We start from the raw sequence: 224,849 nt of genomic DNA, 5'->3' as shown, positions 1-224,849 counted from the left end.
ACGTACCGGCCGTGGCCTTCACCGACGCGGAGGCCACCGGGTCCTCCGAGCGGGGGTTCCCGGCCCGTTCCGGCGACGACCAGTTCATCATCTACACCGGCGGCACGACCGGGATGCCCAAGGGTGTGATGTGGCGCCAGGAGGATCTGTTCTTCTCGGGGCTCGGCGGTGGCGCGCCGACCGGTGAAGCCGTCAAGAGGCCCGAGGAGTTGGCCGAGCGGGTCGCGGCCGGCGGGGCGGGGATCACGTTCTTCCCCACTCCCCCGCTGATGCACGGCACCTCCACGCTCACCGCGTTCATCGGCTTCAACTTCGGCCAACGCATCGTGATCCACCGCAAGTTCGTGCCGGAGGAGGTGCTGCGGACCATCGAGAAGGAGAAGGTCACCAGCATCTCGCTGGTGGGCGACGCGATGCTGCGGCCGCTGATCGACGCGCTCAATGGGCCGATGAAGGGCACGGACTGCTCGTCGGTGTTCAGTGTCTCGTCGTCGGGCGCGATCATGTCGGAGACGGTGCGCCGGCAGTTCCAGGAACTGCTCCCGAACACGATGCTGCTGAACAACTACGGCTCGTCCGAGTCCGGCTTCAACGGCACGGCGACGGCGGACTCCGGGGCCGGGCAGTCGTTCCGCATCCGGGTCAACTCCCGTACGCAGGTGGTCGATCCGACCACCAACGAGCCGGTCGCCGTCGGCGAGATCGGGCGGGTCGCGCAGTGCGGCCATGTACCGCTCGGCTACTACAACGACCCGGGGAAGACCGCCGAGACCTTCTTCGAGAAGGACGGCAGGCGGTGGGTGCTGCTCGGTGACATGGCGACCGTGGACGAGGAGGGCGTCGTCACGGTGCTCGGCCGTGGCTCGCAGTGCATCAACACCGGTGGGGAGAAGGTGTATCCGGAGGAGGTCGAGCAGGCGCTCAAGTCACATCCGGATGTCTACGACGCGTTGGTGGCCGGGGTGCCGGACGAGCGGTGGGGCAACCATGTGGCCGCCGTCGTGGAGTTGCGCGCGGGTGCGGTACGGCCCTCGCTGGACGACATCCAGACGCACTGCCGCTCCCATCTCGCCGGGTACAAGATCCCGCGGCAGTTGGTGATCGCGGAGTCGATCCAACGTTCGCCGAGCGGCAAGGCGGACTACCGGTGGGCGCGGGAGGTGGCGGTCTCCGCAGCTCAGTGAGTCAACAGTGGGTCAACACGCAGGCCAGGTTGAACTGACGGTAGCGTGCGACCGTACTGATGGTGACGAATCCGGTGGCCCGGGCCGGATACGTCATGCCGTCACCGGGCTCAGCACGGAAGGACGTTCGGGTGCCGCTCTTCACTCGCTCTCACCCATTGGCGCAGCAGAAAGCCACCGGGGAGACCGACTCGACAGCGGCGACGGAGGCCGCCGCACCGTCCGAACCGCAGGGCCCACCCGAGCCGGACGATACGGCGGACACGTCCGAGCAACTCGAACCGGCGGAACCGGCCGAGGCGGCCGAGTCCGCGGGTCCCGCGGAATCCGCCGCCGACTCCGCCGAGCGGTCGTCCCAACTCCCGCCCCGCGCCGGTTGGTTCGGCTGGCGGACTCGTTACCCCCGTACCGCACGGGCCGTAGGGCTGGGCACGACCGTGCTGGCCGGTGTGCTGCTGATCGTCGCGCTGCTCGTGCCCGACCGTCTCGACCGAATCACTCTCCAGTCGTTCTTCCGCTTCCCGGTCGAGGCGCTCGTCCTCGCGATCGTCCTGCTCGTACTGCCCGCGAAGGCACGGCGGATCGTGGCCGTCGCGCTGGGGGCGTTCGTCGGGCTGTCCACCGTCCTGAAGTGCCTCGACATGGGCTTCTACCAGACCCTGGCCCGGCCGTTCGACCTGGTCTTCGACTGGGTCCTGCTGAGCGACGCGGCGGACTTCCTGAAGGACTCGGTCGGCCGCTCGGGCGAGGTGCTCGCGATCGTCGGGGTGATCCTGGCGCTGATCGCCGTGCTGGCGGGGAGCGCACTCGCGATGGTGCGGCTGTCGGACGTGATGGCCAGGCACCGCCCCACGGCGGTCCGCACCACACTCGTCCTCGGTGTGGTGTGGATCATGTGCTTCACGCTGAGCTTCCAGGTGGGCGGCGTGACGCTCGCCACGAAGGGCTACAGCACGTTCCTCGCCAACCGGGTGCAGTACGTCCGCGAGGGGCTGGGTGACGCCGACGTCTTCAAGAAGCAGCTCAACGTCGACGCCTTCGCCAAGACCCCGCCGAACCAGCTGCTGACCGGACTCCGCGGCAAGGACGTCCTGTTCACGTTCATCGAGAGCTACGGCCGGGTCGCGCTCGACGACCCGCCGATGGCACCGGAGATGGACAAGACGCTCACGGCGGGCGACGCCCGGCTCAAGGCGGCCGGTTTCGCCTCGCGCAGCGGCTGGCTCAGGTCGCCCGTGACGGGCGCCGGCAGCTGGCTCGCCCACTCGACGTTCCTGTCCGGCCTGTGGGTCAAGAACCAGCAGCGGTACCGGACCGTGACCACCAGCACCCGCGCGACCCTGACCAGCTACTTCCAGAAGACCGGTGCCTGGCGCACGGTCGGCATCGTGCCCGGTGTGCGGAAGGCCTGGCCCGAGGGCAAGTACTTCGGCCTCGACAACATCTACGACTCCACGCACCTCGGCTACAACGGCCCGTACTTCAGCTGGACGCCCGTACCGGACCAGTTCAGCCTGGAGTCCTTCGAGAAGCTGGAGTACGGCAAGAAGAACCGCGACCCGATCATGGCGGAGATCATCCTCGCCTCCAGCCACAACCCCTGGTCGCCCATCGCCCACACGATCCCCTGGAACCAGCTCGGGGACGGCACGATCTTCAACCAGATCAAGAAGGAGGGCACCAACCCGACGGAGGTCTGGAAGAGCGCGAAGCGCGTGCGCACCGAGTACCGCAAGGCCATCCAGTACTCCGTGGACAGCCTGACCCAGTGGATGCAGCGCTACGGCAACAAGAACACCGTCCTCGTCTTCCTCGGCGACCACCAGCCCGTCCCGACGGTCACCGGAGGCACCGCCGACCGGGATGTGCCGATCACGATCGTCGCGCACGACCCGAAGGTGCTGGACAAGATCAACAGCTGGGGCTGGACGGACGGCCTCAAGCCCGCGGACAACGCACCGGTGCTGAGCATGGACAAGTTCCGGGACCGCTTCATGACGACGTTCGCGAAGTGACGGTCCCGGTGCGGACGTCGCTCCGCTCGGCGAGGAACGGCTCCACCGCCGCCAGGAACTCCTCCGGCCGGTTCTCGTGCACGAGATGTCCGGCGTCGACGGTCACCAGGCGGGCGCCGGGGATCCGTTCGGCGACCGCGACGACCCGGTCCTGAGGAATCCCGCTGCTGGGACCACCCGCGATCACCAGCGTGGGCATGGTGATCCGCCCCATGTGGTCCCACCACATGGGGTCGGGGCGGTTTGCCCGGACGTCGGTGGCCTCGATCATGGCCCAGTCGAACGGCAGCTCCCCCGCGGGGCGTTCGGTGGGCGGCCTCGGCGGATCGAAGGGAATCGGCGCCGGCACATCCTCCAGCACCAGCCGCCGTACGACGTCGGGTGCCCGCTGCGCGAGCAGGTACGCGACGATGCCGCCCAGTGAGTGGCCGATGACGTCGGTCCGTTCGATGCCGAGGACGGTGATGAGGGCGCGTATGTCGTCCCGCATCGCGTCGTACTCGTACACGTCGGCCGTGGCTCCCGGCTCGGTGCCTGGCCAGTCGCTGCGGCCGTGGCCGCGCAGGTCGGGGGCGTACACGCGGCGCGCGTCGGGTCCGCCCGCGAGCCGTTCGGCGATCGGCGTCCAGTCGGTGCCGTCGGCGGCCCGGGAGTGGAGCAGAAGGACGGGCGGCGCCTCCTCAGGGCCCCAGACGTGAACGGCGAGCGTGATGCCGTTCGCCTTGACGGTACGGGCCTCGGTGTCCATGGCGGGAACGTAGCCGCTGCGGCACCGGGCCGTACATCTAGTCTGCCGAGGGCAGAAACGCACCGTCCGCGTCGAGAAACGCGACGACACGGCGCACGAACCGGTCCGGGTCGTCCAGCCACGGGTAGTGACCGGCGCCCGGCTGCACCGCCGACTCGGCGTTGCGGAACACCTCTGCGGTGCGACGGGCCAGTTCCGGCCGGGGGCCGCCGTCGAGTTCACCCGCGAGAACCAGCACGGGTGCGGGCAGCCGGCCGAGGGCGGCCCGGAGGACCGGTGGATCGAAGGCGCCCTCGGCGAAGTAGCGGTCGGCGGCTTGCTCGTTGCTCTGTTCGTCGGCGAGTGCGGAGTGTTCCTCGGCGACGGCGTCCCAACGGCCGTGGAAGAAGGGCTCGAAGACCGGGTCGAAGTCGGCGGTGCCCGCGAGCCACGCCTCGAAGGCCGGGAACGCCTCCTCGAACCACGGTTCCCCCTTCCGCAGCCGGGCCGCGGCGAGCCGTCCCTCGGACGTGGCCGGCATGCCCAGGGCCCAAGGGGTGGCGGTGATCAGCGCCAGGCGTGCCACCCGCTCGGGACGGCGGGCCGCGTACAGCATGGCGAGACTGCCGCCCGCCGAGTGTCCGAGCAGATCCATGTGCTCCAGGCCCATGTGGGCGCGCAACACCTCGACGTCGTCGACCAGTCGGTCGCAGCGGTACGTCCCCTCGTCGGCCGGCACCGCGGAGTCACCGGTGCCCCGGAGATCCAGCAGGATCAGCCGTCGATGCGCGGTGAGTCCCCCCAGGTCGCCGAGGTAGGCGGAGGCCCGCATGGGCCCTCCGGGCAGGACGACCAGCGGCTCGCCCTCGCCCCTTACGTGGTAGGCGAGTTCGGTACCGTCGGTGGCGGTGAAGGTCGGCATGCCCCGATCCTCGCCGCCCACCGCACTCGGCCACAAACCGGTTCCTCGGTCATCCCAGGCCCAGCAGCTCCGCCAGGTTGCCGCCCAGCACCCGGTCGCGGACCTCGTCGGCCCGGGTGACCCTCTCCACCGTCGTGCGGGCGACCACCGGGTCGCCGTAGGGAGCGTCCGAGCCGAAGAAGGTGCGGGTGGGGAGTTCGTGGATGGCCAGGCGGACGGCGAAGACGATGTTCGCGGTGGACAGTTCGAGGTGGAGGTTGGGAGTGGCCCGGGCCAGTTCGATCGCGTCCATCCAGTGGGCGCCGCCCAGTTGGCTGAGCACCAGCGGCACCTTCGGGTAGCGGGCCGCCAGTTCGGCGAGTGTGCGCAGGTCCGCCGCCGTGGTGGGCGCGGAGCCGTGGATGACGACCGGGAGTCCGGCATGATCGCGGGCCGCGCGTACCACCGGCTCGATCAGGGCCAACTGGCCTGGTGGCGGGGTGAGTTCACCGATGCCGTACAGGCCGCGCCCGGTCACCTCGCGCTCCACCCGGGCCGCGGTCTCCGCGTCGGGGCGGCCGAACGGGACGGAACCGAAGCCGAGGAAGCGGTCGGGGTGGGCCGTGACGGCATCGTCCAACTCCCGCATCGCCAGGGCGAATCCGTCGTCCCCGGTGCCGCCGGCCAACGCCCTTTCCAGTACGCCCATTTCATGGCGGAGGGAGTCCAGATCGGTCGCCCGTTCCGGATGCGGGCGAGTGGGGAAGAGCACCGTACGGTCCACACCCGCGTCGTCGAGCGCCAACAGGTGGGCGTCGAGCGGGTCGTGGACGTGGCTGTGGGCGTCGAGAATCACGTGGGTCTCCCTGAGTGTGCCTGCCGCCCGGAGGAATGCGGGTGGCGGGAGCCAGTGTTGAGCCCTGACACCGTGGGAAGGTCAAGTCGGAGAAGGGTGCGTGTCCTTGCTGATCGGAGAGCTGGCCGAGCGGACCGGAACCGGCGAGCGGCTGCTGCGCCACTACGAACGCGCGGGGCTGCTCCGTCCCGGGCGGTTGCCCAACGGCTACCGGGAGTACGCCGATTCGGACATCGCGGCCGTCCTGCGCATCCGCGCGCTCCTCGCGGCCGGGCTGCCGACCCGGATCATCCGCCGGGTACTCCCCTGCACCACTGGCGAGGCCGCCGTACAGCCGTGTCCGGGTGTACTCGACACGCTGCGCGAGCAGTTGAGCGCCCTGGACCGGCGGGCCGCTCAACTCGACGCGGCTCGTGCGGTGTTGCGGGACACCATCGCCGGAGCGGAGGCCCGCGCCGATACCGCTCCTGCCCCGGCCTCCCGGTGAGAACGCTCAGCCGCCGAAGCGCTCCCGCAACTCCCGCTTCAGGATCTTCCCGCTGGCGTTCCGTGGGAGCTGCTCCACGAACACGACCCGCTTCGGTGCCTTGAAGTGGGCGAGCTTCTCGCGGGCGTGGTCGATGAGTTGGGCCTCGGTGACCTCGCCGCGCGGGACGACGACCGCGGTGACCGCCTCGATCCAGCGGTCGTCGGGGAGGCCGATCACGGCGACCTCGGCGACGCCCTCGTGGGTGTAGAGCGCGTCCTCGACCTGGCGTGAGGCGACCAGTACGCCACCGGAGTTGATGACGTCCTTCACCCGGTCGACGACGGTGAAGAAGCCGTGCGCGTCCCGTACCGCGAGGTCGCCGGAGTGGAACCAGCCGTCGCGGAAGGCCGCAGCCGTCTCCGCGGGCTTGTCCCAGTAGCCCTCGCACAACTGCGGTGAGCGGTAGACGACTTCGCCCTGTGTGCCGTCGGGTACGTCCTTGCCGTCCTCGTCGACCACGCGCGCGTCCACGAAGAGGACCGGACGTCCGCAGGAGTCCAGTCGGCCCTTGTGTTCGTCGGGGCCCAGGACGGTGGCCAGGGGGCCGATCTCGCTCTGGCCGAAGCAGTTGTAGAAGGCGAGTTCGGGGAGCCGTTCACGCAGCCGCTCCAGGACGGGCACCGGCATGATCGACGCCCCGTAGTACGCCTTGCGCAGGCCGCTCAGGTCGCGGGTCGCGAAGTCCGGGCGGTTCACCAGACCGATCCACACGGTGGGCGGGGCGAACAGGCTGTCCACCCGCCCGGCCTCGATCAGGTCCAACAGCCGTTCGCCGTCGGGCGCGTCGAGGATCAGGTTGGTCGCGCCGACCGCCAGATAGGGCAGCAGGAACACGTGCATCTGCGCCGAGTGGTAGAGCGGCAGCGCGTGCACGGGGCGGTCCCCGGCGCTCAGGTCCAGGGCGGTGATCGCGCTCAAGTACTCGTGCACCAGGGCCCGGTGGGTCATCATCGCGCCCTTGGGCAGCGCGGTCGTGCCCGAGGTGTAGAGCAGCTGCACCAGGTCCTCGGTGCGCGGCTCGGGACCGTCGTACGGCGGCGCGGAGGCCAGTCGCTCCAGCAGCGAGCCGTCCGTGTCGCGCAGCGGCAACGTCCTTACATCGTGGGGGAGTCGAGCGGTGAGATCCGGGTCGGTGAGCACCAGTGTGCTGCCGGACTGGCCGACGATGTACGCGAGGTCGTCGCCGGTGAGGTTCTGGTTGATCGGCACGTGCACGAGGCCCGCGCGGGCGCAGGCGAGGAAGCCGATCAGATAGGCGTCCGAGTTGTGGCCGTAGGAGCCGACCCGGTCGCCCGGTGCGAGGCCCTGGTCGAGGAGCACGCTCGCCGCGCCGGAGACGGCGTCGTCCAGCTCCTGGTAGGTCCAGGAGCGCTCGCCGTAGTCCACCGCCACGCGGGCGGGAGTGCGCCGGGCACTGCGTCGCAGTACCCCGTCAACCGTGCTGCCGTGTCCGGGCGTCATGACACATGATCCTCGGGCCGGGGCCCGGGCGGGTCAAGCCGAGGGGTCGAGGTGGGCCCGGCCCACATGTGTCGGGCCCACATAGGACGCCCTCACATAGGGCGGACCCGCCCCTCCCAGTACGGGTCCCGCAGCCGCCGCTTGTACAGCTTGCCGTTGGGGTCGCGGGGCATCTCGGTGATGAAGTCGATGCTCTTGGGCCGCTTGTAGCCCGCGAGTTGCTCGGCGCAGTGGGCGAGAAGCGCGGCGGCGAGATCCGGACCGGGTTCGTGGCCGGGGGACGGTTCGACGACGGCCTTGACCTCCTCGCCCCAGTCGTCGTGCGGGATCCCGAAGGCGGCGGCGTCGGCGACGGCGGGGTGGGCGAGGAGCGCGGACTCGATCTCGGCCGGGTAGATGTTGACGCCACCCGAGATGATCATGTCGATCTTGCGGTCGCGGAGGAAGAGATAGCCGTCCTCGTCGAGGAATCCGAGGTCGCCGACGGTGAAGAAGTCGCCGATGCGGTTCTTCCGCGTCTTGGCCTCGTCCTTGTGGTAGGCGAAGCCGCCGGTGCTCATCTTCATGTAGACGGTGCCGAGTTCACCGGGCGGGAGCCGCTTGCCGTCGTCGTCGAAGACCGCGAGTTCGCTGATGGGCCAGGCCTTGCCGACCGTGCCGGGCTTCTTCAGCCAGTCCTCGGCGGTCGCGAAGGCACCACCGCCCTCGCTGGCCGCGTAGTACTCCTCCACGCAGTCGCCCCACCACTCGATCATGGCCCGCTTCACATGGTCGGGGCACGGGGCGGCGCCGTGGATGGCGTGCCGCATGGACGAGACGTCGTAGCGCGCCCGTGTGTCCTCGGGGAGGGCGAGGAGGCGGTGGAACTGGGTCGGGACCATATGGGTGTGGGTGCACTTCTCGCGGTCGATGAGGCGGAGCATCTCCTCCGGGCTCCACTTGTCCATCAGGACCAGGCGGTGGCCGATGTGCAGGCTGGCGCTCGCGAACTGGAGGACGGCCGTGTGGTAGAGCGGCGAGCAGACCAGGTGGACGTTGTCGTCGAACGGCTTGATGCCGAAGATGCCGAGGAAGCCGCCGAGGTAGGCCGACTCGGGCGGCTTGCCCGGCAGGGGGCGGCGGATGCCGCGGGGGCGGCCGGTGGTGCCGGACGTGTAGTTCATGACCCAGCCGAGGGTGCGGTCCGCGGGCGCCGACTCCGGTTGTCCGTCGAGGAGTTCGGCGTACGGCCGGAAGCCCTCGACCGTGCCGACCGCGTACCGGTGGGTGGCGGGGAGGCCGGCCTCGTCGGCTGCCTGGCGGACGGGCTCGGCGAACCGCTCGTGCGCGATGAGCACCTTGGCGCCGGAGTCGGCGACGATCCAGGCGATCTCGGGGGCGACGAAGTGGTGGTTGACGGGGACGAGGTAGAACCCGGCCTGGGTGGCGGCCAGATGGGCCGTGAAGAACTCGACGCCGTTGGGCAGGACGACGGCGAAGGCGTCGCCGCGTTCGAGTCCGGCCGCGCGCAGGCCGTGGACGAGTCGGTTCGCGGCGGCGTGCAGGCGACCGGCCGTCCACTCCTCGCCGTCGGGTGCGACGAGGACCACACGGTCGGGGTTCTGGGCGGCCTGGGCCCAGAACCCGGCGGGCGGTGTGCTCACGCCCTGTGTGGCGGCTCCACCTGCCGTGGCCCCGCCCTGTGTGTTCTCCCCCTGTGTGCTCACTGGCCGCTCCTTCCGGCGATGCGGTTGACGCGGTCGACGGCCTGTTCGAAGCCGCGGGTGAGGTCGTCGAAGACGGCCTGGACACTGCGTTCGCTGTTCATGCGGCCGACGATCTGGCCGACGGGCGTGCCGAGCAGTGGTTCGACCTCGTACTTCTGGATGCGCGAGACGGCCTCGGCGACGAGCAGTCCCTGGAGTGGCATGGGGAGGGTGCCGGGGCCGTCGGTGTCGTCCCAGGCGTCGGTCCACTCGGTGCGCAGTTGGCGGGCCGGTTTCCCGGTCAGGGCGCGGGAGCGGACGGTGTCGCCGGATCCGGCGGCGAGCAGCTTGCGGGTCAGTGCCTCGGAGTGCATATCGGCCTCTGTGGTGGTCAGCCATATGGAGCCCAGCCACACACCTTGAGCGCCGAGACTGAGCGCGGCAGCCACCTGCGGTCCGCTACCGATACCTCCGGCGGCCAGCACGGGCAGTGGACCGACGGCCTCGACCACTTCGGGCGTGAGCACCATGGAGGCGATCTCGCCGGTGTGCCCGCCCGCCTCGTAGCCCTGGGCCACGACGATGTCGATGCCGCCCTCGGCGTGCTTGCGGGCGTGCCGGGCGCTGCCCGCGAGCGCGGCGACCAGTACGTCCTGGTCGTGGGCGCGGGCGACGACGTCGGCCGGTGGGGAGCCCAGCGCGTTGGCGAGCAGCTTGATCGGGTAGTCGAAGGCGACGTCGAGCTGGTTGCGGGCGACCTGTTCCATCCACCCGGTGATGCGCCAGCCGGAGGCCTCGCCCTCGGCGAGTTCGGGCACGCCGTACTTGGCCAGGGTCTCGGTGACGAACTGCCGGTGCCCTTCCGGGATCATCGCCTCGACCTGGGCCTCGGTGACGCCCTCGACCTTCTTCGCGGGCATGACGACGTCGAGGCCGTACGGCATCCCCTCGACGTGCGCCTCCAGCCAGTCGAGGTCGCGTTTGAGGTCGTCGGGGGCGGTGTAGCGGACCGCGCCGAGCACTCCGAAACCGCCGGCCCGACTGATGGCCGCGGCGACGGCGGGGAACGGCGTGAAGCCGAAAATGGCGTGCTCGACTCCCAGTTTCTTGCTCAACTCCGTCTGCATGGGCGCAGAATGCCGCAGTCCTCCGGACGACGGAAGAGCTTTTCTGATGCTCCGTCAGATTTCTTGCGGTGGTGTTGTCCGTGGCGTCAGCCGGACACGCCCATGCGCTGGGTGCCGATGACCGCGAGCAGGCGCAGTGCCTCGTCGGACCGCGAGCCCGGCGCGGCGGTGTAGACGATGACGCGCTGGTCCCGGTCGGTGATGTCCAGGGCGTCGCAGTTGACGGTGACCGGGCCGACGGCGGGGTGGTCGAAGGTCTTGCGCAGGGTGGGCTCCGGGGCCACCTCGTGGTCGGCCCACAGCCGGGTGAACTCGGCGCTGCCCGCCAGGAGTTCGTCGATCAACGCGGTCAGCTCCGGGTCGTCCGGATAGCGGGCCGCGGCGGCGCGCAGCTGGGAGACCGAGTGGCGGGCGAACGCGTGGGAGTCCGAGACGCCGTACAGACGACGGCCGTCGGGATGCGGTCCCAGGAACGCGCGCCGGACCAGATTGCGGTCGCGGCGCGGCACGGCGGAGAAATCCTCCATCAGGGCCGCCGCCAGGTCGTTCCAGGCGATGATCTCCAGCGTCGCCGAGGTCACGAACGCGGCGGCGAGGGGCAGCCGTTCCAGCAGGTCGCGGATGCTCTGCCGGACCTCGCGCGAGGGTCCCGGCGCGGGCGCGGGCGGTGCCCCGGCGAGGTGGTGGAGGTGGTCGCGCTCGGCGTCCGACAGACGGAGGGCGCGGGCGAGCTGGGCCAGTACCTCGCGGGACGGATGAGGGCCGCGGGCCTGTTCGAGGCGTGCGTAGTACTCCGTGGAGATGTACGCCAGCTGCGCCACCTCCTCGCGGCGCAGACCTGGCGTACGGCGGCGCCGGCCGCCGGGCAGGCCCACGTCGGCGGGGGTGATGCGCTCACGCCTGCTGCGCAGGAAGTCCGCCAGTTGTCGTCGGTTCACCTGTCCAGTGTGCGCGTGCGCCGGGGTGCCGAGCCAGGTACAGCCGGTGCCTGGATGGGCCCGGGGCCGGGGCGCAGGCTCGACACCATGAACAACACACCGCACACACCACTTGCCTCCGGCACCGGGCTGCTCGACGACAAGGTCGCCTTCATCACCGGCGGCGGTCGCGGCATCGGCGCCGCCGCCGCGCGTCTCTTCGTCCGCGAAGGTGCCCGGGTGGTCCTCGCGGCGCGTACGGAGGGGCAGCTCAAGGCGGTCACCGAGGAGATCAGGGCGGCCGGCGGCACCGCGGCCTACGTACTGTGCGACCTGGCCGACGGCGACAGTGTCCGGGCAGCCGTCGACCGGACCGTGGAGCTGTACGGCCGGCTCGACATCGCCTTCAACAACGGCGCCACGATCCAGCCGCCCGGCCCGATGGACGAGTTGTCGGAAGCCGACTTCGACCGGGTCAGCGCCGTCAATCTCAAGGGCCCGTGGCTGGCCATGAAGGCCGAGATCGCCGCCATCCGCGCCACCGTCGGACGCGGCGCCATCGTCAACAACTCCAGCGTCGGCAGCCTCGCCGCCAACCCCGAACTGCCCGTCTACGGCGCCGCCAAGCGAGCCGTCAACAGCCTCACCGCGTCGGCCGCCGCCACGTACGGCCGTGAAGGCATCCGCGTCAACGCGATCGCTCCCGGGCTGACCCTCACGGAGATGGTCGACGAATGGGAACGGAACTCTCCCGGCGTCATCGACCGCATCTCGACCCTCAGCCCACTGGGCCGCCCCGCCGCCCCGGACGAGATCGCACAAGCGGCGGCGTGGCTGCTGAGCGACCGGGCGTCGTACGTGACCGGCGTGATTCTGCCGGTGGACGGGGGCGCGCGGGCGTGAGGGGGCGGTCGGCGGGAGCGTGCGGGACGATGCGACGCCGCGAGGCGCCCACGGCCTTCGCCCCGCCGACTCGGCCCACCCCTCACTCACCGGCTCAGTGACTCACTGACGGTCGCCCTCCAGTACCGCCATCGCCGCGTTGTGCCCCGGTACCCCGCTGACTCCCCCGCCGCGCACCGCGCCCGCCCCGCACAGCAGGACGTTCGCGTGCCGGGTCTCGACTCCCCAGCGGCCGGTGCCGTCCTGGGCGTAGGGCCAGGTCAGTTCACGGTGGAAGATGTTGCCGCCGGGGAGCCTGAGGTCGCGTTCCAGGTCGAGGGGGGTCTTCGCCTCGATGCAGGGGCGGCCGTCGGCGTCGGTGGCGAGGCAGTCCGCGAGCGGTTCGGCGAGGTGGCTGTCCAGCTGGGCGAGGGTGGACTTCAGGAGTTCGGCGCGTACGGCGTCGTTGTCCCGTTCGAAGAGACGGGCCGGGGTGTGCAGGCCGAAGAGGGTGAGGGTCTGGTAGCCGTCCTCGATCAGGTCCCGGCCCAGGATGCTCGGGTCGGTGAGGGAGTGGCAGTAGATCTCGGAGGGCGGTGCGGAGGGCAGTGAACCGGACGCGGCCTGGGCGTGGGCGGCGGCCAGTTGGTCGTAGCCCTCGGCGATGTGGAACGTGCCGGCGAAGGCCTCGCGGGGGTCGACCGAGGTGTCGCGGAGTCTGGGCAGCCGCTTGAGCAGCATGTTCACCTTGAGCTGGGCGCCCTCGGCGGGGGCGGGCGGTGCGTCGCCGGTGAGGGCGGCCAGCTGCTGCGGGGAAGCGCCGACGAGGACGTGGCGGGCAGCCACGACGCCTTCGGTGTCGGCGGTGCGATAGGTGATCTCGGCGGCGCGGCCGTCCGTGTCGATACGGACCGCCTCGTGGCCGGTGGCGAGTACGGCGCCGGCGGTGCGCGCGGCCGTGGCCAGGGCGTCGGTGAGAGCGCCCATGCCGCCGACCGGGACGTCCCAGGCGCCGGTGCCGCCGCCGATGACGTGGTAGAGGAAGCAGCGGTTCTGCGCGAGGGAGGGGTCGTGGGCGTCGGCGAACGTGCCGATCAGGGCGTCGGTGAGGACGACTCCCCGGACCAGGTCGTCGGCGAAGTTCTCCTCGATGGCGACACCGATGGGCTCCTCGAAGAGCATCCGCCAGGCGTCCTCGTCGTCGACGCGCCTGCGCAGTTCGTCGCGGGTGGGGAGCGGTTCGGTGAGCGTGGGGAAGACCCTTTGCGCGAGGCGGCCGGTCGTGCCGTAGAGCCGCTGCCAGGCCGCGTACTCGCTCTCGCCGCCGGTCAGGCGGGCGAAGGCGTCGCGGGTGCGGCGCTCGCCGCCGCCGACGAGGAGGCCGGTGGGACGGCCGTCGCGTTCGACGGGGGTGTACGACGAGATGGTGCGCCCGCGGATGCGGAAGTCGAGTCCGAGGTCCCGCACGATCTTCTTGGGCAGCAGGCTGACCAGGTACGAGTACCGGGACAGCCGTGCGTCGACCCCGGCGAACGGGCGGGTCGACACGGCGGCGCCGCCGGTGGTGTCGAGGCGCTCCAGGACGAGCACGGAGCGCCCGGCCCGGGCCAGGTAGGCGGCGGCGACCAGGCCGTTGTGGCCACCGCCGACGATGACGGCGTCGTAGGTCCGGTGTCCGGGTCCCTCGTGTGCAGGCATGGTTCTTCGTAACACGAGGTGATCTAGGTCGGCCAGGGGTGGGCGCGGGGTCCTGCGGGGCTGTGGGGCTGGGGGCGGATGTGGATGGCCGACGGCAGGCGCAGCCGTCCGCGTCCACGGACAGGCGCGGGCGGGCTGTCGTCAGGGCACGCGGCCCAACGGGCGGCGAGGGCGGCCCCGGCCGTCAGTGCCCGCCCGACGCCCGCCCCTGCCGTAGGACCGCCACCCGTCGGTACAGCTCGACCGCTTCCTGGTTGCGGCCGAGTTGTTCCAGGCAGTGGGCCTCGTCGTTGCGGCTGGCGAGGGTGTCGGGGTGGTCGGGGCCGAGGACGCGCTCGCGGGCGGCGGCGACGCGGCGGTACTCGCTGAGGGCGTCGGCCCAGCGGCCGAGCCAGCCCAGCCCCACGGCGACCTCGCGGCGGCTGACCAGGGTGTCGGGGTGGTCGGGCCCGAGGACGCGCTCGCGGATGGCGCACACGTCACGGGACTCGGCGAGGGCCTCCTCCCAGCGGCCGAGGCGGCCGAGGTTGACGCCGAGGCCGTGGCGGGCGCGGAGGGTCTCGGGGTGGGCGGGGCCGTGGACGCGGGTGCGGTCGTCGATCAGGTCGCGGTAGAGCTTGAGCGCGTCGGCGCTGCGGCCCAGGCGTCCGAGGCTGATGCCGATCTCGTAGCGGGCGGCGAGGGTGTCGGCGTGGTCCGGGCCGAGGGCCTGCGCGCGGGCCTCGGCGACCTCGCCGTAGGTCTGGAGTGCCTCCTGCCAGCGGCCCAACTGGCCCAGCGCGTAGGCGACTTCGTAGCGGGTGACCAGGGTGTCGGGGTGGCCGGGGCCCAGGACGCGGGCGCGGGCGGCGGCGACCTCGCAGGCCATGCGGTACGAGTCCTCCAGGCGGCCGAGGCGGCTGAGGTTGAAGGCGAGGTTGTGGCGGCAGCGCAGGGTGTCCGGGTGGTCGGGGCCCATGGTGCGTTCGCGGGCCGCGAGGACGGACGTGTACACCTGGTGTGCGTCGAAGTGACGGCCCAACTGGCCCAGGACGTACGCCATTTCCTGCCGGGCGGCGAGGGTGTCGGCGTGGTCGGCGCCCAGTGCCCGTTCTCTGGCGCGGGCGACGTGGGTGTACTCGCGCAGGGCGTCGGCGGCGTGCCCGGTGCGGCTGAGGGTGAAGCCGAGTTCGTAGCGGCTGGCGAGGGTGTCGGGGTGGTCGGGCCCGAGGAGGTGGCCGCGTTCGGCGGCGACCGCGCGGTGCACCTCGCCGGCCTCCGCCCAGCGGCCGAGGCGGCCCAGGCTCAGGCCCGCGTTGTGGCGTCCGGCCAGGGCCTTGAGGGTCTCCGGGGGCGGCGCGGACGGTGACTCCGGTGCGGGTGCCGCCACGTGGCCGGTGGCCGGGCGCGCGATCCACTCGCCGGTGAGGCCCGCCCCGGCGTCCGGCGGGGTGGTACGCAGTCCGGCGCCGGCCGCCTTGTGCCCGGTGGTCATCCCACGCGTCCAGGACGGCAGTCGCGCCTCGCGCGACACCGGTTCGGGCGAGGACAGTTCGGGTCGCGGGGTCACAACTGTCGGCACGTACAGGGGTGTCGTGCGGCCCATGGTGATGCGGCGGCCCAACTCGCGGGCGTCGTTCGGGCGTTGTTCGGGGAGCTTGGCGAGCAGGTCGAGGATGACCTTCTCCAGGTATTCGGGCACCTCGGGGCGCTGGGCGCGGGGCGGCCGGGGCGGGGTGTCGCGGTGGCCGATGAGGATGGCCCAGGCGTCGCCGAGGTCGAACGGCGGGGCGCCGGTGGAGAGTTCGTACAGGACGCAGCCGAAGGAGTAGAGGTCGCTGCGCTGGTCGACCTCGGAGCCGCTGATCTGTTCCGGCGACATGTAGTGCGGGGTGCCCATCGCGATGCCGGTGCCGGTCAGCCGGGAGGTGAAGCCGATGTCGGCGCCGAGGCGGGCGATGCCGAAGTCGCAGATCTTCACGGTGCCGTCGGTCAGCCGCATGATGTTCGCGGGCTTCAAGTCCCGGTGCACGATGCCCTGTTGGTGGCAGTAGGCGAGGGCGGAGGCGACCTGCTCGGCGATGTCGACGACGTCACCGACGGGCAGCGGATGCTGCTCGTTGTCCTCCAGGAGCTGGCAGAGGTTGCGGCCGTCGAGGAGTTCCATCACCAGGAAGAGGACGCCGTCGGACTCGCCGAAGTCGTGGACGACGGTCACCCCGCGATGCTGGAGGGCGGCGGCGACGCGGGCCTCGCGCCGGAACCGCTCGCGCAGGACGCGGGTGAACGACTGGTCGTGGTGCGGGTTCAGTGGCTTGAGGCACTTCACGGCGACATGGCGCCCCAGCGACTCGTCCCGCGCCCGCCACACCTCGCCCATGCCGCCGCGCCCGATCAGGTCGAGCAGCCGGTAGCGGCCCTGGATCAGCCTGCTGTCCCCCATTTCCCGCGATCGCCCCCGTCGTTGTTCGTCCTGCCCTCCCCTGGCTCGTCCAGTATGGCGAGCGATCGTCCGACTTTGTACGGGGAGGGCCGGGAGCCGGGGCCGAGCCGTGACATGGCGCGGATGATGTGCTTGGGCGGGAGTTGCCAGCGCACATGGGCGGGAACGCAGCGCAACAGGGTACCGGTGGCGCGCAGTCGCCGGGTGACGGTGGCGGGCGCGGGGGCCGGTCTGCCGTACAGCTGGTGGGCGTACGGCGGCAGGGAGGCGTACGCCAGGTGTGCCACGCGCCGCCAGAGCACCTCGCGCGCCGGGACGAGGAGGGGGTGCGTCGGCGGACGGAGCAGGAAGTCGTCCACGTCGTGTGCCTCGGGCCCTGCGGCGAGCGCGGGCCTGATCCGCTCGAAGTAGGCGGCGAGTTCGGCCCGGTCGCCCGGTACGGCGGCGGGGTCGAGGCCCACCAGGCGGGCGCTCTCCCGGTGTTCGGCGAGATAGCGGTCGGCCTGGGCGTCGGTGAGGCGGAAGCCGGAGCGGCGCAGCACGTGCAGATACGAGTCGATCTCGGCGCAGTGCACCCACAGCAGCAGCTCGGGTTCGTCGATTCCGTACCGCTCCCCCGTGTCCGGGTCGGTCGCCCCGAGCATGCCGTGGATCTTCCGCACCCGGGCGCCGGCCTTCTCGGCGGCCTCGGTGGTGCCGTAGGTGAGGGTGCCCACGAAGTTCGCGATGCTTATCAGCCTGCCCCAGGCGTCACGCCGGCCACTCTTTTTACGATCAAACGCAGTGGAGTTCTGCATGACTCCGCGTACGGCTCGCGGGTGGAGGGCCTGGAGGTAGAGCGCGCGGACGCCGGCGACCCACATCATGGCGTCGCCGTGGACCTGCCATGCCACGGAGTCTGGGCCGAAAAGACCCGGATCGCCCGTCCCTAGGGCATCCATGCCCGCAGGCTAACGCCGTACCCGCGGCATTCCCAGACCGATCCACGAGATGATCTCGCGCTGGATCTCGTTGTTGCCGCCGCCGAAGGTGAAGATCACGGCGGAACGGTAGCCGCGTTCCAGTTCGCCGTGCAGGACGACGCCCGCGGAGCCCTCCTTCAGGGCACCCGCGGCGGCGACGATCTCCATGAGCCAGGCGTAGGCGTCGCGGCGGGCCTCGGAGCCGTAGACCTTGACGGCGGAGGCGTCCTGCGGGGTGAGGGTGCCTTCCTGGACGGCGTTCACCATCTGCCAGTTGAGGAGTTTCATCGCGTCGAGCCTGGCGTGGGTGCGGGCGAGGAGGCGGCGGACCCAGGGGAGGTCGACGACGCGGCGGCCGTCGGCGAGTTTGGTCTCCATGGCCCAGTGCTGGACGTCGTGCAGGGCGCGGATGGCCATGGTGCCGTGGGCGGCGAGGGTGACGCGCTCGTGGTTGAGCTGGTTGGTGATCAGGCGCCAGCCCTGGTTCTCCTCGCCGACCCGGCGGGAGACGGGGACGCGGATGTTCTCGTAGTAGCTGGCGGTGGTGTCGTGCGAGGCGAGGGTGTTGATCACCGTGCAGGTGTAGCCGGGGTCGGCGGTCGGCACCAGGAGCATGGTGATGCCCTTGTGCGGCGGGGCGTCCGGGTCGGTGCGGGTGGCCAGCCACACCCAGTCGGCGGTGTCGCCGTTGGTGGTCCAGATCTTCTGCCCGTCGACGACGTACTCTCCCCCGTTCTCCCGCACCGCGCGCGTCTTCAGCGCGGCCAGGTCCGTACCCGCCTCGGGCTCGCTGTAGCCGATCGCGAAGTCGATCTCACCGGAGAGGATCTTCGGGAGGAAGTACGCCTTCTGCTCGTCGGTGCCGAACTGCATGATCGTCGGGCCCACGGTGTTGAGCGCCATCAGCGGCAGCGGTACGCCGGCCTGCGCGGCCTCGTCGAAGAAGATGAACTGCTCCATCGGCGTCAGCCCGCGCCCGCCGTACTCCTCGGGCCAGCCGACCCCGAGCCAGCCGTCCGTGCCGAGCCGACGGATGGTCTCGCGGTAGAAGCGTTTCTGGGCGGCCGGGTCCTCGTAGCGCGAGTAGGCGTGGTCGGGCACCAACTCGGCGAAATAGGCGCGCAGTTCGGTGCGCAGCCGCTGCTGCTCGGGCGTGTATTCGAGATGCACGGCGCCTCCTGGCTCCCAAGGCCGGTCCTGACGGCGCACACCGTAGAACGTGTTCCAGAAATTGGGAATGGCGAGGCGGCGACGACCCGGGCGACACCCGCGTCGGGGTCCGTGTCAGCATGGGCCGATGAGCAGCGCGAACGACCCGGACAACCCGCTCCACCTCTTGATGGGCCTGGAGGTGAGCGCCGTGTCCTTCGTGCGCGACTACGTCGAGCTTCACTTCGACGGGCCGGTGCTGCGGGCCTTGAGCGACCCCATGGGGGTGTACGGGGGCCGCGACTGGCGCTTCCCCGCTCCGGGGTCGATGGAGCTCATGCGCCGCTACATCGGCAGGACCGTCGACGGCTTCGAACTGGATCCGGAGCGGATTCTCGCTCTGAGCTTCGGGGAGCACCGCTTCGTCGTTCCGCTGGCCTCCGACAACGCCCAGGGCCCCGAGTCGGCCCACATGGTCGGCGTCGATGAGGTCGGCCGCACCTCTCCCCTCGGCGGGTTCTGGACCTGGTAGCGGGGACGGCACCGGTCCGGCCGTCCGTCGGCCGTGGTGGCAAGTCGGCGCGGCTGCCCGTCAGTTGAGCCGCGCCAAGAACTCCGTGCACGCCCGTGCGCAGTCCCGGCAGGCGGTGGCGTCCGCCTCCGAATCGGCGTCCGGCCGCTCGTCGAAGAGCTGCGCGCACTCCAGGCAGACGAGCAGGCACCACTTGGCCTGGAGGCGGAGGGCGGCCTCGTCCTGGAGGTTCTGTTCGGCCAGCATGCGGCAGGTCGCGTCGCAGACCTCCGCGCACCACAGCGCCTTCTGCCGTACGAGTGCCTCGTGGTCGGTGGCGTCCGGATCCGTGCGGCCGACGCGCAGCACGCAGGCCCGCGCACACGCGGTGCAGGCCTGGGCGCAGGCGAAGCGGTCCTCCAGAAACCGGACGAGCTCCTGTTGGGTCGTCATCGCTGTCACGCGGTTCGGGTTGCCGCCGCCGGGCGTCGCAAACCCGGTGGGCGGGTGCCCGGGGGTGCGCGGGCGCCCGGCGATCAGTACGGTGCTGTCCAGGTGTTCGACCTTGGACACGGGAGACCCGCACGTCATCGAGGGGTTGAGGCGGCATGGCCGGCAAGAAGGCGGCAAAGCTGCCGCGCGCGACGTACGAGACCGAACTGCTGCGTCTACAGACGGAGTTGGTGAAACTCCAGGAGTGGGTGCGGGCCGAGGGCACCCGGCTGGTGATCGTCTTCGAGGGCCGGGACGCGGCGGGCAAGGGCGGCACCATCAAGCGGGTCGCCGAACACCTCAACCCGCGCGTCGCCCGGATCGCCGCACTGCCGAAGCCGACCGACCGGCAGCGCACCCAGTGGTACTTCCAGCGGTACGTCGAGCATCTGCCCGCCGCCGGCGAGATCGTGCTGTTCGACCGGTCCTGGTACAACCGGGCCGGTGTCGAGCGGGTGATGGGCTTCTGCTCCAAGGAGGAGTACCAACTGTTCCTGCGCCAGTGCCCGATCTTCGAGCGGATGCTCGTGGAGGACGGGATCGTGCTGCGCAAGTACTGGTTCTCGGTGAGCGACGCCGTGCAGCAGGACCGGTTCCGGCGCCGGCTGGAGGATCCGCTGCGGCGCTGGAAGCTCTCGCCGATGGACCTGGAGTCGATCACCCACTGGGAGGACTACTCGCGGGCCAAGGACGAGATGCTGGTCCACACCGACGTCTCGGAGGCCCCGTGGTACGTCGTCGAGAGCGACGACAAGCGCCGGGCCCGGCTGAACATGATCGCCCACCTCCTCGACTCGCTCCCCTACCACGAGGTGGCGCCGCCGGTCCTCGAACTCCCGCCCCGCCCGCCGTCCACCGGCTACGAACGTCCGCCGCGCGACCTTCAGACCTACGTCCCGGACCACGCGGCGAGCCTCTGAACCGGGCGGATCGAGGAGCACCGTGTCCCACAGCCCGGGCGGGCGCCGCGTGGAGTGGCGGCGCCTGACGCCCGGAATCGCCACCCTGGCGGGATACCGGCGTGCCTGGCTGCGCGGCGACCTGCTGGCCGGTGTCACGGTCGCCGCGTATCTCGTCCCGCAGGTGATGGCGTACGCCGGGGTCGCCGGGCTGCCCCCGGTGGCCGGGCTGTGGGCGATCCTCCCCGCACTCGCCCTGTACGCCCTGCTGGGCTCCTCGCGACTGCTCTCCGTCGGCCCCGAGTCGACGACCGCGCTCATGACCGCGACCGTGGTGGGCCCCCTCGCGGCCGGCGATCCGAGCCGGTACGCCACTCTCGCCGCCGCCCTCGCGGCCACGGTCGGCCTGCTGTGCCTTGCCGCGTGGGCGGTACGGCTGGGCTTCGTCGCCGATCTCCTGTCCCGCCCCGTCCTGATCGGCTATCTGGCGGGCGTCGCCCTGATCATGATCGTGGACCAGCTGCCCAAGCTCACCGGGGTGCCGACGACGGGCTCGGACTTCTTCCCTCAACTCTGGTCTTTCGTCCGGCACTTGAACCGGCTCCACACGCCCACGCTGCTGTTCGCCGCCGTCCTGCTGGCGTTCCTGTTCACGGTGGCGCGCATGTCCAAGGCGGTGCCCGGCCCCCTGCTGGCGGTAGTGCTGGGCACGGCGGCCGTGGCGGTCCTCGACCTCGACGACCGGTACGGCATCAAGGTGATCGGCCACGTCCCGGCGGGATTTCCCACGGTCGGCCTGCCGGACCTCACCGAACTCCCGCACCTGGTGCTGCCCGCCCTCGGTGTCCTGCTCGTCGCCTACACCGACTTCATCCTCACCGCCCGCGCCTTCACCGGCGGCGACGAGGACGAGGGCCCCGGTCTCGACGCCGACCAGGAGTTCCTGGCCCTGGGCGCGGCCAACCTCGGTGCCGGTGTCCTCCACGGCTTCCCGGTGAGCAGCAGCGCGAGCCGCACCGCGCTGGCCTCCTCGACGGGCGCCCGCAGCCAGGCGTACTCGCTGGTCGCCGGGGCGGTGGTCCTCGCGGTCCTCCTCTTCCTGAGCCCCCTGCTGTCCCGCACCCCCTCGGTGGTGCTCGGCGCCCTCGTCGTCTACGCGGCCGTCCGCATGATCGACCTGTCCGGCTTCCACCGCCTCGCCACGTTCCGCCGCCGCGAACTCCTCCTCGCCCTCGGCTGCCTGGCCGGAGTCCTCGCCCTGGACATCCTCTACGGCGTGATCGTCGCCGTGGGCCTGTCGGTGGCCGAACTCCTCACCCGGGTGGCCCGCCCGCACGACGCCGTCGAGGGCCTGGTCCCCGGTGTGGCCGGCATGCACGACGTGGACGACTATCCGCAGGCCCGCACCGTCCCCGGCCTGCTGGTCTACCGCTACGACTCACCGCTCTTCTTCGCCAACGCGGAGAACTTCCTCCGCCGCGCGCTGGCCGCGGTGGACCAACAGGCGGTCCCCGTACGGTGGTTCGTCCTCAACGCCGAGGCCAATGTGGAGGTGGACATCACCGCCCTGGACGCGGTCGACGAACTCCGCCGCGAACTCACCCACAGGGGCGCGGTGTTCGCCCTGGCGCGGGTGAAGCAGGACCTCCGCGTCGACCTGGAGGCGTACGGGCTGGTGGACTCGGTCGGCGAGGACCACATCTTCCCCACCCTGCCGACGGCGGTGGCCGCGTACCGGGAGTGGAGCGGCGGCGTCGCCGATCAGGGAACGGCGGGTACGGCGCCGTAGTAGCAGGCGAGTTGTCGGGGGTGGCACCGCCGGTGACCTCAAGGCAATCGGAGTCGGAATGGCATCGGGCTCGTCCGCTGAGTAGCCTCCGGGGCATGCGGATCTCTGTTTCCTCGGACATGGACGAACCTGTGGCGCGCGCTCTCGTTACGGAGTTGCGCGAGCGCGGTCACGAGGTGCTGACGCACGGGGCGCTGCGGTCCGGGGACGATCCCGCGTGGGCGGTCTGTTCGGAGGCGGCGGCCCGCGAGGTGGCCGCCGGGACCGCGGACCAGGCGGTCGTGTGCTGCTGGACCGGCACGGGCGCGTCGATCGCCGCGAACAAGGTGGCGGGCGTACGGGCGGCGCTGTGCACGGACGCCTACACGGCGGACGGCGCGCGCCGCTGGAACGACGCCAACGTGCTGGCCCTCGGTCTGCGCCTGACGTCCGAGCCGCTGCTCAAGGAGATCCTCGACGCCTGGTTCGCGGCGGAGTCGAGCGGGGACGCCGACGACCGGGAGAATGTGGCCCGTGTCGGTCGGCTCGACCTGAACAGGACGGCTCCGTAAGCGAGTTCGCGTTACTAGGGCGCGATTGCCTGCCGGAGTGCCTCGCGGCAGGCCGTGATGGCCGGGTGGGGGCCTCGTCCGCTGCGTACGGCGGTGAACAGGGAGCGGGTGCGATGGCCTGCGGGGAGTTCTCGCAGCGCGACTGCGGGCGGGCGGCCGTTCCACGCGAGGTCGGGCAACAGGGCGGCGGCATGGCCCAGTTCGGCCAGTCTCAGGTGCAGGACCAGGTCGGCGGACTCGAAGCGCACATCGGGTTCGAAGCCCGCGGTGCGGCACAGTGCGGTGGCCCAGTGCCGGGCGGGTGAGCCCATGTGTTCCATCACCCAGGGGTGGTCGGCCAGCGCCCGGAGCGCGTCCATCGGGCCGGTGTCCCGGTCGACGGGCCTCGGGGTGGCCAGGCGCAATCGGTCCGCGCAGAGGGGTTCGTGTTCGAGTTCGGCGGGCCGGGGGTGCGGGTCGCCCGGGTACTCCTCGGTGATGACGAGGTCGAAGTCGCGGGCGAGGAGTGCGGGCAGCGCCTCGCTCGGTTCGGCCTGGGTGACCTCGACCCGCAGGCGGGGGTGGGCGTCGCGCAGCAGTGTGAGCGCGGTCGGCACCAGGGCGAGGGCCGCGGTCTGGAAGGAGGCGATGCGCAGCGTGCCGGTGAGGTCGGTGAGGGAGGTGGCGATGTCCGCCTCGGCCTCCTCAAGCCGCTTGAGCACGGCCTCGGTGTGCGCGACGAGGATCTCCGCCTGCGGGGTGAGCCGCACCCGGCGCCCCACGGGTACCAGGAGCGGGACGCCGACCTCGGATTCGAGCTGCGAGAGCTGCTGGGAGATGGCCGAGGGGCTGTACGACAGCGCGGCGGCGACGGCGGCCAGCGTGCCGCGGTGCTTCAGCTCGCGCAGGAGGCGCAGTCGGTGCAGGTCGAACATCACCGGCCTCCGCTCGTGAGACATTCGTCAGTTTCTCTGATGGATATTGTTCGAAAACATGTGCTGGACTAATCATACGATTGATCACACGCTGATCATGTGTCCAAGACCTCGCTCCTCTCCGGCAGCTCCGCCCCGCGCCGCCTGCCCTGGTACGTCAGATCCGTCGCCCGGACCTGGACCTGCGCGCCGCCTCCGGCCGAGGTGCGGGACTTCCATGCCGGACTGCCCGGCTACGCGCCCACTCCCCTGACCGAACTCCCCTCCCTGGCCGTCGAGTTGGGGGTGGGTCGGGTGTTCGTCAAGGACGAGTCCGCGCGCCTCGGGCTGCCGGCCTTCAAGGCGCTGGGCGCGTCCTGGGCGATCCACCGGGTGCTGGCCGGGCGGACGGGCGGCGGCCCGGTACGGCTGGTCACCGCCACCGACGGCAATCACGGCCGGGCCGTGGCCCGGATGGCGCGGCTGTTCGGGCAGCGCGCCCAGGTCTTCGTGCCGCGAGGCGTCCACCCGGCGGCGGTGACCGCCATCGAGGACGAGGGCGCGGACGTGGTCCTGGTGCCCGGCGCCTACGACGAGGCCGTGCGCCGGGCGGCGAAGGCGGCGGTGAGTGGGCCGGAGTGCGTGCTCGTGCAGGACACCGGCTGGCCCGGCTACGAGCGGATCCCCGGCTGGATCGTGGAGGGCTACTCCACCCTGTTCGCCGAGATCGACGAGCAGTTGGGCGCCGGGGCGCCGGGTCTGGTGGTCGTCCCGGCGGGCGTGGGCTCGCTCGCGCAGGCCGCTGTCACGCACTACCGCAGCCGTCGGGACGAGGCCGCGCCGACCGCGTTGTTGTCGGTGGAGCCGGTCACCGCGGCCTGTGTGCTGGCCGGCCTCGGCCGTGGGGAGCCGGTCAGTGTGCCGACCGGCGACACCACCATGGCCGGTCTCAACTGCGGCACCGTGTCCAGCCTGGCGTGGCCCCTGCTGCGTGACGGTCTGGACGCCGCCGTCGCGGTCACGGACGCCGACAGCGCGGAGGCCGCCCGCGCCCTCGCCGCCGCCGGTGTCTCCGCGGGCCCCTGCGGGGCGGCCTCGCTCGCGGGCGCCCGCGCCGCGCTGACCGGGGAGGGCGCCACGGAGCGCCGTAGCGCCCTGGGCGTCGGTGCCGACTCGGTCGTGGTGCTGCTGAGCACCGAGGGCACGGCCGCCAACCCCTACGCGGAGGAGCAGCGATGACGCGGAATTCCGAAGTATCCGAAGTACTGGATCCCGTACGGCTGTTGGAGCGGCTGGTCGCTGTCGACTCCGTCAATCCGGGGCTCTCGGCCTCGGGTACGGGGGAAGGGGCGATCGCCGACCTGTGCGCGGACTGGCTCGGCGCGCGCGGGTTCGAGGTGCACCGGCTGGAGCGGAATCCGGGCCGTCCGTCGCTCGTCGCGATCGCCCGGGGCACCGGTGGCGGCCGTTCGCTGATGCTCAACGGGCATCTCGACACCGTGGGTCTCGGCGGGTACGAGGGTGAGCCGCTCAGCCCCCGGATCGAGGACGGGAGGCTGTACGGGCGTGGGGCCTGCGACATGAAGGGCGGTGTCGCGGCCATGATGATCGCCGCCGTCCGGGCCACCGCGCGGGGGCCGTTGCGCGGTGATGTGCTGCTCGCCTGTGTCGCCGACGAGGAGAACTCAAGTGCCGGTACGGAGGAGGTACTTGAGTCGTTCACCGCCGACGCGGCGATCGTCACCGAGCCGAGCCGGCTCCAAGTGATCCTCGCCCACAAGGGGTTCGTCTGGTTCGACGTGATCGTGCACGGTCGTGCCGCCCACGGGTCGCGGCCCGAGCTGGGCATCGACGCCATCGCCAAGGCGGGTCATTTCCTCGTGGCCGTCGAGGAGTTGGGCCGACGCCTCGCCGCCGCCGAAGGGCACCCGAGGCTCGGTTCCGGCACCGTGCACGCCTCCGTCATCCGTGGCGGCGAGGAGCCCTCGACGTACCCCGCGCAGTGCCGGATCACCCTCGAACGGCGGACCGTACCGGGCGAGGACGCCGACACCGTCCGGGCGGAGTTGACCGACATCCTCGACCGACTCGCCGCCACCGTCCCGGACTTCACCTACGAGCTGCGCCGCGGTCTGCACCGCGAGCCGTTCGAGGGTGACCCGGACCAGCCCGTCGTCCGCACACTGCTCCACCACGCGCGGTCCGTCCTCGGGCACACGCCCGCCGTCCTCGCCGAGCCGTACTGGACGGACTGCGCCCTCCTGGACCGGGCCGGGATCCCCTGTCTGCTCTTCGGAGCCGACGGCGCGGGAGCCCACGAGGCCGTCGAATGGGCCGACATCGCCTCCCTGCACCGGCTGACCGACATCCTCACCGACACCGTCACGGACTTCTGTTCCTGACGGTCTCGCGGGTGCCGCCGTAGACTGCCGCGGGTCGTGGACAAGTTCCGGCCGGGCCGACGAGGATCGAGGTGGCGGTGCGATGAGTACGGTCACCGGCGGTCGGCCCTTCGCGCATCCCGCGCTGTTCTACCGGGGCGAGGAGCAGTACACGGCGGGCACGGTGCCGTTCGTCCGGGAAGGTCTGGCGGCCGGGGAGCCCGTCGCGGTCGCCGTTCCGGGCCCTCGACTCGAACTGATCAGGGCCGAACTCGGGCCGGGCGGCGCCGAGGTGCGGTTCCTCGACATGACCGAGGTCGGCCGCAATCCCGGACGGATCATCCCGGGCGTGCTGCGGGCCTTCGCCGACGCGCACTCCGGCGGCCGGGTACGGATCGTCGGGGAACCGATCTGGCCGGGTCGCACCGCCGTGGAGTACCCGGCGTGCGTCCAGCACGAGGCGCTGATCAACTCCGCTTTCGAGGACCGTGAGTTGACGATCCTGTGCCCCTACGACGCGGACCGTCTGGCACCGCGGGTGCTCGCCGACGCCCGCGCCACCCACCCGCTCGTCATCGACGGGCAGGGTGAACTCCCGGACGGCTCCTACGATCCCGAGCGGATGGTCGCCCACTACAACGAGCCGCTCGTCCACCCACCGGGCGCCGCTTCCCTCGCCTTCGACACGGGCGAACTCCCCAAGTCCCGCTGGTTCGCGGTCCACGAGGCCGAGCGGCTGGGCCTCGCGGGCGTACGGCTCCAGGATCTGGCGCTGGCCGTCGCGGAGTTGACCACCAACAGCGTGGTGCACGGGGGCGGTTCGGGAACGCTGCGGATCTGGGCCGAGAGTGAGCAGATCGTCTGCGAGGTGGCGGACCGCGGCCGGCTCACCGACCCGCTGGCCGGCCGCCGCCCGCCCGCCCGCGACCTGCCCGGCGGGCGCGGACTCCTCCTGGTGCACTCCGTCGCCGACCTCGTACGGGTGCATACGGCTCCGGAGGGCACGACGATCCGGTTCTATCTCGGCCGTTGACGGTTCACGGGCGGGTCGCCGGAGGGGTCCAGGCCGCTTCGGCCGCCTGTGCGGTCGGGTGGGTGCGGAAGACCTGGTCCAGGCCGACCGTGTGGAAGATCCGGCCGAGATGCGCGGGGACCGCGGCCAGGGCGAGGTCCGCCCGAGCGGCGAGGGCGTGGTTGCGGGCCGCGAGCAGCGCGGTGATGCCGCTGGAGTCGCAGAAGGTGACACCAGTCAGGTCGACGACGAGCTGCTGGCCGTCCTGGAGCACGAGTGCGAGCAGGAGTTCGCGTACCTGGGTGCAGCTGTCGTAGTCGAGCTCGCCGGTCAGTTCGACGACGGGGCCCGCGGGGGTGGTCCGGGTCTGTACGGCGAGTCGGTTCACTGCTGCTCTTCGTTGGTCGGTCGGGGCACGTTGATGGCGAGGACGGCGGTGTCGTCGTCGATGCCGGTGCCGAAGGTGTCGAGCAGGTCGCGGATCGCGGCGACGGCGTCCGAGGCGGTGGTGGGGGCCAGCGCCCGGGCGAAGTCGAGGAGGGCCTCGTCCCCGTACCGGTCGCCGTCGCCGGTGTCGGTGCGGGCCTGGCGGGCCTCGGTGACACCGTCCGTGTACAGCAGCAGGGTGTCGCCCGCCGCCAGATGGACGGTGGCGGTGGCGATGTGCGCGTCCGGCAGGACACCGATGAGCTGTCCGCCGGGGGTGTCGACCTGGTCGGCGCTGCCGTCCGCGCGCAGCAGCAGGGCCGGGGGGTGGCCGCCGCTCGCCAGGGTGATGCGGAACCCGCCGTGCTCGCCCTCGGGGGTGAGCAGTCCGAAGACGACAGTGCAGAACCGCGGGTCGTGGCCGTTGTACTCGTGGTTGAGGACGGTGTTGAGGTTGCTCAGGACGGCGGCCGGGTCGGGGTCGTAGACGGCGGCGGCGCGCAGTGTGTAGCGGGCCAGCGAGGTGACGGCGGCCGCGGCGGCACCCTTGCCGCACACGTCCCCCAGGAACAGTCCCCAGGTCCCGGCGGAGAGCGGGAAGAGGTCGTAGAAGTCGCCGCCGACCATGTCGGTGGAGGCGACGTGGTAGTACGCGGCGACGTCAAGTCCGGGCACGTTCACGAGGGTTGGGGGCAGCAGGGTCTGTTGCAGGGTGGCGTTGAGGCGCATGAGTTCTTCGCGTTCGCGCTCGGCCTGGCGGCGGGCGCGCAGCAGTTCCGTCTCGTAGGCGCGGCGGTCGCGGGCGTCGAAGACGGTGGTGCGGATCAGCAGCGGTCGGCCGTCGTCGCCGGTCTTGACCGTGGACGTGACCAGCACCGGCAGTCGGCCACCGTCGGTGGTCCGCAGTTCCAGGGCGATGCCGCTGACCTCGCCCTGGATGCGCAGCAGCGGGGCGAAGTGGGTCTCGTGGTAGAGACGGCCGCCCACGGTCAGCAGGTCGGAGAAGGTCCTGCGGCCCACCAGATCGCCGCGTTCGTGACCGAGCCAGTCGAGCAGCGTCGTGTTGATCTTCGCGATCGTGCCGTCCAGAAGGGTGGAGAGGTAGCCGCAGGGCGCGTGTTCGTAGAGGTCCTCGGCGCTGTCCTCCAGGAGGGCGGAGAACGCGGCGTGGTCGGCACCGGACTGTTTCCCGGGTGGTCGGTGCTCGCCGCTCCCGGTCTCGTCGCCCGTGTTCATCGGCGGGTGGCCTCGACGAAGTCGGCGATCGCGGCGGCCGTCTCCTCGGGTGCGGCGAGCTGGGGGCAGTGTCCGGTCGCGTTCAGGGTGACCAGACGGCTGCCCCGGATCCGGGACCGTACGAACTCGCCGACCTCCGGGGGCGCGATCGCGTCCCGGGAGCACTGCGCGACGAGCGTGGGCACGGTGACGTCGGCGAGGTCGTCCCGGTTGTCCGACAGGAACGTGACGCGGGCGAAGGAGCGGGCGATCTCCGGATCGGTGCGGCAGAAGCTGTTGGCCAGCTCCTCCCCCAGTTCCGGGCGCTCCGGATTGCCCATGATCACCGGTGCCATGGCGCCCGACCAGCCCAGGTAGTTCGCGTCCAGTGAGCCCAGTAGCTCGTCGATGTCCTCGGCGCTGAACCCGCCGCGGTAGCCGGTGGCCGGGTCGTCGACGAAGCACGGCGAGGGGGCGAGCAGCACCAGGCCGGTGAACGCCTTCGGCTCCCGCGCGGCGGCCAGGACGCCCATCATCGCGCTCACCGAGTGCCCGACGAAGGTCACCGGGCCGAGGTCCAGGTCATGGCAGATCTCCAGCACGTCCTCGGTGTAGCCGTCCAGCGTGGAGTAGCGCTCCGGGCTCCATGCCGTCAGATCGGAACGTCCGGCTCCCACATGGTCGAAGAGCACCAGCGTGAAGTCGCGTTCCAGGAGCGGTACCACCAGCCGCCACATGTGCTGGTCGCACCCGAATCCGTGCGCCAGCACCACCACCGGCCCGTCGGCCCGTCCGGACACCGTCACCTGATTCCTGCCGCGCACACCCATGCGGCACATCCTCACAGACCGCGCGGTGCTGTGCCGGTGGGGTCATGGGTGCAGGAGGCCGATGCGCAGCTTCTTGAGGGTGCGGTTCAGCAGGCGGGATATGTGCATCTGCGAGAGGTTCAGTTCGCGGCCGATCTCGGCCTGGGTCAGTTCCTGGCCGAAGCGCATCTCGATGATGGTCCGCTCCCGCTCGTCGAGCCGTCGCAGGAGCGGGGCGAGCGTGTGGAGGTCCTCGAAGAGTTCCAGGGCGGGGTCGGCGTCGCCCAGGGTGTCGGCGTACTTCGGCGCGCCGTCGGTCTCGTCGTCGCCGCCCGGGGTGTCGATGGAGCCGGCGACATAGCCGTTGGCGGCGATGAGGCCCTCGATGACCTCGTCCTCGGTCAGCTCCAGGTGGGCGGCGAGTTCCTTCACGGTGGGGGTGCGGCCCAGTTCGGTGGCGAGGGTCTCCTTGCTCTTGGCGAGGTCGACGCGGAGTTCCTGGAGGCGGCGCGGGACGTGCACGGCCCAGGTGGTGTCACGGAAGAAGCGCTTGATCTCGCCGACGATGTAGGGGATCGCGAAGGAGGTGAACTCGACCTCGCGCGTCAGGTCGAAGCGGTCGATGGCCTTGATCAGACCGATCGTGCCGACCTGGATGACGTCCTCCATGTCGCCGCTGCCCCGGTTGCGGAAGCGGCGGGCGGCGAAGGCCACCAGGGACAGGTTCATCTCGATCAGCGTGTTCCGCGCGTACTGGTACTCCTGGGTGCCCTCCTCCAACTCCCGCAGCCGGTCCAGGAAGAGGCGCGACATCACGCGTGCGTCCTTGGGGGCGACCTTGGACCCGTCCTCGATCCACGGCAGTTCGTCCGCTGTCTGCCGTGTTCCCGTACGGGCAGGGGCAGTTGCGCCGAGGGTGTTCGCGGAGGAGACCACGATGCCGCCTTAAGTGGGAGGACAGGACGAACCCCACGTGCCCGCTCCGGGCGACTTCATGTCCACGCGGACCATATTTGTTTCCCGGCCCTGCCCACCGGCTTCGTCGGGGCACCGGTCACAGGCGGCGCCAGCGTGCCGACGCGAAGGAGAAACCGCCGAACAGGACGAGCCCGACGGCCACGGCGACCAGCAGCCACGGGCCCGCCGGAGTGTGCGCGAAGGTGCGGAGGGTGGCGTCCATGCCCTTGGCCTGGTGCGGGTCGAAGCGGACGGCCGCCACCAGCGCGAAGACGCCCACCCCGGCGAACACGGCACCGCGCGCCACACCGCCGCCCACACCGAGCGCGGTGACGAGCTGCCGTACCCGGCGGCTCATCCTCCCGGTCTCCAGCCTGCGCAGGAAACGCCGCAGCAGCGCGCGCACCGCGAGGGTCGCGCCGACTCCGATCAGGACGCAGCCGACGAGACCCACCAGCACCTGGCCGCCAGGAAGTTTCAGCGCCGAGGCGGTCCAGTCCCGGGACTTCGCGTCACTGCCGGAGGTGCCACCGGTCCCGGCCGCGAAGGACGCCGTACCCCAGCAGACGAAGCCGTAGAACACGGCCCGACCGCCGTCGAGCAACCGTGAACCGACCTTGTTCCGGGGCCCCTTGACCAACAGGGCCCGGGAGCCCCGCCAGATCGCCATGCAGCCGAAGCCGACGACCAGCATCCACAGCATCGCCTTTCCGAAGGGCTGCGCCGCGACCTGCTGCAACGCGCCCTGCCGGTCCGCCTCCCGGCCGCCGTGGCCGAACGCGATCCGCAGGGCGAGGGCGCCGACGAGGACGTAGACGACGCCTCGTGCGACGAATCCGGCGCGCCCGGTGGCGGCCAGCGCCCGCTTCCCCTCGGCCGCTCCCGGCGTACGGCTCCGGCGGTCGGCGGAACTGCCGTTCCTGAGGCCCCACTTGTGTGTATGAGACGACGTCATGATGCCTTTCCTGGGAACACTGGACGGGTCGATGTGCGGGCGCACGGCACGTGGCCCGCACATCACCGCGTGCCCCGGTCGGGCGCTTCGATGTCCGACGGCACGGGCGATGCGGTCAGCCCGTCCGCTCGGTCACCCGGTCGCGCTCTGCTCCGGAGGTGATCCGGGTGGGGCTCAGGCGTTCCTTGAGGAGGGCGTGGCCCGTCAGGGCGATCAGGATCGCGAGGAGGACGGCCGACGAGCCCGCCGTACCGAGGTCGAGGCCGCCCTTGGCTACCGGCTCGGTGAGGAAGTCGCCGGCCGTGGCGCCGAGTGGGCGGGTCAGCACGAAGGCGATCCAGAACAGCAGGACGTTCGGGACCGCCGGCACCTTCATCAGGGCCAGCAGGACCAGCAGGGCGCCGGTGACGAGCGCGGCTCCGCCGGCGTAGCCGAGGCCCGAGCTGTCGGACAGGAAGTCGCCCATGGAGGTGCCGAGGGTGTTGGAGACGAGGATCGCCGCGCCGGTCGGGTAGCCGAGGCCCAGGCCCTGCGGTCCCCAGCCCAGTGAAGTGGCGCCGTCGGCAAGGTACTTGGCGCTGCCGTCGCGGTTCATGAAGTCGGAGAGTGTGGTGCCGGCCGTGCTGGTGGACAGGATGACCGTCCAGTAGAAGAACGGGTTGTAGCGCCGGGAGCGCAGTTGCACGACGAGGGTGATCACGAAGATCGCGAACAGTGCGATCGTGGTGAGGAAGTAGCCGAGCTTCAGCGTCTGGGCGAAGAGGTCGCCGACCGTCTCGCCCAGAGTTGTCGCCGCGATCTTCATCACCCAGAAGGCGAGGGTGACTTGGGGCAGTTTCCGCGTCGTTCGGTCAGACCGCCTGTCGTACGAGGCGCTCGGGGGCGCCGACGTCCTTGCGGGTCACCGTCAGGTACACCGCCAGTCCGAGGATGACCGCCAGGAAGAGCCCGCTGGTGACGACGGTGCCGAAGCCCAGGCCGCCGTCGCCGGTCGGCTGGGAGAGGTAGTCGCCGATCGAGGCGCCCAGCGGACGGGTGAGGATGTAGGCGATCGAGAAGCTGCGCACGGCGTCCAGGCCGAGGGCGAAGTGGGCGATGCCGACAGCGGCGATGGCCAGGGCCACGGCGAACCAGTAGACGCCGGCGCGATAGGCCCGGGTACGGAACTGCACCACAAGCGCCACCGCCAGCAGCCCGCTCATCAGCACGGACACACCGGTCAGACCCAGGCCCGCCTTCTCGTTCAGCAGGTCGGCCGCGGTCTCGCCGACCGTCGTGCACAGCACCTTGATGATCCAGAAGTAGAGGGTGACTTCCGCCACCTTGTTCCAGCGCGGCCGGGCGACACCGGGCACGGCGGTCCCGGAGGCTGCCGAGATCCCGGATGTCTACGCCGCCCCTGATGTCTCTTATGTCTCTGCGGATTCGCATGTCATGCGGCCCGACCGTGCCATCGGATACCTGAACGCATCCCGACTGCCGTGCGGCGCACTCCCACCCCGTCATCGTCTACAGTGCCGTAGACGGTCTACAGAATTGTAGTCACCCAGGGGAGCAGCATGCGCCGGACCATCCTGGTCGTCGAGGACGATCACGCCCTGCGGGACGTGCTGATGCGCGGGTTGCGCGACGAGGACTTCGACACCGTCCCCGCGTCGGACGGCGCCACCGCCCTGCGGCTGGCCACCGACGACATCAGTGCCGCCGTACTCGACATCGGGCTGCCGGACGCGGACGGGCGGGACGTGTGCCAGGCGATGCGCGCGAACGGGTTCCGCTCCCCCGTGGTCTTCCTCAGCGCGCATCACCGGCTGCCCGACCGGCTGTCGGGGTTCTCGGCCGGGGGCGACGACTATCTGTCGAAGCCGTTCCATCTCGCCGAACTCGCCGCCCGGCTGCGGGCGGCTCTCAAACGGGCCGCGCCGCCGCCCGCCGCCACGGCGGGAGACCTGGTGCTGGACGCCGTCCGGCACACGGTCGACGTGCGGGGCGCGCGGGTCGATCTGACGCCGACCGAGTTCCGGCTGCTGGCCGCGCTCATGGCGGCCCACGGCGGGATCGTCAGCCGCCGCGAACTGGTCCGGGCGGGCTGGCCCGAAGGGGCCCGGGTGCACGACAACACCCTCGACCAGTACCTGACCCGGCTGCGCCGCAAGTTGCGCGCGGCGGGCAGTGAACGGACGATCGGCACGGCCCGCGGGGTCGGCCATCACCTGTCGTTCGCCAGTGGCGCATGAGCGGTGCCCGTCGCCGGTGGCGTGCGACCGGCCTGTTGCGCCGTGCGGCGCCCCGCACGCTGCGCGGCCGGCTCTCGCTCGTGGCTCTCGTCACGGCCACGCTGCTGATGCTGGTCCTGACCGTCGCCTTCAACTCCGTGGCCGGCCACCGCCTCCAGCACCAGGCCGACGACGAACTGCGCACCCGCGCAGCCGCCGTGGAGACGACGGTCGACACCAGCGGCCCCACGGTGCGCGTCCTGGAGACCTCCCACGACGCGCTCCTCGACGCCGACGTGTGGATCTACTCCGGGCGGCGGCTGCTGGAGGCGCCGCCGGCCTCAGGTTCCCTGACCCGGGTCGCCGACGCGCTCGCCGGGCGCGGTGGGCAGCGGTGCGTCACCGCCGACGCCCACGGACCGCTGCGCCTGTGCTCTCGCCCGATCTCCGGCGGCGCCACCGTCGTCACGGCGCTGGACCTCTCCCCGTACCGGAGTTCGGCCGACACCCTGCTCCTGGGATCGCTCGCGCTGGACGCCGTCATGCTCGCCTGCACCTACGTCCTGACCCGGCTGGCGGTCGGCCGCGCCCTGCGTCCCGTACGCACGATGACCGACCAGGCGGGCCAGTGGAGCGCCGTGGCCTCTGGGGAGCGCTTCGGCAGCACGCGGCATCCGGCCGAACTCGCCCGTCTCGGCGCGTCGTTGGACGCCATACTCGACCGCATCCGCACCCTGCTGCGCCACGAGCGGCAGCTCACCGGGGAACTCTCGCACGAGCTGCGCACACCGTTGAGCCGGATCATCGCCGAGCTGGACTGGTGGCGGTCCCGCCCCCGCACGGCCGACCAGACCCACGCCAGTCACCAGGTCATCGCGGAGGCCGCCGAGTCCATGCGGACCATCTGCGACACCCTCCTGGCCGACGCCCGCGACGGCGCACTCACCGCCCCGGGCACCGCGGAGACCCTGCCCACGCTACGGCGACTGGCCGAAGTCCCTTGCGCAGGAGACCACTTGACGGTCACCGTCGACGGCCCGTCCCTGGTGGCCGGAGTGCCGCCCGCTCTTCTCGAACGCATCGTCAGCCCGCTCCTCGCCAACGCCTGCCGCTATGCCCGCTCCACCGTCGCCGTCCGCGTGCACCGCACAGCCGACGGTGTGGGCGTCGACGTCGTCGACGACGGCCCCGGCGTGCCGTCCGCGTTCGCCGGGCTGCTCTTCGAGCCCGGCCGACGGGCCGATCCTGACGACGGCCACGGCGGGGCGGGCCTGGGCCTGCCCCTGGCCCGGCGCCTCGCCCGCTCGGCCGGTGGCGAGGTGACGTACGACGCCGGGCACGCGCCCGGGGCACGGTTCGTGGTCACGCTGCCCGCAGGGTGACCACGTACCTGTCCCTCACCTCATGCCGCCCTGCCCTGCCCGACATCCTTGCGGGAGAACGCCAGGTACCCCACGAAGCCGAGGATGGCCACCGTCCAGGCCAGCGTGACCGGTCCGAGCCCCATGGCGAGGCCGCCCCGGCCGTGGCCCACGGCCATCCAGTCGGCGACGGACGCCCCGAGCGGGCGGGTGATGACGTAGGCCGTCCAGAACGCGGCCACCGCGTTCAGGCCGCCCCACCGGTGGGCGACGGCCGGAACGGCGATCGCGACGGCGTACAGGACGGCGGAGCCCAGGTAGCCGAGGCCGATCGTGGCGGTGAGGTCCCCGGCGGCGGTGCCCAGGGCGAAGGTGGCCAACACCGTGGCCCAGTAGAAGAGTTCGCGGCGCCGGGTGTGGATGCTGTGGATGGACAGGGTGCCCTCGGAGCGGTACCAGAGGGCGAAGACCGCGGCCAGCGCAAGCATGAAGAACGGCGTCGAGACCGCGTACGGCACACCGAGACCGACGTGCAGGACGTCGGCGGCCATCGTGCCGAAGACGCTGACCATGACGACCGCGGTCCAGTAGATCCAGGCCACGTACCGGCGGACGGCGAGCTGTACCGCGAGGGCGGCCACCAGGGCGAGGCCGCCGAGGCCGACGGCGGGGATCGGGCCGAACGCGTGGGCCAGGAAGTCGGAGGCCGTCTCGCCCATTCCGGTCGTCAGCACCTTGATGATCCAGAAGTAGACGGTCACCTCCGGCACCTTGCTCGCCGTGTTTCGTGCGTGGCCCGGGGGCCTGTGATGCGTGAGGTGATCTGTCGTCATGGCAGGCACGATGACATGCTGTCCGGCGCTCGCCCCAGCCCCTTTTGCCAGAGCTTTTGCGCTTCTGGTGCGTGAGTTGGCCGAGGCCCGTCCGAGCCTGAACACAACCTGAACGCGCCGGCCGGAGACCTGGTCAGCGGCGTACGGCCGGTGGTAGAAGCACCGCTCCCGACGACCGTCCGGCGCCTCAACAGGGGCGGTCACAAGGGCAGTTCACAGGTACGCTGTGCCGCGCCGTCACGTCACACGTTCGATTTCCGCGGGGGTTCATGTGGTCGCCACGGCCGTCAGGTCTTCGCCGCGGCGAGGCCCGGGGGCTCCGCGTCCGGCCCGGCGCCGGCTTCCCGTGGTCGCCAGGCGGGCCGCACAGCACGGGCTGGTGCTGGCCGCCGTCGCGGTGACCGTGCTGCTGTGCGCGACCGCACTCGCCACGCTCGCCTCGCTGGCGGGCAGTTCGGTGCAGGCCGGTGCCGTACGGCGGCTGGCCGTCGACCTCGACGCGCAGGTGAACGTCAACGCGTCCTACCGCGCCGGAGGAATGGCCGCGGCCGACCGCGATGTGCGGGCCTCCGCCGACCGGGTGTTCGCCGGGGTGCCGCAGCGGACCTATGTGGGACTGCTGGGCACCTCGCCGGTCTCGGTGACGGGCGTCGACGGGGTCGCGGGCCCGCCGCGCACTCCTGGAGGCACCGGGCTGCATCCGGTCGCGGTCCAGAACGGGGGCGGCTTCGGGCGGTTGGTCGCCGGGCAGTGGCCCGCAGGTACCGCGGACGCACCGGCAGGCGCGTTCACCTCGCTGCCCGAGGTCAGGGTCTCCACCGGGTCCACCGCCCCCGTCGACACGGCGGTACCGGACGCGCTGGCGAAACGCCTGGGCATCGGGCCCGGCTCCAGCCTCCGCGTGCAGGACGCCTTCAACCGGGCCATGACCCTGCGGATCACCGGCGTCTTCCGGGCGACCGGTGCCGTCGGGTTCTGGCCCGCGATGGCCGGTGACCTCGCCGAGGGAGAGACCGCGGACCAGGACCTGTTGGTGGTCTCGCCGTCGGCTCTCAACGGCAGCGCCGTCCTGAACGGGCATCTGACGGCCCATTGGAGTGTGCAGCCGGACCTCTCCCGGCTCGACGCGGACGGCCTCACCGTGCTGGGCGACCGGCTGCACGCCTTCTCCGGCAGCCAGAGCGGTGTGTCGGTGTTCGGCGGGCATCAGCCGTCGCTGGCCGATGTGACGGTGGCCTCCGGACTGCCGGGCGCCATCGACGAGTTGACGGTGCCGACGGTGGCGGCCCGGTCCTCGCTGTACCTGCCGAGCGTGCTGCTGGCGGTCCTCGCCCTGGCCACCCTGGTGCTGGCCGCCCGCGAGCTGACCGTGCGCCGACGCGAGGAACTGGCGCTCCAGCGGGCCAGAGGCGCCGGTACCCCGAGGCTGCTGCGCGGCGCGGCGGCCGAGTGGGCGCTCACCGGTGTCCCGGCCGCCGTCGCCGCCCCCTTCCTGGCCGGGCTGCTGCACCCCGGCAGACGGGGCACCGACGCGTGGGCGGCCGTAGGGCTGACCCTGCTGGTGCACGCGGCGGCCGTGCTGCTGCCCGTGCTGCCGTCGGCCCAGTCTCGGCCGACCCGTGGCGCACGGGCCGCCGCCGCGCAGCGGCTGGGCGCCGACCTGGCCCTGCTGGCCGTCTCGGTCCTGGGCTATCTGGAGTTACGACGGCACCACTCGCTGATCTCCGACGTGGGCACCGGCAGCGCCTCCGCGGACCCGGTGCTGGTCCTGGTGCCGACCCTGGTGGCCGGTGCCGCCGCGCTCCTGCTGCTGCGGCTGCTGCCGCTGACCTCGCTGCTGCTGGACGCGTTCGGGCGGCGCGGCCGGGGGCTCGTACTCCCGCTGGCCGGTTGGCAGTTGGGCCGACGGGCGGCACGCAACGCGGGACCGGTGGTGCTGATGTGCCTGGCCATGTCGGTGAGCGCCTTCGCCACCACCGCGCTCGCCTGTCTGGGCGGTCTGGCGTCGGAGCAGGCCGCGTTCACGGTCGGCGCGGATGTGCGGATCTCCCCCTCGGCGGACGACGGTTACCCCTCCCCCGTCCTGAGCGCCGCCTACCGCGCGCTGCCGGCGGTGACCGGCGTGACCCCGGTGACGCGGTCGACGGCAAACCTGCCCGGCGGCACCACCGAGGACCTGGTCGGCACGGTCGGCGGGCCCGCTCCCCGCACCCCGGCACCGGTCATCCCCGGCATACGGCTCCCCGGGCGGCCGACCGCGCTGCTGCTGGACGAGCGGCTGCGCAGCGACGGCAACCGTGTGGCGCCGAGCCTGGAGCTGACCGTGCAGGACGCGTCCGGTCTCGTCAGCGTCGTGACGACCCGGCCGCCCACCGCCGACGGAGCCCGACACACCGTCGCGATCCCGCTGGGCGTGGCACTGAGCGGCGGCCACCCCCGGGAGTATCCGCTGACCGTGACCGCCGTCAACGTCCTGCCACAGCCGAACACGCGCCCCGCGCGCCTGAGCCTGGAACTGATCCGGGTCGGCGCGCGCGACACCACGGACAGGTGGGTCACCCGGCTCCCCGGCGAGCAGCTCTGGACCGACGGCACGGACCACGCCTCCGACGCCACCGAGGGCGCCTGCGAAGGGCGGTTGACCGGCAGCTACGAACCCGGCACCTCCGGGGTGTGCTCGATCGCCCCGAGTGCTTCCGAGGTGCTGCGGACCGTCATCAGCACCGGCATCCGGCCCTCCCGGGAGACCTCGGACGCGTTCGGCGGTCTGTCCGACAGCGACTACGACACCCAGCCCGGCAGCCAGGTGCGGCTGATGGCGGGCCCGACGGGCGGTCCCGCGCCGCTTCCGGTGCGCGCCGACGCCACGGCACTGCGCGAGGCACGGCTGAGCGTAGGCGGCACGACCACCCTGGACCTGGGCGAGGGCCGGGTCACCGCCCGGATCGTGGGCCGAGTCGACTCACTCCCCGGACTGGGCCGCGGTCAGGGCCATTTGATCGCCGATCAGCGGCAGCTCGCCGCCGCGCTGACACAGGCCGGCGTGGACCAGGAGGATCCCGCGTTCTGGTGGCTCGGCAGCACCGACAGCGCGCGTACGGCCGCAGCTGTGGAGGCGCAGCCCGCGCTGGGCCAGGTCACCACCACGGCGCGGACCGCCGCGTCCCTCCGGGCCGACCCCTTCCGCACCGGACTGCGCCGGACGCTGGAACTGGTCCGCTATCTGGCCCCCGGTTTCGCGGTCGTCGCCTTCACCGTGCACGCGGTGGTCTCCACCCGGCAGCGCCGCAAGGAGTTCGCGCTGCTGCGCGCGATCGGCGTCCGCGCCAAGAGCCTGTCCGCGCTGCTGGGCGCCGAGCAGTTGAGTCTGGCGCTGTTCGCCGTGGTCCCGGGTGCGCTGATGGGCATGGCCCTGGCTGCGGCGGTGCTGCCGCTGGTCACCGTGGACGACAGCGGACAGGCCCCCTATCCGCCGCTGCCGCAGATCATCCCCTGGGGCACCGTCGCGCTGACCGCGCTGGCGACCGCGCTCGCCATCAGCGCGGTCGTCCTGGCACTGGCCCGGCTGCTGTCCCGGGTGGACCTGGTGCGTGTGCTGCGAGCGGGGGAAGACCGTTGAGCCGTACGGCCGGAAACGAGTCGGTGACGCGCCGCCTGATCCGCAAGGAGACCCGGGGCGACCTGCCCCTGCTGGCCTGCCTCGCCGTGCTGGTCCTGGCACTGACAGCACTGTGCGCCTGGGCCCCCGCCTTCGCGGGCGGCCAGGAGGACCGGGCGCTACGACAGCGGGTCGACGCGGCACAGTCCCAGGCACCGCTGATCAGCCTGAGCACCACACCGGAGGTCTTCAACACCCAGCCGCCCACCGTGGACATGGCCACCCTGCTCGGCGCGGGCCGCACCCTCACCAAGGAACTCGGCGGGGCAGCCCGGCACGTTGCCTTCACCGGCGGCGGCAGCTACGACTACGACCAGGCGTCCCTGCTCTCACCGCGACCGCCCGGACCGGCGGACACCAGCACCCAGCTGACGGTCAGCTATCTGCCGTCCGCGCGGGCCCATCTGCGTTACGTCAGCGGTCACGCGCCGGCCGATCGCACGCCGTTGGCCACCGCGCCCCAGATCGGGTTGTCGGAGACCACCGCGCGGGCGCTGGGTGTCCGGGTCGGCAGTCGGCTGACGCTCGCGTTCGCCAAGACGCCCGGGGTGCAGAACGCCCCGCCCCAGGCGGAGTTGCTGGTGAGCGGGGTCTATCGCACCACCGCCGCTACCGACGGTTTCTGGACCGGCCGGGAGACCCTGGACCAGCCGTCGCGCCACCCTCAGGAGCGTTCCGCGGGCACCGTGCTCGCCGTCCGCGGTCTCGTCGGCCTGGACGCCGCCGACCTGCTGGCCGGCGCCGGGGTGGGCGGCCCGCGCGTGACCTGGGAGTTGCGCGCCGACCTGTCCGGGGCGGCGCTCGACCGGGCCCGCGCCCTGACCGGGCCGCTGTCCCAGTACGGCGCGGACCTGAGCGCCGCCCTGTGCCAGGGAGTCGACCCGATCACCAGCGACATCGCCTGCCAGGTCGGCGGCCAGATGACCGGGCCGCTGCTGCTGGCCGACTTCCTGACGCCGATGCTCTCCGCGTTCACCGCGCAGGACCAACAGGCCCGGTCCCTCGCGACGTTCGCCGTCGACGCGCTCGCCGCGGTCACGCTGGCCACCGCGGCCGTAGCGGTACGACTGCTGCTGCGCCGGAGGCGGTCGCATCTGCGGTTGCAGCGGGCGCGGGGCGCGTCCACCGCGCGGCTGGTGCTGCTGCGCTGCGCCGTGGCCTGGCCGGTGGTGCTGACCGCCGCACTGCTCGGCTGGGCGGCCGGACGGGCCCTCGCGCCCACCGGCACCTCCGGATCGCCGCAACCGGTGCCCGCCGCCTGTGCCACCGCCGTGGTGGCGCTGACGGTGCCGCTGATGACCTGGCTCGCGGTCCGCGAGCCGCGCAGACCCGGCCGACTGCGGCGCACACGCCGGAAAACCGCTGTCGGCCGACGCCTGGTCCTGGAGCTGACGGTGCTGCTCGCGGCGGCGGCCGGTGTGGTCGCGCTGCGCTCGCAGGGCCCGGACGGGATTCTCGGCGCCGTGCCGGTGCTGGTGGCGCTGGCCGTCGTACTGCTCCTGCTGCGGATCTATCCGCTCGTCCTGCGCCTGGTGCTGCGGCAGGCCCGGCGCGGCACGGGAACGGTGGGCTTCGTCGGAGCGGCGCGGGCCGCCCATGACGCTCCGGCGACCGGACTGGCCCTGTTCGTCCTGGTGTTGACCCTGGGCACGGCCGTGTTCGGCGGCCTTGTGCACCGTACGATCGACGACGGTCTGACCACGGGAGCGGCCTGGACCACCGGTTCGGACGCGAGCGCGACCGTGTCCGGGACCACAGCGCCCCGAGCGGCAACCCCCGGGATGCGAACCGCCGTTCAGCGCCTGCGCGTTCTCGATCTGGCGGGGCAGGCCGACGGGGCGGCGATCCCGCAGGTCGCCGTGATCACCGTGGATCCCCGTCAACTGGCCGCCGTCGCCCCGGAGTCACCGCTGGCCGAAGCCCTGTTGTCCGGGCCGACGGGGCCCCGGGCCGACGCGAACACCCCGCTGCCCTCCTTCCTCTCCCCCGCTCTCCGGGCGAGGGAGCGCACCGGCGGCTTCACCACCACCGTGGTGACATCGGGCCGCCCGCCGCTGGACCTGACCCTCAAGCCGGTCGGCACCCTGACCGCCGCACAACTCGACGACCCTCTCCTCGGGCCGGTCACGGCACAGATCCCCACCGGCGCACCCCTGCTGATCACCACCGCCGACGCCGACCGTCTGCTGTCCCAACAAGCGTCCGGCAGCACCGTGTTGCTCCTCAAGGGCGACACTCCCGGCGACACCGAACCCGCGGCACTGCGGTCTGCGGCGGCCAGGGCGCTCGGGCCGCTGGCCCGGATCCGGGTCCGCTCCGAGACGCTGAACACCCTGCGCGCGGACGGCCTGACGCAAGGACTCGGCACGATCTACACCGTCACGTCGATCCTCGCCGCGCTCACGGGCCTGCTCGCGCTCGCCCTGGAACTCGCCCTCACCTCCGACGAGCGCAGCCGCACCACGTCGTTCCTGCGCACACTCGGACTCGGCGGCAGGGAAGCCGGAGCACTGCACTTCCTGCAACTACTGCCGCTGGCGGTGGCCTCCGCGGTGGGCGGCACACTGCTCGGGCTGCTCGAACCGCGGCTCATGGCAGGGACGTTGGACCTACGGCAGTTCACCGGCGGACCCGCCCAACCGGCGCTGCGGACCGACTACTCGCTGACCCTGGCGCTCGTCGCCGGCGTGACCGCGCTGATCCTGACGGCGGCGGCCACCGAGACGGTACTCGCCCGCGGACGTCGGTTGGGGGCGGTACTGCGCCTGACCTGAACACCTGTCACATCGCGTCCTCGGCCTCGGACTTGGCCCGCCGGGCCGCCTCGTCGGGCCATACGCCGATGTGGTCGCTCTCCAGCGCGAGCCGCACCCGCTTGCGCATGTGCAGGCGTTCCGTGAACTCGCCCGGCAGCTGCAACCGGCCGCTCGCGTCCAGGACCGCGTACTCCTCGGCGGTGAGCACGTCGACGCCGTCCTCCCCGGTGGCGACCCGGCGCAGTACCTCGGTCGACGTGCGGCCGTTGCGGATCAGGACGGTGCGCTGGACCTGTTCGGACACCAGCGCGTCGTGGGTGACCACGATGACGGTGACGCCCAGGTCCTCGTTGGCCCGGCGCAGTGCGGCGAAGACCTCGTCGCTGGTGGCGGTGTCGAGTTCGCCGGTGGGTTCGTCGGCGAACAGCACGCGGGGCTCGTTGGCGTTGGCGACGGCCACGGCGACCCGCTGCTGCTCACCGCCGGAGAGGGTGTCCGGGGTGCGGTCCCGGCAGTGGCCGACGGACAGCAGATCGAGCAACTCCTCGGCGCGGGCCCGCCGTTGGGAGCGCTTGATCCCGGTGTACGTCATCGGAAGCATCACGTTCTCGGCCGCCGAGAGGTAGGGCAGCAGATTGCGGGAGGTCTGCTGCCAGACGAAACCCACAGTGGTACGGCGGTAGTTGAGCCGGTCGCGGCGCTTCATCGACAGCAGGTCGTGTCCGGCGACCTCGGCGGCACCCGCGGTCGGCACGTCCTGGCCGGAGAGGATGCCCAGCAGGGTGGACTTGCCGGAGCCGGAGGCACCGACCACCGCGATCATCTCGCCCTCGGCCACGGCCAGGTCGAGACCCTGGAGGGCCTGCACCTCGACGCCCTCGGTCTGGTAGATCCGCACCAGGTTCTCGCAGACAACCAGCCCCTCTTCGCGGCGCGGGGCGGCAGCCGCGGTGGCCCGTCGCCGCAGCTCGGCCAAGTCCGGTGCCACGGTGCGCTGTTGAGGAACTGCCACGCGGTCTCCCGGGAGTTGCGGTCTGACGATGACACGGTGGGACAGCGGTCAGGCTAGTGCGGAACGGCGCACGGAGTGCACAGCGGCGGGTGCCGTCAGGCGTCCTCGACGATGCTGCCGTCGCGGAGTTCGAGCACCCGGTCGGCCAGCGCGAGGAGTTGGGTGTCGTGGGTGGCGACGAGGGCGGTGACGGACTCGCTGCGGACGACGGCACGCAGCAGGTCCATCACGGTGAGACCGGTGTCGGCGTCGAGTTGGCCGGTGGGTTCGTCGGCGATGATCAGGGCCGGGTTGTTGGCGAGCGCGCGGGCGATGGCGACGCGCTGCTGCTGGCCGCCGGAGAGTTCGCCGGGACGCTGGTCGGCATGGTCGGAGAGCCCGACGAGGGAGAGCAGAAGGGCGACCCGGGCCTCGCGCTCGCGGGCCGGGACCTTCCGCAGCCGCAGCGGGACCCCGACGTTCTCGGCCGCGGTGAGAATCGGTATGAGCCCGAAGGACTGGAAGACGAAGCCGATGCGGTCGCGGCGCAGCGCCAGCAGGTCGTCCTCGCCGAGGCCGGCCAAGTCGGTGCCGTCCAGGGTGATCCGGCCGCCGTCGGGAGTGTCGAGACCGCCGACCAGGTTGAGCACGGTGGTCTTGCCGGAGCCCGATCGGCCTCTGAGGGCGACGAGTTCACCGCGCGGCACACTGAAGGAGACACCGCGCAGGGCGTGCACGGCGGTGTCACCGCTGCCGTAGGTCCGACGCAGGTCCTCGACCACGACCATGGCGCCCATGTTTCCCCCCCACCCTGTCGGCATCCGCACCGTAGGGTACGCCGGGCCCGACAGGCGCCGCGGCGCGGAAGGGGACCGGCGGACACATCCGCCGGTCCCCTTTTCCGCTTCGTCCGCGCGGGAATTGTTTCCACGTGCCGAAAAACAGTGCTACCAGCGATACCAGCGGCCACTCCCGCCCTTAGGACGGGCCACAAAGCCGACGAGCCACAGCACCAACACGATGATCGCGACCCACCAGAGAATCTTCAGCGCGAATCCCGCACCGAAGAGAATCAGGGCCAGCAGAAGAACAAGAAGCAGTGGAATCATAGTTTTCAACCTCCGATCCTCCGTCTGCCCGCCCATTCCTCGTTCACGCCCACGGATTCCCCGCTCGGTGTCCGTGACCGCCTCGCATGTCACATCCGCGCGGCCCACACGGTCTATGTGATGACGGACAACGAAGCAGAGGGAATCATGCGAGAGATTCTGATCGTCGGCGGTGGCTACGCGGGCTTCTACACCGCATGGGGCCTGCGGAAGAAGCTGCGCCGGGGCGAGGCGCGGGTCACGGTCGTCGACCCGCGCCCCTACATGACCTACCAGCCCTTCCTCCCGGAGGTGGCGGCCGGTTCGGTGGAGGCGCGGCACGCCGTCGTCTCACTGCGACGGCACCTGAGCGGTACCCGCCTGATCGCGGGGACGGTGACCGGGATCCGGGCGGCGGACCGCACGGTGACCGTCCGCCCGGTGCGCGGCGACGCCTACGAACTGCGCTACGACATCCTCGTGGTCACTGCCGGCGCCGTGACCCGCACCTTCCCGATCCCCGGACTCGCCCAGCAGGCCATCGGTCTCAAGCACGTCGAGGAGGCGGTGGCGATCCGTGACCGGCTGATGACCGCGTTCGACCAGGCCGCGTCACTCCCGCCCGGCCCCGAACGGCGCAAACTGCTCACCGTCACGTTCGTGGGCGGCGGATTCTCCGGCGTCGAGGGCTTCGGTGAACTGCTCTCGCTGGCGACCGCGATGCTCAGCTCCTATCCCGAACTGACCGCCGACGACCTGTCCTTCCACCTGGTCGAGGCCAGGAACCGCATCCTGCCCGAGGTCAGCGACACACCCGGCGCCTGGGTGGTGCGCCATCTGGAACACCGCGGCGCACACGTCCACCTGAACACGCAGCTGCTCTCCGCCGAGGACGGCCACGTCGTCCTCTCCGACGGGCAGGAGTACGACTCCACACTGATCGTGTGGACCGCGGGCAACGCCTCGAACCCGGTCGTGCACAACCACACCGACCTGCCCGTCGACGAGCGGGGCCTGCTGCTGGTCCGCGCCGACCTGCGCGTGGGCACGGACGGCGAACCGGTGCCCGGCGTATGGGCGGCCGGTGACGACGCCGCCGTTCCCGACCTCGCCTCGCCGGTGCCGGGCGCGCGCACGGTGCCCAACGCCCAGCACGCCGTACGGCAGGGCAGGCTCCTCGCGAAGAACCTCGTGGCCGACCTGCGCGGCAAACGCGTCCGCCCCTACCGCCACAGCAGCCTCGGCGTGGTGGCGACACTGGGCCTCGGACGGGGAATCTTCCAGTACAAGGGCATCGTCATCAAGGGATTCCCTGCATGGTTGATGCACCGGGGTTATCACGTGCTGGCGGTGCCGAGCTGGGAGCGGAAGATCCGCGTGCTGGCCATCTGGCTCACCGCGGCTCTGACGGGCCGCGACCTCGTCTCGCTCGCCTCCGTGCAACACCCGCGCGACGCGTTCGTCACGGGTGAACGCGCGCAGGACCCGGCGGCCGGCCGGACGAAGGAACGGAGCACGGCATGAACACGCGGAGTTCTCGATTCCACCGGGGGTACGCCATGACCGCACGCGAGGAGGCCGCCCGCGGCCTCAGCGACATCGAGGAGTTCCTCTACCAGGAGGCCCACATGAAAGCCACGCACCGCCGCGTGGCGGACCTCACCACACGCGTGGAGGGACTCACTCCCGAGCAGCGGCGGGACATCGGGAAATGGTACGTCGACGAGCAGAAACACGTCGCCCGCATGGTCACCGACCACATCACCGAACGCCTCGACGCGATGGAAGCACGCCACCAGGCCCGCATCCGCCACTGGCTGCGCGGAACACTCATCGCCATGACCCTGGTCACCCTCGCCATGAGCGCCGTCGTCGTCGTGATCCTGGAATCATCACGCTGATCGACTGGTTCCAGCGCCGGAGTTTGTCGGGGTTGAGCATGACCCAGAACTGGCGGTCGTTCGTGACGTCGACGCTGATGACCGCGGTGACCTGGCGGCCGTAGCGGGCGACGAGGCCGGTCCGGCCGTTGACGGAGTGGGTGGTCAGGGTCGTGTGCGGACGGTGGGCCAGGAGCGTCAGCAGGTAGCCGGCGACCGGCCCGCTGACGCGCGCCCGGCGTACGGCGCGGACGACGGTGTCGTGCTGGTGCGGTGCGGTGCGGTGAACAACTGCCTGGCCCGTGTGGCGAGTTCGGCGAGTTCCGGCTCCGTGCGGCCCACGATGTCGGCGACCGTTCCGGAGGCCATCCCGAAGGTGCGGAGCACGAACGCCACGCGCTCGGCCGTCGGTAGTGCGAGCCGGGCCAGGCAGATCCCGCCGACTGTCCTCGCCAGCCAGGACCGGGGAACGGCGACCCGCCGCCGCGCCGCGCCGGAGAGCCCGTACCACCACTGATAGGCCTCGTCGACGACGCTTTCCGCCGTGTTCAGGTCGCCCAGCATCCAGTGCGCGGCATCGAGCAGATACCGGCGTTTCCTCTCGCTCGCACGGCCCCGCACACGGCAGGGGCATGGGCCCGCTCATTAGGACCGGGAACTCCGGGGTCCTGTGACACGGGGCCGCGGTGAGCGCGTGTCACACATTCGGCGACTGTCCGGTCCTACAGGGCAGCACCGCATTTTTTCTCTCACTGCCGAACGAGGCGATATGGGCAAAGGTGACATGCTCGCCGACTGGGCCGACGGGCGTCTTGGTGTCCGTCGCCTGGTCAGGGAGAAAGCGCGACGGGCGCCTTCCGCAAGCCGCGCGAGGTCAACTGGGTATTCGGATTCCTGCTGCTGGTCCTCGCCATGTTCGCGGGACTGACGGGATACGACCTCCCGGACGACCTGCTGTCCGGAACCGGCCTCGCCGTCGTGAACGGAACGATCCTTTCCATCCCGATCGTCGGAACGTATCTGTCGATGTTCCTCTTCGGCGGCGAATTCCCCGGCCACGAACTCGTGGCCCGCTTCAACACCATCCATGTGCTGCTCATCCCCGCCCTCATGGCGGGACTCATGACCGCCCACCTCGCCCTGGTGCTCCACCAACGGCACACCCAGTACCCGGGCCCCGGACGCACCGACACCCATGCCGTGGGCGTCCCGGCCAAAGTCCGCGCCGACCAGGTCTCCGCCGGATCGCAGCCCGACTGGTACATGGGCGTGGCGGACGGACTGCTGCGGGTGATGCCCGGCTGGGAGATCAACCTCTGGGGCCACACCCTGGCACTCGACAACCTGATTCCGCTGACGAACGGCACTCGGCGTCGCCTGGCTCAGTTTCTACGCGGTGGCCCTGATCGGCGCCGGGAACGACATCATCGCCGTCCGTCTGCACGTCGCGGTCGAGTCGGTGACCTGGGCCGTCCGCATCGGTCTCTTCGTCGTGACCGTCGCCGCCTATTCGGCAACGAAGCGATGGGCGCTCGGACTTCAGCGCGGCGACCGCGAAAAGGTCCTGCACGGACGCGAGACCGGCATCGTCAAACGCCTGCCCGACGGAGAGTTCGTCGAGGTCCACGAACCGCTCACCCAGGAACAGTTGCACCTTCTCACCCAGCACGAGCAGTACCGCCCGGTCGACCCCGGCACCCGGAATCTGCGCGCCCGGCTCAGCGAGCGCCTCTACGGCGAGAACGCGCAGATCACCAAAGCGACGGCGCGGGAGTTCGAGCACGGGGAACTACCGGCCGAAGAACTGCACCGATGACCAAGCCCGTTGAAGAGACGGGCAGTTGAGCACATGTCGAGCAGATGAGGAGATGGACGGTCTTGGACGTCTACGAGGCGGTCATGAGCCGACGGGCGGTGCGCGGATTCACCGACCGGGAGGTCCCGAGGGACGTGCTGGAGCGCGTGCTGTCCGCCGCGGCCTGGGCGCCGTCCGGCTCGAACATCCAGCCGTGGCGCGCGTACGTGGTGAGCGGCGAGCCGCTGGCCGAGATCAAGAAGCGCGCCGGCGAGCGCCTGGTCGCGGGCGAGCCCTGGGACGAGCCGGAGTACGAGCAGTACCCGCCCGCGCTCAAGTCCCCGTACCGCGAACGCCGTTCGGCCTTCGGCGAGCAGCGCTACGGCGCGCTCGGCATCCCGCGCGAGGACGTCGAGGCACGCCAGCGGGCCGCCTCCGCGAACTGGGACTGCTTCGGTGCGCCGACCGCCCTGTTCTGCTACATCGACCGCGATCTGGGCCCGGCCCAGTGGTCCGACACCGGCATGTTCCTCCAGACCGTCATGCTGCTGTTGCGCGCCGAAGGGCTGCACAGTTGCCCGCAGATGGCCTGGGCGAAGTTCCGCGGGAGCGTCGCGGAGATCCTGTTACCCCCGGACGAACTCACGCTGTTCTGCGGCATGTCGATCGGGTACGAGGACATCGCGGTCGACAACGCCCGTACGGGCAGGGCTCCCCTCGGGGAGACGGTCACGTTCGTCGAGGGATGACACAGCTCGGGTGGCCCTTTCGAAGGAAAGGGCCACCCGGAACGAACGATCTCTACTTCTGCCGCGCCCTACTTCTGGCGCTCTCTACTTCTGGCGTTCTCTACTTCTGGCGCGTGAGCCAGTCGGCGAACCGCGTCCCGGCGATGTGCGCGTCAGGACCCGGCAGGAGCGTGTTCTCCTCCAACTCGGCGCCCCAGTACGTCGCTTGCGGGTCCGTGACGATCTTGCGCGGGTCGTCCTGGGCCGAGAGCCCCATGCGGATGAACTCCTCCAGCTGGAACGCCTCGGGACCGGCGACCTCCACCACGCCGCCCACCGGGTCCCCGACCGCGGCGCGGGCGACGGCCTCGGCCACGTCGTCGGAGACGATGGGCTGGATCTTCGCGTCGGGCAGATGCACGGTGTCGCCCTGGGTGACCCCGTCGGCGAGTCCCTTGGCGAACTCGAAGAACTGGGTGGCGTGGACGATGGTGTAGGGGTTGCCGGAGGTCTTGATCAGGTCTTCCTGGACCTGCTTGGCGCGGAAGTACCCGCTCCCCTGGAGGCGTTCGGTGCCGACCACCGACAGCGCCACGTGATGCGCGACGCCCGCCTCGGTCTCCGCCTTCAGGAGATTACTCGTAGACGTGCGGAAGAAGTCCATGACCGCCTGGTCCTCGAACGAGGGCGAGTTGGACACGTCGACGACCACCGCCGCACCCTTCAGGACCTCGGCCAGGCCCTCGCCCGTCAGTGTGTCGACTCCGGTGCTGGGCGCCGCCACGACCACCTCGTGTCCGTGCTCGCCGAGCCCGGCGACCACCTTCGAACCGATGAGCCCGGTTCCACCGATCACTACGACCTTCATGACGGAATTCCTTTCGGGTTTGTCTGATGCCTGCATCAGTAGAGACCGGGCACCGGTTCTGTCTGTGACACCGCCCGCTCGACCTATTCGACGAGTTTCCCCGCGGTCGAGACTTCCTGCATCAGGGCGGATATCTCGTCGGGCACGGCCGGAATGTCCTCGCGCGTGACTCCGGTCGTCGGGGACCACACGAGATTCACCCGCAGTGCGGAATCCTGTTCGGGATAATCACCGCGGTTGTGACAGCCACGCGTCTCGCGGCGCTCCAGCGCCGATTCGAGGGTGGCCCGGGCCGCGAGCGCGGCCGACTTGAGATCGAAGGCGTGCGCCAGATCCTGATAACCCGCGATGTCCGGGTGGATGCCTACGGCCTCGATGCGCTTCTCGATCACCGCGAGTTCCGCCAGTCCGGCGAGCAGGCCGTCCTCGTCGCGTACGACGCCGGCGTGCTCGGTCATGGTGTCGCGGATGGCGCGTTGCAGGGCCCGTACGTTCTCGGGCCCGTCGGCGGCGAGGAGTCCGTCGAGTTCCGCGCGGGCCTCCGCGACGGCCGACGCCGAGCGCGGCTGGGCCGTAAGAGACTGCGAGTACGCGGCGGCGGCCCGGCCGGTCAGGCGGCCGAAGACCAGCAGCTCGATGAGGCTGTTGCCGCCGAGCCGGTTGGCGCCGTGCAGTCCGCTCGACGCCTCGCCGATGGCGTACAGGCCGCGTACGTCGGTGCTGTGGTCCTCGGGGCGGACCCAGACCCCGCCCATCGAGTAGTGCGCGGTGGGCGCGATCTCGATCGGGTCGCGGGTGATGTCCAGCATCTGGAGGTCCATCAGGGTCTGGTAGACCCGGGGCAGCCGGGTCATGATCGTCTGCCGGGGCAGGTGCGACACGTCGAGCCAGACGCCGCCGTTGGGCGTGCCGCGCCCTTCCTTGATCTCCGTGTACGCGGCCAGGGCCACGCGGTCGCGGGTGGAGAGTTCCATGCGCTCGGGGTCGTAGCGGGCCATGAAGCGTTCACCGAGCGCGTTGCGCAGGATGCCGCCCTCGCCGCGGGCGGCCTCGCTGACCAGGGTGCCGGCGGCGTTCTCCGGCTCGATGATGCCGGAGGGGTGGAACTGGACCAGCTCGGCGTCGCGCAGCCGGGCCCCGGCCTCCACGGCGAGGCGGAAGGAGTCCCCGGTGTTCTCGTCGCGCCGCGAGGAGGTGCGCCGCCAGATGCGGGTGTGGCCGCCCGCTGCCAGGATCACCGCGTCGGCGTGGATGACGTAGCGCCGTCCGCTCGTGAGGTCGAAGCCGTAGGCGCCGAACACGGCACCCTCGTGGACCAGCAGCCGGGTGATGTACACGCCTTCCAGGACCGGGATGTCCAGTTGCTCGGCGCGCCGGATGAGGGTGCGCTGGATCTCCAGGCCGGTGTAGTCGCCGGCGAAGGCGGTTCTGCGGAACGTGTGCGCGCCGAAGAAGCGCTGCGAGATCCGGCCGTCCTCCTCCCGCGCGAAGTCCATGCCGTAGCGCTCCAGGTCCTCGATGCCCCGGGCCGCGCCCTGGGTGACGATCTCCACGGTGCGGGGGTCGGCGAGGAGGTAGCTCTCCTTGAGGGTGTCGGCGGCGTGCTGCTGCCAGCTGTCCTCGGGGTCCATGGTGGCCAGCGCCGCGTTGATGCCGCCGGCCGCGAGTGCCGTATGGGCGTCGTCCTTGGAGCGTTTGCCGACGGCGAGGACGTCGACGCCGGCCTCGGCCAGTTCGATCGCCGCCCGCAGGCCGGCTCCTCCGGTGCCGATCACCAGCACCATGGTCGCGAGACGTTGTTCGGTGACAGCCACGGTCCACTCCGATCACTGGGGTCTTCATCCCGTACGACCGGGCAGCCCCGCGATCTGTGACAGTTCAGGACGTGGTGTCGCCGCCCAGCGAGGCCGCGTAGGGTGCCAGCTTCTCCGGGTTCATGACCCACATGGCCCGCTCGACGCCGCGCTCCGAGATGTCGAGGGTCAGCAGAACGACCGCGGTCCCCTCGGCCGTGACGAGGACGGCGGGGCCGCCGTTGGCCTCGACCCAGTGGATCTCCTTCTCCGGCCAGAAACGCGGCGCGAACGCGGCGAGGTACCTGGAGACGTGCACCAGCCCGACGACCGGGAACCTGGACGCCCCGCGCAGTCCGTTCCCGTCGGTGTAGCTGACCACGTCCTCGGCGAGGATGTTCTCCAGCACGGCCAGATCGCCGGTCTGTGCCGCGGCGAGGAAGACCTCCATCAGCCGTCGGTGCTCGGTGGCGTCGACGGGCTTGCGGCGCTCCGACGCGAGGTGCTTGCGCGCGCGGCTCACCAGTTGACGTGTGTTGGTCTCGCTGGTCTCCAGCATGTCCGCGATCTGCCCGTAGGGGTAGTCGAAGGCTTCGCGCAGCACATAGGCGGCCCGTTCCACGGGGTTGAGCCGCTCCAGCAGGAAGAGCACCGCCGTGTCGAGCGCCTCGGCGCGCTCGGCGCCCAGCTGCGGATCCGCGCGCGTGTCGACCGGCTCCGGCAGCCAGGGGCCGACGTACGACTCGCGGCGCACCCGCGCGGACTGGGCGACGTTGAGCGCCAGCCGCGCGGTGACTGTGGCGAGGAACGCCTTCGGCTCGCGGACGACATCACGGTCGGTGTTCTGCCACCGCAGCCACGCCTCCTGGAGTACGTCCTCGGCCTCGGTGGCGCTGCCGAGCACGCGGTAGGCGATGCCGAAGAGCTGGGGACGGGCCGCCATGAACACGTTCGCCGCCTCGTCGAGGGAGCCCGTGCCGTCCCCGATACCCATGCGTGCCGCCTTCAGTTCCGACCCGGTTCACACAAACGCCTGCTCATGGTACGGCGGTACGGTCGACGTCGATTTCGGCGACCATGCCGCGCAGGACGGGGCCGTACTCGGGGTGGGCCAGCGCGAACGCCATCTGGGCGACCATGTAGGCGGCCGGATTGCCGGTGTCGTACCAGCGGCCCTGGATGACCTGTCCGTACACCGCGCGGGTGGCGGCGTAGGCGTTGATGGCGTCGGTCAGGTAGACCTCGCCGGTCCTGCGCTCGTACCAGCGGCGGGTCTGCTCGCGCAGTTCGTCGATGATCCCGGGGGTGACGACATAGCCGCCGATGGCCGCGTACGACGACGGTGCGGCGGCGGGCTCGGGCTTCTCGACCAGGCCGGTGATGCGCAGTTGCCCGTCCCCGAGGTCCTCCTTGACGATGGGCACCCCGTAGCGCTGGGAGTCGACCGGGTCCATCGGCATGAGGGCCAGCACCGGGCAGCCGGTCTGCTCGTAGGCGCGGACCAGTTGCTGGGCGCGCGGGACCTCGGCCACGAAGACGTCGTCGGGCCACAGCACGAGCACGGGTTCGTTCCCGAAGGCTCGGGCGGCGTTCAGCACGGGGGTGCCGTTGCCGTAGGGGCCGTACTGGTCGAGGTAGGTGATGTGGCCCTGCCGGGCCAGTTCCGCGACCTCCTCCACCGCATCCGCGTAGGCCGTCTTGCCGTCTTCGCGGAGTTGGTCGACGAGGGCGGGGTTGGGGCGGAAGTGCTCCTGGATCAGGGACTTGCCGCCCGAGACGACGATGGTGATGTCGGTGATGCCGGAGTCCACCAGCTCGCGGACGGTGTGTTCGATGACCGGCTTGTCGCCGACCGGCAGCATCTCCTTCGGTGTCGCCTTCGTCAGCGGCAGCAGCCGGGAGCCGAGCCCTGCGGCGGGAATCACGGCCCTGCGAATCGTCGGGGACATCACGTCTCTCTCCGGTCGAGCGTCATGTGCCTGTCGACAGGCGCACGGTCCCGACGCTACCAACGGCCGGTGTCGAACCCGACGCGGCACTCAAGGTGAAGATCGAGTACCAGCCATCTCCGAGCTGCGGCAACCCCCCTCGCCCATACTTTGAATTCTAGGATTCAAAGTATCGTTCAGCACCCTCAATCCGCATCTACGCAATCTAAGCCTTGCGCTGTTACGGACCAGGGGTCTACCTTCATTCCATCGCCCCGGGGTGAAGGACTGCGGGGCAGGGGATTGGGGGTTCGGCATGCTCAACATCGGACTGGGTGCCTACCGGACGTGGCCGGAGGACGAGTACGGGAAGTCGTCGGCCGGGTGGCGTCCGGGGCTCTCCGACGAGGAGGTGTACGCGGCGGGGAACGGCCGTTGGAAGCTGGGGACGCGGGCGGACCGGGAACGGTACGTGGTGTTCAGCGCCATGGGCATCGTCGTCCTGGCCGTGGAGATCGATCACATCTCCGACCCGGCCCCGGACGGCCGTCGCACGATCCACGGGACGATCCTCAAGCCCGGCAATCCGGTGTACGACAAGTACGTGGGCGGCGAGTCCCCGGTCGAGAAGAGCCAGAACCCGGTGCAGTACTTCGACTCGCCGTTCGATCGCACCAACTGCGCGTGCGGGTGCGGCGAAGAGGTCCCGTCCGGACGCGACTTCCTGCCCGGGCACGACCAGATCGCCATTCACCAGCGGGTCAAACTGGTCGGCGGTGTCCTGCCGTTCATGGACTGGTTCGACGCGACGTGGCCCGAAGCAAAGTCGCAGGCGTGACGGACTGACCGCTGCGGGGGGGGGTCGGCTTCCTTGCGGAGGACACGGCCCTTTCCGATCTTTCACGCGGCAGGCGGGGGCCCGCCCATCGGACCGCCCGCCAACTGGCTCATGGCTCGCTGCGCGAGCGTCTGCTCGTGCAGGCGGCGGGCGGACTCCAGCAGACGGATGCTGTCCGGCCCCCACATCCGGCGCAGGACGTAGCGCTCGTAGGGGCCCTGCTGCATCAGCCAGGCGATCGGCAGGAACAGCTTCGCCGCGCGGGCGGCCCGCCTGCTCCTGCGCGGGCTGAGGCCCATCGAGTGACGCATCTTGGCCGGCAGTGTGCCCATGACGGGGAGTTCGATCGCCGTGGTCTGCAACGCGTACGGGATGACGGCGCGCAGGTGTGAGATGTGGAAGTTCTGCTTCACCGTCCGCATCACGAGCTTGAACCAGTCCTCGCCGGTTCCCGGGGCGAGGTTGACCGTCGGGCTGGGTTCGAAGAGGTCCGCGTACTTCTCGTAGAGGGCGCCCAGTTCGGCCATCGAGGCGGGGATGTCCTCCTCGGGCGCGCCGACGAGCCTCAGGTAGGCCCCCGTCTCGGCGATGAACCGGTCGCGCTGTTCCGGCGAGAGGCGGTGCGGCCTCCCGCCGTCGCGGAAGGCGAAGGCCTCGTAGACGCGCAGCATGGGGTGCATTTCGGTGAGCGCGGCCCACATGGCGTCGCGTGGTTCGCTCGCCGCGTAGCCGCCGAGTTCGGGCCGTGCGATGTCGATGACGTCGCCGGTCACCTTCTTGTGGATGGCGTGGAGGTGTTTCGCCATGAGTTGCGCGGTCTTTGTGTCGCCGAGCCACATGGGGGCGTGCATGCCCGAGTTGCGCGAGAGCCGGTCGAAGACGTCCAGCATGGTGAGGGTACCCTCGCGCGCCTTGCGGGCCATGGGGTCGCGGTCGCGCAGGCCCGCGTTGATCGGGTTGTACCCCTTCGTCTGCACCACGCTCTGGGCGGCGTTGAGGAAGACGACGGTGGCCGGGTGGAGGAGGACCTCCCAGGCGACGCTTCCGGGCCCGAAGAGGCCGTAGTCGGGGGTGCCGTCCTCGTTGAGCGATCCACCGGCCGGCGTCAGCTCGCCGAAGCGCCGCCAGCGGCGTTCCGTGCCGAGCAGGTCCTCCCTGGTGATCTTGATCTTGGCTGCCTTGGTGCGGTGACCTGCGGCGACAGCGCCCATGACGAACTCCTTCGTTCGGTTCCCGCTTTAATTCCCGCCCGGGAATTAAAGCTGCCAGCAAGCTATGCTCGGGTCTGCGCCGCGTCAACCCCCATGAGGCACGAGAGGCAGAAGCCATGAACGTCACAGAGCGGACACCGGCGACCGGTGGCCGGAGGGGACGCGGACGGCGGGCGGGCATCGATCTGGAGCGCATCATCGAGGCGGCCCGTTCCCTGGACACCCGCACACTGACCATGCAGGCCGTGGCCGACAAGCTCGGCGTCGACCGCAAGGCGGTCAACCATCACGTCAGCGACCGGGAGTCCCTGCTGAAGCTCCTGGCGCTCGACACCTTCGCGAAGGGGTCACCCGGCGTCGAGATCCCCGCGGACGCCTCGTGGCAGGAGGCGTGCCGGATCTACGCGACCGCCTTCACCGACCGCCTGATCGCCGCCGACGCCCTCGCCGAACACCTCATGCCGGACGACTCGCTCTACGCCCAGTTCGTCGAACCGGCCGAAGCCATCGCGAAACGGATGACGGAAGCGGGCTTCGACGACGAGGGCACGGTGCGCTGCCTCGCCCTGCTGACCAACCTCTGCTGGGCCTACGCCCGTGACGCCCTCTACGTGGCACACAGCGGCGAACGCCTCCGGCCCCGGCTCACCCGCGAGACCGTCGAAGGACGCGATCCCCAGGCGTTCGAGCACCTCGCCCGGATCGTCGAACGCGGCGTCGACACCTACGACAGAGCCCAACTCGACCTGAGCGTGGAGATCTTCCTTCGCGGAGCCGAAGCGGTCCTCCTGCACGGCGAGCCCGACGCGCGCTGACGCGGGCACGGAACCGCCACGCTGGTCGAGGACGCCGTCACCCGAGTCCTCTTCCGCACGGTCCGCCGTCCCGCTCTATTACGACAACTCCCGCGCCATGGGCCGCGCCACCGATGCCGCCACAGGGCTCGCCACCCTGGTGGACGGCGCGGGCAGGGCCAAGCTCCTCCACCACCCCCCGGGTCGCCGCGAGTTGGCGGACTCCGCCTTCGACGCGGGACGCCTCTCCCTCCTGGATCCGCAGGACACCCTGGGCGAAGCCTGGGCGCGGGTGCCGCACGCCGGCTCCCGACAACTGCCGAGCTGAGTCCGCCCGGTGATCGTCACCGTACGGTCGCCTCGACCCGCCGGGCGATGCCGAGCAGTCGGCCCACGCGCGCGGGGTGGCCGATGAGTTGCAGGCCCAGCGGCATGCCGTGCGGGTCACGGTGACCGGGGACGGTCACGACGGGCAGGCCGAGCAGCTGCCAGGGGCGGCTGAGGACAGGGGTGCCGGTGGAGCCCAGTCCGTGCGGGGCGGGTCCGGGGGCCGCCGGGCCCAGGATCACGTCGGCGTGGTCGAGGAGTTCGAGGATCCGGGTGCGGGCTTCGTGCCTGACGGCGAGTGCTGCCCGGTACTCGTCCACCGGCGTCTCGCGACCGCGTGCCAAGAGGTCGTTGAGGTGCCTGCTGAGGGATTCGGGATGCTCCGCCTCGGCCGCGAGCGAGCGGGCGGCCTCGTAGGCCATCACCGTGGCGTGCGTCTCGGCGAGTTCGGGCGTACGGACCCGTCCCGCGAGGTCGTCCGTCTCCGCGCCGTCGGCGGCCAGGGCCCGAACTGTGTTCCGCAGGGCGTCGAGCAACGCCGGGTCGATGTCGGCCAGTTCGGCGCCCGTCCACACCAACACCCGTACCGCGCCCGGGACTTCGGACCGGGAACCGTCGACGGCCCGCACGGCCACGGCCAGTTCGTCCACCCGTGAGGCCAGGAGTCCGGGTGCGTCCAGAGTCTCGCTGAGGCCGGTGATCCCGGTCGTCGGCCAGGCGCCGACCGGAGGGACGTATCCGGCGACACCGCAGAAGGAGGCGGGCCGGGTCAGTGAGCCCGCCGTCTGCGAACCGAGCGCGAGGGGCACCACTCCGGCCGCGACGGCGGCGGCCGAACCGCTGGACGAGCCGCCCGGGGTGTGGGTCGGGTCGTGCGGGTTGCGGGTGGGCCCCGGCTGGAAGTACGCGAACTCGGTCGTCACCGTCTTGCCGAGCGGGACGGCCCCCGCCAGCCGCAGCCGCTCCACGAGCCAGGCGTCGTGAACGGCGATCCGACCGCGCCGCAGCGGGGAACCGCACTCGGTCGGCAGCCCGGCGACATCGAAGATGTCCTTGACCCCGAACGGCACGCCCCTGAGCGGCCCGTCCGGTGCCCGCAGTGCGGCGGCGCGAGCGCCCTCGGCGTCCACGCGCACCCACGCGTGGATCTCCGGCTCGGTCCGCTCCAAGCGTCGTAGCGCATCCTCGACTGCGGTCATGAGCGGGTGCCTTCCGGTACGAGGGGGTCGGCGTCGAGGCGGTGGAAAGCGCGGTTGAAGTAGACGAGGCTCTGGCCGCCGGTGCGGGTGCGGATCTACTCGATGTCGACGAAGAGCACGCTGTGGGAGCCTACGGGGACCGTGTGCTTGATCGTGCCGACCGCCGTGACCAGGGCGTCCTTGAGGACGGGTACGTCGTGGCCGTGGTCCCAGATGTCCCAGGTGAAGCGTTCGGCCATGGGAATCCTGGTGGCTCCGGCGAAGTGCAGGGCGAGTTCCTGTTGGGCGCCGCCGAGCACGTTGACGCAGACCTTCCCGTTGTCGCGGAACACGTCGTGCATCGCGCTGCTGCGGTTGACGCAGACCAGGAGGGTCGGCGGTGTGTCGGTCACCGAGCAGACGGCGCTGACGGTGATCCCGCAGCGGCCGTTCGGGCCGTTCGTCGTCAGGATGTTCACGGCTGCCGGAAGGTGGGCCATCGCCTCCCGGAACTCGTTCTGGTCGGGGTTCACGGCGGTGCCGCTCCTTTCCTGCTTCGGCCCTCGCGGCGTCACGTTCGTCCGCCAGTAGGCCGTGCCCTCATCCGGCCTCCCGGCCGCCGGACAGACGGCGCCGCCACCAGAGGTCGGAACGCCACTGCCGCTCATCGGCGAACGGATCGGGCAGCGTCCGCTCGATGTACTTGACATCCAGGTCGCGCACCTGGCGCTCCAGCTGGGCGCGGGGCCGGGGAGGCAGCTGCCGCAAGACCTCCTCAAGCACGTCGCGGGCGTGCCGTACGTCGTCCAAGGAGCAGCCGCGGCACGAACACTCCGCGTCCTGCGGATACAGGGGGCGTCGTCCGGGGGACTGTAGAAACGCCCGATACCGCCGCAGCGCACCGTCGGTGGCACCGGGATTGACGTAGTAGTCGCCCGAGAACCGCTCCACTCGATGTATGGCGGCGTTGGTTTGGGCAGAGAGCCCGTGGATCCGCTCCGGGGGCAAGCCCCGAGCGACACGGAGGGACTGTTCGGCGCGCAACGCGCCGGGCCGCTTACGCGGCATGGACCTTTCGGTACATGGACATGACCACCATCATGCCAGCACCTACGGTCCGACGACGGCCTGGGCGTCCCAGCCCGTGACCTTCGCCGCCTCAAGGTCGATACTTTCAAAGTCAGCAGTACGTCAGCATCGACCCGCCCCAACCCGCTCCGACCAACAAAGACCAAGGTCAGAGACACATCTGCCAGTCTCGCCAGGAGGTACCCATGAAGATGCTGATCAACGTCGCGGAAACCGTGGTCACGGACGCGCTGCGGGGCATGGCTGCCGCCCACCCCGAGTTGACCGTGGACGTCGAGAACCGGGTGATCGTACGGCGGGACGCTCCCGTGGCCGGGCAGGTCGCGCTGGTTTCCGGTGGCGGGTCGGGTCACGAGCCGTTGCACGGCGGGTTCGTGGGTCCGGGGATGTTGTCAGCGGCCTGTCCCGGCGAGGTGTTCACCTCCCCCGTGCCCGACCAGATGGTGCGCGCCGCGGCGGCCGTGGACAGTGGGGCCGGGGTGCTGTTCATCGTGAAGAACTACACGGGGGACGTCCTCAACTTCGACATGGCGGCCGAGCTGGCCGAGGACGAGGGCATTCAGACCGCCAAGGTGCTGGTCAATGACGATGTGGCCGTCACCGACAGCCTCTACACCGCGGGGCGGCGCGGAACCGGCGCCACCCTGTTCGTGGAGAAGATCGCCGGTGCCGCCGCGGCCGAGGGGCAGCCGCTGGACCGGGTGACGGCGATCGCCCGGCAGGTCAACGAGAACTCGCGCAGTTTCGGCGTCGCGCTCAGCGCCTGCACCACCCCCGCCAAGGGCAGCCCCACCTTCGATCTGCCGCCGGGCGAGCTGGAGTTGGGCGTCGGCATCCACGGCGAGCCGGGCCGGGAGCGGCGGGCGATGATGACCTCCGGGGAGATCGCGGACTTCGCCGTGCACGCGATCCTGGAGGACATGCCGCCGAGCAATCCGGTGCTGGTGCTGGTCAACGGCATGGGCGCGACCCCGCTCCTGGAGCTGTACGGCTTCAACGCCGAGGTGCAGCGGGTGCTCGCCGAGCGCGGGGTCGCCGTCGCCCGCACACTGGTCGGCAACTACGTCACCTCCCTCGACATGGCGGGCGCCTCGGTCACCGTGTGCCAGATCGACGAGGAGCTGCTGCGGCTGTGGGACGCGCCGGTGAAGACGCCGGGGCTGCGCTGGGGCGTGTGACACGTCGGCGCGTTCGGCCAACTCACCCACCACGCAAGGAGATCCAGTGCTCGACGCCGACTTCTTCCGCCGTTGGATGACGGCGACCGCCGCCTCCGTCGCCCGCGAGGCGGGGCGGCTCACCGACCTCGACTCCCCCATCGGCGACGCCGACCACGGCGCGAACCTGCAACGCGGGTTCACCGCCGTGGCGGCCACCCTGGAGAAGGAGGCGCCGGACACCCCCGGCGCCGTCCTCACCCTCGCCGGGCGACAGCTCATCTCCACCGTCGGCGGCGCCTCGGGGCCGCTCTACGGCACGCTGCTGCGCCGTACCGGCAAGGCGCTCGGGGACGCCGCCGAGGTGAGCGAGGAGGAGTTCGCCCAGGCGCTCCGCACCGGAGTCGACGCGGTCATGACGCTCGGCGGTGCCGCGCCCGGCGACAAGACCATGATCGACGCGCTGGTCCCGGCGGTCGACGCGCTGCCGGAGGGTTTCGCCGCGGCGCGGGCCGCCGCCGAGGCGGGTGCCGTGGCCACCACTCCCCTCCAGGCCCACAAGGGCAGGGCCAGTTATCTCGGGGAGCGGAGCATCGGGCACCAGGACCCGGGCGCCACCTCGTCCGCGCTGCTGATCGCCGCGCTCCAGGAAGCCGCGGAGGCCGACGGTGAGTGACGAGCAGCTCGTCGGGATCGTGCTGGTGTCGCACAGCGCCCAAGTCGCCGCCTCCGTGGCCGAGTTGGCGCGGGGCCTCGCGGGCGGCGGCGCGGCCGTGCCGCTCGCTCCGGCCGGCGGCACCGAGGGCGGCGGGCTCGGCACCAGTTCCGAACTGATCGCCGCCGCTGCCGCGTCCGTCGACCGCGGCGCCGGGGTCGCCGTCCTCACCGACCTGGGCAGCGCCGTACTCACCGTGAAGGCCCTGCTCGCCGAGGGCGACGAACTCCCGCCCGGCACGCGCCTGTTGGACGCCCCGTTCGTCGAGGGCGCGGTGGCCGCGGTCGTCACGGCGTCGACGGGGGCGGACCTCGACGCGGTGGAGGCGGCGGCCGCGGACGCGTACACCTATCGAAAGGTGTGAGGCAGCACGTATCGGCAGGGGTGAGGCCCACGGCGGCGGTCGTCAGCTGCGTGGGCCCGGCGGGAGACGTGCCTACGACACCCCTTCCGCCGCGATGGCCAGCGCCGCGCGCAGCGTCTCCGCCACCTCGGCGTCCCCCGTCGCCGCGTCCGTCGCGGTTCCGGGCGGGCTCCACGCGAATCGTTCGACCGCCGCGCGCAGTGCCGCGTTGAGCATCGCCGCCTGGATCATGGGGCGCAGGTCGCCCGCGGGCAGGCCTGAGCGGTCGGCGAGTGCGCGGGCGAACGCCGGTTCCGCCTCGTCGTAGGTCTGGAGCCAGATCGCGCGCAGGCCCGGTTCGGTGCGGGTGAGGCGTACCAGGGCGCTGCCGGTGGCACCGTCGGGGCCAGTCGCGGCGAGCAGGCCGGTCGCGAGGTTCGGGGCGAACAGGTCCTGAAGGGGGAGGCCGGGCGGCCACTCCCGCAGCCGGGCGGCGATGACGTCGATACCGGCCGAGAACAGCGGTCGTACGCAGCTCTCCTTGCTCGGGAAGTAGCGCCACACCGTACGCGCGGAGACGCCGACCGCCTGGCCGATCTGCTCACCGGTGGTCGCCGCCACGCCCTGGGCGACGAACAGTTCCACTGCCGCCCGGGCGATCTCCAGCCGGATCTCGGCCTTGCGCGCCTCGGTGAGCGGCGGTCGTCCCGTGCGTCCGCTGGATGCGGTCATCAGTTCCCCTCCGGCTGCGGTCATGACGTGACCTCCGGGGATTCTGCACCATGATCCGCCCACGACTTTATGTCACTCGAAGACATTAAGTCGTATGGTGAGTGCACAACGGGCCCAGAGGCCTCGCACCACGAACAGGAGCACGTCATGACCAGTGGACTCGACGGACGCAGCGTCATCGTCACCGGAGCGGGTTCGGGCATCGGGCGCGCCGCCGCGCTCGCCTTCGCCGCGGAGGGCGCCAAGGTCGTGGTGGCCGACCTGAACGCCGACGGCGCCGAGACCGTCGTCAAGGAGATCGAGCAGGCGGGCGGTACGGCCGTCGCCGTCACGGGCGACCTGAGCGAGCAGGCGGTCGTCGACGAGGTGACCGCGACCGCCGTGGAGCGGTTCGGCGGGGTCGACGTCCTGGTGAACAACGCGGGGATCATGGACCGGATGTCGGCGCTGGCGGACGTGGCCGACGCGGAGTGGGAGCGGGTCATCCGGGTCAACCTGACCGCGCCCTTCCTGCTCACCCGGGCCGTGCTGCCGCACATGCTGGCGGCGGGCCGGGGCGCGATCGTGAACACCGCCTCGGAGGCCGGCTTCCGCGGCAGCGCGGCGGGCGCCGCCTACACGGCCTCCAAGCACGGGGTCGTCGGCCTGACGAAGTCCCTCGCGGTGATGTACCGCAAGCAGGGCATCCGCGCCAATGCCATCGCCCCGGGCGGTACGGCGACCAACATCTCCGTGGACGCCGACCGGACCGCCCTCGGCCCGGCAGCGCTCGGCCCGCACTTCGTCAACGTCGGCCGCGTGGCCCAGCCCGAGGAGCAAGCCGCCGCGATCGTGTTCCTCGCCTCGGACGCGGCGAGCAACATCAACGGCGTGATCCTGCCGGTCGACGACGGCTGGTCGGCGGTCTGACCCCGCCGGCCACCCGATGCCCTACGGCGCCGGCCGCTCCACCGCGCCCCGCACGAAGAGCCGCGCCAGCCGCTGCCCCTGCTCCACAGCGGCGGCGTGGTCCTCGATGGGCTTCACCCGTGAGTCCTTGAACACGATGTAGGTGACCCCGGTGTCCGTCCCGCCGCCGCGCGGATCGGCGCGGATGCCGAGGGCCTTGGCCGTGGCGTACGAGGCCTCGCCGATGATGTCGTGCGGGCCGACGTCTCCCACGACGGCGTACTGCACCCGGTCCCGGTAGACGACGGCCGCGACCGAACCGCCGCCGACCCCGTGGTCCCGGTGGTTCCAGAGGGTGCTGGCGGCCGGGACCACGATGTAGGGGAGCCGCTCGGCGTCCAGATAGCGGCCGTCGGACTGCTGGTAGGCAGTCATGGCCGAGAACAGCGGATCGGTGCGCGCGTTGCAGCGGGTGCCGACCTGCCCGTCGCAGTCGATGTCCATGTCGGCCTTCCAGTAGACGGCCTCCTTGGTGCCGCAGACCGGGATCGACGCGGGTTCTCCGTCGTCGGTGCGGTACCGGCCGCGCGAGACGGGGGCGCAGTCACGCACCTTGGCCAGCAGGTCGGCCGCCGCGACGTCGCCCTCGCGCAGCGCCGCAGGACCCGCTTGGGGTCGGGCGAACGCGGCGGGTGAGGCGGGCAGCGTGGTCGGGGCGAGCAGGGCGGCGCCGACCGCGACCAGCGTCAGCGTCTGGACACGCACGATGAGGACCCTCTCCTGGGGGATCTGACGGACACTCAGCCCACCCTGGTACCGGTCCGATCACGCGGCCACTGATAGGGGGCCGGACGGTGCACGCCCCCGGATCCCGGCCGGTCCCGGTCACTCCCGACGCGGCAGGCCGCTGAATCCCAGGTCGCTCCCGACGGGGGCCGGGGGCCGGAGCCATGTCGGCTCCGGCCGCCCGACCGCCCGCGCCGGCGCGGGATCAGCGACGACAGCGGTCCGCGCCACCGGCATGAACTCCCCACTCACAGGGGTGAGTTCAGCCGTGAGGAACTCAGCATACGTAACCTTCGCGACCGATCTTCAACGGCGCCCCTCTTGCTGCGATTGCCCCACCCGCGCCATATTGGTCCGGACCTTTCAGCTCGTGTGATGCCCGTGCAATGCCGGGGAGGCAGAATCGTGCGACGCGTCCGGGCCACCCTCGCTCTCCCCCGTGCCGCCCTCACCTGCGCCGCGCTCCTGCTGCTCGCCTCCTGCGGGACGGTTGGTGACACGGACGGTCACGCGCCCGGCGCCCCGGTCGGCGTCACGGCCGCGGCGGGGAGTGCGACCAGCGTGCACGTCATGTGGGACGCGGTGACGGCGAGCCCGGCCGTCGGCACCTACGAGATATATCGGGGCACCACGAAAGTGAAGGAAGTACCGGGTTCCGAGCACATGGTGGACGTCACCAGGCTCAAGCCCGCGACTGTGTATGCCTTCACCGTGCGGGCCCGGGACACCGACGGCCGCCTGGGACCGCGCAGCCGCGAGGTGAGGGCACGGATGCCGGTCGCCGTCGCGGCGGACCACTCGGCACCCACCCGCCCGAGCGCACCGCAGGGCCGGGTCATCGGCAGCCGGGCGGTCCAACTGTCCTGGGGCGGCTCCAAGGACGACCGGAGTGTGGTGTCGTACGACATCTACCAGGGCGGGACGAAGATCCACAGTGTGGGCGGCGCACAGACGGCAACGGTGGTCACAGGGCTGCGGCCCGGCACGCGCTACTCCTTCACCGTGCGGGCCCGGGACGCCGCCGACAACCTCTCGCCCGCGAGCACGGCCGTCCCGCTGACCACGGCACCGGGCAACGACGACGGGCAGGGCACCGCCCCCACCGACTTCAGCGCGAAGACACACAGGGGCGACGACGGGGCGTACTACATCGACCTGTCCTGGGTGCCGCCACGCACGGACGGGGTGGTCACGGAGTACCAGATCCACCTCGACGGACAGCCGGCCACCTCACTGGTCTGGGGCGGGACCGCGCCGCGCGGCCGGGCGACATACAGCTTCTACGTGGGCCGGGAGGCCGGGGACAGCCATCGGGTACGGCTCAGGGCGCGACTGCCGGACGGTACGTGGGGAGGGTTCTCGGCGGAGCTGACGGTGACGACCGGCGAGACCGCGCCGTAGGAGCCACACCCCTGAGCCGGACGAAGGAATCCGTCACCTGCCCGGTCGCCGTCCGGGTGCGGGACGGGCCGGGGGCGCGTTGGCTTCCTTGGAGGCAGCACGGCCGTTTCCCGATCCCGGCGGCGCAAGGGATGTTCCGCCAACCGTGCCGTTGGAGGGCAGTCCCATGCGCACTTCTCAGCTACTACTCCGCTCCGGCCTGACCGTGACAGCCGCCGCCGCTCTTCCCCTCGCCCTGACCGCCGGCCCCGCCGGCGCGGCTTCGGGGATCTCCGTGAGCACGACCGGGACCACCGTCTCGGTCACGACCAGCTCGTGTTCCCAGAACCGCACCACCGGCGTCTGGGGCACCGGCTCACTGCTCACCAGCAGTCAGGCGAGCTTCGCCGAGGGGCGGAAGGCGACCCTGGCGGGCACCACCATCAGCCAGTCCACCGCCTGGACGAGCGTCACTCCGGGCACCTACACCGTCATCGTCATGTGCCAGAACGCCACTACGCCCGCGGGCACCCAGACCGTGATCGTCTCCGCCGCGGCGACCCCCAGGGTCACCGCGACGGCCTCGCCCTCACGCGGTGTCATGGGCGGGCTCGGCGGGGCCACGAAGGACTACGGCCCGCTCACCCTGGGAGTCGGCGCGGGCCTGGTGGGAACCGGCGTCATCGCGACGGCCTGGTTCCTGCGCAGACGCGCGAAGCCCTACCGACTCTGACCGTTCCCACGCCTCCACGGTCGAGGGGCCGCCCGGTCGTCGGGCGGCCCCTCCCCCATGTCCCTCTCCATGTCCTACGGCAACTCGGCGAACTCCTCGATCGCGTGCGTGAGCCACTGCGTCCAGAAGGTCTCCAGGTCGATGCCGGCGCGCAGCACGAGGTGCCGCAGTCGGTCCTGGGGGCTGTCCCTGTCGGGCGGGAAGTCGTGCTTCTCGATCTCCTCGTACTCCGTCAACTGCCGTCGGTGCAGGTCGAGATGGCGGCGCAGGTCGGCCTCGATGCCGTCCGTGCCGACCACCGCCGCCGCGCGCAGTCGCAGCAGCATCGTGTCGCGCGGCGGCTTGGGGTCCTGGGCGGACGCGGTCCAGCGGGCCAGTTCGGCGCGGCCCGCGGGCAGCACCTCGTAGCTCTTCTTCTGGCCGCGGGCCGGCTGCTCGGGCGTGAGCGCCCGGATCTGGCCCTCGGCCTCCAGTCTTCCCAGCTCGCGATAGATCTGCTGGTGCGTGGCGGACCAGAAGTAGCCGATCGACTTGTCGAAGCGCCGGGTCAGCTCCAGCCCCGAGGACGGCTTCTCCAGAAGGGCGGTGAGGATCGCGTGCGGGAGTGACATGGGGTCATCCTAGGGACGGCTCTCAGAGTGCGGCGGCGACCTCGGTGCCCTGCTTGATGGCCCGTTTGGCGTCCAGTTCGGCGGCCACGTCGGCACCGCCGATCAGGTGCACGCTCCGTCCGGCGGCGGCCAGTTGGTCGTAGAGGTCGCGGCGCGGGTCCTGTCCGGTGCACAGCACGATCGTGTCGACGGCGAGGACCGTGCTCTCCTCGCCCACGGTGACATGCAGTCCGGCGTCGTCGATCAGGTCGTACCGGACGCCCGGGACCATGGTGACGCCCCGGTGTTTGAGTTCGGCGCGGTGGATCCAGCCGGTGGTCTTGCCGAGTCCGGCGCCGACCTTGGTCTCCTTGCGCTGGAGGAGGTGGACGCTGCGCGGCGGGGCGGGCCGTTCGGGCGCGGCGAGGCCGCCGGGGGCCGCGTAGTCCATGTCGACGCCCCAGGCGCGGAAGTACGTCTCCGGGTCCTCGCTCGCCTTGTCGCCGCCGTCCGTGAGGAACTCGGCGACGTCGAAGCCGATGCCGCCCGCGCCGAGGATCGCGACGCGCTCGCCGACGGGGACTCGGTCGCGCAGGACGTCGAGGTAGCCGACGACGCTAGGGTGGTCGACGCCGGGGATGTCGGGGGTGCGCGGGGTGACTCCGGTGGCGACGACGATCTCGTCGTGGTCCGCCAAGTCACCTGCCGCCACAGGGGTGTTGAGGCGTACGTCCACGCCGTGCTCGTCGAGCAGGGTGCGGAAGTAGCGCAGTGTCTCGTCGAACTCCTGCTTGCCCGGGACCTGTCGGGCGACGTTGAGCTGGCCGCCGATCTCGGCGGCGGCGTCGTACAACGTGACCTCGTGGCCGCGCTCGGCGGCGCTCACCGCGCACGCGAGTCCCGCCGGGCCCGCGCCGACGACCGCGACGCGTTTGCGCAACCGCGTTGGCGCGAGGACGAGTTCGGTCTCGTGGCAGGCGCGCGGGTTGACCAGGCAGGAGGTGATCTTCCCGCTGAAGGTGTGGTCGAGGCAGGCCTGGTTGCAGCCGATGCAGGTGTTGATGGCGTCGGAGCGGCCGGCGGCGGCCTTGGCGACGAAGTCCGGGTCGGCGAGCATCGGGCGGGCCATCGACACCATGTCGGCGTACCCGTCGGCGAGCAACCGCTCGGCCAGTTCAGGGGTATTGATGCGGTTGGTGGTCACGAGGGGGATGGACACCGCGCCCATCAGCTTCTTGGTCACCCAGGTGTACGCGCCGCGCGGCACCGAGGTGGCGATGGTGGGGATGCGGGCCTCGTGCCAGCCGATGCCGGTGTTGATGATGGTCGCCCCGGCGGCCTCAACCGCCTTGGCCAGGCTGATGACTTCGTCGAGTGTGGAGCCGCCCGGGACGAGGTCGAGCATCGACAGCCGGTAGACGATGATGAAGTCCGCGCCGACCGCCTCGCGCACCCGGCGCACGATCTCGACGGGGAAGCGCGTGCGGTTCTCGTAGGAGCCGCCCCAGCGGTCGTCGCGGTGGTTGGTCTGGGCGGCGATGAACTCGTTGATGAGGTAGCCCTCGGAGCCCATGATCTCGACGCCGTCGTAGCCGGCCTGCCGGGCGAGGCGGGCCGTGCGGACGTAGTCCTCGATGGTCTGCTCGACCTCGGCGTCGGTGAGCGCGCGGGGCGCGAAGGGGCTGATCGGCGCCTGCACGGCACTCGGCGCGACGAGGTCCTGGTGGTAGGCGTACCGCCCGAAGTGCAGGATCTGCATGGCGATCCGGCCGCCCTCTCCGTGCACGGCGGCGGTGATCCCGGCGTGCTGGGCGGCCTCGGCCTCGGTGGTCAGCTTGGCGCCGCCCTCGTAGGGCCGACCGGCCTCGTTGGGCGCGATGCCGCCGGTGACGATCAGGCCGACACCGCCCCGCGCGCGTGCCGCGTAGAACTCCGCCATGCGCTCGAACCCGCGCTCGGCCTCTTCCAGGCCTATGTGCATGGAGCCCATGAGGACACGGTTGGGCAGTGTGGTGAAGCCCAGGTCAAGGGGGTTCAGCAGGTGCGGGTAACGGCTCATCGGGCCCTCCGTGCGCGGTGTCGTGCCTCTTTTGTAGAGGACGGGACGAGGTTTGTGCAACTAGTTGCACAAAGGCCCGGCAGGCCTGCTCCCCCCGGATTCACAGGGAGATTCACAGGGAGCCGTTACCTGTTCCTTATCGGGAGGAGTCGAGAATCACAGGGAGGCGTGCCGCGGGATGCCGGGCGCCCGGGCCGAGGGAGCGAGCCGTGACGCACGACCCTGAACACGACGACCACAGCGCCGGGGCGATACCGCCGATGCCGGACCACGCACCCGAGTGGGAGGTGCTCACCGGACCCGGCGGGGCCGAGCGGGAGCACGGTCTCGACCGGCTGTGGCGGCAGCGTTCGAAGCGGGCCCGGGCGGTGATCGCCGCGGTCACCGTGGGCGTGCTCGCGCTGGGCGGCAGCGTCGCCTACGCGGCGACCTCCGGCGGTTCGGGCAGCGACGCGATTCCCGCCGCGGCCGGGTCCTCCGCCCCGTCCGGTTCGCCGTCGCCCGGCGGGCCCGGCTTCCGGCACGGGGGCGGCATGTGGTTCGGGTTCGGCGTCGGCGGCAAGGCCGTGCACGGCGAGGCGACGGTCAAGGACGACTCCACCGGCAAGTGGGTCGTACGGATCTGGCAGCGCGGGACGGTCACGAAGGTGGACGGCGACCAGGTCACCGTCAAGAGCGACGACGGGACCTCGTGGACCTGGACCGTGGCTTCCGACGCCACGGCCCAGAACTCCGCCGCCCTCAAGAAGGGCGACACCGCCTCCCTGATCGGCACCCGTTCCGACAGCGGCACCAGGACCGCCGACCGGGCCTTCACGGGCACCTTCGACCGCAAGGGCCAAGGCCAGGGCGGACCGGGCGGGTTCCAGGGCGGCCACGGCCCGTGGGGACGCGGCGGCCCGAGCGGTGCGCCTTCGCCCAGCCCGTCCGGCAGTGGCGCTACGACCTGACCGCGCCGGCCGGCCCGACACCGATCACGACGTTGGCGTACGACTCCTCGGAGTAGGCCGACCGCGTGTCCAGACCCGCGCTCCTGAACACCTCGACCGCTGCCGGGAGTTGACGCTCACTGGTCTCGACGAGCAGACAGCCGCCGGGGGCCAGCCAGTCGAGGGCGCCCGCGGCGACCTCGCGGAGTATGTCGAGGCCGTCCGTGCCGCCGTCGAGGGCGACCAGCGGCTCGTGCTCGCGGGCCTCCGCGGGCAGCAGGCCGACCTCGTCGCTGGGGACGTAGGGCACGTTGGCCGCGAGGATGTCGACGCGTCCGCGCAACTCGCCGGGCAGCGCGGCGAACAGGTCGCCCGTGTGGACGTGTCCGCCGAAGGCGGCGACATTGCGGCGGGCGCAGCGTGTGGCGGCGGGGTCGATGTCGGCGGCGTGCAGTTCGACCCGGCCGAGGGCGGCGGCCAGCGCCGCGCCGACCGCGCCGGAACCGCAGCACAGGTCCACGACGACGGACGCGTCCGGGGCGTGGGCGAGGGCCTGCTCGACGAGGAACTCGGTACGGCGGCGGGGCACGAACACGCCGGGTTCCACTGTGATGTGCAGGCCCCTGAACTCGGCGTGGCCGACGACGAGTTCGAGAGGGAGGCCCTCGACGCGGCGGTCCACCATGGCGGCGACCTCCTCCGGGGTGCGGGCGGCGGAGAGGATCAGCCGCGCCTCGTCCTCGGCGAAGACACAGCCCGCGGCACGGAGCGCGGCGACGACGGAGGCGGGGGAAGCGGGAGAAGCGGGGGAAAGAGGAGGCATGGAAGCCGAGAGCCTTTCGGAAGGTGGCCGAAGGGCGCTCTCGCGGTCACCTGTTACCGGTGAGCCGAGCCGTCCTGAGGTGAGAGCACCCGGCATGACACAGCGGAAATGGGTCTCACCTCCCAGGAGTTCAGGGTCGCGGACGTCCGCGACGGAGCGCAACAGTACCCGAAGCACAGGACCGGCGAGGAGCCGGGCCCCCACTGAGTTGTACTGTGCAACCACGACGACGAAGGAGACGCAGTGCGAACGGACCGGGCCGTGGAGACCATCCAGCGCGAGATGACCGCCTTCGCGCGGCGCGCCCGGGCGTCGGCGGGCCGGCTGCACCCCGAGCTGACCCTGGTGTCGTACACCCTGCTGAGTCATCTGGAGGAGCGCGACGGCCGCCGGGCCACCGACCTGGCCGCGCACTACGCCCTCGACAAGTCCACCGTCAGCCGGCAGGTCACCGCCCTGGAGCGGACCGGCCTCATCGAACGGCGTCCCGATACCGAGGACCACCGCGTCCAGGTCCTGCATCTGACCGACGCCGGCCGCCGGATCCTCGCCCAGGTCACCGAGAACCGCCAGGCCGCCTTCCGTGAGCGGCTGGCGGACTGGCCGGAGGAGGATCTGCGGCGGTTCGCCGGCTATCTGGAGCGCTACAACGCGTGGCCGGGCAAGGCTCCCGCCGAGGAGAAGTGAGGGGTCGGTCCTACGACACCCCGACGGTCCGGGGCTCGGTCAGGTGCTCCGGTGCCCGTGCCGCGAGGAACGCGGTGTGAAGGCGCAGCCGGAAGCCGAGGGACTCGTACAGCCGTATCGCGGTGGCGTTGCCCGCGCCGGTGTGCAGGAACGGGGTCTCGCCGCGTTCGCGGATGCCGAAGGCGACGGCCCGGATCAGACGGCTCGCGAGTCCCTCGCCGCGGGCGGCGGGGTCGGTGCAGACGGCGCTGATCTCGGTCCAGCCGGGCGGGTGAAGACGCTCGCCCGCCATGGCGACGAGGGCGCCGTCGCGGCGGATGCCCAGGTAGGTGCCGAGTTCCACGGTTCGGGGCAGGAAGGGGCCGGGCTTGGTCCGCTCCACCAGATCGAGCATCTCGGGGACGTCGGCAGGACCGAGGATGATCGCCTCGGGGTCCGGTGCGGCGGTCATCCCGTCGTCCACCATCTGCACACCGTCGATGTCGAAGGTGATCTCCCAGTCGTCCGGTACCCGGCCCCGGAAGCCCAGCAGCGGGATCTCCGCGCCGGGCCCGGCGAGCGCGGCGACGTCCGCCCAGTCGTCGGCGTCGGGCTCGTCGGGCAGGGCCAGCCAGGGGGTCACGTCGACCGGGTAGCGCAGGACCCGGCCGCGCCGCTCGGCGAAGTGGGCGTGCGGGCCGGTGAGGGCGGCGCGGGCGGGGTTGTCGAGGACGCGTTCGTCGGACGTGCTCATGCGGTGACCTCGATCACGATCTTGCCGCGCGTGTGACCGTCCTCGACGGTGCGCAGGGCCTCGCCCGCCCGATCGAGCGGGAAGGTCCGCGTGACGTGCGGATCCAGTTGGCCTTTCACCACGAGCTGTGCGACCTCGTCGAGGACGGCCGCGGTGCGGGCGCGCTCGACGCGGGCGCCGCCGAGCTTCTCGACCTCGGGGGCGGGGGCCCCGGCGGTGACCAGCTTCGCGGGGTCGGCGAGCAGGGTCGCGGCCTCGGCGAGCACCTCGCCGCCGACGAGGTCGTAGACGCCGTCGACGCCGTCGGGGGCGACCGCTCGTACCCGTACGGCCAGGTCGGGTCCGGACGGGACGTGGACCGCGCCCAGCGACTCCACGAAGTCCTTCTTGCCCTCGCTCGCCACGCCCACGGCACGCAGTCCGAGGGCCCGGGCGATCTGTACGGCCGCGGAGCCGACGCCGCCGCCCGCGCCGGTGACCAGCACGGTCGCGCCGGCGGGCAGGTCGAGCTGGCGGACGCCGTCGTAGGCGGTCGCCGCGGCGACGGGCAGGGTGGCGGCGTCCTGGAAGGACAGCTCCGCGGGCTTGTGCGCGGTGACCGTCGCGGGCAGCAGGGCGTACTCGGCGTAACCACCGGCCACCGTGTTGCCGAAGACCTCGTCGCCGACGGCGAAGCCGTCCACATCGGCGCCGATCTCCTCGACGACGCCGGAGACCTCGTTGCCGAAGACCGCGGGGAACGTGCGGGTGTCCGTCTCGCCGGGCCGCCGGTAGCCGGTGCGCAGCTTCCAGTCGACCGGGTTCACCCCGGCCGCGCGCACCGCGACAAGGACTTCACCGGGACCGGGACTCGGCCGGTCGACCTCTACGAGCGCCTCCGTCTCAGGTCCCCCGTAACGCGTGAAGACGTATGCCTTCGGCATCTGCTCCCTCACTCTCCTTCGCAGTCACCACATCGCCGGCACTCAAGACCAAGGTCGGCCACCGGGCGGCTATTCCCCGGAGCCCGGAGAGTTCATACGGCCGCAATGATCGGCGGTACCCCTCGGACCTGGGCATACCCGGTGGACGCGTACCGTTGAAACGAGAAACCACTGATCTCGCTCGCCCGGCGGACCCGCGCCGCAGCGACCTGGAGGCTCCACCCGTATGCACGTCACCCGAGGCTTCACCGGACGCGCCCGCGTCCCCGACGCCGGCCTGCCGCCCGGTCAGTACGACGCGGGCGACGACTGGCCCGTCCTGTCCGCCGAGGTCACCCCCGACCTGGCGCCCGCCGACTGGACGTTCCGTGTCGACGGACTGGTCGAGGAGCCGCGCACCTGGGACTGGACGCAGGCCCATGAACTGCCCGCGTCGGCCTACGAGGGCGACATCCACTGTGTGACGAGCTGGTCGAAGTTCGGGGTGCGGTTCGGGGGCGTCTCGCTGGACGCGTTCCTCAATGTGGTGCGGCCCCATGTGTCCGCCACACATGTGGTCGCCTATTCGCACACCGGGTACACCACGAACCTCCCGCTCTCCGACGTCACCGGCGGACGGGCCTGGATCTCCTGGGAGTACGACGGGAAGCCGCTGCCCGCCGAGCACGGCGGCCCCGCCCGGCTGCTGGTGCCGCACCTGTACTTCTGGAAGAGCGCCAAGTGGATCGCGGGACTGCGTCTCCTGGACCACGACGAGCCGGGCTTCTGGGAGCAGAACGGCTATCACGCCCGGGGCAACCCCTGGGAGGAACAGCGGTACTCCGGTGACTGACACCTTCGCGCCCACCACCAGGTTCGCGGTGCCGGGACGGATCGCGGTGAGCAACCGGGCCGCCGCCGTGTGGCAGACCGCCACGCTCACCGAGATCCGCCGGGAGACCCCGCACGCCTCGACGTTCCGGTTCGCGGTGCCCGGCTGGACGGGCCATCTGGCGGGCCAGCACCTGATGCTGCGGCTGCGCGCCGAGGACGGCTATGTGGCGCAGCGCCACTACTCGATCGCCTCGCACCCGGACGACACCGGGCATGTGGAACTGACCCTGGACCATGTCGAGGGCGGCGAGGTCTCCGGCTGGTTCCACACGGTGGCGCGGCCCGGTGACCAGGTCGAGGTACGCGGCCCGCTGAGCGGCTTCTTCGCCTGGCCCGGTGACCGGCCCGCGCTGCTGCTGGGCGCCGGTTCCGGGGTCGTACCGCTGATGTCGATGCTCCGGCAGCACCGGGCGCGGCGGCTGTCCGTGCCGCTGCGGCTGGTGGTGTCGGCACGCAGGCCCGAGGAGTTGATCTACGCGCGGGAGTACGGCGCCGAGACGACGACCGTGTTCACGCGCAGCGCGCCACCGGGTGCGCCGGTGGGACGTATGGCCGCGGCACATGTGGCACCGCTCCTGGCCGAGCAGCCTCCCGGTGGGTGGGAGGCCTATGTGTGCGGCTCCAACGGATTCGCCGAGCACGCCTCACGGCTGCTGGTCGAGGCGGGCCAGCCGGTGGACCGCATCCGCATCGAACGCTTCGGCTGAGGCCCTCCCACCCGCCGCGCTCGCCGATCTCCTCGGCTCCGGTTGAGGGAAGTGCCCCGAAGGGGGTACGACTGCTGTGTGGACGCTCGCACGCGTGCGCGGTGTCGGGACAGCGGGATCCTCGCGCTCCTCGGCTCCGGTGACGGCGAGGAGGTCGACGTGCGGAACCGGGTACGGAGTCGGCGCAGGCGGCATAATCCGCTGCGGCGCCGGTCGGACGTCGTGGAGACGTGGACGGCGGTCGCCGTCACCGTCCTCCTGTTCGTCTGCGCGCCCCTGGCCGGGGCCGCCGCGGGTCTGTGGGCCCACGACCAGGCCCGGACCGTCGCCGCGACCGCGCGCGCCGACCGCCACCGCGTCCGCGCCGAGGTGATCGGCGCCCCGCCCGCCGGACTCCCCGCCGCGGAGGGCAGCCGCCCGAACGGTTTCCTGGTGGCGGTGCGCTGGACGGAGCCGGGCAGGGGGACGCGTACGGCCACGGCCACGGTCCCCGCGGGGACGAGGCGCGGTGACGTGGTGAGCGTGTGGTTCGACGCCAAGGGCCGCGGTGTGGCACCACCGCCGGGTGAAGTGGCCGTCTGGCAGCACACGTTGACGGTCGGCATGTGGGCCACGGGCGGTGTGGTCGGGCTCGTGCTGCTCGCGTCGACGGTGACGCGACGGGTCGCGCTGCGCCACCGGTTGGCCGAGTGGGAACGGGACTGGGCACTCACCGAACCGCGGTGGACTAGACGAAGGGCGTGACGCGAGGGCCACGCAACGGAGGCCACGAACAGGTGCCATGTGACCGCCGCACATGGAGCGCCGCCACACCCCCTGCCCTGTGCGACCCGCACATGGGCCGCCGCTACACGCCCCGCTGCATCCGCCGTGCGACCCGCCCATGGTCCCGCAGCACATCCCCCAGCGCGGGCAGCACCGGTTCACCTCGGTCGACAAGGACCCGCCCACCCACGACCGTGGTCCACGCCCGCGCCGGTCCGCAGCGCAGCCATGCCTCGACGGGGTCGCTCAGCGCGCCGGCCAGGGCGACTTCGTGCAGGTCCCAGACGACCAGGTCGGCACACGCGCCCGGCCGCAGGTGTCCCAGTTCGTCGGCGCGCCCCAGGCAGCGCGCCGAGCCGCGGGTCGCGATGTCGAGGGCGTCGCGCGCGGTCATCGCGCCGGGTCCCCCTCGGTAGCGGCCGAGCAGCAGGGCGCCGCGGGTCTCCATCCACAGCGACGCGTGGTCGGTGGAGGCGGAGCCGTCGCAGCCGATGCCGACCGGCAGACCGAGTTCGCGCATCTCCTTCACCCTGGCGGTGCCGCCGCCGATGAGCATGTTGGAGCTGGGGCAGTGCGCCACACCGACACCGGCGGCGGCGAGGCGGCGCAGTTCGTCGTCGTTCGGGTAGATGCAGTGCGCGACCCAGGTACGGTCGCTCATCCACCCGGTGTCCTCGAAGTATTCGACGGGCCGGCAGCCGTAGGTCTCCAGGCAGTACGTGTCCTCGTCCCGGTCCTCGGCGAGATGGGTGTGCAGCCGTACGTCGTACCGTTCGGCGAGTTCCGCGGTCGCCGTCATCACGTCCTTGGTGACCGAGAACGGTGAGCAGGGCGCGAGCGCGACCCGGATCAGCGCTCCGGGTGCCGGGTCGTGATGGGCCTTGATGAGGCGCTCGCTGTCGGCGAGTACCTCGTCGGTGCTCTGGGTGACGCTCCTCGGCGGCAGTCCCCCGTCCTCGACGGACCGCGTCATCGAACCGCGGGTCGCGTGGAAGCGGAAGCCGATGTCGCGGGCGGCCCGGATCTCGGCGTCGACCAGGTAGGGGCGTGGATGCACATAGAGGTGGTCGGAGGATGTGGTGCAGCCGCCCATGAGGAGTTCCGCCATACCGACGTACGCCGACACGTACGCGGCCTCCTCGTCGAGGCGTGCCCACAGCGGGTAGAGCGTGGTCAGCCAGTCGAAGAGGGTGCCGTTGACGGCGGGCGCGTAGGAGCGGGTGAGGTTCTGGTAGATGTGGTGGTGCGTGTTGATCAGGCCCGGGGTGACGAGCCGCCCGGCGGCCGAGACGGTCGTACGCGCCTCGGGTTCGGTGCCTCCCGCGCCGACGGCGGTGACCCGACCATCCGTGACGGCGACCCAGCCGCCCGGGATCTCCCGGCCCCCGTCCACGACGAGCAGTTCGGCGTCCTTGACCAGCAGATCCACGGCAGACGACATGCCGACATGGTAGGCGCGGGGCGCCGCACACACCTGGCGAGTCCTCCGATGTCACACGTACGGTGTGATCATCCGCGCTCACCCTTCACAAAGGCGGTCATCGATGGCTCTGTTCGACCTTCCGCTCGACGAACTCCGGGAGTACCGCAGCGAGTCCGCCGAGCCCGAGGACTTCGACGCCTTCTGGTCCAAGACCATCCAGGAGGCCCGCGAGCACGATCTCGACGCGCGCTTCGAGGAGGTCGACACGGGGCTGTCCACGGTTCGGGTGTACGACGTGACGTTCGCCGGGTTCGGCGGTCACCCGGTGAAGGGCTGGCTGCGGCTGCCGGCCGACGCGGCCCAACTCCTGCCGCTGGTCGTGGAGTTCGTCGGCTACGGCGGCGGGCGGGGGCTCCCGCACGAGAACCTGTTGTGGGCGTCGACCGGCCGCGCGCACTTCATCATGGACACGCGCGGTCAGGGCAGCGCGTGGGGCGGCGGCGGGGACACCCCGGACCCGGTGGGCGGGGCGCCCGCGTATCCCGGCTTCATGACCCGGGGCATCGACGCCCCCGAGAACTACTACTACCGCCGGGTGTTCACGGACGGGGTGCGCGCCGTCGAGGCGGCCCGTTCGCACCCGTCGGTCGATCCCGCGCGCACGGCGGCGCTCGGCACGAGCCAGGGCGGCGGCATCACCATCGCCGTGGGAGGGCTGGTGGGCGACCTGGCCGCGATCGCGCCGGACGTGCCGTTCCTGTGCGACTACCCGCGCGCGGCGACCCTCACGGACCGCGACCCGTACCGGGAGATCGGCAAGTACCTGAAGACCCATCGCGGCCGTACCGCGGACGTGCTGCGCACGCTCTCGTACTTCGACGGCGTCCACTTCGCGGCCCGTGGCCGCGCCCCCGCACTCTTCTCGACCGGCCTGGAGGACGAGACCTGCCCGCCCTCGACCGTGTTCGCCGCGTTCAACGCCTGGGCGCACGAGGACAAGCGGATCGAGGTCTACGACTTCAACGACCATGAGGGCGGCGGCCCTTACCAGGAGGCGGCCAAGCTGGACTGGCTGCGGTCGTACGTCTGACCGCAACCGGACGTACGACACCTTCCCCCCAGTCCGACCAGTCGGTATGTTCAGGTGGTCCGGGTCGCAGCGTCGCGGCCCGGGTTCACGGCGGACCACGGAGGCACCATGTCCGAGCACCAGCCGACCATCGACGGCCACTGCGACCCCCGCTTCACGGCGGTGCGCACGGCGTTCGAGGAGAACTTCCGGGACCGGGACGAACTGGGCGCCGCCGTGACCGTCACCGTGGACGGCGAGACCGTGGTCGACCTGTGGGGCGGCTGGGCCGACACGGCACGCACCCGCCCCTGGGAGCGCGACACGCTGGTCAACGTGTGGTCCACCACCAAGGGCCCGGTGGCCCTGTGCGCCCACATCCTCGCCGACCGGGGCCTGCTCGACCTCGACGCCCAAGTGGCCACGTACTGGCCGGAGTTCGCCGCCGCCGGCAAGGAGAACATTCTCGTACGACACCTGCTCTCGCACCGCGCGGGACTGGCCGGCCTGCGCGAGCCGCACTCCCTCGCGCAGCTCTACGACTGGGAGTTGACGACTCGGCGGCTCGCGGCCATGGAGCCGTGGTGGGAGCCGGGCACGCGGTCCGGGTACCACGCGCTCACCTACGGCTTCCTCGTCGGCGAAGTGGTGCGCCGCGTCTCGGGGTTGCTCCCGGGGGCGTTCCTGGAGCGGGAGGTCACCGGCCCGCTCGGGATCGACTTCACCATCGGACTGCCGGAGAAAGAGGCGGGCCGGGCGGCCGAGCTGGCGCATCCGCCCGTCGCGTCGAGCAGTGAACAGGCCGCGATCTTCAGCCAGTTGACGCCCGTCGCCATCGCCGCGCTGACCAACCCGCTCGCGGGCGCCGCCGAGGCCAACACCCCGGAGTGGCGCGCCGCGGAGATCCCGGCGGCGAACGGCCACGGCACCGCGCGTGCCGTCGCCGCGCTCTACGGCGTCTTCGCCGGCCGCGGCTCCTACGGCGGTCACCGCGTCCTCTCCCCCGAGGCGGCCGAGCGGGTGCGCGAGGGCCAGGGCAGCTGCCGTGACCTGGTGCTGGGCGCGGGCTTCGCGCACGAGACGGAGATCGGACTCGGCCTGTGGCTCAGCGGCCCGAACGGCTCGTACGGTCCCGACCCGAGGGCTTTCGGACACGACGGCTTCGGCGGCTCCTGCGGTCTCGCCGACCCGGACGCGGGTGTGTCACTGGGCTACGTGATGAACCGTATGGGGCCTCATATCGCCGACGACCCAAGGAAGTTGGCCCTGATCGACGCCCTGTACGGGGCGCTGTGAGGAGTGATCGGCGCGGGTCGGTTTCGGCCTAACTGCCCTGCCGCTCTTCCCTGGTGGTTTAGACCAATGCTAGATCTGGTCGCGCAACGAGCCCGCACGGCTACGTTTCGTCACCAGTTCTGCCCTCAGTCTTGTCACCCTCAGGAGGCGCGGCATGGCCCGCACCACCCCCCACCACCCGACCGCCGACGACCAGCCCCTCTACGGCAAGGTCGCCACCCAACTCCTCAACGAACTCCACGACGGCACCATCCCGCCTGGCGAACGCCTGCCCGCCGAGCGGCAGTTGGCCGAACACTTCCAGGTCAGCCGGGAGACCGTACGACAGGCGCTGGAGGTGCTGCGCAGGGACGGTCTGGTCGCCACCGACCGGCGCGGCAGCCACGCCACCCTGTCCGGTCTGCCGGTCGAGTCCCCGTCCTCCCTCACCTTCCCGGTCGGCGCCCGCAGCACGGACCCGACCGGCTTCGACCGGACCTCGGTGACCTGGGAGACTCCCCCGCCCGAGCACGCCGAGGCCCTGCGGATCGCCCCGCACCGCCCGACCCTGGTGCACCGCTACGCGTCCGCGGCGGCCGACGGCAGCGGACTGCGGACGGCCGTCACGTCCTTCTCGGCGGTGGCGCTGGCCGAGGTGGAGGAACTCGCCCGTTACCGCGACCGCGCCGACGGCTCCGCCTCCGCCCAACTCCGGCGCGCCTACGACTGGATGCGCCGGGCCGGTCTGACCCTGCACCACCGGGACGCCATCACGCAGGTCCCGAACGCGCCCTCGGTGCGGGTGACTCGGCGCGTGCACGACCAGTACGCGCGCCCGCTGGAGATAACCGACCTGGTCGTGGAGGCCCAACAGGACGCGCTGATCTACGAGTTCACGGTTCCGTCGGCGGACTGATCCCGGCGGCGCGCGGCGGGTCCGATGCGGAACTCGCCGCGCGCCGAACGGCGTTACGCGCTCGTCAGCACGACGAGCCGCTGAGTCGCCCGGGTCATCGCCACATAGTGGTCGACGGCCCCTTCGATGCCCTCGCCGAAGTTCTCCGGGTCGACGAGGACGACCAGGTCGAACTCAAGTCCCTTGGACAGCTCGGGAGTCAGCGACCGGACACGCGAAGTCGCCCGGAAGGCGGGGTCCCCGATCACACAGGCGATCCCCTCGGTGTGTGCGGCGAGCCAGGTGTCGAGGACCGACTCCAGGTCCGAGGCGGGTCCGTGGCCGACGGGGATGCCGTTGCCGCGGATCGAGGTCGGCACGTTGGCGTCCGGGAGCACGGCACGGATGACCGGCTCGGCCTCCGTCATGATCTCTTCCGGGGTGCGGTAATTGATGGTCAGGGAAGCCAAGTTGATCCGGTCGAGCCCGATCCGCTTCAGCCGCTCCTGCCACGACTCGGTGAACCCGTGCCGGGCCTGGGCGCGGTCCCCGACGATGGTGAAGCTGCGGGACGGGCAGCGCAGGAGCAGCATCTGCCATTCCGCGTCGGTGAGTTCCTGGGCCTCGTCCACGACGATGTGCGCGAACGGCCCGGCGAGCAGGTCCGGTTCGATGCCGGGCTGGGCGGCCTCGTCGATGAGTGCGTCGCGCAGATCCTGTCCGTGCAGCATGCCCATCGCGCCCTCGCTCTCGTCGATCTCGACGTTCTGGAGCAGGCTGTCGATGACGTCGGTACGGCGGGCGTGCTCGGCGGCCACGGCCGCTTCCTGCCGGCGCTTGCGGCGCGCGGACTCCGGGTCGCCGAGCCGCTGTCGCGCCGCGTCGAGCAACGGCAGGTCGGACACGGTCCAGGCCTGGGCGTCCGCGCGCTGCAACCGCTGGACGTCCTCGCGGCCCAACGAGGGGGCGCACTTGCGCAGATAGGCCGGTACCGTCCACAAGTCCCCTACCAGGTCGGCCGCTTCGAGCAGCGGCCACGCGCGGTTGAAGGCGGTGAGCAGGTCGCGGTTCTGGCGCAGGGACTTGCGGAGCAGGGCCGGGGTGACGGCGCCGTCCTGGGTGGGGGTGGTGTCCTCGTGCTTCTCGACCAGGATGGTGAGCAGTTCCTGCCAGACCTGCTCGCGTCCCTCGTTGTGCGGGGTGCCGGGTTCGGCCGCCTCGAAGGCGACGGCCCAGTCCTCGGCGCTCAGCCGGATGTCGGACCAGTGGGTGGTGACGTTCATGCCCTGGGTGGGCGGCTCCTCGTAGAAGCGGACGGCGGGTTCGATCGCCCGCACCAGCTCCACGGACGATTTCAGGCGGGCCACCTCCGGGTCGGCCTCGACGGTCGCGGCGGCACCCTCGGCGACGAGGTCCCGCAGGATGCAGGTCTGCACGCCCTCCTCGCCGAGGCTGGGGAGGACGTCGGCGACGTAGTCCAGGTAGGGCCGGTGCGGGCCGACGAACAGGACACCGCCCCTGCGGTGCCCGAGGCGCGGGTCGGAGTACAGCAGGTAGGCGGAGCGGTGCAGGGCGACGACGGTCTTGCCGGTGCCGGGACCGCCGTCGACGACGAGCGCGCCGCGTGATCCCGCGCGGATGATGGCGTCCTGGTCGGACTGGATGGTGCCGAGCACATCGCGCATCCGGCCGGAGCGGTTGCCGCCGAGGCTCGCGATGAACGCGGACTGGTCGTCGAGCGCGGCGTGCCCGACGAAGCCGTCCGCGGTGAACACCTCGTCCCAGTAGTCACTGATCCGACCACGCGTCCAGCGGTACCTGCGGCGGCTCGCCAGCCCCATCGGGTTGGCGTGCGTCGCCCCGAAGAAGGGCTCGGCCGCAGGGGACCGCCAGTCGAGCAGCAGCCGTCGGCCCGTGCTGTCCGTGAGGCCGAGCCGCCCGATGTAGACGCGCTCGGATGTGTCGGCGTCGACCATGTGGCCCAGACACAGGTCCAGGCCGAAGCGACGTAGGGTGCGCAGCCGTGTGGTGAGCCGGTGGATCTCCGTGTCCCGGTCCATCGCCGCCCGGCCGATGCCGCCGGGCGCCCTGCGCTCGGCGTCGAGCTGCTCGGTCAGTTCCGCGATCGACTGGTCGAGGCACTCCGCGATCGCCACGAAGTGCCGCTCGTCACCGGCGATCAGCGCCGGGTCGGCCTTGGCGGAGAGCCGGTCGGGAAGGTCGAAGGCGCTGGTGGTCAGGGGGTTCACGGCATCAATTCCGTTCTGAGGTCGCTCACGGCCGTGCGGGCGGCAGGCCGTGGGGACCGGTGCGTACGGGTTCTCGTGTTCGGGGTTCGGCCGGTTCACGCGCGCGTGGGCGGCCTTTCCCCGCCGGCCGGGTCGAGGAGCATCTTCGCGGCCACTGTCGTCCCGTCGGTGCGCAGCATTCCTGCCACGGTCCGGGCCCGGTCCCGGATCTCGGGGGCCAGGACGACGGTGAGCGCGGCCGACAGGGAGTCGTAGGTCGGTGTCGGACCGTCGTGTGCGACGCCGATGCCCAGTTCGGCCACCCGTGTCGCCCAGTATGGCTGGTCCACGATCTGCGGCACGACCACCTGGGGCACGCCGGACGTGGTAGCCGCCGTAGTGGTGCCCGCACCGCCGTGGTGGACGACCGCTGCCACCCGCCCGAACAGCGCCTGGTGGTTGACCTCGCCGACGACGAAGCAGTCGTCCCGGTCGTCGACCGCGGCCAGCTGCGCCCAGCCCCGGCCGAGTACGACCCGGCGGCCGTGTGCCCGTGCCGCCGCGACAGCGTCCCGGGCCATGTCGGGCGAGCTGCGGAGCGCCATGCTGCCGAAGCCCACGTACACCGGCTCCTCGCCCGCCTCCAGGAACGCCTCCAGATCGGCGGGGAGCGGGCGCTCGTCGGGCAGGATCCACGGTCCGGTCACCACGAGGTCGAGATCCGTCTGGTCCTGCCACGGGAACAGGTCCGGGTCGGATGCCAGCCACGGCCGCTCGGTGAACGCGTGGTCGCGGACGTTGTCGACCGGTGGCAGGCCGATCACCGCCCGGTGCCGGTTCTCGGCGTCGCGGTACAGGGCGTTCACCCGCTGGGCGTCCTCCTCCCACAGCACCTTGATGTCGGTCTCCTCCGCCGAGGACTGATGGCCGGGCCGCGACATCGGCCGGTGCTTCGACGACGGCAGCCCGGCCGTGTGGAAGCAGGCGAACACATAGCGGATGCCCAGTTTCTCGGCCACCGAGCGGGCGCCGGTCGGCATCAGACCGCTCGCCAGCAGCACGTCACACCCCTCGGCGGCCGGGAGCAGCGTCTCGTACCGGGCGGCGACCAGCTCGGGCGCGAGCTGGAACGCGGTCGCCGCCGACGGCGGCTTGGCCCCGGTCACGACCGAGCGCACCGACGGTCCGAGCGGCAGCAGCGGCACCCCGGCCCGGTCCAGCAGCTCCACGAACTCCTCGTCCGGCGGCGCGGCGACGCTCACCTCCGCGCCGAGTTCCCGCACTCGGGCAGCGAGTCCCGCGATGGGTTCGACATCCCCGCGCGATCCCCACGTCGTCAACAGCACACGCATTCCACGACTCCCATTTCCGCAGGTCATGCCCTCAGGCCGGACATTCTGCGGTACGACGGGGGCCTTGCCGCAAGCCCCCCGGTGCGCTATACGTTAAGAAGGGAAGAGGAGTGGACACGCCTCCCCTTCCGCCCTCCCCCACAGCCCTCGCGGAACTCGCGGAACTCGCGGCGAAAAAACCTGCCCGCCGATGTCGAGAACCCGCGCCCGGCTCCGTCCCCGAGGTGAACGCGACCACAATGGGTCGTGCCGGCACCGAGGAGAACGACCATGGCCAAGTACCTGCTGCTGAAGCACTACCGCGGCGCCCCCGCCGCCGTGAACGACGTCCCCATGGACCAGTGGGCGCCCGAGGAGATCACGGCCCACGTGCAGTACATGAACGACTTCGCGGCCCGGCTGGAGAAGACCGGCGAGTACGTCGACAGCCAGGCCCTCTCCCCCGAGGGGACGTTCGTCCGCTACGACGGCGAAGGGCGCCCGCCGGTGACCGACGGCCCGTTCGCCGAGACCAAGGACGTCATCGCCGGCTGGATGATCATCGACGTCGACAGCTACGAGCGGGCCGTAGAGCTGGCCGGTGAACTGTCGGCCGCCCCCGGGGCCGGTGGCAAGCCGATCCACGAGTGGCTGGAGCTGCGCCCGTTCCTGGGCACGCACTCGACCACCACGGACTGCACCTTCAAGTGAACGAGGTCCTGCTGAGGAACCTCACGCCGAGCGTGCTCGGCATCCTCGTCCGCCGCGGAGCAGACTTCGCGGCGGCCGAGGACGCCGTACAGGACGCGCTCGTCGAGGCGGTCCGGGTCTGGCCGGACGATCCGCCGCGTGACCCGAAGGGGTGGCTCGTCACGGTGGCCTGGCGGCGGTTCCTCGACGCTACGCGGGCGGACACGGCCCGCCGTAGACGCGAGGACCTGGTCGACGAGGAGCCGGCGCCCGGCCCCGCGGCTGCCACGGACGACACGCTCCAGCTCTACTTCCTGTGCGCCCACCCGTCGTTGACGCCGTCGTCGGCGGTCGCGCTCACGCTGCGCGCCGTCGGCGGGCTCACCACCCGGCAGATCGCCCAGGCCTATCTGGTGCCCGAGGCGACGATGGCGCAGCGCATCAGCCGGGCCAAGCGCACCGTGTCCGGGGTGCGCTTCGACCAGCCCGGCGATGTGGCAACCGTGCTGCGCGTCCTCTACCTGGTCTTCAACGAGGGCTACTCCGGTGACGTCGACCTCGCTGCCGAGGCCATCCGGCTCACCCGGCAGGTCGCGGGCGCGATCGACCACCCCGAGGTGTCGGGCCTGCTCGCCCTCATGCTGCTCCACCACGCCCGCCGCACCGCCCGGACCACGCCGGACGGCACCCTGGTGCCGCTCGCCGAGCAGGACCGGGGCCGCTGGGACACCACGTTGATCGCCGAGGGCGTCACGATCCTCCAACTCGCCCTCGCCCGCGACAAGTTGGGGGAGTTCCAGGCGCAGGCCGCGATCGCGGCGCTGCACGCGGACGCGCCCAGGGCCGAGGAGACGGACTGGGTGCAGATCGTCGAGTGGTACGACGAGCTCCTCGGCCTGACCGACAGTCCGGTGGTCCGCCTCAACCGCGCGGTGGCGGTAGGCGAGGCCGACGGCCCGCGCGCGGGTCTGGCCGCACTCGCCGCGGTGGACGACTCGCTGCCCCGCCATACGGCAGTGGCCGCGTACCTGCACGAGCGCGACGGCGACCTGGCGACGGCGGCCCGGCTGTACGCGGAGGCGGCACACAAGTCCCCCAATCTCGCCGAACGCGACCATCTGACCCGTCAGGCGGCCCGGCTCAATACCCTTCGGCCTTCTTGAACGGTTTGCTTTTTCGCGGCAATTTCAGGGCATCTCGAATTCCCTTTGCCCACACCATCGGTGAGTTCGTCAAGGGCGATATTGGCAACACCGGAAAGGGAGTTGTCGGGTCACGACCGACGGTGAATCGCTGCTACGGTGAGCACTCGTCCCGAGGTCGAGCGATGTGCCGTGTCCGGTGCCCCGACCTCGGATTGCACGGCGAGTGTTCCGCTTCTCACCGGATTCCGTTCACTCTCACCTTTCCCTGTTCGCGGCACTCCCTGGAGTTCTTGAACCATGTCTGCTGAGAGCGTGGCCACCGCCACTTCCACGGCACCGGAGCATTCCGTTCCCGCCCCCAGAGACCGGCATCTCGGTCTCGCCCTGTTCGTCATCGCGGCGGCCCAGTTGATGGTCATCCTCGATGCCACCATCACGAATATCGCCCTGCCCGCCATCCAGACCGACCTCGGCGTCACCGACGCGAATCTGGCGTGGATCGTCAACTCGTACGCGCTGGCCTTCGGCGGTCTGCTGCTGCTCGGCGGAAAGGCCGGCGACCTGTTCGGCCGCCGCCGGATCTTCCAGGTGGGCATCGCCGTCTTCACCCTCGCGTCCCTGCTCGGTGGACTCGCCCCGAACGAGGGCCTGTTGATCGGCGCGCGCATCCTCCAGGGCGTCGGCGCGGCCCTCGCCGCACCGAATGCGCTGGCCCTGATCACGACCACCTTCCCGGCGGGCAAGCCCCGCAACCGGGCGATGGGCGTGTACGCCGCGATGGGCGGCCTCGGTGCCACGGTCGGTCTGCTGCTCGGCGGTCTGCTCACCGATGTGCTGAACTGGCGCTGGGTGTTCTTCGTCAACATCCCCATCGGCCTCGCCGTCCTCGCCGGCACCCGCAGCCTCGTCGAGGCACAGCGCCACCCCGGCCGCCTCGACGTCCCGGGCGCCGTCACCGGGACCGGCGGCCTGATCTCCCTCGTCTACGGCATCACACGCGGCGGCGAGCACGGCTGGACCAACGGCCTCACGCTGGGCTGCTTCGCGGTCGCCGCCGTCCTGTTGGCGGCGTTCCTGTTCCTCCAGGCGCGCACACCGGACCCGATGATGCCGCTGCGGCTGTTCAAGGACCGCAATCGGTGGGGCAGTTACGCCACCATGCTGTTCATCGGCTCGGGCATGTTCGCGTTCTTCTACTTCCTGACCCTCTACATGCAGCTGATCCTCGGCTACAGCCCGATCAAGACCGGCTTCGCGTATCTGCCGTTCAGTTTCGGCATGGCGGCAGCGGCGGGCATCAGCTCCAAGCTCGTCGCGCACATCGCGCCCCGGCTCATCGCCGCACCAGGCCTCCTGGTAGCGGCAGTTGGGATGTTCTGGTTCGCCACCCTGGAGCCGGACTCGTCCTACGCCGGGCACCTGATGCCCGCCATGTTCGTCACCGCGCTCGGTCTGGGCATGAGCTTCGTCCCGATGACGCTCGGCGCGGTCAGCGGTGTCGCCCACCAGGACACCGGGATCGCCTCGGCCCTCCTCAACACGGCCCAGCAGATCGGCGGCGCCCTGGGCCTCGCCGTCCTGTCGACGATCTCGAACTCGGCGGCCGACGACAAGCTGCCCCACGCGGCCTCCGCGCTCTACCGGGGCCTGGCCACAAGGGATTTGGGGCTCGTGTCGAAGGCAGGTGACGCTCTCACCCACGGCTACACGATGGCCTTCGTCGCCGCCGGGGTCGTGTTCGTGGCCGGTGCCGCCGTCACCGCGCTCGCCGTCAACGCGGGCAGGCAGCAGCACACCGAGGGCGCCGCCCCGGTCCACATGGGCTAAGCCCCACACACATCCAGGCACCATCACGTCGAACCGGCGCGAAGACCGTGCCCGTGGTGCCCCGCTGCCCTGGTGCGGCGGGGCAGCGCGGGCGCGTACGGCCGCCGCGCTCCTGGAGCCCTGTATGACGAAGCAGCCCTCCCCGGCGAACCCCGATCACCCCGAACTCCCGCCGCCCGTCGAGGCGTTGGCCCACGCGTTCGCCCTGCTGGGCAGGCGCTGGAGCGGCCTGGTCCTCGCCGCGCTGGCCAAGGGCCCGGCAGGGTTCGGTGAGGTGCGCGAGCGGGTGCCCGGCCGCGCTGACCGTCTGGGCCGAGGAGCACCTCATGGTCACTCCCACTGGTACTGGAGGTACTTCCCGTCGAGGGTGATGACGACCCGGTCCCCCGCCGGGTCGGGCACACGGCTGACGTCGAGGCGGAAGTTGATGGCGCTCATGATGCCGTCGCCGCACTGCTCGTGGATCAGTTCCTTGATGGTGGGGCCGTAGACCTGGATGACCTCGTAGAGGCGGTAGATCGTGGGGTCCACGGGAACCGCCGCGTCCAACGCGCCGCGTGTCGGCTGGAGTTGGAAGGCCAGGGCGGCGTCCTCGCCGAGTTCGAGGAGGGCCGCGGCCGTCGCCGCCTCGTCCTTGGTCATGGGGTGCTGGCCGAGCAGCGCCGCCGTGGTCCACGCGAGCGGTCTGCCGACGGCCTCGGCCAACTGGGCCCATGTGACACCGGTCTTGACCTTGGCCAGGCGGACCGCTTCGCCGGCTTCACCCTTGCTGAGCATGCGCAACTCCGTTCCCGGACAGCACTCTTGGCCACACGCCGTTCAGCGTAGGAGATCATCCGTGACGCGACAATGGCGTCATCCTCGCCCAGTGCCGTCATCTGCCGGACTCCAGGACGCCCACGGACGCATACTTCCGACCATGACCCACATCGACGTACAACAGATCGAAAAGGCGAACGCCGTCGAACGTACGCCGGTCGTCTTCGTCCACGGTCTGTGGCTGCTGCCGAGCAGTTGGGACCGCTGGGCAACCCACTTCGAGCAGGCCGGGTACGCGCCGGTCTCCCTGTCCTGGCCCGACGACCCGGAGACGGTCGCCGAGGCCAACGCGCACCCCGAGGTCATGGCGGGCAAGACGGTCGGCCAAGTCGCCGACCATCTGGCGCAGTTGATCGGAACGCTGGCGCGCAAACCGGCGATCGTCGGCCACTCCTTCGGCGGACTGCTCACGCAGATCCTGGCCGGGCGCGGACTGTCCGCCGTGTCCGTGGCGATCGACCCGGCACCCTTCCGGGGCGTGCTGCCGCTGCCGGTGTCCGCGCTGCGCTCCTCCGCCCCGGTCCTCAGCAACCCCGCCAACCGCAATCGCGCGGTCCCTCTGACCTTCGACCAGTTCCGCTACGGATTCGCCAACGCCGTCAGCGAGGAGGAGGCACGGGAGTTGTACGAGACGTTCGCGGTACCCGCGCCCGGCGCCCCGCTGTTCCAGGCGGCGACCGCGAACCTCAACCCGTGGACCGAGGCGAAGGTCGACACGGAGAACCCCGAGCGCGGGCCGCTCCTGATCATCTCGGGCGAGAAGGACCACACCGTGCCCTGGTCGATCGCCAACGCCTCCTACAAGAAGCAGCAGCACAACAAGGGCGTCACCGAGATCACCGAGATCAAGGGCCGCGGCCACGCACTGACCATCGACAACGGCTGGCAGGAAGTCGCAGACACCGCCCTGTCCTTCGTGCGCCGCTACGCCTGAACTCCCGGACAAGCACCTACGAGCAAGTGTTCGACGCCGATCTCCTCGACCTCATCCATCAGGAGCTGACCGATGACGATCTCCCGTAGACCCTTACTCCTGGGAGCGGCTGCCGCGGCCGGCGCCCTCGCGGCCACCGCTCTCCCCGCCTCGGCGGCACCCGCCACCGGAGGCAAGCACCCCGGACCCAAGCCCACCGTGATCCTGGTGCACGGCGCGTTCGCCGACGCGTCCAGCTGGTCGGCCGTGGCCTCCCGGCTCCAGAAGGCGGGCTACACCGTCGTGGCGCCCGCCAATCCGCTGCGCGGGCTCACCTCGGACGCCGCCTATATCTCCGCGCTCCTCAAGACGATCGACGGCCCGAAGGTCGCCGTAGGACACTCCTACGGCGGCGCGGTCATCACCCAGGCGACCGCGGGCGACCCGAGTGTGAAGGCGCTCGTGTACGCCGCGGCCTTCATGCCCGACAAGGGCGAGCAACTGGGCGAACTCGCCGCGCGTTTCCCCGGGTCGCAGCTGAACGACGCGCTACAGCCGCTGCCCGACGGCTCGGGCGGTACCGATCTGGCCATCCAGACGGCGAAGTTCCACGCGGTCTTCACCGCCGACCTCCCGGCGGCCACCTCCGCACTGCTGGGCGCCTCTCAACGCCCCATCAGCTCGGCCGCGTTCACGGATGTCGCCACGGCGGCGGCCTGGCACGACATCCCCTCGTGGGCGGTCGTGGCGGCGCAGGACCGGGCGATCGCACCCGACCTGGAGCGCTTCGAGGCCAAGCGGGCCGGTTCACACACGGTCGTGGTGGACTCCTCGCACGTGGTGATGATCTCCCACCCCGACCTGGTCACCAAGGTCATCAAGTCGGCGGCGTCCGCGACGAGTTGACGCCCACGCCGGCCGCTACGGCAGCCGTCGCGCCGCGACCATGCGGACGCGGGGGCTGCCGTCGCCGCGGTGCCCGAACTCGGGCAGGGCGTAGAGGTCGACGGCGAAGCCGATCCGCTCCAACTCCCATCGCACGAAACCGAGTTGGAAGTCCCGGTAGTACATGACGAAGGGCGGTCGCCAGACGGCGTTGCGGACCTTCATCACCACGTCGAAGCCGGACAGCATCCAGTACGCGGGTGAAGTGGGGTGCGGCGGCGCGAGGATGGGGAACGCGAAGCATCCGCCGGGCCGCAGCACGGAGTGCACCTGGCCGAACAGCCCCGGCAGTTCGCGGGGCAGGAAGTGGCCGAACGCGCCGAAGCTGACCACCAGGTCGAAGTCGGCCCCGAACGGCAGGGCCCGCGCGTCACCGCGCACCCACGAGACGCTCGGCTCGTCGCTCTTCACGCGCTCTCGCGCGACCGCGAGCATGCCCGCGCTGAAGTCGACGCCGGTGACGCTCCGTCGGCACACGGTCGTCAGCGCTTCGGCGCCCGCGCCGGTGCCGCAGCACAGGTCGAGTCCGTCGTCGAAGGGCCCGATGCGTCGCAGTGTCGAGGCGACCGCGTCGAGCACCGGGGCCGGTGTCCGGAAGGGGGTGTGGTCGAACTTGGGCGCGAGGAGGTCGTAGCCGTGCTCGACGGACGACAGTGCCTGGACGGCGAGTTCACGCAGACTGGGGCCTTCGGGGCTGAACATCCGGGTCAGCCTAGGGCAACCCGGTGCTTCAGGATCGCCAGAACGCGTTCGCACCAGCGCAGGTTCTCCTCCTCGAAGGTGATCCCGGCCATCAGCGTGAGGTAGGGGCCGATGCGGTCGGCGTCCCGGAGGTACTCGTCCTCGGTCCGCCCGTCGAGGAGCCGGTCGCGCACCCGCTCGTAGCGGTCCAGCTTGCCGCGCGCCCACGACCCGCGCTCCTCGATCAGCTCACGGATGACGGCGGGGTCGGTGCCGTCCATGGCCTGAATCTTGATGAGGAACTCGTCACGGATGGCGGTGGGGCGCCTGGGCGGCTCGGCGGCGAAGGTGTCGAGGTCGCGCCGGCCGGCCTCGGTGAGCGTGAACATCCTTTTGTTGGGCCTGCGTTCCTGCTGTACGACCCGTGCCTCGATCAGCCCGTCCTGGGCGAGGCGTTCCAGTTCGCGGTAGAGCTGCTGCGGTGTCGCGGGCCAGAAGTTCGCCAGCGACACGTCGAAGGTCTTGGCCAGTTCGTAGCCCGAGGCCTCGCCTTCCAGGAGGGCCGCGAGGACCGCGTACTTGAGGGACATGTGGACACGCTAACAGCGGTTGATTAGTCTCATCCACACCTACTCAACAAATTGACTATGAGGTGAGCCGATGCGTGCGTTCCGTGAGGCGGTCGAGGCGCAGGACATGGACGCCGTCGAGGCGCTGCTGGCGGAGGACGTGGTCTTCACCAGCCCGGTCGTGTTCAAGCCGTATCCCGGGAAGGCGATCACCGCGGCGATCCTGCACGCGGTGGCGCGGGTCTTCGAGGACTTCCGGTACGAGCGGGAGATCGGCGACCCGGACGGCGCCGACCACGCGCTGGTGTTCCGCACGCGGGTCGGCGACCGTGAGCTGACCGGCTGCGACTTCATCCACGTCAACGAGGCAGGCCTGATCGACGAGTTGACGGTCATGGTCCGTCCGCTGTCGGGCGCCCAGGCTCTCCAGGAGGCCATGGCGGCACAGTTCGAGCAGATCGCCAAGGAGGCGGAGGCGCGGCTCGCGTGAGTACCGCGCCTCCGGCCCGACTTACCCGACGGTCAGGGTGAGCGCACCGGTGTAGGTCTGGCCGGGCGTGATGGCCGTGACCGTCCCGTCGACCGTCAGCGTGACCTTCCTGCCCCGGGGCGCCTTGACGGTCGCGTCGGCGGCGAGGGCGAGCCGGGTCAGGTGCGAGGTGCCGGTGACCGTCCAGGTCGAGCCGCTGTTCAGCCGCACGATCGCGCCGTTGTTGACGGCGGCGCCCACGGTGTTGGTGACGATGCCCAGCTCGTAGAAGGTCGACGCGTCGATGCTGGAGACACGGTGCTTGGCCGTCGTCGCGGAGATGACGCCCTCGACGCTCGCGTCCTCGAAGGTGAGGACCATGTTCTTGCCCTTGCGCATGCCGTTGTAGAAGTCGCCCTTCAAAGCTATGGAGTTGAAGGTGGCGGCTCCGTCGGTGGTGTGCACGGCGGTCGGGTCGAAGCTCGCGTCCTTCGCCGGGTCGCCGGTGGGCTCGGTGTAGATGCCGATGTTCATCATCTTGCCGTTGACGGGGACCGGGCCCGGGTCGTCCAGCTCGATCATCTGGAGGATGACCCCGTCGCGCGGGTTGAGCCGGGCGCCCTGGGAGCCGTCGACGCTGATGGTGGTCTGCTGGCCCTTGTTGAGGAAGGTGGCCCGCTCGGAGTTGATCTGCGTGCCGCCGTCGAGGGTGAGTTGGCCGGTCCCGAAGAACATGTAGCCGAAATGACCGGAGTTCACGACCGCCCTGCGTACCGGGATCGACGCCAACTCACCCTTGGACAGCCCGAGTTCCAGCTCGGTGTTGAGCGCGGAGACAGCCGCCTTGGTGCTGTCGCCGTAGTGCACGACCGCCGCCGGGCCCGCGATGATGGTCGCGTAGCTGCCGACGTCGAGCCGCGACCCGAGCACCCGCACGGTCGCGTCGCCGATGGCGTAGGTGCCGTAGCCGTACTCCCCCGTGTTGCCGAAGTGGCTGTTGATCGCGGTCAGTTTGAGTCCGCTGCCGCCCTCGACCGACAGGGCGCCCCAAGTCTCCGAGAAGATAGTGGAGTTGAGGTAGGTGGCCTTGCTGTTGGCGCCGATCAGGTTGGTGGCGCGGACGTTGCCGTCGAGGCCGAGCATCCACGGCACGGACTCCATGTACGGCGTTTCCACGGTGGCTTGGTAGTCGGCGGGCAGGACGCCGTTGCGGGCACGGAGGACGGAGTCCTTGACGATGACGTTGGCGCCGTCGTCGGCGATGACGGCGGTGCGGACGACTCCCTTGGTGTCGATGCGGGCGCCGTCCACGACCAGTGTGGTCGAGGAACCGTCGCCGACGACCGCGGCGCCGTAGCCAGCGAAGTCCGAACGGCCGTTGCCCGTAAGGGAGATGGAGGGCCGGTCGAGCGTGTAGGTGGCGTCCTGCACGTACACGCCGTCGAAGCACTCGCCGGTCGAGGTGATCGACACGTTCCTGGCGTAGGCATCGGTGAGCTTGCCGCCGAGGACGGCCGCGAGGACGGACTTGTCCTTGACCACGCCGTCGCCGTCGACGTACACCGCCTGCCGGAACGGGAAGGTGAGCGTCTGGTACGTCACCTCGTTGGCCGCCGCGACGGTCAGGACGACATCGCCCCGGTAGGTGCCGGCCTGGATCAGGGTGGCCGTGGCGCCGGTCGCGGTGAGCAGCTGGCCGGTCTCCACGCCGTCGACGGTCAGCGAGAGGCTGGAGCCGTCCGGGGCGACGATCTTCCCGCCGGACGCGATGGACAGCTCGCTCACGCGGGTGGTCGCGGCGACCGTGTACGTCTCACCGGATGCGACCGAGATCCGCGTGCCCGAAGCCTTCTTGGCCGTCGGCGCGGCGGTGGCGGAGACCGCCGGCACCAGTACGGCTCCGGCCGTGGCGGTACCGGCGATCAGGACCGAGCGTCGGGTGATCAGCGTCATTGCTTGCCTTCCCAGGGATCGATGCGCCGTTGCGCAGTGTGACCGGCCGGCCGTCGAACGCGGGATGCGGACGGGCCCGGCGGAGGCACCGAAGGTGCGCACGAGGGAGTGAAGCAGCCATGAGAACCAGGGAATAGGCGGGCGGCACACACATATGGGAGTCCGATGCCTCGGATCACGCCGACCATTTCATGGCGGTCACACAGAGTCGTCATAGGGGGCGGGCGTCCGTACGCACGACGGTGAGGCGGGCGGCTCGTCGGCCGTCCACCTCACCGTTCTCGTACACGCCGCCGCGGCTACGCCGGGGCGATCATCCCCGCCGACAGGTCGATGTCCGCCCCGCACAGGCCGGGCATCGCGAGCATCGCCACCAGCGCCTGGGCGACCTCGTACTCCTCGACAAGGCGACCGAGGGCGGACCGCGAGGCGAAGTCGCGTTCGGCCTCGGCCACCGTGCAGCCGGTCAGTTCGGCGGTGAGCCGGAAGTTGCGGTCCATGCGCGGACCTCGAACCGGGCCAGGAGAAAGGGAGTTGACCGCGATCCCACGCGGCCCGACCTCCCCGGCCAGCGTCCGCGTCAGTCCCAGCAGCGCCATCTTGGAGGCGGTGTACGGGGTGCGGTTGAGCAGCGGGCGTTTTCCGCTGACCGAGGCCACGTTGACGATGTCACCGCGTCCGGCCGTGAGCATCGGCGGCAGGAAGGCCCGGCACATCAGGTAGACGCCCCGGACGTTGGCGGCGAACACGTCGTCCCACTCGTCCGGCTCGATGTCGACGAGCGGCCGGACGGGGCCCGCGACTCCCGCGTTGTTGACGAGCAACGACACGTCCTCGTCGGCGAGTTGGGCGGCCAGCGCGCCGACAGCGGAAGGGGCGGAGACGTCGCACACGGCCGTACGGGCCCCTCCCCCGACCTTGACCACATGTGCCGCCGTCTCCGCGAGCGCCGACTCGTTGCGCCCGACCAGGACCACCCGGGCGCCGGCGTCCGCGAGGGCGAGCGCGAAGGCACGGCCCAGCGGTCCGCCGCCCCCGGTGACGAGCGCTGTACGACCCTCCAGGGTCATGCGGTGTTCCAGGGCAGCTCGTCGCCCGCGGCCTTCGCGGCGCGTACGTCACCGGAGCGCGCGTGTCCCTCGAACAGCTCGACGCGGGCGGCCCGTCCGCACAGCCGACCGAGCAGTGTCTGGGAGTCGGTGTCGGTGACCTCCTGGTAGGTCACCGTCTTGAGGTACTTCCCCACCCACAGGCCGCCGGTGTAGCGCGCGGCACCACGTGTGGGCAACACATGGTTCGTGCCGATGACCTTGTCGCCGAACGACACACAGGTGCCCTCGCCGAGGAACAGGGCGCCGTACTGGGTCATGCGTTCCAGCGCGAGGCGGGGTTCGGCGGTCAGCACCTCGACGTGCTCGAAGGCGAACTCGTCGGCGAGGGCGTACAGCTCGTCGAGCGTGTCGACGACGTGCACCTGGCCGTGGTCGCGCCAGGCGGGCCCGGCGAAGTCACGGGTGGGCATGCCGGGCAGCAGGCGTTCCACCTCGGCGATGGTCCGCTCGGCGACCTCGCGGGAGGTGGTGATGAGGACGGCCGGGGAGTCCGGACCGTGCTCGGCCTGGGAGAGCAGGTCGACGGCGCACACGAACGGGTCGGCCTGCTCGTCGGCGAGGACCAGGATCTCGGTCGGCCCGGCGAACAGGTCGATGCCGATCTCCCCGAACAACTGCCGCTTGGCCTCGGCGACATAGGCGTTACCGGGTCCTGCGATGAGGTTCACCGGACTCATGGTGTCCGTCCCGACGGCCATGGCAGCCACCGCCTGCACCCCGCCGAGCAGCCAGATCTCGTCGGCGCCGGCGAGGTGCATGGCGGCGACGGTCGCGGCCGGGATCTCGCCGTGGATGGGCGGCGTACAGGCGACGACCCGGGGCACGCCCGCGACCTTGGCGGTGACGATGGTCATGTGGGCGGAGGCGGTGAGCGGGTAGCGGCCGCCCGGGATGTAGGCGCCCGCCGCCTGCACCGGGATGTGCTTCTGCCCGAGCCGCACGCCCGGCAGGGTCTCGACCTCGAACTCCCGCAGGGAGTCCAGCTGGTGGCGGGCGAAGGTGCGCACCTGGTCCTGGACGAAGCGGATGTCGTCGATGACCTGCTGCGGCACCGACGCGATGATCTTCTCGACCTCCTCGGCGGACAGCCGGAAGGACTCCGGGGTCCACTTGTCGAACTTCTCGGAGTACGCGCGCACGGCGTCGTCGCCGCGCTCACGGATGTCCGCGATGACGCCGGTCACGGTCTCCCGCACCTGGTCGAGGGAGGCGGCCACCTCCGACTTGGGCACGGCGTGCTTCAGGATCGTTGCCACAACTGCGGCCTCTCTCATGCGGGTTGGGTGTTCTGCTCAGACCGGCGGCGCTTCGAAGAGCACATCGGGGTCGTTGAACTGCTCCTTGGCGACCGACTCGCTCATCGGGTCGGCGGTGCCCCACTGGTCCTGGGTGACCGGGTCGTCGACGTCATGGCGGCCCGGGTGCCACAAGTCCTCTTCGAGGACGGCGAGTTCGGTCGTGTACTCGACGGTGTTGCCGTGCGGGTCGTGGAAGTAGGAGAAGGTGTTGTCACCGGCGAGATGCCGGCCGGGCCCCCAGGTGAGCCGGGTCCCGGCGCGCAGCGCCCGCCCGGTGCCGCGCATGTACTCCTCGACCCCGCGCATCTCGAACGAGGCGTGGTGCAGGGAGACATGGGGTCCACGGGCGATCGCGAACGAGTGGTGGAGCGGGCTGCACCGCAGGAAGTACATGAGGTCGCCCATGTGCGTCGAGTACAGGGTGTCGGTGAGCCGGAACCCGAGGTGCTGGACGTAGAAGTCCCGCAGCCCTTCCGGGTCCTGGGAGTTGACCACGCAGTGCGAGAGCCGGACCGGGATCGCCTCGCGTTCCTCGATCTTGCGGTGGGTGCGGGTGGCGACATCGGCGGAGACCTCGACGACCCGCCCGTCCGGGTCGAAGAACCGGAAGCCGTAGCCACCGCCCGGTGTGTCCAACGCGCCCGGTTCACCGAGCAGTTGGACGCCCGCACGCCCGAGCCGCCCATGCAGCTCGTCCACCGCCTGCGGCGACACGGCCCCGAAGGCGACCAGGTCCATCCGCTTCCGCTCGTCCGCCCGGATCCGGACGATGTACTGCTCGGGGCTGCCCTCGGCGGCGAAGAAGGCGACACCACTGTCGTTGGCGACCTCGGTCAGGCCCCAGGTGGTGCCGTAGAAGGCGCGCTGGCGGGCGAAGTCCGGTACGGCCAGGTCGACATGGCGCAGATGGGTGATGGGCTGGAAGGTCACTGTCCGCTCCTGACGGTGTTGCGCTGGTGGCCCAGGCCGGTGATCTCGGACTCGACGACGTCGCCGGGCTTCAGGAAGACGCCCCAGTGCGCGCCGTTGCCGGCCGGGGAGCCGGTGAGCAGCAGGTCGCCGGGGCGCAGGGTGGTGGTCGTGGAGATGTAGGCGATGAGCCGCGGGATGTCGAAGATCATGTCCTTCGTCGACTCGTCCTGGCGGACAACTCCGTTGTGGCGCAGGGTGATTCGTAGATCTCCGGGGTCTCCGACGAAGGCGGCCGGTACGAGGAAGGGTCCGGTCGGCAGGAAGGTGTCGGCGTTCTTGGCGGTGAACCAGTCGGTGCCGATGGCCTTGAGGTCGGGCCGGTAGAGGCGGTCGCGGGTGGTGAGGTCGTTGGAGATCGTGTACCCGGCGACGTGGTCCATCGCCTCCTCGGCCGGGATGTTCTTGCCCGACTTCGCGATGATGAGGGCGAGTTCGAGTTCCCAGTCGTGCTGTTCACCGCGTGCGGGGAGCACGATGTCGTCGTACGGTCCGCTGATCGCGCGCGGGGAGCCGAGGAAGACGTACGGCACTCCGTTGCGGGCGCGTTCGTCCATCATCGACTCGGCGTCGGCGCGGGCCTCTTCGGGGGTGGCGCCGTGCACGCTCTCCTTCTCGGCGGCGACCAGATCGACCACGTGTTTGCGGTAGTTGGCGCCGCTCTGGAGGATCTGGCCGGGTTCGAGGGGGGTCAGGACGCGCAGTGCGGCCAGGTCGTGCCAGGTGCCGTCGGAGGACCCGGCGAGGTCGGCCAGCCGGGGCAGCCAGGTCCCCCAGTCCTCGACGAGCGCGCGGACGGACGGCACGAGGTCGGAGAGGTCGCGCACGCGGGAACCGGTGACCAGACCGGGGAAGACCGCCGCGCCGGAGGCGAACGTACCGAGGGCGAAAGGTCCGGCATGGGTGGGCTGTGGATCGGGCACGGCGCTCTCCTCGTACGGGTGGGGGCTCGCCCTCGACGCTAGGCAGCCCGGGGACCCGGCGGAAATGGCGATCCGCGATGCCTGCCATCACCGGCCGCGCGGGCCCTCGACTGGGGCTCCATCGCCGTACGGGATGCATGACGTCCCCCTTGCCGATGCCTCGATCCGTTGACCGTGGATCGACCGCCCACGCAGGCTCGGAGCACCCACTTTCCCGAGGAGAAGAACGTGATAGTCGAGCATGCCGAGCTGACCGTCGAGGCGGGTCGGGAGCGGGAGTTCGCGGAGATGTTCGGCAAGGCCCGTGAGGTGCTGGCCGAGGCCGACGGGTTCCGCTGGGCCGAGCTGCTGCAAGGCGTCGAACGGCCGGGAGTCTTCCTGCTGTTGGTCGGCTGGGACTCGGTCGAGGCCCACATGGTCGGCTTCCGGGAGTCCGAGCCCTTCGCGCGCTGGCGGGCCCTGGTCGGACCGTTCTTCGCCGGGCCACCGGCCGTCGAGCACTTCCACGAACTCGGGCCGCGCTTCTCCCGGTGACCCCCCACTCGTTGTCTTCTACGTTCGCAAGGATCGCCCATGCCCGTACAGAAGGTGCTCGTCGTCGGCGGCGGCATCACCGGTAGCGTGCTGTGTCTCGCGCTCGCCCAGCGGGGCGTTGAGGTGGAGCTCGCCGAGATCTCTCCACAGTGGTTCGGTGTGGGCCATGGCATCACCGTCCAGGGCAACGCGCTCAAAGCGCTACGTTCCGTGGGTGTCCTGGACCGGGTGCTGGCCCGGGCGGTGCCGTTCGACGTCATGCGGCTGCGCTCGGCGGACGGCGGGCTGATCACCGAGTTGAACACCCCGCACACCGGCGGGCCCGAACTGCCGTCCACGGCGGGCGCGTTGCGGTCGGATCTACAGGACGCGCTGTGCGACGCGGTGCGCGGGCACGGGGTACGGGTGCGCCTCGGACTGAGCGTCGACCGGCTCGACCAGTCGCCCGGCCATGTGGACGTGGCGTTCACGGACGGTTCGACCGGCCGCTACGACCTCGTCGTGGGCGCCGACGGCATCAACTCGGCGATGCGCGCCCTGATCGGCATCGACGCCAAGCCCAGCCCCGTCGGCATGTCGATCTTCCGGGTCGTCGCCGACCGCCCGGCCGAGATGGACTGCGCCGAGGTGTACTACGGCGGCCCCCGCTTCAAGGCCGGCTACAGCCCGATCTCGCCGGACCAGTGCTACGCCTACCTCCTCGACGAGAACCTCGACACCTCGCTCATCGGCCCGCGCGCCCCGCTCTCCCTGCTGCGCGAGCGCGGCGCCGGGTACGGCGGGACCTGGGGGAAGATCCTTGCCTCGCTGCCCGACGACACGGCGGTCGACTACCGCTGGATCGAGGCGATCCTCGTGGACGAGCCCTGGCACCGGGGCCGCGCGATGGTCATCGGCGACGCCGTGCACGCGTGCCCGCCGCTGATCGCGCAGGGCGCGGCGATGTGCATGGAGGACGCGGTGCTGCTGGCCGAGCTGGTGACCGGGGACGAGTCGACGGATCAGGCCCTGGAGACCTTCATGGCCCGGCGACTGCCCCGAGTGCGGATGGTCCTGGAGAACTCCCTCCAACTCGCCGACTGGGAGATCCATCCCGGCACGCCCGGCGCCGACCCGGCCCGCATCATGTCGGAGACGCTGGACAACCTGACGGCGGCGGCGTGACCGCCTCGCCCGTGGTCGACTTCCACGGCCACCTCGCCGTCCCCACCGCCGACGCCCTGGTGGCGGGAACCCCGGGTCTCGCCGCCGAACTGGCCGCCGAGCAGCGCGCCCACTCCCCGGCGTCCCTGACCGTCAACCGTGCCCAACTCCAGTGCCTGGCCCCGAGGTTGACGGACGTCACCACTCGCCTCGCGGACCTCGACGCGATGGGCGTCGACATCCAGGTGGTCGGTCCGATGCCGATGCACCACTACTGGGCGGACCAGGATCTCGCGATCCGGCTCGCCCGTACCGTCAACGAGGCCGTGGCCGCCCACTGCGCCACCGCGCCGGACCGGCTGTTCGGCCTGGGCACCGTCCCACTCCAACACCCGGACCTGGCGGTCGCGTTGCTGGACCAGGAGGTCAACGGCCACGGCCTGTACGGCATCAGCGTCTCCACGACGGTAGACGGCCGCGAACTCGCCGACCCCGCACACGACGTGGTGTGGCAGCGGGCGGAGGAACTGGGCGTGGTCGTGTTCATCCACCCCTGGGGCTGCTCCCTCGGCGAACGCCTGGCGACCAACTACCTGGGAAACACGGTCGGTCAGCCGGTGGAGACGACGGTCGCGCTCTCGCATCTGATCTTCACCGGAGTCCTGGACCGCTTCCCGCGCCTGAAGCTGGTGGCGGCGCACGGCGGCGGCTATCTGCCGACGTACATCGGCCGCTCGGACCACGCCTGGCGGGTACGCGAAGACGCCCGTGGCTGCGCCGAGTTGCCCAGTTCCTATCTGCGGCGGATGTGGTTCGACGCGCTGGTGTACAGCCCGCGCGCACTACGCCGACTCGTCGAGGAGGTGGGCGCGGACCGGGTCGTCCTCGGTACCGACCACCCCTTCGACATGGGCGTCGACGACCCGGTGGCCCGCCTGGACGCGGCCGGTCTCGACCCTGCCGACCGGGCCGCGATCGCCGGGGGCAACGCCCTCGACCTGCTGTTGAAAGGACACACCCGATGACGACCCGCCCCGCCCTCGGCCCGATCGAGGAAGAACTCGCCAAGGCCCGTTCCGCCTACCGCAATTGGGGCCGTTGGGGTGAGGACGACGTGCTCGGCACCCTGAACTTCATCGACGACGCGATCCGCGCCCACGCGGTGGGCCTGGTGCGGCGCGGGCGATCCTTCTCGCTCGCCCAGGAGTTCAACGAGTCGGGCCCGCAGCGCGGTTTCCGCGGCCGTATCAACCCGGTGCACTACATGAAGGACACCGGCTCCGACGCGGCGGCCGGCACCCAGGGTTTCCCGCACGGCTTCGGCGGCGCCGACGACCACGTCGTGATGCCGTTGCAGGCCTCCACCCAGTGGGACGGTCTCGGCCACATCTACGACAACAAGCAGGCGTGGAACGGCCGTCCGTGCACCATCGTCAACGGCGACGGCGACTCGGTCACCGGCATCGAGCACATGAAGGAGGCCTTCACCAGCCGTGGGGTCCTCCTCGACGTGGGCCGTGCGGTCGGCGACGAGCACGGTGAACTCCCGGACGGATTCGCCATCCTGGAGGAACATCTGCGCGCCACCATCGAGGCGCAGGGCGCGACGAGTTCGGTCCGGCGCGGCGACCTCGTCCTGCTCCGCACGGGCCAACTCGGCCGCGTACGACGCCTCGGCGCGTGGGGCGGTTACGCCGCCGGTGACGCACCCGGCCTCTCCTTCACCACCCTCGGCTGGCTGCACCGCACGGAGATCGCGGCGATCGCCTCCGACACCTGGGGACTTGAGGTACGGCCCTACGAGTTCCCGCAGCCCGCGATGTCCCCGCTGCACCAGATAGCGATCCCCAACATGGGCCTCCCGCTGGGCGAGATGTGGGACCTGGAGGCACTGGCCGAGGACTGCGCGGCCGACGGTGTCTTCGAGTTCCTGCTGGTAGCCGCGCCGTTGCCGGTCACCGGCGCGGTCGGGGCCCCCGTCAACCCGATCGCGATCAAGTGAGTACGCGCGTGAACCTGAACCGATTCTCCGGCACCCTCCACCTCCCCGACGACGAGGACTTCGAGACGGCGTGCTTCGGCCGGGTCTTCAACGCCCGCCGTCCGTACGACCGTTCACCGGCAGCCGTCCTGATGGCCGAGTCGGAGCAGGACGTCGTGGAGGGCGTACGGCTGGCTCTGGAGCGGGGCTGGCAGGTAGCCGTCCGTTCCGGCGGGCACAGTTGGGCCGCCTGGTCGGTGCGCGAGGACGCGCTGCTGATCGACCTCGGGGGCTTCCGCGAGATGGCGTACGACCCGGGGACCGGGATCGTGACGGCGACCCCGAGCGTCAAGGGCGGCGACGAACTCAACCCGTATCTCGGGGAGTTCGGCCGCTTCTTCAACGGCGGGCACTGTCCCTCCGTCGGCATCGGCGGCTTTCTGCTCCAGGGCGGGCAGGGCTGGAACGCTCGGGGCTGGGGCTGGGCGGCGGAGAACATCGTCGCGATCGATGCCGTCACCGCCGAGGGCGAGTTGGTGCGCGCCGACGAGAGCCAGCACAGCGACCTGTTCTGGGCGGCGCGCGGCGCGGGCCCGGGCTTCTTCGGCATCGTCACCCGCTTCCACCTCCGCACCCGCCCGCTGCCGAAGTACCTCGGACACACCGTGCACGCGTATCCGCTGGACCTGTTCGACGAGGTCATGACCTGGCTGCACGGCATGCACCACACGGTCTCGGACCTGGTGGAGATCGTCGCGCTCACCCAGACACCGCCCGACCTGGACGAGCCGGTGCTGCTGGTCACAGGCGTGTCGATGACGAACACGGCCGAGGAGGCCGGCGAGGCTCTGGCGCCGCTGCACGCCAACCCGTACGCGGACCGGGCCCTGTTCCGTGTGGAGGCCCAACAGACCACCCTGGCCGAGCAGTTGGCGGGCCAGCGCACCGCCAACCCCGAAGGCCACCGCTATCTGGTCGACAACGCCTGGCTGACCGGCCCGGCTGACGAGGTGGTCCCGGCGATCCGCAAGGCGTTCACCGAGCAGCCCACCCGGCAGACCTTCACCATCTGGTTCTCCATGGCGCCGCTGCGCCAACTCCCGGACATGGCCTTCTCGTTGCAGTCGGAGATCTACTGCGCCACCTACGTCATCCATGACGACCCGGCGCGGGACGCGGAGTTGCGCACTTGGCTGGACGGCGCGATGGCCGACATGCAGCCGGTGACCGCCGGCCAGTACCTCGGCGACTCCGACTTCACCGTGCGGCAGTTGAGGTTCATGGGCGACGAACAGTGGCGGCGACTGCGGGAGATCAGGGCCGCCCGCGATCCCAAAGGGCTCTTCGCCGGCTATCTGAGCGCGGGGACCGTCACCAACACCAACCACTGGGAGCAGTGAGCGATGCGTTTCGCGACATACGAGTACGAGGGCGTGGAGCGCGCCGGAGTCGTCCGGGACGGGACCGTCCATCCGCTGCCCGAGGGCGTCACCGTACTGACCCTGCTGGAGCAGGAGGTGCTGCACGCGGCCGGTACCGAAGCGCTGCGCGAGGCAAGTGACTTGACGGTGGATCAGGTGCGGCTGCTGCCGCCGCTGAAGCCGCCTTCCATCCGGGACTTCGTCGGTTTCGAGGCGCACATCGAGGGGGTGTCGAAGTCACTGGACGGTCTTGAGCACGTGCCCGAGGAGTGGTACCGGGCGCCCAACTTCTACTTCACCAACCCCCATGCGGCGTACGGCGCTCACGACGACGTGCCGGTGCCCGCGGGCTGTTCGGTGCTCGACTTCGAGTTGGAGGTCGGGGTGGTCATCGGCCGCGCCGGGCGGGATCTCACGCCGGAGCGGGCGCGTGAGCACATCGTCGGCTATCTGGTCTTCAACGACTGGTCGGCGCGGGATCTCCAGAAGCCGGAGAAGAACCTCGGGCTCGGCTTCTCCAAGGGCAAGGACTTCGCGAACACGCTGGGCCCCTGCCTGGTCACCGCCGACGAGGTCGAGGACCGGCGCGACCCGGACGGCTTCCTCGACCTGGAGATGACCGTCACGCTCAACGGCGAGCTGATCGGCCGCGACACCCTCGCCAACGTCTCCTGGACCTTCGAGGAGATGATCGCCTACGCCTCCCGGGACGCCTGGGTGCGCCCCGGGGACATCCTCGGCTCGGGCACCTGCGGCTGGGGCGCGCTGGCCGAGTTCTGGGGCCGGGTCGGTGAGCGCACCCCGCCACCGCTCCAACCGGGCGATGAGGTGACCCTCGCGGTGGAGCGCCTCGGCACCGTCTCCAACCGTGTGGTGCCCGGCCGTACGGACGTGTACCTGCCGCGGGCCCGCAAGCGCGGCCGGACCCCGAGGCCGTAGACCGGACGGCCCACCCTTCCGACCTGCACACATCCGGGGATCCGATGGCAGCTATCGGATCCCTGTGACTTCGCTCCCGGGCTCTTCCTCGGCGGGAAGGCGGTCGTTACGCTCCGGTTTCACCGAGCTTCAACGACGCGGCCGGAAGGACAGGCGCATGGGTCTGGGAGCAATCGACCTGAATCTTCTGGTGGCTCTGGAAGCCCTCCTGGAGGAGAAGAACGTCACCCACGCGGGGGTGCGGCTGTCCACCAGCCAGTCCGCGATGAGCGGCTCCCTGGCCCGGCTGCGGCGGCACTTCAACGACGAGCTGCTGGTGCGGGTGGGCCGCGAGTACGAGCTGACCCCGCTCGCGGAACGGCTGCTGCCGGTCGTCCAGTCCTCCCTGCACAAGGCGGAGGAGGCCCTCTCGCTGACCAGGCACTTCGATCCCTCGCGCAGTCGGCAGCGGTTCTCGGTCGTGATGTCCGACTACGTGATGACCGTGTTCGTGGAGCCGCTGCTGCGGGCTCTGGCGCAGGAGGCCCCGGGCATCCGGATCGACTTCCATCCGATCGTCATCGGGCAGCTGGAGACCGAGACGCATCTGCGCTGCCACGACCTGATGATCGTGCCGCTCGGTTATCAGCTGCCGGGGGTCAGCGAGGCCGTGATGCACGACCGGTTCGTGTGTCTCGTCGACCCGGACAACCCGCGTCTGGTCGACGGTCGGCTCTCGCTGCGCGACCTCGCCGAGATGCCGCACGCGGCCTGCGCCGTCGGCAAACTCACGCCTGCGGACCGGCAGTTGGAGACCCTGGGCATCACACCTCGGGTGCAGGTGAGCACGCCCGGCTTCAACGTACTGCCGTTCCTGGTGAGCGGCACCGACCTGGTCGCCGTGGTGCCCGAGCGGCTCGCCCGACGCTACGAGGGCTTCGCGCGCTGCGCCGTCGTACCGACTCCCTTCCCCGACGTACCGCTGGTGGAGGCCATGTACTGGCACCACAACCGGCACTCCGACCCGGCGCACCGCTGGCTGCGGGAGACGGTCCGGAAGGTGGGGGCGTCGCTGGACGACCCGGTGGTGCGCGAGATCGCCGACGAGATCGCCGACGCGGATGCCACCCATGCCGATCGTGCGTTTCCGGAGCTGACCGCGGCTTCCTAGCGTGGACGGGAGACAGCCCGCACCCCTTGGAGGCAACCGTGAGCCGCACGCGTCTGGCCGGTCGTACCGTCGTCGTCACCGGGGCCGCGCAGGGCCAGGGAGCCGCCGAGGTGGCGGCGGCGGCCCGCGAGGGGGCGACGGTGGTCGCGACCGACGTCCTCGACGAGGTGGGCGAGAAGCTCGCCGCGTCCCTGCGCGCCGACGGCCTGGACGTCACCTACCGGCACCTGGATGTGTCGTCCGAGGACGACTGGGCGGACCTCGCGGCCTCCGTCACGGAGGTGCACGGCCTGGTCAACAACGCGGGCATTCCCATGCGGGCGCGGCTCGGTGATGTCCAACTCGCCGACTGGAACCGGGCGTTCGCGGTCAACACCACGGGCGCGCTGCTCGGCATCCAGGCGCTCGCCCCGCTGATGCCGGCCGGTTCGTCCATCGTGAACGTCGGCTCGGTCGCGGGTCTCACCGCGCATCACGCGGTCGCGTACACGACCAGCAAGTGGGCGCTGCGCGGCCTGTCGAAGGTCGCCGCGCTGGAACTGGCGCCGCACGGCATCCGTACGAACGTGATCCACCCCGGCTACATCGAGACTCCGCTGATGGCGTCCGCGAACCCGGTGTTCGTCCAGGCCCATCTGTCGCTGACCCCGCTGGGCCGGGCGGGGATGGTGGACGAGGTGGCGCCGCTGGTCGTCTATCTGCTGTCGGACGAGGCGTCGTACGTCAACGGCGCGGAGATCACCGTGGACGGCGGGTACGCGGCGCACGGCGGGGTGAAGGCGATCACGAACGCGCTCGACGCTTCGTGACGGCGGCCCGTCGACAAGGCATGGCCGCCTCAGGAGACCAGGACGGTGCGTACGCCGGGAGCCTCCGGCGCGTTCCAGGCGCTCTCGACATCGGCGAGGGGTACGGGTGCGGCGGTGACCGCGATGCCGCCGTTCTCGATCTCCTCGACGAGGGACGGCAGTTGCTCCAGATACGCCCTGGTGGACACCGCGCCCTGGCCGTTGCCCTGGAGCCGGAAGTTCGCCGAACGCAGTGCGGCTGACGGGAGTTCGAGGGTCGGTCCTGCCATGGAGCCGATCTGGATCCAGTTCAGGGCGCGGCTGCGGTCGGCGCGGGCCCGGAGCAGCGCCATGATCGCCTCACCGGCCGGTCGACCCCACAAGTAGTCGAGGACCAGGTCGACTTCGGCGGCTTCCTTGGCCAGTTCCGTCGCGGTGGCGTCGGCGTCGTCGGTGAGCGCGACGGTCGCGTCGGCACCGATTCCCGGCAGGGTCGCGAGGCGGGCCAGGTCCCGCCCTGCCCCGACGACCCGTCCTGCGCCGAGCCGCTTGGCGACCTGGACGGCCATCTGGCCGGCGTTGCCGGTCGCGCCGAGGATCAGCACCGACTGCCCGGCCTCGATCGGGACGCGTCGGCGCAGTGCGACCCAGGACGACATCGCGGGGTTCATCGCGGCGGCGATCTTCACCACGTCCACTCCGTCGGGGAGCGGGACGCTGCGGCGGCTGTCGATGACGGTCCGGGTGGCCATCGAGCCGGCCAGTTCGTCGTCGGCGACGAAATAGACGAGGCTGCCGTCCGCGCGTCGGCCGACCCCGTCGACTCCGGGGACCATCGGCAGCTTTCCGGTGCTGGTGTAGTGGCTGCCCGACGCGCCGGTGCGCACGCGGGGGTGCAGGCCCACGGCGAGGACGTCGACGAGTTCCTGGTCCTCGTCGGTGGGGGCGGGCAGGTCGAACGGCTCGTAGCGGGGCGGGGCGTCGAACGAGCGGACCACGGCGGCGTGGACGTCCATGAGAGTTCTCCTCGGCTTTGGTACGCGGCACAGAAAGTACGCGACGCAGAAAGTACATGGAACAGAAAGTACGTGGAACAGAAAGTATGTGGCACCAATTAATTTAGTAGGTGCCGCGTACCTTTGCAAGTAGGATCCGGTCCATGACCTCACCGCACGACGTGCAGCCCCCGGCGACCGAGGACCTCGGCCTGGTCGACGCCCTTGCCCAGTTGTCGTTCCTGGTGCAGAACGCGCTGGCCGAGATCGCCGGCGAGTACGACCTGTCGCTCACCCAGACGCGGCTGCTCGGGATCCTGCGGGACCGGGAACCGACGATGAACCAGCTCGGCCGCCACCTCGGCCTCGACAAGTCCTCGATCACCGGCCTCGTCGACCGCGCACAGCGCCGGGGGCTGGTCACGCGCACGGTCAGTACCGTCGACCGCCGCTCGTTCCAGGTGTCGATCACCGATGCGGGCCGCGAGCTGGCGACTCAGGTCGCGGCGCGGTTCGCGAAGCAGATCGAGAGATACGCCGCACCGCTGCCCGAGGCCGACCGCGAGCGGCTGTCACGGCTGGCGACCAGGATCGTGACCGCCGACGCAGAGGCCCACGGGGTCGATCTGGGCACGAACCGGGACTAGGACAGGGACCTCAACCGCCGTTCCAGGAAGCGCCGTTCCGCGTCGTTCTCCACCAACTCCAGCGCCCGCCCGTACGCTTCGGCCGCCTCCGCCGTACGACCGCTGCGGCGCAGCAGATCGGCGCGGGTCGCGGGCAGCAGGTGGTAGTCGGCCAGTTCACCCGACCGCTCCAGTCCGGCAACCAACTCCAGCCCCGCGTCCGGGTGTTCGGCCATGCCGACGGCCACCGCGCGGTTGAGACGCACCACGGCCGAGGGCACGAAGCGCTCCAACTCGCCGTACAGAGCGGCGATGTCGGCCCAGTCGGTGTCGGCGGCGGTGGGTGCGGTGGTGTGGCAGGCGGCGATGGCGGCCTGGATCTGGTACGGCCCGGGGCGGCCCCGGCGGAGGGCCGTCTCCAGGAGAGCCGCGCCCTCATCGATCTCCGACCGGTCCCACGCCGTTCGGTCCTGGTCCTCCAACGTCACCAACTCACCGTCCGCGTCCACGCGGGTGCCACGGCGGGCGTCGTGCAGCAGCAACAGGGCCAGCAGGCCCAGCACTTCGGGCTCGTCCGGCATCAACCGGGCCAGCACGCGGGCCAGTCGGACCGCTTCCGCGCAGAGGTTCGTCCGCACCAGGTCGGCGCCGGACGTGGCCGCGTAGCCCTCGTTGAAGAGGAGGTAGACCACACCGAGCACACCCGTCGTACGCTCGGGCAGCAGATGCGCGGGCGGCACCCGGTACGGGATACCGGCGTTGCGGATCTTCCTCTTGGCGCGCACGAGCCGTTGCGCCATGGTCGCCTCGGGGACGAGGAAGGCACGGGCGATCTCGGGGGTGGTCAGGCCCGCGAGCGTGCGCAGGGTGAGGGCGACCCGGGCCTCGATGGGCAGCGCGGGATGGCAGCAGGTGAAGAGCAGCCGCAGCCGGTCGTCCTCGACCCCGCTGTCATCGCCGTCGTCCTCCGGGTCGTACGGTCCCTCGTCCCGCCCCAGCACCGCGACCTCCCGGAGTTTCGCCGCTCCGACCGCCTCCCGGCGCAGGACGTCGAGGGCGCGGTTGCGTGCGGTGGTGGTCAGCCAGGCGCCGGGGCGGCGCGGGATTCCGTCGCGCCGCCACCGGTCGAGCGCCTGGGCGAAGGCGTCCTGCGCGCACTCCTCCGCGAGGTCCCAGTCGCCGGTCACCCGGATCAGGGCGGCGACGACCTGGCCCCACTCCTCGCGGAAGGCGGCGACGACGGCCTCCTCGACGTCCGGCACGTTCACTCCCAGACCGGCCGCACCTCGACCGAGCCACCGGTCAACGCGGCGGGGTGCCGGGAGGCGAGCGAGATCGCCTCGTCGAGGTCGGCGACCTCGATGATGTCGATGCCGGCGACGTACTCCTTGGACTCGACGAACGGGCCGTCGCTGAGCAGGACTTCGTCGCCCTGGACGCGGACGGTGGTGGCGTCGGAGGACGGGCGCAGACGGGCCCCGCCGCGCATCAGGTCACGGCCGCGGACCTCGTCGATGTACGAGGTGAAGCGGGGGTCGGCGGCGATCTCGGCGGGGCTGAGTTCCTCGCCGTCCACGGGGGTGCAGATCAACAGGACGTACTTCATGACCGCTTCTCGGCCTTCTCGGTGGCGGCTGAGATGTGTTCGTGGACGATCTCCCAGCGCAGTCCGATGTTGCGGTAGCCGGTGGTCACGCGCAGTACGTCGTCCAGCTGCCGACCGTCGGTCCGGGTGCCGCGCAGCCGGACGAGAGCATGGCCGAAGGCGACGGACTCGTCGACGTGGACGTGGAACTCCAGCACCTCGCGGGTCAGAGGCCAGGTCACGCCCCCGAGGACGTCCTCCACGGCTTTACGGAATGCGGCGGTCCCGGGCCGTTCGGCGTCGAGGGCGCGGATCTGCGTCTCACCGTCCTCCTCGCCGTCCATCGGCCAGAAGGGGCGCACCTCCATGGCGCCGATGGCGGCCACGGGGTGCTTGGCGGCGGCCTCGACGGCCTCCTCCAGGGTGTCGCACTCCAGGATGTCGAATCCGGCGACGTACTCCTTGGTCTCCGCGAACGGCCCGTCCGTACGGAGCAGCTCGCCGCCGCGCACCCGTACGGTGACGGCGTCGGCGGGCAGGGCGAGCCGGTGGCCGTGCAGCCGTACGCCTCGGTCGCCCAGTTCCTCCACCCAGGGTTCGACGGGTGCCATACCGGAGGCGTCGGCGGTGTCGTCGCCGCACACGAGCAGCATGTACTTCATGGATCCTCCCGGTCCTCATGAGCTTCCTACACCCCACCGACGAACGCGGCCGGGCCGAATCGACACCCCCTTCGGAAAACTCCTTCGGGAAACTCCTTCGGGAACACGAAGAGGCCGGGGCGACAGGGCCCCGGCCTCCTCCTACGACGTACGGCCTAGGCGGTCGCCGCCTGCACCGACGGCTCCCCCGCGCCCACGACGGCGCGCTCGGTGTTCTTGCGCACCAGCAGCAGGGTGACCACCGCGCCCAGCAGCGAGGCGCAGCCGCAGATCACCACGCCGAGGGCCATGCCGTGGCCGAGGGCGGTCTGCGCGGCGGCCTTGGCCGAGGCGCTGCCCGCGTTGACTACGGCGAGCGGTCCGGCCGCCTTCTCCATGCCCGCGTCGGCGCCGCTGAGCTTGCCGACGAGCGCGGAGGACGCGGCGCTCATCGCGATGGTGGAGATGACGGCCGGGCCGAGGCCCTGGCCGAACTCGCGGACCAGGCTGGTCGCGCCGCTGGCCATGCCGGTCATGTTGATCGGTACGGCGTTCACGGCAGCGGAGGTCAGCGAGGACACCACGCAGATGAAGCCGACGCCGAGCAGCAGCACCGGGCCGATGAAGGCGGCGAGGGAGGTGGTGGTGATGGGCAGGGCGGCGATCCAGAACTGTCCGGCGGCCATGGGCAGCAGGCCGCCCATCAGCAGCCAGCGGGCGTCGATCCTCGTGAGCATGCGGCTGAGCACCGGGGCCAGCAGCAGCGGGATCAACTGGAGGATCACGAAGGGCATTCCGGCCCGCAGCGGGCTCAGGTGCATCACCGCGCCGAGCCGGATCGAGACGCAGTAGGCGGTGCCGATGAAGCCGAACATGCCGGCCAGGGCGACGACGGCCGCCGCCGCGAACGAGGGGATCTTCAGCAGTCCGAGGTTGAACATCGGGGAGGCCGCGCGGGTCTCCGCGATGACGAACCCGACGAGCGCGACGGCCGCCAGGGTCAGCGAGCCCACGATCGCCGCGCTGCCCCAGCCGCGGTCGCCGCCCTCGATGACGCCCCAGAGCAGGGCGGTCAGGCCGATGGCGATGGTGATCTGCCCGGGCCAGTCCAGCGCGCGGCCCTCGGGCGCCTTGGAGTCGGTGACGAGTTTCCAGGAGGTGACCGCGACGATCAGACCGAGGACGACCGGCGGTACGAACGCCCAGCGGAAGTCGGCGACCGTGGCGAGGATCCCGGAGGACAGCGGGCCGAGCGCGGAGGCCAGGGAGATCGACAGCGCCCAGGTGGAGACGGCTTTCGCCCGGTCCTTGCCGTCCGGTGTGGCCGCCGCGATGACCGCGAGGGAGCTGGGGAACAGCGCGGCGGCGCCGATGCCGGCCAGGGCCTGCCCGGTCCACATCATGGTGATGTTCTGCGAGGTGGAGTTGAGCAGTTCACCGAGCGCCAGGACGAGCCCGCCGAGCACCAACAGCCGCTTGCGGCCGAAGAGATCGCCCACCACACCGAAATTCAGTTCCAGAATCGCGGTGGGGAGAATGAAGGCGGAGGTGACCCAGGCGACCTGGGAACCCGAGGCGCCGAATGCGGCCTGGATTTCCCCGTTGATGGGCGAGGGAACGGTAATGCACAACTGTGCCGCCGCGACCGCGAGACAGCACGCTATGAGCGTTCCGGGGTCCAGTCTTTTCAAGGAGATCGAATCCGTCATCGTGCGTGCCCTCACTCTGCGTTTTTCTCTATGAGTTCGATGAGATTTCCCTCGGGGTCACTGACCCAGGCCATGCGCACTCCGGGTTCGGGGGACGGCCCGGGTGCCATGACCTCGCCCGCGCCACGAGCCACCAACTCCTCGTGGACGGGGTCGAGCTCGGGGGTGGTGACCGCGAAGTGCCCGTATCCCTCGGTGAGTACGGCGGTCATCGGGTCCGGCGCGCGAAGGCCGGGAGCGGAGCCGGGTCTGGCGAGCAGCTCGATGCGCCAGCCCCGCGGATGCTCCAGGACGACACCCCGCAGACCCGGTCCTTCGAGATGGAACTCGAAGACGGTCTTCAGGCCGAACGCCCCTTGGTACCAGGCGGTTTGGGCGGTCAGGTCGCGTACGTTGACGCCCACGTGGTCGAGTCGGACGGTCACGGCGGCTCAGCCCGCCATCGCGCTGTCGCCGCCGTCGACCATGAGGTTGGCGCCGTTGACGAAGGCCGCCTCGTCGGAGCAGAGGAAGGCGGCGGCCCGCGCGATGTCCTCGGGCTGCCCCACCCGCCCGACCGGGATCCGCGCCTCCAACTGGGCCTTGGGGCCGTCCGGATCGTCGAGGAAGGGCGCGGTGGCGGAGGTGCGGGTCATGCCGGGGGCGATGGTGTTGACGCGGATGCGGTGCGGCGCCCCGGCCGCGCACAGGTGCATGCTCATCGCCAACACCCCGCCCTTGGCGGCCCCGTGGGGCACCATCGGCATGAACGGCGCCCCGCGTACGGCGGCCACGGAGGCGACGTTGAGCACGGCCCCGCCACCACGGGCGATCAGGTGCGGCCAGGCGGCCTGGGTGCAGAAGTAGGGGATGTCCAGCTCGTTCCTGATGGTGAAGTACCAGTCCTCGGCGGGCATGGTCTCGAACGGGCCGTTCCGCAGCGCGGAGGCGTTGTTGTAGAGGATGTCGATCCCGCCGAAGGCCGCGATCCCGGCCTCGATCCACTCGCGGGCACCGTCCTGGGTGGACAGATCCACGGGTGCCAGGGACCGCATGATTCCACCGGCCTTTTCGACGAGTTCCACGGTTTCCGCGGCACTGTCCTCGTCGATGTCACAGCCGAAAACCTCGGCGCCCTCCGCCGCGAATATCTGCGCCGCGGCCCGCCCTATTCCTGCCCCCGTTCCGCTGATGAAAGCGATTTTCCCGGCCAGTCGACCCATGATTGCCAAGTCCCTTGTCCCGTGCCGCCGTGGTGCGGTGGTGGCAGCGTAGGTACGGGCATTGACCAGAACAAGAAATGGGTCAACGAAGGGCCATCGGGGGTTCGTATGGCTGGTATGAGGCGGGAAGCCGGGAACTCCGCACGGCTTCACGGCAGGATGTCCCCATGAGCACCGACGACCAGGCCCGGCTGATGCGCGCCAACCAGGCGAACTGGGACGCCCGCACCCCCGTCCACCTCGCCAGCCGCTTCTACGGCCTCGACGGCGACCCGGACCCGGACCGCTGGTTCGCCCCCTTCGAGTGGAACGACCTCGGCGACCTGGCCAGCCGTGACGTGCTCCACCTCCAATGCCACCTGGGCACGGAGACCCTCGCGTTCGCGCGGCGCGGTGCGCGCGCCACCGGCCTCGACTTCTCCGAGGCGTCCGTGACGGCGGCGAAGGGCATCGCGGCGAAGGCTGACCTCGATGTCGACTACGTCCAGGCGAATGTGTACGACGCCGTCGAGGCCCTGGGACAGCGGCAGTTCGACATCGTCTACACCGGCAAGGGCGCCCTGTGCTATCTGCCCGACCTCCCGCGCTGGGCCGACGTGATCGCCCAACTCCTGCGCCCCGGCGGCCTGTTGTACATCGTCGAGTTCCACCCCCTCCTCAACTCCCTGGGCCCGAAGCCGAATCCGGGTGAGGGACCGGAACTCCTGCTGCGCCACGACTACCTGGGCGGCGGCGGTCCGGTGCACCGGGACGCGACGTTCACGTACACCGACGGCCCGGCCGTCGCGGACGCGACCGACAGCTATGAGTGGATGCACGGAATAGACGAGGTCATCAACGCGTTGACGACTGCGGGACTGAACATCCGACGGCTCCGCGAGAGCGACGAACTGCCGTGGCCGCGCTGGCCGCAGATGGTCCGGACCCCGACCGGCTGGTGGCGACTGCCAGAGCCGCGGATCCCCCTCCTGTACGGCCTCCTGGCGAGCCGCTGAGGCGCACCTCACATCCAGAACCGCACCGGGTGTGCTACGGTGCGGTCAGCACTTGTGTACGCCCCGTTCTGGGCGCCGGTGCCAGTACCACTTCTCCTCCGCCGACAGGCCCGTCGATTCCGACCGGCACTCCGGCTTCTTCACACCACTTCGTGACCGGCGTTCTTCCGCCGCACCCGAGGTGATGTTCCCGCCGCCCCGAGGAGCGCTCATGCGCCCTCCCTCTGCGGCTTCTCCCCCTTCCTTCCGCATGACACATGCAACCGTCCTTGAAAGGACCACCCATCATGACCACCACACTCGAACCCCCCGTACAGGAACAGCCCCGCACCCAGACCGCGACCGGTGTCCTCGACATCGACGGCAACGGGAAGGGGCACCTGAGGGCTCTGGACTGCCAGCCCTCGCCCACCGACCTCCAGGTCGCCCCCGCGCTGATCCGCCGTCACGGCCTGCGCAAGGGCGACCTCGTGGAAGGCGTCCGCGGCGGGCAGCGCGCCCTGACCGAAGTCGCGTTCGTCAACGGGCGCACGCCCGACGAACTGCGCGGCCGACGCCACTTCCGCGACCTCACCCCGCTGCACCCGCGTGAGCGGCTGCACCTCGAACACCCGGCGGCCGGACTCACCGGACGCGTCGCCGACCTGATCGCCCCCGTCGGCAAGGGCCAGCGCGGGCTGATCGTGGCCCCGCCCAAGACCGGCAAGACCGTCCTGCTCCAGCAGATCGCGGCGGCCGTCGCCGGCAACCACCCCGAGGCCCGCCTCATGGTGGTTCTGCTCGACGAACGCCCCGAGGAGGTCACCGACATGCGGCGCTCCGTGCGCGGCGAGGTGTACGCCTCCACCTTCGACAAGGCCCCGAAGCAGCACATCGCGCTGGCCGAGCTGGTGATCGAACGGGCCAAGCGGCTCGTCGAGGCCGGCGAGGACGTAGTGATCCTCCTCGACTCCCTCACCCGCCTCTGCCGGGCGCACAACAACGCGGCGGCCTCCGGCGGCCGTACCCTCAGCGGCGGTGTCGACGCGACCGCGCTGATCGGCCCGAAGAAGTTCTTCGGCGCCGCCCGCCTCGCCGAGGAGGGCGGCTCGCTCACCATCCTGGCGACGGCCCTCGTAGAGACCGGCTCCCGTGCCGACGACTTCTACTTCGAGGAGCTGAAGAGCACCGGCAACATGGAGCTCCGCCTCAGCCGCGAGCTGGCCTCCCGCCGGGTGTTCCCGGCCGTCGAGATCAACCCGTCCGGCACCCGCCGCGAGGAACTCCTGCTCACTCCCGCCGAGTTGACGGCGGTACGAGGCCTGCGCCGCGTCCTCCAGAACAGGGACGGCCAGAGCAGCACGGAGACCCTGCTGGAGCGCATGCGGGAGACTCCGGACAACGCGACGTTCCTGCGCCGGATCCAGCCCACGCTGCCTTCCAGCTGACCTCAGCCTCGGTCTTTTGGGGGCGCGGGGCTGTATCGATATGCGGCTCCGCCGCGTGGGCGCGCCCAGCCCCCACCGGCCCGCAGACAAATCACTAGCGCATCCGGGTGCACACTCACCCCGCCCGGCCCCGCCATCGCCGTCTACGACGACTCCGTTCCTACGTTTGCCGGTATGACAATCGGATTCTCACCCCGGATCGCCATGTCAGCCTGCGCCCTCTGCCTGACGAGCGTCCTCGCGTTCACCCCCACCGCGGCGACAGCCACCACCGGGCCGGATCCCAGCACCCAGGTCCACCCCCACCCCGGCGCCCCCCAACTCCCGGACATCTCCGCCCTCTCCTGGCTGGTCGCAGACACCAACACCGGCGAAGTCCTGGCCTCCCACGACGCGCATCGCAGACTCCCGCCCGCCAGCACCCTGAAGACACTGTTCGCCCTGACCGTCCTCCCCACCCTGCCCGGAGGGCTCCGGCACCGCGTCACCGAACAGGACCTGGCCGGCATCGGCGAGGGCAGCAGCCTGGTCGGGGTGGAGGAGGGCCACACATACCGCGTCGCCGACCTGTGGCGGGGAGTCTTCCTCAACTCCGGGAACGACGCCGTGCACGTCCTGGCCTCGCTCAACGGCGGCTGGGACGCCACGGCCGCCCGGATGCAGGCCAAAGCTCGTTCCCTGGGCGCGCTCGACACGCATGTCATCTCGCCGGACGGCTACGACACCGACGGCCAGGTGTCCTCCGCCTTCGACCTCGCGGTGTTCGGCCGGGCCGGACTGCGCAACGCGGACTTCGCGCGGTACTGCTCCACCGCCGAGGCCGAGTTCCCGGGTGACGGATCGTCGTACGCGATCCAGAACACCAACCGGCTGCTGACCGGCAACGACGGTGTCGAGCCGTATCCGGGGCTCATCGGTGTCAAGAACGGCTACACGACCCACGCGGGCAACACGCTGGTCGCGGCGGCGCGTCGGGGCGAGCGGTCGCTCGTCGTCACGGTGATGAACCCTCAGGCGGGCGGCGGCTTCACCGTGTACGAGGAGGCGCGCGAGCTGCTCGACTGGGGTTTCGCGGCGGCCGGGCGGGTCGATCCGGTGGGTTCGCTGGACGCGTTGCGGACGAGCCCGAGGCCGGGTCCCGCCGCCGTACCGGTGGCCGCCACGGTCGCGCCGGACGAGGGTCCGGGGTGGGCGGAGACGGCCGCGGTCGTGGCAGCCGCCGTGCTCGGCGCGGGCGCGGTCGTGCTGGCGTTGCGACTGAAGGGCCGGCGGCTTCCCGGGGCCTGACCGGTCGGCAGCCACAGCAGCAGGGCGAGCGTGACCCAGGTGTAGGTGTTGCTGCCGAGGAAGCCGTCGATGCCCGAGGAGTCGTCGAACCACAGCCATACGACGCTGGTGCACATCACCGCGTACAGGGCGAACGCGATCCTCCGATGCCCGGCGCGGACCAGCACGGCGAACGCGGGCAGCAGCCACACGAGATGGTGCACCCAGGTGATCGGGCTGATCAGACACGCGGTCAGTCCGGTCAGCGCGAAGGCGGCCGTCCAGTCCCCCGCGACGACCGCGCGCCGGACCCGCACCGCCCACACGCACAGCACGAGCAGCACGACCGTCGCCCACAGTGGGCGGCCGGTCTCGCCGAGGCGGGCCAGGACGCCTTGCAGGGACTGGTTGGAGACGTAGTCGAGGCGGCCCACTCGGGTGGTGTCCCACATGGCCTGGGTCCAGTAGAACTTCGAGGCGCTCGGGACCACCAGGGCCGCGAGCCCGGTCGCCGCGAGCGCCACAGCCGTCGCCACCGCGGCGGCTTTCCAGCGTCTGGCCACCAGCAGCAGGCCGATGAAGAGCGCCGGTGTGAGCTTGATGGCCGCCGCGAGGCCGATGCCGACGCCCGCCCAGCGGCCCCGGCCGGTGGAGAGCAGCCAGCCGTCGCCGAGGACGAGGGCCAGCAGCAGGAGGTTGACCTGCCCGAAGCTGAAGGTGTCGCGCAACGGCTCGAACAGCGCGAGACCGCAGGCCACCAGGGCCCACCCGAACCAGCCGTAGCGCCGCCATCCGGGACCGGCCAGGATGCGCAGCACGACGGCGAGTGCCGCGAGGTTGAGGACCAGGGCGGCGGCGATCGCGCCGCCGAGTCCGAGGTAGCCCATCGGGGCCATGCTGACGGCGGCGAACGGCGGGTAGGTGAAGCCGTAGGTCGTCCCGGGCACGTGGTAGTCGTAGATCCGGCCGCCGTGGTGGAGCCAGGTGTGGACGGTGCCGTAGTAGACGCGCAGGTCGAACCAGTCGCGCAGCAGTGGGACGGTCGCGGTGAAGACGGTGACCGTGGTGGCGAGGGCCAGCACCAGGAGGATGCGGCCGCGGTCGGTGGCGGGTGTTCTCATGCCGTACGTCCCAGGGCCGGGGCCTCGGCCGCCTGGCGGGCCTGCCACAGGACGACGATCGCGAGGACGCCGCCGGAGACGGCCAGCACGAGTTGTCCGATGTCGGCGGGTCCGCCGCTGGGCAGGACGGCGAGCGCGAGGACGCCGGTCACGGCGGCCACCCGATGGCGTACGGATGTGCTGGGCGCGGCGGCGGCGATGAGGAAGAGACCCCACAGGGCGTACCAGGGGCGGATCGCCGGGCCGAAGGCGGCCACGACCGCGAGGCTCAGGCCGAGCGCGTAGACCGGGCTGGGGCGCAGGCGGAACCATATGGCGAGGATGGCCGCGCCGGTGACCGCGAGTCCGAGGGCGTGCCAGGCCGGGATCGCGAAGGGGGCGAGGCCGCTGCCGAGGTGTTCGAGCAGGGCGCCGGTGGCGCGGCCGAGGAGGCTGGTGAGGGCCCAGTTGTGCGCCGAGACGGGTGTGTCGAGGGCGCCGATCCAGCCGTAGCCCGTTCCCGCGACGGCCGTGGCGGCGACCGTGGTGACCGCGGACGCGACGACGGTCGTCGTGACGGCCTTGGCGGGGCTGCGGCCCGCGCGGATCTGGAGCAGCACGACCGCGGCGAGCCCTAGCGCTGCGGGGGCCTTGACGAGAGCGGCGAGCGTGACGAGTACGGCGCCCAGGATCGGCCATCGGCCGCGCGCGGCGACCAGGCCTATGCCGAGCAGCCCGAGCATGATCGCGTCGTTGTGGGCGCCCGCGACCAGGTGGAGCAGCACCAGCGGGTTGAGCGCGCCCAGCCAGAGCGCGGCGGCCGGGTCGGCTCCGCTGTGCCGGGCGAGCCGGGGCAGGGCGGCGGCCATCAGGCCCACTCCGAGCAGGGCGACGAGCCGCATCCCGAAGAGCCCGGCGGGGAGCTGGCCCCGGGTCAGTCCGGACAGGCCGGAGGCCAGGGCGAGGAACACCGGGCCGTACGGCGCCCCGGTGTGCTGCCACAGGGGGGCGACCTCGTCGGCGAGGGGGCCGCCGAGCGCGGCGGGGCCGTGCGCGTAGACGTCCATGTGGGCGTCGACCATGGCGCCCTGCGCGAGGTAGCTGTACACGTCCCGGCTGAACAGCGGCGGCGCGAGCAGCAGCGGGGCCGCCCATACGGCGAGGACCAGCAGCAGGGAGCGCGGGGTCGGCGGGTCGGCGCTGCGGATCAGCTTGCCCAGCAGCAGCCAGGCCGCTATCAGCAGGACGACACCGAAGTAGACCCCGACCAGCCCCAGCGCGGCCTGCGCGGAGGCCGGGGAGAAGAGGTCGGCGGACGGAAGTGCGCCGGCCGTCTCGCCGCCCAGCGCGAGGACGGCGGTACCGGCCAGACCGAGTACCTGGCAGCGGCGGAGATCGACGGGAAAAGCCATGGCCAACACTCGTTCAGCGTGTCAACGCCGGATGGCGGGAAAGCGACGCCCCGCTCTCCGTGCGGCGGACTGCGCGTGACCTCCGTGTGATCGGGCCTCGGTACCCGTGGATTCGCCGTGTGTGGGGCTCCGGTCAGAACACCGACACTCCGGTCAGCGTCGTGAACCGGTCCAGGGCCGCGACCCCGGCCACCGAGTTCCCCCGCTCGTCAAGTCCCGGACTCCACACGGCGATTGTGCAACGGCCCGGTACTACGGCGATGATCCCGCCGCCCACACCGCTCTTGCCGGGCAGCCCCACCCGATAGGCGAACTCGCCCGCCGCGTCGTACGTCCCGCAGGTCAGCATCACCGCGTTGACCTGCTTGGCCTGGGTGAGGGTGAGCAGCCGGGTGCCGTCGGCGCGGCTGCCGTGCCGGGCCAGGAAACCGGCGGCGAGGGCGAGGTCGGCGCAGGACGCCATGATGGAGCACTGCCGGAAGTACTGGTCCAGGAGGACGGGCACCTCGTTGTCGATGTTGCCGTAGGACTTCATGAAGTGGGCGAGGGCAGCGTTGCGGTCGCCGTGCGCGGACTCGGAGGCGGCGACCTCCTTGTCGAAGTCGAGGGACGGGTTATCGCTCTCCGCGCGCAGGAAGGCCAGCAGTTCGCCCGCCGCGTCTCCGGTACGGGTCTGGAGGCGGTCGGTGACGACGAGCGCGCCCGCGTTGATGAACGGGTTGCGCGGGATGCCGCTCTCGTACTCCAACTGGACAAGGGAGTTGAAGGGGTTGCCGGAGGGCTCGCGGCCCACGTGCTCCCAGAGTTCGTCGCCCTCACGGGCGAGGTCGAGGGCGAGGGTGAAGACCTTGGTGATGGACTGCGTGGAGAACGGCTGCCGCCAGTCCCCCACGCCGTACACCGTGCCGTCCAGTTCCGCGACGGCCATGCCGAAGCTGCGCGGGTCGCAGGCGGCGAGCGCCGGGATGTAGTCGGCGGGCCGGCCGCGACCGGGGGTCCGCTCTATCTCGCCGGCGATGCGCTCCAGGACCGGCTGGAAGGTCATCGAGGGGGACATGATCACCATTGTGCCTCCGGGCCGGTCCTGGTGCGCGTCCGCGGTCAGACGGCCGCGGAGCCACTGCCGGCCAGGACCTCGGGGCGCAGCAGGGCCGCGAGGGTCTCGGCGGGCAACAGGCCCTTCTCCAGGACGAGTTCGGCCACGCCCCGGCCGGTGGCGAGGGCCTCCTTGGCGATGTCGGTGGCGGCCGTGTACCCGATGTGCGGGTTGAGCGCGGTCACCAGGCCGATGGAGTTCTCCACGCTCGCGCGCAGCGCCTCGGTGTTGGCGGTGATGCCGTCCACGCAGCGCTCGGCGAGCGTGAGGCAGGCGGCGCGCAGATGCGTGATGCTCTCCGACAGCGAGTGCAGGATGATCGGCTCGAACGCGTTGAGCTGGAGTTGTCCGGCCTCGGCGGCCATCGTGATGGTGACGTCGTTGCCGATCACCTCGAAGGCGACCTGGTTGACGACTTCGGGGATCACCGGGTTGACCTTGCCGGGCATGATGCTCGAACCGGCCTGCACCGGCGGCAGGTTGATCTCCCCGAGCCCCGCGCGCGGCCCCGAGGACAGCAGCCGCAGGTCGTTGCAGCTCTTGGAGAGCTTGACCGCGACCCGCTTCAGCACACCCGACATCTGCACGAACGCCCCGCAGTCCTGCGTGGCCTCGACCAGGTTGGCCGCGGTCACCAGCGGGAGCCCGGTGATGTCCGAGAGATGCTTCCGAGCCGACTCCGCGTACCCGGCCGGCGCATTGAGTCCGGTCCCGATGGCCGTGGCCCCCAGGTTGATCTCATGGATCAACTGGACAGCCTCGTCAAGACGTTGACGATCCTCGTCAATCATGACCGCATACGCCGAGAACTCTTGACCGAGCGTCATCGGCACCGCGTCCTGCAACTGTGTACGGCCCATCTTGAGCACATCACGGAACTCGACGGCCTTACGGGCGAACGCGCTCTGAAGAACAACCATTGACTCGATCAACCCATGGACGGCGAAGACCGTCGCGACCTTGACCGCGGTCGGATACACGTCATTGGTCGACTGCCCGAGGTTGACGTCCTCATTGGGGTGCAGGTACTGGTACTCACCCTTGCCGTGCCCCAGCAACTCCAACGCCCGGTTGGCGACAACCTCGTTGGCGTTCATGTTGGTGGAGGTACCGGCCCCACCCTGCACCACGTCCACGACGAACTGGTCGTGCAGCTTCCCGTCCCGGATCTCCCGGCACGCGGCGACAATGGCGGCCGTCTTCTCCGCCGACAACAGCCCCAACTCCTCATTGGCGAGAGCGGCGGCCTCCTTGACGGCGGCGAGAGCGTTGATCAAGTGCGGATAGACGGAGATCGGCGTCCCGGTGATGGGGAAGTTCTCCGTGGCACGGAGGGTGTGAACACCCCAGTAGGCGGAGGCGGGAACGTCGCGGTCCCCGAGGAGGTCGTGTTCGCGACGGGTACTGGCAGACATGGGGTCCTCTTTCCAACATCGTTCAGGTCACTTAGGGGCGCGGGGAACGGCGCGACCAGCCACAACGGACCCGCACATCCCCCACAACCGATCTAGGCACACGCGGACAACGGCGACACCGGGTCCAGAGCCCGCACAGGCCGCACACACCCCACCGGCTCCCCACCCCCGAGCAACGACTCCCCCGCGAACTCGGCAAGCTGCCCCGGGTCAATCCCAGCCCGCACAAGCCCAGCGGCAGCGACAGGCACACGCGCCCGATTCGCCCCATCCGCGATCTTCACCGCAACCGCCCGCCCATCAGGCAACGCGGCAACCTCGACACCCTCGAACCCGTCCTTGGCCAACAGCCCGGGAACGGCCCGCATCAACGCGGCGACATCCCGCCCGGCCCCGGACGCCATCTCGGCGAACTCCCGCATCGCATCCGCGACCCGAGCCTCGGGCGTACCCGGCGCGGCGGTGGTAATCCGCGAAACGGCCCGCGCAAGCCCGTGCAGCGAGATGGAGAACAAAGGAGCCCCGCACCCATCCACACTCACCCGAGCGATCCGCTGCCCGGTGAGATCCTCGACGATCTCCGCGATCGCCTGCTGAAGCGGGTGCGCGGGATCGAGATAGTCGTCGAGCGACCAGCCATTGAGCTTCGACACGTACAGCATCGCCGCATGCTTCCCGGAGCAGTTCTGCGCGAGCCGCGACGGCAGCCGCCCCTCACGGACCCACGCGTCACGAACGACAGGGTCGAAGGGCAGATCCGGAACGTTGCGCAGAGCGTCCTCGGTCAGCCCCGCGAGTTCGAGGATGCGCCGGGTCCCGGCGAGGTGGCGTTCCTCGCCGGAGTGGCTGGCGGCGGCGAGCGAGAGCAGTTCGCCGTCGAGCGGCAGTCCCGCCCGCACCATGGCGACGGCCTGGACGGGCTTGATCGCCGAGCGCGGATAGAACGCGGCCTCGATGTCGCCGAGTTGGAGCTGGACCTGTCCGTCGGTGTCGAGGACGACGACGGAGCCGTAGTGGATGCCCTCGATCATTCCGCCGCGTATGAGGTGGGCGACGGGTGCGTGGAGGGGTTCACGGATGAGGGGTGGGTCCGCGAGGGGACTGCTGTACATCACTGCCTGTCAGGGTCAGGACGGCGTGGGTCTCACGCGTCGGGTGCGGTGGTGGACGTGCTCGCCACGCGGCGGCGGACGGCGAACCATCCGGCGACCAGCGCGGCGGCGATCAGCGGCAGACACAGCACGGTGGTGCGTCCGGCGCCGCCGTCGGCGTACATGAGGACCAGGACGGAGGCGAGGAAGGCCAGCGTCACGAGTTCGGTCCAGGGGGAACCCGGCAACCGGTAGCTGGGCCGGGAGAGTTCGCCCTTCTCGGTCTTCCGCCAGAAGAGGAGGTGGCAGAGCATGATCATGCCCCAGGTGGCGAGGATGCCGATCGCGGCGAAGTTGAGCACGATCTCGAACGCGTCCGCCGGGACCACGTAGTTGAGGCCGACTCCGAGGACGCAGATGCCGCTGGTGAGCAGGATGCCGCCGTAGGGGACCTGGCTGCGGCTCATCACCGAGGTGAACTTGGGGGCCGAGCCGGACATCGCCATGGAGCGGAGGATGCGGCCGGTGGAGTAGAGGCCGGAGTTGAGCGAGGACATGGCCGCGGTGAGGACGACGAGGTTCATGACGCCGCCCGCGGCCGGGATGCCGATGTTCGACAGCACGGTCACGAAGGGGCTCTGGCCGGCGCTGTACTTGTTCCAGGGCAGCAGCATCGACAGCAGGAGCACGGAGCCGACGTAGAAGAGGCCGACGCGCCACATGATCGAGTTGATCGCCTTCGGCATGATCTTCTCGGGGTTCTCGGTCTCGCCGGCGGCGACGCCGACCAGCTCGACGGAGGCGTAGGCGAAGACGACGCCCTGGATGATCAGGAGCATGGGCAGCATGCCGTTGGGGAAGATGCCGCCGTTGTCGGTGATCAGGGACGGGCCGGGGGTGGTGCCGTCGACCTGGTGCTGGGTGGCCAGCAGGAAGATGCCGATCAGCATGAAGACGACGAGCGCGCTGACCTTGATGATCGCGAACCAGAACTCAAGCTCGCCGAAGAGCCGTACAGAGATCAAGTTGACGGTCAGGACGACCGCGAGGGCGATCAATGCGATCAACCATTGAGGGATGTCGGAGAACATGCCCCAGTAGTGGGTGTACACGGCCACGGCGGTGATGTCGGCGATGCCGGTGGTGGCCCAGTTCAGGAAGTACATCCAGCCCGCTATGTAGGCGCCCTTCTCGCCGAGGAACTCGCGGGCGTACGACACGAAGGCGCCGGACGAGGGCCGGTAGAGGACGAGTTCGCCCAGGGCGCGGACGACGAGGAAGGCGAAGAGGCCGCAGACCGCGTACGCGATGAAGAGGGAGGGGCCCGCGTCGGCCAGGCGACCGCCCGCGCCGAGGAAGAGGCCGGTGCCGATCGCGCCGCCGATGGCGATCATGTTGACGTGCCGGGACTTCAGGGACTTGCTGTAGCCGGCGTCTCCGGCGTCGACATGGCCGGATCGTTTCTGCACGCCGCCGCGGACGGGCTGTTCGCCGTCACGCAGGGGCTGCTCGCTGCCGTGCAGGGACTGCTCGCTCACGCCTCGGGTCCGCCTTCCGTGGGGGTGTTCGTGCGCGCGGGGCGCACGATGTCGGTGAGGGTCGTCTCGACCCGGTCGAGGTGGTGGGACATGGCCTCGACGGCGTCCGGCTCGCTGCCGTCGATCAGCGCCTCGACGATCGCCCGGTGCTCGCGGTTGGACTGCTCGCGCCGGCCGCCGAGTTCGTTGAGGAACGCGGACTGGCGGGCCAGCGCGTCGCGGATCTCCTCGATCACCCGGCGGAACACCGGGTTCTGCGCGGCCTCCGCCACCGCGAGGTGGAAGAGGGTGTCCATCGCGACCCACGCGGTGGTGTCCGTCTCCTGTTCCATGCGGTCCAGGAGGTGGGCCAGGTGGTCCAGGTTCTCCGGGGTGCGGCGCAGTGCCGCGTACCCGGCGACCGGGATCTCGACGTGGCGGCGCACTTCCAGCAGGTCGCTGGCCGCGTAGTCGCCGAAGGTGGGGTCCTCCACGGCGTTGGCGACCACGAAGGTGCCCTTGCCGGTCTTGGAGACGGTCAGGCCCATGGTCTGCAAGGCGCGCAGGGCCTCGCGGAGCACGGGTCGGCTGATCTCCAGGGTGCGGCACAGCTCGGCCTCGGAGGGCAGCTTGTCGCCGATGGCGTAGTCGCCGCGCTCGATGGCGCCGCGGAGGTGGACGAGCACCGCTTCCATGGCGCTGACGCGCCGCGGTCCGACTCCACCTGTCTGGCTGTCTGACAGGTTCACGGACGTGATCCTGCGGGTGACGGGACAGTGCTGTCAAGCGGTCGGAAAAGAAAAATACAGAGGGCGTGAAGCCTGAAAATCCGGCTTCACGCCCTCCGCCATGATCGTCCGTCCGGTGTCAGCTGTTGAGCACACCCGCGCCGAGCAGCCCGAACAGCAGGACGCCGATGATGATCCGGTAGATCACGAACGCGTTGAAGGAGTGCTTCGCGACGAACTTCAGCAGCCAGGCGATGGAGCCGTAGGCCACCACGAAGGACACGATCGTGCCGACGGCGAGCGGGGCGGCGCCGACGCCCGCCCCCAGGGCGTCCTTCAACTCGTAGATGCCGGCGCCGGTCAGGGCCGGGATGCCGAGGAAGAACGAGAGCCGGGTGGCGGCGAGGCGGTCCAGGTCGAGGATGAGACCGGTGGACATGGTGGCGCCGGAGCGCGAGAAACCGGGGAAGAGCAGCGCGAGGATCTGCGAACTGCCCACCAGCATCGCGTCCTTGAAGGTGGTGTCGTCCTCACCGCGCTTGTGCCGGCCCATCTGGTCCGCCGCCCACATGACACCACTGCCGACGATCAGCGAGGCGGCGACCACCCACAGCGAGCCGAGCGGGCCGTCGATGAGCGGCTTCGCGGCGAGGCCCACGATCACGATCGGGATGGTCGAGTAGATGACCCACCACGCGAACTTGTAGTCGTGGTGGTAGCGCTCCTCCTTGTTGAACAGGCCGCGCCCCCAGGCGGTGACGATCCGCACGATGTCCTTGAAGAAGTACAGGAGCACGGCGGCGATGGCGCCGACCTGGATGACGGCCGAGAACCCGACGACGGAATCGTCGTCCACGGGGATGTGCATCAGCCCCTCGACGATCTTCAGATGGCCGGTGGAGGAGACGGGCAGGAACTCGGTCACCCCCTCGACGACTCCGAGGACGGCGGCCTGACCGACGCTGATGACGCTCATGAGATCCAGTTCTTCGGGATTGGTCGACAGTGCTGTAGACAATAGCGCTGAAGGCGATCCTGGTCGGGCGCGGGATCCGCCCGATTTCTTACGCCCACAGGGCCTGCGCGATCGACACCCCGACAAATGCCGCACCGAGGCCCGCCATCACGCTGCCGACGACGTTGGCGGCGGCGTAGAGCCCCGCCCCTGTCTCGGTCAGTCGCAGTGTCTCGTACGAGAAGGTGGAGTACGTCGTCAGGGCCCCGCAAAGGCCTGTGCCGACGAGGAGTTGGAGATGCGAGCCCGCCGCACCGGCGGACACGGCGCCGGTGAGGGTGCCGAGGATCAGACAGCCGGTGACGTTCACCGCGAAGGTGCCCCAGGGGAAGACGAAGTCGTGTCTGGTCTGCACCGCGCGGTCGGTGAGATAGCGGAGCGGGGCGCCTACGACGGCTCCCGCGACGACCAACAGCCAGTTCACAACGACTTCTTACCCTTCGCGTCCGTTCCGCCGGGCTCGTCCGCGCGGCCGACGTACCTGATGACCTCGCAGTCGTCGAGGATCACCAGCCCCTCGCCGACGAGTTCGTCGAGCTGCGGCAGAAAGGCCTGAACCCGCTCCTCGGTGTCCACGATCACGATCGCCACCGGCAGGTCCTCGCTGAGCGACAGCAGCCGGGTGGTGTGGATCAGGGAGGAGGCGCCGAAGCCCTCGATGCCCCGGAAGACGCTGGCACCGGCCAGTCCGGCGGTGTGCGCGCGGTGGACGATCTCCGTGTAGAGGGGCTTGTGGTGCCAGGTGTCGTTCTCGCCGATGAAGACGGTCACGCGCAGGGCGCTGCCGGTCAGCCTGGTCATCGCTGCCTCCACTTCAGGACGCGCCGGGCCGCCGTCACCGCGAGCCACACCGCCGCGAGCGCCGCGATCAGGGTCGCGGCGAGATAGGCCAGCGCGGTGCGGGGATGGCCCGCGTCGACCAGTTTCTGGATGTCGACGGCGTACGTCGAGAAGGTCGTGAAGCCGCCGAGCACACCGGTGCCGAAGAACGGCCGCACCAGCCGGTGGGCGGCCCACACATCGGTGATGACCACCATGAAAACGCCGATCACGGCACACCCGACGACATTGATCCAGAACGTCGTCCAGGGAAATCCGCCGCTCTGCGCGGGCCACCACAGGGAGGCCGCGTAGCGCCCTGTGGCCCCGATCGCGCCGCCGAGCGCGACCACCGCGACCACGGGTCCCTGACCGCGCCAGACGGAAGGCCTCGGGGTCTGTGGCCGGGCGCGCACGCTCTCGGCTTCGGGAGCTGTCATGGCCGTACGTCTCCTACTCGTCGGGGGCCCTGGGGGCACACGCCTCTACAAGTAGGGACCGTTGGCGGCACCTCTGCCGCGGTTCGGGTACGGCGGGCCCCACCGCCGCGCCGCGAGGGGTGCTCGCGGTCGGGCATCAGGGTAACGCCGGTGACGTGCCGGGGTCACTTCGGGGCGGGCGGCTCGCACAGCGCGATCCCGCGCTCCCGCACGCTGCCCAGCACCAGGTGCCCGGCGGCCTCGCACACGCTGGTGGCCATCCGGTAGGACGAACCGTGCGCGACGAGGTGGTGGACGACGGTTCCGTCGTCGTCGAACGCCATGGCGCCGATCATGCCGGTGGGGCGGAAGGGCACGCGTACGGCGACACGTGCGGCAGCCTGCCGTGCGGCGGGCGGGGCCTGGTGGAGGAGTTCGAGCGGCGGGACGCGCGGGCCGGCCAGCGCCACCCAGATCGGCCCGTCCGGGCCGCCGCGCCAGAGGTTGTCGGGCATGCCGGGGAGGTCGTCGGCGAAGGTCTCGCTCCGGCCCGCCTCCGGTCCGGTGAGCCGGTAGCGGGTCAGTCGGCGGGCGCCGGTCTCCGCGACGACCAGGAACGACTCGTCGGCGCTCGCGGCGAGTCCGTTGGCGAACTGGAGTCCGTCCAGGAGGACTTCGGGACGGTCGGCGCCGGGTGCGAGGCGCAACAGCCGTCCGGTGCCGGTGTGTTCGACGATGTCGCCGATCCACTGATCGATCGAGTAGCGGAGGCTGAAGACGGTGAAGTACGCGCTGCCGTCCGACAGCGCGACCACGTTGCTGCAACCTCGCAGCGGTTCCCCCGCCACCGAGTCGGCGAGGACGCGTACGGTTCCGTCCGCCAAGTCGACGCGCAGCAGCCCGCGTTCCGCGTCGGCCACCAACAGGGCGTTGTCCGGGAGGAGTTCGAGGCCGAGCGGCCGTCCGCCGGTGTCGGCGAGGGTCTCCACCCGTACCGCCTCGGGGTCGATCAGTCCGTCGAGGCGGAGGATGCGGCCGTCCTCGACGCCGGTCAGCACCCGGCCGCGGGCGTCGGCCACCACGTCCTCGGGACCCACGCCCCCGATCGCGACGTAGCGGCGGGCGAGCAGTGCCTTGGGTCGGTCCACGAACACCTCCACGGTTGGGACCGGCGCGCGTACGCTTGCTGTTCTTCCCGGTCATCGCGGCACCCGGTCACGTTTGCCGAGCGTATTCCCGGTGACCCGGATCGCGCTGCCGACAGGCGAGAAGTGAGAAGGGGGCCTCGCATGACGTGGTCGGCCGCCCGCCGCGCGGGAACGCCCCGGTGAACCGAGTCCGCACGGCGTGGCAGCGCCTCGGCCTGGCCGAACTCAACCGGCGCGGGCGGGAGTTGGAGCTGCTGCACCGGGCCATGGGATTCGCGACGCTCGCCCTCGTCACGCTGGCGCCGCTGCTGATCGTGGTGGCCGCGGCCGATCCGATCGGGCACGGCGGGTTCGCGCTGTGGCTGGTGGACGGCATGGACCTGTCCGGCCGCTCGGCCCGCGCGCTCACCGACGTCTTCACCCCGCCCCGCAAGGTCATCGGCACCACCAGCGCCTGGAGCGTGGCGCTGCTCGCGCTGTTCGGCTTGTCCTTCGCGTCGAGTGTGCAGAGCGGCTACGAGCACGTGTGGCGCCCGACCGGTGCGCCCTGGCACCGCATCTGGCGCCAACTGATCTGGCTGGTCATGCTGATGGGCTATCTGTACGCGCAGGTGCAGACCCGCAACGTCCTCGCGGGCACGGCCCGCATCCTGCTCAGCATGGCGGCCGGTCTGCTGTTCTTCTGGTGGGGCCCGCACTTCCTGCTCAGCCGCCAGGTCCACTGGCGCTATCTGCTGCCGGGCGCGCTCGCCACAATGGCGGGCCTGGTCGGCCTGCGCTGGTTCTCGTACCTGGTGTTCACCCCGCTCCTGGTCACCAACGCGGTCAGCTACGGCCCGGTCGGCACGGTGCTGGTGGTGGAGTCCTGGCTGGTCGGCGTGGGGTTCGTGCTCTACGGCGGCGCGCTGGTGGGCAGGTTGCTGTGCGAGCGGTTCGGGGACCCGGACGCGTCGTTCCGCACGGAACCGGAGGCACCGGAGGAGGCGGACTCCGGGCAGGGCGCGGTGTGACGCTCGGCCCGCCGGTCCTGCTACCAGCCCTTCTCGAACATCCGGGCCACCTCGGCGATCCGGACCTCGTCGCGCTGGTAGTAGGTGCGCAGCCGGATCCGCCGGGTGCGCAACAGGCCCAGGGACGCGAGGAGTTCGAGGTGGGTCTCGGCCACCTGGCGGGGCACGCCCAGCTTGGCCGCCACCGCCTCCGAACCGACCCCGGCCTCGGCGAGATACCGGTGTGCCGGGAAATGGGCGGCCGGATCTCTCAGCCACTCCAGGATGTCCAGTCGTCGTTGACTTGCCGGAGTCCTCAGCATCTCGTGCCCCTCCGTCCTGCGCGCCGCGCGCCGCGTCCCCCCACTCTCCCGCAGCACGGTCCACCGCGTCCCGGACTCGGTGCCCCTTGTCCGGGACCGACCGTTCCTGTTCGACGCGGGGGTCGCCGCTGAGGCATGGGGCAACGTGCGGGACGCGCGGAGACCGCCGGGATCGAACTCCGCCTTCCAGACCCGGAGTTGGCCGAACCCCACCGTCGCAGCCGCACAAGAACGCACGCGCGCCGACCGCCGTCGAGCCGCGCGACCGTGGCACGTTCACCGGTCAGCGGCTCGGTGCCGTCGACGCCGAGGCGCAGCACAACGGACGGGACGCGGTAACCCGCCCGGGGACGAACTCCCTTCTCCGAAGCCGGAGTTGGCGGACCCACACGGCCACAGCCGTACAAGCCCGCACGCGCGCGGGGCGTCGGACGTCCCCCTCCGCCCGCGGCTCACGGCTCTCGCGGGCGGAGGGGAGTCGGCTCAGCCGTCGAGTCGGTCGAGTCGTACGACCCGCACGGCACCGGCAGGAACCGCGAGACCGCCCGCGGCCCGCTCGCCGGTCAGCAGCTCCGTGCCGTCGGCGCCCAGCGGCACCTTGACGTCCGAGGCGCTGTGGTTGATCGCGAAGAGAAAACTGCCCGACTCGCCTTCCCTGCGCACGACTTCGACGTCGTACGGCAGCTCGGCGCGCGGCGCGATCCGGGCGTCCTCGGCGGCCCAGCCGAGCAGGGCGTCGAGGCCGTGGGCGTCGAGACGCGTGGACACGTACCAGGCGGTGCCCTCGCCGAGGCGGTGCCGGGTGACGGCCGGGTGGTCGGCGGTGAGGCCCTCGGCGTACGTCCACACGGTCTCGGCGCCGCGCGGGACCACGAACTCGGTCCATACGTCGCCGGTGAGTTCGGAGCCGTCGGGTCCGGTGACGCGCACCCGCTGGCCCGCCAGCAACGGCGAGAACTCCTCGACGGTCAGGCCGAGTACGTCCCGCAGCGGGCCGGGATACGCGCCCTCGTGGACGGCGTCGTGCTCGTCGACGATGCCGGAGAAGTAGGAGACGACGAGGGTGCCGCCCTGCTCGACGTACCGCTTCAGATTGCGGCCGGCTGCCTCCGTCGTCAGGTAGAGGGCGGGTACGACGACAAGGGGATAGGCCGACAAGTCGGCTTCCGGGTGGGCGAAGTCGACGGTGAGGTGGCGGTCGTAGAGGGTTTCATAGAAGGCGTCGGCGCGCTCGCGGGCGTCGTGGTCCTGGCTGGGGCGCCACTCCAGTTTCTGCGCCCACCACGACTGCCAGTCCCATACGACGGCCACGTCGGCCCGGGTGCGGCTGCCGCGGATGTCGCTCAACTGCTCGACAGACGCGCCGAGTTCGACCACCTCACGCCAGACGCGCGTCTCCGTGCCGCCGTGCGGAAGCATCGCCGAGTGGAACTTCTCGGCGCCGCGCCGGGACTGGCGCCACTGGAAGAACATCGCGCCGTCGGAGCCGCGCGCCACGTGGGAGAGGGCGTTGCGGGCCATCTGGCCGGGGGCCTTGGCGGGGTTGCGGGGCTGCCAGTTGACGCCCGAGGTGGAGTGTTCGAGGAGCAGCCAGGGGGCGCCGCCCGCGACGGAGCGGGTGAGGTCGGCGGCCATCGCGAGGTTGACGTGGGTGCGGCGGCCGTCGGTAATCAGGTAGTGGTCGTTGGTGACGAGGTCGACCTCGCGGCCCCAGGCCCAGTAGTCGACGGACTCGCACTGGCTGAGGGCGGCCATGAAGTTGGTGGTCACGGGGATGCCGGGGGCGAGGCGGTGCAGGATGTCGCGTTCGGCGGTGAAGTTCTCGCGCATGGTGGCGTCCGCGAACCGCGTGTAGTCCAGCGCCTGGGCCGGGTTGACGGCGGTCGGGGTGAGGCGGGGTGGGTTGATCTGGTCGAGGGTCGTGTAGCGCTGGCCCCAAAAGGCGGTTCCCCAGGCCTCGTTGACGCCGTCGACGGTCTGGTACGTCGTCGTCAGCCAGCGGCGGAAGTGGGCGGCGCAGGAGTCGCAGTAGCAGGCGGAGACGGGGACACCGTACTCGTTGAAGACGTGCCACAGCGCGAGGGCCGGGTGGGTGCCGTAGCGCTCGGCGAGGCGGGTGGTGATGTTCGCGGCGGCGGCGCGGTAGTCGGCGTTGCTGTGGCAGATCGCGCCGCGTGAGCCGAACTCGTAGCGGGCGCCGTCGGCGGTGACGGGGAGGGCCTCGGGGTGGGCGCGGTAGAACCAGGCGGGCGGGGCGACCGTGGGGGTGCCGAGGTCGGCGCGGATGCCGTGTTCGTGCAGGAGGTCGAGGAGCCGGTCGAGCCAGCCGAAGTCGTACACACCGGGCTCGGGTTCCAGCAGGGCCCAGGAGAAGATCCCGACGCTCACCATGGTGACGCCGGCCTCCCGCATCAGCCGGACGTCCTCCTGCCAGACGCTCTCCGGCCACTGCTCGGGGTTGTAGTCCCCACCGAAGGCGAGCCTGGTGAGCCCCTTGGGTGTGGTCTCCGGCATGGATCTCTCCCGTAGTCGATCATTTGGGAACGTGCACACAGCGCGCCCTGAGGCGCTGCCCCAACATAACCGCACGTCCGTGACCGCTGACAAGTGTCCCTGATGTTTCTCTGCCGTGAATGCTGTGAACGCTCACACAGCGGTCCCCCAGCGGTGCTTCAGGCTCCGGCCCCGGGCGCCGTAGAGTCGTGACCATGAGCAATACGGGGGGTCGGCGCAGACCACCGACGATCCATGACGTGGCGCGCGAGGCCGGCGTCTCACGGGGCACGGTGTCGCGGGTCCTCAACGGCGGGCACTATGTGAGCCCCGCCGCGCAGGAGGCCGTCAACGCGGCCATCCGCAGGACGGGTTACGTCGTGAACCGGCACGCGCGCTCGCTGATCACCGGGCGCTCGGACTCGGTCGGTTTCCTGCTGACGGAACCGCAGGAGAAGTTCTTCGAGGACCCCAACTTCAACATCCTGCTGCGCGGCTGCACCCAGGCGCTGGCCGCGCACGACATCCCGCTGCTGCTGATGCTGGCCGGCACCGAGGACGAGCGGCGGCGCATCACGCGGTACATCACCTCCGGGCACGTCGACGGGGTGCTGCTGGTGTCCAGCCACTCCGGGAACCCGGTCGCGGAGGAGCTGAGCGAGGCGGGCGTACCGCTGGTCGCGTGCGGCAAGCCGATCGGCCTCGGCTCCAAGATCAGTTATGTCGCCGCCGACGACCGGGACGGCGCCCGGGACATGACCCGGCACCTGCTCTCCCTCGGCCGTCGCCGCATCGGCACGGTCACCGGTCCGCTGGACACCCCGGGCGGTGTCGAGCGCCTCGCCGGTTACAAGGAGGTGCTCGCCGAGGCGGGCGTCGAGGTGGACGACCGGCTCGTCGTCTCCGGCGACTACAGCCGGCTCAGCGGCGAGCGGGGCGCCGAGCGGCTGCTGGCCCAAGTCCCGGACCTGGACGCGGTGTTCGTCGCCTCCGACCTGATGGCGCGGGGTGTGCTGACCACGCTGGAGCGGGCCGGACGACGGGTGCCGGAGGACGTGGCGGTCGGCGGTTTCGACGACTCCCCCGCCGCGCTCGCGTCCAGCCCCGAACTCACCACGATGCGGCAGCCGTTCGACCGGATCAGCGCGGAGATGGTGCGGGTGCTGCTGGCGCAGATCGGGGGCGAGGACACGGCGGCCGTGATCCTGCCGACGGAGTTGGTGAAGCGGGAGTCGACGTAGGAGGGGGCGAGCTTGGGGCGCGCCCCCTCCTCGTCGTCGCTGTCAGGCGGTCGGGTTGACAATCACCTCGGCCGTGTCGTTCGCGCTGTTCGGGTCGAAGGTGACGGGCTTGTCGGTGTGCGGGTGGACGGTGACGTGGCCGGTGGCGTCGGGGACGACCCGGTCGATGCGCAGCTGGAACGGGAAGCTGACGTCCGCGCCGGGCCCGGCCCAGGTGGGCAGGGAGCAGGCGTAGTGCGGGACGGCCGAGTCGTCGCCCGCTGTCCGGGCACCGTGGCAGGTGCTGGGCATGGACGTGGCGGTGGTGCCCTCCGGAAGGTTGTAGTGGGAGGCGTGTCTATACCCTTTGGTAGAGACGGCGATCCTCCGCCGCGCCGACGATTCGCCGGCCGTCGGCCGGAATGCTCGTGGCCATGGACATCACTTCGCTCACCGTCGTACTCAGCGCGATCGTGGTCCTCGCCGCCTCGGTCCTCGTCGTCTCCAACGAACCCCCGCTGTGGGTCTACCTGTTGAGCGGTGCGGGCTCACTGCCCCTGAGCGGTGTCCTGCTCGACCTGCCCGCCGTCTCGTCCGCGCTCGTGGACGGTTCCGCGGCCACCTGGACCCTGCGGCTCGCCGTAGCCGCCACCGTCACGGTCGTGCTGAGCTTCTTCTTCGGCGGGGACCGTCCGCCTCTTCGGACGGGCGAGGGCGGTGACGGTCAACGCGAGGACGCAGGCAAGGCAGAGCCAGGCGAAGGTGTCGCCGATCCGGTCGTAGATCGTGGTGACGCCGTGGATGGGCACATAGGCCACCATGGTCTGCTGTTCGGTCGTGAAGTAGTCGGTGGCGGCGAGGACATGGCCCTCGTGGTCGTAGGCGGCCGAGACGCCCTCCGCGTCCTGGCGGATCAGTGAGTAGCCGCCCTCAATGGCCCGCAGGCTCGCCTTCTCGGTGTGTGCGACTCCGTACTCCCGCCAGTCGTGGGAGGGGACGAGCATGATGTCGGCGCGGGTCCGCATCATGGCGGGGAAGTCGGCGTCGTAGCAGATGACATCGGCGATCCGGCCGTACGGGGTGTCGGCGACGGGTACGCGGCCGTCGCCCGGCGTGAACTTCTCGGAGCCCGGGATGGGGTGGGCCTTCTGGTAGGTCCACAGCACCTTTCCGCGCGGGTCGATGAGGAGCGCCTCGTCCTTGTCGTGGGCGGGGGCCCTCCCGCTGTAGACGCGGACGCCGATCTCCAGGTAGACGCCCGACCGGCGGGCCCGGTCCTGTGCGGCGGCGATGGCGGCCGGTTCGTGGGACTCCTGGACCTTGACGGCCTCCTCGGGCCAGATGACGATCTTGGCCCCGGCGGCGGCCTCGCGCCGGGTGGCGGCCAGCAGGTCGTTCTCTACGGCGGTCATGGCGGGTTCGACCGTCGTGGCGGGCGCGGTGGCGATGTCCGGGACCTTCGAGAACACCGCCTGTTGGGCGTCGGTCACGGCCCGGCCGGGGCTGATTCCGGCGACGCGGACGGTGGGGGCCGTGGAGGGGGCGAGGGCGAGCCGCGCACCACCGGCGAGTACGACGGTCAGCAGTACGGCCACGTAGACCAGGCCGCTTCGCCAACTGGGCCGTTCCCAGAGGCGGTTGACGGTACTGGCGAAGTAGGCGATCAGGAAGCCGATCCCCCACGGGCCGGTGACGGAGACGACCTGGAGGAGCGGGAGGTCGCCGTACTGGGTGACCGCGAGCGAGCCGTAGGCCGTGCCGAACGGGGACACCACGGTGATCAGGAACTCGGCGGCGGCGACGGCGGCCGGGAAGACGAGGGCCGCCGTGCCGGGGCGCAGTCGGCCGGTCAGTAGTCTGTCGGCCAGGAACGGCAGCGTCTGAAGTGCGGCCAGCGCGACGGCGCCCGCGACCGCCACCGGGCCGAGGCCGATCGCCGACTCCTGGACCCAGAAGACGGCGGCCACCACGTGCGCCGCCCAGACCCACAGGGCCCCGGACCACGCACGGCCGATCCGCGCGAAGCGCAGCAGGAGCACCAGCGAGATCCAGGCGGCGGCCGGGACGTCCCACCGGCCGCCCACCGCGAACAGCGACGTCCCGGTGCCGAGCAGGAGCAGGGCCCACCTCGCGACGGGACGTGAACTCCCGTTCCTTACAAGGGACTTGGTCGCCGCTTCCGTAGTGGGTGAAGGGCGGGTCTGTTCTGCGGGGAGGTTCGTCATGGGGAACGACGCTAGGAGTGCGGGACCCTGTGACGCCTCCGTCCCCGCGGCGATCTCCGGCGGGACGGCGCAACCATCGATGCGCGCCCCGCGGAGGATCCGGCCCGACTGCCGCTGCCCTAGCCTGATGAACTGAGATGGTCATGGAGACGAGGGCCCTGCCACGGGCCGCACAGCGCTGGTTCGCCGCCCGGCCGCGGCTGACGGATGTCGCGCTCGGCGGCGGTCTGACGCTGTTCGACATGGCCACGGTGGTCGACCGCGGCCCCGCGCCGAGCGCATGGGCCGTGGCCCTGTGGGGAGCGCAGACCGTCCCGCTGCTGTGGCGGCGCACCCGGCCTCGTACCGTCCTGGCCGCGATGACCGTCCTCTACGTCGCCTTCCAGGTGCTCGGGCCGATCCCGGGGAAGATCCCCGGCCCGTTCCTGCTGATGCTCGGGGTGTACGCCCTAGCCCGGTACGAGCCGGTCGCGGCCAGCCTGCCGGGGACTCTGCTGTGCCTCGCCTCCGCCATGACCGCCGACGCGTTCAGCGGGCACTGGCAGACACCGCGTCTCGGGTCGCTTGAGCCGATCAGCGCCACGACGTTCGTCTTCTTCTTCGCCCTCGCCTGGACCCTGGGACACGGCAGACGCAGGATCGGCGCCGACGCCGACCGGCTGCGCGACCTCAACCGGCGGCTCAGGGCCGAGCAGGAGCTCAACGCCCGGCAGGCGGCGATCGCCGAGCGGGCCCGTATCGCCCGCGATCTGCACGACGTCGTCGCCCACCACGTCAGCGCCATCGCCGTACAGGCCAGGGCCGCGCAGGACGTCATGGACGACGATCCGCCCCTCGCGGCTCAGGGGGTCGGGTTGATCGCCACCACCGCCGACACCGCGCTCGTCGAGATGCGGCGCCTGCTCGGGCTGCTGTCGTTCCGGGAGCGGGAACTCGCGCCCGAACCGTCCCTCGACCACCTCGACACGCTCATCGACGTCGCCCGGTCGGCGGGCTGCCGGGTGACGTACGCGCCGGAGATCCGGCCGGGGGCGGCGCCGTCGGCGGGGATGCGGGTCTCGGCGTACCGGATCGTGCAGGAGGCGCTGACGAACGTGGTCAAGCACGCGGGGCCCGTGGAGGTTCAGGTCAGCGTGTGCGGCGACGACAGCGGCCTCGTCATCGAGGTGCGCAACGATCCGGCCGCTCCGGGTCACCGGTCCGTCAGTGGATCGGGTCGGGGGCTGGTCGGTATGCGGGAACGCGTGGCGGCCTTCGACGGTGAGCTGGCGGCGGGGCCGCGCGAGGACGGCGGCTGGGGGCTGCGCGCCGTGCTGTGCGGGACGGCGCCACGACCGGCGGAGGCGGGCGGATGACCGTACGGGTGCTCGTCGTCGACGACCAGGAGATCGTCCGGACCGCGCTGCGGCTGGTCATCGACCGCCGCGAGGGGTTGTCGGTCGTCGGGGAGGCGGCGCACGGTGAGCAGGCGGTGGCGCGGGCGGTCGAACTCCGGCCCGACGTCGTGCTGATGGACGTCCGCATGCCCGGCACGAACGGCGTCGAGGCCACCCGGCGCATCGTCGGCGACTGGCCCGGGCCGGGGCCCGCGCCACGGGTCGTCGTCCTCACCACGTTCGACCTGGACGAGTACGTGCACGCGGCCCTTCGCGCGGGCGCGGACGGCTTCCTGCTGAAGAACAGCCACCCCGACGACCTCGCCCGCGCCCTGCACGCGGCGGTCGGCGGGGAGCCCGTGCTCGCGCCGAGCGTCACCCGTCGGCTCATCGACACCGTGACCGCGCTGCCCACCGCGCTCCGCGCCGACCCGCCGACACCGGACGAGCGGAAGCTGACGGAACTGCTCACCGAGCGCGAGCTACAGGTCCTCGTCCTGGTCGCGCGCGGCCTCTCCAACTCCCGGATCGCCTCGGACCTCGGGCTCAGCGAGGCGAACGTGAAGAGCCGCGTCAACCGCATCCTCACCCGCCTCGGCCTCGACAACCGGGTGCAGGCCGCCCTGATCGCGCAGCGCGCGGGCCTCACGGGAACCCCGTGAGCAGGTCTTACGGACCGATGACACGGCGGCCCTGACACTGCCGCCCGCCGGGTCGGTCGTCCTAGCGTCTGTCCCATGCGAGTACTGGTCACCGGCGGTGCCGGGTTCATCGGGTCCCATGTCGTCGAGGCGCTGACCGCACGCGGACACGAAGCGGTCGTCTTCGACCTGCGCGACGGCCACGAGGTCCGCAATCCCCAGGCGGTCGCGTCCGCGCTGCCGGGCATGGACGCCGTATGCCATCAGGCGGCGAAGGTGGGACTGGGCACGGGATTCGGCGACGCGCCCGACTATGTCTCCCACAACGACCTCGGTACGGCCGTGCTGCTCGCCGCGATGGCCGACGCGGGGGTGCGCCGACTGGTGCTCGCCGGGTCGATGGTCGTCTACGGCGAGGGCGCCTACACCTGCGAGCGGCACGGCCCGGTACGGCCGGGCCCCCGGGCCGTGGCCGATCTGGACGCCGGGTGCTTCGAGCCCCGATGTCCGCACTGCGGCGAGGAGTTGACGCCGGGGCTGGTGGGCGAGGACGCTCCGGCCGACCCCCGCAACGTGTACGCGACGACCAAGCTGACCCAGGAGCATCTGGCGGCGAACTGGGCGCGCGCCACGGGTGGTTCGGCCGTCTCGCTGCGCTACCACAACGTGTACGGCCCGAGGATGCCGCGCGACACCCCGTACGCGGGGGTCGCCTCCTTCTTCCGGTCCGCGCTCGCCCGTGGCGAGGCCCCTCGGGTGTTCGAGGACGGCGGCCAGCGGCGGGACTTCGTGCATGTACGGGACGTGGCGGCGGCGAATGCGGCGGCGCTGGAGTCCGAGTCCCGGGCGGGGGCGCTGACCGCGTACAACACCGGCAGCGGGGACCCGCACACGGTCGGCGAGATGGCGCACGCGCTGGCCGCCGCGTACGGCGGGCCCGAGCCCGTGGTGACCGGGGAGTACCGGCTCGGCGACGTCCGCCACATCACGGCCGACTCGTCACGGCTGCGGGCCGAGCTGGGATGGAAGGCCGAGGTCGGATTCCCGGAGGGGATGCGGGAGTTCGCGGTGTCCAAGCTGCGCGGAGAGCGATAGCCGGGAGCTGCGCGGAGAGCGACGGCCGGGCGGCCGAGGGGGTCTTCTTTGGTCACCCCTCGGCCATCGGCAGGGTCACCTCGAAGCGGCAGCCGCCGGTCACGTTCCGTACGGCGGCGCGGCCCTGGTGGGCCTCCACGATGCCGCGCACGATGGCCAGGCCCAGACCCGCCCCCGCCGGGGGTGTCCGCGCGTGGGTGCCGCGCCAGCCCGTGTCGAAGACGCGTGGCAGATCCTCCTCCGGGATACCGCCGCAGCCGTCCGTCACGGACAGCACGACCCCCTCGGCTGACCGCTCGGCGGCGACCGCGACCGTGCCGTCGGCCGGTGTCCGGCGGATCGCGTTGACCAGCAGGTTGCCCAGCACGCGGCTCATCTCGCGGCCGTCCACCTCGACCGGCACCGCCACGATCCGGTCGCCGACCAGTCGCACCCCGTGCTCGCGGGCGAGGGGGTCCGCGCCGGCGAGGGCGTCGCCGATCAGGTCGTAGAGCGACATCCGGGACGGGGAGAGCGTGAGGGTCCCGGCGTGTATGCGGGAGAGCTCGAAGAGGTCGCCGACCATGTCGTTGAGGCGCTCGACCTCGGTGCGGATCTGGCGCAGATAGCGGTCGGGGTCGGCGGCGACGCCGTCCTCCAGGGCCTCGGACATCGCGCGCAGACCGGCGAGCGGGGTGCGCAGGTCGTGGGAGATCCAGGCGACGAGTTCGCGGCGCGAGGACTCCAACGCGCGTTCCCGGTCCCGGGATTCGGCGAGCTTGGCGCTGGTCGCCGCCAACTCCCGGCTCAGATCGGCAAGTTCGGCCGTCGCCGCGCCCTCGGGTGCCGAGAAGTCGCCGCCGTCGCCGAAGTCCCGTGCGGCGCGGGCGAGTTCACGGCTGCCGGCGACGACCCAGCGGCCGAGCAGCAGCGCGGTGAGCAGGGAGACCACGGCCGCCATGGCGACGACGGTGGTGACGACGGACAGGTCGTGCGAGGACAGGAACATCGCCTGCGCCACCGCCAGCGTGCCCGCGAGCATCGCCGTCACCGCGACGGCGGCGACCACGGACACGGACGCGGTGAGCGACCGCCGGCGCAGCAGCCAGAGCGCGCCCGCGCCGAGCACTCCGGCTCCGGCGGCGCCCAGAAAGGCGAACAGGGCGATGAGCAGCATGTCGCGCATGATCAGCCCTCCTCGACCGAGCCGGTGCGGGCGGGTTCGAAGCGGTAGCCGACGCCCCACACCGTCTGGATCAGGCGGGGCCTGGCGGGATCGTCCTCGACCTTGCCGCGCAGCCGCCGTACATGCACGGTGACGGTCGACAGGTCGCCGAAGTCCCAGCCCCAGACCTCCCGCATCAGGTCCTCCCGGCTGAACGCCCGGCCCGGGTGCCGTAGGAAGAAGGCGAGGAGGTCGAACTCCCGCAGGGTGAGGGCGAGTTCGGTGCCGTTCTTGGTGGCGCGGCGGGCGGCGGGGTCGGCGGTGAGTCCCGCCGCGCGCAGGGGGCGGGTCACGGCCGGGGGGCCGCTGCGGCGCAGCACGGACTCCACGCGGAGGACGAGTTCGCGTGGGCTGAACGGCTTGGTGACGTAGTCGTCGGCGCCGACCTCCAGACCGAGGATCCGGTCGTCCTCGTCGCCGCGCGCGGTGAGCATGATGACCGGCACGGGTCCGTGGCCGCGCAGCCGGCGGCACACCTCCAGACCGTCCATGCCCGGCAGCATCAGGTCGAGGACCACCAGGTCCGGCCAGTGCGCGGCGGCCCGGGCGAGCGCGCCCGGCCCGTCCTCGGCGCGGTCCACGAGGTATCCGGCGCGGTCGAGGTATCCAGAGACGACCTCGGCGACGGTCGGATCGTCGTCGACCACGAGGACGCGCTTCGGGTGGGCGGGCCCGCTCTCGACGGGCACGGCACCTGGGGATTCGTACGGCTGCTGCATGTCGTCAAGGGTCCCACCGGCCGCGTCCGCCTTCCGGATCCGCTGCCCGGACGTCCGTGTTTCGTAAGGAACCGAAGTCCGGTATGCCGGATTCGCGCTCGTAGGGTGAAAGCCGTGACGACCTCTCCCCCACCAGAACCGGACCCGGCGCCCGTCGACGTGGTCCTCCCCTGCCTCGACGAGGCCGAGGCCCTGCCCTGGGTACTGGCCCGCGTTCCGCGAGGCTGGCGCGCGCTGGTCGTGGACAACGGGTCCACGGACGGTTCCGCGGAACTCGCCCGCGGCCTCGGTGCCACCGTCGTGCGCGAGGAGCGCCGCGGGTTCGGCGCCGCCTGCCATGCCGGGCTGCTGGCCGCCACCGCGGACATCGTCTGCTTCTGCGACTGCGACGCCTCGCTCGACCCGTCCCTGCTGGTGGACTTCGTCCGCGAGGTGCGTGACGGCGAGGCCGATCTCGTGCTCGGGCGGCGCCGACCGCAGGGGCGCGGGGCCTGGCCCGCGCACGCCCGGGCGGGCAATCTCGCGCTGGCCCGGATGCTGCGCCGCCGCACCGGACTACGGCTGCACGACCTCGGCCCGCTGCGGGCCGCCCGCCGCACGGAGCTGCTCGCGCTCGGCCTCACGGACCGCCGCAGCGGCTACCCGCTCCAGATGGTGGTGCGTGCCGCCGACGCCGGTCTGCGCGTCGCCGAGCACGACGTGCCGTATCTGCCGCGCACCGGCGCCTCCAAGGTCACCGGGACCTGGCGCGGCACCTGGCACGCGGTACGGGACATGCGCCGGGTGCTCGCCGAACCCCCGACAGCCGCCCCCTCACTTCAAGGAGCCCTTTCCCGGTGACCACCCTTCTCGTCATCGCCAAGGAACCGCGCCCGGGACGGGTCAAGACCCGGCTCACTCCGCCGTTCACACCCGAGGAGGCCGCCGCGCTCGCCGAGGCCTCGCTCGCCGACACCCTGCACGCACTGCTGGCGACACCCGCGCGGCGGCGGGTGCTGGTGCTCGACGGAGCGCCGGGCCCCTGGCTGCCGGCCGGCTTCGACGTCGTACCGCAGTGCGGCGGAGGCCTCGACGAACGGCTCGCCGCCGCCTTCGCGGGCTGCGCCGGGCCCGCGCTGCTGATCGGCATGGACACTCCACAGGTGACGCCCGCGCTCCTCACCGTCGACTTCGCCGGCTGCGACGCGTACTTCGGCCCGGCCGAGGACGGCGGCTTCTGGGCGCTCGGCCTCGCCGACCCCGACCCGGCGCTCCTGCGGGGCGTACCGATGTCGACGCCGACCACCGGCGCCGTGCAGCGCGCCCGGCTGACCGCCGCGGGCCTGCGCGTCCGCGACCTCCCGCCGCTGCGGGACGTCGACACGGCGTACGACGCCGAACTGGTCGCCGCCGAGGCGCCGTTGGGGCGGTTCGCGAGGGAACTGGCGCGGCTGAGGACGGGAGTCGGCAGGTGAGTGCGGCGCGTCCGGTGCCGACCGGCGAGGGCGCGCGCCCGGTGACCGCGCTCATCGACTGCCCGCCCTCGGAATCCCCCGCCCGCCCCTGGTCCGACGACCCGTACACCGACGCGCTGCGCACCGGTCGCGGCCCGCTGTTCCTCCGCCGTACCGACGGCTGGCTGCTGCCCCTGGAGGTGGAGCGCTGGTGCGCGGAGGCCGACGCGGCGGACCGGGAGGTGCTGCGCCGGTGCGAGGGGGCCGTGCTCGACGTGGGATGCGGGCCGGGGCGGCTCGTCGCGGCGCTCGCCGCGCAGGGGCGGCCGGTGCTGGGCATCGACGTCAGTGAGGCCGCCGTCGCGCACACCGTCCGGCTGGGCGGGCAGGCGCTGCGCCGGTCCGTCTTCGAACCGGTCCCCGGCGAGGGCCGCTGGGACACCGCCCTCCTCATCGACGGCAACGTCGGCATCGGCGGCGACCCGCACGCGCTGCTGCGGCGGATGTCCCAACTCCTCGCCGCTGGTGGGCTGTTGGTCGTGGAGACCGCTCCGGTCGACGTCGACGAACGGGTGCGGGTGCGGGTCGCCGACGGCCGCGGAGCCTCCGGTACGTCCTTCCCGTGGGCCCGGCTCGGCACCCCGGCCCTGTTGCGCCACGCCGACTGGGCCGGGTGGCGCCCGGAGGGTCAGTGGACCGCCGACGACCGCTCCTTCCTCGCCCTGCGCAATCGTGGAAGCCGCGGCAACCGCAGCGACCGCAGGACGAGCAGCACGGCCGAGCCGCCGAACAGCGCCGCCGTGACCAGCAGCCAGCGGGACAGGAACCCGTCGCCGGAGAGCGTGGTGGCGGACCGGTAGCGGTCCGCGACGTTCCCGCTGATCAGCGGGAACCACACCAGCAGCAGAAGACCGGAGAGCAGCGCCGGGACCCGGACGTACCCCGTCCACTCCCGGTGTCCCGCTGCGCCCAGCACCCGGGCGAGCGCCCGGTCCGCGCCCGCGTACAACGGCACCAGCACCAGGTCGTGCAGCACCGCCGCGCCCACCAGCCACAGCACCACCCCGAACCAGTCGTCCGCGAGCAGCCGCACCCCCGCGTACCCGGCGAGCGCGAACGAGCAGGCCAGCAGCAGGAGTTGGAGTGGGCTGCCGAGGGCCGGCCGCCGGAACCGTACGCGCATCACAGGTCTCCGAAGGTCATACGGGCCACCCATTTGGTGTTGAGCACGCCGGGTGCCGCGGGGACGATCACGCGGGCGGGGTAGCCGTGGTCGGGGGTGAGGTCGGCGCCGTTGACGAACAGGGCGAGCAGGGAGCGCGGGTCGCGGACCTGGTTGTCGCGCAGGGCGGACCGGCGGAACGCCCCGTGCCGTTGCAGGGACTCCACGAGGACGTCGGGGGCGGTGTCGGTGTCGCAGCCGACGAGTGCCGCGAGATCCCGCAGGCGTACGCCTCGCCACCACTGGTCGGAGGTCGACCAGCCCTCCACGCAGGCGATGGGCAACGCGGCGCTGTGCAGCGGGAGTTGGAGCAGTGCGGCCCGGCCGAGGCGGACCGTGCGGCCGTTGCCCTCGACGACCAGGCGCCACGCGTCCTCGGACGTCTCCCTGGCGTCGATCCCGACCGCCGCCGCCGTCTTGTTGATCTGGAAGGCGCCGGGTCCTGAGCCCGGTTCGGGTCCGCCGTGCGGTGCGAGCAGGGCCGTCTCCCGGAGCGGGCCGTCGAAGCCGCGGCCCACTGTCGTGCCGAACAGCAGCAGCGATCCGCCGCCGACCACGCCGAGGGCGCCGCGGCGCGAGACGGTGGGTTCGGCGGGGTTGGGCGACACCAACTCCCCTTTCCTGTCAGGGAGTCCATGGCGCAGGTTGCGCAGGGCCGCCGGTGTCTTCAGGACGGCGTGGGCGAGGAAGGCGGCGAAGAAGACCCAGGCGCCGTAGAAGTGCAGGGGGTAGAAGGAGCCGGGGAAGACGTAGTCGAGCTGGACGTTGAGCACGCCCGTGGTGAACTCGAACAGGCCGCCGCCCACGAGGAGCAGCAGCGAGAGCCGTTCCAGCGCGTGGGTGAGGGAGCGGGCGGGCGGCAGGGCGAAGAGCTTGGGGACGACCGACCACAGCTTCGCCAGCAGGACGGGGATCAGCGCGATGCCGAGGGTGACGTGCGTGCCCTGGGTGAGGCGGTACAGCCAGGACGGGTCGGTCGGCCAGGCGAAGAGATAGAAGCCCAGGAGGCCCTTGTCCGGGGTCTGGTCGTTCACCGGCGCCAGGTCCGGGTTGTAGGCCGCGTACGACAGCAGACCCGTCACGAACAGCACGGTGATCCCGACAAGCAGCACGACGCCCAGCACGGAGGTGAACCAGGGGCCGCGCAGCGGGCTGCGCCAGAAGGCGGGCGAGGAGGGGGAGCGTGGCATGCCCCGACCGTAGGCCGGGGACACCCCCCGAACGGGTTCGCAAACCATGACGAAACCCTGACGTCTCCCTCGGCGGCGGCTCCGCCGGACGCACCCCGACCTAGCGTGTCGATGTGAACCGCGATCTTCTCGTCGACCGCGAGCGCCACCACGGCGCCCGCCCCGCCGACCCTCCCCATGACGCTCCGGGCGACCGTCCGCGCGACCACGTCCGCGATCTGTCGGCCGCCCTCGCCGCCGCGCTGCTCGTCCTGGTGGCGGTGCTGGTCGGCACCGCGATCCAGCGCCGCCACCACTCGCTCTTCGTCGGCTGGCCGCCCGTGTTCGCCCAGTGGGAGCCGCATGTCGGCCCCGGCACCCCGGCGGCGCTCGCCGTCGCGGTCGCCGTGGTGGCCTACGGCCCCGCGCTCGCCACCCAACTGCCCTGGCGGGCACTGCTGTTCACCGCCTGGGGCACCGCCATGGCGTGGACGTTCTCGCTGGCCCTGGTCGACGGCTGGCAGCGGGGCATCGCTGGACGGCTCACGACCACGAACGAATACCTGACGGTCATCGGCCGCTTCCACGACATCCCCGCCACCCTGCGCGACTTCACCCACCACATCCTCAGCCACTCCCCCGCGCCCTGGCCCGCGCACATCGCCGGGCATCCCCCGGCGGCCACCGTCACCTTCGTCCTCCTGGACCGGATCGGGCTGGGCGGCGGGGCCTGGGCGGGCGTCTGGTGCATCACCGTCGGGGCGACGGCGGGCGCGGCGGTCCTCGTCGCCGTGCGCGCTCTTGCCGGTGAGCAACTCGCCCGCCGCGCCGCCCCGTTCCTCGTCCTCGCCCCGGCCGCCGTGTGGGTGGGCACCTCGGCGGACGGCTATTTCGCGGCGGTCGCCGCCTGGTCCGTCGCGTTCCTCGCCCTCGCGGTGACCGGACAACGGCCGCGCTCGACCGGCCTGGCCGCCGGACTGTTCCTCGGCCTCACCGCGTATCTCTCGTACGGGCTCACGCTGTTCGCGGTGATCGCGGGCGCCGCACTGCTGCTCGGGCAGCGGCGGCTCCGCCCGCTCCCGTACGTCGTCGCCGGACTCGCCGTCGTACCAGTGGTGTTCACGCTGCTCGGCTTCAACTGGTGGGAGGCGTACCGCCTGTTGATCACCCGCTACTACGAAGGGGTCGGCGGGACCCGGCCGTACGGCTACTGGGTGTGGGCGAACCTGGCCTGCACCGTCCTGATCGTGGGCCCGGCGACGGTGGCGGGACTGCGGCGGGCGGGCACCCAACTCCCAGAACTGCGCGGCGGTTTGCGCACCGCAGTTCCCCAACCCCGGCTCGCCCTGCTGGTGTTCGCCGCGCTGCTCGCCCTGCTCGTCGCGGATCTCTCCGGTATGAGCAAGGCGGAGACCGAGCGCATCTGGCTGCCGTTCGCGATGTGGCTACTGCCCGCCTGCGCGTTCCTTCCCCGGCCCCGCGCCTGGCTCACCGCGCAGGCCGTTCTGGCCCTGCTCCTCAACCACCTTCTCCTGACGGGCTGGTGAGGCGCCGGCACGGGCCTACGCCACCTCGTGGGGCTCCGGAGCCGTGGTGTTCGCGTCGGTCACGGGGGCGGTCTTGTCGCGTCGGCGCCCGGTCAGGCGGGTGGCCAGCGGTTCGGTGTAGCGGGCGCTGAGCGGGCCGACGATGACCAGGATGAGCACGTACGCCGTCGCCAGCGGGCCGAGCGAGGGTTCGATGCCGGCGGTGACGGCGAGGCCCGCGATGACGATGGAGAACTCGCCGCGGGCGACCAGGGTGCCGCCCGCCCGCCAGCGGCCCTTGGCGGAGATGCCCGCGCGCCGGGCCGCCCAGTACCCGGTGGCGATCTTCGTGCCCGCGGTGACGATCGCCAGGGCGAGTGCGGGCAGCAGGACGGGCGGGATGCTCGCCGGGTCGGTGTGCAGGCCGAAGAAGACGAAGAACACGGCGGCGAACAGGTCGCGGAGCGGAGAGAGCAGGCTGTGGGCGCCCTCGGCGGCCTCTCCGGACAGGGCGATGCCGACGAGGAACGCGCCGACGGCGGCGGAGACTTGGAGCTGCTGGGCGAGTCCGGCGACCAGGAGGGTCAGGCCCAGGACGACCAGGAGCAGTTTCTCGGGGTCGTCGCTGGAGACGAAGCGGGAGATGTGGCGGCCGTAGCGGACCGCGACGAGCAGGACCAGGGCCGCGGCGCCGAGGGCGACGACGAGGGTGAGGCTGCCCGAGGCGAGGCCCGCGCCCGCGAGGAGTGCGGTGATGATCGGGAGGTAGACGGCCATCGAGAGGTCTTCGAGGACGAGGATGCTCAGGATGACGGGGGTCTCGCGGTTGCCGAGGCGGCCCAGGTCGCCGAGGACCTTGGCGATGACGCCGGAGGAGGAGATCCAGGTGACGCCGGCCAGCACCACCGCGGCGACCGGTCCCCAGCCGAGCAGCAGGGCCATCGCGGCGCCGGGCAGCGCGTTCAGGGCGGCGTCGACGAGACCCGCGCTGTACTGGGTCTTGAGGTTGGAGACGAGATCGCTGGCCGTGTACTCCAGGCCGAGCATCAACAGCAGCAGGATGACGCCGATCTCGGCGCCGATGGCGACGAACTCCTCGCTGGTGCCCAGCGGCAGCAGCCCGCCCTCGCCGAACGCGAGTCCGGCCAGGAGGTAGAGCGGTATCGGGGAGAACTGGAAGCGTGCGGCGAACCGGCCCAGGAGTCCCAGGGCCAGGATGATCGCGCCGAACTCGATCAGGAACCTCGCGGAGGAGTGCATCGCGGTCACTCCCGCCCGAGTATCGCGGCGGCCGACTCGACGCCCTCGCGGGTGCCGATCACGATCAGGGTGTCCCCGCCGGCCAGCCGGAAGTCCGGTGTCGGTGAGGGGACGGCCTCGGCTCTGCGCAGCACGGCCACGATCGAGACGCCGGTCTCGGTGCGCATCCTGGTCTCGCCGAGGACCCGCCCGTTCCAGTAGGAGAGCGCCGACAGCTGGATGCGCTCCGCGACCAGGCCCAGTTCGGTGGTGGACAGCAGGTTCGGGCTGTGGTGCTCGGGCAACAGGGCGTCGACGAGCGCGGCCGTCTCCGCCGTGGTCAGCCGTACGGACAGGGCGCAGGCGTCCGGGTCGTCGGACCGGTACGCGTTCAGGGTCCGCTCGCCGTCCCGGTGCGCGACGACCGACAGTACGCGCCGCTCACGTGTCGTCAGGTCGTAGCGGACACCGATCCCCGGCAACGGTGTACTGCTCACGCGTGGAGTGCCCATGACGTGTCCCCTGTTCCTCGAAGATCTCCGTGAACCTTACATGCTCTTGACGCTTCTTTAACAGTCCTTGACCATTCCGGCGCCGTAGAACAGGCGCAGAACAGGCGATTTCGCCCGCGCCGCAACCAATCCGCGGTCCCGGCAGGAACGGATTACGCCCGGACATGTCCCGACCGCGGAGGCCCTCGGTGAAAGAAGCAGTACGTATCGGAAGAAGCGAGCCGACGGGTCCCGACCTGGCGGAGTTGGTGGGCCGGGTCGCGCTCGGCGACGAGGACGCGTTCGCCGGTGTCTACGACGTCGTGGCGGGGCCGGTGCTGGGCGTCGTGCGGTCCGTGCTGCGTGATCAGGCGCAGTCGGAGGAGGTGACGCAGGAGGTGCTGGTGGAGGTGTGGCGGACCGCTCCCCGTTACCGTTCCGACCGCGGTACGGCGATCAACTGGATCCTCACCCTGGCCCACCGGCGTGCCATCGACCGAGTGCGTTCGGCGGACGCCGCCGCGGCCCGCGATCACAAGGCCGCGCTGCTGGACCGGCTGCCCGAGTACGACGAGGTGGCCGAGCACGTCGAGGCCCGGCTCGAACGGGAGCAGGTGCGGCGCTGTGTGCGCACGCTGACCGAGTTGCAGCGCCAGGCCGTCACCCTGGCGTACTACCGCGGGCTGACCTACCGCGAGGTCGCGGAGGCGCTGGCGCTTCCGCTGGGGACCGTGAAGACCCGACTGCGCGACGGACTCATCCGGCTGCGCGACTGCCTGGGGGTGACCGCGTGACGACCATCGACCCGCACCGGCTGACCGGCGCCTACGCCCTGCACGCCCTGTCCGACGAGGAGAACACGGCCTTCGAACGCCATCTGCCGGGCTGCGCGGCCTGCGCCCAGGAGGCCGCCGAACTCTCCGCCACCGCCGCCCGGTTGGCGCTCGCCGTCGCCACGACGCCCGCTCCGGAACTGCGTGAGCGAGTACTGCGCCGGATCACCACCGTCCGTCAGGACACCCCCGGCAGGACCCCGGTCCGGGCGCTCCCCGCGAGGCCCGGTCCGCGCGCCCGCGCACTGTCGCGGTGGGCGCTCGCCGCCTGCCTCGCGGCGGCCACCGCGCTCGGCGGGACGGCCCTGTGGCAGCACCAGGAGGCCGACAACGCCCGTGCCCAGGCGCGGAGTTCACGACAGGCGACGGACGGGATCGCCGCCGTACTGGCCGCGCCGGACGCCAGAACCCGGGCCGCCGTCCTGGCCGGCGGCGCCACCGGTACCGTTGTCGTCTCGCGGGTGCGGGACCGGGCCGTGTTCGTCGTCTCGGGGATGGCCCGGCCGCCGGGCGACAAGGTCTACCAGCTGTGGTTCGACGACGCCGGGACCATGCGGCCGGCCGGCCTGATGGACCCCGGCCGCGCCGACCAGGCCGTCCTGCTGCGCGGCGCGGTCGACGGTGCCTCGGGCATGGGCGTCACCGTCGAACCGGAGGGCGGCTCGAAGGAGCCCACCTCCGCCGCGGTCGCCCTGCTGAGTTTCCCGACTCTGGAGTAGGGCGGCCGGTCACGGGCAGAAGGGGATCCGGGTGAGAGGTGGATGGGCATGAGCACACCGTTCGTTGGGATGATCACGGGCATGGCGCTGGCGTTCGCGGGCTGGTTCGGCGGGTTCGGCGCCTTCCTGCTCGTGGCCGCGCTGGGCGCGCTGGGCTGGGCAGCGGGCCGTTGGGTCGAGGGCGGCGGCAGCGTCCGGGACGTACGCAACGCGTTCGAGCGCAACCGCCGATGACCGCCACCCCACAGCGCGGACGGCTGCGCCTCGGCCCCACCCGGCGCCTCGCCCTGCCCACCCCCGCCGACCGCGCGCCGACCGAGGCGTTGGCGGCGGAGCCGTACATGGGCCGGGCCCGCCGGGTCGTCGGGTTCCGGCCGCCGGCCGGCTGGTGGCCCGCGCTGCGGCGGACGCCGGTCTCGCTGTGGAACGACGACATCACGGACTACGCGGCGGCGCTGACGTACTACTCGATCCTGGCCGTGCTGCCCGCGATGCTGGCGACGGTCCTGGGCTTCGGGATGATCAGCCCGGACACGGCGGAGGAGTTCATCAGCCATGTCGCCGCCTACGCCCCGGCGAACTCGGGCGCCGATCTGCACACCGTCCTCTCCCACGCGCTGGAGGCGGACGGCACGGCCTGGCCGCTGGTCGTGACCGGTGCGGGCAGCGCGCTGTGGTCGGCCTCCAGCTATCTCGCCGTGTTCCGCCGCGCCCTGCACCGGATGCACCGCACCGAGGACCGCCGTTCGACCTGGCGCAAGGCGCACCGCATCGTGCTCACCGCGCTCCTGCTGCTCGGTCTGCTCCTGATCGGCTCGCTCGCCCTGCTGCTGACCGGACCGCTCGCGGAGGTCGTCGGCCGGACCTTCGGCATGGGCAGCACCGCCGCCTTCGCGTGGAGTCTGCTGCGCTGGCCTGTGCTGCTGTGCCTGGTCGCCCTGCTGGTCGTGGTCGTCTTCCACACCGGCCCCGCCTCCGCCCGCCGACGCGGGCACACCCTGCCCGGCGGCGCCCTGGCCGCCGCGCTGTGGCTGGCCGTCTCGGCGGGCTTCTCGTCGTACGCGTCGACGCTCGGCGCCTACAGCAGGCTCTACGGCTCGCTCTCCGGCATCGTCGTCTTCCTGGTCTGGCTGTGGCTGTCGAACCTGGCGCTGCTCACGGGGGCGCAGTTCGCCGCCGAACTGGCAGGGCCGGTCTCCCGGTCATCCGGTCACAGGACGGGGAAGCCGGCCGTGCCGTAGGACTCCTCGGGCAGTGGCTCCGGTGTGCCGGTGGGGTCGAGGAGGTGGGCGACGAGGGCCGCCGCGGTGTCGTGCCAGAGGCGGTGGCGGCGGAGCAAGGCGTGGTCGCCGCCGCCGATGAGGGCCATTCCGGCACGGGTCGCCGTGGCCCGCGCCCGGCGCACGCAGTCCGCCGACTCGGTGGGTGAGGTGACGCGGTCCTGGTCGCCGTGCAGGCAGAGGATGTGTCGGCCGGCCGTCTGCTCCACCGGCTCACCCGGCGGCCACCATGGCGCGAGCGCGACCACACCGCGCACCTGTGGGTGACCGGCGGCGCGCAGGGCGGCCCGGCCGCCCATGGAGTGGCCGAGCAGCACGGTCGGTACGGGGCCCACCAGTTCGGCGAGTTCGTCCAGCGCGCGGTGGGTGTCGCGCACGGGGTCGGCGCTCTCGCCGTTCCAGCCGCGCACGCGGTAGCGGGCCCGGGCGACGAGGACGTCGTCACCGGACACCGCCCGTGCGAACGGTCCCATCCGCAGCGCGGCGAGCTGCCAGGGCCTGGCGGGACGGTGGCTCGTCTCCTGGCCGCCGTGCAGGACGAGGACAGCCGCCCGTGGCCGGACCGGACGGTGCCGGATCACCAGCGCGGGCGGCGGAAGTTCGGTCTCGTCCTGCTGCACGACGGTGTGCCCCCTGTCCCGCGTTCCGGCCTCTGCGTCCCGCGTCGCGCGGGTCACGGACATGATCCTCTCCCGGCCTGCCTCCGGGGCGGGCGGGGGAAGAAGCCGCTCGTACGGGCCGTGTACTCGGCGTACCCGGGCCGGTCGGCCATGTGCCGCTCCAGCAGCCGCTTCCCGCTGCCCCGGATCAGCAGCGCGCTCATCACCAGCGGCGAGATCAGGGACACGGCCGCCGCCACCGGGGAGTCGCAGCCGAGCAGGAACAGGCCCCACCACACGCAGAAGTCGCCGAAGTAGTTGGGGTGCCGGGTCCACGCCCACAGACCCCGGTCCATGACGCGACCCCGGTTGGCGGGATCGGCCCGGAACCGGGCCAACTGGGCGTCCCCCACCGCCTCGAAGCCGACCCCGACCGCCCACAGCGCCGTACCGGCCGCCAGGGCGGGGGCCGCCGGCGGGCCGGGCACGTACTGCGCGGCCTGCACGGGCAGCGACACCAGCCAGACGAGCGCGCCCTGGAGCAGGTAGACGACGCGGAACGCGTACGCGTTCCGGCCGCCCGGTGCCTTGGCGAGCAGCGCCTCGTAGCGCGGGTCCTCGCCGTGTCCCCGGCTCCGGCGGGCGATGTGCGCGGCGAGCCGCAGCCCCCAGACCGCCGTCAGTACGGTCACCAGCAGTCGTCGTACGACATCGCCGTGCCCGGCGGAGGCCGCGAGCGTCACGACGGCGACCGCCGTGAACGCGATGCCCCAGGCGACGTCCACGATCCGGTGGACGCCCGTGCAGACCGCGATCGCGAAGGTGACGAGCATGACCGCGAGGGCCGCGGCGGCGGCCCACGCGAGGTTGAGCGCGAAGGCGCTCCAGGGGAACGCGCTCACGGCCGGGTCCGTCCGGTGGGGTTTCCCTTTGTGAAGAGGTATTGCTGCACGTCGAGGTAGCCGGACCTGAACCCGGCCTCGGAGTAGGCGAGATAGAAGGTCCAGAGGCGGCGGAAGACGGCGTCGAAACCGAGTGCCTCGACCTCGTCGGCGCGCTCGGTGAACCGCTCGCGCCACAGGCGCAGGGTCTCCGCGTAGTGGGCGCCGAAGGCGTCGCGGCGGGCGAGTCGCAGTCCCGTGTGGTCGCGGGCGGTCTCCTCGATCGCTCGGGTGGACGGGATCAGGCCGCCGGGGAAGACGTACTTGTGGATCCAGGTGAAGGTGTCCCGGCTGGCGAGCATCCGGTCGTGCGGCATGGTGATGGCCTGGAGCGCCAACCGGCCGCCCGGGGCCAGCAGTTGGTCCAGCGCACGGAAGTACACCGGCCAGAACTCGGCGCCGACCGCCTCGATCATCTCCACGCTGACGACCGCGTCGTACGTCCCCCGGGCCTCGCGGTAGTCGCACAGTTCGACGGAGACACGGTCTTCGAGCCCCGCCGCGCGCACCCGCTCCAGCGCCAACTCCCGTTGCTCCGCGGAGAGGGTGAGCGAGGTGACCCGGGCACCTCGGGCGGCGGCGCGCAGGGCGAGTTCGCCCCAGCCTGTGCCGATCTCCAGCAACCGGGTGCCCTCGCCGACGTGGGCCAGGTCGAGCAGCCGGTCGATCTTGCGGTGCTGGGCGGCGGCGAGCAGGTCCCGGTGCGCGGGGAAGCCCCGGAAGAGCGCGGAGGAGTAGCTGAGGGTGTCGTCGAGGAAGAGGGCGAACAGGTCGTTGGAGAGGTCGTAGTGGCGGCTGATGTTGGCGCGCGAGCCGTCGGGGGTGTTGCGCTCGGCGTGCGGATGGCGTGGCGCCCACAGGGCGCGCAGCCGTTGCAGCGGGGCCGGGATCAGTTCGGCCGCGTTTCCGGCGAGCACGGTGAGCGTGGCCACCAGGTCGGGGGCGTCCCACTCGCCGGCCATGTAGGACTCGCCGAAGCCGACCAGGCCACCGGTCCCGATCCGGGCGTGGAAGGCGGCGGGGTCACGCACCTCGATCAGCGGTCCGCCCAGCCCGATGTCCCCGGAACCGGCGAACCGGGCCCGCAACGGCAGCCGCCCGAGGGCCCGTTGGACAAGGGCCGCGGTGACGGCGATACGGGGGCGGGAGGCGGACGGTACGGCGACGACGTCCGGCCAGCGGGTGGCCTGCCGGTCAGTGCCGTATCGGGGTTCTGCTGTCCTCATGTGGCTTTCTCCGTGGTGCGGTGGTCGGGGCGGGGCTGGACGGGCAGTCCCCGCAGGCGGAGGCGGATGCCGTGGACGCGGATCGCGGCCGACACGGCGAGGGTCGACCAGGGGTGGCGCAGCGCCAGCCGCAGCAGGGCCGTGGTGCTCACGGTGCGCCGGGTGCCGCGGACGGTCGCGGTGAAGGCACGGCCGCCCTCGCGGTCCAGGTGCACGGTCAGGTCGAGACGGGCCCCGGGCCGCGGCACCCGCATGCGGTAGCCGCCGTCGACGGGGAAGAACGGGGAGACGTAGAACGTCTTCTCGGCGCGGGCGGTGCCGGACGCGTCCGGGTGCAGCAGATAGCAGTGGCGTCCGCCGTAGGTGTTGTGAACTTCCGCCACCACACAGCGTGGTCGGCCGTCCGGGCCGTGACACCAGTACAGGGTCAGCGGGTTGAAGACGTACCCGAGTACCCGCGCGTGGGTGAGCATCAGCACCCGGCCGCCGTCGAGGTGGACGCCGTGCCCGGCGAGGAAATCGTCGAGGCCGGCCCGGATCGAGGGCCGGTCGCCGGTGAAGTGGTCGCGCGGGTCGAAGCGGGCCAACGGGCGCAACAGGTAGGGCAGTTGGGGTGGGTGGTCGGGGTCCACGAGCCACATGTAGGTGCGGTGGCGCAGCGTGTACCGCCGGGGCTTGGTCCGCACATGGCCGATCGTGCAGGCGTAGAGGGCGGGTTCGGTGTTCACCAGCGCACCCCCAGCGCCGCGGCGGCCTCGACGCCTGACCGGCAGCCGTCCTCGTGGAATCCCCAGCCGTGGTAGGCGCCCGCGAACACGCAGACGTCACGGGCCAGTTCGGGCAGGCGCTGCTGCGCGGCCACCGACTCGGGGGTGTAGACGGGGTGTTCGTAGACCATGCGGGCCAGCACCCGGCCGGGATCGACGCGGTCCTCCCCGCCCAGGGTGACCACGAACGTCTCGGCGGCGTCGAGGCGTTGCAGCCGGTTCATGTCGTAACTCACCTGCACCTGACCGGAGTCGGCCGTGCACGACGGCATCAGGTAGTTCCAGGAGGCGCGCGCGCCGGACGCGCGGGGCAGCAGCCGGGTGTCGGTGTGCAGGAGCGTGGTGTTGCGGGAGTAGCGGAACGCGCCCAGCACCTCGCGCTCCCGCGCGGTCGGGTCGGCGAGCAGTCGTAGCGCCTGGTCCGGGTGGACGGCGACGACCACGGCGTCGTACGACTCCGTGGTGCCGTCCTCGGCGGTGATGTCGGCGCCGTCCGCGTGGCGGCGCACGGCACGGACGGGGGTGCCGGTGCGGATCTCGCCGGTCTCGCGTAGGTGTTTGGCGATCCGGTCGACGTAGGCGCGCGAGCCGCCGGTGACCGTCCGCCACACCGGTGAGTCGCGCACCGACAGCATCCCGTGGTGCTCCAGGAACCTGAACAGGTAGGCCGCCGGGTAGCGTTGGGCGGTGACGGCGTCGCAGGACCACACGGCCGACACCACCGGTGTCATGAAGTGGCTCCGGAAATAGGCAGGGTAGCCCTCGCGGTCCATGAACTCGCCCAGGGTGAGCCCCTGTTCACCGCCCTCGGCGAGCAGTCTCCGGGCGGCCCGGTGGAAGGCGGGCACCTCGGCCAGCAGCCGCAGATAGGGGCCGCGCAGCAGGTTGCGGGGCCGCGCGAACAGTCCGGTCGGGCCGCGCGCACCGGCATACTCCAGACCGCAGCCCTCGCACCGCACCGACATGCTCATCTCCGACTCCTGTGTGACGACGCCGAGTTCGTCGAAGAGCCGCAGCAGCCGCGGGTAGGTGCGCCGGTTGTGCACGATGAACCCGGAGTCGACGCGGTGCACCCGCCCGTCGTGCGGCGAGGTCAGTTCGTGGGTGTGCGCGTGTCCGCCGAGCCGGTCGTCGGCCTCGTAGAGGGTGACGTGACCGCCACCGCCCAGGATGTACGCGGCGGTCAGTCCCGCCACCCCGGAGCCCACCACGGCCGTCCGCCGCCCCGAAGCCCCAGCCGTCCGCTCCATCGCCTGCCTCCCGTCGCGCCCCCTCGGGATCGGGGGTCCGCGCGTAATCCGGAACAGGTCGGGCGGCGGATTGGCCGGAATCACCGACCGGCGGGGCAGCAGGCGCCGGACCCGCCCCGCGCGGCAGCCGGTCAGGATTGGAGAAGCCGCCGCCCGCTCCCCCGGCCTAGCCTGAATCCACCGGCGAAATCCGCCGGACCACGCTGCACGGAGGAGCTAGCCATGACCGACGGTCTGAACACGATCATCTACCCCGTCAAGGACCTGGACCGCGCGAAGGCCCTGTTCGGCGCCCTGCTGGGGGTCGAGCCGTACGCGGACGAGCCGTACTACGTCGGCTACAAGGCCGCCGGGCAGGACGTCGGTCTCGACCCGAACGGGCACTCCCGGGGCATGACCGGACCGGTGCCGTACTGGACCGTGGACGACATCCGGACACGGGTGGCGGCGCTGGTGGAGGCGGGGGCCGAGCTGGTCCAGGACGTCCAGGACGTCGGCGGCGGCAAGCTGATCGCCTTCGTGAAGGACGCGGACGGGAACTTCGTCGGGCTGACCCAGAATCCGGCCGCCTGACCCCGTTGCCGTACCGGCCCGGCGACCCGCGCGCGCTACTTGCACGCGCACTAGTTGCAGACTCAACGATTGGCCGGATCGGTGTTACCGTGCAGGTATGGCAGTGAAGTCGGCCGGTGCCCGGCAGCTAGAGGACCAGTGGCGGGACATCCTGTCCGTGCACGCCCGCACGATGTGCGAGATCGACCGCGTGCTGCACCCGCACGGGCTGGGCGCGAGCGACTTCGAGGTGCTGGACATGCTCGCGTCCGAGGCGCCCCGGGACGGCGACCAGTGCCGGGTGCAGAACCTGGTCGGACGGGTCCATCTCAGCCAGAGCGCGCTCTCCCGGCTCATCGGCCGGCTGGAGAAGGACGGCCTCGTGGAACGCTCCGTGTGCGTCGAGGACCGACGCGGGGTGTGGGTCGCGCTGACCCGCAAGGGCCGCGATCTGCACGCGCGGGTGCTGCCGCTCCAACGGGACGTACTGGCACGGATGTTGGACGACACGCAGGAATAGGCGCCGCCCGCCTCACACCACGAACTCGGCTCCGTCCATGAGCACTTCGCCCCCCGCTGCGCTCACCTGCGCCCGGGCCGTCGAGCCGGGGTCGAGCAGCGGGTTCGTGTTGCCGAGGTGGGTGTAGATCCGGCGGACCCCGGGGTGACGGGCCAGGGCGGTGAGGCTGCCGCCGGGACCGGTGACGGACAGCTGTCCCGTGCCCACCTCGTCGGCATCGAAGAAGGTGCCGTCCAGCACCGCGCAGTCCGCCGTCTCCAGCAGGTCGTCGAGCGCGGCCGTCCAGGCGGCGACGCGCGGTGCGTAGACGAGTGCCCCGCCGGTCGCCAGATCCTCGACGCGGTACGCGACCGCCCAGCGGTCGACCGGGCGGCGGGACGGCGGCACGTACTCGGGTGGCCTGTCACCCACCGGATGGGCCGTGACGACCAGCCCTCCGGCGAGCACGAACCCGTCCTCGGCGAGGCTGTCGGCCCACTCCCACGGGGCGTAGCGGTCCAGGACGGTCCGGGCCGGGGTGAGCGCGGCGAGGACGGGCCGCGGGGCGTAGACCTTGAGGCCGGTCGCCCCGCGCAGCTCGGTCAGACCCGCCACATGGTGGGGCTCGGCGTCGGTGAGGAGCACGCCGCGCACGGGGGTGTCGCGCGGGCCGGGGCCCGGCCAGAGCGCGGAGGTGGCGGCGAGTTGGGTGCGGACGTCGGGTGAGGCGTTGAGCAGCCACCAGTCGCGCGCGTTGCCGGTGACGGCCACGCAGTCCTGGGTGCGCGGGGGCAGTTTCCCGTCGCGGGCGGCGGCGCACAGCGCGCAGGCGCAGTTCCACTGCGGGAAACCGCCCCCGGCGGCGGTACCGAGCAGGACGACCCTCACGACGATCGCGCCCCCTTGCGGAATCGGAACCGGAACCGGAACCGGAACCGGCACCTACATCGACTTCGACTCGACTTCGACTTCGGTACCGACTCACGGAATCTCCCCGGGGGATCTTTCCTCCGAAACGGGCCGGACTATCCCACCGCAGGGGACAGTTCCGGCCGATCTCCGTCCGCGTCTCCCGGCCGTCTCAGCGCAGCAGATCCCGTACGGCGGCGAAGGCCGCGTCGACCGTCGCCGGGTCGGTGCCCGGGCGGGCCAGCGCGCTCATGGGGATCGGGGTGACCGAGGGCAGTCCGTCGTACGGGGTCAGGCCGTCCGGGGCGGTGCCGACGGCGGCGAGCAGGGCGACGCCCTGTCCAGTGCGGGCGATGTCGAGGACGCCCGCGAGATAGCCGGCGTCGCCGACGACCGCGGCGGGCACGCCGTGCGCGGCGAGGGTCGAGATGGCGCGGCGGCGGATCGCGCACGGGTCCTCGATGGCGACCAGCGGGACCGGCGCGGGCGCGGCCGGTGGCCGCCAGCCGGGTGTGGCGTGCCAGGTCAGCGGGAGGCCGCCGACCGGTGTGCCCTCGGTCGCGGCGGCCTCGGTGACGTACACCGCGACATCGACGCTGCCGCGTTCCACGGCCTCGACGAGGCGGGCCGAGCGGTCGATGCGGAAGCGGACCCGGCAGCCCGGCCGCACCTCCTGGACGGCCGCGGTCAGCCGTGGCAGAAACTGATCGGCCGCGTGTTCGGTGGAGCCGATGGTGATGGTGTCGCCGTCCACGTCGAGCAGGGTGCGCACGGCCTCGTCGTGCACGGCGAGGATCCGCCGGGCCTGTTCGAGGAGCAGTCGCCCCTCGGGGGTGAACCGGGTGCCACGCCCTTCCCGCTCGACGATCGGCAGCCCGAGCGTCTTCTCCAGCCTGCGCACATGCTGGCTGACCGCGGACTGGCTCAGGGCGAGGGCCCGGGCCGCGCGATGGAAGCCGCCGCAGTCGGCTATCGCGGTCAGGCTGCGCAGGGCCACGATGTCGAGGACAGGTTGGGGCATGCCGGTGACGGTAGCCGTTCCGGACATCGATCGCGATAACTGATCGATTTCGATGCGGAATCATCGTTGGACGCGATCGGTCGGGGCCGGTCATGATGAGCGCATGCTGCACACGACCGCTTTCGCTGCCTTTCTGACGCAGCGCCGAGTCATTGACTTCGGCGTGGCGTGCAGCGCGCGCTGTCGTTGACCTGACGCCGTCCTCCGGCACCCACCCCGCGTTCCCGCCGCTCACGTCCGCCCCGCGCACTGACACGTGACGGCGGCCGCGGCCTGCGCTCTTCCCCGCGTACCCCCTCTTCTTCACTCCTCTTCCCCAGTTTTCCCTCGTTTTCCCTTCGTTGGGAGTTGTCACCCCATGCCCTCTCACTCCGTCTCGTCCTGGGACGAACCCGAAGGCCTCGCCGCGCGCGGCACGTTGATCGTGTTGGCCGGGCGGGGCGAACACGGCGGTGTCTACGAACGGTTCGGCCGCCGGCTCGGCTACGACGCCTACCGCGTCCGCGCCCTCGGCGACCCGGCCGCCGACCCCGCCGTACTGGAGCAGGCCGCCAAGCTGCTCGCCGACGAGTCGCTGCCGGGCCCGAAGGTGCTGGTCGGCTCCGACACGGGCGCCCGTTACGCCCTACAGCTCGCCGCCGAGGGGACCGCGGGCATCGACGCGCTGATCCTGGCCGGACTGCCCACCGGCGCCTGGACCGCGGGGAGTTGGGAGGAGGAGGCCGCGGCACGCACCGCCTGCCCGACCCATCAGGGGCGCCTCACCAACGACTCCGAGTTCCGCCGGGGTGCCATCGACAACACTCCCGAACTGCCGGAACCGCGCCTGGACCTGGTACGCGTCCCGGTGCTGGCCCTGCACGGCAAGGACGACACGATCAGCCCGCTCGACCGGGCACTGAACGTCTACGACGGTCATTCGAACGTGCGCACCGTGACCTTCGTGGACGGCCGGCACGACGTCCTCAACGACGCCCTGCACCGCACCGTCGCCGCCACGGTCGTCCTCTTCCTCGAACGGCTCCGCCTCTCCCCCGAACTCCCCGCCATCGCCGAGGAGTTGACATGAGCCGCCGCGTCACGACCACGGTCCCCGAGCTGGCCGAACTCCTCCGCTCCGAGCGGCCGCCGGTACTCCTCGACGTCCGCTGGGCCCTCGGCGATCCCCACGGCCGCGACCACTACGCCGACGGACACGTCCCCGGCGCGGTCTACGTCGACCTGGACACCGAGCTGGCCGCACCGGCAAGCCCGGAGGGCGGCCGGCATCCACTGCCCGACCTCGCGGAACTCCAGGAATCGGCGCGCCGCTGGGGCATCGGGAGCGGGCGGCCCGTCGTGGTCTACGACGACCTCGGCAACACGGCGGCGGCCCGCGCCTGGTGGCTCCTGCGCTACGCCGGTGTCGACGAAGTGACGCTGCTGGACGGGGCGTTGGGCGCCTGGCGCACGGCCGGGCTGCCGCTGGAGTCCGGGATCCCCGCCGATCCGGCACCGGGTGACGTCGTCCTCCGTGCGGGTGCGCTGCCGATCACCGACGCGGACGGTGCCGCCGAACTCGCCGTGTCCGGGCTGCTGTTGGACGCCCGCGCCGGTGAGCGGTACCGGGGCGAGGTCGAGCCGGTGGACCCGCGCGCGGGGCACGTCCCGGGGGCGGTGTCCGCGCCGACCGGGGAGAACCTGACGTCGGACGGGACCTTCCGCTCGCCCGAGGAACTGCGCAAGCGGTTCGAGGAGCGGGGTGCCGGGGCCGCGTCACGCATCGGCGTGTACTGCGGGTCCGGGGTCACGGCCGCCCATCAGATCGCGGCGCTGGAGATCGCCGGGTTCGAGGCCACGCTCTTTCCCGGTTCCTGGTCCGCCTGGTCCGCCGATCCCGCCCGCCCGGCGGCGACGGGAGGCAAGCCATGACGACGAAACCACTGGACGCGGCGCTGCTGCCGCACCGGACGGAACGCGCTCCCGAGCAGTCCGCCCGCGTCACCATCCGGGGCCGGGCGAAGACCGCCCGCCGCTTCACCGTCCCGCGCTCCGTGCGGCGGGCCGCAGGACCGGTCGGCCTCGTACTGCTCTGGTTCATCACCTCCGCCACCGGAGTGCTCCCCGAGTCCGTGCTGGCCTCCCCCGTCGACGTCATCCGACAGGCCGTCGACCTGACGAAGGACGGTGAACTCCCGCGCGCCATCGCCGCGTCGGGCCGCCGTGCCGCCATCGGATTCCTCATCGGCGCGAGCGTCGCGCTCGTCCTGTCGCTGGTCGCCGGGCTGTTCCGGCTCGGCGAGGACGTCATCGACTCCTCGATGGGCATGTTCCGGGCCATCCCCTGGGTGGGTCTGATCCCGCTGTTCATCGTCTGGTTCGGCATCGAGGAAACCCCGAAGATCGCCCTGGTCGCCCTCGGTGTGACCTACCCGCTGTACTTCAACATCTACGGCGGCATCCGCTCCACCGACGCCCAACTCGTCGAGGCCGCGCGGATGATGGGGCTCGGCCGGTTCGGTCTGATCAAGTACGTCATCCTGCCGAGCGCGCTGCCCGGGGCACTCGTGGGACTCCGGTACGCGCTGTCGACCGCCTGGCTGGCGCTGGTCTTCGCCGAGCAGATCAACGCGGACGCGGGGCTCGGCTATCTGATGAGCAACGCTCAGCAGTACTTCCGCACCGACGTCATCGTGCTCTGCCTCGTCGTGTACGCGCTGCTCGGGCTGGCCTGCGACTTCGCCGTACGGATCCTGTCGCGCCGCCTGCTGACCTGGCGGGCCAACTTCGAGGGCGAGGCGTAGTCATGGCCAACTCCGTGGAGATACGGGGCCTTTCGCGGGCCTTCGACGGCAACACCGTGCTGCACGCGCTGGATCTGGACATCCGTGAGGGCGAGTTCGTGGCCCTGCTCGGGCACAGCGGCTGCGGCAAGTCGACGCTGCTGCGGATCCTCGCGGGGCTCGACGACGAGATCGGCGGCGAGGTGACCGTGCCCGCGCGGCGCAGCGCGGCCTTCCAATCGCCGCGTCTGCTGCCCTGGTTGAAGGTGTGGCGCAACGTCGTGCTCGGCCTGCCGGGCCGCCCGGACCGGGCGCTCGCGCTCAAGGCGCTGGACGAGGTCGGCATCGCGGAGCGCGCGACCGTCTGGCCGAAGACACTGTCCGGCGGTCAGGCCCAGCGCGTCTCGCTGGCCCGTGCCCTGGTCCGGGAGCCCGAACTCCTGCTCCTGGACGAGCCGTTCGGCGCGCTGGACGCGCTGACCCGGGGCAAGGTGCAGGCGCTCGTCGCCGAGCTGTGGCGGCTGCACGGGTGCGCGATCCTCCTGGTTACCCATGACGTGGAGGAGGCGCTGCTGCTCGCCGACCGCGTGCTGGTGATGGACGAGGGGCGTATCGCCCACGAGTTGACCGTCGACCTGCCCCGCCCCCGTGATCTGACCGCCCCCGAGTTCGTGACCCTGCGCGCCCGCCTCCTGAACTGGCTCGGCGTGACCCGCACCCTGGAAGGAACCCCCTCGTGATCCGCAGAATCGCCGCCGCCTCCCTGAGCCTGACCGCCCTGCTGGCGCTGAGCGCCTGCGGCGGCAACTCCTCGGCGGACACCGCCTCCGGCGGACAGGTCACCCTCACCATCGGCGACCAGGCCAAGACCCTCCAGACGATCATCGCCGCCTCGGACGCGCTCAAGGGCGCCAAGTACAAGGTGAAGTGGGCCGAGTTCCAGGGCGCGGCCCCGCTCTATCAGGCCGTGCAGGCCGACGCGGCCGACACCGGGTTCTCCGCCGACCTGCCCGCGCTCCAGGCGCTGAGCGGCGGTGTCAAGATCAAGAACGTGGCCGCCCTCAAGAACGACGGCACGCACGTCGGGATCGTCGTCCGCAAGGACTCCGGGATCGACAGCGTGAAGGACCTCAAGGGCCAGAAGGTCGTGGTGTCCTCGGCGAAGGGCAGCGTCTCGGAGTATCTGCTGGCCAACGTCCTCAAGCAGAACGGGCTCAGCTACAAGGACGTCAAGGTGCAGTACCTGCTGCCGACCGACGCGCAGGCCGCGTTCGCCTCCGGGAAGATCAAGATCTGGGCGACCTTCGGCGTCTACCAGGCCGTCGGTCTGGAGCAGGGCGGCAGGCTCCTCGTCGACGGCGGGGACGGCCGGGTCAGCGGCATCGGCTTCGTCAACGCCTCCGAGAAGGCCCTCGCCAACTCGGCGAAGAAGACCGCCCTGAGCGACTTCCTCAACCGCCTGAGTACGGCACTGAAGTGGACCAGCACCCACCAGGACGCGTACGCGAAGGCCATCGAGCAGCGCAACGGCGCCGATGCCTCGGTGGCGAAGGCCCTCGCCTCGGCCGCCTACAGCCAGGTGCTGCCGATCACTTCGGACGTCAACGCCACCGTCCAGCAGGTCGCCGACCTCATGAACAGCATCGGCGTCCTCGACCCGAACGTGGACGTGGCCAAGTCCACCGACGCCTCCCTGATCAAGTGACCTTCACGTCCTAGGAGTTGCTCATGCCTGTCGAGTTCATCAGCGCCGTCCACACCGACTCCGGGGCCTCGGGTCCCGCCGCGTCGAGCCGTACCGGTCTCGACACCGACCACCTCCGCAAGTACGCCCGCGCGCTGGACGACGGCGGTTTCGACCACACCCTGGTCGCCTACCACTCGGCCTCGCCGGACGCCTTCCAGATCGCCCAGTTCGTCGCCACCCACACCGAGCGGATCCGCCCGATCCTCGCCCACCGCCCCGGCGTGATCTTCCCGACCCACGCGGCCCGCGCCCTGGCCACCCTGGACCAGATCAGCGACGGCCGGCTCACCCTGCACATCATCTCCGGGGGCAGCGACGAGGAGCAGCGCCGGGAGGGCGACTACCTCAACAAGGAGGAGCGGTACGAGCGTTCGGACGAGTACATCCAGATCCTGCGGAAGGTGTGGCAGGCCGAGGGACCCGTCTCGCACGAGGGCAAGTACTTCAGGTTCGAGGGCTACTACTCGGACGTGAAGCCGGTGAACGGCCTGGTCCCGATCTCGGTCGGCGGTTCCTCGCAGGACGCGTACCGGGTGGGGGGCCAGCAGGGCGACATCTTCGGGCTGTGGGGCGAGCCGTTGAAGGAGACGGCCGAGCAGATCGCCGCCGTCAACGCGGTCGCGGATGCCGCCGGGCGCCCGCATCCCCGTATCTGGGTGTCGTTCCGGCCGATCATCGCGCCCACCGAGGAACTGGCCTGGGAGAAGGCCCACCGCACCCTCGGTGTCCTCAAGGACCAGGCGAAGAACACCGAGTTGCTCCGCCACTACCGCACGACCGGCCGCCCGGCGAACGTCGGCTCGCAGCGTCTCCTCGACATCGCTGAGCGCGGCGAAGTCCAGGACCGCTGCCTGTGGACCGCGCCCGCCGTCGCCACCAACGCGGCCGGTGCCTCAACTGCCCTTGTGGGCACGCCCGAGACGGTCGCCCAGGCACTCCTCGACTACGTCGACATCGGCTGCGACCTGCTCTCGATCCGCGGCTACGACCCGCTCAACGACGCGATCGACTACGCCCGTCACGTCCTGCCCCTGGTCCGCCAGGAACTCGCCCACCGGGCGACCACCTCGCACGCCGCCTGACCGTCCGTCCCCCTCTGATTGCGAACCCCCTTATGGAGACCCCGTGTTGTTGCGTCACACCCTGCGCGCGTCCACCGCCGCCCTCGCCCTCCTCCTGCCCTTCGCCGCGGCCTGCGGAGGCAGCGCGACGGCCGACTCCACTTCCTCCGACGTCTCCTCCGTGACCCTGCGGGTCGGTGACACCGGCTGGAAGGTCGACGAGGCCGTCCTCAAGTACGCCCACCTCGACGACACCCCGTACAAGGTGAAGTGGAACCTCTTCCCGGGCGGCGACAAGCAGCTCCAGGCCGTCCGCGCCGGAGCCCTGGACCTCGCCTCCTCCAGCGAGATCCCACCCATCTTCTCGGCCGCCGACGGCAAGCCCGACTTCAAGGTCGTCGCCGTCCAGCGCGGCACCACCCTCAACCAGGAAGTCGTCGTCCCCAAGGGCTCGAAGGTGACGGACATCGCCGGTCTGAAGGGCAAGAAGGTCGGCTACGTCCAGAACACCACCGCCCACTACTTCCTCTACGAACTGCTGAAGCAGGCCGGCCTCACGTGGTCGGACATCGACGCCAAGCCGCTGCTGCCCAACGACGGCCTCGCGGCCCTGAACGGCGGCTCCATCGACGCCTTCGCCTCCTACGGCACGTCGATCATCACGGCCCACCAGCAGGGCGCCCGCACGGTCGGCTCCGGCGCGGACATCCTGTCCGGCAACTTCCTCTGGTCCGCCCGTGACAGCGTCCTGAAGAGCCCCGCCCAGAAGGCCGCCGCGGCGGATCTGATCGCCCGGATCACCAAGGCGTACGCCTACGTCCGTGACGGCCACGTGGATGGCTTCGCGAAGGTCACCGCCGACGCCACCCACCAGCCCGTGGCGCAGGCCAAGTCGGACCTGGTCGCCGCGCAGAAGCAGCGCCCGACCCAGGCCAGGACGGTCGGCGACGACACGATCGCCTCGCAGCAGAAGGTGGCCGACGCCTTCACCGAACTCGGCGCGCTGAAGGAGCACTTGGACGTGAAGTCCTTCTGGACCACCGCACTCAACTCCGACCTGGAGAAGGCCCTGTGACCGCCCGCATCGCCGAACTGGCCGCAGGCTACGACCAGTCGGGCGCCTTCCCCGCCGAATCCCTCCGGATCGCCCACGAGGCCGGACTCCTCACCGCGACCATCGGGAAGCAGTACGGCGGTCGGGGCGCCCGCGTGGAAGAGAGCGCGCGCATCCTGCACCGGATCGGGCAGGGCGACCCGTCCGTCGCCCTGATCGCGGCGATGACCCTCAACACGCACGCCCGGCAGGCCGTACAGCCGCACTGGCCCGAGGAGTTGTACGCGCGGCTCGTCAAGGAGTCCTTCGAACGGCCGGTACTCGTCAACCACGCGCGCGTGGAGCCCGAGTTGGGCTCCCCCGCGCGGGGCGGACTCCCCTCGACGCTCGCCCGGCGCACCCCGGACGGCTGGTCGCTGAGCGGTACCAAGCGCTTCGTGACCGGAGCGGAGGGCCTGGACTGGTTCCTGGTGTGGGCCACCACCGACGAACCGGAGCCGCGCGTCGGCACCTTCCTGGTCCCCGGCGGCTCCCCCGGCATCGACATCACGGGTCGCTGGGACCAGTTGGGGCTGCGGGCCAGCGGCAGCCACGACGTGACGTTCCGGGACGTGGAGATCCCCTACGAGCACGTCATCGGCATCGGCCCGTACGGTGCGGCGGCCGAGCAGGACAACCGGGCGGGCGCGGCCCTCCATCTCCCGCTCGCGGCCCTCTACTTGGGGGTCGCGCGGGCCGCGCAGTCCTTCTTCCACACGTTCGCCCACGAGCGCGTCCCCGCCAACCTCGGCCATCCGGTGGCCCGTACGGAACGGTTCCGCAGGACCGCCGGGGAGATCGAGGTGCTGCTGACCGCCGCCGAGGAGCTGGTGTTCGGCGGAGCGGCGCGCGTCGACGCCGGCGACACCTCGTACGCCCCCGAACAGGCTCTGGGGGCAAGGGTGTTGGCCGACCGGCACGGCGTACGGGCCGTGGAGCTGGCGGTACGGCTGCTCGGGAATCCCGGTCTCGCGCGCGGCAATCCGCTGGAGCGGCACTTCCGGGACATCCAGTGCGCGCCCGTGCACGCGCCTCAGGAGGACATCTCCCTGCTCGCGATCGGAACGAAGGCGCTGAATCCGTGAAGGCACGCACAGTGAAGGTACGGAACCCGTGACCACAGCTCCCCCGACCACCCCCACCGCCGCCGCCCGGCTCCTCGGTCTGCTCGCCCGGGATCTGCCACCCGACCAACTGGCCACGGATCCCCGCACGTTGGCCGCGCACACCACGGACCGTTCCGGTACCCGGCCGGACGGTGTCCCGCTGGCCGTGGTGCACGCCCGGCGCACCGAGGACGTGACCGTCACGCTCCGGCACGCCAACGCGCTGCGGGTGCCGGTGGTGCCGCGCGGCGCGGGCACCGGCCTGTCGGGCGGGGCGTCGGCCGGTGAGGGCGTGCTCGTCCTCGACCTGTCCGGGATGAACCGCATCCTGGAACTCTCGGCCGACGACCAGCTCGCCGTGGTCGAACCGGGCGTGATCACCGCCGAGTTGGACCGGGCGGCGGCCGAGCACGGACTGCGGTACGCGCCCGATCCGGCGAGTGCGGCGATCTCGACGATCGGCGGGAACATCGCGACCAACGCCGGCGGGCTGCGGTGCGCGAAGTACGGGGTGACGCGGGACAGCGTGCTCGGTCTGGAGGCCGTCCTCGCCGACGGGACGGTGGTCACGACCGGCCGCCGTACCGTCAAAGGGGTCACCGGCTACGACCTCACCGCGCTGCTGACCGGCTCCGAGGGCACTCTGGCCGTCATCACGTCGGCGACCCTGCGGCTGCGCCCGGTTCCGGTGGCGACGGCCACGGTCGCCGCGTACTTCGACTCGTTCGAGGCGGCGGCCGAGGCGTCGTACGCGATCGGGCGGGCCGGGGTCGTACCGGCGCTCGCGGAGCTGCTCGACGGGCCGGTGCTGCACGCCGTCGACCCGGCGCTGGGCGCGCGGGGTGCGGCACTGCTGCTGGTGCAGTGCGACGGGGCCGGGGCGGGCGCCGAGGCGGAACAGGTCGCGCGGGTGCTCGCGGTGACGGCCACGACCGTGGAGACGACGGCGGATCCGGTGGAGGCGGAGGCGCTGCTCGCGGCCCGCCGGCTCGCCCTGCCCGCGCTGGAGCGGCTGGGCCGGCCGCTGATCGAGGACATCGCCGTGCCCCGCTCCCGGCTCGCGGAGGCGGTCAGCGAGATCCGCGCGATCTCGGCCCGTCATGCCGTGCCCGTCTACACGCTCGCGCACGCGGCGGACGGCAACCTGCATCCGATCATCGTGGTCGATCCCGCCCTGGACCGGCTGCCGGACGCGGCCTGGGAGGCGGCGGGCGAGATCTTCGCGCTGGCGCTGCGGCTCGGCGGGACGCTGACCGGTGAGCACGGTGTGGGCGTGCTGAAGCGGCAGTGGGTGGCGGACGAACTCGGGCCCACCGCCCACGCGTTGCAGCGGCGGCTCAAGGACGCCTTCGATCCGCACGGGATCCTCAATCCCGGCAAGACGCTCTGAGCCATCTCGGATCGGATACCCCGAAAGGGTGATGCCGGGTCAACCGGGGGTCGTGCGGAGGCACGTGCGATCGGCATGTGCCTCGACCGCCGTCCCGGATCATCACTCGTCGTGACCGATGACGGGTAGCTGTACGCACGGAACGTGACGGGACGCAGGCATTCCGTCAGCCGTGCGACAGGAGAGAAGGCACCATGTCGGTCGAGACCGGTACCGCGCCCGAGGCGGGCGCCGAGGAGCGGGAACAGCAGAGCCTCGGAACCGCCGCGGCACGCACTCTGGCGACCACGACCAAGTCCGAACCCCAGATGCAGGGGATCAGTTCCCGGTGGCTGACCCGGATGCTGCCCTGGGTGAACGTGCCCGGCGGCACCTATCGCGTCAACCGCCGGCTGTCGTACACACGCGGCGACGGACGGGTGACGTTCGTGCAGACCGGTGCGCAAGTGCGGGTCGTCCCGGCCGAGTTGAGCGAACTGCCGCTGCTGCGCGGCTTCGCGGACGACGACGCGCTCGGCGCTCTGGCCGAGCGGTTCGAGCAACGGGACTACGCACCGGGGCAGTTGATCGTCCAGGCGGGCCAGCCCGCCGACTCGGTGTACCTGGTCGCGCACGGCAAGGTGGAGCAGCTCGGGGAGGGTCCCTACGGCGACGAGGCGGTCGTCGGGCTGCTGGCCGACGGTGACACCTTCGGCGGCCAGGTGCTCGCCGAACCCGACGGCTCCTGGGAGTTCACGGCCCGCGCGGCGACCGCCACCACGGTACTGGCGCTGCCGCACGCGGCGTACCAGGCGGTCGCGGACCGGCACGCGGAGCTGCGCGCGCATGTCGAGGCGCGCGCCGGGGACGAGCCCGGTCCGCTCAACACCTTCGGCGAGGCGGCGATCGCGCTCAGCGCCGGGCATGTGGGCGAGCCGGACCTGCCGGGCACGTTCGTGGACTACGACCTCGCGCCGCGCGAGTACGAACTCAGCGTCGCCCAGACCGTGTTGAAGGTGCACTCCCGCGTCACCGACCTCTACAACCAGCCGATGAACCAGACCCAGCAGCAACTCCGGTTGACCGTCGAGGCGTTGCGCGAGCGGCAGGAGAACGAGCTGGTCAACAACCGGGACTTCGGGCTGCTGCACAACGCCGACTACGATCAGCGGATCTCCACCCACTCCGGGCCGCCGACCCCCGACGACCTGGACGAGCTGCTGAGCATGCGGCGCGACACCCGGTTCCTGTTCGCGCATCCACGGGCGATCGCCGCGTTCGGCCGGGAGTGCAACAAGCGGGGCGTCTACTTCAGCGGTATCGACGTCGGCGGCCACCATCTGCCGGCCTGGCGCGGAGTACCGCTGCTGCCGTGCGGCAAGATCCCGGTCAGCGCGTCCCGTACGTCATCGATCATCGCGATGCGCACGGGTGAGGACGACCAGGGCGTGATCGGCCTCTACCAGACGGGCATCCCGGACGAGCTCGAACCGGGCCTCAACGTACGGTTCATGGGCATCAACGAGCAGGCGATCATCTCCTACCTGGTGAGCACCTACTTCTCGGCGGCGGTCCTGGTGCCGGACGCGATCGGCATCCTGGAGAACGTCGAGGTCTCCCGCCGGGACGGCAACTGACCTTTACGGACGGCTAGTTCAGGAAGGCGTCCAGTCGTGCCGCGTCCGGCGCGGTCGCCGGGCCCGGCGCGGTGACCGCGAGAGCGGCACCCGCGTTGGCCCGGCGGGCGGCGGCCACCGGGTCGAGCCCCCGGGCCAGGGCGGCCATGAAGACACCGGTGTGCGCGTCACCCGCGCCATTGAGGTCGACGGCGTCCACGGCGAACCCCGGGACGGGGACGAGACGTCCGCCGTGGCGCACGACACAACCGTCGGGGCCGGTACGGACGAGCACCGAGCCGCGCCCCAGCCGGGATTGGAGGATGCGGGCGGCTTCGGCCACGTCATCGACGCCGGTGAGCAGCGCGGCCTCGCGGGCGTTGCAGCTCCACCAGTCGGCGCGGGCGAGCAGCGACTCCAGGGCGTCGCGCGGGATTTCCGCCGCCAACGGGCCCGGGTCGGCGACCAGCGTGACGGCCGGATCCAGTCGGGGCAGGAGGTCGAGCAGGGCCGCCCGATTGCTGTCGTACAGCAGGCTGTATCCGGTGACGTACACCAAGTCACCCGCACCGGGCCGGAGTTCGACGAGGTCGGCAGCAACGAGGGTGGCCTCGGCGCCGGGGCTGGTGACGAAGGTGCGCTCGCCGTCCGCGTCGACCAGGCAGACCACGAAGCCCGTGTCCGCTTCCGGGTGTGGGGCGAGGAGGACGTCGATGCCCTCGGCGCGCAGCGCGGCGCGGGCCCGGTCGCCGAAGGCTCCGGTGCCGTGGGCTCCGGCGTAGGTCACGGGGAGGCCCTGGCGGGCGGCGGCGGCCATCACGTTGAAGCCGCCGCCGGGGGTGCGCTCGGTGCGGGTGGCGAGGACGTCGCCACCGCGCTCCGGAAGGGCGGGGACCTCCAGGACGAGGTCGACGACGACGTTGCCGAGGTGCCAGAGCCGTGCGGTCATGTCCGCTCCCGTGGGCCGGGCAGGGTCGCGACCATGGCGTCCAGGTCGCCGACGTCGTTGCCGAGGCGCGGCGCCCGCCCGCTCACGCCCCCTCCCGCAGCCCCAGCAGTGCCGACGCCGTGGCATCCAGGTCGAGCGCTGGGTTGACGCGGACGAGCGTCTCCCGCGCGTCGGCCGGGAAGGCGTCCACTCCGTGGCAGGCGCCGCCGACGGCTCCCGCGATCGCCGCGATCGTGTCGCAGTCGCCGCCGACGGATGCCGCGAGCAGCGCGGCCTGCCAGGGGTCGTCGGGGCAGGCGGCCAGGACGGCGAAGGCTGCGGGTACGGACTCCTGCGTGGCCAGACTTGTCCCGACCAACTCGTAGACCCGCTCGCAGACTTGGGCCCGGGTGAGACCCCGTACCAGCCCGGTCGCCCACACGATCCGCTCGGCGACATCGGCGGCGGCCACCCAGTGGCCGCGTCCCGCCGCCAACCGGGCCGCCGATACGGCCACTTCGACCGCCTCGGGAACCGACGCCCCGTCAACTCCCGCGCTCACGGCGGCGGCCACGGCCGCGGCACCGGCGAGCGCGACCCCGGTGTTGTGGGTGAGGTTGCTCGCCTCCACCACCCGGTCCACCAGCACGGCCGGGTCCGTGATCGGCGTCGCGATGCCGACGGGGGCGATGCGCATCGCCGCGCCGTTGGTGGTGCCGTAGCGTCCCACCTCGTCGACGGGGGTGCCCGCGAGGACCTGCTCGACGGCGCGCTTGGTGGACGGGCCGAGGAGGTCCAGGGAGCCGCGGGCCCGCATGTCGTCCTCCCAGGCGACCAGGCGCCGGGCGAGTTCCGCCGGGTCCACGCGCCCCTTGCCGTCGAGCAGCAACTCGGCCAGCAGCAGGGCCTGTTCGGTGTCGTCGGTGACGGCTCCGGCCGGCATTCCGGCGGCCAGCGGATGGTCGGGGTCGGCCGGGTGGAAGCCGGTGAGGAAGGGGCCGTAGCGGGCGGTGATCTGTGGGCGGGACAGCATTTGGGTGGGCATGCCGAGGGCGTCGCCGAGGGCGAGTCCGTGGAGGGCTCCGGTGGCGCGGCTCTGGAGGGTCATGGGTACTTTCCGGGGCGGGTTCAATGGTTCGGCGGTTCGGCGGTTCAGCGGTTCAGCCGAAGGCGAGGGTGAGTTGGAAGTGGTCGGGGTCCAGGAGGCTCACGACATGTTCGACGAAGGAGCCGTCGGCGGCCCGGCTGGTGCGGCGCGTGTCGAGGAACCAGTCACCCGGTTCGCGGCGCAGCAGCTCCGCCTCCCGGCCGTCGATCCGCCGCCCGCCGACCCGCTGTTCGCCGTGGTCGGGCCGCAGCCCGGCCCGGAGCATCACATCGGTCAGCGACTCCTGCCCGAGCCCGCGCGACGGCAGGTCCCGCACTCCGGGCACGGGCGGCAGGAAGCTGCGTTCGTACGACACGACGACGGCGTCCGCGACCAGTTCGCGTATCCGCTCGACGCACACGAACTCGCTGGTGTTCAGGGTGAGTTGACGGGCCAGTTCCTCGTCCCGTCTGGCGTCCACGGCGAGCGTCCTGACCCGGGTCTCGATGCCCTGGGTGGCGAGCGCGTGGGCCCAGCCGAGGCTGTCGTCCAGTGGGCGGCCGTCGAAGAGGACGTAGGAGCCCTTGCCGGTGCGGGTGGCGATCAGGCCGGCCTCGCTGAGTTCGGCGAGGGCCGCGCGGACGGTCGTACGGCTGACTCCGAAGCGTTGGGCCAGGGCGTGTTCGCCGGGCAGTTGCTCACCGGCGGGGTGGTGGCCGCTGCGGATCTCCTTGGCGAGGACCTCGGTGATGCGCTGGTGTTTGAGCTGGACGCCGCTCATGGCGCCTCCCCGACCACCTCGGCGACCGAGACCACCCGGATCAGGGGGCGGTAGAGGTCCATGACGTGCAACGCCTTGGCGTGGGAGTCGTCGTCCACACCGGCGCAGGCGTCGGAGACGACCAGGACCTCCGCTCCGGCGTCGGCGGCGGCGAGGGCCGTGGACAGGACGCAGCAGTCGGTGCTGACGCCCGCGAGGAAGAGGCGGCCGGCGGCGGTGGCGCGTTCGGCGAGTGCCGGCGTCCACTTGCCGAAGGTGGGTGCGTCCACCAAGTGCCGTGCCTGGGCGTCGAATTCGTCGGTCAGTCGCCAGAGCGGGGCGTCCGGCGGCTGGAGGGCGAAGGGCCACACGTCGTAGTAGGCCTGCCAAGCTCCCTCGGGTTTCGCGGGGGCGACGAAGCGGGTGAAGGTGACGTCGTCCGCGAAGGCCGGCAGCAGTCGCCGTACGCCTGCCGCCGCCTCCTCGAAGCGGGGGGTGGCCCAGGGGCTGTCGGGTTCGGCGAAGACGCGTTGCATGTCGATGACGGCGAGGTGGCCGGGCGCGGTGGTCATACGACGGCCACCGCCTCGGGGCTGGCGGCCTGCTCCTCCTGGTGCCGGATGCGGGCGCGGCCCAGTGCGAGGGTGCCGAGGAAGCCGATCGCGAGCGCGGCCAGGACGCCGAGGTTGGCGTAGGCCCAGGCACCGGACTTGCCGCCGAGGCCGAGCGGGTCGAGGAGGTAGCCCTGCCAAGTCAGCCAGCTGGCGGCCGTGTTGGTGACCAGGCCCCAGCCGATCGCGGTCGCGCCGAGGGTGAGGAGGAGCGGCGTGAGCTGGATGTCGCCGTAGCGGCCGGTCGGGCGGAAGAGGTCGCCCTCGTCGTAGTCGCGGCGGCGCAGGGCGAGGTCGGCGAGCATGATGCCGCACCAGGCGGCGATGGGGACGCCGAGGGTGGTGAGGAAGCCCATGAACTGGCCGAGGAAGTTGTCGGCGAAGAACACGATGTAGACGGAGCCCGCGATCATCAGGACGCCGTCGACGAGCGCGGCGAGGTAGCGCGGCACCCGCAGGCCCGCGGAGAGGAGGGCCAGGCCGGAGGAGTAGATGTCGAGGACCGCGCCGCCGACCAGGCCGAGCACCGCGACCACGACGAACGGGACCAGGAACCAGGTGGGCAGGATCGTCGTCAGCGCGCCGATCGGGTCGGCGGCGACCGCCTTGTTGAGCGTGCTGGAGGAACCGGCGAGCAGCAGACCGAAGACCAGCAGGAGCAGCGGGGCGACGGAGGCGCCGAACGTGGTCCAGCCGATCACGCCTCTGCTGGACGAACTCCGGGGCAGATAACGGGAGTAGTCGGCGGCGGCGTTGACCCAGCCGAGGCCGAAGCCGGTCATCATGAACACCAGCGCGCCGATGAACTCCTGGGCGGAGCCCGCCGGTACGGCGCTGACCGTGCTCCAGTGGATGTGGTCGGCGACGAGGGCGATGTAGACGACGGTGAGCACGGCGGTGACCACGGTGATGACCGTCTGGAGCCGCATGATCAGGTCGAAGCCCATGACTCCGCCGACGACGATGAGCGCGCCGACGATGATCAGCGCGACCACCTTGGTCTCGGTGCCGCCGCCCCAGCTGAGTCTGCTGAAGACGGTCGCGGTGGCCATGGTCGCGAGGGCGGTGAGGACGGTCTCCCAGCCGACGGTGAGGATCCAGGAGATCGCCGACGGCAGCCGGTTGCCGCGCACGCCGTAGGCGGCGCGGCTGAGCACCATCGTGGGCGCGGAGCCGCGCTTGCCCGCGACGGCGATGAAGCCGCAGAGCAGGAAGGAGAACACGATGCCGATCACACCGGCGACGAGTGCCTGCCAGAACGAGATCCCGAAGCCGAGCGCGAAGGCGCCGTAACTCAGGCCCAGGATCGAGACGTTGGCCCCGAACCAGGGCCAGAACAGGGTGCGCGGGGTGCCTTTGCGTTCGTCGTCGCCGATCACATCGAGGCCGTGGGTCTCGACCTGAAGTTGCCGGGACTGGGAAGTCTGGGAGTCCACCATCGTCGACCTACCTGTCTAGACGTGTTCGTTCGAGGCTAGGTGCGGTGGTGCCGGGCGTCAAGAGGAGGGGGTGGGCGCACGGCCGTTCCGCTGAGCGGATCCGTGGGCGACTTCCGGGTGCGGGTGCAGCACGCTGGCCATCGGTCGCCGACGGCCCCGGGCCGCTCGGCGTACGGAGTGCAACCACCTAGGGGGAGATATGAGAGAAGCATCGGAACCGGCGCGTCGCCGCGTGCTCGCCGGGGCAAGGGCGGGGTTGCGGAGGTGGGCGGTCCGGGTGGCGCGCTCGCCGAAGGCGGTGGTGCTCGTCGTGGCGGCGCTGGTGGCCACCGCGTTCGCCGTGACACCCGCCTACGCGGACGATCCCGGGCTGAACTGCGCGGTCACCGCGACCGCCAGCATCACGGTGACGCCCTCTCCCGTGCTCTACGGTCAGAACGCGCTGGTGCAGTGGAGCGCGGACTGTGTCGCCAATACCTCCGAGGACGCGCTGGTGATCAGCGGGCCGGGCTTCAACCCGTCGACCACCGTCTTCCCGGTCGGCGGCGGATCGCAGTCGGTGTTCATCAACCAGACCGGGACCGTGGGCTGGAGTGTGACGGTCGTCGACACGTCGTCGGACACCGGATACAGCCGGGGCCTGGCGTCCGTGTCGGCCTCGGTGGCAGGTGTGACGACCGTGCCCGACGTGGTGGGTGACTCGCAGGCGCAGGCCGGGCAGGATCTCGCGGCTGCCGGATACGTCCTCGGCACCGTCGGCAGCGTGGTCGACTGCGACCACTTCAAGACGGTGAGTTCGCAGTCTCCGAGCGCGGGCACCGTACTGCCCACCGGGTCCTCGGTCTCGATCAAGATAGGCAAGAAGCCCACGCCGCCCGCCCAATGCGAATGAACCGTCCGATGTGATTTGAACTGTCCGATCGACAGCCTCCTCGCCTTCGTGCCGGGACCGCACCCCGCGGCCCCGGCACGTCGCGACGGTCAACTGTTCGCCCGGCTCGATCGGTTGTCGTGCTCCCCGTCCCACGAAATTGTCCGTAATCCGTAACAGCGGGATCCTTCCGCTCGTTTATCCCGTCCTGACGAATGCACGGAACCGGACAACAGGACAGGGAACAGGGCGGACATGGCACGTCATGGCGGGCGGGGTTGGTACGGGCGGGTACTCGCGGCGGCGGTCGGTGTGACGGCGGTGGCGGCGGCCACCTCGGTGTGGACCGCGCAGGCCGGTGTGGTCGACGCGCAGCGGGGCGGCGCCAACGCGCGTCCCGGCGCCGCCAGTTCGGCCCCCGCTCGGATCGCGGCCGTGTCGGCGGAGATCGTGCACGCCTCCGACAAGGGCGCGCGGGGCGTCAACATCACCATCGACGACGGGCCCGACCCGACCTGGACACCGCAGGTGCTCCAAGTACTCAAGGAGTACGGGGTGAAGGCCACCTTCTGCATGGTCGGCCCGATGGCCGAGGCCCACCCCGACCTGGTCAAGGCGGTCGTCGCGGCCGGACACCGGTTGTGCGACCACTCGGTGTCGCACGACACCACCATGGACAAGAAGTCCGAGTCCTACCAGAAGCAGGAGATCCTGAACGCCGCCGCCATGATCACCAAGGCCTCCGGGGGCGTACGGCCGCTGTACTACCGGGCGCCGGGCGGCGCGTTCACGCCGTACAGCCGTCATCTCGCCGCCGCGCAGGGCATGCGCCCGCTGGGGTGGAACGTCGACTCCAAGGACTTCGAACTCCCCGGCACCGGCGCCATCGTCACCACCGTCAAGAGCGAACTGCCCAACGGGCCGACCATCCTGTTCCACGACGCCGGCGGCGACCGCTCCGAGACCGTGGCCGCGCTGCGCGAGATCCTGCCGTGGCTGAAGCAGCAGGGTTATTCGTTCGGCTTCCCGATGCGCTGAACAGTGCGTGGAACAGCGCGCCGAATTGACGGTCGTCGTTTTTCGAGTGGCGAATATGTGTGGGAAATGTGGAACGGCCGACGAGGTGGCGGTATTTAAGCGTGTCGGTGCCGATTCGCGCCGCTGTCGATTCGCCTTGAAGGCTTGCGGCGATTTCCCCCGTGCAGTAACTACGTGAAGCATGAACCTGTTCAACCGTGCTGCGCCCCTCCGCCGCCCGGCATCCCCCACAGTTCCGCAACGCCCCGCCGCCCCACCGGCGTTCACCTCCTCCGGCCTGCCCGATCCCGCCCTGGCGGCGCTGACCGGAGAGTGGATGATCGACCCCGCGCACAGCCGGATCGGTTTCTCCGTCCGGCACGCCATGGTGACGACCGTGCGCGGGTCCTTCGCCGAATACAAAAGCCGGCTCTACTTCGACGGCCGCAACCCCGCCCGTTCACAGGCCGAGATCGTGGTGTCGACGGGCAGTGTCGACACCGGTGTGGAACAGCGCGACGCCCACTTGGTGGGCCGGGACTTCCTGGACTCCGCGACCTATCCGCGTATGCGTTTCGCCAGTACCGCGGTGCAAATGTCTGGCAACGATGTCTACCGCATGCTCGGTGACCTCACCATCAAGGACGCCACGCGTCCCGTCGTCCTGGAGCTCACCTACATCGGACATGTCACCGACCCGTTCGGCGTCGAACGGGTCGGCTTCGACGGCACCACCACGATCGACCGCTCCGACTGGGGCCTGACCTACAACTCCCGGCTGGCCGAGGGCGGTGCGATGGTGAGCGAGAAGGTACGGCTCCAGTTCGACATCGCGGCGATCAGGACGATGCCGGCCGCCTGACGGGACGGCTACCGGGTGACGAGACCGCCGCCCACGAACGTGTGCAGCGGGTTCAGGTCGCGCAGGGCGTCGCTCGGGCAACGGGCGGGGTCCTGCTCCCACACGGTGAGGTCCGCCAGGCGCCCCGGGCTCAGCGTGCCGCGCAGATTCTGGTCGCCCAGCAGCAGCGCCGCGTTGGCGGTGTGCAGGGTGAGGGCCTCGTCGTAGGTGATGGCGTGCTCGGGGCCCTTGGGGCCGATGACGGTCTGGCGCGTGATCATGCCGTAGACCGAGCGCATGGCGCCGAACTGGCCGACGGGGAAGTCCGATCCGGCGCTGACCTGGGCGCCGAGGTCGATCCAGCCGCGGGCGGGGAAGAGGCGGGCGACGCGCTCCGGGCCCCAGAAGCCCTCCTCCACCTCGGCGGTGTCGTGGAGCAGCGGCTGCTGGATGGTGACGGGGATGCCCAACTCGACGGCGCGGGCCCGCTGTTCGGGTCCGGCGAGACCTCCGTGCTCCATGACGAGTGTGCCTGCGGGCAGTCCGGGGTTGCGGGCGAGGACCCGCTCGTAGACGTCGAGGAGGGTGCGGACCGCGCGGTCGCCGTAGGCGTGGGTGCCGACCCGCCAGCCGCGCCGGACCACGGCCTCGACGGCCTCCACCAGCGCGTCGGGCTCCCAGATCAGCGTCCCGGAAAAGGCGTGGTCACAGGCGTACGGCTCCTCCGTGGCCCCGGCCTCCAGGCCGCCGTCGAGCCCGAACTTCACGCCCCACACCCGCAGCCACGGGTCGGAGTCGTCGCGCCACTTCTCCATGGCGTCGAGCAGGTCCGCGACCTGGGCCGCGTCGGTCATGCCGAGCGCCGAGATCAGGGCCCGCACCCGGATGCCGAGCGCCCCCGCCTCACGGGCGGCCAGCAGTACGGCGTAGTCCTCAAGGCCGACCGCGCAGTCCCGCACGGTGCCGATGCCGGTGGCCGCGTACTGGGCGGTGGCCAGTCGCAGCCCGTCGATCCGCTGGGCCCGGTCCGGGGCCGGGACCAGGCGCTCCACCAGGCCCATGGCGTTGTCGATGAGCCGCCCGTCGAGCCTGCCGTCGGTGTCGCGGCCGATGACACCGCCCGGCGGTACGGGGGTGTCCTCGGTGATGCCGGCCAGGCGCAGCGCGTAGCTGTTGACGACGTCGTTGTGGCCGCCGCGCTTGACCAGCACGGGGTGCCGGTCGGTGGCCGTGTCGAGTTCGGCGGCGGTGGGCATGCGGCGTTCGGAGAGGTTGAGTTCCTGCCAGTTGGTGGTGGTGCGGATCCACTCGCCCTCGGGGGTCGTCTTCGCGCGCTCCCGGATCAGCTCCAGGAACTCGGGGATGTCGTGGGCCTCGTGGACCGGGACGTCGTGCGCGCCGAGCGCCGCGTAGATCAGGTGGGTGTGGGTGTCGTCGAAGGCGGGCAGCACGGTGGCGCCGGGCAGGTCGTGCACGGTGGTGTGCGGGCGCACCAGGTGGTCGAGTCCGCCGGGGTCGGGCGAGAGCGCCGCGATGCGGTCGCCGCGCACGGCCAGCGCCCGCTGCGGGGCCTGGCCGGGGACCAGCGTGTGGATCGCCCCGGCCCGGATCACCAGATCGGCTCCGTGATCAGTCATCGTTCTCTCCCACTTCCTCGGTACATCCGCTGACCAGGCCGTTGTACGGGCGATGGGCCGTTTCCCGCACATTTGGTCGGCCTCAGTGCCGAAAGCACGCCACCGAACCCGTCCGAAATGGAGATCATGCGCCACTCGATGGACAGTGTCCGCCCGTCGCCCCGGACCGTCATTGACAAGCGGAATCCGCAACGGTTGTCATGAACACATGCGCCACGAGCTGATCGGCACCGCCCGCCACGAGTTGACGGACCGTCAGGGAGTGCTGCTGCACGGTCCGATGGGGATCGGCAAGTCCGTGCTGGTGGCCGCCCTCGTGGTGTCCTCGGACGCCCAACTCCAGCCGTCCGGAACGGTGTTGCACTGCTCGCCCGCCGAGGAGGACGCCCGACTCCCGTTCGCCGGTCTCGTCGACCTGTTCGCGCGGGTGCCGGAGAGCTACCTCGATGCCCTGGCACCCGAACCCCAACTGGCCCTGCGGGCCGCCCTGTTGCGCGGCGAGGTACCGGACGGCGACCGTGACCGGCTCGCCGTCCGTGTCGCCGTTCTCGACGTGGTGCGCGCCCTCGCCGCCACCGGCCCGGTGCTGCTGGCCCTCGACGGCCTCCAGTGGCTCGACGAACAGACCGTCGAGGTGCTCGCCTTCGTCGTACGCCGTGTCGAGGGCCTCGACGTACGAGTGGTGACCGCCGAGCGGGTGGCGGACGGCGAGCAGCCCGAACGGCCGCGCTGCTGCCCGCCCGGCACCGTCGAACTGCCCGTGCCACCACTGACGGACGACGAGGTGGCACGACTGCTGCCCGCCGACCTGCCACCGGCGGTACTGCGGGCCGTCCAGGACACGGCCGCCGGAAACCCTTGGTACGCCCTGGAGTTGGGGCGGGCGGCCCCGCGCGACACGGCGGCCGTCGGCCTCGGTCGGACGCTGCCCGTGCCGCACCGGCTGCGCACCCTGCTGCTGGAACGGGTGCGCACCCTGCCGGAGCGCACCCGGCACACCCTCCTCGTCACGAGCGCCGCCGCGCACCCCACGCTCACGCTGCTGCGCGCGGCCGGGTTCGACGATCCGGCCGCCGACCTGGCGGAGACCGAACGGCTCGGAGTCGCAACCGCCGACGCCCGCGGGACCGTCCGCTTCCGGCATCCGCTGCTCCGGGCCGCCGTCTACGCGGACGCTCCCGAGTACGGCCGCCGACAGGCGCACGCCCTGCTGGCCCGCGCGGTCACCGATCCCGTGGAGCGGGCCCGGCACCTCGCGCTCGCCCACCCCTACGAGGACGAGACCACCGCCCACACCCTGCTGGCCGCGGCCGAGTCCGCCCGCCGCGACGGTGACCCCGACGCGGCCTTCGAACTGGCCGGGCTCGCCGCCCTGCGCACTCCGGGCGACCGCCCGGCCGAGCACGCCGACCGGCTGCTGGCGGCGGCCGAATACGCCTGTGACGCCGGGCAGTTGGAGGAGGCGGGGCAGGCGGCCGAGACCGTCCTCGCCGGTTCGGGCTCGGCCCGGCAGCGGGTGCGGGCACGACTGGTCCTGCTGCGCAACGCCGGTCAAGCTCTGCACGGTACCCACGCGTTGATCGAGGAAGGCCTGCGGGACGCGGCCGGTGATCCCGAGGCGGAGGCCTGGCTGCACCACTGGGCGGCCGTACGGGGCCTGCTGTGCGGGGAGTTGGCAGCGGCGGCCCGGCATGCACAGCGCGCCGCCCGGCAGGCGGCCGTGGCCGGTGACACCGACACCCGGATCGGGGCGCTCGCCACCCTCGCGCGGGTGCGCTCACTGGGCGGTGAACCGGTCGCCGCCGACGCCGCGTTGGCGGAGGCGCTCGCGCTGACCGGCGGCGCGGGCGCCGGTCCGGAGAGCTGGGGGCTGATCCGGATGCGGGCGATCCTCGCCCTGGACTCCGACCAGGTCACCGAGGCCCAGCGGCGGGTATCCGAACTCCTCGCGGAGATCGGGGAGTTCGCCGGGGTCGAGGAAGTCATGGCGACCCTGGTCGCGCTGACCCGCATCCAAGTCCGCGCCGGACACTGCCGCGAGGCGCTGCGCACCGCCGCCCGCTGCACCCGCGCCGTGGCCGAGACCGGCGTACAGGCGGCTCCGGCGTTGTACGCGGCGGCGCTCGCGGCGACCGCGGGCGGCAGTGCCGACGAGGCACGGGAGTTGGCCGGGCAGGCGGTGCGGGCATCGGCGGCGGACGGCGACCGGCTGTTCCTGCTGCGGGCCCTCGCGGTGCTGGGGCAGGCCGAGTTGCTGGCCGGTGATCCGCGCGGGGCCGCCGCGGCGGTCGAGGCGCTACAGCGGGTGAAGGAACTCGGCGAGGCGATGTCGGCCGCCGACCCGCCCCTGCTGCACTGGTACAGCGACCTGGCCGAGGCCCTGGTCGTGCTGGGCGAGACGGACGCGGCCGGGGCGGTGCTCGAAGAGGCCCGCGCACGCGTGTCGGGCGACGCGCCCGGCAGCGTACTGGCGGCCCTGGAACGCGCGGAGGGGCTGCGCGAGGCGGGGCTCGGCCGGGCGAAGGAGGGCGCGGTACGGCTGCGCACCGCCGTGGACCGGCTGCGCCAACTCCCGTTGCCCGTAGACCTGGTACGCACGCTGATCTCGCTCGGCGCGGTCGAGCGCAGGGCCCGCCACCGCAACGCGGCCCGTACCGCGCTCGGCGAGGCGCTGGAGACCGCGACCCGTATCGGTGCCGCTCCGCTGGCGGCGCGGGCCGGTGACGAACTGGCCCGGCTGGAGGCGGGCGACCGGGACGGTGAGGGGCGGCCCGAACTCACGCCCACAGAAGCGCGGGTGGCCGAACTGGTCGGCGGCGGGGCCACCAACCGGGAGGTCGCCGCCGAGCTGTTCATCAGCGTCAAGACGGTCGAGGGCACTCTGTCCCGGGTCTACCGCAAGGTCGGCGTCCGCTCGCGCACCGCGCTCGCCCATGCCATGGCGGTCGCCGTCATCGCGTCCGGAGCGGCGACCGTGAGCATCGGCGACGACGACCAACAGCAGCCCACCACACAGGCGGTGACGATCAGTCAGCCCGGCCGACTGCGGACTCCCCGCACCCTCGACACCCGGCGCTGACCTGTCATCCGCGGTTCATGTGACACCCGCAGTTAACACGTGACGCAAGGGTTCCCCCGCTTATGCGGGTGGGGTCGATGTTCCTACGGTGAAACCAGTTCCGCTTCCGGGACAGCAACCCCCCACTCCTCGGAGGACCTCCGTGACGTCACGTCTGAAGCTGGTCGGCCTCGTCGCCGTACCGGCCCTGCTCGCCGCCGCCGTCCCCAGCGCCTACGCAGCCGTCCAGCCGCACGCAACTCGCGCCGCCGTCGCGGGAGATGTCCTCAAGGGCCTGAACCACGACGCGTCCCGCACCGGCGCCGTCGCCGCCGGCAAGCGCATATCGGTGGCCATCAGCCTGACGCCGAGAAACGACAAGGCGCTCGACACGTTCGTCGCCAACGTCAGTAATCCGCGGTCGAGTTCGTACGGCCACTATCTGACGAAGGCCCAGTTCGCGGCCCGCTTCGGCCGGACCGACGCCGAGGTGAAGCAGGTCAAGGACTTCCTGCGCGCCCAGGGTCTCACCGTCGGCAAGGTCCACTCGGGGAACCTGCTGGTCGACGCCAGCGGCACCGCCGCCCAGCTGGAGAAGGCGTTCGGCACCAAGCTGTCGACGTGGAAGGACGCCAAGTCGGGCCGCGCGTTCTACGCCAACGAGACCGCGCCGACCCTGCCCACCGGCATCGCCGGACTCGTCAGCGACGTCACCGGCCTCAACAACCGCGCCCAGCTGCACCACCAGGGCTCCGCCAAGGTCAACCCGCACAACGGCCCCGGCGGCGGCTACACCCCGGCCCAGATCAAGGGCGGCTACAACGTCTCCGGCACGTACACCGGCAGCGGGCAGAAGATCGCGCTGCTGGAGTTCGACGGCTTCCAGCAGTCCAACATCACCAAGTACGACACCAACTACAGCCTGGGCTCGCCCACTCCGACCGTGTCCAAGGTCGACGGCGGCTCCGGCGCGCTCGGTGACGGCCAGGTCGAGGTCGAGCTGGACATCGAGGTCCTGCACGCGATCGCCCCGAAGGCCAACGTCACCGTCTTCGAGGGCCCCAACTCCGACGCCGGTGAGGTCGACACCTACCAGGCCATCGTCGACAGCGGCATCCCGACCACCTCGATCAGCTGGGGCGCCTCCGAGAGCCAGCGCACCACCTCCAACATCAACGCCGTGGACGCCGTCTTCAAGGCGGGCGCGGCCGAGGGCCTCGGCTTCTACGCGGCCTCCGGCGACGACGGCTCGGACGACGCGGGCGACGGCACCACCACCGTCGACTACCCGGCCGCCGACCCGTACGTCACCGGCGTCGGCGGCACCACGCTGACCGTCACCTCCGCCAACGCGTGGAGCAAGGAAACGGCCTGGTCGGGCGGTGGCGGCGGCAAGTCCTCCGTCTTCAAGATCCCGAGCTGGCAGACCGCGGTGCAGAAGACCGCGGGCGGCGGCTACCGTCAGGTCCCGGACGTGTCGGCGCTCGCCAACCCGAGCCCCGGTGTCTCGATCTACTCGCAGGGCAGCTGGGGCACGGTCGGCGGCACCAGCGCCGCCGCGCCGGAGTGGGCCGCGTTCGGCGCGCTCTACAACCAGCAGGCCGCGGCGGCCGGCAAGGCCAACCTCGGCTTCGCCAACCCCGCGCTCTACACGGCGAAGGGCACCGGCTTCCACGACATCACCAGCGGCAGCAACGGCGCCTACTCCTCCGCCACCGGCTGGGACTTCACCACCGGCTGGGGTTCGTACAACGCGGCAACCCTGGCGGCGAAGCTCCTCGGCTGACCGCCGATGGCTGAATGAGTTTTGACTGAAGAGCGGGCCGGGATCCCTCCCGGCCCGCTCTTCACATCCGTAGAAGTGTCAGCTGTCGTAGTCGACGGCGAGGGTGTCGGACACCGGGAAGGTCTGGCAGGTGAGGACGTAGCCGGCGTCGACCTCGGCGGGTTCCAGGGCGTAGTTGCGCCGCATGTCCGCCGTGCCGTCGGTGACCAGCGCCCGGCAGGTGCCGCAGACGCCGCCCTTGCAGGCGAAGGGCAGGTCGGGCCGGGTCTTCTGGGCGCCGTCGAGGATCGAACTGTCCTTGGGCAGCGCGGAGTTGGTGGTACGACCGTCGAGCGTGACGCTCACCTGGCTGACCGGGCCGTCGTAGACCTTGTCGATGTGTTCGTTGGTCCGTACGGGCTCGTCGTCGGCGTAGAACAGCTCCTGGTGGACGCGGTCGGCGGGGACGCCGAGTCCGGTCAGTACCTGCTGGGCGTCGCGGACCATGCCGTGCGGGCCGCACAGCCACCAGTGGTCGGCGGTCTCCACGTCGACTAGGGCGTCGACGAGCGTGGAGAGCCGGTCGGCGTCGAGGCGCCCGGAGAGGATCTCGGCCTCGCGCGGTTCGCGGGACAGGATGTGCGCGAGCTGGAACCGGCCGGGGTGCAGGTCCTTCAGGTCGGCGAGGTCGTCGGCGAACATCACCGTGTCGCTGCGCCGGTTGCCGTAGAAGAGTGTGACGCGGGAGCGGGTGTCGGCGGCGAGGACGGATTCCGCGATGGACAGCATCGGGGTGATTCCGGAGCCCGCGGCGATCAGGACGTGGTGGCCGGGGAGGGTGAGGTCGGGGGTGAAGGCGCCGGTGGGGGCCATCACCTCGACGGTGTCTCCGGGGCGTACCTCGTCGACCAGCCAGGAGGAGAACAGGCCGCCGGGGACGACCCGTACGCCGATGCGCGGGCGCGCTCCCGCCGGGGAGCAGATCGAGTACGAACGGCGCTCGTCGCGGCCCTCGACCTCGCGGCGGAGCGTGAGCGACTGACCGGGCCGGTACGCGAACTCCTCGGCGAGGTGGTCGGGGATGTGGAAGCTGATGGCGGCGGCGTCCTCGCACAGCGGCTCGACGGCGGCGACCCGCAGCGCGTGAAAGGCGGGGCGGCGGCGCGCCGGGCGGGCGGGGGTGGTGGAGGTAGTGGGGGCCGGGGCGGTCACTGGTCCACCGTCCTTTCCGCGAGCGGGAGTTGGGGGCTCGCCGTGCTCTCTGCGAGCAGGGCTCGGGGGCTCGCCATCAGATCTCCTTGACGTACTCGAACGGCTCGCGGCAGGCGCGGCACCGCCACAGGGCTTTGCAGGAGGTCGCGGCGAAGCGCGAGGTCTCCTCGGTGTCCGTCGCCCCGCAGCGGGGGCACGGCACCGTACGGCGGGTCGGCGACAGCGTGAGCACCAGCGGACCGCGCGGGGCGGCACCGGGCGGTGCGATGCCGTGTTCGGCGAGCTTGGCGCGGCCGGCCGGAGTGATCCAGTCGCTGCTCCAGGGTGGGGTCAGGACCGTACGGATCTCCACGCGCGCGTACCCGGCGTCCGTGAGCCGCGCGGCCACCTCGGCGCGCATCTCGGCCATGGCAGGGCAACCGGAGTAGGTGGGCGTGAGGCTCGCGACGACCGTCCCGTCCTCGCCGACCTCGACATCGCGCAGTACGCCGAGGTCGGCCAGCGTGAGCATGGGCATCTCAGGGTCGGGCACCTGCGCGGCGATGTGCCGGGCGCGCCGCGCGTCGAGCAGGGTGGTCACCATGTCGCCTCCGGGTGGGCGCGGGCCACGCTCTGGAGTTCGGTGAGCAGCGGGGCCAGGTGTTCGGTGTGGTCGCCGTCGCGGCCGTGTCCGAGGACCGGTGTCGCCTCGGGCCAGTCGAGCCCGGCGGCGTCGGTGACCTGGCGGAGCACGGCCAGTACCTCGGCCTCCAACTCCCCCGTCTCCGCGAAGAGTTCGTCCACGAAGGGCGCGACGGCGGCCAACGCGTCCCGCATCCTCCGCTGCGACTCCTCGGTGCCGTCGCCGAGTCGGACGGCCCACTCTGCGGCGTACTGGCGGTGGTACGCGAGCTCCTTGACGCCCTTGGCGGCGATGGCCGCGAGCACCGGGTCCGACGTCGTGACGGCGAGTCGCTCGAAGAGGGCCAGCCGCCAGCAGGACAGCACCAGCAGGCGGGTGATCGAGAACGCGAAGTCCCCGTTGGGGAGTTCGGCCAGCCGTACGTTGCGGAAGGCGTCCGCGTCACGGAAGTAGGCGTACGCGTCCTCGCCGCGCCCGGTGCCGTCGACCTGGCCGGCGCGCGCGTAGAGCAGGCGGGTCTGGCCGAGCAGGTCGAGCCCGATGTTGGCCAGCGCGACCTCCTCCTCCAACTCGGGGGCGGCGGTGCACCATTGGGCCAGTCGCTGCGCGCTGACGAGCGCGTCGTCGCCAAGTGCCAGGCAGTACGCGGCCAGTTGAGCGGTATCCGTACCCTCCGGCACGCTCTGGTCGACGCCGTGCAGCGGGTCCTCGAAGCCGGTGCCGAAGGCCCAGCGGGCGTCGCTGTCGTCGTGCCCCTCGGCCAGGGACAGATAGACGTGGTCGTCACTCATTCCCTGCTCCTAGATGTGGGGGACGTCTTCGGGGATGTCGTAGAACGTGGGGTGGCGGTAGACCTTGTCGGCGCTCGGCGCGAAGAACGGGTCCTTCTCGTCACGGGTCGAGGCGGCGATGTGCTCCGAGCGCACGACCCAGATGGACACGCCCTCGTTGCGCCGCGTGTAGAGGTCGCGCGCGTGGGTGAGGGCCATCGCGTCGTCGGCGGCGTGCAGCGAGCCGACGTGGACGTGGTTCAGCCCGCGCTTGCCGCGCACGAACACCTCGTACAGGGGCCAGTCCTGCGTCATGCCGCCGCTCCTTCGGTCTTCTGTGTACGAGCGGCCGCCTGCTTGGCCGCGTGGGCGGTGGCCGCCTCCCGGACCCAGGCGCCCTCCTCGTGGGCGGCCCGGCGGCGGGAGACCCGCTCGGTGTTGCGTGGTCCGTCGCCCTTGATCACGCGCTGCAACTCGGACCAGTCGGGGGTGCCGAAGTCGTGGTGGCCGCGCTCCTCGTTCCAGCTCAACTCGGGGTCGGGCAGGGTGACTCCGAGCTTCGCGGCCTGCGGGACGGTCATGTCGACGAAGCGCTGGCGCAGTTCGTCGTTGCTGTGCCGCTTGATCTTCCAGGCCATGGAGCGCGCCGAGTTGGGCGAGTCGTCGTCGGGCGGGCCGAACATCATCAGCGACGGCCACCACCAACGGTCCACCGCGTCCTGGACCATGGCCCGCTGCGCGTCCGTGCCGCGCATCATCGTGAGCAGCAGCTCGAAGCCCTGCCGCTGGTGGAAGGACTCCTCCTTGCAGACCCGCACCATGGCCCGCGCGTACGGGCCGTACGAGCAGCGGCACAGCGGCACCTGGTTGCAGATCGCCGCGCCGTCCACGAACCAGCCGATCACGCCGACGTCGGCGAAAGTGGGCGTCGGGTAGTTGAAGATCGACGAGTACTTCTGCCGGCCCTCGATCAGCGCCTCGGTCAGCTCGGCGCGGTCCGCGCCCAGGGTCTCGGCGGCCGAGTACAGGTACAGCCCGTGTCCGGCCTCGTCCTGCACCTTCGCGAAGAGGATCGCCTTGCGGCGCAGGGAGGGCGCGCGGGTGATCCAGTCGCCCTCCGGCTGCATCCCGATGATCTCGGAGTGCGCGTGCTGCGCGATCTGCCGGATCAAGGTCTTGCGGTAGCCGTCGGGCATCCAGTCGCGGGGCTCGATCCGCTGGTCCTTCGCGATCGTGGCCTCGAACTGCTCCTCGTACCGCGTCTCGTCCCGGTCGGCGGCTGACGCCTCCGTGCCTGTGCTCGTCATCGACACCCCAACTCCCCTACCGACCATTCGTTCGGTTCCCAGTGTGAAGGGTTTCCCCCGGTGAGGCAAGACCTGCCGGCGAATGGCTGGTCAGCGGCCCGCGGACGACCGCTCCGCGCTGTTCCCCGATCACTCCCACGTGTAGAACCCCTGTCCCGTCTTGCGGCCCAGTTCACCGCGGGCGACCTTGTCGCGCAGGAGCCGCGGCGGGGCGAAGCGCTCACCGAGGGTGGAGTGCAGGTATTCGGCGATGGCCAGGCGTACGTCGAGTCCGACCAGGTCGGTCAGCCGCAGCGGCCCCATGGGGTGCTTGTATCCGAGGCTCATCGCGTCGTCGATCGCCTCCGGCTCCGCGACGCCCTCCTCCACCATGCGGATCGCCTCCAGGCCGAGCGCCAGCCCGAGGCGGCTGCTGGCGAAGCCGGGCGAGTCCTTGACGGTCACGTCCTTCTTACCGAGGGCGTGCGTCCAGTCCAGGGCGGCGCCGACAGTGGCAGCCTCCGTGCCGGGCGCGACGACGATCTCGACGAGCGCCGAGGCGGGCACCGGGTTGAAGAAGTGCATGCCCAGGAAGCGGCCGGGCCGGGTGAGCGCGGCGGCGAGTTCGGTGACCGACAGGGAACTGGTGTTGGTGGCCAGCACGGTCGTCGCACCGACCGCCCGCTCGGCCGCCGCGAGCACCCGGGCCTTGAGACCGGCGTCCTCGGGGACGGCCTCCACGACCAGGTCGGCGTCGGCGGGCAGCCCGTCGACCGAGTCGGCCATGGTGACGCGGGCGAGCACCTGCTCCGCGGGCTCACCGAGCAGCCTGCGCTCGGCGGCCCGCTTCAGTCCGGTCGCGACCCGGTCCAGCGCGGCGGCCGAGGCCCGCTCACCGCTCTCCACGACGGTCACGGACGATCCGGCGGCGGCGAAGGACTGCGCGATACCGGCGCCCATCCGGCCGCCGCCGATCACGCCGACAACTGCGGGCGCGGAGTGGGGTGTTGGGCTCATGCGCGGCTACTCCTCTTCTCCAGGCCCCTCTTTTTCAAGAAGAGTGTCATCCGGTCCCTCTTGTCCTGCCCCTCGAAGAGCACAGCTTGTGCAAGGTCGTCGGCGATCGGGTGGGCACCGGGCGAGTCGACCACCAACTTGGTGAGCCGCAGCGCGGTGGCCGAGGACCGGGCCATCCGGTCGAGCAGCGCGTGCGCCTCGTCCAGCAGCTTCTCCGCCGGTACGACGTCGATGACAAGCCCTGCGGCCAGCGCCGCCGCCGCGTCGAGGTTCCGTCCGGCGAGCAGCACCTGCTTGGCCACCGACTCGCCGACCAGCTCGGGCAGCCGCCAGCAGGCACCGGCCGCGGCGAGGATCCCTAGGCCGGGCTCCGGGTTCCCGAAGACGGCGTCCGGACCGGCGATCCGCAGATCACAGGCGTACGACAGCTCAGCGCCGCCGCCCAGCGCCCAGCCGTCCACCGCGGCGAGGGTCGGCATCGGCAGCCGACGTACGCGCTCGAAGAGCCGACTGTTGATGCCCCGCAGCGCCTCGTCCCGCCCGCGCTCCAGCAGCTCCGCGATGTCGGCGCCGCCCGCGAAGACCCCGCCGTGACCGGTGAACAGGAGCAACTTCGGGTCCCGCTCCAACTGCTCGCAGACAGCGTGCAGTTCGCGGATCATCAGCCCGCTGATGGCGTTGCGGGCCTCGGGTCGGTGCAGGGTGACGACGACTCGGTCCGCCCGCACCTCGACGCGGAGAGTCTCGTAGAACGTGGGGGCGCTCACACCCGCTCCACGAGCATCGCGACACCCTGGCCGACGCCGACGCACAGCGTGGCCAGGCCCCGGCGGCCGTTCTCCCGCTCCAGTCGGCCGAGCAGCGTGAGCAGGATGCGGGCGCCGGAGCAGCCGAGGGGGTGGCCGAGGGCGATGGCGCCGCCGTCGGCGTTGACCTTGTCCTCGTCGAGCTTGAGGCGGCGCGTGACCGCGAGAGCCTGGGCGGCGAAGGCCTCGTTGAGTTCCACGGCGTCCAGGTCGCCGGTCCCCCATCCGGCACGGGCGAGCGCCTTCTCGGTGGCGGGTACCGGGCCGAGGCCCATGAGGTGGGGCCGCACTCCGGCGGAGGCGGAGGTGACGATGCGGGCCCTGGGGGTGAGTCCGTGACGCCGGACGGCCGCGCCGCTCGCGACCACCAGGGCGGCGGCGCCGTCGGACAGTGGTGAGGAGGATCCGGCGGTGACGATGCCGCCGTCGCGGAAGATGGTGCGCAGGGAGCCGAGCTTCTCCAGGGTGGTGCCGGGGCGCGGGCCCTCGTCGCGGGTGACTTCCCCGTCCTTCGCCGCGACCGGCACGATCTCCCGGTCGAAGTGGCCCAACTCCTGTGCTGCGACGGCCCGTTGATGGCTGCGCAGCGCGAAGGCGTCGGAGTCGGCGCGGGTGATGCCGTCGAGCGCGGCGACCTCCTCGGCCGTCTCGCCCATGGACAAGGTGTCCTGGGCGGCGAAGCGCGGGTTGGTGAAGCGCCAGCCGAGCGAGGTGTCGTGCACCTCCCCGGGTTTGGCCCAGGGGGTGCCGGGCTTGGCCATCACCCAAGGCGCGCGGGTCATGGACTCCACGCCACCCGCGACGACGAGGTCCGCCTCTCCGGCGCGTATCGCCTGGGCGGCCGAGGCCACGGCGGTCAGTCCCGAGGCGCAGAGCCGGTTGACGGTGTAGCCGGGCACGGTGTGCGGCAGCCCGGCCAGCAGGACGGCCATCCGGGCCACGTCCCGGTTGTCCTCGCCTGCCTGGTTGGCGGCGCCGAGGATCACCTCGTCCACCTCGTCGGCCGGGATCCCGGCCCGGCGGACCGCCTCGCCGACGACCAGCGCCGCGAGGCCGTCCGGCCGTACGGAGGCCAGGGCGCCGCCGTAGCGGCCCTGCGGGGTGCGGGCCCCGTCGATCAGATAGACCTCGTCGGAGGAGGGCTCGGAGCTGGTCTGGGGCATGCGTTCCACCTCTTGACAGGCAGTGGTGATGCTGGATTACTTGGCCGTGCCGCACGCTAACCGAATGTTCGGTCGGTCCACAAGGTGGTGGAAAATGACGCAGGCCACGAACACGGCCTCCGGTCCGGTGGAGAAGATGTTCGCCGCTGACGAGGCGTCCCGGGCTCTCGGGATCGAGCTCGTCGAGCACGGCGAGGGGACGGCCGTGCTCCGCATGACCGTGACCCCGACCATGGTCAACGGGTACGGGACCGCCCACGGCGGCTTTCTCTTCCTGTTCGCCGACTCCGCCTTCGCCTGTGCCTGCAACAGCCACGGCCCGGTGACCGTCGGCGCCGCGGCCGACATCGACTTCGTCGCCCCGGCGTACGAGGGCGACGTCCTGGTGGCGACCGCGACGGAGCGCACCCGGTTAGGCCGCAGTGGCATCTACGACGTGACCGTGGAGCGCGGCGACCAGGTGATCGCGGAGTTCCGGGGACGGAGCCGCAGTATCGACAGCACGAAGACGAAGGAGTCTCCATGAGCAGCGACCCGACGGCCTGGGTGACCGCACCGGCCTCGGCGCCCGCGAGCCCGCGCCTGGGCGAACCGCTCCCCGAAGGGCTGCTGGACGCCGCCGAGCGCCTCACCCGCGAGGAGCTGCGCGCGCACCAACTCGGCCTGCTCCAGGCCACGTTGCGGCACGCGTACGACAACGTGGAGCTGTACCACCGCAAGTTCGACGAGGCCGGGGTCAAACCCGGTGACTGCCGCACCCTTGAGGACCTGGCCCGGTTCCCCTTCACCACCAAGGCCGACCTGCGGGAGACCTACCCCTTCGGCATGTTCGCCGTCCCCATGGACCAGGTCCGCCGCGTCCACGCCTCCAGCGGCACCACCGGCCGCCCCACGGTCGTCGGCTACACGGAGAACGACCTCTCCATGTGGGCGGACGTGGTGGCCCGTTCGATCCGCGCGGCCGGCGGCCGTCCCGGTCACAAGGTCCATGTGTCGTACGGCTACGGGCTGTTCACCGGCGGACTGGGCGCGCACTACGGCGCCGAGCGCGCGGGCTGCACCGTGATCCCCGCCTCCGGTGGCATGACGGCCCGCCAGGTGCAGATCATCCAGGACTTCGAGCCCGAGATCATCATGGTCACCCCGTCCTACATGCTGACCCTCCTCGACGAGTTCGAGCGCCAGGGCATCGACCCGCGCACCAGCTCCCTCAAGGTGGGCATCTTCGGCGCCGAGCCGTGGACGGAGGAGATGCGCCGCGAGATCGAGGAGCGCATGGACATCCACGCGGTCGACATCTATGGCCTGTCGGAGGTGATCGGCCCCGGTGTGGCGCAGGAGTGCGTGGAGACCAAGGACGGCCTCCATGTGTGGGAGGACCACTTCTTCCCGGAGGTCGTCGACCCGTTCACCGACGAGGTGCTCCCCGACGGCGACAGCGGCGAACTGGTCTTCACCTCCCTCACCAAGGAGGCCCTGCCGATCATCCGCTACCGCACCCGCGACCTGACCCGGCTGCTGCCCGGCACCGCCCGCCCGGCCTTCCGGCGGATCGAGAAGATCACCGGCCGCAGCGACGACATGATCATCCTGCGCGGGGTGAACGTCTTCCCCAGCCAGATCGAGGAGATCATCCTGCGCACCCCCGCCGTCGCCCCGCACTTCACGATCCAGCTGACCCGCCGCGGCCGGATGGACCACATGACGGTCCGCGCCGAGGCCCGGCCCGGTGCCACTCCCGAGCAGCGGGACGCCGCCGCCGTGGCGATCGGCAAGGGCGTCAAGGACGGCGTGGGCGTAACCGTCGACGTGGAGATCGTCGACCCCGAGACGCTGGAGCGCTCGGTGGGCAAGATCCGCCGGGTCAAGGACCTGCGGGAGCAGTGACGTTCGCGGAGGGGGCCGCCGGGCCGGTTCCGTCGGGCCGGTGACCAGCCCGGCGGGCCCAACTCCCCTCCCCCGCAGGCCACATGACCGTCCGAGTACGATGATCGAGAGCTGGTCCCGATCCGTCCACTCGGCACGATGGAGTTGCCATGACGACCGACCCCCAGTCGGCCCCACAGGTCGACACCGGCAAGGCCCATCCCGCGCGGGTCTACGACTGGCTGCTGGGCGGCAAGGACAACTACCCGGTCGACGAGGCCGTGGGGGAGAAGCTGCCGCCCGAGGCGAAGGACGCGGCCCGGCAGAACCGTCGGTTCATGCACCGCGCGGCGACCTGGCTGGCCGGCCGGGGCATCGACCAGTTCCTGGACATCGGCACGGGCATCCCCACCGCGCCCAACCTGCACCAGATCGTGCAGCGGACCGTACCGACCGCGAAGGTCGTCTACACCGACAACGACCCGATCGTGCTGCGCCATGCCGAGGCCCTGCTGATCAGCCACCCCGACGGGGCCACCGACTACATCCAGGCCGATGTGCGCGAGCCCGAGGCCATCGTCGAACACGCCCGCCACGTCCTGGACTTCGGCCGCCCGATCGCCCTCTCGTTGATCGCGCTGATGCACTTCATCCCCGACGAGCAGGACGCCCACGGCATCGTCCGCGACCTCGTCGCCACCATGCCGTCCGGCAGCTACCTGGTCCTGTCGCACGCCGCGTCCGACCTCTACCCCGAACTGGCCGCACAGGTCACCGCCGAATACGCCAAGGGCGGCATCAAGCTCGGCTTCCGCACCCGCCCGGAGGTCGCCCGCTTCTTCGACGGCCTCGACCTGGTACCGCCCGGCCTGGTGACGGCGACGGAGTGGAACCCTCCGCCGGGCGAGGCCCCGGAAGGCAGCGGGATCTACGCGGCGGTCGCGCGGATCCCCTGAACCCTCGCACTCACCGTGCCCTCAATGCGCGGTATCGGTCTGCCATACGACCCCGCCGTCGGTCGCGATGACCATGTTGCCGTCCTCCAGCACCTTGAGGGTCGCCCCGGCGGCGCCCCCTGTGTTGCTGGCCCACACTGGCTGCGTCTGGGCGTTGTAGACCACGAGGTTGCCGTCCGCCTGGAACACCGCCGTGTTCCCCTCCCCCGAGGTCTGGCTCGCCCAATGCGCGGTGCCGTCCTGGTCGTAGAGCACCAGGTTGCCGTCCGTCTGCATGATCAGCCTGGAGCGGACGGTCTCCAGGACCTTCCCGGGGTCGAAGGTGAAGGGCGGCTTCACCACCACGGCGTCGGGCAGGCGGGCCGCACTCGTGCCGGAAGCGGAAGGTGACGCGGACGGGGTGGCCGATGCCGATGTGTCGGTGGCTCTGCTCGAACTCGCGGACGGGGAAGGGTCGGCGGCGGCGGAGTCCTTGTCCTGGAAGGCGTGGGACACCAGCAGTGAGGCGGTGACGGCGACCAGCGAGGCCGCGCCGACGGCGGCCCACAACACGCGGCGCCCACGTCGGGTCCCGCCACCGTCCGACTGCGCGGGCGGGTAGGGACCGTACGCACCCGGCGCGGGAGTGTCGAGGCCCGCCTCGGGTGCGAGGAGCGTGACGGCGTGGTGCTGCCGGACACCGTCCAGGGTGGCCGTCACCGCGTCCGGAGCGACGGAGACCGCGCCGCCCCCGAGGTCGGCGACGGTCGCGGCACGCTCCCGGTCCGTCAACGAGCCGACGGCGAGGGCGCGTTGATAGGCGGGATGGTGGACGAGGTCGGCCTCGGCCCGGGCGAGTTCGATGATGCGCTGCGGGGTGGGGCGCTGCGCGGGATCGCTGCGCACACAGGCCTCGATCAGCTCGGCGACACCGGGGTCCACGCCCTTCAGGTCGATCTCCCCGTGCACCGAGCGGTAGGACACGGCCGCGAACGGCCCGTCCCCGTAAGGGGGTCGGCCGGTGACGGCGAATGCCAGGGTGGCCCCGAGGGCGAACACATCCGCCTCCGGACCGGTCCGACCTCCGGTGAAGGTCTCCGGCGCGATGTATCCAGGGCTGCCGATCGCGCTGCCGGCCTGCGTGAGATTGGACGCCTCGGTGGACCTGGCGATGCCGAAGTCGATCAGTTGCGGGCCGGTGGCGGAGAGGATGACGTTGTGCGGCTTGAGGTCGCGATGCCAAACACCGCGCACGTGAATGGCGTCCAACCCCTCGGCCAGTGCGGCCAGCATGACCCGGGCCAGGTCCGCGGGGAGCGGTCCGTCGCTCACGACGGCGGCGTGCAGTGTGGGCCCCGGCACGTACTCGGTGGCCAGCCAGTACGGCGGTGTGTCCAGCTCCGCGTCGATGAGCGAGGCCGTGTACGCGCTGCGGACCGTGCCCAGGGTCTCCACCTCGCGGCGGAACCGGCTCAGGGCGTGCTCGTCGTGCCGGAGGTGGTCGTTGATCACCTTCACCGCGGCGGGACGGCCACCGGGCGACCGCGCGAGGTACACCTTCCCCATCCCGCCTTCGCCGAGTCGGCCGACGAGACGGTAGCGGCCTATGTGCGAGGGGTCGGAGCCATCGAGCGAAAGCACGGAACATGTCCTCCTTGAGCGGGCCCGACGATCACCGGATCCACCGTGAGGTCGACGCGGCCGGGCTCCGACCCGACATCCTAGGGGTGAGATCACCGACGTCAGGCCAACTACGCGCCTTCGACCGCCAGTTGCCCGTGGATGTCCTCGTGGAGGCGGACGACGAGCCAGTGCCCGTCGGGACCGGTCCGCCATAGGAACGCCGTAGGACCGCCGTGATGCGGGCGAGTTCGGGCGGCGCCGCACGGTAGTCGACCCGTAGGCAGTCGCGGACGACCGCCAAGTCCCCGAAGACGCCGAGGACTTGGTCGTGGCCGGTCAGTACCCTGCTCTGGCGCCCCCGACGATCAACTGCTGTTCCTCGCGGGCGCGGCCGACCTCACCCGGGTCGGTCTTGAGATCTGCGCCCCGCCCTGATCTTCGTCACGGTCCGCCAGGAGTTGTGGAAGCAGTTCCGCACGGCGCTCGCGCATAGACCGGAGGAGTGGGTGGCGGTCCGAAACGCCGGACATCGAAATGGGGTCCTGTCCCACACACAGTGCGGAACAGGACCCCATTCCTTCTTGGAGCGCCGGGCAGGCCTTGCACCTGCATCTCCCCGCAGGAAGCGGGACGTCTTTCCTTGGACCACCAACGCAGCGCCAGGCGACCGGAGTTGCGGCGACCAGCTCAAGATCCACCTTAGCCCACGGACCCTCGCCTGGCCAACGCGCGGTGGACCCGCACGCTCACGCCCGGGCCGTCCCCGAGCGCACCGACCTGCCTCAGCCGTTACCGTCCAGCACCGGATAGTGGATGACGACTGCACCGCCGGTGGCGTAGTTGGCGAAATCGGCGGTCACCCGCTGGCCCTGCGGCGACGACCGCGCCGCGTCCATGGCGGCGGCGTCAGCGAAGTCGGCTTCGAAGACCGCGAAATACGGCGCTTCTCCGTTGATCGCCGCCACGTCGAAGCTGTAGCGGCACGCAAGCAGGCCGGGCCAATTCATGACCAGCGGAATGTGGTTGGTCACGTAGTAGTCACGGAAGTGGTCAGGATCGGCGGGCTGGGAATACAGAACTACCAACTTGTGCATGGTGGCCTCCGTCCAAAAACGAGACTGTAACACTCCGGATCACCTGGGAGCTTCTCCCAAAAGCGCTGACTGCGGGGGCAGTTGACAGCCGTCGTCGCGCCGCTGCGAAGAGCCGACAGTCAGGGTTCGCGAACGCGGCCAGGGTCGGGGCCGCGAGTGTCAGGGGAAGCGCGACGACGGCCAGGTGACGCAATCCTTCATCCGGTCGAGAACTGACGCCCCGTCACTCCGCGGCAGGTGCGGGCGGCGGGACGAGCCCGTCCGCGACGAGCCCCTCGACCACCGCCTGCGCCAGCACCTCCGCCGCCGGCTGCGGGCGCACCATCGCGGTGAACTCCTTGATCAGGCCGTCCTCGTCGAAGTGCAGCAGGTCGATGCCGTGGAGCTCATGGCCGCGGACGGTGGTCCGGAAGACCAGAACGACGGACTCGGCTTCGCTCCCGTCTGCACTGGTCTCGCCGGATCCGGTGTACGACCCGACGTATCGGAAGTCCTCAAGCGTCCGCACAAACACGCCGAACACGCCCATGACCGTGTCCCGGCCCTCGATGGGCTCTAACTTCATGGAGCCGTAGAAGCGGATGTCCGGCGTGAGCAGCTCTTCCAGGCCGGCGAGGTCGCCCTTCTCCATGGCGGTGCGGAAGCGGTCGACGGTGGTGCTCGCGGTCACGGCAACTCCTTGTTCATAGCGCGGGGTTCACGGCTTATAGGGCGCGGTTCACAGTTATGGAAGTAACTGGTCAGGTTCACGCCTATGGTGAGGGGCCGGAACGCCAAAAGGGAAGTGCCCAAAAGTTGAGGAGCCGAGAAGGGAAAGGACCTGTCCGCGCCGCCTCAGTCCTCGCCGCGCACCCGCTCGTACAGCGTGGTCATCCGTTCCCGGGTGACCTCGTCCGACGGTGTGTACGTCACCAACTGCGGTCCGATACGCGGGCCCAGCCACAGCCGGGTGTAGTCGAAGGTCATCAGGCCCAGTGCGGTGAGGAACTTGGTGGTGGGCTGGTCAGGCTGCAACACCTCGTGCCGGTCCCACACCTCGCAGAACTCCGGCGACTCCCGCTGTAGCCGCGCCACCAGACCCTTCCACAGCGGGTCGGTCATGTGCTCGACCATCGCCGCACGGTACTTCGCCACCACCTTGGTCACCGTCTCGGTCGCCGCCTCCTGGTCGACGAAGCCCTTGCGCCAGGCAGGGTAGAGGAAGCTGAGCACCAGGAAGTTACGGTCCTCCAGCGGGATTTGGTCGAAGTCGATGATGAGACGGCCGTACGTGCGGTTGTACGCCAGCACATCGAAGCGGCTGTTGATCACCGCGGCCGGACAGGGCTCAAGCTGGCGCAGTATCGTCTCGATCGCGGGCGAAAGCGTCGGAGAATGCGGGTCGGCCTTCGGATCGGCCACACCGGCGAGCGCGAACAGATGGGTGCGCTCGGCCGAGTCGAGGAGCAACGCCCTGGCGATCGCGTCGGCGACCTGTCCGGAGACCTGGATGTCCCGGGCCTGCTCAAGCCAGGTGTACCAGGTGACCCCGACCACGGCGAGCTGGGCGACCTCCTCGCGGCGCAGCCCCGGTGTGCGGCGCCTGCGGCCCGGCGGCAGGCCCACCTGCTCCGGGCCGATGCGCTCGCGACGGCTTCGTAGAAAGGACGCCAACTCGGCCCTGCGGACGGCGGGTTCAGGCGCCTCGACCTCGACACCCGGGCCGTTCCCGCTGGTCCGAGGGCCGCGCGCGGCGGCCTGGGACACGCTCACCGGACTGTGCGTCATCGTCGTAAACTCCCAGGGTGCGCTGTATGCGTCAGCCCGTTGCCAGGTACTTCTTATACCAGGATAAAGACACTCTGGAGACGCTCTGGTACCAGGCTAACGAGGCGAGGATCGTAGAGTCGTGAGTGAATCGACTGCGTCGCCCAGTCCTCCCGTCCCCTTATCCGCCGCCCCTGCCCATCCGCGTGAACACACCGCCGCGGCGCCCGAGTTGAGCTCGCTCGGGCTGTTCACCGTGCTGCTCGGCGCCGCGCTGCCGCTCATCGACTTCTTCATCGTCAACGTCGCACTGCCCGCCATCGACCAGGATCTCCATACGGGCCCTGCCCAGCTCGAACTCGTCGTCGCGGGCTACGGCGTCGCGTACGCCGTACTCCTCGTCCTGGGCGGCCGCCTCGGCGACACGGTCGGGCGCCGTCGGCTCTTCCTGACCGGCATGGCCGCCTTCGGTCTCACCTCGCTCGCCTGCGGTCTGGCCCCCGACGCCTGGACGCTGGTCGGGGCCCGGGTCGCCCAGGGCGCCGCGGCCGCGCTGATGATGCCGCAGGTGCTCGCCACCATCCAGTCCACCACCCAAGGTCCGCGCAAGGCACGGGCGATGAGCCTTTACGGTGCCACGATCGGGCTCTCCATGGTGGCCGGGCAGATACTCGGCGGTGTACTCGTCGCGGCCGACATCGCGGGCACGAGCTGGCGTGCGGTGTTCCTGGTGAACGTGCCGGTCACCCTGCTCGGTCTGATCCTCGCGGCGCGCTCCGTCCCGGAGACCCGCAGCGCACAACCCGCGTCGGTGGACATACCGGGCACGCTGCTGCTCGCCGCCTCTCTCATCACCCTGCTGCTGCCGCTGACCGAGGGCCGGGCGGTGGGCTGGCCGCTGTGGACCTGGGCCATGCTGGCGCTGTTCCCGGTCTCCGTGGCCGCCTTCTGCCGGGTCGAGCTGCGCGCCGACCGGGCGGGCCGGACCCCTCTCGTACCGCCGAGCCTCTTCCAATCGGTACCACTGCGCAGGGGACTTGCGCTGATCCTGCCGCTCATGCTCGGCTTCAGCGGCTTTATGTTCGTGTTCGCCGTGGCACTGCAACAGGGGCTGCGGATGGGGCCCGTCAAGGCGGGGCTCGCCCTGACGCCGATGGCGGTGGTGTACTTCTTCGGTTCCCTCGCGGGACCGCGGCTGACCACCCGGTTCGGCAGCCGGGTCGTGTCGGCCGGCGGGCTGATCCAGGCGGTGGGCGTCGCGCTGGTAGCGGGGGCGGTCTGGCGGGACTGGCCGGGGCTCGGCATCGCGGAGCTGGCTCCCGGGGTCGCGCTCACCGGACTCGGCACGTCACTGCAACAGCCGGTGCTCTTCCGCATCGTGCTCTCTGACGTGCCCGCACACCGGGCCGGTGTGGGCAGCGGTGTCATGATCACCACCCAGCAGTCGGCCCTGGCGCTCGGGGTGGCGACGCTCGGCTCACTCTTCCTCTCTCTGCTGCCCGGCTCGGGGATGCGGGACGCCCTGCTGATCACGCTGCTCGTCCAGCTGGGCATGGTCGCGCTGACGGTGCTGCTGAGCCTGCGCCTGCCGCGCACGGCGATCTGAGGACGCCGGGCCCGCGGACGGGCGGACCGGGCGAAGTCGCGGTCGCGCGACCTGGCCAGCCCCCAGTGCGGAGGGCGAGCCTGCCGACGTACTGGAACCGCTGCTGCGGGGCTGCGCGAGGCATGCAGCCGTGAGGCCGCAAAGAACGGCTGTCGGGTCCGGTGTCGTGTGGCACCGGACCCGGCGTCCGTTCGACGTGTCAGACCAACTCGCCGTCGCGGGCCGCCACTTGCCCCCGTACACGACCATGTCGCGACATCGTCGGTTCATTTCCGACCACTGTCGCCGACCACCTCGACCGGGGGAACAAACCGGGCCTGTCAGTCGTTCCTCCCATGTGCGGCCCCGGCTGGTCTCCCCCGTCCAGTCGGGGCCCCTTTCACTCCCAGGGGCGACCTCCCGCACTCCGCGACAAGGGCAGAATGGACGCCACACAGCCGCTGCGGATGGGGAGTTCATGGACACGCGTACGTTTGACGCGCTGACGGAGTCGATGAAGAGCGCGTACGTCGCGGGTCTCAGCGAAGGCGCCGTGCCCCGCCCGGTCATCATGCCGCTCGTGCGCGGCGAGTTGGTCGGACTGATCTGGCTGCGCCCGGTCGAACCCGGCCGAGACGCGCTCACCGCGATCGCCTCGCTCTCGAACATCGCCGCGGCGGCCGGCGCCGACGAGGTCGTCCTCGCCTGGGAGACCCATGACGTCGCGACCGTCTGCGAACTTCCCGTCGACGGCCCGTCGCCGTGCCTCAACATGGTGGTCGCCACGAAGGACGGCCACACGCTCCACCAGTTCCCGTACACCGAGGACCCGGCATCGGCCGCACCGCACTGGCAGCCGGTCCCGGCTCCCCAGCCCGACGGCAAGCTGGTGCCGCCCGTGCAGGCCGCCGTCGACTATGCCTTCACTCCCCTCGACCTGGACCACCCCTCGCCGTTCGGCGTCACGGTCGTCCTGATGGAAGAGGACGGCTACAACCTGCGCCTGACGGAGGCGTTCGCCTTCTGACCACCTGGGGCCGGTGACATCATCATTCGGCACAACGCAAACTGCCGTTACAGACATGACACAGTTCATGGCCCAACGGCACCGTGCGCCCGCCCCGGGCCTACGCTGTGCCGGTGACCAGTGTCGATGTCGCCGCAGGACCCGCCGCCGAGAGCGGCCCCGAGCCGCGCACCCAGTCCCTGATGCTGACGTTCTTCGGCGCCCATGTACTGGGGCGGCCCATCGCCGTGTCGTCGGGCAGCGTGATCGCCGCGCTCGGCAGGCTGGGCAGCACCGAGGAAGCGGTGCGGACCACCCTGAACCGCATGGTCAAACGCGATCTGCTGGAGCGCAACCGCCAGGGCCGCAAGACCTATTTCGGACTCACACCGCACGCCGTCCAGGTACTGACGGACGGCCGCGACCGCATCTGGCGCACCGGCGCGGTGAACCGGGACTGGGACGGCCGCTGGACGATGGTCGGCTTCTCGCTGCCCGAGGCGTGGAGTCGCGAGCGGCACGATCTGCGCTCCCGGCTGATCTGGGCGGGCTTCGGCCCCCTACAGAACGGCCTGTGGGTGGCACCGGCACCCGTCGACGTCCGCGAGATGGTGGCGGGCCTCGGCCTGGAGCCGTATCTGCGGGTGTTCCGGGCGGAGGTGGAGTCGCCGACCGACGTCCGCGAGGTGCTTGAGCAGGCGTTCGACGTACCGGCCATCGGCGCGCGGTACCGGGCGTTCCTGGAGCGCTGGGACCGCACCGACCCGCTGCCCGCGACCGCCTCCGGCGACGAACTGGCGGGCCAACTCCTGCTGCACACCGACTGGTTGGACCTCGTACGACGCGACCCGCACCTGCCCGCCGAGCACCTGCCCGCGGACTGGCCGGCCGCCCAGGCGGAGACCGTCTTCCGCGGCCTGGCCAGCCGCTGGGAACGCCCGGCCGCACGCGCCGCCGCACGTCTGCTGGACACCCTGACGCTGGCCTGATCCCGACTCGCACCGGATCCGGTGTGTCCCCGCGCGGACACGTCCGCCTCTTTATTGGTCAGTCTATTGACGGCGATGAAAAAAGAGCCCTACATTCGCAGCGCTCTTCCAGCTCGGCCTCCCCCCTCGACCCGCGGAGCCGCCGTCATGCCCCGACCCCGTTTCTCGACCCTCGCCGCAGCCTGCGCGACCGCCCTCGCAACCGCCCTGATCGGCCCGGTGATCGACGCCCACGCCACCACCACCCACTACTCCGGCACGCTGACCGACGGCGCCACCTGGATCGCGGACACTCCCGACCACTGGAACGGCACCCTGCTCCTGTTCAGCCACGGCTTCGGCCCTACGACCGCTGCCGACGCCCCGTCGCCCGCGGTGGCCCAGGCCCTGTTGGCCGCCGGTTACGCCCTCGCGGGCTCCTCCTACGACCCGAACGGCTCGATGTGGGCGCTCGACTCGGCCGAGCGGGACCAGTTCGCCGCGCTCACCGCGTTCCGCCAACAGGTCGGCACCCCGACCCGGGTCATCTCGGTGGGCCAGTCCATGGGCGGTCTCGTCAACGCCCGGATCGCCCGCGACGGCGCCGGACGCGTGGAGGGTGCGCTCGGCCTGTGCGGCCTGGTCGCGGGCGGGGTCGATCTGGACAACTACCAGCTGGACGCCGAGTACACCCTGGCCACGTTCTTCGACCCCGCAGACGCCGACGCCCTGGTGAACCTGGACAGCCAGGCCGCCGGCGGCGCCCTCGCCGACCGCCTCACCAAGGCCGTGGAAGCGGCGCAGCGGACTCCGGCGGGACGCGCCCGGATCGCCCTGGCCGCCGCCTACCTCAACCTGACCGACTGGGCACCCGGCCAACAGCCGCCCGCGCGCGGTGACTTCGCGGGCCAGGAACAGCAGCAGTACGCGTGGCTGGCGCAGGGGTTGCTGGGGTTCATCGTTCCGGCACGCTGGTCGGTGGAGCAGTCGGCCGGCGGCAACACGTCCTGGAACAAGGGCGTCGACTACGCCGGGCTGCTGCGCGGGTCCGGCCACGTGAAGCAGGTCGAGGCGCTCTATCGTGGCGCCGGGCTCGACCTGCGCACCGATCTGAATCGGCTCACCCGTGATGCGGACATCACGGCCGACCGGGTCGCGGTGGCCCGTTTGAAGCGGACCTCGACCGCCGGGCAGGGCCTGGCCGTGCCGCTGCTGGACATCCACACCACCGCCGACCAACTGGTGCCCGTGGAACAGGAATCGGCCTTCGCCGGGCGGGTGCGCGCGGCCGGAGACTCCTCGCTCCTGCGCCAGGCCTATGTGGCCCGCCAGAGCCACTGCAACTTCACCACCGGCGAAGTGGTCGCAGGTCTGCACGCGGTGGAACACCGGCTGGACACCGGGCACTGGGGCGACACCACCTCCGCCGCCCAACTCCAGCGTGGCGCGGATGAGTTGGGCCTAGACGGTGCCGCTTTCACCGACTATCGCCCGAGCCGCCTGACCGGCACGCGCTGATCCCGAAACGCCCGCCCCACAGCTCCGCCCCTCCGCCGTCCCTGCCTCTTCCATCCCCGCCCCGCCCCGCCCCGTCCCCGTTCCGCACGCATCAGGAGCCCTCCGTGTCGATGACGACCGAACCGACCGAACCCTCCACCAGAAGCGCCACCGGGCCCGGCCTGAGCACCGGCACCCTGGTCGCCGGTCTCCTCGCCGTCTGTCTCGCGCAGATCGGCCTGGCCATACCGGCCACCCTCAACGGGCTGTTCCAGTCCGACCTGCATCCGGTCGGCTCCCAACTCACCTGGATCTCCGACGCGTTCCTCCTTCCGGTCGCCGTACTGGAGCTGACCTTCGGCCTGCTCGGCGACCTCTTCGGCCGCAAGCGGCTGCTGGTCGGCGGCGCTTCGCTGCTGGCCGTGGGCGAGTTGGTCAGCGCCACCTCCTCCGGTGTCCACCAGCTCTGGACCGGACAGGCCCTGGCAGGGCTGGGGGCCGCCGCCCTGTTCCCGACCTCGCTGGCCATCCTGGCCGCCGGCACCACCTCACCCGCGCAACGGGCCCGCGTCATCGCGATGTGGGCGGCCCTGCTCTCCACCGGCGGGTTCATCGCACCGCTGCTCGGCGGCGTCACCGCCACCTACGGCTCCTGGCGCTGGTCCTTCGTCGTGGTCACCGCCGTCGCCGTGGCGAGCATCGCGGTCAGCGCCCTGTTCGCCGTCAACTCCAGCGCCCCCGAAGGCCGTTCGCTCGACATCGCGGGACAGGTCACCATCGGCCTCGGCCTGTTCGCCCTGCTCTACGCCATCATCCAGGGCCCGACGGACGGTTGGGCCTCGCCCTCGATCGTCATCGCCTTCGTCCTGGCCGCCGTGTTCCTCGCCGCCTTCGTGCTGGCCGAGAAGCGGGCCAAGTCCCCGCTCCTGCGCCTGGACCTCTTCCGCAACCGTGCCTTCGCCGTCGCCTCGGTCGTGGCGGTGGTGGGCATGTTCGCCTTCCTCGGCACCGCCTACTCCGTGAGCATCCGGCTCGGTCCGGTGCAGGACCAGGCGCCCATGCGTACCGGCCTGGCGTTCGTCCTCCTCAACGGCATCACCCTGGCGATGCTGCCGCTGACGGAACGACTGCTGCGAACCGTCGCCCCCGGTCTCCTCCTGGGCACCGGGCTGCTGTTGATCGCGGCGGGCGACTACTGGGCGGCCACGCTCCCGGTCACCGACACCGCCTTCACCTCGCTGATCCTGCCGCTCGGTCTGGTCGGCCTGGGCTTCGCGATCACCGTCTCGTCGATCACGGCGACGGCCGTGAACACCGTGCCGACCCACCTGGCCGGCATGGCGAGCGCCACCACCAACCTGCTGCGCGACTTCGGCTTCACCCTCGGCCCTGCCGTCATCGGCGCGGTCGCGCTGAGCCGTGCGGCGAGCAGCTTCACCGACTCCCTCGACAACTCCGCCCTGCCGCAGGCGCTGAAGGGCGCGGGCACGGCCGTACTGGAAGAGGGTGGCCCGCTCGCGGTGAACGGCGCCTCGGCGGCCTCCCCGAAACTGGCCGACCTGCACCCCCTCGCCCTGGACGCCCTCGGACACGGCTACTCGATCGGCTTCGTCGTCTGCGGCAGCGCGGCCCTGGTCTCGGCACTGCTGGCTCTTGTCGCGCTGCGGGGTCGTAAGGCTGCTTCCTCCGCATGACGAGTCCGCTCCGGAGCTGCCAACCGTCGGAGTCGCAGGGCGAGTTGGATCTCCAGGGCGCGGGCCGGGTCCTGCCAGTCCTCGCCGAGGAGTCTGCCCACGCGCTCCAGCCGCTGCGCCACGGTGTTGACATGGACGTGCAGGTCGTCCCTCGTACGGGCCGGGCTCATTCCGCAGGCGAAGTACGCGTCGAGGGTGCGCAGCAGATCCGTACCTCGACGCTCGTCGTACCGCACGACGGGGCCGATGGTCCGCTCGACGAATCCGCCGATGTCGCGGTCCCCGGCGAGGAGCAGTCCGAGGAAGCCGAAGTCCTCGGCGGCGGCTCCGTCGCCGCAACGGCCCAGGAGACGCAGGGCGTCTAGGCAACGCAGGCTCTCCTGATAGGCGTTGACCACGGTGTCCGGCGCCGCGGCGGGTTTCTCCACGGGCCCGGAGGCGCCGACGGTGACCACTTCGTGGACGGCCGCTCCCAGGTGGGCGGCGGTGCGCCGAGCCAGGTTCGCGGGGGTGTCGCCGGAGTCGAGGGGCAGCAGCAGGACGGTGCCGCCGTCGCGGGCGGCGGCCAGGCCGTGCCGGGTTCCGGCGAGGTGCGAGGCGGCGGACCACAGCCGTCTGCGGGCGGCGGCCTTCTGGTCGGCGTCGACCGCCGGGCCGTCGAGGCGGGCGGCGAGGACGACATGGGTGGCGTCCAGGTCGGCGTGCAGCCGGGACGCGCGGTCCCGCAGCAGGCGCGGGTCGCGGTCGCGGGCGTCGAGCAGGTCGTCCAACAACTCCCCACGGACGCGCTGTTCGGCCTCGGCCGCCGACCGCCGGGCGAGCAGGAGCAGGGAGGTGACCATGGCGGCGCGCTCCAGGGTGCGCTGGTCGACGGGGTCGAGTCCGGGGTGGCCGCGCAGCACGAGGGCGCCGAGCAGTTCGCCTCCGGCGGCGACGGCGGCGATCCAGTCGTCCCGGTGCCGGACCGCGTGTCCCTCCGTACGGGAGGTCTCCAGTGCTTCCGTGGGTGTGGCGTCGGTCTCGGTGAACTCGACGACTCCGTCGAGGACTTGGGAGACGGCGGCGGCCACGTCGTGGACCCCGCCGCCGCGCAGCACGAGTTCGGCGAGCCGGTCGTGGATGTCCGAGGCGCGCTCGATGACCGCGCTGCGGTCCTGGATGATCTCGTTGGCGCGCTCCAGGCCGGCGAGCGCCGAACGGGTCTCCGTGAGGAGGTTCGCGGTGTCGATGGCGGCTGCGGCGAGCGCGGCGAAGGAGCCGAGCAGCGCGATCTGCTCCCGCTCGAAGACCCGCGCCCGTCGGTCCGCCGCGAACAGCACGCCGATCACCCGGTGTCCGAGCATCAACGGCACTCCGAGGATCGCCACCAGCCCCTCGTCCCGCACGCCCGAGTCGATGGTGGGGGTGTGCTGGAAGCGGTCGTCCTTGAAGTAGTCGTCGGTGACATAGGGCCGTGCCGTCTGGGCGACGAGTCCGCCGAGTCCTTCCCCCATGCCCAGGCGCAGTTGCTGGAAGCGGGCCGCGACCGAGCCCTCGGTGACCCGCATACAGGTGTCGCCCCTGGTCGGGTCGTTGAGGCTGAGGTAGGCGACATCGGTGCCGAGCAGCGACCGGGCGCGCTGGACGATCGCCCGTAGTACGGCGTCGAGGTCGCGCAGGCCGGCGAGATCGTGGGCGGTCTCGAAGAGCGCGGACAGCTCGGCCTCACGGCGTCGGCGTCCCTCCAGTTCCGAACGCACGCGCAGCGCGAGCGACTTGGCGTGTTCGAGTCCGGCGATCAGCTCGGCCGGTCTTGCCTCGGCGCGGGCGAGCAGCACCGGCTGCTCGTAGGCGTCGGTGGAGGCGCCCCGGGACAGCAGCTCCAGGAAGGGCGTCTCGGCACTGCTCGGTCGCGCTCCGGCACCGGTGAGGGTGGTGGAGCGCTCTGCGGACTGCGCGTGATCGCTGGACATGGTCACAGGATTCCCCATCGCCGGGCCGGCCGGTCGGGCCTGTGGATAACTCGAAATCGCCTGCGCACCGGGCGGTTCAGTGCGCGGTCCACCCGCCGTCGAGCACCAGCGAGGTACCGGTCACGAAGGACGCGTGCGGGCCGCACAGATAGGCGACGGCCTCGGCGACCTCCTCCGGTTCGATGAGCCGTTTCACCGCGCTGTCCCGCAGGAGCACCTCGGTCAGCACCCGCTCCTCGGAAATGCCGTGCGCCCGTGCCTGGTCGGCGAGTTGCCGCTCGACCAGTGGGGTGCGCACATAGGCGGGGTTCACACAGTTGGAGGTGACGCCATGGGGTGCGCCTTCGAGGGCGGCGGTCTTGGAGAGTCCTTCCAGACCATGTTTGGCGGCCACATACGCGGACTTGAAGGCGGAGGCGCGCAGCCCATGGACGGAGGACATATTGACGATCCGGCCCCAACCCTGCGCGTACATGTGGGGCAGGGCTCCGCGGATGAGCCGGAAGGGCGCCTCCAGCATCACGGTGAGCACCGTGTGGAAGACGTCGGGCGGGAACTCCTCGATGGGGCGCACCAGTTGCAGCCCCGCGTTGTTCACCAGGACATCCGTGCCGGCGGCGGCACGCTCGGCGGCGTCCAGGTCGGTGAGGTCGAGGACATGCGGTTCTACGGTGCCCGCCAGGTCCCGCGCCTGCTCGGCGAGGGCCGCGAGTCCCGGGACGTCCACGTCGACCGCTCTGACCTTCGCCCCGGCGGCGGCCAGCCGCAGGGTGCAGGCCCGGCCGATACCGCCGGCGGCGCCGGTGACGAGTGCGCTACGGCCACCGAGGTCGAGGAGAGGGGTGGTGTGGGGCCCCGGGAGGGGGCTGGGCGCGGTCATGTGTCGAGCCTAGGCAGGGCTGTTGCCCCAACACATATGGGCCGAGCCCATACTTCAGTCAGAAGTCGTGGTGTCGAACCATGTGGGTGCGTCAGCCAGGGTCTGCTTGATCCGGAACAGTTGGTGATCGCTGAGTTCGGGCAGCGCGTCCAGCTCGAACCAGCCGACCTCCAACGACTCGTCGTCGTTCACGGCCGCCTCGCCACCGACGGCCCGGCACTGCAGGGTGATGTCCATGAACTGGCAGGCGTCACCGTTGGGATAGCTGATCGGCCCCCCGGCCTTGACCATGACGACCCGCTCCACCACGCACTCGACGGCCGTCTCCTCGAACACCTCGCGCACCGCGCACACGGCGGGCTGCTCACCGGGCTCGGGAATGCCTGAGGGCAACGCCCACTCGTGGTTGTCCGACCGCTTGCCCAGCAGCACGCGTCCCGCGTCGTCGAAGACCACGGCGCTCACCCCGGGAAGCCACAGCAGTTGGTGCCCGGCGGATTCCCGGATCGTACGAATGAAATCAGGAGTAGCCATGGTCCGACCCTAACGGGACGATCCATGGCTCCTCCACGAACTACCGTGCGTGCGCCGGGCGTACAGCGGGCGTACGGCTACACGTCGCCCGCGCGCCGTCGGCGCACACCCGCACCGATCGCCCAGCCGAGGCCGCCCGCGGCGACGAGGACCAGGGCCATTTCGGGCAGGATGCCGAGCTTAGTTGCCGGTGTCTCCGAGGAGCGCAACGGCACCTTCTGGACTAGGGAGTCGGCGACGAACATGCCGGTCTTCTGGGTGATCTTCCCGTCCGGCATGATGATCGCGCTGACGCCGCTGGTGACCGGGACGGTGACGGTCCGGCTGTGCTCGACCGCGCGGACCCGGGACATGGCGAGCTGCTGGTAGGTCATCTCGCTGCGGTCGAAGGTCGCGTTGTTGCTGGGCACGGAGATCAGCTGGGCGCCGTCGGTGACCTCGGAGCGCACGGCCCAGTCGAAGGCGGCCTCGTAGCAGGTGACCAGGCCGATCTTGGCGCCGTTCATGGTGAACACGCCCGGCTTGGTGCCCCGGCTGAAGTCCTGGCGGACCATGCTGGTCCAGTTCTTGTTGATCGCCCCGAGGAGCGAACGCATCGGGAGGTACTCGCCGAACGGCTGGATCTGCCGTTTGTCGTAGGTGTCGGTCGGGCCCTTCACCGGGTCCCAGAGGATCTGCTCGTTGTAGAGCTTGCCGCCCCGCTCGACCACACCGCCGACCGAGATGGGCGCGCCGATCGACTTGGCCGCCTCGTCGATGTCCGTGTACGCCTGGGCGTCGGCGAAGGGGTCGACGTCGGAGGAGTTCTCGGGCCACAGCACCACATCGGGCTTCGCGACCTTCCCGGCCTTGACCTCGGCGGCCAGCCTCAGGGTCTCCTTGACGTGGTAGTCGAGGACGGCACGGCGCTGGGCGTTGAACTCCAGTCCCGCGCGCGGGACGTTGCCCTGGATGACCGCGACGGTCGTGGTGCCGTCCTCGGCCTTGTCGCTCACCAGGGACCGCGCCGCCAGCGCGCCGACGACCGGTACGGCCACGCTGAGCAGGGCCACGGCCGCGGCGGACCGCCGTACCTCATGGGTGCGCCGGGTCTCCAGGGCCAGGCGCACGATCTCGCACAGGCCGAAGCCGCACAGGACGACGGCGAAGCCGAGGACCGGGGTGCCGCCCACCGCGGCGAGCGGCAGGAAGACGCCGTCCGCCTGGCCGAACGCGATCTTGCCCCAGGGGAAGCCGTGGAAGGGGGCACGCGCGCGTACCGCCTCACCGGCGATCCACAGTGCCGCCGCCCACAGCGGCCAGGCGGGCAGTTTCGACACCGCGGTGATGCCAGCGCCGACCAGCGCGACGAAGATCGCCTCGACCGCGACCAGCGCCAGCCAGGGGCCGGGGCCGACCTCGACGCCGGTCCACACCAGCAGGGGCAGCAGGAATCCGAGGCCGAAGAGGTAGCCGAGGCCGAGGCCCGCCTTCCAGCTGCGGCCGCGCAGCACCCACCCGAAACAGGCGAAGGCGGGCAGCGCCAGCCACCACAGCGTGCGGGGCGGGAAACTGACGTAGAGCAGCACTCCGGAGAGTGCGGCTACGGCGGCCGGGACCAGACGGACGAGCCGGGCGAGGCGCGCTGCGGGCGCGGCCTGGGGCTCCAGCTGGTCCGACTCGTCCACGGAAGTTGCGGTGACGGTCACTCCGGGAGTGTACGGCGGTTGACCTTGAGGCCGACAGCACGGTCCGGGTCGCGGCACGGGGCACTGAAGGGGCCGGGAGGCGCATCGTTCCTGCGCAACTCGTCCACAAATCGGTCATCAGCCGTTACGGTGAGCCGGAGCCCCTGTCGTGCGGTCGGTCCAGGCCGGCGGCCGAGGTCGGTCACGGGTCGGGGGGCTCGGTTCAGGGGGCGGCGGGGTGGGTTCCACGGGGATGGCGTCGGCGACCGGTCCGGACGCCGACAGTGAGAGACGAAACGTTTCGGATGCCGTGGGTGTCGCGGTGCTCGGGACGTGTGCCGCGTGGTCGCTGATCACCGCCGCGATGCACGACGGCAGACCCGAGGGGGTGCTGCTCGCGGTCCTGGCGGTCTCCGCCGGGTACGCGACGGGGCGGATCTCCGGGGCACTCGTGCCGGTCGCCGCGCCCTGCGCCGGAGCACTGGCCGGCCTCGGTCTGGCGCTGGCCGAACCGCGGCTCGCCCCGGGCCCCCAGTTCACCGCCCCGCTCGGCCACGCCGGTGCGACCGCGGCGCTGCTGACCCTGGCCGTCGGTTCCGCGTGCTGCGCGGCCTGGGCCGCCCCGGCCCCCGCCCTGCGGCTCGCGCTGCGACTGTTGGCCGCCGGGATCACGGTCACCGCGCTCGTCCTGGGCTCGGTCTCGGGGTTCGTCACGTGTACGGCGGTGCTGTTGTGTTCGTTCGCCGCCGGCCGGATGCGACACCGCGGTCTGGGAGTCGTGGGCCTGGGGCTGGCCGCTGCGCTGGCGACCGGGGCGACCTGGGCCATCGCCGGGAACGTGCTGCCGGACGGGCTCACCGAGTCCCTGGAGGGCCAGCTGAGCCTTCACCGGGTGCGGCTGTGGCAGGACGCCCTGCACATGGCGCACAAGGATTCCACCCTGGGAGTGGGCCCCGGTCGCTTCGGGGAGCTGAGCAACGCGGCGGCAGAGGCCCTGAAGCCGGACGGGAAGCCGCACTCGGCGCCGTTCCAGATGGCGGCCGAGCAGGGGATCGTCGGCGTGCTCCTGCTGGCGGCGGCCTTCTGCTGGGTGCTCCACGCGCTGTGGCGCGCTCCGCGCTCCACCCCGATCGCGCTCACGGCGGGGGCCTCGCTGACAGGGCTCGCGGTCATCGCCTCGGTGGGCAACGCGCTCAGCTTCACCACGGTCACAGCGGGCGCGGGTTTTCTGGCCGGTCTTGCCACGGCCCATCCGATCACCGACGACGCCTCACGCACTGCCCCGGAGGCACGCGCGCGTGGCGACCGCCTTGCCCCATGAGGGGCGAGGGTGCGGTCAGTGCACCGCGCCGGGCGTGGGCGGCACCAGCCGGTCCGTGATGATCCGTACGGCGGTCTCCGCGTTGTCCACGGTGATGGTGAACGTGTGCCCGTCCCACAGCCGCAGCACGATGCCCTCGCCCCGCCGTACGACGACGGCGGTGCCCTTCTCGGGCCGCCAGCGGTAGCCCCAGCCGCCCCACTGGCGCGGGGTGACGTGCGGGGCGAACTCGGCGCCCGCGACGCTGGCGAGAGGGATACGGCGGCGCGGCAGGCCGATGTGGCCGCAGCGCACTTCGAGGGTCTCCGTGTCCACCTTCAGGGCGACGTGCACGAAGGCGAGCGTGCCGAACAGCATCAGCAGTCCGGCCGCGATGCACCCGACGACGGACATGGCGAGCGGGGCGATGCCGGACGTCCAGGCGGAGTCCACGGCCAGCTCGATGCCGAGCGCCATGCAGGCGGCACCGGCGAGCGCCAGCAGCCACTGGAACCGGTTGGTGGCGCGTCCGGTCCAGATCTCGGTCTGCGGGAAGGTTTCGTCGCGGGGGTGGTCCCTCATGCCTACGAGACTACTCAGGTTTCGCTGCGCGGGTACCGGGTTGCGCAGGGTGACCGTTTTGCGCGACGACAAGGTGGACGGACAGCGTCCGCTTCGTCGCCGGTGGTCAGTGGGCGGGGCTGACGGCCCGCAGCAGCCGACCTTCCGCGTAGGCCGCCGCCTCGACGGGCAGCGGGCCCTCACGACCGCTCAGCAGTACGGTCAGGGTGCCGTCGGCCGGCGCCTCGGGTGCGGGCCGCGCACCGATCCGACGTAGCGCCTGGGCGGCGACCGCGTCGGCGGAGCCGTGCAGGACGAGCGGCGGCCGGTCGGGGCGCTGGACGGCGGCGCGGATGCGTTCGGCGACGATTTCGTAATGGGTGCAGCCCAGGACGACGGTCGTTACATCGTCGGGGGTGAGCGCGACGGCCGCGGCGATGGAGGCGTCGATGGCCGTCTCGTCCGCGTGTTCCACGGCCTCGGCCAGTCCCCAGCACGGGACCTCGGTCACCGGCACGCCTTCGGCGAAGTCCTCGATGAGACCGCGTTGGTAGGGGCTGCCGGTGGTGGCGGGCGTGGCCCAGATCGCGAACGGGGTGCCCGCGGCGGCGGCCGGCTTGATCGCCGGGACGGTGCCGATGACCGGGACAGCCGGCTCCAGGAGGTCCCGCAGTGCGGTCAGGGCGTGGACGGTCGCCGTGTTGCACCCGATGATCAGGGCGTCGGGCCGGTGCGCGGCGGCGGCCTCGGCGACGGCCAGCGCGCGCCGCGTGAGGTCTTCCGGAGTCCGCGGTCCCCAGGGCATGCCCTCGGGGTCCAGGGAGAGCACGAGATCCGCGTCGGGGCGTACACGTCGTACCGCCGCGGTGGCCGCCAGAAGGCCGATTCCGGAGTCCATGAGCGCGATCTTCACCCGGCCACGATAGACGATGGCCTCTGTGGAGCCGTTCCCGTGGGGCAAACTGCGCCCGTGAGCACCCTCGCGTGGATCGCCGCCGTATCACTCGCTGCCTGGCTGTGGCTGCTGCTCTGTCAGGGCTTCTTCTGGCGCACGGACGTCAGGCTGCCGGACCGCACCGCCCCGGACGACTGGCCGTCGGTCTGCGTGGTCGTACCGGCCCGTGACGAGGCCGCCGTACTGCCGGAGAGTCTGCCGTCGCTGCTCGCCCAGGACTATCCGGGGCGGGCGGAGATCTTCCTTGTCGACGACGGGAGTTCGGACGGCACCGGGGAGCTGGCCCGTGAACTGGCGCGTACCCACGGCGGGTTGCCGCTGACCGTGGACTCCCCCGGTGAACCTCCGGCGGGCTGGACGGGCAAGCTGTGGGCCGTACGGCACGGTGTCGAGGCGGCACGCGCGCGTGGTCCCGAGTATCTGCTGCTGACGGACGCGGACATCGCGCACGCTCCGGACAGTCTGCGGGAGTTGGTGGCGGCGGCGCGCACCGGTGGCTTCGACGTCGTCTCGCTGATGGCCCGGCTGCGGGTGGAGAGCCTGTGGGAGCGGCTGGTGGTCCCGGCGTTCGTCTACTTCTTCGCGCAGTTGTATCCGTTCCGTCGGATCGGCAGGAAGGGTGCCCGCACCGCGGCGGCGGCGGGCGGGTGTGTCCTGCTGCGCGCCGACACGGCGGAGCGGGCGCGGATCCCGGACGCCATCCGGCACGCGGTGATCGACGACGTGGCACTCGCGCGCGCCGTCAAGGGCGGTGGGGGTCACATCTGGCTGGGGCTCGCCGAGCGGGTGGACAGTGTGCGCCCGTATCCGCGGCTGCACGACCTGTGGCGGATGGTCTCGCGCAGCGCGTACGCGCAGTTGCGGCACAACCCGCTGCTCCTCCTGGGCACTGTCCTGGGGCTCGCGCTGGTGTATCTCGTGCCCCCGGTGGCCCTGTTCGTGGGGCTGGGCGCGGGAAGTACGGAGACGGCGGTTCTCGGCGGGCTCGCGTGGCTGGTGATGACGGGGACGTACGTCCCGATGCTGCGCTACTACGGGCAGCCGTTGTGGCTCGCTCCCCTGTTGCCGTTCACCGCGTTTCTGTACCTCTTCATGACGGTCGATTCCGCGGTGCAGCACTACAGGGGGCGCGGTGCGGCCTGGAAGGGCCGCACCTACGCGCGTCCTGACGCCGTCGTCGGCGAGGAGAGCTGAGCGCTCACTTGCGACCCGGGGTCCAGTTCATGCCCCACCCGTAGACGCGGTCCACGGTCCGCTGCGGGCTCACCCCGCGGTCCGGGACGAGGTAGCGGGCCTCGCGCTGGACGACGAGGTCGCCCCCGGTGTTGGTGATCAGGGCGAGTGCGCACACCGTGGAGGGGACCGTGCACTCGTCGAGCGAGAAGTCGATCGCGGCGCCGTGCTGCGGCTGGAGGGTGACCGTGGCGTGCAGGTCGGCGAAGGAACGGGCCCCTTCGTAGATGGTCACGAAGACGAGGATGCGCCGGAAGTCCCGGATGTGGTCGAGGTTGACGGTGAGGTTCTCGCCGCTCGCGAACGCGCCGGTGCGGTCGTCGCCGTCGAGGTGGATGTACGGCGGCAGTTGAAGCGAGCCGTAGGCGTTGCCGAGGGCCTGGACGACGCCCTTGCGGCCGTCGGCGAGTTCGTACAGGGCGCACAGGTCGAGGTCGAGGTCGGCGTGCATCGCGACCGCCCGGCCCCGTTTGCTGCCCCAGCCCGAGAACTGCTTGCGCACCTCCCAGTTGAGGTTCACGCGCATGGCGCCCGAGGTGCCGCCCTGCTTGGTCAGGGAGACCGAGGGGGCCGCCTTGGTGAGGGTCACCTTGGAGAGCCGGACGGGGGCGGTGGGCGGCATCGGGGGCGGAGGGGGTGGCGGAGCCATGGTCACGGGCGGAGCGACGGTCACGGGCGGCGGGGGCAGGTTCACCGGCGGTCCCGAGGGCGGCGGCATGGTGACGGCCGGTGCCGCCTGCTGCGGTTCGTCCACGGTGATGCCGAAGTCGGTCGCCAGGCCTTCGAGCCCGCTGCCGTAGCCCTGGCCGACGGCCCGGAACTTCCAGGCGCCCTGGCGGCGGTAGAACTCGCCGAGCACGAAGGCGGTCTCGACCGTCGCGCCCGTGCTGTCGAAGCGGGCGACCACGGTGTTCTGTGCGGCGTCCCGGACCTCGATGTACAGATCGGGGACCTGGCCGAACGTTCCTCCATCGGCGGACGCGGCGAGGACGACACGGTCGACGGCGGGCTCCACGCGCGCGAGGTCGACGAGCAGGGTGTCGGTCATCCGCCCGCCGGCGTTGTTCTTGCCCTCGTGGCGGACCGCGCCGGAGGAGTGCGTCGGCTGGTTGTAGAAGACGAAGTCGGCGTCGGTGCGGACCTTCCCGTCGACCAGGAGCAGCGCGGAGGCGTCCGCGTCGGGGACTCCGGGGCCGGGCCGCCACCCCAATTCGACGCGCAGTGCCGTCGCCGGCACCGGAACATTCGATCCTTTCGGCATTGACATGTCTGCCCCCATCACGTGTCGCCGTGCCAGGACACGCCCCGGCCGCCCATTGGGTGTCTACTCGCACACAACCTATTCCCCGGGGCCGCGAACGCCCATGAGGAGCGCGGCAACACCCGTGGCCAACCGCTGGTAACCCGCCGGGAACTCGGGCTTTACACGATCCGAACACTGATTGATGCCCTTTTTTGACAAGTTCGCTCGCATTGGGGATCCCATGCCGCTGCCGACACGGAAAACAACCCTCTAATCGGTCTCCCCAACCACCACATCGTGGGCTTAACTTATGTGCCATGACCTCCCCCCGCTCCACTTATGGCGGCGGCTACTACTCCGCCTCGTTCCCGGACACTCCGATCTACGACTCCCTCGTGGCCGAGCGGGGGACCCCGCAGATCGCCCCGATCCGGGTTCCCGCCGCGTACGACATGCCGGGGAGCAACCTGCCCGCGCTGCCGTCCGCGCTGCCCGCCCTCCCGGCGGGTCCCTCGCAGACCCCCTACGGCTATCCGCAGGCACAGCAGCCGTCACCGCTGCAGCAGGCGCCCGCCGCCTACATCCCGCAGCAGGCCCCGCCGCGCGGTTACGGCCAGCAGCAACAGCAGCCGCGTCCGATGGCGGCTCCGGCCGGTTACGAGGCGATGCGTCCGGCGGCTCCCCGCCCGGCCCCCGCTCCGTACCAGCAGGACCCGTACAGCAACAACCAGCAGTACCGCGGTTACTGATCCGCACCCTGCGCTGTCGGTGCCGCCTGGCACGATGGAGTGATGGGGAATGCGGAGCCGCGGTCGAGCCACGTTCATCCGGTCAAGGCGCTCCGGGGCTTCTCTCCCCGGGAGGCTCAGGTGGAGCCTTGGGGGCCGACCGGTGACCGACGCCGCGCACTGATCGACGACGGGGGAAGGTCGTCACGCAACGCGAGTACCCGCGTCTCGCACTGGCCGCCGCCGGGCTTCTGCCCGGCGGCGGCGTTCGTCTGTCCGCACCCGGCCTCGACGGTCCGGATTCTCGCCCGGGCGAAGATCCAACGTTGGAGGCGCGGGGGCGGGAACCCTCCCCGTGGGCCCGGTCGTTGAGATCCCGTGAGAAGTTCATGAAAGGCCCGGGGAGAGGTGATTTCGCTCTCTCTTCGACGCCCGCCTCGCGTGAACGGCTCTCCCAGGAGTTATCACGGAGCGGGAAGGGGGTGCGGGACGGTGGGAGCAATCAGGGGTCTGTGGCGCTGGCGGCGCAATCCGCTGCGTCGCGCAACCGATCTGGTCGAGGCCTGGCTGGCCCTCGTGGTCCTGCTGCTGGTCCTGGTCGCCGCGCCCTTGATCGGTTCGCTCGTCGGTGCCGTCGCGCAGGACACCCTGCAGCGGTCGGTGCGGGAGCAGCGCGCGGACCGGCACGCCGTGACGGCCACGGTGGTCAAGAAACTCAAGGGTGCCGAGATCGACCCCGACCCCGACTCGGCCACCGCGCGGGACGTCCGCACCCGGGTCCTCGCCGACTGGACCGCGCCGGACGGCACCGTCCAGCACGGCGCGGTGATGGCGAGCCTCAACACCCCGCACCATGGCGACCACTTCAGAGTCTGGACGGACCAGCACGGCCACATAGTGACCCGCCCGCTGGACTCGGCCACGGCGACGACGCATGCCGTGCTCGCCGGGTTCGGTGCGGCGCTGCTGACCGCCGGGCTCGTCGACAGCGGCCGACGGTTCGTACTGTGGCGCATGGTCCGCCGCAGGTACGCGCGTTGGGACCGGGCATGGGAGCGGGCGGGCCCGGACTGGGGCAGGACCGGCACCGGCAGCTGACAGCCTTCCCGCTCTGGTCAACCCACCGCCCGCACGCACGCTACGGTGGACCGGCGAAGGCTTCGGCATCAACCCGCGTATCACGAGGTGGGGGCACAGCAGCGCCATGGCACAGGGCACGGTCCAGGTGACGCACACCGGTACATCGCGGTGGCGGCGCCGCACAGGTGAGTACGCGTCGCTCGCCGCCGCCCTGGAGGCCGCGGCCGAGGGCGACGTACTGACCGTCGCTCCCGGCACCTACCGGGAGAACCTCGTCGTGCAGCGGTCGGTGACCCTGCGCGGCCCCGAGGGTTCGCCCGGCTCGGTGCGCATCGCGCCCCTGGACGGCGTGCCGTTGACCGTGCGCGCCTCGGCGATCGTCCAGGACCTGCACGTCGAGGGCCAGGACTCGGCCGCGCCCGCCCTCCTGGTCGAGGACGGGGCACCGGAGTTGACGGATCTGCGGATCGTCACGCGCTCCGCTTCCGGCATCGAGGTGCGCGGCGGCGCCCGCCCCACCGTGCGGCGCTGCACGGTCGACAACCCGGCCGGCATCGGGATCGCCGTACTCGACGGCGGTGGCGGGGTGTTCGAGGAGTGCGAGGTCGTCTCGGCCGGCCAGGCGGGCGTCGCGGTCCGCGCCGGCGGCCACCCTCGCCTGGAGCGCTGCCGCATCCACCACGCCTCGGGGGTCGGCCTGTCCGCGACGGGCGAGAACTCCTCGCTGGAGGCGGTGGGTTGCGAGGTCTACGAGACGCGCGGCAGCGGCGTCCAGATCACCGCCCGGGCCACCGCGCACCTCACCGACTGCGATGTGCACCGTACGGCCGCGGACGGCGTCACGCTCGACACGGACGCCGTGCTGACGCTCGCCGACTGCCGTATCCACGACATCCCGGAGAACGCGGTCGACCTGCGCTCCCGCTCGGTCCTGACGCTGACGAGGACGACGGTGCGTCAGTTCGGGCGCAACGGACTGTCGGTGTGGGACCCGGGCACGCGCGTGGACGCCAACCAGTGCGAGATCTTCGACAGCACGGGCGACTATCCGGCGGTGTGGGTCAGCGACGGCGCGACCGTGGTCCTCGACTCCTGCCGGGTGCACGACGTACCGGACGCACTGTTCGTCCTCGACCGCGGCTCCCGCGCGGACGTCGTCGACAGTGACATCTCCCAGGTGCGCAACACGGCCGTGTCGGTGAGCGACGGCGCGACCGCGCAGCTCGACGACTGCCGGATCCGGGACGCGGCCACGGGCGCCTGGTTCCGCGACCACGGCAGCGGCGGCACCCTGAACAACTGCACCGTGGACGCCACCCAGACCGGCGTGATCGTCACCAAGGGCGCCGACCCCACCATCGAGCGCTGCACGGTCGACTCCCCCGCCGAGGCCGGTTTCTACGTCTCCGCGGGCGGCCGGGGCACCTTCCAGGGCTGCCGCGTGACGGGCAGCGGCGGCTACGGCTTCCACGTCATAGACGGCTGTCGTACGACGCTCAAGAAGTGCCGCACGGAGCGGTGCGCGCGCGGTGGTTACGAGTTCGCGGACGCCGGACCGGACGCGGGGCCCGGCACCGGACCCGTCGTCGAGGACTGCACCAGCGACGAGAGCGGCCTCAAGCAGCCCACCGCGCACGAGACGGCCGTGGAGACGGCGAGCCAGGCCACCAGTGTGCTGGGCGCGATCCCCGGCCAGCGCACCGCCGAGCAGACACCCCCGGTCACCGCGCCGGAGCCGGACAGGGAGTCCCGCACCTCCAAGGCGGTCCTCGGTGAACTCGACGCTCTTGTCGGCCTGGACAGCGTCAAGCGCGAGGTGCGTTCCCTCATCGACATGATCGAGGTGGGCCGCCGCCGCCAGCAGGCCGGCCTCAAGGCGGCTTCCGTCAAACGACACCTGGTCTTCACCGGCTCCCCCGGCACCGGCAAGACGACGGTCGCCCGCCTCTACGGCGAGATCCTCGCCTCCCTCGGTGTCCTGGAGAAGGGGCATCTCGTCGAGGTGTCCCGGGTCGACCTGGTCGGCGAGCACATCGGCTCGACGGCGATCCGCACCCAGGAGGCCTTCGACAAGGCGCGCGGCGGGGTGCTGTTCATCGACGAGGCGTACGCCCTCTCCCCGGAGGACTCGGGCCGCGACTTCGGTAAAGAGGCCATCGACACGCTCGTGAAGCTGATGGAGGACCACCGGGACGCGGTCGTGGTGATCGTCGCGGGCTACACCGCCGAGATGGAGCGGTTCCTGTCCGTCAACCCCGGTGTGGCGTCCCGTTTCTCACGGACCATCACCTTCAGCGACTACAACGCCGAGGAACTGCTGAGGATCGTCGAGCAGCAGGCCGAGGAGCACGAGTACCGGCTCGCCGAGGGCGCGTCCGAGGGGCTCACGAAGTACTTCACCGCGATCCCTAAGGGTGCCGCGTTCGGCAACGGCCGTACCGCGCGGCAGACGTTCGAGGCGATGGTGGAGCGGCACGCGAGCCGGGTCGCCCAGGTCGAGGAACCGAGCACGGACGACCTCACCCTCCTCTACGCGGACGACCTGCCCGAGCTGCCCTGAGGCGGCACCTCGGGCCGCAGCCGGGCCAGCAGCCGCTCCCGTTCCACGGCGAAGGCCGGGTCGGCCTGGTAGTCGGAGTGGCCCAGGATCGGGGCGGGCAACGGGTGTTGGGCGGTACGGCCGTACTCCAGCGGGTCCTTGAGCGGACCGTGGTCCACCTCGGGGCCGCAGTCGCCGGTCAGGCGCACCGGGCCGCCGATGGGGTCGGTGAGCCGGTACAGATTGCGCCAGCAGTCGACCTCGTGGTGCAGGCGGCTGAGCGCGGCCGGTCCGAAGTGGGCGGGGAACCAGCGGCCGTAGAGGCGCTCCAGGGGTGAGCCGTAGGTCAGGAGGGCGACTCGTTTGCGCTGGGCCGGTTTGAGCTGCCAGGCCGCGGCGGCGGCCAGGACGCTGCCCTGGGAGTGGCCGGAGAGGACGAGCCGGCCGCCGGTGGCGCGGGTCCAGGTGGCGATGCGCCAGGTCAGGTCGGGGACCGCGCGCTCGGCGTAGCAGGGCGGGGCGAAGGGGTGGGCGGCGCGCGGCCAGAAGGTGCCGACGTCCCACAGGATGCCGATGGTGCGCCGCGCGGAGGGGTCCTTGTAGGCGCGCCTGCCCCAGGTGACGAAGAGTATGAAGCCGAGCCCGATCAGCCAGGAGCCGAGTCCCTGGGAGGTCTGGGCGGCACCGTGCACGAAAGCCCGCCCCTCCTCTCCGGCCCGTTCCGGTGTCTTGTCGGTCGTGAAGGCGCCGACGAGCGCTCCGGCGCCCAGGAGGAGGGTCGCGGTGGAGGTGACGGCGACCAGGAGAGGGCCGCGGTCGGTGAGGGTGGCCATCGCGCGCGTGCTCGCGATGCGAGCGGTCCGGGCCTGGTCCCGGCGCTCGCCCGGGTAGTCGCCCGCCACCGCGCCCAGTTCGGCGCGGCGCAGCCGCCAGGTGCGGTGGCCGAGTCCGGCGGAGAGCACGAGGACGACGACGAGCAGCGGCGGGATAACCGAGGCCTGCCAGGTGAGCAGCACGGGCGGGCCCGCGATGGACATTCCGGTGCCGTCCAGCCAGTCGGAGACCCGCTGGGAGACCCCGCCGGACATCACGCCGCCCAGCGCGCAGGCGAGCATCGCGACGGCCGGGCCGCCCAGGCCGCGCATCGCGGCGCGCGGGTCGGGGTGGGTGCGGTGCAGCAGGTGGGCGACGACCGCGAGGGCGATCACCAACAGGCCCTGGACCAGGGCGATCCCGCCGAAGGCCGCGTCTCCGGGAAGCCGCCCGGAGGACTCCCATCCGGGGCGCGGCCACGCGGCGTACAGCAGGGCGAGGGCGAGCAGCAGGAGCGCGCCGAGCGGCAGCCACCGTACGAGACGGCGGTCGAGTGCCTGGTCGAGGCGGTTCTCGCTGCGGCCCCGACGGCACACCACGTAGACCACGACGAACGTGAGGCCCGCGAGCGCGGTCTCCAGGAGCGCGCCGATGGAAGCGAGGGCGGGGGTGGGGGCCGAGGTGAGGGCGGGGGATCCGTTGGGCCCGCGGTCGAAGGTCGCCGTCGAGACGGTGACTGCCGCGGCGACGGTCAGGAGGCCGGCCGCCGTGTGGGCGGCCCGCAGTCGGGCGACCAGGCGGCGGCCGTACCAGAAGCCGGGGCGGCCGAGCGAGCTCTGGCCGGTCTCGTCGTCGGGCTCGGGGCGGCGGGGAATCGGGCGCTGGGACTCGTACGCGCTCCAGGTACGACGGGACAGGTACCAGAGGAGGACGGTCAGCGCGGTCGGCACCAGGGCGGCGAGCGCGAGGCGGCGGCCTGGGCGGCTCCACCAGCTGTCGTGCGAGACGGCGGGCGACAGGAAGCCCAGCCAGGAGTGGCGCTCGGCGCACGCGCGCGTGCCCGCGCACTGCCAGGCGGCGAGATCGAGGGCGACCTCGCAGGCCGCCGCGACGAGCAGCACAGTGAGGGTGAGTCCCGCGAGCCGCACCAGCAGCCCGTAGAAGCGCACCGTCCGTTTCCGGTCGCGGGCGGTGGGGCGCATCCAGTGCGCGAGGTTGACGACCATGAACGGCAGCAGCAGCAACCACAGGGCGCGGGTGCCGTTGCCGGAGGTCAGGTTGCACCAGACGTACGCCTCGCGGATCGGTCCGGTGCGGCCGTCGGCGGTTCTGGACTCGGCGTCGACGTCGGTGGTGCGCCGGAAGACGGCCGCCGTGTCGTCGCCGGTGATCCGTACCGTGCGCGGATCACCGAGCATCTCCTCGGGTGTGGCGCCGCCGACTCCGTGGACCAGGAGTTCCAGGGCGGGTTCGGTCCGGTCGGGCCGGTCTGTTGGGTTCGTTCGGTCGGTCGGGTTGTTGCGGTCGGTTGGATTGGTTGGGTTGGTTCGGTCGGGCCGTCCGGCGGGCTCGTCGGCCCCGCTCGTGACGGCATGTTCCTGCACACGCTCCACTGTTCGCACATCCCCCGTGACGTACCGTCCGTCTGTGTCCGTGTGGCCACCAGGATCGCCCCTTTCGGCGCGTCGCACACGCCCTGTCACCGAATCTCCCCGATCCGTGTGACAACGCGGGGGACGGATGAGGCCCCGATGACATGCGCGCGTCGGGACAGGCGATGGCGCAGTGCTTGCGGGGGCGTGCGAGGATGGGACGTCCGCGCACCGCAGCCGGGACGAAGGTCCTGCTCCGAGCCGGTGCGCCGGACGGTCGGACGGGTTGAGGCGAAAGGACCGGAGCGTACGTGAGTGAGAATCAGAACCTCCTCGCGGAGCAGCGGCGCGCCCTGATCCTCGACGAGGTCCGGCGCCGGGGCGGCGTCCGTGTCAACGAACTGACCCGCAAGCTCGGCGTGTCGGACATGACCGTCCGCCGCGACCTCGATGCGCTGGCCCGCCAGGGCGTTCTGGAGAAGGTGCACGGCGGGGCGGTACCGGTCGTCGAGGCGAGCACGCACGAACCGGGCTTCGAGGCGAAGTCGGGTCTTGAGCTGACCGCCAAGGAGGACATCGCACGGGCCGCGGCGGAACTCGTCGCACCCGGCACGGCGATCGCGCTCTCGGGCGGTACGACGACGTACGCGCTGGCCCACCATCTCCTTGAAGTCGCCGATCTCACCGTGGTCACCAACTCGGTGCGGGTGGCGGACGTCTTCCACGCCGCACAGCGCACCTCGGGGCAGCGGCAGGGCGCCGCGACGGTCGTCCTGACCGGCGGGGTGCGGACCCCCTCCGACTCGCTGGTGGGCCCGGTGGCCGACCAGGCGATCGCGGCGCTCCACTTCGACATGCTCTTCCTCGGTGTCCACGGCATATCGGTCGAGGCCGGGCTGTCCACGCCGAACCTCGCCGAGGCCGAGACCAACCGCAGGCTCGTGCAGTCCGCGCGACGGGTCGTGGTGGTCGCCGACCACACCAAGTGGGGGACGGTGGGCCTGAGTTCGTTCGCCGCGCTGGAGCAGGTCGACACGCTGGTGACGGACGCGGGGCTGCCGGCCGAGGCACGCGAGGACATCTCCGAGCATCTGCGGCGGCTGGTGGTGGCGGGCGAACTCGGTGATGAGGAAGACATCTGACGGGTCGCCAGCTATGGTGACCTCGCTTTGGTCGATCTCTGTTCGGTCAACTTCCCTTAACCGTCAAGGGGGTTCGCGTCCATGGCCAACCATCTCCGCCCTGTCGGGCTCGACTTCATCGACACCGCTCCGGTACGGCTGATCTTCGCCCAGGAGATGTCCGCGGCACCGGACGCCGTCTTCCACGCCCTCAACGACGATGTCCCGGGGTGGGCCGAGTGGTTCTCGGCCGTGACCCGGGCCGAGTCGGTCGACGACGGTGCCGGGCGTGACATCCGGCTCAAGGGTGGCGGCCACTTCCGGGAGACGGTGATCGCGGCGAAGGAGGCGGAGGTGTACGCGTATCGAGTCGACGTCACGAATGCGCCGGGGGCGCGGGCGTTGGCCGAGGAGTGGCGACTGATCCCTGCGGGGAGCGGCGGGACGCGGGTTCAGTGGACGTTCGCCGCGGATGGGAACGCTGCGTTTCGGGGGGTTGTGCGGTTGGCTCGGCCCGGGTTGGGGCGGGCGTTCAAGGGGGCGGTTGCGGCGTTGGATCGGCGGCTGGGGCGTTAGGGCTCGTTGTTGGGCGTGGGTACGTGTTGGCCGCGGGTTCGTTGCGGTTGGCCGCGGGTTCGTTGCGGTTGGCCGCGGGTTCGTTGCGGTTGGCCGCGGGTTCATTGTGGCTGGGCGCGGGTTCATTGTGGCTGGGCGCGGGTTCATTGTGGCTGGGCGCGGGTTCATTGTGGCTGGGCGCGTCCGCGCGGCGGAGCCGTAAATCGAGACAGCCCCGCGCCTCTGAAGGGGCGCTTCAGTTGGGGTTGGACCAAAGTCCCGTCTCCAGTAGTGATGTGATCGCCTTGCTGTACGGCGTGATGTCCAGGCCCTGTTCCGTAAGCCAGGTGTCCGAGTAGTACTTGTCCAGGTAGCGGTCACCCGGGTCGCACAACAGGGTTACCACGCTGCCCTGTTGGCCCGCTGCCACCATCTCGGCGATGATCTTCAGGGCGCTCCAGAGGCCGGTGCCCGTGGAGCCGCCCGCCTTGCGGCCGATGGCTTGTTCCAGGGCTCGTACGGCGGCGACGCTGGCCGCGTCCGGGACCTGCATCATGCGGTCGATGGCGCCGGGCACGAAGCTCGGTTCCATCCGGGGGCGGCCGATACCCTCGATACGGGAGCCGCAGTCACGGGTGACGTCCGGATCGCCGGTGGTCCAGCCCTCGAAGAAGCAGGAGTTCTCCGGGTCGGCGACACAGACCAGGGTGTCGCGCTGCGTGTAGTGGACGTAGCGCGCGAGGGTCGCCGAGGTGCCGCCGGTGCCGGCCGTGGCGACGATCCACGCGGGCTCCGGGAAACGCTCCAACTCCAGCTGGCGGAAGATGGATTCGGCGATGTTGTTGTTGCCGCGCCAGTCCGTCGCCCGCTCCGCGTAGGTGAACTGGTCCATGTAGTGGCCGCCGGTCTCCACCGCCAGGGCGGCCGACTCCTCGTACATCTTGCGCGGGTCGTCCACGAAGTGGCAGCGGCCACCGTGGAATTCGATGAGGCGGATCTTCTCGGCGCTGGTCGTGCGCGGCATGACCGCGATGAAGGGGACACCGATCAGCTTGGCGAAGTACGCCTCGGAGACGGCGGTGGAGCCGCTGGACGCCTCGATCACCGGGCGGGTGGGCCGGATCCAGCCATTGCACAGGCCGTAGAGGAAGAGGGAGCGGGCGAGGCGGTGTTTGAGGCTGCCGGTGGGGTGGGTGGACTCGTCTTTCAGGTACAGGTCGATGCCCCAGTGGTCGGGCAGCGGGAAGCGGAGGAGGTGGGTGTCCGCGGAGCGGTTCGCGTCGGCCTGGACCTTGCGGACGGCTTCTTTCAGCCAGCTCCGGTAGGCGGTGTCGCTGCGGTCGACGTCGAGGGTGGCACCGGTCGGGGCCTGTGGGATGGTGCTCACGGCGGGACTCCTTACGCTTCGCGCCGACGGCGCCTCGCGCGGCCGACACCTCGATCATAAGCACCTTCCGCACGCTTCTCACCTGCATAAACATGCCTTTGGGGAGGTCAAAGGGACCCCTGGGGGACGATCACGACGGACCCGGGCGAGCGATCACAGCGGATCCTGGGGGCGCATTTATGCGAGTGCTCCGGGTACTCACCGTGACCGCGTCGTGCGTACTGGTGCTCGACGCCCCGTGCGGGCAGACTGCACCGGAGCGGGACGAACGTCCTGAACGGGGGCGCACACTGGATCACCAGATGTCCTGGAGCGAGGGGCGGGGAAGCATGGCGGAGCCGGAGTTCACGGCCACGGGCGTGCGGATCGGGAAGCGGCTGCGGTCGCTCACCCGGGCCGGACAGGTCCGGATCAACGACGGCAGGCTGGAGTTGCTCACCAGCTACGGCAGCGAGATCGACAGTGCGCCGGTGCAGGCGGTACGCGCGTCCAAGCCCTGGTTCGCCCCGGAGGACCGGGCGCTGGCCGATCTGAACGGCAATCGGTACCTGTTGACCCTCGGCGAGCACGATCCGGCTCCGGGGCAGCCCGGGCCTCCTGCGGCACGCCGGTTCATCGAGGCCGTGCGTAAGGCTGCTGGGCGTGGGGGCGGCTGACCGGCCTGTGCTGGGGGCCGCCGGCGGGCGGGGCGGCTACGAGCCTGCGTGCTGGGTGACGCTGGCCGGTGGGCTGGGCGGCTATGAGCCTGTGCTGGGTACCGCTGGCGGGCTGGGCAGCTACGAGCCCGTGCTGGGTGGCGCTGGCCGGCGGGCGGGGCCGCTGCGAGGGACCACTGTCGGCCGGTGCCGCGAGCGGGCGGTGAGCAGCGGCGAGTTGCGAGACCGTCACCCTTGCGTCACTCTGGTCTCACGTCACTCTGGGTTTACCGGCGATAACGCTGCGAACCAGCCGCCGGGCACAACAGCAGGCGGCCTATTTCCCTCGACCAGCCCGCTGGATCCGATCCGAACTCCGTGTTCTTCCGGACCTCTCGTCGGGGAGTCGCAGCCGTGATCACTCACCCAAGCAGGCACTGCGCGGTAGAGCTCCAAGCCCTGCCGTCGCGGATCGGCCAGGTCCGCAGAATCGTATCTGCGCAGTTGCGCTACTGGCATCTGGATCCACTGATAGACCGGGCGGCGCTCGGTGTGACAGAGCTCCTGACCAACGTCCACCGGCACGCCCAGCCCGACAAGACATGCACCGTCGAGATCGAGCTGCTGCTCGACCACCTCGTCGTCTCCGTGCACGACCACGATCCCCGGCTCCCGGTCGCCGGCGACATTTCCGATGTCGCGGCCACAGCCACTTGTGGGCGCGGGCTTGCGATGGTGGCCGCCGTCAGCGAGAGCTGGGGGGTGCGGCCGGACGGGGAGTCCGGGAAGGTCGTCTGGTTCAAGCTTTCGGCGGGGGCTGCCGTGGTGGCGGCGTCTACTGGAACTGCGCCGGCGGCTGAAGCGGCGACACCGGCGGCGGTGCGTCGGGTGGGTGCGGAGAAGCCTGCGCACCGGTTCGTCAGCGAGGTCGAACTTCCGGTGGACGAACACCGGTCCCAGCACGCTCCCGCCCGGTCGGCCGTTGCCGGTTGACCGGGCGGTGATTTGGGTTGGGGGGGTGACTGGGCCGGTGTGGGGTTGCGCCGCACAGCCGGGCCGGAGTTGAAAAGGCGCCCCACAGCCGGGCCCGTGTTGAAAAGGCGCCGCGCGCACCTCTTTTGGTTCGGTCGCCTACGGGGCGCCTTAAGCCGGTGTCGAGAGCCCCACCGTGCTCGGCGCTGCGCGCCTCCGCGCGCTGG

The 224,849-nt window shown here is 71.3% G+C and carries 212 protein-coding genes and 3 pseudogenes (1 of these 215 running past the window's edge); 102 read left to right on the top strand and 113 right to left on the bottom strand.

From position 1 onward, the window contains the following. Together ACWIHT_RS01075 and ACWIHT_RS01070 are read left to right on the top strand one after the other, a co-directional pair. Positions 1-1,184, top strand: partial view of an acyl-CoA synthetase gene (locus ACWIHT_RS01075; RefSeq protein ID WP_456163051.1) — the 3' portion only. It extends 445 nt beyond the left edge of the window; the window shows 1,184 of its 1,629 coding nt (coding positions 446-1,629); its start codon lies beyond the left edge, outside the window; it ends in the stop codon at positions 1,182-1,184. Between the two features lie 131 nt (positions 1,185-1,315). After that, positions 1,316-3,199, top strand: coding sequence for a sulfatase (locus ACWIHT_RS01070; protein WP_456163049.1), 1,884 nt, complete (start codon positions 1,316-1,318; stop codon positions 3,197-3,199). Here the strand turns inward: ACWIHT_RS01070 and ACWIHT_RS01065 are convergent. From ACWIHT_RS01065 to ACWIHT_RS01055, 3 genes are read right to left on the bottom strand one after another with little or no spacing between them, the layout of a single operon-like run. Continuing rightward, positions 3,177-3,947, bottom strand: coding sequence for an alpha/beta fold hydrolase (locus ACWIHT_RS01065; protein ID WP_456163047.1), 771 nt, complete (start codon positions 3,945-3,947; stop codon positions 3,177-3,179). The genes ACWIHT_RS01070 and ACWIHT_RS01065 overlap by 23 nt on opposite strands. 37 nt (positions 3,948-3,984) lie before the next feature. Further along, on the bottom strand, positions 3,985-4,848 hold the full coding sequence (locus ACWIHT_RS01060; RefSeq protein WP_456163045.1) for an alpha/beta fold hydrolase: 864 nt from the start codon (positions 4,846-4,848) through the stop codon (positions 3,985-3,987). 49 nt (positions 4,849-4,897) lie between these two features. Beyond that, positions 4,898-5,683 carry an amidohydrolase family protein gene (locus ACWIHT_RS01055; protein WP_456163043.1) on the bottom strand — a complete coding sequence of 262 codons (786 nt, stop codon included), beginning with the start codon at positions 5,681-5,683 and terminating at the stop codon, positions 4,898-4,900. 100 nt (positions 5,684-5,783) lie between these two features. Here ACWIHT_RS01055 and ACWIHT_RS01050 point away from each other — a divergent pair, with 100 nt between their 5' ends. Then, positions 5,784-6,170, top strand: a complete 387-nt coding sequence (locus ACWIHT_RS01050; RefSeq protein ID WP_456163041.1) for a MerR family transcriptional regulator — start codon at positions 5,784-5,786, stop codon at positions 6,168-6,170. Between the two features lie 6 nt (positions 6,171-6,176). On the opposite strand, the gene ACWIHT_RS01045 is transcribed toward ACWIHT_RS01050, so the two are convergent. From ACWIHT_RS01045 to ACWIHT_RS01030, 4 genes are all read right to left on the bottom strand, one after another. Next, positions 6,177-7,673 carry an acyl-CoA synthetase gene (locus ACWIHT_RS01045; RefSeq protein ID WP_456163039.1) on the bottom strand — a complete coding sequence of 499 codons (1,497 nt, stop codon included), beginning with the start codon at positions 7,671-7,673 and terminating at the stop codon, positions 6,177-6,179. A gap of 92 nt (positions 7,674-7,765) precedes the next feature. Then, positions 7,766-9,316 (bottom strand): acyl-CoA synthetase, encoded by a 1,551-nt coding sequence (locus tag ACWIHT_RS01040; RefSeq protein WP_456164548.1) that lies wholly within the window; start codon positions 9,314-9,316, stop codon positions 7,766-7,768. A 59-nt stretch (positions 9,317-9,375) separates the two neighbouring features. After that, entirely contained in the window at positions 9,376-10,485 is a 1,110-nt protein-coding gene (locus ACWIHT_RS01035; protein ID WP_456163037.1) for an NAD(P)H-dependent flavin oxidoreductase, read from the bottom strand. Positions 10,486-10,571: 86 nt separating this feature from the next. After that, complete coding sequence (locus ACWIHT_RS01030; protein WP_456163035.1) at positions 10,572-11,423, bottom strand: helix-turn-helix transcriptional regulator; 852 nt, start codon at positions 11,421-11,423, stop codon at positions 10,572-10,574. Positions 11,424-11,477: 54 nt separating this feature from the next. On the opposite strand from ACWIHT_RS01030, the gene ACWIHT_RS01025 reads away from it, so the two are divergent. Beyond that, complete coding sequence (locus ACWIHT_RS01025; RefSeq protein WP_456163033.1) at positions 11,478-12,305, top strand: SDR family NAD(P)-dependent oxidoreductase; 828 nt, start codon at positions 11,478-11,480, stop codon at positions 12,303-12,305. Positions 12,306-12,407: 102 nt separating this feature from the next. Here ACWIHT_RS01025 and ACWIHT_RS01020 read toward each other — a convergent pair whose 3' ends face one another. The 4 genes from ACWIHT_RS01020 to ACWIHT_RS01005 form a co-directional block, all read right to left on the bottom strand. Then, on the bottom strand, positions 12,408-13,982 hold the full coding sequence (locus ACWIHT_RS01020) for a phytoene desaturase family protein (RefSeq protein ID WP_456163031.1): 1,575 nt from the start codon (positions 13,980-13,982) through the stop codon (positions 12,408-12,410). A gap of 184 nt (positions 13,983-14,166) precedes the next feature. After that, positions 14,167-16,404, bottom strand: coding sequence for a tetratricopeptide repeat protein (locus tag ACWIHT_RS01015; RefSeq protein ID WP_456163029.1), 2,238 nt, complete (start codon positions 16,402-16,404; stop codon positions 14,167-14,169). Then, complete coding sequence (locus ACWIHT_RS01010) at positions 16,386-17,345, bottom strand: oxygenase MpaB family protein (RefSeq protein ID WP_456163027.1); 960 nt, start codon at positions 17,343-17,345, stop codon at positions 16,386-16,388. Before ACWIHT_RS01010 ends, ACWIHT_RS01015 begins: the two co-directional genes overlap by 19 nt. 9 nt (positions 17,346-17,354) lie before the next feature. Next, entirely contained in the window at positions 17,355-18,536 is a 1,182-nt protein-coding gene (locus ACWIHT_RS01005) for an acyl-CoA dehydrogenase family protein (RefSeq protein ID WP_456163025.1), read from the bottom strand. A 127-nt stretch (positions 18,537-18,663) separates the two neighbouring features. Here ACWIHT_RS01005 and ACWIHT_RS01000 point away from each other — a divergent pair, with 127 nt between their 5' ends. Further along, complete coding sequence (locus ACWIHT_RS01000; protein ID WP_456163023.1) at positions 18,664-19,047, top strand: hypothetical protein; 384 nt, start codon at positions 18,664-18,666, stop codon at positions 19,045-19,047. A 60-nt stretch (positions 19,048-19,107) separates the two neighbouring features. On the opposite strand, the gene ACWIHT_RS00995 is transcribed toward ACWIHT_RS01000, so the two are convergent. Further along, the gene (locus tag ACWIHT_RS00995) at positions 19,108-19,479 is read right to left on the bottom strand and encodes a ferredoxin (protein WP_456164546.1); all 372 of its coding nucleotides are present in this window, start codon (positions 19,477-19,479) and stop codon (positions 19,108-19,110) included. Between the two features lie 155 nt (positions 19,480-19,634). Between ACWIHT_RS00995 and ppk2 the strand changes: the two genes are divergently transcribed. The 3 genes from ppk2 (at position 19,635) to ACWIHT_RS00980 (ending at position 22,757) form a co-directional block, all read left to right on the top strand. Continuing rightward, positions 19,635-20,438, top strand: coding sequence for a polyphosphate kinase 2 (ppk2, locus tag ACWIHT_RS00990; protein WP_019069049.1), 804 nt, complete (start codon positions 19,635-19,637; stop codon positions 20,436-20,438). Between the two features lie 22 nt (positions 20,439-20,460). Beyond that, positions 20,461-22,206, top strand: a complete 1,746-nt coding sequence (locus ACWIHT_RS00985) for a SulP family inorganic anion transporter (protein ID WP_456163020.1) — start codon at positions 20,461-20,463, stop codon at positions 22,204-22,206. Positions 22,207-22,301: 95 nt separating this feature from the next. Next, positions 22,302-22,757 (top strand): RpiB/LacA/LacB family sugar-phosphate isomerase, encoded by a 456-nt coding sequence (locus ACWIHT_RS00980; RefSeq protein WP_456163018.1) that lies wholly within the window; start codon positions 22,302-22,304, stop codon positions 22,755-22,757. A gap of 14 nt (positions 22,758-22,771) precedes the next feature. Here ACWIHT_RS00980 and ACWIHT_RS00975 read toward each other — a convergent pair whose 3' ends face one another. After that, entirely contained in the window at positions 22,772-23,671 is a 900-nt protein-coding gene (locus ACWIHT_RS00975) for a LysR family transcriptional regulator (protein ID WP_456163016.1), read from the bottom strand. A 99-nt stretch (positions 23,672-23,770) separates the two neighbouring features. Between ACWIHT_RS00975 and ACWIHT_RS00970 the strand changes: the two genes are divergently transcribed. The 3 genes from ACWIHT_RS00970 (at position 23,771) to ACWIHT_RS00960 (ending at position 27,064) form a co-directional block, all read left to right on the top strand. Next, on the top strand, positions 23,771-24,889 hold the full coding sequence (locus tag ACWIHT_RS00970; RefSeq protein WP_456163014.1) for a pyridoxal-phosphate dependent enzyme: 1,119 nt from the start codon (positions 23,771-23,773) through the stop codon (positions 24,887-24,889). Beyond that, positions 24,886-26,052: an ArgE/DapE family deacylase gene (locus ACWIHT_RS00965; protein ID WP_456163012.1), complete on the top strand. Its 1,167-nt coding sequence runs from the start codon at positions 24,886-24,888 to the stop codon at positions 26,050-26,052. Before ACWIHT_RS00970 ends, ACWIHT_RS00965 begins: the two co-directional genes overlap by 4 nt. 82 nt (positions 26,053-26,134) lie before the next feature. Beyond that, a complete protein-coding gene (locus ACWIHT_RS00960; protein WP_456163010.1) occupies positions 26,135-27,064 on the top strand; it encodes an anti-sigma factor RsbA family regulatory protein in 930 nt (309 codons plus the stop codon). Positions 27,065-27,068: 4 nt separating this feature from the next. Here the strand turns inward: ACWIHT_RS00960 and ACWIHT_RS00955 are convergent, their stop codons facing one another. The 7 genes from ACWIHT_RS00955 to ACWIHT_RS00925 all read right to left on the bottom strand — a co-directional run bounded on the left by ACWIHT_RS00955 (position 27,069) and on the right by ACWIHT_RS00925 (position 32,760). Beyond that, positions 27,069-27,431, bottom strand: a complete 363-nt coding sequence (locus ACWIHT_RS00955; RefSeq protein ID WP_456163008.1) for an STAS domain-containing protein — start codon at positions 27,429-27,431, stop codon at positions 27,069-27,071. Then, complete coding sequence (locus tag ACWIHT_RS00950; RefSeq protein WP_456163006.1) at positions 27,428-28,705, bottom strand: PP2C family protein-serine/threonine phosphatase; 1,278 nt, start codon at positions 28,703-28,705, stop codon at positions 27,428-27,430. The genes ACWIHT_RS00955 and ACWIHT_RS00950 overlap by 4 nt, the downstream gene beginning before the upstream one ends. After that, a complete protein-coding gene (locus tag ACWIHT_RS00945) occupies positions 28,702-29,514 on the bottom strand; it encodes an alpha/beta fold hydrolase (RefSeq protein ID WP_456163004.1) in 813 nt (270 codons plus the stop codon). The genes ACWIHT_RS00950 and ACWIHT_RS00945 overlap by 4 nt, the downstream gene beginning before the upstream one ends. A gap of 42 nt (positions 29,515-29,556) precedes the next feature. Next, on the bottom strand, positions 29,557-30,432 hold the full coding sequence (locus ACWIHT_RS00940; protein WP_456164544.1) for an RNA polymerase sigma factor SigF: 876 nt from the start codon (positions 30,430-30,432) through the stop codon (positions 29,557-29,559). A gap of 115 nt (positions 30,433-30,547) precedes the next feature. Beyond that, positions 30,548-31,405 carry a DUF1206 domain-containing protein gene (locus ACWIHT_RS00935; RefSeq protein ID WP_456163002.1) on the bottom strand — a complete coding sequence of 286 codons (858 nt, stop codon included), beginning with the start codon at positions 31,403-31,405 and terminating at the stop codon, positions 30,548-30,550. A 115-nt stretch (positions 31,406-31,520) separates the two neighbouring features. Further along, entirely contained in the window at positions 31,521-32,210 is a 690-nt protein-coding gene (locus ACWIHT_RS00930) for a hypothetical protein (protein WP_456164542.1), read from the bottom strand. Positions 32,211-32,256: 46 nt separating this feature from the next. After that, positions 32,257-32,760, bottom strand: coding sequence for a hypothetical protein (locus tag ACWIHT_RS00925; protein WP_456163000.1), 504 nt, complete (start codon positions 32,758-32,760; stop codon positions 32,257-32,259). Between the two features lie 204 nt (positions 32,761-32,964). Here ACWIHT_RS00925 and ACWIHT_RS00920 point away from each other — a divergent pair, with 204 nt between their 5' ends. Beyond that, the gene (locus tag ACWIHT_RS00920; protein ID WP_456162998.1) at positions 32,965-33,642 is read left to right on the top strand and encodes a response regulator transcription factor; all 678 of its coding nucleotides are present in this window, start codon (positions 32,965-32,967) and stop codon (positions 33,640-33,642) included. Continuing rightward, on the top strand, positions 33,639-35,003 hold the full coding sequence (locus ACWIHT_RS00915) for an ATP-binding protein (protein ID WP_456162996.1): 1,365 nt from the start codon (positions 33,639-33,641) through the stop codon (positions 35,001-35,003). The genes ACWIHT_RS00920 and ACWIHT_RS00915 overlap by 4 nt, the downstream gene beginning before the upstream one ends. Before the next feature lie 20 nt (positions 35,004-35,023). Here ACWIHT_RS00915 and ACWIHT_RS00910 read toward each other — a convergent pair whose 3' ends face one another. Further along, on the bottom strand, positions 35,024-35,815 hold the full coding sequence (locus ACWIHT_RS00910; protein WP_456162994.1) for a COG4705 family protein: 792 nt from the start codon (positions 35,813-35,815) through the stop codon (positions 35,024-35,026). A 346-nt stretch (positions 35,816-36,161) separates the two neighbouring features. Here ACWIHT_RS00910 and ACWIHT_RS00905 point away from each other — a divergent pair, with 346 nt between their 5' ends. Both ACWIHT_RS00905 and ACWIHT_RS00900 read left to right on the top strand, forming a co-directional pair. Further along, a complete protein-coding gene (locus ACWIHT_RS00905; RefSeq protein WP_456162992.1) occupies positions 36,162-39,434 on the top strand; it encodes an FtsX-like permease family protein in 3,273 nt (1,090 codons plus the stop codon). Beyond that, the gene (locus tag ACWIHT_RS00900; RefSeq protein ID WP_456162990.1) at positions 39,431-42,247 is read left to right on the top strand and encodes a hypothetical protein; all 2,817 of its coding nucleotides are present in this window, start codon (positions 39,431-39,433) and stop codon (positions 42,245-42,247) included. Before ACWIHT_RS00905 ends, ACWIHT_RS00900 begins: the two co-directional genes overlap by 4 nt. A gap of 7 nt (positions 42,248-42,254) precedes the next feature. Here the strand turns inward: ACWIHT_RS00900 and ACWIHT_RS00895 are convergent, their stop codons facing one another. From ACWIHT_RS00895 to ACWIHT_RS00885, 3 genes are all read right to left on the bottom strand, one after another. Then, the gene (locus ACWIHT_RS00895; RefSeq protein WP_456164540.1) at positions 42,255-43,205 is read right to left on the bottom strand and encodes an ABC transporter ATP-binding protein; all 951 of its coding nucleotides are present in this window, start codon (positions 43,203-43,205) and stop codon (positions 42,255-42,257) included. Positions 43,206-43,336: 131 nt separating this feature from the next. Further along, the gene (locus ACWIHT_RS00890) at positions 43,337-44,017 is read right to left on the bottom strand and encodes an ABC transporter ATP-binding protein (protein WP_456162988.1); all 681 of its coding nucleotides are present in this window, start codon (positions 44,015-44,017) and stop codon (positions 43,337-43,339) included. Between the two features lie 150 nt (positions 44,018-44,167). Beyond that, complete coding sequence (locus tag ACWIHT_RS00885) at positions 44,168-44,329, bottom strand: hypothetical protein (RefSeq protein ID WP_026178601.1); 162 nt, start codon at positions 44,327-44,329, stop codon at positions 44,168-44,170. A gap of 147 nt (positions 44,330-44,476) precedes the next feature. Between ACWIHT_RS00885 and ACWIHT_RS00880 the strand changes: the two genes are divergently transcribed. Both ACWIHT_RS00880 and ACWIHT_RS00875 read left to right on the top strand, forming a co-directional pair. Next, entirely contained in the window at positions 44,477-45,832 is a 1,356-nt protein-coding gene (locus ACWIHT_RS00880; RefSeq protein WP_456162986.1) for an NAD(P)/FAD-dependent oxidoreductase, read from the top strand. A 35-nt stretch (positions 45,833-45,867) separates the two neighbouring features. Further along, positions 45,868-46,209, top strand: coding sequence for a hypothetical protein (locus ACWIHT_RS00875; RefSeq protein ID WP_456162984.1), 342 nt, complete (start codon positions 45,868-45,870; stop codon positions 46,207-46,209). Positions 46,210-46,386: 177 nt separating this feature from the next. On the opposite strand, the gene ACWIHT_RS00870 is transcribed toward ACWIHT_RS00875, so the two are convergent. Beyond that, positions 46,387-46,809 carry a hypothetical protein gene (locus ACWIHT_RS00870; protein ID WP_456162982.1) on the bottom strand — a complete coding sequence of 141 codons (423 nt, stop codon included), beginning with the start codon at positions 46,807-46,809 and terminating at the stop codon, positions 46,387-46,389. A gap of 225 nt (positions 46,810-47,034) precedes the next feature. Between ACWIHT_RS00870 and ACWIHT_RS00865 the strand changes: the two are divergent. Together ACWIHT_RS00865 and ACWIHT_RS00860 are read left to right on the top strand one after the other, a co-directional pair. After that, a pseudogene (locus ACWIHT_RS00865) lies at positions 47,035-48,004 on the top strand (cytochrome b); the annotation flags it as partial. A 62-nt stretch (positions 48,005-48,066) separates the two neighbouring features. Continuing rightward, positions 48,067-48,732 (top strand): nitroreductase, encoded by a 666-nt coding sequence (locus ACWIHT_RS00860; RefSeq protein WP_456162980.1) that lies wholly within the window; start codon positions 48,067-48,069, stop codon positions 48,730-48,732. A gap of 100 nt (positions 48,733-48,832) precedes the next feature. Here the strand turns inward: ACWIHT_RS00860 and ACWIHT_RS00855 are convergent, their stop codons facing one another. The 4 genes from ACWIHT_RS00855 to ACWIHT_RS00840 form a co-directional block, all read right to left on the bottom strand. Further along, positions 48,833-49,579 (bottom strand): SDR family oxidoreductase, encoded by a 747-nt coding sequence (locus tag ACWIHT_RS00855; RefSeq protein ID WP_456162978.1) that lies wholly within the window; start codon positions 49,577-49,579, stop codon positions 48,833-48,835. A gap of 83 nt (positions 49,580-49,662) precedes the next feature. Beyond that, positions 49,663-51,363, bottom strand: a complete 1,701-nt coding sequence (locus ACWIHT_RS00850; protein ID WP_456164538.1) for an L-aspartate oxidase — start codon at positions 51,361-51,363, stop codon at positions 49,663-49,665. Positions 51,364-51,457: 94 nt separating this feature from the next. Beyond that, the gene (locus ACWIHT_RS00845) at positions 51,458-52,366 is read right to left on the bottom strand and encodes an RNA polymerase sigma-70 factor (RefSeq protein ID WP_456162976.1); all 909 of its coding nucleotides are present in this window, start codon (positions 52,364-52,366) and stop codon (positions 51,458-51,460) included. 43 nt (positions 52,367-52,409) lie between these two features. Continuing rightward, complete coding sequence (locus ACWIHT_RS00840; RefSeq protein ID WP_456162974.1) at positions 52,410-53,321, bottom strand: UTP--glucose-1-phosphate uridylyltransferase; 912 nt, start codon at positions 53,319-53,321, stop codon at positions 52,410-52,412. A gap of 295 nt (positions 53,322-53,616) precedes the next feature. Between ACWIHT_RS00840 and ACWIHT_RS00835 the strand changes: the two genes are divergently transcribed. After that, complete coding sequence (locus ACWIHT_RS00835) at positions 53,617-54,138, top strand: hypothetical protein (protein WP_456162972.1); 522 nt, start codon at positions 53,617-53,619, stop codon at positions 54,136-54,138. 62 nt (positions 54,139-54,200) lie between these two features. Here the strand turns inward: ACWIHT_RS00835 and ACWIHT_RS00830 are convergent, their stop codons facing one another. After that, positions 54,201-55,349 (bottom strand): oxygenase MpaB family protein, encoded by a 1,149-nt coding sequence (locus tag ACWIHT_RS00830; RefSeq protein WP_456162970.1) that lies wholly within the window; start codon positions 55,347-55,349, stop codon positions 54,201-54,203. A gap of 116 nt (positions 55,350-55,465) precedes the next feature. Between ACWIHT_RS00830 and ACWIHT_RS00825 the strand changes: the two genes are divergently transcribed. Together ACWIHT_RS00825 and ACWIHT_RS00820 are read left to right on the top strand one after the other, a co-directional pair. Beyond that, a complete protein-coding gene (locus ACWIHT_RS00825; protein WP_456162968.1) occupies positions 55,466-56,164 on the top strand; it encodes a hypothetical protein in 699 nt (232 codons plus the stop codon). A 97-nt stretch (positions 56,165-56,261) separates the two neighbouring features. Further along, the gene (locus tag ACWIHT_RS00820) at positions 56,262-56,471 is read left to right on the top strand and encodes a hypothetical protein (RefSeq protein WP_456162966.1); all 210 of its coding nucleotides are present in this window, start codon (positions 56,262-56,264) and stop codon (positions 56,469-56,471) included. Between the two features lie 16 nt (positions 56,472-56,487). On the opposite strand, the gene ACWIHT_RS00815 is transcribed toward ACWIHT_RS00820, so the two are convergent. The 3 genes from ACWIHT_RS00815 to ACWIHT_RS00805 all read right to left on the bottom strand — a co-directional run bounded on the left by ACWIHT_RS00815 (position 56,488) and on the right by ACWIHT_RS00805 (position 58,599). After that, a complete protein-coding gene (locus ACWIHT_RS00815) occupies positions 56,488-57,669 on the bottom strand; it encodes an amidase (protein WP_456162964.1) in 1,182 nt (393 codons plus the stop codon). A 95-nt stretch (positions 57,670-57,764) separates the two neighbouring features. Beyond that, on the bottom strand, positions 57,765-58,181 hold the full coding sequence (locus ACWIHT_RS00810; protein ID WP_456162962.1) for a flavin reductase: 417 nt from the start codon (positions 58,179-58,181) through the stop codon (positions 57,765-57,767). A 67-nt stretch (positions 58,182-58,248) separates the two neighbouring features. Next, on the bottom strand, positions 58,249-58,599 hold the full coding sequence (locus ACWIHT_RS00805; protein ID WP_456162960.1) for a hypothetical protein: 351 nt from the start codon (positions 58,597-58,599) through the stop codon (positions 58,249-58,251). A gap of 323 nt (positions 58,600-58,922) precedes the next feature. Here ACWIHT_RS00805 and dhaK point away from each other — a divergent pair, with 323 nt between their 5' ends. The 3 genes from dhaK to ACWIHT_RS00790 are packed head-to-tail and all read left to right on the top strand — an operon-like array spanning position 58,923 to position 60,973. Continuing rightward, the gene (gene dhaK, locus ACWIHT_RS00800; RefSeq protein ID WP_456162958.1) at positions 58,923-59,915 is read left to right on the top strand and encodes a dihydroxyacetone kinase subunit DhaK; all 993 of its coding nucleotides are present in this window, start codon (positions 58,923-58,925) and stop codon (positions 59,913-59,915) included. Between the two features lie 46 nt (positions 59,916-59,961). After that, a complete protein-coding gene (gene dhaL / locus ACWIHT_RS00795) occupies positions 59,962-60,570 on the top strand; it encodes a dihydroxyacetone kinase subunit DhaL (protein WP_456162956.1) in 609 nt (202 codons plus the stop codon). Next, positions 60,563-60,973 (top strand): PTS-dependent dihydroxyacetone kinase phosphotransferase subunit DhaM, encoded by a 411-nt coding sequence (locus ACWIHT_RS00790; protein WP_456162954.1) that lies wholly within the window; start codon positions 60,563-60,565, stop codon positions 60,971-60,973. Before dhaL ends, ACWIHT_RS00790 begins: the two co-directional genes overlap by 8 nt. 72 nt (positions 60,974-61,045) lie before the next feature. On the opposite strand, the gene ACWIHT_RS00785 is transcribed toward ACWIHT_RS00790, so the two are convergent. Continuing rightward, on the bottom strand, positions 61,046-61,684 hold the full coding sequence (locus ACWIHT_RS00785; protein WP_456162952.1) for a TetR/AcrR family transcriptional regulator: 639 nt from the start codon (positions 61,682-61,684) through the stop codon (positions 61,046-61,048). Positions 61,685-61,831: 147 nt separating this feature from the next. Here ACWIHT_RS00785 and ACWIHT_RS00780 point away from each other — a divergent pair, with 147 nt between their 5' ends. Then, on the top strand, positions 61,832-62,593 hold the full coding sequence (locus ACWIHT_RS00780; protein ID WP_456162950.1) for an SDR family NAD(P)-dependent oxidoreductase: 762 nt from the start codon (positions 61,832-61,834) through the stop codon (positions 62,591-62,593). A gap of 21 nt (positions 62,594-62,614) precedes the next feature. Here ACWIHT_RS00780 and ACWIHT_RS00775 read toward each other — a convergent pair whose 3' ends face one another. Next, a complete protein-coding gene (locus tag ACWIHT_RS00775) occupies positions 62,615-63,337 on the bottom strand; it encodes a glycoside hydrolase family 75 protein (RefSeq protein ID WP_456162948.1) in 723 nt (240 codons plus the stop codon). A 426-nt stretch (positions 63,338-63,763) separates the two neighbouring features. Between ACWIHT_RS00775 and ACWIHT_RS00770 the strand changes: the two genes are divergently transcribed. Both ACWIHT_RS00770 and ACWIHT_RS00765 read left to right on the top strand, forming a co-directional pair. Then, on the top strand, positions 63,764-64,759 hold the full coding sequence (locus ACWIHT_RS00770; RefSeq protein WP_456162946.1) for a fibronectin type III domain-containing protein: 996 nt from the start codon (positions 63,764-63,766) through the stop codon (positions 64,757-64,759). 166 nt (positions 64,760-64,925) lie between these two features. Beyond that, positions 64,926-65,471, top strand: coding sequence for a hypothetical protein (locus tag ACWIHT_RS00765; RefSeq protein ID WP_456162944.1), 546 nt, complete (start codon positions 64,926-64,928; stop codon positions 65,469-65,471). A 74-nt stretch (positions 65,472-65,545) separates the two neighbouring features. Here the strand turns inward: ACWIHT_RS00765 and ACWIHT_RS00760 are convergent, their stop codons facing one another. Both ACWIHT_RS00760 and ACWIHT_RS00755 read right to left on the bottom strand, forming a co-directional pair. Further along, positions 65,546-66,082, bottom strand: coding sequence for a PadR family transcriptional regulator (locus ACWIHT_RS00760; protein WP_456162942.1), 537 nt, complete (start codon positions 66,080-66,082; stop codon positions 65,546-65,548). A gap of 22 nt (positions 66,083-66,104) precedes the next feature. After that, positions 66,105-68,120, bottom strand: a complete 2,016-nt coding sequence (locus ACWIHT_RS00755; protein ID WP_456162940.1) for an oxidoreductase — start codon at positions 68,118-68,120, stop codon at positions 66,105-66,107. 209 nt (positions 68,121-68,329) lie between these two features. Here ACWIHT_RS00755 and ACWIHT_RS00750 point away from each other — a divergent pair, with 209 nt between their 5' ends. Next, positions 68,330-69,070, top strand: coding sequence for a hypothetical protein (locus tag ACWIHT_RS00750; protein WP_456162938.1), 741 nt, complete (start codon positions 68,330-68,332; stop codon positions 69,068-69,070). On the opposite strand, the gene ACWIHT_RS00745 is transcribed toward ACWIHT_RS00750, so the two are convergent. Next, a complete protein-coding gene (locus ACWIHT_RS00745) occupies positions 69,060-69,872 on the bottom strand; it encodes a putative protein N(5)-glutamine methyltransferase (RefSeq protein ID WP_456162936.1) in 813 nt (270 codons plus the stop codon). The genes ACWIHT_RS00750 and ACWIHT_RS00745 overlap by 11 nt on opposite strands. A gap of 282 nt (positions 69,873-70,154) precedes the next feature. Here ACWIHT_RS00745 and ACWIHT_RS00740 point away from each other — a divergent pair, with 282 nt between their 5' ends. After that, the gene (locus tag ACWIHT_RS00740; RefSeq protein WP_456164536.1) at positions 70,155-70,559 is read left to right on the top strand and encodes a MarR family winged helix-turn-helix transcriptional regulator; all 405 of its coding nucleotides are present in this window, start codon (positions 70,155-70,157) and stop codon (positions 70,557-70,559) included. Positions 70,560-70,569: 10 nt separating this feature from the next. Here ACWIHT_RS00740 and ACWIHT_RS00735 read toward each other — a convergent pair whose 3' ends face one another. Both ACWIHT_RS00735 and ACWIHT_RS00730 read right to left on the bottom strand, forming a co-directional pair. Further along, positions 70,570-71,292 (bottom strand): GNAT family N-acetyltransferase, encoded by a 723-nt coding sequence (locus ACWIHT_RS00735; RefSeq protein ID WP_456162934.1) that lies wholly within the window; start codon positions 71,290-71,292, stop codon positions 70,570-70,572. Next, positions 71,289-72,215 (bottom strand): NADP-dependent oxidoreductase, encoded by a 927-nt coding sequence (locus tag ACWIHT_RS00730; protein ID WP_456162932.1) that lies wholly within the window; start codon positions 72,213-72,215, stop codon positions 71,289-71,291. Before ACWIHT_RS00730 ends, ACWIHT_RS00735 begins: the two co-directional genes overlap by 4 nt. Before the next feature lie 226 nt (positions 72,216-72,441). Between ACWIHT_RS00730 and ACWIHT_RS00725 the strand changes: the two genes are divergently transcribed. The 3 genes from ACWIHT_RS00725 to ACWIHT_RS00715 all read left to right on the top strand — a co-directional run bounded on the left by ACWIHT_RS00725 (position 72,442) and on the right by ACWIHT_RS00715 (position 74,539). Next, complete coding sequence (locus ACWIHT_RS00725; protein WP_456162930.1) at positions 72,442-73,047, top strand: sulfite oxidase-like oxidoreductase; 606 nt, start codon at positions 72,442-72,444, stop codon at positions 73,045-73,047. Beyond that, a complete protein-coding gene (locus ACWIHT_RS00720; protein WP_456162928.1) occupies positions 73,040-73,795 on the top strand; it encodes a ferredoxin reductase in 756 nt (251 codons plus the stop codon). The genes ACWIHT_RS00725 and ACWIHT_RS00720 overlap by 8 nt, the downstream gene beginning before the upstream one ends. Positions 73,796-73,873: 78 nt before the next feature. After that, positions 73,874-74,539: an Rv1733c family protein gene (locus ACWIHT_RS00715; RefSeq protein WP_456162926.1), complete on the top strand. Its 666-nt coding sequence runs from the start codon at positions 73,874-73,876 to the stop codon at positions 74,537-74,539. Positions 74,540-74,642: 103 nt separating this feature from the next. On the opposite strand, the gene ACWIHT_RS00710 is transcribed toward ACWIHT_RS00715, so the two are convergent. After that, positions 74,643-76,001, bottom strand: coding sequence for an 8-oxoguanine deaminase (locus tag ACWIHT_RS00710; protein ID WP_456162924.1), 1,359 nt, complete (start codon positions 75,999-76,001; stop codon positions 74,643-74,645). Positions 76,002-76,104: 103 nt separating this feature from the next. On the opposite strand from ACWIHT_RS00710, the gene ACWIHT_RS00705 reads away from it, so the two are divergent. The 3 genes from ACWIHT_RS00705 to ACWIHT_RS00695 all read left to right on the top strand — a co-directional run bounded on the left by ACWIHT_RS00705 (position 76,105) and on the right by ACWIHT_RS00695 (position 79,243). Continuing rightward, the gene (locus ACWIHT_RS00705; protein ID WP_456162922.1) at positions 76,105-77,073 is read left to right on the top strand and encodes an acetylxylan esterase; all 969 of its coding nucleotides are present in this window, start codon (positions 76,105-76,107) and stop codon (positions 77,071-77,073) included. A gap of 108 nt (positions 77,074-77,181) precedes the next feature. Further along, positions 77,182-78,348 carry a serine hydrolase domain-containing protein gene (locus tag ACWIHT_RS00700; RefSeq protein WP_456162920.1) on the top strand — a complete coding sequence of 389 codons (1,167 nt, stop codon included), beginning with the start codon at positions 77,182-77,184 and terminating at the stop codon, positions 78,346-78,348. 154 nt (positions 78,349-78,502) lie between these two features. Beyond that, positions 78,503-79,243, top strand: coding sequence for a GntR family transcriptional regulator (locus tag ACWIHT_RS00695; protein WP_456162918.1), 741 nt, complete (start codon positions 78,503-78,505; stop codon positions 79,241-79,243). Between the two features lie 53 nt (positions 79,244-79,296). Here the strand turns inward: ACWIHT_RS00695 and helR are convergent, their stop codons facing one another. Further along, entirely contained in the window at positions 79,297-81,471 is a 2,175-nt protein-coding gene (gene helR / locus ACWIHT_RS00690; RefSeq protein WP_456162916.1) for an RNA polymerase recycling motor ATPase HelR, read from the bottom strand. A 95-nt stretch (positions 81,472-81,566) separates the two neighbouring features. Continuing rightward, entirely contained in the window at positions 81,567-82,802 is a 1,236-nt protein-coding gene (locus tag ACWIHT_RS00685) for a glycosyltransferase (RefSeq protein WP_456162914.1), read from the bottom strand. Between the two features lie 270 nt (positions 82,803-83,072). On the opposite strand from ACWIHT_RS00685, the gene ACWIHT_RS00680 reads away from it, so the two are divergent. From ACWIHT_RS00680 to ACWIHT_RS00670, 3 genes are all read left to right on the top strand, one after another. Beyond that, a complete protein-coding gene (locus tag ACWIHT_RS00680) occupies positions 83,073-83,492 on the top strand; it encodes a YciI family protein (protein WP_200679237.1) in 420 nt (139 codons plus the stop codon). Next, a complete protein-coding gene (locus tag ACWIHT_RS00675) occupies positions 83,489-84,634 on the top strand; it encodes an RNA polymerase sigma factor (RefSeq protein ID WP_456162912.1) in 1,146 nt (381 codons plus the stop codon). The genes ACWIHT_RS00680 and ACWIHT_RS00675 overlap by 4 nt, the downstream gene beginning before the upstream one ends. Positions 84,635-84,913: 279 nt before the next feature. Beyond that, on the top strand, positions 84,914-86,443 hold the full coding sequence (locus ACWIHT_RS00670) for an MFS transporter (protein WP_456162910.1): 1,530 nt from the start codon (positions 84,914-84,916) through the stop codon (positions 86,441-86,443). A gap of 330 nt (positions 86,444-86,773) precedes the next feature. Here ACWIHT_RS00670 and cynS read toward each other — a convergent pair whose 3' ends face one another. Further along, positions 86,774-87,220: a cyanase gene (cynS, locus tag ACWIHT_RS00665; RefSeq protein WP_200679243.1), complete on the bottom strand. Its 447-nt coding sequence runs from the start codon at positions 87,218-87,220 to the stop codon at positions 86,774-86,776. 142 nt (positions 87,221-87,362) lie between these two features. On the opposite strand from cynS, the gene ACWIHT_RS00660 reads away from it, so the two are divergent. Together ACWIHT_RS00660 and ACWIHT_RS00655 are read left to right on the top strand one after the other, a co-directional pair. Beyond that, a complete protein-coding gene (locus tag ACWIHT_RS00660) occupies positions 87,363-88,196 on the top strand; it encodes an alpha/beta hydrolase (protein WP_456162908.1) in 834 nt (277 codons plus the stop codon). A gap of 72 nt (positions 88,197-88,268) precedes the next feature. Further along, positions 88,269-89,081 (top strand): alpha/beta fold hydrolase, encoded by an 813-nt coding sequence (locus ACWIHT_RS00655; protein ID WP_456162906.1) that lies wholly within the window; start codon positions 88,269-88,271, stop codon positions 89,079-89,081. 15 nt (positions 89,082-89,096) lie between these two features. Here ACWIHT_RS00655 and ACWIHT_RS00650 read toward each other — a convergent pair whose 3' ends face one another. Both ACWIHT_RS00650 and ACWIHT_RS00645 read right to left on the bottom strand, forming a co-directional pair. Continuing rightward, positions 89,097-89,822, bottom strand: a complete 726-nt coding sequence (locus ACWIHT_RS00650) for a class I SAM-dependent methyltransferase (RefSeq protein ID WP_456162904.1) — start codon at positions 89,820-89,822, stop codon at positions 89,097-89,099. Positions 89,823-89,827: 5 nt separating this feature from the next. Next, positions 89,828-90,391 carry a PadR family transcriptional regulator gene (locus ACWIHT_RS00645; RefSeq protein ID WP_456162902.1) on the bottom strand — a complete coding sequence of 188 codons (564 nt, stop codon included), beginning with the start codon at positions 90,389-90,391 and terminating at the stop codon, positions 89,828-89,830. Positions 90,392-90,461: 70 nt separating this feature from the next. Here ACWIHT_RS00645 and ACWIHT_RS00640 point away from each other — a divergent pair, with 70 nt between their 5' ends. Next, a complete protein-coding gene (locus tag ACWIHT_RS00640) occupies positions 90,462-90,860 on the top strand; it encodes a nuclear transport factor 2 family protein (protein ID WP_456162900.1) in 399 nt (132 codons plus the stop codon). Between the two features lie 21 nt (positions 90,861-90,881). Here the strand turns inward: ACWIHT_RS00640 and ACWIHT_RS00635 are convergent, their stop codons facing one another. The 5 genes from ACWIHT_RS00635 to ACWIHT_RS00615 all read right to left on the bottom strand — a co-directional run bounded on the left by ACWIHT_RS00635 (position 90,882) and on the right by ACWIHT_RS00615 (position 97,094). Continuing rightward, positions 90,882-92,792, bottom strand: a complete 1,911-nt coding sequence (locus ACWIHT_RS00635; RefSeq protein WP_456162898.1) for a hypothetical protein — start codon at positions 92,790-92,792, stop codon at positions 90,882-90,884. A gap of 299 nt (positions 92,793-93,091) precedes the next feature. Next, positions 93,092-93,862: an SDR family NAD(P)-dependent oxidoreductase gene (locus ACWIHT_RS00630; protein WP_456162896.1), complete on the bottom strand. Its 771-nt coding sequence runs from the start codon at positions 93,860-93,862 to the stop codon at positions 93,092-93,094. Next, complete coding sequence (gene hisD / locus ACWIHT_RS00625) at positions 93,859-95,178, bottom strand: histidinol dehydrogenase (RefSeq protein ID WP_456162894.1); 1,320 nt, start codon at positions 95,176-95,178, stop codon at positions 93,859-93,861. The genes ACWIHT_RS00630 and hisD overlap by 4 nt, the downstream gene beginning before the upstream one ends. An 18-nt stretch (positions 95,179-95,196) precedes the next feature. Further along, entirely contained in the window at positions 95,197-96,132 is a 936-nt protein-coding gene (locus tag ACWIHT_RS00620) for a VOC family protein (RefSeq protein WP_456162892.1), read from the bottom strand. Further along, positions 96,129-97,094 (bottom strand): fumarylacetoacetate hydrolase family protein, encoded by a 966-nt coding sequence (locus tag ACWIHT_RS00615; RefSeq protein ID WP_456162890.1) that lies wholly within the window; start codon positions 97,092-97,094, stop codon positions 96,129-96,131. The genes ACWIHT_RS00620 and ACWIHT_RS00615 overlap by 4 nt, the downstream gene beginning before the upstream one ends. A gap of 228 nt (positions 97,095-97,322) precedes the next feature. Here ACWIHT_RS00615 and ACWIHT_RS00610 point away from each other — a divergent pair, with 228 nt between their 5' ends. The 8 genes from ACWIHT_RS00610 (at position 97,323) to ACWIHT_RS00575 (ending at position 105,071) form a co-directional block, all read left to right on the top strand. Continuing rightward, a complete protein-coding gene (locus ACWIHT_RS00610) occupies positions 97,323-97,628 on the top strand; it encodes an antibiotic biosynthesis monooxygenase family protein (protein ID WP_456162888.1) in 306 nt (101 codons plus the stop codon). Between the two features lie 39 nt (positions 97,629-97,667). Beyond that, positions 97,668-98,792 carry an FAD-dependent monooxygenase gene (locus ACWIHT_RS00605; protein ID WP_456162886.1) on the top strand — a complete coding sequence of 375 codons (1,125 nt, stop codon included), beginning with the start codon at positions 97,668-97,670 and terminating at the stop codon, positions 98,790-98,792. Continuing rightward, the gene (locus ACWIHT_RS00600; RefSeq protein WP_456162884.1) at positions 98,789-99,796 is read left to right on the top strand and encodes an amidohydrolase family protein; all 1,008 of its coding nucleotides are present in this window, start codon (positions 98,789-98,791) and stop codon (positions 99,794-99,796) included. The genes ACWIHT_RS00605 and ACWIHT_RS00600 overlap by 4 nt, the downstream gene beginning before the upstream one ends. After that, entirely contained in the window at positions 99,793-100,773 is a 981-nt protein-coding gene (locus ACWIHT_RS00595; protein WP_456162882.1) for a cyclase family protein, read from the top strand. The genes ACWIHT_RS00600 and ACWIHT_RS00595 overlap by 4 nt, the downstream gene beginning before the upstream one ends. Before the next feature lie 8 nt (positions 100,774-100,781). Next, on the top strand, positions 100,782-102,152 hold the full coding sequence (locus ACWIHT_RS00590) for an FAD-binding oxidoreductase (protein ID WP_456162880.1): 1,371 nt from the start codon (positions 100,782-100,784) through the stop codon (positions 102,150-102,152). Positions 102,153-102,155: 3 nt separating this feature from the next. Next, positions 102,156-103,112, top strand: coding sequence for a fumarylacetoacetate hydrolase family protein (locus ACWIHT_RS00585; RefSeq protein ID WP_456162878.1), 957 nt, complete (start codon positions 102,156-102,158; stop codon positions 103,110-103,112). 157 nt (positions 103,113-103,269) lie between these two features. Further along, positions 103,270-104,262 (top strand): LysR family transcriptional regulator, encoded by a 993-nt coding sequence (locus ACWIHT_RS00580; RefSeq protein WP_456162876.1) that lies wholly within the window; start codon positions 103,270-103,272, stop codon positions 104,260-104,262. 38 nt (positions 104,263-104,300) lie between these two features. Next, positions 104,301-105,071 (top strand): SDR family NAD(P)-dependent oxidoreductase, encoded by a 771-nt coding sequence (locus ACWIHT_RS00575; RefSeq protein ID WP_456162874.1) that lies wholly within the window; start codon positions 104,301-104,303, stop codon positions 105,069-105,071. 29 nt (positions 105,072-105,100) lie between these two features. Here ACWIHT_RS00575 and ACWIHT_RS00570 read toward each other — a convergent pair whose 3' ends face one another. Next, on the bottom strand, positions 105,101-106,066 hold the full coding sequence (locus tag ACWIHT_RS00570; protein ID WP_456162872.1) for a quinone oxidoreductase family protein: 966 nt from the start codon (positions 106,064-106,066) through the stop codon (positions 105,101-105,103). Positions 106,067-106,209: 143 nt separating this feature from the next. On the opposite strand from ACWIHT_RS00570, the gene ACWIHT_RS00565 reads away from it, so the two are divergent. Continuing rightward, entirely contained in the window at positions 106,210-106,692 is a 483-nt protein-coding gene (locus ACWIHT_RS00565; RefSeq protein ID WP_456162870.1) for a MarR family winged helix-turn-helix transcriptional regulator, read from the top strand. On the opposite strand, the gene ACWIHT_RS00560 is transcribed toward ACWIHT_RS00565, so the two are convergent. From ACWIHT_RS00560 to ACWIHT_RS00535, 6 genes are all read right to left on the bottom strand, one after another. Beyond that, on the bottom strand, positions 106,689-107,939 hold the full coding sequence (locus tag ACWIHT_RS00560) for an RNA polymerase sigma factor (protein ID WP_456162868.1): 1,251 nt from the start codon (positions 107,937-107,939) through the stop codon (positions 106,689-106,691). The two genes, ACWIHT_RS00565 and ACWIHT_RS00560, sit on opposite strands and share 4 nt — an antisense overlap. After that, the gene (locus ACWIHT_RS00555; protein WP_456162866.1) at positions 107,936-108,277 is read right to left on the bottom strand and encodes a YciI family protein; all 342 of its coding nucleotides are present in this window, start codon (positions 108,275-108,277) and stop codon (positions 107,936-107,938) included. The genes ACWIHT_RS00560 and ACWIHT_RS00555 overlap by 4 nt, the downstream gene beginning before the upstream one ends. After that, a complete protein-coding gene (locus ACWIHT_RS00550) occupies positions 108,274-108,918 on the bottom strand; it encodes a YciI family protein (RefSeq protein ID WP_456162864.1) in 645 nt (214 codons plus the stop codon). Before ACWIHT_RS00550 ends, ACWIHT_RS00555 begins: the two co-directional genes overlap by 4 nt. 155 nt (positions 108,919-109,073) lie before the next feature. Then, positions 109,074-110,588, bottom strand: a complete 1,515-nt coding sequence (locus ACWIHT_RS00545) for an MFS transporter (protein ID WP_456162862.1) — start codon at positions 110,586-110,588, stop codon at positions 109,074-109,076. 29 nt (positions 110,589-110,617) lie between these two features. Next, positions 110,618-111,031, bottom strand: a complete 414-nt coding sequence (locus ACWIHT_RS00540; RefSeq protein WP_399119176.1) for a VOC family protein — start codon at positions 111,029-111,031, stop codon at positions 110,618-110,620. 6 nt (positions 111,032-111,037) lie between these two features. Then, positions 111,038-111,808, bottom strand: coding sequence for an SDR family NAD(P)-dependent oxidoreductase (locus tag ACWIHT_RS00535; RefSeq protein ID WP_456162860.1), 771 nt, complete (start codon positions 111,806-111,808; stop codon positions 111,038-111,040). A 167-nt stretch (positions 111,809-111,975) separates the two neighbouring features. On the opposite strand from ACWIHT_RS00535, the gene ACWIHT_RS00530 reads away from it, so the two are divergent. From ACWIHT_RS00530 to ACWIHT_RS00520, 3 genes and pseudogenes are all read left to right on the top strand, one after another. Then, complete coding sequence (locus tag ACWIHT_RS00530; protein WP_456162858.1) at positions 111,976-112,803, top strand: class I SAM-dependent methyltransferase; 828 nt, start codon at positions 111,976-111,978, stop codon at positions 112,801-112,803. A gap of 287 nt (positions 112,804-113,090) precedes the next feature. Next, positions 113,091-114,230, top strand: coding sequence for a transcription termination factor Rho (rho, locus tag ACWIHT_RS00525; protein WP_456162856.1), 1,140 nt, complete (start codon positions 113,091-113,093; stop codon positions 114,228-114,230). A gap of 174 nt (positions 114,231-114,404) precedes the next feature. After that, positions 114,405-115,181: pseudogene (locus ACWIHT_RS00520) on the top strand (D-alanyl-D-alanine carboxypeptidase family protein); the annotation flags it as partial. A gap of 59 nt (positions 115,182-115,240) precedes the next feature. On the opposite strand, the gene ACWIHT_RS00515 reads toward ACWIHT_RS00520, so the two are convergent. The 12 genes from ACWIHT_RS00515 to ACWIHT_RS00460 form a co-directional block, all read right to left on the bottom strand. After that, the gene (locus ACWIHT_RS00515; RefSeq protein ID WP_456162854.1) at positions 115,241-116,617 is read right to left on the bottom strand and encodes a glycosyltransferase 87 family protein; all 1,377 of its coding nucleotides are present in this window, start codon (positions 116,615-116,617) and stop codon (positions 115,241-115,243) included. Continuing rightward, positions 116,614-118,008 carry a polyprenol phosphomannose-dependent alpha 1,6 mannosyltransferase MptB gene (mptB, locus tag ACWIHT_RS00510; protein WP_456162852.1) on the bottom strand — a complete coding sequence of 465 codons (1,395 nt, stop codon included), beginning with the start codon at positions 118,006-118,008 and terminating at the stop codon, positions 116,614-116,616. The genes ACWIHT_RS00515 and mptB overlap by 4 nt, the downstream gene beginning before the upstream one ends. A gap of 133 nt (positions 118,009-118,141) precedes the next feature. Then, complete coding sequence (locus ACWIHT_RS00505) at positions 118,142-119,074, bottom strand: glutaminase (RefSeq protein WP_456162850.1); 933 nt, start codon at positions 119,072-119,074, stop codon at positions 118,142-118,144. A 35-nt stretch (positions 119,075-119,109) separates the two neighbouring features. Then, positions 119,110-120,519, bottom strand: coding sequence for an aspartate ammonia-lyase (aspA, locus tag ACWIHT_RS00500; RefSeq protein WP_456162848.1), 1,410 nt, complete (start codon positions 120,517-120,519; stop codon positions 119,110-119,112). 92 nt (positions 120,520-120,611) lie between these two features. Then, a complete protein-coding gene (locus tag ACWIHT_RS00495) occupies positions 120,612-121,631 on the bottom strand; it encodes an asparaginase (RefSeq protein ID WP_456162846.1) in 1,020 nt (339 codons plus the stop codon). Between the two features lie 32 nt (positions 121,632-121,663). Continuing rightward, positions 121,664-123,148 carry an amino acid permease gene (locus tag ACWIHT_RS00490; RefSeq protein ID WP_456162844.1) on the bottom strand — a complete coding sequence of 495 codons (1,485 nt, stop codon included), beginning with the start codon at positions 123,146-123,148 and terminating at the stop codon, positions 121,664-121,666. Next, entirely contained in the window at positions 123,145-123,822 is a 678-nt protein-coding gene (locus tag ACWIHT_RS00485) for a FadR/GntR family transcriptional regulator (protein WP_033278612.1), read from the bottom strand. The genes ACWIHT_RS00490 and ACWIHT_RS00485 overlap by 4 nt, the downstream gene beginning before the upstream one ends. 172 nt (positions 123,823-123,994) lie before the next feature. Beyond that, on the bottom strand, positions 123,995-124,831 hold the full coding sequence (locus ACWIHT_RS00480; RefSeq protein WP_456162842.1) for an undecaprenyl-diphosphate phosphatase: 837 nt from the start codon (positions 124,829-124,831) through the stop codon (positions 123,995-123,997). Positions 124,832-124,919: 88 nt separating this feature from the next. Next, complete coding sequence (gene crcB, locus ACWIHT_RS00475; protein ID WP_456162840.1) at positions 124,920-125,294, bottom strand: fluoride efflux transporter CrcB; 375 nt, start codon at positions 125,292-125,294, stop codon at positions 124,920-124,922. Then, the gene (locus ACWIHT_RS00470; RefSeq protein ID WP_456162838.1) at positions 125,291-125,671 is read right to left on the bottom strand and encodes a DUF190 domain-containing protein; all 381 of its coding nucleotides are present in this window, start codon (positions 125,669-125,671) and stop codon (positions 125,291-125,293) included. Before ACWIHT_RS00470 ends, crcB (ACWIHT_RS00475) begins: the two co-directional genes overlap by 4 nt. Beyond that, the gene (gene crcB / locus ACWIHT_RS00465; protein WP_456162836.1) at positions 125,668-126,129 is read right to left on the bottom strand and encodes a fluoride efflux transporter CrcB; all 462 of its coding nucleotides are present in this window, start codon (positions 126,127-126,129) and stop codon (positions 125,668-125,670) included. Before crcB (ACWIHT_RS00465) ends, ACWIHT_RS00470 begins: the two co-directional genes overlap by 4 nt. Before the next feature lie 164 nt (positions 126,130-126,293). Beyond that, entirely contained in the window at positions 126,294-127,256 is a 963-nt protein-coding gene (locus ACWIHT_RS00460; protein WP_456162834.1) for an SMP-30/gluconolactonase/LRE family protein, read from the bottom strand. Between the two features lie 179 nt (positions 127,257-127,435). Here ACWIHT_RS00460 and ACWIHT_RS00455 point away from each other — a divergent pair, with 179 nt between their 5' ends. Continuing rightward, positions 127,436-128,266, top strand: a complete 831-nt coding sequence (locus ACWIHT_RS00455) for a ribonuclease BN (protein WP_456162832.1) — start codon at positions 127,436-127,438, stop codon at positions 128,264-128,266. A gap of 20 nt (positions 128,267-128,286) precedes the next feature. Here the strand turns inward: ACWIHT_RS00455 and ACWIHT_RS00450 are convergent, their stop codons facing one another. Together ACWIHT_RS00450 and ACWIHT_RS00445 are read right to left on the bottom strand one after the other, a co-directional pair. Further along, positions 128,287-128,568, bottom strand: coding sequence for an ArsR family transcriptional regulator (locus ACWIHT_RS00450; RefSeq protein ID WP_456162830.1), 282 nt, complete (start codon positions 128,566-128,568; stop codon positions 128,287-128,289). 483 nt (positions 128,569-129,051) lie between these two features. Beyond that, entirely contained in the window at positions 129,052-131,082 is a 2,031-nt protein-coding gene (locus ACWIHT_RS00445; RefSeq protein WP_456162828.1) for a beta-galactosidase, read from the bottom strand. A gap of 188 nt (positions 131,083-131,270) precedes the next feature. Between ACWIHT_RS00445 and ACWIHT_RS00440 the strand changes: the two genes are divergently transcribed. Further along, positions 131,271-132,302 (top strand): LacI family DNA-binding transcriptional regulator, encoded by a 1,032-nt coding sequence (locus ACWIHT_RS00440; RefSeq protein ID WP_262060682.1) that lies wholly within the window; start codon positions 131,271-131,273, stop codon positions 132,300-132,302. A gap of 42 nt (positions 132,303-132,344) precedes the next feature. Here the strand turns inward: ACWIHT_RS00440 and ACWIHT_RS00435 are convergent, their stop codons facing one another. Both ACWIHT_RS00435 and ACWIHT_RS00430 read right to left on the bottom strand, forming a co-directional pair. Beyond that, positions 132,345-132,593, bottom strand: a complete 249-nt coding sequence (locus tag ACWIHT_RS00435) for a hypothetical protein (RefSeq protein WP_456162826.1) — start codon at positions 132,591-132,593, stop codon at positions 132,345-132,347. Between the two features lie 236 nt (positions 132,594-132,829). Continuing rightward, positions 132,830-134,506 (bottom strand): nitrilase-related carbon-nitrogen hydrolase, encoded by a 1,677-nt coding sequence (locus tag ACWIHT_RS00430; RefSeq protein ID WP_456162824.1) that lies wholly within the window; start codon positions 134,504-134,506, stop codon positions 132,830-132,832. Between the two features lie 143 nt (positions 134,507-134,649). Here ACWIHT_RS00430 and ACWIHT_RS00425 point away from each other — a divergent pair, with 143 nt between their 5' ends. From ACWIHT_RS00425 to ACWIHT_RS00415, 3 genes are all read left to right on the top strand, one after another. Beyond that, complete coding sequence (locus tag ACWIHT_RS00425; protein WP_456162822.1) at positions 134,650-135,861, top strand: sensor histidine kinase; 1,212 nt, start codon at positions 134,650-134,652, stop codon at positions 135,859-135,861. After that, a complete protein-coding gene (locus tag ACWIHT_RS00420) occupies positions 135,858-136,544 on the top strand; it encodes a response regulator (protein ID WP_456162820.1) in 687 nt (228 codons plus the stop codon). Before ACWIHT_RS00425 ends, ACWIHT_RS00420 begins: the two co-directional genes overlap by 4 nt. Positions 136,545-136,619: 75 nt before the next feature. Beyond that, on the top strand, positions 136,620-137,618 hold the full coding sequence (locus ACWIHT_RS00415; RefSeq protein ID WP_456162818.1) for an NAD-dependent epimerase/dehydratase family protein: 999 nt from the start codon (positions 136,620-136,622) through the stop codon (positions 137,616-137,618). Positions 137,619-137,670: 52 nt separating this feature from the next. Here the strand turns inward: ACWIHT_RS00415 and ACWIHT_RS00410 are convergent, their stop codons facing one another. After that, positions 137,671-138,783, bottom strand: a complete 1,113-nt coding sequence (locus ACWIHT_RS00410; RefSeq protein WP_456162816.1) for a sensor histidine kinase — start codon at positions 138,781-138,783, stop codon at positions 137,671-137,673. 2 nt (positions 138,784-138,785) lie between these two features. Then, positions 138,786-139,541 (bottom strand): response regulator transcription factor, encoded by a 756-nt coding sequence (locus ACWIHT_RS00405; protein WP_456162814.1) that lies wholly within the window; start codon positions 139,539-139,541, stop codon positions 138,786-138,788. 105 nt (positions 139,542-139,646) lie between these two features. Between ACWIHT_RS00405 and ACWIHT_RS00400 the strand changes: the two genes are divergently transcribed. The 3 genes from ACWIHT_RS00400 to ACWIHT_RS00390 are packed head-to-tail and all read left to right on the top strand — an operon-like array spanning position 139,647 to position 141,834. Then, positions 139,647-140,381 carry a glycosyltransferase family 2 protein gene (locus ACWIHT_RS00400; RefSeq protein ID WP_456162812.1) on the top strand — a complete coding sequence of 245 codons (735 nt, stop codon included), beginning with the start codon at positions 139,647-139,649 and terminating at the stop codon, positions 140,379-140,381. Then, positions 140,378-140,995 carry a TIGR04282 family arsenosugar biosynthesis glycosyltransferase gene (locus tag ACWIHT_RS00395; RefSeq protein ID WP_456162810.1) on the top strand — a complete coding sequence of 206 codons (618 nt, stop codon included), beginning with the start codon at positions 140,378-140,380 and terminating at the stop codon, positions 140,993-140,995. The genes ACWIHT_RS00400 and ACWIHT_RS00395 overlap by 4 nt, the downstream gene beginning before the upstream one ends. A 41-nt stretch (positions 140,996-141,036) precedes the next feature. Next, positions 141,037-141,834: a class I SAM-dependent methyltransferase gene (locus ACWIHT_RS00390; protein WP_456164533.1), complete on the top strand. Its 798-nt coding sequence runs from the start codon at positions 141,037-141,039 to the stop codon at positions 141,832-141,834. Positions 141,835-142,156: 322 nt separating this feature from the next. On the opposite strand, the gene ACWIHT_RS00385 is transcribed toward ACWIHT_RS00390, so the two are convergent. Beyond that, on the bottom strand, positions 142,157-143,386 hold the full coding sequence (locus tag ACWIHT_RS00385; protein ID WP_456162808.1) for a molybdopterin-dependent oxidoreductase: 1,230 nt from the start codon (positions 143,384-143,386) through the stop codon (positions 142,157-142,159). Positions 143,387-143,499: 113 nt separating this feature from the next. Here ACWIHT_RS00385 and ACWIHT_RS00380 point away from each other — a divergent pair, with 113 nt between their 5' ends. Further along, on the top strand, positions 143,500-144,912 hold the full coding sequence (locus ACWIHT_RS00380; protein WP_456162806.1) for a hypothetical protein: 1,413 nt from the start codon (positions 143,500-143,502) through the stop codon (positions 144,910-144,912). Positions 144,913-144,927: 15 nt separating this feature from the next. On the opposite strand, the gene ACWIHT_RS00375 is transcribed toward ACWIHT_RS00380, so the two are convergent. Both ACWIHT_RS00375 and ACWIHT_RS00370 read right to left on the bottom strand, forming a co-directional pair. Next, positions 144,928-146,151 carry a cation:proton antiporter gene (locus ACWIHT_RS00375; RefSeq protein WP_456162804.1) on the bottom strand — a complete coding sequence of 408 codons (1,224 nt, stop codon included), beginning with the start codon at positions 146,149-146,151 and terminating at the stop codon, positions 144,928-144,930. A gap of 5 nt (positions 146,152-146,156) precedes the next feature. Then, positions 146,157-146,642 (bottom strand): cation:proton antiporter regulatory subunit, encoded by a 486-nt coding sequence (locus ACWIHT_RS00370; protein ID WP_456162802.1) that lies wholly within the window; start codon positions 146,640-146,642, stop codon positions 146,157-146,159. A gap of 188 nt (positions 146,643-146,830) precedes the next feature. On the opposite strand from ACWIHT_RS00370, the gene sigK reads away from it, so the two are divergent. From sigK to ACWIHT_RS00350, 4 genes are all read left to right on the top strand, one after another. Further along, on the top strand, positions 146,831-147,415 hold the full coding sequence (gene sigK / locus ACWIHT_RS00365; RefSeq protein WP_456162800.1) for an ECF RNA polymerase sigma factor SigK: 585 nt from the start codon (positions 146,831-146,833) through the stop codon (positions 147,413-147,415). Continuing rightward, positions 147,412-148,173: an anti-sigma factor gene (locus ACWIHT_RS00360; RefSeq protein ID WP_456162798.1), complete on the top strand. Its 762-nt coding sequence runs from the start codon at positions 147,412-147,414 to the stop codon at positions 148,171-148,173. The genes sigK and ACWIHT_RS00360 overlap by 4 nt, the downstream gene beginning before the upstream one ends. A 48-nt stretch (positions 148,174-148,221) precedes the next feature. Then, positions 148,222-148,407: a hypothetical protein gene (locus ACWIHT_RS00355; protein ID WP_456162796.1), complete on the top strand. Its 186-nt coding sequence runs from the start codon at positions 148,222-148,224 to the stop codon at positions 148,405-148,407. A gap of 107 nt (positions 148,408-148,514) precedes the next feature. Continuing rightward, positions 148,515-149,414, top strand: coding sequence for a YihY/virulence factor BrkB family protein (locus tag ACWIHT_RS00350; RefSeq protein WP_456164531.1), 900 nt, complete (start codon positions 148,515-148,517; stop codon positions 149,412-149,414). Here the strand turns inward: ACWIHT_RS00350 and ACWIHT_RS00345 are convergent. Genes ACWIHT_RS00345 through ACWIHT_RS00325 form a run of 5 tightly spaced genes read right to left on the bottom strand, consistent with a single transcriptional unit; the run spans position 149,384 to position 154,236 of the window. Next, entirely contained in the window at positions 149,384-150,136 is a 753-nt protein-coding gene (locus ACWIHT_RS00345) for an alpha/beta hydrolase (protein WP_456162794.1), read from the bottom strand. The genes ACWIHT_RS00350 and ACWIHT_RS00345 overlap by 31 nt on opposite strands. Next, positions 150,127-150,954, bottom strand: a complete 828-nt coding sequence (locus ACWIHT_RS00340) for a DUF1295 domain-containing protein (protein ID WP_456162792.1) — start codon at positions 150,952-150,954, stop codon at positions 150,127-150,129. The genes ACWIHT_RS00345 and ACWIHT_RS00340 overlap by 10 nt, the downstream gene beginning before the upstream one ends. Continuing rightward, entirely contained in the window at positions 150,951-152,219 is a 1,269-nt protein-coding gene (locus ACWIHT_RS00335; RefSeq protein ID WP_456162790.1) for a class I SAM-dependent methyltransferase, read from the bottom strand. The genes ACWIHT_RS00340 and ACWIHT_RS00335 overlap by 4 nt, the downstream gene beginning before the upstream one ends. Further along, on the bottom strand, positions 152,216-152,947 hold the full coding sequence (locus ACWIHT_RS00330) for a DUF1365 domain-containing protein (protein ID WP_456162788.1): 732 nt from the start codon (positions 152,945-152,947) through the stop codon (positions 152,216-152,218). The genes ACWIHT_RS00335 and ACWIHT_RS00330 overlap by 4 nt, the downstream gene beginning before the upstream one ends. Next, on the bottom strand, positions 152,944-154,236 hold the full coding sequence (locus tag ACWIHT_RS00325; protein ID WP_456162786.1) for an NAD(P)/FAD-dependent oxidoreductase: 1,293 nt from the start codon (positions 154,234-154,236) through the stop codon (positions 152,944-152,946). The genes ACWIHT_RS00330 and ACWIHT_RS00325 overlap by 4 nt, the downstream gene beginning before the upstream one ends. A 222-nt stretch (positions 154,237-154,458) precedes the next feature. On the opposite strand from ACWIHT_RS00325, the gene ACWIHT_RS00320 reads away from it, so the two are divergent. Continuing rightward, positions 154,459-154,809: a VOC family protein gene (locus tag ACWIHT_RS00320; RefSeq protein WP_019075909.1), complete on the top strand. Its 351-nt coding sequence runs from the start codon at positions 154,459-154,461 to the stop codon at positions 154,807-154,809. Between the two features lie 97 nt (positions 154,810-154,906). Next, positions 154,907-155,308, top strand: a complete 402-nt coding sequence (locus tag ACWIHT_RS00315; RefSeq protein WP_456162784.1) for a MarR family winged helix-turn-helix transcriptional regulator — start codon at positions 154,907-154,909, stop codon at positions 155,306-155,308. A 12-nt stretch (positions 155,309-155,320) separates the two neighbouring features. Here the strand turns inward: ACWIHT_RS00315 and pqqB are convergent, their stop codons facing one another. Both pqqB and ACWIHT_RS00305 read right to left on the bottom strand, forming a co-directional pair. Continuing rightward, positions 155,321-156,175, bottom strand: a complete 855-nt coding sequence (gene pqqB, locus ACWIHT_RS00310; protein WP_456162782.1) for a pyrroloquinoline quinone biosynthesis protein PqqB — start codon at positions 156,173-156,175, stop codon at positions 155,321-155,323. A 193-nt stretch (positions 156,176-156,368) separates the two neighbouring features. Then, positions 156,369-157,217, bottom strand: a complete 849-nt coding sequence (locus ACWIHT_RS00305) for a LysR family transcriptional regulator (RefSeq protein ID WP_200713807.1) — start codon at positions 157,215-157,217, stop codon at positions 156,369-156,371. Positions 157,218-157,575: 358 nt separating this feature from the next. On the opposite strand from ACWIHT_RS00305, the gene ACWIHT_RS00300 reads away from it, so the two are divergent. The 10 genes from ACWIHT_RS00300 (at position 157,576) to ACWIHT_RS00255 (ending at position 167,992) form a co-directional block, all read left to right on the top strand. Further along, positions 157,576-158,286: an alpha/beta hydrolase gene (locus tag ACWIHT_RS00300; protein ID WP_456162779.1), complete on the top strand. Its 711-nt coding sequence runs from the start codon at positions 157,576-157,578 to the stop codon at positions 158,284-158,286. Then, positions 158,283-159,128 (top strand): sulfurtransferase, encoded by an 846-nt coding sequence (locus tag ACWIHT_RS00295; protein WP_456162777.1) that lies wholly within the window; start codon positions 158,283-158,285, stop codon positions 159,126-159,128. The genes ACWIHT_RS00300 and ACWIHT_RS00295 overlap by 4 nt, the downstream gene beginning before the upstream one ends. Beyond that, positions 159,125-160,000 (top strand): ABC transporter permease, encoded by an 876-nt coding sequence (locus ACWIHT_RS00290; RefSeq protein WP_456162775.1) that lies wholly within the window; start codon positions 159,125-159,127, stop codon positions 159,998-160,000. The genes ACWIHT_RS00295 and ACWIHT_RS00290 overlap by 4 nt, the downstream gene beginning before the upstream one ends. A gap of 2 nt (positions 160,001-160,002) precedes the next feature. Then, positions 160,003-160,719 carry an ABC transporter ATP-binding protein gene (locus ACWIHT_RS00285; RefSeq protein ID WP_456162773.1) on the top strand — a complete coding sequence of 239 codons (717 nt, stop codon included), beginning with the start codon at positions 160,003-160,005 and terminating at the stop codon, positions 160,717-160,719. Then, on the top strand, positions 160,716-161,684 hold the full coding sequence (locus ACWIHT_RS00280) for an ABC transporter substrate-binding protein (RefSeq protein WP_456162771.1): 969 nt from the start codon (positions 160,716-160,718) through the stop codon (positions 161,682-161,684). Before ACWIHT_RS00285 ends, ACWIHT_RS00280 begins: the two co-directional genes overlap by 4 nt. A 23-nt stretch (positions 161,685-161,707) precedes the next feature. Then, positions 161,708-162,808: an LLM class flavin-dependent oxidoreductase gene (locus tag ACWIHT_RS00275; protein WP_456162769.1), complete on the top strand. Its 1,101-nt coding sequence runs from the start codon at positions 161,708-161,710 to the stop codon at positions 162,806-162,808. Between the two features lie 43 nt (positions 162,809-162,851). Beyond that, the gene (locus ACWIHT_RS00270) at positions 162,852-163,862 is read left to right on the top strand and encodes an ABC transporter substrate-binding protein (RefSeq protein WP_456162767.1); all 1,011 of its coding nucleotides are present in this window, start codon (positions 162,852-162,854) and stop codon (positions 163,860-163,862) included. After that, positions 163,859-164,965 (top strand): acyl-CoA dehydrogenase family protein, encoded by a 1,107-nt coding sequence (locus tag ACWIHT_RS00265; protein WP_456162765.1) that lies wholly within the window; start codon positions 163,859-163,861, stop codon positions 164,963-164,965. The genes ACWIHT_RS00270 and ACWIHT_RS00265 overlap by 4 nt, the downstream gene beginning before the upstream one ends. 28 nt (positions 164,966-164,993) lie before the next feature. Beyond that, a complete protein-coding gene (locus tag ACWIHT_RS00260; protein WP_456162763.1) occupies positions 164,994-166,376 on the top strand; it encodes an FAD-binding oxidoreductase in 1,383 nt (460 codons plus the stop codon). A gap of 194 nt (positions 166,377-166,570) precedes the next feature. Continuing rightward, a complete protein-coding gene (locus tag ACWIHT_RS00255; protein WP_456162761.1) occupies positions 166,571-167,992 on the top strand; it encodes a family 2B encapsulin nanocompartment shell protein in 1,422 nt (473 codons plus the stop codon). 13 nt (positions 167,993-168,005) lie between these two features. Here the strand turns inward: ACWIHT_RS00255 and ACWIHT_RS00250 are convergent, their stop codons facing one another. The 5 genes from ACWIHT_RS00250 to ACWIHT_RS00230 form a co-directional block, all read right to left on the bottom strand. Beyond that, positions 168,006-168,920, bottom strand: a complete 915-nt coding sequence (locus tag ACWIHT_RS00250) for a PfkB family carbohydrate kinase (protein ID WP_456162759.1) — start codon at positions 168,918-168,920, stop codon at positions 168,006-168,008. An 82-nt stretch (positions 168,921-169,002) separates the two neighbouring features. After that, the gene (locus ACWIHT_RS00245; protein WP_456162757.1) at positions 169,003-170,007 is read right to left on the bottom strand and encodes an ADP-ribosylglycohydrolase family protein; all 1,005 of its coding nucleotides are present in this window, start codon (positions 170,005-170,007) and stop codon (positions 169,003-169,005) included. 52 nt (positions 170,008-170,059) lie between these two features. After that, positions 170,060-170,767, bottom strand: coding sequence for a GntR family transcriptional regulator (locus ACWIHT_RS00240; protein ID WP_456162755.1), 708 nt, complete (start codon positions 170,765-170,767; stop codon positions 170,060-170,062). Then, positions 170,764-171,318, bottom strand: coding sequence for a cysteine hydrolase family protein (locus tag ACWIHT_RS00235; RefSeq protein WP_456162753.1), 555 nt, complete (start codon positions 171,316-171,318; stop codon positions 170,764-170,766). Before ACWIHT_RS00235 ends, ACWIHT_RS00240 begins: the two co-directional genes overlap by 4 nt. Continuing rightward, a complete protein-coding gene (locus ACWIHT_RS00230) occupies positions 171,315-172,796 on the bottom strand; it encodes a purine-cytosine permease family protein (RefSeq protein ID WP_456162751.1) in 1,482 nt (493 codons plus the stop codon). Before ACWIHT_RS00230 ends, ACWIHT_RS00235 begins: the two co-directional genes overlap by 4 nt. 199 nt (positions 172,797-172,995) lie before the next feature. Here ACWIHT_RS00230 and ACWIHT_RS00225 point away from each other — a divergent pair, with 199 nt between their 5' ends. The 3 genes from ACWIHT_RS00225 to ACWIHT_RS00215 all read left to right on the top strand — a co-directional run bounded on the left by ACWIHT_RS00225 (position 172,996) and on the right by ACWIHT_RS00215 (position 175,546). Then, complete coding sequence (locus tag ACWIHT_RS00225; RefSeq protein WP_456162749.1) at positions 172,996-173,688, top strand: PASTA domain-containing protein; 693 nt, start codon at positions 172,996-172,998, stop codon at positions 173,686-173,688. A 234-nt stretch (positions 173,689-173,922) separates the two neighbouring features. After that, complete coding sequence (locus ACWIHT_RS00220) at positions 173,923-174,705, top strand: polysaccharide deacetylase family protein (RefSeq protein ID WP_456162747.1); 783 nt, start codon at positions 173,923-173,925, stop codon at positions 174,703-174,705. Between the two features lie 181 nt (positions 174,706-174,886). Beyond that, on the top strand, positions 174,887-175,546 hold the full coding sequence (locus ACWIHT_RS00215; protein WP_456162745.1) for a YceI family protein: 660 nt from the start codon (positions 174,887-174,889) through the stop codon (positions 175,544-175,546). An 8-nt stretch (positions 175,547-175,554) separates the two neighbouring features. Here the strand turns inward: ACWIHT_RS00215 and ACWIHT_RS00210 are convergent, their stop codons facing one another. Beyond that, the gene (locus tag ACWIHT_RS00210) at positions 175,555-177,162 is read right to left on the bottom strand and encodes an amidohydrolase (RefSeq protein ID WP_456162743.1); all 1,608 of its coding nucleotides are present in this window, start codon (positions 177,160-177,162) and stop codon (positions 175,555-175,557) included. Between the two features lie 208 nt (positions 177,163-177,370). On the opposite strand from ACWIHT_RS00210, the gene ACWIHT_RS00205 reads away from it, so the two are divergent. Together ACWIHT_RS00205 and ACWIHT_RS00200 are read left to right on the top strand one after the other, a co-directional pair. Beyond that, positions 177,371-180,241 (top strand): AAA family ATPase, encoded by a 2,871-nt coding sequence (locus tag ACWIHT_RS00205; protein ID WP_456162741.1) that lies wholly within the window; start codon positions 177,371-177,373, stop codon positions 180,239-180,241. 142 nt (positions 180,242-180,383) lie between these two features. Then, positions 180,384-182,006: a S53 family peptidase gene (locus ACWIHT_RS00200; protein ID WP_456162739.1), complete on the top strand. Its 1,623-nt coding sequence runs from the start codon at positions 180,384-180,386 to the stop codon at positions 182,004-182,006. Positions 182,007-182,084: 78 nt separating this feature from the next. Here ACWIHT_RS00200 and paaE read toward each other — a convergent pair whose 3' ends face one another. The 8 genes from paaE to ACWIHT_RS00160 all read right to left on the bottom strand — a co-directional run bounded on the left by paaE (position 182,085) and on the right by ACWIHT_RS00160 (position 188,861). Beyond that, a complete protein-coding gene (paaE, locus tag ACWIHT_RS00195; RefSeq protein WP_456162737.1) occupies positions 182,085-183,197 on the bottom strand; it encodes a 1,2-phenylacetyl-CoA epoxidase subunit PaaE in 1,113 nt (370 codons plus the stop codon). A 76-nt stretch (positions 183,198-183,273) separates the two neighbouring features. Next, positions 183,274-183,780, bottom strand: a complete 507-nt coding sequence (gene paaD, locus ACWIHT_RS00190) for a 1,2-phenylacetyl-CoA epoxidase subunit PaaD (protein WP_456162735.1) — start codon at positions 183,778-183,780, stop codon at positions 183,274-183,276. Then, positions 183,774-184,610: a 1,2-phenylacetyl-CoA epoxidase subunit PaaC gene (paaC, locus tag ACWIHT_RS00185; protein WP_456162733.1), complete on the bottom strand. Its 837-nt coding sequence runs from the start codon at positions 184,608-184,610 to the stop codon at positions 183,774-183,776. The genes paaD and paaC overlap by 7 nt, the downstream gene beginning before the upstream one ends. 9 nt (positions 184,611-184,619) lie before the next feature. Further along, the gene (gene paaB, locus ACWIHT_RS00180) at positions 184,620-184,904 is read right to left on the bottom strand and encodes a 1,2-phenylacetyl-CoA epoxidase subunit PaaB (RefSeq protein WP_033278572.1); all 285 of its coding nucleotides are present in this window, start codon (positions 184,902-184,904) and stop codon (positions 184,620-184,622) included. Next, the gene (gene paaA / locus ACWIHT_RS00175; protein WP_456162730.1) at positions 184,901-185,896 is read right to left on the bottom strand and encodes a 1,2-phenylacetyl-CoA epoxidase subunit PaaA; all 996 of its coding nucleotides are present in this window, start codon (positions 185,894-185,896) and stop codon (positions 184,901-184,903) included. The genes paaB and paaA overlap by 4 nt, the downstream gene beginning before the upstream one ends. A gap of 129 nt (positions 185,897-186,025) precedes the next feature. Beyond that, positions 186,026-186,892, bottom strand: coding sequence for a 3-hydroxyacyl-CoA dehydrogenase family protein (locus ACWIHT_RS00170; protein ID WP_456162728.1), 867 nt, complete (start codon positions 186,890-186,892; stop codon positions 186,026-186,028). Continuing rightward, on the bottom strand, positions 186,889-187,659 hold the full coding sequence (locus tag ACWIHT_RS00165; RefSeq protein ID WP_456162726.1) for an enoyl-CoA hydratase/isomerase family protein: 771 nt from the start codon (positions 187,657-187,659) through the stop codon (positions 186,889-186,891). Before ACWIHT_RS00165 ends, ACWIHT_RS00170 begins: the two co-directional genes overlap by 4 nt. Continuing rightward, the gene (locus tag ACWIHT_RS00160; RefSeq protein ID WP_456162724.1) at positions 187,656-188,861 is read right to left on the bottom strand and encodes a thiolase family protein; all 1,206 of its coding nucleotides are present in this window, start codon (positions 188,859-188,861) and stop codon (positions 187,656-187,658) included. Before ACWIHT_RS00160 ends, ACWIHT_RS00165 begins: the two co-directional genes overlap by 4 nt. A gap of 94 nt (positions 188,862-188,955) precedes the next feature. On the opposite strand from ACWIHT_RS00160, the gene paaI reads away from it, so the two are divergent. The 3 genes from paaI to ACWIHT_RS00145 all read left to right on the top strand — a co-directional run bounded on the left by paaI (position 188,956) and on the right by ACWIHT_RS00145 (position 191,683). Further along, positions 188,956-189,387 (top strand): hydroxyphenylacetyl-CoA thioesterase PaaI, encoded by a 432-nt coding sequence (paaI, locus tag ACWIHT_RS00155; RefSeq protein WP_456162722.1) that lies wholly within the window; start codon positions 188,956-188,958, stop codon positions 189,385-189,387. After that, positions 189,384-190,748: a phenylacetate--CoA ligase PaaK gene (gene paaK, locus ACWIHT_RS00150; protein WP_456162720.1), complete on the top strand. Its 1,365-nt coding sequence runs from the start codon at positions 189,384-189,386 to the stop codon at positions 190,746-190,748. Before paaI ends, paaK begins: the two co-directional genes overlap by 4 nt. 149 nt (positions 190,749-190,897) lie before the next feature. Beyond that, positions 190,898-191,683: an SAM-dependent methyltransferase gene (locus tag ACWIHT_RS00145; protein WP_456162718.1), complete on the top strand. Its 786-nt coding sequence runs from the start codon at positions 190,898-190,900 to the stop codon at positions 191,681-191,683. Positions 191,684-191,704: 21 nt separating this feature from the next. Here the strand turns inward: ACWIHT_RS00145 and ACWIHT_RS00140 are convergent, their stop codons facing one another. The 4 genes from ACWIHT_RS00140 to ACWIHT_RS00125 form a co-directional block, all read right to left on the bottom strand. Continuing rightward, entirely contained in the window at positions 191,705-193,303 is a 1,599-nt protein-coding gene (locus ACWIHT_RS00140; RefSeq protein ID WP_456162716.1) for a protein kinase domain-containing protein, read from the bottom strand. A gap of 764 nt (positions 193,304-194,067) precedes the next feature. Next, positions 194,068-194,379 (bottom strand): EthD family reductase, encoded by a 312-nt coding sequence (locus ACWIHT_RS00135; RefSeq protein WP_456162714.1) that lies wholly within the window; start codon positions 194,377-194,379, stop codon positions 194,068-194,070. Between the two features lie 223 nt (positions 194,380-194,602). Then, entirely contained in the window at positions 194,603-195,049 is a 447-nt protein-coding gene (locus ACWIHT_RS00130) for a nuclear transport factor 2 family protein (RefSeq protein WP_456162712.1), read from the bottom strand. A 164-nt stretch (positions 195,050-195,213) separates the two neighbouring features. After that, on the bottom strand, positions 195,214-196,146 hold the full coding sequence (locus ACWIHT_RS00125) for a helix-turn-helix transcriptional regulator (protein ID WP_456162710.1): 933 nt from the start codon (positions 196,144-196,146) through the stop codon (positions 195,214-195,216). Positions 196,147-196,267: 121 nt separating this feature from the next. Between ACWIHT_RS00125 and ACWIHT_RS00120 the strand changes: the two genes are divergently transcribed. The 5 genes from ACWIHT_RS00120 to ACWIHT_RS00100 all read left to right on the top strand — a co-directional run bounded on the left by ACWIHT_RS00120 (position 196,268) and on the right by ACWIHT_RS00100 (position 202,875). Further along, a complete protein-coding gene (locus ACWIHT_RS00120; protein WP_456162708.1) occupies positions 196,268-197,731 on the top strand; it encodes an MFS transporter in 1,464 nt (487 codons plus the stop codon). Between the two features lie 457 nt (positions 197,732-198,188). Continuing rightward, positions 198,189-198,737: a hypothetical protein gene (locus ACWIHT_RS00115; protein ID WP_456162706.1), complete on the top strand. Its 549-nt coding sequence runs from the start codon at positions 198,189-198,191 to the stop codon at positions 198,735-198,737. Between the two features lie 107 nt (positions 198,738-198,844). Continuing rightward, the gene (locus tag ACWIHT_RS00110; RefSeq protein ID WP_456162704.1) at positions 198,845-199,705 is read left to right on the top strand and encodes a PaaX family transcriptional regulator; all 861 of its coding nucleotides are present in this window, start codon (positions 198,845-198,847) and stop codon (positions 199,703-199,705) included. 147 nt (positions 199,706-199,852) lie between these two features. Next, the gene (locus tag ACWIHT_RS00105) at positions 199,853-201,202 is read left to right on the top strand and encodes an alpha/beta hydrolase (RefSeq protein WP_456162702.1); all 1,350 of its coding nucleotides are present in this window, start codon (positions 199,853-199,855) and stop codon (positions 201,200-201,202) included. Between the two features lie 110 nt (positions 201,203-201,312). After that, positions 201,313-202,875 carry an MFS transporter gene (locus ACWIHT_RS00100; protein ID WP_456162700.1) on the top strand — a complete coding sequence of 521 codons (1,563 nt, stop codon included), beginning with the start codon at positions 201,313-201,315 and terminating at the stop codon, positions 202,873-202,875. Here ACWIHT_RS00100 and ACWIHT_RS00095 read toward each other — a convergent pair. The 4 genes from ACWIHT_RS00095 to lnt form a co-directional block, all read right to left on the bottom strand. Next, on the bottom strand, positions 202,776-204,827 hold the full coding sequence (locus ACWIHT_RS00095) for a helix-turn-helix domain-containing protein (protein ID WP_456162698.1): 2,052 nt from the start codon (positions 204,825-204,827) through the stop codon (positions 202,776-202,778). The two genes, ACWIHT_RS00100 and ACWIHT_RS00095, sit on opposite strands and share 100 nt — an antisense overlap. Positions 204,828-204,903: 76 nt before the next feature. Further along, positions 204,904-205,707, bottom strand: coding sequence for a 3-hydroxybutyrate dehydrogenase (locus ACWIHT_RS00090; protein WP_456162696.1), 804 nt, complete (start codon positions 205,705-205,707; stop codon positions 204,904-204,906). Between the two features lie 54 nt (positions 205,708-205,761). Then, positions 205,762-206,241 (bottom strand): NUDIX hydrolase, encoded by a 480-nt coding sequence (locus ACWIHT_RS00085; RefSeq protein WP_456162694.1) that lies wholly within the window; start codon positions 206,239-206,241, stop codon positions 205,762-205,764. Between the two features lie 77 nt (positions 206,242-206,318). Further along, positions 206,319-207,929, bottom strand: a complete 1,611-nt coding sequence (gene lnt / locus ACWIHT_RS00080) for an apolipoprotein N-acyltransferase (protein WP_456162692.1) — start codon at positions 207,927-207,929, stop codon at positions 206,319-206,321. Positions 207,930-208,161: 232 nt separating this feature from the next. Between lnt and ACWIHT_RS00075 the strand changes: the two genes are divergently transcribed. Beyond that, entirely contained in the window at positions 208,162-209,229 is a 1,068-nt protein-coding gene (locus ACWIHT_RS00075) for an O-antigen ligase family protein (protein WP_456164529.1), read from the top strand. A gap of 15 nt (positions 209,230-209,244) precedes the next feature. Here the strand turns inward: ACWIHT_RS00075 and ACWIHT_RS00070 are convergent, their stop codons facing one another. Together ACWIHT_RS00070 and ACWIHT_RS00065 are read right to left on the bottom strand one after the other, a co-directional pair. Continuing rightward, positions 209,245-209,790: a hypothetical protein gene (locus tag ACWIHT_RS00070; RefSeq protein ID WP_456162690.1), complete on the bottom strand. Its 546-nt coding sequence runs from the start codon at positions 209,788-209,790 to the stop codon at positions 209,245-209,247. A gap of 106 nt (positions 209,791-209,896) precedes the next feature. Further along, positions 209,897-210,682, bottom strand: coding sequence for a glutamate racemase (locus ACWIHT_RS00065; protein WP_456162688.1), 786 nt, complete (start codon positions 210,680-210,682; stop codon positions 209,897-209,899). Between the two features lie 57 nt (positions 210,683-210,739). Here ACWIHT_RS00065 and ACWIHT_RS00060 point away from each other — a divergent pair, with 57 nt between their 5' ends. After that, the gene (locus ACWIHT_RS00060; protein ID WP_456162686.1) at positions 210,740-211,918 is read left to right on the top strand and encodes a glycosyltransferase; all 1,179 of its coding nucleotides are present in this window, start codon (positions 210,740-210,742) and stop codon (positions 211,916-211,918) included. Positions 211,919-211,922: 4 nt separating this feature from the next. On the opposite strand, the gene ACWIHT_RS00055 is transcribed toward ACWIHT_RS00060, so the two are convergent. After that, complete coding sequence (locus ACWIHT_RS00055) at positions 211,923-213,218, bottom strand: TerD family protein (protein WP_456164527.1); 1,296 nt, start codon at positions 213,216-213,218, stop codon at positions 211,923-211,925. A gap of 299 nt (positions 213,219-213,517) precedes the next feature. Here ACWIHT_RS00055 and ACWIHT_RS00050 point away from each other — a divergent pair, with 299 nt between their 5' ends. The 4 genes and pseudogenes from ACWIHT_RS00050 to ACWIHT_RS00035 all read left to right on the top strand — a co-directional run bounded on the left by ACWIHT_RS00050 (position 213,518) and on the right by ACWIHT_RS00035 (position 217,568). After that, positions 213,518-213,949, top strand: coding sequence for a DUF6643 family protein (locus tag ACWIHT_RS00050; protein ID WP_019075119.1), 432 nt, complete (start codon positions 213,518-213,520; stop codon positions 213,947-213,949). Between the two features lie 42 nt (positions 213,950-213,991). Beyond that, positions 213,992-214,221, top strand: a pseudogene (locus ACWIHT_RS00045) (MOSC N-terminal beta barrel domain-containing protein); the annotation flags it as partial. Positions 214,222-214,420: 199 nt separating this feature from the next. Continuing rightward, the gene (locus tag ACWIHT_RS00040; protein ID WP_456162684.1) at positions 214,421-215,026 is read left to right on the top strand and encodes an Rv1733c family protein; all 606 of its coding nucleotides are present in this window, start codon (positions 214,421-214,423) and stop codon (positions 215,024-215,026) included. Between the two features lie 106 nt (positions 215,027-215,132). Next, on the top strand, positions 215,133-217,568 hold the full coding sequence (locus ACWIHT_RS00035; protein WP_456162682.1) for a right-handed parallel beta-helix repeat-containing protein: 2,436 nt from the start codon (positions 215,133-215,135) through the stop codon (positions 217,566-217,568). Here ACWIHT_RS00035 and ACWIHT_RS00030 read toward each other — a convergent pair. Beyond that, positions 217,538-219,973, bottom strand: a complete 2,436-nt coding sequence (locus ACWIHT_RS00030; RefSeq protein ID WP_456162680.1) for a hypothetical protein — start codon at positions 219,971-219,973, stop codon at positions 217,538-217,540. The two genes, ACWIHT_RS00035 and ACWIHT_RS00030, sit on opposite strands and share 31 nt — an antisense overlap. Before the next feature lie 290 nt (positions 219,974-220,263). On the opposite strand from ACWIHT_RS00030, the gene ACWIHT_RS00025 reads away from it, so the two are divergent. After that, positions 220,264-221,094 carry a DeoR/GlpR family DNA-binding transcription regulator gene (locus ACWIHT_RS00025; RefSeq protein WP_456162678.1) on the top strand — a complete coding sequence of 277 codons (831 nt, stop codon included), beginning with the start codon at positions 220,264-220,266 and terminating at the stop codon, positions 221,092-221,094. Positions 221,095-221,175: 81 nt separating this feature from the next. After that, positions 221,176-221,649: an SRPBCC family protein gene (locus ACWIHT_RS00020; protein WP_456162676.1), complete on the top strand. Its 474-nt coding sequence runs from the start codon at positions 221,176-221,178 to the stop codon at positions 221,647-221,649. A 235-nt stretch (positions 221,650-221,884) separates the two neighbouring features. Here the strand turns inward: ACWIHT_RS00020 and ACWIHT_RS00015 are convergent, their stop codons facing one another. Continuing rightward, a complete protein-coding gene (locus tag ACWIHT_RS00015) occupies positions 221,885-223,015 on the bottom strand; it encodes a PLP-dependent cysteine synthase family protein (RefSeq protein ID WP_456162674.1) in 1,131 nt (376 codons plus the stop codon). A gap of 329 nt (positions 223,016-223,344) precedes the next feature. Here ACWIHT_RS00015 and ACWIHT_RS00010 point away from each other — a divergent pair, with 329 nt between their 5' ends. Further along, the gene (locus tag ACWIHT_RS00010; protein ID WP_019075127.1) at positions 223,345-223,671 is read left to right on the top strand and encodes a hypothetical protein; all 327 of its coding nucleotides are present in this window, start codon (positions 223,345-223,347) and stop codon (positions 223,669-223,671) included. A gap of 393 nt (positions 223,672-224,064) precedes the next feature. Then, on the top strand, positions 224,065-224,643 hold the full coding sequence (locus tag ACWIHT_RS00005; protein WP_456162672.1) for an ATP-binding protein: 579 nt from the start codon (positions 224,065-224,067) through the stop codon (positions 224,641-224,643). The last annotated feature ends 206 nt before the right edge of the window (positions 224,644-224,849 follow it).

This window comes from Streptomyces sp. NPDC002276 (genome assembly GCF_053891435.1).
This window is presented reverse-complemented; position numbering and strand designations above follow the sequence as displayed.

Bases quoted from the DNA above. Each gene is read 5' to 3' on its own strand.
- ACWIHT_RS01065 (WP_456163047.1), bottom strand. From the start codon at position 3,947: ATGGACACCGAGGCCCGTACCGTCAAGGCGAACGGCATCACGCTCGCC.
- ACWIHT_RS01060 (WP_456163045.1), bottom strand. From the start codon at position 4,848: ATGCCGACCTTCACCGCCACCGACGGTACCGAACTCGCCTACCACGTA.
- ACWIHT_RS01045 (WP_456163039.1), bottom strand. From the start codon at position 7,673: ATGACGCCCGGACACGGCAGCACGGTTGACGGGGTACTGCGACGCAGT.
- ACWIHT_RS01035 (WP_456163037.1), bottom strand. From the start codon at position 10,485: ATGCAGACGGAGTTGAGCAAGAAACTGGGAGTCGAGCACGCCATTTTC.
- ACWIHT_RS01025 (WP_456163033.1), top strand. From the start codon at position 11,478: ATGGGCCCGGGGCCGGGGCGCAGGCTCGACACCATGAACAACACACCG.
- ACWIHT_RS01020 (WP_456163031.1), bottom strand. From the start codon at position 13,982: ATGCCTGCACACGAGGGACCCGGACACCGGACCTACGACGCCGTCATC.
- ACWIHT_RS01015 (WP_456163029.1), bottom strand. From the start codon at position 16,404: ATGGGGGACAGCAGGCTGATCCAGGGCCGCTACCGGCTGCTCGACCTG.
- ACWIHT_RS01010 (WP_456163027.1), bottom strand. From the start codon at position 17,345: ATGGATGCCCTAGGGACGGGCGATCCGGGTCTTTTCGGCCCAGACTCC.
- ACWIHT_RS01000 (WP_456163023.1), top strand. From the start codon at position 18,664: ATGAGCAGCGCGAACGACCCGGACAACCCGCTCCACCTCTTGATGGGC.
- ACWIHT_RS00995 (WP_456164546.1), bottom strand. From the start codon at position 19,479: ATGACGACCCAACAGGAGCTCGTCCGGTTTCTGGAGGACCGCTTCGCC.
- ppk2 (WP_019069049.1), top strand. From the start codon at position 19,635: ATGGCCGGCAAGAAGGCGGCAAAGCTGCCGCGCGCGACGTACGAGACC.
- ACWIHT_RS00980 (WP_456163018.1), top strand. From the start codon at position 22,302: ATGCGGATCTCTGTTTCCTCGGACATGGACGAACCTGTGGCGCGCGCT.
- ACWIHT_RS00975 (WP_456163016.1), bottom strand. From the start codon at position 23,671: ATGTTCGACCTGCACCGACTGCGCCTCCTGCGCGAGCTGAAGCACCGC.
- ACWIHT_RS00965 (WP_456163012.1), top strand. From the start codon at position 24,886: ATGACGCGGAATTCCGAAGTATCCGAAGTACTGGATCCCGTACGGCTG.
- ACWIHT_RS00960 (WP_456163010.1), top strand. From the start codon at position 26,135: ATGAGTACGGTCACCGGCGGTCGGCCCTTCGCGCATCCCGCGCTGTTC.
- ACWIHT_RS00950 (WP_456163006.1), bottom strand. From the start codon at position 28,705: ATGAACACGGGCGACGAGACCGGGAGCGGCGAGCACCGACCACCCGGG.
- ACWIHT_RS00945 (WP_456163004.1), bottom strand. From the start codon at position 29,514: ATGGGTGTGCGCGGCAGGAATCAGGTGACGGTGTCCGGACGGGCCGAC.
- ACWIHT_RS00935 (WP_456163002.1), bottom strand. From the start codon at position 31,405: ATGACGTCGTCTCATACACACAAGTGGGGCCTCAGGAACGGCAGTTCC.
- ACWIHT_RS00930 (WP_456164542.1), bottom strand. From the start codon at position 32,210: ATGAAGATCGCGGCGACAACTCTGGGCGAGACGGTCGGCGACCTCTTC.
- ACWIHT_RS00920 (WP_456162998.1), top strand. From the start codon at position 32,965: ATGCGCCGGACCATCCTGGTCGTCGAGGACGATCACGCCCTGCGGGAC.
- ACWIHT_RS00915 (WP_456162996.1), top strand. From the start codon at position 33,639: ATGAGCGGTGCCCGTCGCCGGTGGCGTGCGACCGGCCTGTTGCGCCGT.
- ACWIHT_RS00910 (WP_456162994.1), bottom strand. From the start codon at position 35,815: ATGACGACAGATCACCTCACGCATCACAGGCCCCCGGGCCACGCACGA.
- ACWIHT_RS00890 (WP_456162988.1), bottom strand. From the start codon at position 44,017: ATGGGCGCCATGGTCGTGGTCGAGGACCTGCGTCGGACCTACGGCAGC.
- ACWIHT_RS00885 (WP_026178601.1), bottom strand. From the start codon at position 44,329: ATGATTCCACTGCTTCTTGTTCTTCTGCTGGCCCTGATTCTCTTCGGT.
- ACWIHT_RS00880 (WP_456162986.1), top strand. From the start codon at position 44,477: ATGCGAGAGATTCTGATCGTCGGCGGTGGCTACGCGGGCTTCTACACC.
- ACWIHT_RS00875 (WP_456162984.1), top strand. From the start codon at position 45,868: ATGACCGCACGCGAGGAGGCCGCCCGCGGCCTCAGCGACATCGAGGAG.
- ACWIHT_RS00855 (WP_456162978.1), bottom strand. From the start codon at position 49,579: ATGAAGGTCGTAGTGATCGGTGGAACCGGGCTCATCGGTTCGAAGGTG.
- ACWIHT_RS00850 (WP_456164538.1), bottom strand. From the start codon at position 51,363: ATGGTGCTGGTGATCGGCACCGGAGGAGCCGGCCTGCGGGCGGCGATC.
- ACWIHT_RS00845 (WP_456162976.1), bottom strand. From the start codon at position 52,366: ATGGGTATCGGGGACGGCACGGGCTCCCTCGACGAGGCGGCGAACGTG.
- ACWIHT_RS00840 (WP_456162974.1), bottom strand. From the start codon at position 53,321: ATGTCCCCGACGATTCGCAGGGCCGTGATTCCCGCCGCAGGGCTCGGC.
- ACWIHT_RS00835 (WP_456162972.1), top strand. From the start codon at position 53,617: ATGCTCAACATCGGACTGGGTGCCTACCGGACGTGGCCGGAGGACGAG.
- ACWIHT_RS00830 (WP_456162970.1), bottom strand. From the start codon at position 55,349: ATGGGCGCTGTCGCCGCAGGTCACCGCACCAAGGCAGCCAAGATCAAG.
- ACWIHT_RS00825 (WP_456162968.1), top strand. From the start codon at position 55,466: ATGAACGTCACAGAGCGGACACCGGCGACCGGTGGCCGGAGGGGACGC.
- ACWIHT_RS00820 (WP_456162966.1), top strand. From the start codon at position 56,262: ATGGGCCGCGCCACCGATGCCGCCACAGGGCTCGCCACCCTGGTGGAC.
- ACWIHT_RS00815 (WP_456162964.1), bottom strand. From the start codon at position 57,669: ATGACCGCAGTCGAGGATGCGCTACGACGCTTGGAGCGGACCGAGCCG.
- dhaK (WP_456162958.1), top strand. From the start codon at position 58,923: ATGAAGATGCTGATCAACGTCGCGGAAACCGTGGTCACGGACGCGCTG.
- ACWIHT_RS00785 (WP_456162952.1), bottom strand. From the start codon at position 61,684: ATGACCGCATCCAGCGGACGCACGGGACGACCGCCGCTCACCGAGGCG.
- ACWIHT_RS00780 (WP_456162950.1), top strand. From the start codon at position 61,832: ATGACCAGTGGACTCGACGGACGCAGCGTCATCGTCACCGGAGCGGGT.
- ACWIHT_RS00765 (WP_456162944.1), top strand. From the start codon at position 64,926: ATGCGCACTTCTCAGCTACTACTCCGCTCCGGCCTGACCGTGACAGCC.
- ACWIHT_RS00760 (WP_456162942.1), bottom strand. From the start codon at position 66,082: ATGTCACTCCCGCACGCGATCCTCACCGCCCTTCTGGAGAAGCCGTCC.
- ACWIHT_RS00755 (WP_456162940.1), bottom strand. From the start codon at position 68,120: ATGAGCCGTTACCCGCACCTGCTGAACCCCCTTGACCTGGGCTTCACC.
- ACWIHT_RS00745 (WP_456162936.1), bottom strand. From the start codon at position 69,872: ATGCCTCCTCTTTCCCCCGCTTCTCCCGCTTCCCCCGCCTCCGTCGTC.
- ACWIHT_RS00740 (WP_456164536.1), top strand. From the start codon at position 70,155: ATGACCGCCTTCGCGCGGCGCGCCCGGGCGTCGGCGGGCCGGCTGCAC.
- ACWIHT_RS00735 (WP_456162934.1), bottom strand. From the start codon at position 71,292: ATGAGCACGTCCGACGAACGCGTCCTCGACAACCCCGCCCGCGCCGCC.
- ACWIHT_RS00730 (WP_456162932.1), bottom strand. From the start codon at position 72,215: ATGCCGAAGGCATACGTCTTCACGCGTTACGGGGGACCTGAGACGGAG.
- ACWIHT_RS00725 (WP_456162930.1), top strand. From the start codon at position 72,442: ATGCACGTCACCCGAGGCTTCACCGGACGCGCCCGCGTCCCCGACGCC.
- ACWIHT_RS00710 (WP_456162924.1), bottom strand. From the start codon at position 76,001: ATGTCGTCTGCCGTGGATCTGCTGGTCAAGGACGCCGAACTGCTCGTC.
- ACWIHT_RS00705 (WP_456162922.1), top strand. From the start codon at position 76,105: ATGGCTCTGTTCGACCTTCCGCTCGACGAACTCCGGGAGTACCGCAGC.
- ACWIHT_RS00700 (WP_456162920.1), top strand. From the start codon at position 77,182: ATGTCCGAGCACCAGCCGACCATCGACGGCCACTGCGACCCCCGCTTC.
- ACWIHT_RS00695 (WP_456162918.1), top strand. From the start codon at position 78,503: ATGGCCCGCACCACCCCCCACCACCCGACCGCCGACGACCAGCCCCTC.
- ACWIHT_RS00685 (WP_456162914.1), bottom strand. From the start codon at position 82,802: ATGCGTGTGCTGTTGACGACGTGGGGATCGCGCGGGGATGTCGAACCC.
- ACWIHT_RS00680 (WP_200679237.1), top strand. From the start codon at position 83,073: ATGGCCAAGTACCTGCTGCTGAAGCACTACCGCGGCGCCCCCGCCGCC.
- ACWIHT_RS00670 (WP_456162910.1), top strand. From the start codon at position 84,914: ATGTCTGCTGAGAGCGTGGCCACCGCCACTTCCACGGCACCGGAGCAT.
- cynS (WP_200679243.1), bottom strand. From the start codon at position 87,220: ATGCTCAGCAAGGGTGAAGCCGGCGAAGCGGTCCGCCTGGCCAAGGTC.
- ACWIHT_RS00660 (WP_456162908.1), top strand. From the start codon at position 87,363: ATGACCCACATCGACGTACAACAGATCGAAAAGGCGAACGCCGTCGAA.
- ACWIHT_RS00655 (WP_456162906.1), top strand. From the start codon at position 88,269: ATGACGATCTCCCGTAGACCCTTACTCCTGGGAGCGGCTGCCGCGGCC.
- ACWIHT_RS00650 (WP_456162904.1), bottom strand. From the start codon at position 89,822: ATGTTCAGCCCCGAAGGCCCCAGTCTGCGTGAACTCGCCGTCCAGGCA.
- ACWIHT_RS00645 (WP_456162902.1), bottom strand. From the start codon at position 90,391: ATGTCCCTCAAGTACGCGGTCCTCGCGGCCCTCCTGGAAGGCGAGGCC.
- ACWIHT_RS00640 (WP_456162900.1), top strand. From the start codon at position 90,462: ATGCGTGCGTTCCGTGAGGCGGTCGAGGCGCAGGACATGGACGCCGTC.
- ACWIHT_RS00635 (WP_456162898.1), bottom strand. From the start codon at position 92,792: ATGACGCTGATCACCCGACGCTCGGTCCTGATCGCCGGTACCGCCACG.
- ACWIHT_RS00630 (WP_456162896.1), bottom strand. From the start codon at position 93,862: ATGACCCTGGAGGGTCGTACAGCGCTCGTCACCGGGGGCGGCGGACCG.
- hisD (WP_456162894.1), bottom strand. From the start codon at position 95,178: ATGAGAGAGGCCGCAGTTGTGGCAACGATCCTGAAGCACGCCGTGCCC.
- ACWIHT_RS00605 (WP_456162886.1), top strand. From the start codon at position 97,668: ATGCCCGTACAGAAGGTGCTCGTCGTCGGCGGCGGCATCACCGGTAGC.
- ACWIHT_RS00595 (WP_456162882.1), top strand. From the start codon at position 99,793: ATGACGACCCGCCCCGCCCTCGGCCCGATCGAGGAAGAACTCGCCAAG.
- ACWIHT_RS00585 (WP_456162878.1), top strand. From the start codon at position 102,156: ATGCGTTTCGCGACATACGAGTACGAGGGCGTGGAGCGCGCCGGAGTC.
- ACWIHT_RS00580 (WP_456162876.1), top strand. From the start codon at position 103,270: ATGGGTCTGGGAGCAATCGACCTGAATCTTCTGGTGGCTCTGGAAGCC.
- ACWIHT_RS00570 (WP_456162872.1), bottom strand. From the start codon at position 106,066: ATGGACGTCCACGCCGCCGTGGTCCGCTCGTTCGACGCCCCGCCCCGC.
- ACWIHT_RS00565 (WP_456162870.1), top strand. From the start codon at position 106,210: ATGACCTCACCGCACGACGTGCAGCCCCCGGCGACCGAGGACCTCGGC.
- ACWIHT_RS00555 (WP_456162866.1), bottom strand. From the start codon at position 108,277: ATGAAGTACGTCCTGTTGATCTGCACCCCCGTGGACGGCGAGGAACTC.
- ACWIHT_RS00550 (WP_456162864.1), bottom strand. From the start codon at position 108,918: ATGAAGTACATGCTGCTCGTGTGCGGCGACGACACCGCCGACGCCTCC.
- ACWIHT_RS00535 (WP_456162860.1), bottom strand. From the start codon at position 111,808: ATGGGTCGACTGGCCGGGAAAATCGCTTTCATCAGCGGAACGGGGGCA.
- ACWIHT_RS00530 (WP_456162858.1), top strand. From the start codon at position 111,976: ATGAGCACCGACGACCAGGCCCGGCTGATGCGCGCCAACCAGGCGAAC.
- rho (WP_456162856.1), top strand. From the start codon at position 113,091: ATGACCACCACACTCGAACCCCCCGTACAGGAACAGCCCCGCACCCAG.
- ACWIHT_RS00515 (WP_456162854.1), bottom strand. From the start codon at position 116,617: ATGAGAACACCCGCCACCGACCGCGGCCGCATCCTCCTGGTGCTGGCC.
- mptB (WP_456162852.1), bottom strand. From the start codon at position 118,008: ATGGCTTTTCCCGTCGATCTCCGCCGCTGCCAGGTACTCGGTCTGGCC.
- ACWIHT_RS00505 (WP_456162850.1), bottom strand. From the start codon at position 119,074: ATGGTGATCATGTCCCCCTCGATGACCTTCCAGCCGGTCCTGGAGCGC.
- aspA (WP_456162848.1), bottom strand. From the start codon at position 120,519: ATGTCTGCCAGTACCCGTCGCGAACACGACCTCCTCGGGGACCGCGAC.
- ACWIHT_RS00495 (WP_456162846.1), bottom strand. From the start codon at position 121,631: ATGTACAGCAGTCCCCTCGCGGACCCACCCCTCATCCGTGAACCCCTC.
- ACWIHT_RS00485 (WP_033278612.1), bottom strand. From the start codon at position 123,822: ATGGAAGCGGTGCTCGTCCACCTCCGCGGCGCCATCGAGCGCGGCGAC.
- ACWIHT_RS00480 (WP_456162842.1), bottom strand. From the start codon at position 124,831: ATGAGCGTCATCAGCGTCGGTCAGGCCGCCGTCCTCGGAGTCGTCGAG.
- ACWIHT_RS00470 (WP_456162838.1), bottom strand. From the start codon at position 125,671: ATGACCAGGCTGACCGGCAGCGCCCTGCGCGTGACCGTCTTCATCGGC.
- crcB (WP_456162836.1), bottom strand. From the start codon at position 126,129: ATGACAGCTCCCGAAGCCGAGAGCGTGCGCGCCCGGCCACAGACCCCG.
- ACWIHT_RS00450 (WP_456162830.1), bottom strand. From the start codon at position 128,568: ATGCTGAGGACTCCGGCAAGTCAACGACGACTGGACATCCTGGAGTGG.
- ACWIHT_RS00445 (WP_456162828.1), bottom strand. From the start codon at position 131,082: ATGCCGGAGACCACACCCAAGGGGCTCACCAGGCTCGCCTTCGGTGGG.
- ACWIHT_RS00435 (WP_456162826.1), bottom strand. From the start codon at position 132,593: ATGCCCAGCACCTGCCACGGTGCCCGGACAGCGGGCGACGACTCGGCC.
- ACWIHT_RS00430 (WP_456162824.1), bottom strand. From the start codon at position 134,506: ATGACGAACCTCCCCGCAGAACAGACCCGCCCTTCACCCACTACGGAA.
- ACWIHT_RS00425 (WP_456162822.1), top strand. From the start codon at position 134,650: ATGGAGACGAGGGCCCTGCCACGGGCCGCACAGCGCTGGTTCGCCGCC.
- ACWIHT_RS00420 (WP_456162820.1), top strand. From the start codon at position 135,858: ATGACCGTACGGGTGCTCGTCGTCGACGACCAGGAGATCGTCCGGACC.
- ACWIHT_RS00415 (WP_456162818.1), top strand. From the start codon at position 136,620: ATGCGAGTACTGGTCACCGGCGGTGCCGGGTTCATCGGGTCCCATGTC.
- ACWIHT_RS00410 (WP_456162816.1), bottom strand. From the start codon at position 138,783: ATGCGCGACATGCTGCTCATCGCCCTGTTCGCCTTTCTGGGCGCCGCC.
- ACWIHT_RS00405 (WP_456162814.1), bottom strand. From the start codon at position 139,541: ATGCAGCAGCCGTACGAATCCCCAGGTGCCGTGCCCGTCGAGAGCGGG.
- ACWIHT_RS00385 (WP_456162808.1), bottom strand. From the start codon at position 143,386: ATGCCACGCTCCCCCTCCTCGCCCGCCTTCTGGCGCAGCCCGCTGCGC.
- ACWIHT_RS00375 (WP_456162804.1), bottom strand. From the start codon at position 146,151: ATGCACTCCTCCGCGAGGTTCCTGATCGAGTTCGGCGCGATCATCCTG.
- ACWIHT_RS00370 (WP_456162802.1), bottom strand. From the start codon at position 146,642: ATGGGCACTCCACGCGTGAGCAGTACACCGTTGCCGGGGATCGGTGTC.
- ACWIHT_RS00355 (WP_456162796.1), top strand. From the start codon at position 148,222: ATGAGCACACCGTTCGTTGGGATGATCACGGGCATGGCGCTGGCGTTC.
- ACWIHT_RS00350 (WP_456164531.1), top strand. From the start codon at position 148,515: ATGGGCCGGGCCCGCCGGGTCGTCGGGTTCCGGCCGCCGGCCGGCTGG.
- ACWIHT_RS00345 (WP_456162794.1), bottom strand. From the start codon at position 150,136: ATGTCCGTGACCCGCGCGACGCGGGACGCAGAGGCCGGAACGCGGGAC.
- ACWIHT_RS00335 (WP_456162790.1), bottom strand. From the start codon at position 152,219: ATGAGGACAGCAGAACCCCGATACGGCACTGACCGGCAGGCCACCCGC.
- ACWIHT_RS00325 (WP_456162786.1), bottom strand. From the start codon at position 154,236: ATGGAGCGGACGGCTGGGGCTTCGGGGCGGCGGACGGCCGTGGTGGGC.
- ACWIHT_RS00320 (WP_019075909.1), top strand. From the start codon at position 154,459: ATGACCGACGGTCTGAACACGATCATCTACCCCGTCAAGGACCTGGAC.
- ACWIHT_RS00315 (WP_456162784.1), top strand. From the start codon at position 154,907: ATGGCAGTGAAGTCGGCCGGTGCCCGGCAGCTAGAGGACCAGTGGCGG.
- ACWIHT_RS00305 (WP_200713807.1), bottom strand. From the start codon at position 157,217: ATGCCCCAACCTGTCCTCGACATCGTGGCCCTGCGCAGCCTGACCGCG.
- ACWIHT_RS00300 (WP_456162779.1), top strand. From the start codon at position 157,576: ATGCCCTCTCACTCCGTCTCGTCCTGGGACGAACCCGAAGGCCTCGCC.
- ACWIHT_RS00295 (WP_456162777.1), top strand. From the start codon at position 158,283: ATGAGCCGCCGCGTCACGACCACGGTCCCCGAGCTGGCCGAACTCCTC.
- ACWIHT_RS00290 (WP_456162775.1), top strand. From the start codon at position 159,125: ATGACGACGAAACCACTGGACGCGGCGCTGCTGCCGCACCGGACGGAA.
- ACWIHT_RS00285 (WP_456162773.1), top strand. From the start codon at position 160,003: ATGGCCAACTCCGTGGAGATACGGGGCCTTTCGCGGGCCTTCGACGGC.
- ACWIHT_RS00275 (WP_456162769.1), top strand. From the start codon at position 161,708: ATGCCTGTCGAGTTCATCAGCGCCGTCCACACCGACTCCGGGGCCTCG.
- ACWIHT_RS00255 (WP_456162761.1), top strand. From the start codon at position 166,571: ATGTCGGTCGAGACCGGTACCGCGCCCGAGGCGGGCGCCGAGGAGCGG.
- ACWIHT_RS00250 (WP_456162759.1), bottom strand. From the start codon at position 168,920: ATGACCGCACGGCTCTGGCACCTCGGCAACGTCGTCGTCGACCTCGTC.
- ACWIHT_RS00245 (WP_456162757.1), bottom strand. From the start codon at position 170,007: ATGACCCTCCAGAGCCGCGCCACCGGAGCCCTCCACGGACTCGCCCTC.
- ACWIHT_RS00240 (WP_456162755.1), bottom strand. From the start codon at position 170,767: ATGAGCGGCGTCCAGCTCAAACACCAGCGCATCACCGAGGTCCTCGCC.
- ACWIHT_RS00235 (WP_456162753.1), bottom strand. From the start codon at position 171,318: ATGACCACCGCGCCCGGCCACCTCGCCGTCATCGACATGCAACGCGTC.
- ACWIHT_RS00230 (WP_456162751.1), bottom strand. From the start codon at position 172,796: ATGGTGGACTCCCAGACTTCCCAGTCCCGGCAACTTCAGGTCGAGACC.
- ACWIHT_RS00225 (WP_456162749.1), top strand. From the start codon at position 172,996: ATGAGAGAAGCATCGGAACCGGCGCGTCGCCGCGTGCTCGCCGGGGCA.
- ACWIHT_RS00220 (WP_456162747.1), top strand. From the start codon at position 173,923: ATGGCACGTCATGGCGGGCGGGGTTGGTACGGGCGGGTACTCGCGGCG.
- ACWIHT_RS00215 (WP_456162745.1), top strand. From the start codon at position 174,887: ATGAACCTGTTCAACCGTGCTGCGCCCCTCCGCCGCCCGGCATCCCCC.
- ACWIHT_RS00210 (WP_456162743.1), bottom strand. From the start codon at position 177,162: ATGACTGATCACGGAGCCGATCTGGTGATCCGGGCCGGGGCGATCCAC.
- ACWIHT_RS00205 (WP_456162741.1), top strand. From the start codon at position 177,371: ATGCGCCACGAGCTGATCGGCACCGCCCGCCACGAGTTGACGGACCGT.
- paaD (WP_456162735.1), bottom strand. From the start codon at position 183,780: ATGGTGACCACCCTGCTCGACGCGCGGCGCGCCCGGCACATCGCCGCG.
- paaC (WP_456162733.1), bottom strand. From the start codon at position 184,610: ATGAGTGACGACCACGTCTATCTGTCCCTGGCCGAGGGGCACGACGAC.
- paaB (WP_033278572.1), bottom strand. From the start codon at position 184,904: ATGACGCAGGACTGGCCCCTGTACGAGGTGTTCGTGCGCGGCAAGCGC.
- paaA (WP_456162730.1), bottom strand. From the start codon at position 185,896: ATGACGAGCACAGGCACGGAGGCGTCAGCCGCCGACCGGGACGAGACG.
- ACWIHT_RS00170 (WP_456162728.1), bottom strand. From the start codon at position 186,892: ATGAGCCCAACACCCCACTCCGCGCCCGCAGTTGTCGGCGTGATCGGC.
- ACWIHT_RS00160 (WP_456162724.1), bottom strand. From the start codon at position 188,861: ATGCCCCAGACCAGCTCCGAGCCCTCCTCCGACGAGGTCTATCTGATC.
- paaI (WP_456162722.1), top strand. From the start codon at position 188,956: ATGACGCAGGCCACGAACACGGCCTCCGGTCCGGTGGAGAAGATGTTC.
- paaK (WP_456162720.1), top strand. From the start codon at position 189,384: ATGAGCAGCGACCCGACGGCCTGGGTGACCGCACCGGCCTCGGCGCCC.
- ACWIHT_RS00145 (WP_456162718.1), top strand. From the start codon at position 190,898: ATGACGACCGACCCCCAGTCGGCCCCACAGGTCGACACCGGCAAGGCC.
- ACWIHT_RS00135 (WP_456162714.1), bottom strand. From the start codon at position 194,379: ATGCACAAGTTGGTAGTTCTGTATTCCCAGCCCGCCGATCCTGACCAC.
- ACWIHT_RS00125 (WP_456162710.1), bottom strand. From the start codon at position 196,146: ATGACGCACAGTCCGGTGAGCGTGTCCCAGGCCGCCGCGCGCGGCCCT.
- ACWIHT_RS00115 (WP_456162706.1), top strand. From the start codon at position 198,189: ATGGACACGCGTACGTTTGACGCGCTGACGGAGTCGATGAAGAGCGCG.
- ACWIHT_RS00105 (WP_456162702.1), top strand. From the start codon at position 199,853: ATGCCCCGACCCCGTTTCTCGACCCTCGCCGCAGCCTGCGCGACCGCC.
- ACWIHT_RS00100 (WP_456162700.1), top strand. From the start codon at position 201,313: ATGACGACCGAACCGACCGAACCCTCCACCAGAAGCGCCACCGGGCCC.
- ACWIHT_RS00095 (WP_456162698.1), bottom strand. From the start codon at position 204,827: ATGTCCAGCGATCACGCGCAGTCCGCAGAGCGCTCCACCACCCTCACC.
- ACWIHT_RS00090 (WP_456162696.1), bottom strand. From the start codon at position 205,707: ATGACCGCGCCCAGCCCCCTCCCGGGGCCCCACACCACCCCTCTCCTC.
- ACWIHT_RS00085 (WP_456162694.1), bottom strand. From the start codon at position 206,241: ATGGCTACTCCTGATTTCATTCGTACGATCCGGGAATCCGCCGGGCAC.
- ACWIHT_RS00075 (WP_456164529.1), top strand. From the start codon at position 208,162: ATGGCGTCGGCGACCGGTCCGGACGCCGACAGTGAGAGACGAAACGTT.
- ACWIHT_RS00070 (WP_456162690.1), bottom strand. From the start codon at position 209,790: ATGAGGGACCACCCCCGCGACGAAACCTTCCCGCAGACCGAGATCTGG.
- ACWIHT_RS00055 (WP_456164527.1), bottom strand. From the start codon at position 213,218: ATGCCGAAAGGATCGAATGTTCCGGTGCCGGCGACGGCACTGCGCGTC.
- ACWIHT_RS00050 (WP_019075119.1), top strand. From the start codon at position 213,518: ATGACCTCCCCCCGCTCCACTTATGGCGGCGGCTACTACTCCGCCTCG.
- ACWIHT_RS00035 (WP_456162682.1), top strand. From the start codon at position 215,133: ATGGCACAGGGCACGGTCCAGGTGACGCACACCGGTACATCGCGGTGG.
- ACWIHT_RS00020 (WP_456162676.1), top strand. From the start codon at position 221,176: ATGGCCAACCATCTCCGCCCTGTCGGGCTCGACTTCATCGACACCGCT.
- ACWIHT_RS00010 (WP_019075127.1), top strand. From the start codon at position 223,345: ATGGCGGAGCCGGAGTTCACGGCCACGGGCGTGCGGATCGGGAAGCGG.